We start from the raw sequence: 214832 nt of genomic DNA, 5'->3' as shown, positions 1-214832 counted from the left end.
GGCTTTCCAGCCCGTCGCCCCAATCCGCTTCGCCGCTTTCGCTGCGTCGCCGTCGTTGCGAGAGACGAGATATTAGTCACCTTCGCCAAACTGCGCAAGCCCTTTGTGAAATTATTTTGAAAAACCGGCAAATTCCTGCATTTCGCGCCGCAGCACTCTGTCTCCGTCCATATATAGAGACGAGACGGTCGGCCGAACCAGCGTCAGCCCCAACGCCTTTGGCACAATAGCGGGCATGAATACCGATCTTTCCCCCGACGCCCCCGGGCACACGCATCCCTTGCATCCCTTCGCCGCGCTCCTGCCCGACGTTGTCATCTCCGCCGTCGAGCAATTAGGGAGCTACAGCGACGGACGTCTGCTCGCACTCAACAGTTACGAGAACCGCGTCTATCAGGTGGGGATGGAAGACGGCCCGCCCCTGATCGCCAAGTTCTACCGCCCCGGGCGCTGGACCGACGACGCCATTCTGGAAGAGCATGCCTTCACGCAAGCGCTCGCAGAGCGCGAGATCCCCGTCGTCGCTCCTCTGGAGATTCAGGGCAAGACCCTGCATCACTTCGAGGGCTTCCGCTTTGCGCTCTTCCCTCGGCGCGGCGGCCGCGCCCCCGAACTACAAGATCCCGACACGCTCAACTGGCTCGGCCGCTTTCTCGGGCGCATCCACGCGCTCGGCGCCACCCAGCCGTTCCAGCACCGCCTCACCCTGAATATCGACAGCTACGGGCACGCCCCCGTCGACTATCTTTGGACGAACGACTTCATCCCGGCCGATCTGCGCGATGCCTGGCGCAGCATCGTCGATCTGGCGCTCGCCGGCATTGCCCGCGCCTACGAGCGTGCAGGGGACGTAACGCTGCTGCGCGTGCACGGCGACTGCCACGCCGGCAACATCTTGTGGACCGACGCCGGCCCGCACTTCGTCGATTTCGACGACACCTGCATGGCCCCGGCAATGCAGGATCTGTGGATGCTGCTCTCAGGCACGCGCCCCGAGATGACCGCCCAGCTCGACGAAGTCCTCTCCGGCTACGAAGACTTTGCCGACTTCAACCCGCGCGAGTTGCACCTGACTGAAGCCTTGCGAACACTGCGCCTGCTGCATTACAGCGCTTGGCTGGCGCGCCGCTGGGACGACCCCGCCTTCCCTGCCGCCTTCCCCTGGTTCAACACACAGCGCTATTGGCAGGACCGCATCCTTGAACTGCGCGAACAAGTCGCCCTCATGGATGAACCGCCGCTGACCTGGCGCTGATCCGCCCGCCCGCACTCACCACCATCGCCACATGGTGAACGCGAGTGCGGCGGCAACGCACCACTCCGCAGCCGAGCCCGTCGTCACGTAAAGCGGCGAACGGAAACGGGTGCGCAGCGGCCAGCAAAGCGGCACCCCGGAGGGTGTGAGCCAGTCGGCCAGCAGGTGAGACAAATAGCCGGCGCATAGCGCAATCATCCACGCGGGCACACGTCCCCATCCATACAGGCAGGCCACGACCGCCAGCAGGGGCAGCAATAGCGAATGCGTCATACCGCGATGCCCGAACACACCGGAGATCGCCAGAGAAAGCGGTGCGACACGGCGCCCCAGCAAACTCTTTGGATGATCGATGTCGGGGAGCAACGCGCCGACGAGTGTCAGCGGCCAGGCATGAACGCTAGCGGCCCACCCGGTGCGATGCATCAACCACATTGCGCCGATACCGAATATGAGATGACTTCTGGCTTGCATGACAGACGGGAAGCGACGCGCGGGAATGTCTTGCGCCTCTGGGAAGGGGGCCGAAGTCTATCACCGCGCGGGCAATAGGCGCAGCCCCTTCATGCCATCGGCCGATCACACCGCGGGCGAGAGCGCAACGCTCCGGGCAAACAAATGTCAATTACGCCACATTCGACGCGGTTCGATTGACGGTGTCATACCCGCCCCGTACGATCCGATCCGCCCGACGGATTTTCAGACTTTCGCGCGACCGAACGCCCCGCCCCGCAGGAGTTTTTGATGAAGAAGTATCTGATCCTCGCCGCCGCCTTGGCGCCACTTGCCGCACAGGCCATGAACCCGCTCGTCACGGACGACACCGGCACGCAGGACACCGGCAACTGGCAGCTTGAGCTGAACAGCGAATGGACCACGCTGCAGACGTCGCGCCAGCAACAATGGAGCAACACGCTGACATACGGCGTGCTGCCCAACCTCGATGTTGCGATCCAGGCGCCTTACCAACGCAATCGCCCCGACGGCGACGGCTGGACCAACGGCTTCTCCGACCTCCAGTTGCAAGCCAAATGGCGCTTCCTCGAAGGCGAGCAATGGAGCCTTGGCCTGAAGCCCTTCATCACACTGCCGACAGCCAGCCGGGAACGAGGTCTCGGCAACGGCCGCGCGACGACCGGGGCGAACCTGCTGATGCAATACAACCTCGATCGCTGGACGTTCCTCGCAAACGCCGGTTACACCTGGAACAACAACGGCATCGGCAATCGGCAGAGCCTGTGGAACGCCTCCACGGCCGTGCTTTTCAGCGCGACGGATACGGTGCGTCTGGTCGCCGACATCGGCGTCGCGACCAATCCGAACGCCACCACCCAAACGAAACCGGCCTACGCGCTGGTCGGCGCGATCTACAGTCCCACCAAGGATCTCGATCTGGACGTCGGCTACAAACGCGGCCTGAATCCCGCGTCGATCTCACACTCGGTGCAGGCCGGCGTCACCGTTCGCTGGTAAGCGTCGCGCCCCGGCGGGCGGCCGCCCCGTGACACGGCAGCCGCCCCTCAGCGCCCTCTCCCACGAATCAACAACAAGCGAGATGGCGCGCTTTGCGAGTCGCCAGCCCCTCGTCGGGCGGACGCTTCCACCAATCCTGCGACGAGAAGATCTCCACTTCGTGCATACCGTCGTATCCCTGCGCTTCGACAAGTGCCCGAGCAGCGGGAATATCGATGACGCCGTCGCCCATCATGCCGCGATCGAGCGGCAAGTCCTGCGTCCGCCACAAGAAGCGCGTGCGCAAGACGCGGAGAAAATGCACGCCTCGCGCATGTTTGTCAGGGGTCCATAAAACAAATTTCATAAATGCTTGACACGATGCACAGAATACCCGTAATATTCATTTCTTCAGACGCGGGGTGGAGCAGTCTGGCAGCTCGTCGGGCTCATAACCCGAAGGTCACAGGTTCAAATCCTGTCCCCGCAACCAAGATTCAGCAAAATGCCTTGATTTCGTAGCGAAATCAGGGCTTTTTTGCGTTCCGGACGGTGCTACACGGGAGCTACACTCGTGGCCGCTCAGCACCCGCAACCACTAGGCGCAACGTAAGGCGAACCGGTTTTCTTTGAAGACGCCCCGGCGCAGGTCGATCCCCAATCGGTGATCGGCGTCCGGACCGGGCTTCTGAAACGAGGTGGCGCTATTCCCGCACCAGATTGATCTATGCGTGAGCGATGTCCGCGCCGATCCGAGAACGCTGAACGGTCGCGAAGGGACGTTCGACATTGCCACATGGATCGCTGACAATCGACTCGGCAATCGCTTAACAACATCACCAGGGAGAGACGGCATGAAAATGGACGCATTTGCGTTTGGCACGACAAACTGGGCGGAAGTCGAAAGGACAGAGCACCAAGGTGAGACAGGCGTAGCTTATTGGCGCACGCGATTTTTTGGCGAGGCGCCTAATCAAATCCGTGTGCGGATGGTGGAATACACCCCGGGCTACCTTGCCGACCATTGGTGCCAAAAAGGGCATGTTCTCTTCTGCATGGAAGGTGAGTTGGAAACGACCCTCGAAGACGGGCGGAAGTTCGTTTTAACGGCCGGCATGAGTTATCAGGTTGGCGACAACGCTGAACCGCATCAGTCCTATACCAAGACAGGTGCCAAGCTCTTCATTGTTGACTGAACCGCGCAATACCAGTCGTTGGGACGGCATGAGGCGGGCACTCTCTGCCCGCCTTCAGGCAGGCGAAGCCCGGCGCGGCCGTGATAGAGTCGGCCATCACTCTCTATCGCGTAGCCTTATGCCGCCTACCGCTGAACGTGAGCCCGCCGCCGATTCGGCAGATCGTCAATCGGGCGTGGACAGTGCCGCCAGCGCACTCAGCATGATCCTTTCCCCCGCGAAAACCGCGCTTCTGGTCATGCACTACCAAACCGACATCATGGCGCTGTTCCCGTCGGTCGCCCCCACATTGCTCGCCAACACACGTCAGTTGTGCGATGCCGCTCGGACAAAAGGCGTCGACGTCTATTTCGCGAAAATCCACTTCAGCCCAGGCTATCCGGAAGTCAGCCCACTGAATCGGAATGGGCAAGGCATCAAGCAACTAGGTCTGTTCGTCGACGACCGGATCTCGCCCGAACTCGGCCAACGGGCCAATGAGCCACTCATCGTCGCGCATCGCGCCAGCGTGTTCTTCGGCACCGACCTGCAAGTCCGGCTCTCGGCACGGGGAATCGATACCCTGATCATGGTGGGCATTGCCTCTACCGGCGTAATGCTGTCGTCAATCGCGTATGCGAGCGATGCCGACTTCCGTTTGTTCACGGTCAAGGACTGTTGCTACGACCCCGATCAGGTCGTGCACGATCATCTCTTTTCGACGGCGTTCGATTCGCGCACAACGGTGCTTTCACTGGCCGGCGCATTGGAAATGCTCGCGTAAGCCGCCGATTTCGACGCTCACCCGGCGCGACGCCAAAACCGCTGCTCGACCACCTTGGTTCCCCATTGCTCGCCTTCGGATTCGTCGCTCAATCGAAAGCCGAACGACTCATACAGATGGCGGGCAGCGTCCAGCCCCTTGAACGTCCACAGGTAGGTCTCGCGAAAGCGTTCGTCGACAAAGCGCATCGCTCGCGACATCAATTGCCGTCCAACGCCGGAGCCACGCAATGCATCGTCGACAATGAACCATCGCAAATGCGCGATGCCGGTTGCCATGTTTCCATCAATGGCGAGCGACGCAAGCGTCCGGCCATTTTCGACGTAGCACCACAACGCCTTACCGTCGGCCGGCAACGCCCCCGCGAACTCGGCAAGCTCCGTGGCCACCTTCCTCTCGAAGAACGCACCGAATCCCCAATGTTCCGCGTAAAACCGGGCGTGCAAGCTGGCAATGTCGCCGATGCAGCCCGGTTGATACCCTTGCACGATTTGTGCGGGCACCTCATCGTCATTCACGGCTTGTACGGCATTGTCCTGCGCAAGCGCGTCGGCGTATAACGCGAGAGACCGAACCAGTGCTGCCTGATCGGCCGGTACGATGCGACGCAGCGCATTCGACACCTGGTCCGTCGCAAAGCGGTCGATCTTCTTGCGGAGTTTCTGTCCCGCATCCGTCAGATAGAGTTCAGACACGCGCGCGTCTTCGTTTGCCGTCACGCGCCTCACCAGATCGCCGGCCTCGAGCTTGGCGACCTGACGGCTCGTGTTCGATTTGTCCAGCCGGAGGATGTTACCGAGATCCTTGGCCGTGATCCCCGGCGCAGCGCCGATTTCGATGATCGCGTGTACCGCCGATGGCGCGAGATCGCTATCCGCCAGGGTCGTTCGCATGAAGCCCAGTTCACGAACCAATCTGCGAGAGAAGTCGCGGAGTTCCAGAATCTCCGCTTCGCGAGACTTACCGGGAAGATCGACGAGGTCCATGAGCCATCTCATAAAGGTTGCGAATTGCAACCAATATAGTTGCACATCGCAACTTATGCAACGCGCGACGACGTAACCAAAACGCAATCGCGGGAACGCTTCGTGAAGACGACAAGACGCACATGCGCTACCCGACCGCCATCTCCCAATTGCGGGGCTTTCGAATCGTCGAAATCGGCGAGGCGCTGGCCGTCGTCGAATTGAATACGCACGTGGAAATTCACGGCAATCAGCAGGGCACCGTGCACGGCGGGCTGCTATGCGAAGGGGCGATGAAGCGGTCTGAACAGCCGCAGGGGGGCGCGATCCCCTCACGCTTCAGCGCGAGAGAAGTGCCGACACCGGCCGCTGTCGGACGGTCATTGATCCTCGGTACCGAAGAGACCCTGTGCGTCCAGAATCGCGTAGGCAATCTCGGGACGCTGGTCGAGACAACGGCGGATGGCGGCAGGAATCGCGGCGTGCGTCTTTCGGCAAAGCCCCGGCTGTGCTTCCAACTGGATCGTGATGCCCCGGACCGTGCGGACTTCGTTGAGGCTCGGCGCGATCCGCAGCCGAACCCCAAGCTGGGTCTCCATGCGTTCTGCCACGCGCAGCAAGTCGGCGTAGGTGGCGAGCTTTTCGATATGGCCCACCAGTCGCTTCTCCTCCGCCTGCGTCAACCGCAAGATCCGGCGATCACCGTTCGGGTCCTGCATGAGGCGCTCACGCTCGCAGGTGCAGGCACCGGGCGGGCACTCCGTACGAATCGGAAAAAGGGGCTCGTCGAGCATGTCGAAGACGGGAATTGGATAGCCGGGATTGCCGCGATTGCCTTAGCGTCCATCATCGGCGACTAAAGTATCCCAATTATGTCGTCTTGCAGCCATTAGGGATGTCCGGGTACCGGCAGCGTTATACTCTCGCGCTCTAATTGCTTTTGTCACACCTCAGGGACTTCATCATATGAGCGCACTTCCTCCTTGCCCGAAATGCCACTCCGAATTCACTTATGAAGACGGAGGCCTCTACATCTGCCCGGAATGTGCTCATGAATGGTCGGCACAAGACGCCGCCCCGGCCGAAGCCACCGAGCGCGTTTTCCGCGATGCCACCGGCGCCGTTCTGCAAAACGGCGACACCGTGACCGTCATCAAGGATCTGAAACTGAAGGGCTCAGCCGGCGTGATCAAGATGGGCACCAAGGTGAAGAACATCCGGCTGGTGGACAGCGACCACGATATCGATTGCAAGATCGATGGCTTCGGTGCAATGAGCCTGAAGTCGGAATTCGTCAGGAAAGTGTGACCTGAACCCCGCCACTGCGCGCCTGCCCGGCGCGTGGCGGCGACGGCGACGCGCTCGCACAGCCCTGCTGCCCGACTCGTCCGACGGTGAGCGCTTGGCCGCTCACCGCGCCCGAATAGCGAATCCGTCGACGTAAGCCCCCAGATCGGCCGCACTTGCGGCGTCCCAAACCCTGCCGTCGCAAAGCACCTCGCTAGCGGGCAAGGACACCACCGGCACCCCTTCGGCCCGTGCCGCCGCCTCGAACAGCGCGGTCTGATTCACCTCGTTCGCCGTCCGGGCGGCCCCCGCCAACGCCTCGGCGCCCACCATGCCCCAGCGGCGATATTGCGAGATGAACCACATCCCGTCAGACGGATGCGGGTAATTCACCGCCCCCTCGTCGAAGAAACTCACGGCGAGCAAAGCGTGCCGCCCCTGCATGCGTCCGAAGTCCCCCAACAGACGTGCCGCGATCAGATCGCGCGGCGCGCCGACCCATGCCGGTTCGGCGAGCCATCCTGCCGCTTCCGCCCGATGCCCGGGCATATCCAGCCAGCGGCACGCACTGAGTAGCGTGCGCACCAGCGCCTGTGCCGTCTTCGGGTAACGGGCGACGAAATCCCGGCGGCAGGCGAGCACCTTTTCAGGGTGATTCGGCCAGATGTCACTCGACACCGCCACCGTGCGCCCCAGACCGCGTGCCTGGGCCACCGCGTGCCACGGCTCGCCGCAGCAAAAGCCGTCGAGTCCCCCCTCCTCCATCGCAGCGACCATGTGTGCCGGAGGAATGACGATGCTCGACACCTCCGAGAGCGGATCGATGCCCTGCGCCGCAAACCAGTAGTTCAGAAACATTGCATGCGTGCCCGTCGGGAAGGTCTGTGCGAAAACCGGCTTGCGCCCGAGCGACACCAGCGCCTCACGCAAGTCGCCCGTGCGCGCCATCGCATCGGCCAGCGACGGCGTCACCGTCACGGCCTGCCCGTTGCGATTGAGCACCATGAGCACCGCCATGTCCTCGCGCGGCCCGCCAATGCCCAACTGCACCCCGTACACAAGACCGTACAACGAATGCGCGGCGTCCAGCTCGCCCGTGAGCAACTTGTCGCGCACGGCGGCCCACGACGATTCACGGCTCAACTCCAGCGTCAGTCCGTGCTCGTGCCCCAGTTCCAGACGCTTCGCCACGACCAGCGGCGCCGCATCGGACAACGCGACGAACCCTACGCGCAGATGCCGTTTTTCCGGCATATCGTCCGAAATAAGGTCCGGCGATTGCGCGTCAGAAGCTAACCATGATGACGTCGACATGAGCAGTGTCTACCCCAGTAATTCGGCAATCGAGACGAGTTGGCGCGCCACTTCGACGAGCTTCTCGCCCTGATCCATCGCCCGTTTGCGCAGAATGGCATACGCCTCCTGCTCGGAAATCTTGCGTCGATCCATGAGCAGCCGCTTGGCACGGTCGATCAGCTTGCGGTCGGCCAGTTCGCTCTCGGCTTTGACCAGCCGTGCCCGCAACTTTTCCTCATGGGCGAAACGCGCAAGCGCGACTTCGAGAATCGGTGCGAGCCGGTCGGCGGCCAGTCCTTCGACGGAGTACGCCGTGACGCCCGCATCCACGGCCGCGCGAATCAGCGACTGATTACCGTCGGCCGAGAACATCAGCACGGGGCGCGGGGCCGCCGCATTCATCACGGCAAGTTGTTCGAGCGTGTCGCGCGACGGCGATTCGGTGTCGATGATGACCACATCCGGACGCTCGCTCTCCACCACACGCGGCAACGCCTGCGGCTTCGCGACCTCCGCCAGCATCTCGCAGCCCAGACGCGCAAGCGCCGCCCGCAACTCGCCGATCGGCTTGTCGGTATCGGTGACGAGCAACACGCGCAGCACGCCCTGCACGCCTGCCGTCTCGACAGCAGAGGTGTCCACAGGGACGACGGGTTTGCGGGGGTCGCGGGGAGGTATGGCCATAAAAGATATAACGCGTCAGGCCGCTCGTGCGATGACGTCCGGCGCGACGTCTGCGCAGGCGGTCCCCGCCGCCACGCCGACGCCCATCCCGCCGGGCGCTGCCATCAGCGATGCCTCACCGACCGCGCCGCCCACGAGCAGGATGGCCGGGCTGGCGAAGCGCCCGGCGCGCACGTCGGCCGCCAGACGTCCCAACGACGTTACCAGCCGGCGCTCTTGCGGCGTGCCGGCCCACTGCACAGCCGCTGCCGGTGTCGTCGCATCGAGGTGTGCCATCAACGTCTCGGCCAGCGCTTCGACCCGATTCACCCCCATGTAGATCGCCAGCGTGGTGCCCGTCGCGGCGAGCGCCGCCCAGTTGGGCGCGCTGCCGTCCTGCCGGTGTGCGGTGACGAAAGTCACGCCCGCGCAGTGGTCGCGATGCGTGAGCGACATGCCGAGGCCGGCCGCCGCTGCGAAGGCCGCCGACACCCCGTTGACGATCTCCACCGGCACGCCGGCGCGACGCAGCGCCGAGATTTCCTCGCCCGCACGCCCGAACATGAGCGCGTCGCCCCCCTTCACGCGCACCACATGCGCACCGGCCCGCGCGAACCGGCACATCAGCCGTTCGATGAAAGCCTGCGGGGTCGACCGGCAGCCGCCGCGCTTGCCCACGGCAATCACACGGGCCTGCGGTGCGAGCGTGGCGATCTCCGGATTGGCCAGATCGTCCACAAGCAGCACGTCGGCCTCGCCGAGCACGCGTGCCGCGCGCAACGTGAGCAGATCGAGCGCGCCGGGACCCGCGCTGAGCAGGGTGACTTTGCCGTTCTTCATGATCGTTCTCCCTCAAATCCTCGATATCCTGCATGTCGCCCAATTCAAGTTCTGTCATAGCGTTCGGGATCGAACGCCGGAAATCCGTGCTCAAGCGGCGTTCGTCGCCATCGGCTGCGCCACCTTGCCCGATGTCGCGCACATGCGCTGCAACTCCGGCACGCACGAGCCGCAAACCGTACCGCAGCCGAGTGTCGCTTTGAGTTGCGTCAGGTCCGCCCCGGCGCCGATGGCCGCGTCGATGCTCGACGCCGTCACCGACTTGCACTGACATACGGTGCGATCGCGCGGCCTGGCTGGCCCGCTGTCCGCCACGAAAACGGCATGACGCGCGCGCGTCCACGGCGACGTTTCGCGCACACGAGCGAGCAGCGACGCCGACACGGCGACATCCGCCTCGCTGCCGGCGACCAGCACGCCGTCGATCCATGTCTCGCGCCATGCCACCCGCCTGGTCATCGCCCGGCGAGCGTCGCGGTACTCCAGCAGCGACTCGTCGCGTGGCAGGCCCAGCGCGGTGTGCAAACGCTCAAGCCATGCCGCATCGGGCTGGTCGTCTGCTGCGGCGACCACAATCCGGTCGTCCCCCTCCAGACGCACCGTCGCGAAGCGCCGCTCGGCCAGCAACGGCTGCACCGCCGCATGCAGTTGCAACGCGTCGCCGCGACGCACCGCCGCCACGCGCCATGGCAGCGTAAGCGGATCGACACGCACCGCAGCGTGCTTCAGCTCCGGCTGCTTTGAGTATTTGTCTACCGCGCCGAGGGTTGTATCGTTCACGCCCCCGCCGCCGAGGAACTGCCCGCTCCAGTGCATGGGCACGAACACCGTGCCCGACGCGACGTCGTCGCTCACGCTCAGCGTCAGCACCCGTTCGCCGCGACGGCTCGACAGCCGCACGAAATCCCCTGCGCGCAAGCTGCGGCGCGCGGCATCGGCCGGGTGCATCGTAAGCGCCGGTTCCGGCGCATGTTCGAACGCCTGCCCCACCCGCCCCGTACGGCTCATGCCATGCCACTGATCGCGCAGGCGTCCAGTAATCAGACGTAGCGGATGGCGCGCATTGATCGGCTCGGCCACGGGGCGGTATTCGAACGCGTGAAAGCGCGCCCGACCGTCGCCGGTGGCGAATACACCGTCCTCGTACCGGCGTGCTTGCCCGTGCGACGCCCCTGCCGGAAACGGCCACTGCTGGGGGCCGCGCGATTCGAGCATCGTGTAATCGATGCCGCCGATGTCCAGGTCACGCCCGGCTGTCAGCGCACGGTGCTCGTCGAAAATCGTCTCGATGGAGGAAAACGCGAACGGCGCCGGCGATGCATCGAGCTTGGGCGCAAGACGGCGGGCAACTTCGCTGGCAATCCACCAGTCTGCCCGCGCTGCGCCCGGTGCCGGCACTGCCGCCCGCACGCGTGAGATGCGACGCTCCGAGTTCGTGACCGTGCCCGCCTTCTCGCCCCAACTTGACGCCGGCAGCAACACGTCGGCATAAGGCACGGTATCTGTCTGGTGAAAGGCTTCCTGTACCACGACGAATTCCGCCTTTGCCAGCGCCTGGCGCACGCGTTCGCTGTCCGGCATCGAATGCACGGGGTTCGTGCACGCGATCCAGATCGCCTTGATGCGCCCGTCGCGCACGGCGTCGAACATCTCGACGGCGGGCAGGCCAGGCCTATCGGAGAGCCCCTGCACGCCCCACAACCGCTCGACTTCCGCACGATGCGACGCGTTGCCGATCTCACGATGTGCGGCGAGCATCGTGGCCATCCCGCCAACTTCGCGTCCCCCCATGGCGTTGGGCTGTCCCGTGAGCGAGAACGGTCCGGCGCCTGCGCGGCCGATCTGTGCGGTGGCCAGATGCAGATGGATGAGGGCGAGGTTCTTTTCGGTGCCGTGGCTCGACTGATTCAGCCCCATGCAATAAAGCGAGAGCGCCGCCGGGCTTTCGCCAAACCAGTCGGCCGCCTGCCGCAACGCGGACGCTTCAATGCCGCAGATATCCGCCACGAGTTGCGGCGGGTAGGCCCGCAGCACCTGCTTGAGGGCGTCGAACCCTTCCGTATGCGCATCGATGTATCCACGATCGATGCGCCCTTCCCAGATGAGGTGATGCAACATGCCGTGAAACAGCGCGACGTCGGTGCCGGGCACAATGGCCAGATGCAGATCGGCCATGGCGGCGGTGTCGGTGCGGCGCGGGTCCACGACGATCCAGCGGATCGACGGATCGGCCGCCTTCGCCGCTTCGAGCCGCCGGAACAACACCGGGTGCGCGTACGCCATATTGCTGCCCGCGAATAGCACCGTGCGGGCCGCTTCGAGATCGTCGTAGCACGTAGGCGGGCCGTCGGCGCCGAACGCCATCTTGTAGCCGCTCACGGCGCTCGACATGCATAGCCGCGAATTCGTGTCGATGTTGTTGGTACGCACCAGCCCCTTGGCCAGCTTGTTGAAGACGTAGTAGTCCTCGGTCAGCAACTGTCCCGACACATAGAACGCGACGGCATCCGGCCCGTGACGGCGGATGACGTCGGCAAAGCGCGAGGCCACCGTTTCCAGCGCATCGTTCCATGTCGCGGGCGCGCGTGCGGCATCGCGCGTGCTGCGAAGCTCGGGCATCAGCACACGACCGGCGAGCGACTGGGCAGTGAGCGGCAAGGTCATGCCCTTGCTGCACAGACGCCCGAAGTTCGCCGGATGCGCCGGGTCGCCCTGCACACCGACGATGCGCTCGCCGTCGCTCTCCACGAGCATGCCGCAACCGACACCGCAGTAGCAGCAGGTGGTTTGCGTGAGGGTGGTCATAAGGGCTCCGGCAATGGCAAGAGAGTCAAGCGGCAGCCGCGGCTTCGGCTGCCTCGGCACGCGTCGCGTCGTCGAGCGACAAATACACTTCGCCCGCGTCGATCCGCACGGCAAAGCGCTGCGCGCAACCCACATCGGGCGCGCAGGCTTCGCCGGTGTTCAGATCGATGTTCCAGGCATGCAGCGGACACGTCACCTTCTCGCCGTGCACGATGCCCTGCGACAGCGCGCCCCCCTTGTGCGGGCATTTGTCACGCAGTGCGAAAACGTTATCGCTCTCAGTGCGAAACAGGGCGATATCGCCGGTCGGATGGGGCAGCACGCGCGTGCCCAAACGCGGGATCTCATCGACGTCGCACACATGCAGCCAGATCGGTTCGGATAGCGTCATGGTGATCTCCTCAGGCCATCGCAGGTGCCACGCCCAGCGGCGCGAGCGGACGGTATTCGTTGGCTTGCGCCCCCTCGATGCGCGCTTGCCACGGGTCGGGCAGGCCGTCGAGCGAGAACAGCAACCGCTCGTAGAGCGCGCGGCGGTTGGCCGCGTCGTTCACCACGCGCTGCTTCACGTAGTCGAGACCCACGCGATCGAGGTAATGCACCGTGCGGTCGAGGTAATAGGCTTCTTCGCGATAGAGCTGCAGGAAGGCTCCCGTATACTCCTTGACCTCTTCGGCCGTCTTCACCTTGACGAGGAATTGCGCCACTTCGGTCTTGATGCCGCCGTTGCCGCCGACATACAGCTCCCAGCCCGAATCGACGGCGATCACGCCTACGTCCTTGATCCCCGCTTCGGCACAGTTGCGCGGACAGCCCGACACGGCCAGCTTCACCTTGTGCGGCGACCACATGTTCGCGAGCATCGTCTCGAGATCGATCCCCATCTGCGTGCTGTTCTGCGTGCCGAAGCGGCAGAACTCGCTGCCCACGCACGTCTTCACGGTGCGGATCGACTTGCCGTAGGCGTGTCCCGACGGCATGCCCAGATCGCGCCAGACATTCACGAGGTCTTCCTTTTTCACACCGAGCAGATCGATACGCTGACCGCCCGTGACTTTGACCATCGGAATCTGATACTTGTCCGCCACGTCAGCGATGCGGCGTAACTCGCTCGCATTCGTCACACCGCCCTTCATCTGCGGGATGACCGAGAACGTGTTGTCCTTCTGAATGTTGGCGTGCACGCGCTCGTTGACGAAGCGGCTTTGCGGATCATCGACCGCCTCTTTCGGCCACGTGCTCAGCATGTAGTAGTTCAGTGCGGGACGGCACGTCGCGCAGCCGTTGGGGGTGCGCCATTCGAGGAAGTCGAAGGCGGCGCGATGCGTGGTGAGGTGATGCTCACGCACCGCGCGGCGCACGTCGGCGTGCGACAGATCCGTGCAGCCGCACACGGCCTTTTCCTTCGGCGCGGCATCGTAGGTCGAGCCCAGGGTGCTCATCAGAATCTGTTCGCACAGCCCGGCGCACGAGCCGCAGGAACTGGCGGCCTTGGTGTGCTTCTTCACTTCGTCCAGCGTGAACAAGCCCTTCTCGGTGATCGCCTTGACGATGGTGCCTTTGCACACACCGTTGCATCCGCAGACTTCGTCGCTATCGGACATGGCCGACGCGCGGTTCTGCCCCTGCGTGCCGACGTCGCCCACACTCGACTCGCCGAACATGATGCGCTCGCGCAATTCGCCCAGTGTGCGCCCTTCGCGCAGCAGCTTGAAGTACCAGGCACCGTCGGCCGTGTCGCCGTACAGGCACGCGCCGACGAGCTTGTCGTCGCGAATCACGAGTTTCTTGTAGACGCCGCTCGCCGGATCGGACAGCACGATTTCTTCGGTGCCTTCGCCGCCGAGAAAGTCGCCTGCCGAGAACAGATCGATGCCCGTGACCTTGAGCTTCGTCGACATCACCGAGCCGCGATAGCTGCCAATGCCCATGAGCGCGAGGTGGTTCGCGCAGACCTTGGCCTGTTCGAACAGCGGCGCCACGAGACCGTAGGCCACACCGCGATGGCTCACGCACTCGCCCACGGCGTAGATGCGAGGATCGTAAGTTTGCAGCGTGTCGGACACGACAATCCCGCGCGAGCAATACAGCCCGGCCGCTTCGGCCAGCGCCGTATTCGGCCGGATGCCGGCTGCCATCACGACAAGGTCGGCGGCAACGGTTTCGCCGTCGCTGAACTGCACGGCGCGCACGGCACCATTGCCGTCGTCGAGAATGGCGGACGTTTGATGCGACAGCCGGAACGCGAGACCGCGCGCTTCGAGCGAGCGTTGCAGGAGCTTGCCCGCCGTGCTGTCGAGCTGACGTTCGAGCAAGGTATCGGCCAGATGCACGACGGTCACGTCCATGCCGCGCAACTTGAGACCGTTGGCCGCTTCCAGGCCGAGCAGGCCACCACCGATCACGACCGCATGACGCTTCAGGCGCGCCGTCTCGATCATGATCTCGGTGTCGCGAATGTCGCGATAGCTGATGACCCCGTCGAGATCCTTGCCCGGCACCGGCAGGATGAACGGGCTGGAGCCGGTGGCGATGAGCAGACGATCGTACGGCGCTTCGGTGCCGTCGGCACAGCGCACCACACGGCGCGGCCGGTCGATCTGCGTGACTTCCTTGCCCAGATGCAGCGTGATGCCCTTTTCCGCATACCAGTCGAGCGGGTTGAGCACGATGTCGGCGAACACCTGTTCTCCCGCAAGCACCGGCGAGAGCAGGATGCGGTTGTAGTTCGGGTGCGGCTCCGCGCCGAACACGGTGATGTCGTACTGATGCGGCGCGATCTCCAGCAATTCTTCGAGCGTGCGGATGCCCGCCATGCCATTGCCAATCACGACCAGACGAGGTTTGCGCATGCTGTCTTCTCCTGTTGCAACGCGTGCAGCGCCCGAAAAACAAAACGGCGTCCGTCCGTGCCGAAGCACGGAGGGACGCCGTTGTCCTGTGGGTACGTCGCAGGCCATCTCGCCCGACGCCGCACCTGAATTCGTTGCCGGCGACGCCTTTGCCGCTGGCCTTTACGCTAACGCAACAAGCGTGCCAGCCATGTCCTTACTATCGGCAGAGCTTTGCCAGGTAAGGCGAAAGAGGAGAAATGTCTATGGGAAACGTCCGAAGCCAGAGAGAAAACTGCTGCACCGCAGCAGTGCAAGGCGGTACCGCACCCGCCTTGCACGCACCAGGATGATGCGCCCTCGCGTGCCGCCGGCAGGGCACACCGGCGGAGTATGCCGGCGGGTCGCGGCTCGTCAGTCGTCCTGCATGAGCGCGCGGCCGATGATCAGTTGCTGAATCTGCGTTGTGCCTTCATACAGACGAAGCAGGCGCACGTCGCGATAGAAGCGCTCGACCTTGTACTCGTTGATGTAACCCGCCCCGCCGTGTATCTGCACGCCGCGATCGGCCACGCGGCCGACCATCTCCGTACAGAACAGCTTGGCGCACGATGCCCGCATGCTCACATCGGCGTCGCGCTTGCCCGCGGGCTTGGCGTCGTAGCGCGCGGCGCAGTCCTGCACCATCGACCATCCCGCATAGTGTTCCGCCTGACTGTCCGCGAGCATCGCCTGCACGAGCTGGAAGTCGCCGATGCGCTGACCGAATTGCTTGCGTTCGCGCGCGTAGGCCACCGCCTCGTCGAGAATCCGCTGCGCCATGCCGCAAGAGAGCGCCGCCACATGCAGACGGCCGCGATCGAGCACCTTCATGGCCGTCTTGAACCCCTTGCCGGCCTCGCCGCCGATGATATTCGCCGCAGGCACGCGTGCACCTTGCAGCACAACGTCGCAGGTCTTCGTACCGCGCTGGCCCATCTTCTTGTCGGGCTTGCCGAGCGACAGCCCCGGCGTGTCGGCCGGCACGATGAAGGCCGAGATGCCGCCCGCCCCTTCGCCGCCGGTGCGCGCCATCAAAGTGAAAGCCCCCGCGCGCGGTGCGTTGGTAATGAACCGCTTCACGCCATCGAGCACGTACGTGTCACCGTCGAGCACGGCGCGCGTCTTGAGGGCCGCCGGGTCCGACCCCGCGTCGGGCTCCGTGAGCGCGAACGACATGATCAGATCTCCGCTCGCCACACGCGGCAGCAAATCGCGCTTCTGCGCCTCGGTGCCGTCCATCAGAATGCCCTGGGAGCCGATCCCGACATTGGTGCCGAACACCGAGCGAAACGCCAGCGACGTCTGCCCGAACTCGTAAGCCACGCGCACTTCCTGTTCCATCGACAAGCCGATGCCGCCGAATTCCTCGGGGATCGACAGACCGAACAGACCCATCTCCTTCATTTCGTCGACGATCGCGGCGGGCACGTCGTCGTGCTCCTCCACGTCGTTCTCGGCAGGCACCAGCCGCTCGCGGATGAAACGTTGCACCGCCGCGAGCAACAGCTCGAACGATTCGCTATCCAGTCCCTTCGATGTCATTTGCTACTCGTCCTCAAGGTGTGCGTTCAATCGTTTCTGCGCGAGATGCGTCGAGCATTTCGCGCAGCTTGAATTTTTGTATCTTACCCGTGGGTGTCGTCGGGAGCGTGTCGCGAACGTCGATCCGCTCGGGCCAGTACTGCCGGGCAACCTTGTGCGACGCGAGGAAATCAGTCACCGTCGCGAGGTCGATCGACTCGCCGGCACGCGGCACGATGACCGCGCAGGCGCGCTCGCCAAGACGCTCGTCCGGATACGCAACGATAGCCACCGAGGCGACCGCCGGATGCCGGTACAGGAGCGCTTCGATTTCGACGACGGGGATGTTCTCGCCGCCGCGAATGATCACGTCCTTGCTGCGCCCGGCAATACGCACGTAGCCGGTCGCGTCGAGCCATGCCATGTCGCCGGTGTCGAACCAGCCGTTATCGTCGGTGCCGTTCCATTGCGCGCGCTTCAGGTAGCCACCGAAATTCGAGCAGGCCCGCACGAGCAGACGCCCCGTCTCACCGGCGGGCAACTCGTCGTTCTGCGCATCGACCACTCGCAACTCCACGCCGGGAAGCGGGCAACCGTCGGTCGTCGAGGCCCGCACGTCGTCATCGTCGAGACGCGTCAGCGTGACCGCGCCGTTCTCCGTCATCCCCCATGCCGAGACGATTTTCGCGCCCAGCACGCTACGCGCCTGCTCGACGACGGGGCCGGGAATCGGCGCCCCCGCACACAGGAATGCACGCAGGCTAGGCACACGCACGCCGGCGGCCGCCACCGCTTTCGTCAGATCGGAGAGGAACGGGGTCGAAGCCATCGTGAACGTCACGCCATGCTCGCGGATGAGCCGCACCGCATTGGCCGGGTCCCAGATATCGAGCATCACGGCGCTCGCCCCGAGAATCACCGGCATCATGAGTCCGTACATGAAGCCGGTCTGGTGCGCGAGGGGCGAGCCCATGAGGATGACGTCGTCGCGGCAGAGGCGCATACGCTCGGCATAGGCGAGAATGTTCGAGAACGTGGTATTCGCGCTGTGCATCACGCCTTTGGGCTCGCCCGTCGTCCCCGAGGTGTACATCAACTGCATGACGTCGTCCGGATGGGCTCGTGCCGCCCGCATGGCGGCCTGCTCGGTGCGCGATGCAGCAGGTTCGCCCGCCATGAGCACGGCATCGAAACTATCGTCGCCGAGACCTTCGCCATCGACCACGATGACGTGCCGCAGGTCAGGCAAATCCGGCTGCAGGGCTCGCGCCATCGCGGCATGATCGAACCCCCGAAACTGGCGGGGCACGATGAACACCTTCGCCTCGCCATGCCGCAACATGAACGACAGCTCCCGCTCACGAAAGATGTGCATCAGCGGATTGAGCACTGCACCGATCCGCGCGCAAGCCAGATAAGTCAACGCGAACTGCCAGCCGTTGGGCAACTGGCAGGCAACGACATCGCCACGGCCTACGCCACGCCGCATCAACCCCAGCGCCAGACGCTCGGCACCGTCCGCGAGCGCGGCGTAGGTGAGGCACTGGGTCTGCCCCGTGGCTGTCGACACGGCCGTCAGTGCGATCTTGCCGGGCGACGCCGCCACCGCAGCATCGAGTGCATCATTAATCGTCCGTTCGGGCCACCAGCCACGTGCCACGCTCTGCTCGCGCCTTGGGGGAAGCAACACCGCGTCAAATTCCATTGCATCGTCTCCTGTGCTGTCGTGTCGTTCGTATCGTTATGGTGATGCCGCGACTACCGCCCGCGCCAATGCCCTCAGATCGGCACGGCCTGCCTGCCCGCCCGGGTGCGCGCAACGATCGTCTTCATGATCTGGGCCGTGCCGTCGCCGATCTGGAACCCGAGCACGTCGCGCAGCCGCTGCTCCATCACGCCACGGTCGTAACCGCCGTGTCCGAACATCAACAGGCACTGGTGAATCGTGTCGTAAGCCAGTTTCGGCCCCCACCATTTGCACATCGCCGCTTCGGCACTGTGCGGCAAGCCACGGTCCTTGAGCCACAGCGTTTGCAGGCAAAGCAGCCTCGCCGCCTCGACCTGGGTATCGAAGTCCGCCAGCGGATGCGACACGCCCTGAAATGCCGAGAGCGGCTTGCCGAACGCCTCGCGCTGGGCGACGTATTCCCATGTCTCGTCCAGCGCCGCTCTTGCAACGGCCAGCACCTGCAGGCCGATCAGCGCCCGCGAGAAATCGAACCCCTGCATCACCTGCACGAAGCCCTCGCCGGGCGTGCCGAGCACATGGTCGGCGGGAATTCGGACGTTCTCGAAGAACAAGGAACCGCGCCCGATGGCCCGCTGCCCATGACAGTCGAAGCGCTGCCGCGTGACGCCCGGCAGGTCGAGCGGCACAAAAAATGCCGAGATGCCGCGCGCGAGTTCAGACACCTCGCCGGTCCGGGCGAAGACAACGGCCGCGTCTGCCTGATCGGCCGCCGAGATCGATGTTTTCTCGCCGTTGAGCACGTAATGCGTGCCGTCAAAGTCAGCACGCATGCGCAGGTTCGCGGCATCGGAGCCGCCGCGGGGTTCGGTCAGTGCGATAGCCAGCAGCGTCTCGCCGCGCGTGAGCTTCTCCAGCCACGGCGTCACCACTTCCGGCTTGCCATGCTCGGCCAGAATCTGACCGTTGAGCGAGGCCAGCAGGTTGACGTACGACATGCTGAGATCCGCGCGCGCGATGGCCTCGTGAATCACCCCGGCGGCAAGACGCCCCATGCCCTGGCCGCCGTAGACTTCCGGCAGCTCGGGCGCAATCAGCCCCATTTCCCCCATCTCTCGCATGAGCGGACGGTCAAGCACACGCGTTTTGTCGCGCGCCTGAAAACCGGGCGCGATGCGCGCCTGGGCAAAGCGCTGCGTGTGCTCGGCCAGCGCCGCGAGATCGTCATCGAGATACGGATTGAGCATCGCGGTGTTCCTCGCTTATTTGGCGTACTTGCGGAAGTCGGGCTTGCGCTTTTCCTGAAACGCGCGCACACCCTCGCGCGATTCTTCCGTCTCGTAATAGAGCTTGAGCGCGTACATGCCCATGCCGGCGATGCCTGCCTGCTGTGCGGTGTCCATGTTGAACGAGCGCTTCGCGATGGCGATCGCCGTCGGGCTGCGCTCCATGATCTCGTCGCACCATTTCTGCACTTCGGCATCGAGCTGCTCGTGGGGCACGACCGTGTTCACCAGCCCCATCGTCAGCGCCTCGCCCGCCGTATAGCGACGGCACAGGTACCAGATTTCGCGAGCCTTCTTCTCGCCGACCACGCGCGCCAGAAACGCGGTGCCGAAGCCGGGATCGACCGAGCCGACCTTCGGCCCGACCTGGCCGAATACCGCCTTTTCCGACGCGATCGTAAAGTCGCATAAGGTGCAGATGACGTTGCCGCCACCAATCGCATATCCCTGCACACGAGCGATGACCGGTTTGGGGACGTCGCGAATCGCGTTGTGCAGTTCCTCCATCGGCAAACCGATGGTGCCGCGTCCGTCGTACTGCCCTTCATGCGCCGACTGGTCGCCGCCCGTGCAGAACGCTTTCTCGCCCGCACCGGCGAGCACGATGCTGCCGATCTCCCTGTCGTAACCCGCTTTGTTGATCGCGTGAATCAGTTCGTCGCAGGTGCGCCCGCGAAACGCATTCATCTTGTCCGGGCGGTTGATCGTGATCCACGCCGCGCCGTTACGCACTTCATACAGAATGTCTTCGTAGTTCATTGTCTTGATCCTCGCCGCCGGCCGCTTGACGTTCGGCCGTGTGCGGCATCGTCGTGATGGGGAAACGTCAGCCGTTCATCGTGAGTCCGCCCGACACGCTCAGCACCTGACCGGTGACGAACGCAGCGTCGTCGCTGGCGAAGAAAGCAATCGCGCCGGGCAGATCGCTCGCCTGGCCGATGCGGCCCAACGGAATCGCCTTCGTGAATGCCTCAACCAGCTTCTCGGGGTTGCCTGCGCCTTCCTTGTAGTCGGCAAACAGCGCCGTGTCGGTCGGCCCCGGACACACCACGTTCACAGTGATGCCGTGGCGCGCATGTTCGCGGGCGATCGTTTTCGAGAACGCCACGATTCCGCCTTTACAGGCTGCATAGACTGCCTCGCCGGAGGAGCCGACCCGCGCGGCGTCGGACGCGATGTTGACGATCCGCCCGCTGCGCCGCGCCACCATCTCGGGTAACACCGCGTGATGCATGTGCAACGCGCCAACCAGGTTGATGGCAATCAGCCGTTCCCACTCGGCAGGCGCCGTCTTGGTAAAGGGCTTGAAGATGTCCCAGCCGGCGTTATTGACAAGCACGCTCACCGGACCGAACGCGTGCGAGACGGCGGCGACCGCCGAGTCGACCTGCTCGCGCACGGTGATGTCGCACGCAAACGCTTGCGCTTGCCCCCCCGCTTCGACAATTTCCCCGGCGACACGCTGTGCCGCTGCCAAGTCGCGATCGAACACGGCCACGGCCGCCCCCTCGCCTCCCAACCGATGGCATGTTGCCCCGCCGATCCCGCCCCCGCCACCCGTCACAATGACGGTCTTGCCTTCGAACCGCTGCATGTCCTGCCTCCAGAGTCGCTGGCGGGCGCGGTATCCTTGCTGACCTCGCAAGAGACCCGCCCGCCGATCAAATTACGTCAACATATTGACGTATACTAGACACGAGATCGGCGATGCGCAAGCATGCAAATGCGGAGTTATCGACATGGAAAACCCTAAGAAAAATACAGAAATTACGCGTATGGAGTTGGCTAACCGGTTGTTTTTCCGGCTTTACCAATGCGCAAATATGTTGCACAAAACCGGCACGAGAGCGGTGGAGAGTCTTGGTCTGACGACGCAACAGTGGGCCGTGCTGGGGGCACTGTCCCGGCCGGAAGTCCCCGACGGCATGAGCGTGGGCGATCTGGCCCGCTATCTGATGGTGAGCCGCCAGAACCTGTCCGGCCTGATCAGCCGCATGGAACGCGACGGCCACATCGTCAGCACACCTGACGGACGCGACCGGCGCTCACGCCGCATCACGATGACCGAGCACGGTCACCATGTCTGGCACCGTGAGGCCGTGCCGCGCATTCACGACTATTACGAACGGGCGCTGGACGAGTTCTCGACGGGGGATATCACCCACACCCTGCACTACCTGCTCAAGCTGCTCGAGAACATGAAGCAGATTGACGAGATCTCCGGATCGGAGAGCGAAACGACAGACACCGCCAAGGCAGATGCCTCACGCACCTGAAAGTCAGGTCGTATGGCGTCCGACAAAAAATAAAACAAGCGCAACTGACGAAAAGCGTTCGGCGCAGCGTCTCCGGCCGCGACCATGAATGACCCGCAAGCCCTTGCCGGGCTTGCCTCCCAGCAAATCTCACCGCCCGATGCAATAAGCCATTAACTAGCATCCTAATTATTAGTTAACATATAATCTTTCACCATGACCTCGTTAGAATCGCTCCGCTTCGTCTTTACCAGCCATCTGCTGCTGGCGGGCAAGCAATGGCGTCAGATTTCGCAGGGCGCGATCGTCGAATATGGAATTTCCGCGGCGAGCGCCGGCCCATTGCTGTTCATCCGCCGTCTTGGTCAGGGAGTGCGTCAGGTCGAGCTTGCCGAATACGTCGGGCTCGAAGGCGCGTCTCTGGTGCGCTTGCTCGATCAGTTGTGCGCAGCCGGACTCGTGCTGCGTGAAGTCGACGCCAGCGACCGCCGCGCCAATGCGTTGCGGCTCACGCAGGCCGGCGAAGCGCTCGCCGAGAAGCTCGAAATCGAACTCAGCCAGTTGCGCGCGAAAGTTTTCGCAAACATTCCGCGCGAGGATTTCGAAGCGGTGTTGCGCGTGTTCGAAGCCATTTCCAGCGTAGCGAGCCCCGATGTGGGCGTGCTCGAGATGGAGCCCCCGAAGAAGTAGACCGTGCTCAACTGGCCATCCTCACGCGACTGGATTTTCTCGATCAAGGCGTTCGCCGCCTCGATGCTGGCGCTCTACATCGCGCTGGCCATCGGCTTGCCGCGCCCGTACTGGGCGATGGCCACGGTCTACATCGTGTCGCACCCGCTCACCGGCGCCACACGCTCCAAGGCGCTGTATCGCGTGCTCGGCACGCTGCTCGGCGCGGGCGCGTCCGTTGTCCTGGTCCCCGCGCTCGTCAACTACCCGGTGCTGCTGATGGCGGCCGTCGGGCTGTGGACCGGCACCCTGCTCTACATTTGTCTGCTGCACCGTTCGCCACGCAGTTATGTGTTTCTGCTGGCGTCGTACACGCTGCCGCTGATCGCCTTGCCAGCGGTCGGTACGCCCGACGGCATCTTCGATATCGCGGTGGCGCGTGCCGAGGAGATCATTCTTGGTATCGTCTGCGCGAGCGTGGTCGGCGCCGTAATCCTGCCCACGAGCGTGGCCAAGGTGTTGCACGACCGCTCGGCACGCTGGCTCACCGACGCCGCGCGCTGGACGGCCGACATGCTCTCGGCCGACCCGGAAGGCAAGACAACGCGCCACATGAGCCGCCACCGTATGGCGGCCGACATTCTGGCGCTGGACCAGTTGATCAGCCAGCTTTCGTACGATGCCGACACGTCGGAGCGCGTGCGCGACGCGCGGGAGTTACGCGGGCGCATGACCATGATGATGCCAGTGCTCTCGACGGTGGCGTCGCTCGTGCATACGTTACGCGAGCACCCGAACGGCGCGCCCGAAGCGCTCGAAGCGAAGATGGCGGACGTGGTCGCATGGCTGCGGCGCGGCGCGCCGTCGCCCGCCCCGGCTCACTTGCTGAGTCCGCCGCAATCGGCCGGAGAAGCCTCGGACTGGTATGGCGCGCTGGTCGCCGCCACCGAGGACCGGCTGCGCTCGCTGGTGCAACTCTGGCAGGACTGCGCGTCGCTGCAACGCCGTTTCGGCCAGCTCGACGATCAGAACCGCGGCCATGAATGGACGCCGGCTTTCCAGCACTGGGAGTTGGGTGGCGCACGCCACTACGACCACGGGCTGCTCTTGTTCTCAACCGTTTCGGCCGCGCTGTGCACGTTCCTCATGGGCATGGCGTGGATCTACACCGGCTGGAACGACGGCGCCGCCGGTGTCTCGCTCTGCGCCGTCGCCTGCTGCTTCTTCGCGGCAACGGATGAGCCCGCACCGTTCATCCGCTCGTTTTTCTGGGCGACGGCCGTGTGCGTGGTACTCGCCGCCATCTATGTGTTCTTCATCCTGACGAATGCGCATGACTTCGGTTTGCTCGTAGCGATGTTTGCCGTGCCGTACCTGCTGGTCGGCACGTTCATCCCGCAGCCTCGCTTTGCGATGGTGGCCATGCCCGTTGCGGTCAATACGGCAAGCTTTGTCGGCATTCAGGGCGGCTACAGCGCCGACTTCCAGGCGTTCTTCAACAACAATATCGCCGGTCTGGCCGGCGTGCTGTTCGCTCTGATCTGGACGTTACAAACAAGGCCGTTCGGCACCCGAGTGGCCATGCGCCGCCTGATTCACGCGAGCTGGCGCGACATTGCGAAGAACGCCATCGGCCGCTCGGTGGCCGAGCATGACCGCCTGCGCGCGCGACTGCTCGACCGCCTCGGCCAACTGGTACCGCGTCTGGCCGCGAGCGAGAGCGAAACGTCGAGCGACGGCTTTACCGAAGTGCGCGTCGAACTCTCGGCACTGGCATTGCAGCGCGAGCTGCCACATCTGAATCCATCGCAGCGCGAGGCCGTCGAGGCCGTGCTCACCGACGTGGCGCGCTTTTATCGAGCGCGACTCGACGAACAGGTGAGCGAGCCCGGCACCCCGCTGCACGACAAACTGCTGGGCGCGCTGCGCTCGCTGGTGGCCCATAGCGATCAGGCCTCGCGCAGTGCGCGCGCTTCGCTCATGGACATCCACGTAGCGTTGTTCCCGGCCACACGCCCCGTGAGTGTTCAATGAGCGGTGAGATCGATATCTACGGCGTATTCGTGCCGACGCTGCTGGCCCTGATGATCGTGGCTTTCGTGCTGACGGGCGCGCTGCGCTTCATGCTCGCGCGCATCGGCTTTTACAAACTCGTCTGGCATCGTTCGTTATTCAACCTTGCTGTGTACATCATCGCGCTGGGCGGCATCGTCGCCATCGCGCGCGCCTGCCAACCATGAAACTGAAACTTCGCTCTCTCGGCTCCGTTGTGCTGACGCTTGCGGTATCTTGCGTCGCGGTCTTCGTGCTGCTGCACTTGTGGGACTACTACACCGTCGCGCCATGGACACGTGACGGGCGCATTCGCGCCGACATCGTGCAGGTCGCGCCCGATGTCTCCGGCCTCATCACCGACGTCGAGGTCAAGGACAACCAGCAGGTGCACCGCGGCGATCTGCTGTTCGTGATCGACCGCGACCGCTACACGCTTGCGTTGCATCAGGCCGAAGCCAATGTCGCCGCGCAGCGCGCCACGCTCGCTCAGGCCCGCCGCGAAAACGCCCGCAACCATCAGTTGACGGAAGTCGTCGCCAAGGAAGTGGTAGAGGCCGGTCAGGCCAAGGTCGAATCCGGCGAAGCGGCCGTCGCGCAAGCCGAAACGGCCGTGCAACTCGCGAAGCTCAACCTCGAGCGCACACGCGTTCTCGCCCCTGCCGACGGCTACCTGAACGACCGTCTGCCTCGGGTGGGCGACTATGTCATCACCGGCCGCCCGGTGCTCTCCATGGTCGATGCGAACTCGCTGCACGTCGAAGGCTACTTCGAAGAGACCAAGATGCGCGGCATCCATATCGGCGACAAAGTCGAAGTGCGCCTGATGGGCGAGCGACATGTCCTGCACGGCCATGTGCAGAGTATCGTCGCCGGGATCGAAGACCGCGATCGCACGAGCGGCGCATCGATGCTGCCCAACATCAACCCCACCTTCAACTGGGTACGTCTTGCCCAGCGCATTCCGGTGCGCATTGCGCTCGACGACGTGCCCAAAGATATGCGCCTGGTCGCCGGCCGCACCGCGACGGTGAGCGTCGTGGAAAGTCAGCAGGACACGGCCGGTCAGTCGAAACAGGCGGATGCCGCGCCCACGACGCTGGCCGCCGCACGCGAGACCGGCGCCCGAGCAGGAGCCCGGCGGTGAGTACACGATTACGCCTGATGAGTGCGGTGGCGGCGGCCGCCGCGCTAGTCGCGGGATGCACGACCGTCGGCCCCGACTACCATCTGCCGGAAAACTCGGTGATGCGCTCGCACGAGGCCAACGGCCCCATCGCGAACGCCACACAACGCGCCGTGTCAATTGGCGCCGTGCCCGACGATTGGTGGCAACTCTACGACGACCCGAAACTCGACGCGCTCGTCAAAGAGGCGCTTGCCGCGAACACGGACGTTCGCGTGGCGCTCGCCAACGTGCAGCGTGCGATTGCGATGTATCACGAAGTCCAGTCGGAGAACTTTCCGCAGGGCGGCGTGCAGGCTAACGGAGGACGCGCCCAGCTTTCCGGCGAGAGTTTCCTGAAGGAAGACAAGCTGCCCGTGATCAATCTGGCCGCAGCGGCGCTGTCCATCTCTTACCAGATCGATTTTTTCGGCAAGCTGGCGCGTGCGGACGAAGCCGCACTCGCCGCCGCCGAAGCCAGTCAGGCAGCGCTGGATGTCGCTCGCGTGAGTGTGGCCGCCGAAACGGTGCGCGCCTATGTGCAAAGCTGCGCGGCCAATCAAGAGTACGACATCGCCGACGAGCAATTGCAATTGCAGGAAAAGAGCGTAGCGATAACGCGCAAGTTGGTCGACGCGGGTCGCGATCAATCCACCGATCTGCTGCGCGCTCAGGCGCAGGCCGACACACTGCGTGCCGCCCTGCCGCATTTCCAGGCGCAGCATGAAGCCGCAACCTATCGGCTTGCGGTGATGCTCGGCAAGGTGCCCGGCACGCTCGACGCCAACGCCTCACAGTGCCGCCGCATTCCTCAGTTGAATCACCCGCTGCCGGTCGGCGACGGCACGGCGCTGCTCAAGCGCCGCCCCGACGTACGTCAGGCGGAGCGCGAACTGGCGTCGGCCACGGCGAAGATCGGGGTCGCCACGGCCGACCTCTATCCGTCGATCCGCCTGGGCGCCTCGATCGGCGCGAGCGGGATGCTGGAACACTTCGGGCAAGGCCGCACGGAGCAATGGACCGTGGGACCGATGATTACGTGGTCGCTGCCAACCAACGGTGTGCGTGCCCATATCCAAGGTATGGAAGCCGGCGCCGATGCCGCCCTCGCCCATTTCGATGGCGTGGTGTTGAAGGCATTACAGGAAACGCAGACGACCCTCTCCGCTTACACTCGCGAGCTGCAACGCGGCGACGCCCTGCGCGACGCTCGCGACAAGTCGCGCGCCGCTGCCGAGCAGAATCACAAGCTCTATCAGGCTGGTCGCGCGCCGTTTCTGACCAGCCTCGACGCCGAACGCACCCACGCCAACGCCGAGGCAGCACTGGCCGCCTCGGAAACGCTGGTTGCCATGGATCAGGTCAATCTGTTCCTGGCACTAGGCGGGGGCTGGCAATCGAGCGCGGCGAACGACAAGACGTCGCTGGCCCAATCCCGTTCGACGCCGGCAGGTGGCGACACACCCGCCTCACCGGCACTGTCTACCCATTGACCGATTGAGATGTGAGGGGAAGTGGCGTCTTCTTGACGCCGCCCCTCCAGAAACACACAAGCCCCGTCGGGAACGAATCCTCGTGCGGGGCTGTGGCAGGTGACGCACATCGGCGTCGGTGAGTGGAATCGCGCGGCGCGGACAGGACTTGATGGTGAGTCGGGCGGGCCGTCGGCGAATCCGGAACTGCTATCGATAATCTCAGCGCTTATCCGAGCGCCGTTTAGTTGGCGGACGGCGCTTTCGGCGCGTCGACTTGGTTTTGCGCTTCAATCTTTGCCGTCAGCTTCTGCAACTGAACCGACTGCTCGTAGGTGTACGGGAAATTGAATTCCGTCACCGGCGAAAGACCAAGTTCACGCGCAGCTTGCAACTCAGCGCGCACATGGGCACGGGTCACACCACCCGTTTGGCTCTGATCTGCCGCAAATGCCGAGCCAGCCGCCATCGTCAGGCCAACGAGCGCGACCGCAGTCAACAGGTTCTTTTTCATGGAAAACTCCTTTTATCGTTCATATGACGCTCATGGACACGAAAACCGCCAATCAATCAGTTTTCGCCATGAATTAATTATAGTTTTCCCTTACTAATGAACCAGCCCTAAAACCACAACACACTATTTCGGAAATAGTGTGAATTCGGCCAAATTCAACGCCGAAATTGCGGGGAAGTCGAAATGAAATAACGCCGATCGCTCGAAGATCGTGTTATTTCACTGAATGGAAAGTGGCCGAAGCCGCCGGGCAAGAAGGCCGGATGAAAGTCGCCTCGTGAGCGACTGTAAAAATCACTCACGAGCCGGGGTCAATCGAGGAAGAATCAGGGTGAAATCAAACCGCCGCTGATTGCTGCGGCAATCGCCTGATGTCGATTGACGGCACCGAGCTTGCGCTTGGCGTTATTGATATGAAACGTCACGGTGTGTTCGGAGATCTTCAAAATCAAGCCGATCTCCCACGCCGTTTTACCGCGCGCCGCCCACAGCAGACTCTCGATTTCGCGCGGACTGAGCTTTCCAACGCTGCGACTCGCCACCCATTGCATGTCGAGTTGCTGAATCGCCTGATGAAAGTACACCGCGGTCAGATAAATCTCTCCGATCATGCGGGCTTCGTGCTCGGCTGATTCTTCGGGCGACTTTGCCGTCGCGGCGCTGAAGATTGCGCGCTCACCTGCGGCACCGTAGATTGGAATCGACACCCCGGACGCGAGACCATGCTCGCGGGCATCCGCGAAAATCGGATGCGGCCGCTTCTGAGCAAGAAAAGTCCGCCAAAGAATCGGGAGCGGCGACAAATTGGCCGCAATCAGAATCGGATCGACTTCAGCATAGCGTGCGGCTTGATAACGCTCGATCCACGACGCTGGAAATGTCGTAAAAATATGCCGGCTCGGCATACCCTGCGCCGAAATCCACTGATCTTCAATCTGAAATGCTGCGGCCTCTCGTTCCCGACGCGGCAGGAGCGGCGCGTAAAACAGCGCGTCATATCCGAGCGTGTGCCTCAGATTCTGAAACTCTGCGTCGAGTGCCTCGACCGAGCGGGCACCGAGCAGCCCCTCATACCGGTAAAGATTATGATGCATTGCAAATTGCACGTTTCTTGACGATTGCCGGCGAATTGCCGATATTCGCGCATTGTAGTCCCAGCCTTGTCGATTGCGGGCAGTAATTTGTCCCTGTGAAACGACAAGTCCATTTTAAGTGGAGTGCCAATCATTTCCCCATCCAAATCATGCGGCGTGGCTCAGCGCCTCCAACGCCGACATGACCTTTCGCAGTCCCGGGGCAAGCGGTTTGTCCTGACGCACGACAATCGCAAGCGTTCTCGATAGTTCGGGAGTGAGCGTCGAAATGCGTAAGCCACGGCGGTAATGTGCCGCCCCTACCGACATGCGCGGCACGATGCTGTAACCCAATCCCGCCGCCACCATTTCCTTGATCGCTTCGATGCTGCCCAGCGCCATGACCGGACGCACTCGCCATCCGGCTTGCAGGAACCACTCGTCGATCAACAACCGCGTGCTGCTCCCCGAGGCGAAAGCGACCATCGGTGCTGCCGCGAGCCTTTGCGGCGTGACCTCTGCCGCCCAACCCTGATCGCCGGCGGGAGCGATGGCAACGAACTCGTCGCGTAACACCGGCGTGATGTGAAGGCTGCGCCCTGCGGCAGGCAACGTGACGAGTCCGATATCCAGCCGGTTCTCCGTCACGGCGGTCACCACGTCGTCGGTGTTGCCGGTACTCACGCGAATGTCGAGCATCGGATGGCGTTTGCGCATCGCGCGCAGAATCGGCGGCAACAGATGAATGCAGGCCGTCGCCCCGGTCCCGATCGCCACTTCTCCCGCCACGTCGCTCGCGTGGCTCGTCAGCGCCTGCATGGCGTCTTCGACGGCGCTGTCGATGCGGCGAGCGTGCTCGAGCAACGTGAGTCCGGCGGACGTCGGCTTGAGCCGCTTGCCGACTCGCTCGATCAGCCGGACATTCAGCCTTTGCTCCAGTTGGCGAACCTGAAGGCTGACGGCAGGTTGCGAAAGATCGAGACGGGCGGCAGCCGCGGAAAAGCTCCCGGCATCGACGACTTCGGAAAACGTGTGAAGTTGATCCAGATTCAGGCGGCGCATCTCAAAGTTTTCCTTATGAACCGGATAAGATGCCAAGACTTTACCAAGAGATGGTGTTGGCGCACCATGCAGGCGTGTCTTCGCCCCCCACTCCAGCGGCTTCACTGCCGCCTATGTTCCCTGCCACATGCCCACCGCCATCACCCTCGGTCTCGCGCAATTGATCAACTGGGGCGTGAGCTTCTACCTGCCCGGCGCCTTCGCATGGCGTATCGCACAAACGACCGGCTGGCCGCAAACCTGGGTGTTTGCCGGCCCATCGCTTGCCATGCTGGTGATGGCCGCCGTCTCGCCGCTATCGGGCCGCTGGCTCGAACGGATGGGGGGGCGCCGCGTCATGTGCACCGGCACGCTCGTCTGCTCGGCGGGCTGCGCAACGCTTGCCACGAGCACAACCCTCGTTCAGTTCTATGCGGCGTGGTGCCTGCTCGGCGTCGGCATGCGTCTCTCGCTGTACGACGCCGCGTTCGCCACCCTCGCCGCGTGCTACGGGTCTGCTGCACGCCGGCCGATGACACAGATCACGCTCATGGGGGGACTGGCGACGACCGTCTTCTGGCCGCTGGGCAACTGGCTGGGCGATACGTGGGGATGGCGCACGGGAGTGCTGGTCTATGGCCTCATCGGCCTGCTCGCCTGGGCATTGCTGCGCAGCCTGCCGCCGACACCCTCCCGGATGCCGGCCGCCCATGCGGCCCGCCAGCCACGCTCGCCGCTGCCCTGGGCGCCCGCCCTGCTTTACTGTGCCGTCATGGCGCTGGTGTCGATTCTGTCGTCGGGGCTGGCAGCCCATCTGACGTCCCTGCTCGGTGCTCACGGCCTGCCGGTCGGACTCGCCGCCTTGTGGGGATTGGGACAGGTGTGCGCGCGCACACTCGAATGGCTTACGCCGCGTCAGACGAGCGCGGTCAGACTCAACCTCGTGGTCGGCTGCGGACTGCCGCTGTGCTTCGCGCTGGGACTTGCGGGCATGTCGTCGATGTACGCCGCAGGGGTCTTCATTTTCACGTATGGGGCCTTGAACGGTCTGGCCACACTGCTGCGCGCCGGCCTGCCGCTCGAACTCTTCGCGCACGACGCCTACGCGCGTGCGCTGGGCACCCTGCTCACGCCGGCGTTCGCGCTGTCGGCCGTGGCGCCTTGGGGGTATGCCGTGGCGCGCGAGCATTGGGGCGATGCGGCCATTCTCTGGGTGTCGCTCGTTATCGGTTTGCTGATCGCGGGGGCAGCACTAACGCTGCGGCGTCTGGCGCCGCCAACGCCCGTTCCACAAAGGCTTTCAGAAGCGCGATCCACGTCTTGACCTTGACGTCGATGGGCCAGCGCGGGCGTCGATCGCGTTCCCCCATAGCAAAACCCCGCCGGATCATGAGACCCGGCGGGGTTTTTCATTATCGCGGACGAACGGTACCGCGTCAGGACTCGCCCGTCTCCGGCTGCCAACCACCGCCCAATGCGCGATACAGCGCCACTTGATTGACCAGCACCCGCTGCTTCACGTCGATCAACTGTTGCGCGGCCTGAAACTCGCTGCGTTGCGCGTCGAGCAGTTCGAGGTAGCTCGCTACCCCGTTGACATAGCGGCGCTTGGCCAGACGAAGTCGTTCGCGCTCGCCGTCCGACACCCGCCTTTGTGCCTGAAACTGGCGCGTCAGCAGTTGCTGTGCAGCAAGCGCATCGTCCACTTCGGCGAACGCCGTCTGTATCGCACGCTCGTACGACACGACGGCCATCTCCTTGCGCACGTTCGCCAGATTCAGCCCCTGCATGTTGCGACCGCCTTCGAAGATCGGCACGGTAATCTGCGGCATGAACGTCCACACGCCGGTGCCCGCACTGAACAGATCCGCAAAGCGCGAACTGGCCGTACCAATGTCCGTCGTCAGCTTGATCGACGGAAAGAACGCGGCGCGCGCTGCACCGATATTCGCGTTGGCGGCGCGCAATCGCGCTTCCGCCTGGCGAATGTCCGGACGACGCATCAACAACGACGACGGCAGCCCGGCCGCGACAGGCACCACGAAGGTGTCGTCGAGCGTGGCGGCGGCCACCGGCTTTGCACCGACATCGCCGGTGAGCACCTGCAACGCGTGCACGATCTCGCTGCGCTGACGCTCGCGCTCGGCCAGCGCCGCCCGCGCCACTTCGACCTGTGTGGTCTCGGTGTTCAGATCGAGATCGTCGACCAGTCCGCGTTCGGCACGCAGACGAATGACGCGAATGCCTTCTTCCCGAGCCGTCAGCACCTCACGCGCGTAAGCGATCTGTTCGTTGATGGCCACGAGCCCGATGTAGGACGTGGCCACTTCCGCCACGAGACTCACCTGCGCCGCACGTTGGGCTTCTTCGCTCGCCAGATACTCTTGCAGAGCGGCATCGCTCAGGCTGCGAACACGTCCGAAGAAGTCGAGTTCGAACGCGCTCACGCCCGCCGTCGCGCGCAGGTCGTTGGCCACATAGCCGCCCGCGGTGTTGTTGCCGCCATTGAGCGAGCCCGTCGAACCGGAATAGCGCTGACGGGAGAACGTGCCGCCGGCCTTCACGCTCGGCAGCAGATTAGCGGCTTCGATGCCGTAAAGCGCGCGCGCTTCCTGCACACGCAGCGACGCCAGACGCAGGTCGCGATTCTGGTCGAGCGCTTGGCGAATCAGCGTGCGCAAGCCCGGATCGGTGAACACGTCGGCCCAGTCCGCATCGGCCGCGAGTGGGCTGGCCAGCGCCAGCCGCACGTCGCTGCCCGACGGGGCCGCTTCGTAGGTCGTGGGCATCGGGGCTGCCGGGCGCTCATACGTAGGCGCCAGCGTGCATCCGCCCAGTAACGCGAGCAGACACACACCCGCGGCGGATATCCCGCGCAAGCGGGGTCGAAACGTCGTCATACCTTCCCCTCGACGGCCGGCGCGCCATCGCGCGACGCGTCCGTACTCTCTGTCTCCGGCCGGCGCACAAAGCGGCCGACCAACAGGAAAAACAGCGGCACCAGGAAGATCGCCAGCACCGTGGCCGTCACGATCCCGCCGAGCACCGCCACACCGATGGCACGTTGCGCTCCCGACGCCGGGCCCGAGGCGATTGCCAGGGGCACCACGCCGAAACCGAACGCGAGCGACGTCATCACGATCGGGCGCAGACGCAAGCGCGCCGCCTCCACCGCCGCATCGAGCCAGGTCATGCCCTGCTTCGCCATATCGTTGGCGACTTCCACGATCAGAATCGCGTTCTTCGCCGACAGACCGATGGTGGCGATCAGCCCCACCTTGAAGTAGATATCGTTGGGCATGCCCATCAGGCTTACGGCACCAAGCGCGCCAATCACCCCGAGCGGCACCACCATGATCACGGCCGCCGGAATGGCCCAGCTTTCATACAGCGCAGCGAGCGCGAGGAACACGATCAGCACCGACAAGGCGAACAACATCGGCGCCTGCGCTCCCGAAATGCGCTCTTCGAGCGACTGCCCGCTCCACTCATAACCAATGCCCTTGGGCAGCTCGGCCATCAGTTGCTCCATGCGCGCCATCGCTTCACCGCTGCTCTTGCCGGGAGCGGCTTCGCCCTGAATCGTGAACGACGGATAGCTGTTGTAGCGTCTGAGCTGCGGCGAGCCGAGCTTCCACTTGAGCGAGACGAATGCCGAGAGCGGCACCATCTCACCGTTGGCGTTGCGCACGCGCAGATTGCCGATGTCCTCCGGCGAGACGCGTTGTTTGCCGTCCGCCTGCACGATCACCCTGCGATTTTCCGCACCCAGCATGAAATCGCCCACGTAGTCTGAGCCAAACATGGTGGCCAGCGTCGTGTTGACGTCGTCCATGTTGACCTTGAGCGCTTCCATCTTGCGCCGGTCGATGGTGACGTCAATCTGCGGCACGTCGCCCTGACCGGCGAAGATCACGTTCTTGAGCACCGGGTCTTGCGCGGCCTTGTGCAGTAGTTCGTCGCGCGCGGCAATGAACGTTTCCTTGCCAACGCCCGCGCGGTCCTGCAAACGCAGATTGAAGCCGTTCGACGACCCAAGTTCCGGCAGCGCCGGGCTGTTCATCGCCATCATCATCCGATCGGGCTGACCGGCGAACTTCTCGTTGACGCGGTCAACGACGGCCTGCACGCTGTCGTGCTTCGACGTGCGCTCATGCCAGTCCTTGAGCGTGACGTACAGCATCCCGCCGCCCGGCCCCGAGCCAAACTCATTCCATCCGCCCAGCACAAAGACGTGCTTGACCGGCTCGTCCTTCATCAGATAGCTCTCGATGCGCTTGAGCGCGGTCATCGCTTCGGGCAATGTTGCTCCCTGCGGCTCAGACGCCATCACCATGAAGCTACCCGTGTCTTCCTCGGGAATGAACGCCGACGGCAGACGCATGAACGCCAACGGCACGGCGATCAGCACGATGCCATAGACCAAGTACGCACGCCACGGACGGTGCAGCGTCTTGCTGACCGTGCGCGTGTAGCGCTCGGTGCCGAGGGCGAACGTACGGTTGAACCAGCCGAAGAAGCCGCGCTTCTGATGGTGATCGGCCGCAATCGGACGCAGCAGCGTGGCACAAAGTGCAGGCGTGAGCGACAGTGCGAGGAACGCCGAGAACCCGATCGACACCGCCAGCGTGAGCGCGAACTGCCGGTAGATGTTACCCACCGCACCCGAGAAAAACGCCATTGGCACGAACACCGTGACCAGCACCACCGTGATCCCCACGATGGCCCCGCTGATCTGCGACATCGCCTTGACCGTAGCCGCATAGGGCGAGAGGCCCTCCTCGACCATGATCCGCTCGGTGTTTTCGACCACGACGATGGCATCGTCGACCAGAATGCCGATGGCCAGCACCATGCCGAACATGGTGAGCGTGTTGATCGAGTACCCGAGTCCCAGCAGCACGCCGAAGGTACCCAACAAGGCCACCGGCACGACAAGCGTCGGGATCAGCGTGGCGCGCAGGTTCTGCATGAACAGATACATCACGAGAAACACCAGCACCACGGCCTCGAGCAGCGTCATGACGACCTTCTGGATCGAGACCTTCACGAACGACGCGGTTTCGTAGGGAATCTGATATGAGACGCCGGCCGGAAACAGTGCCGATTGTTCGTCCATGACCTTACGCACCGCCTTCATCACATCCACAGCGTTCGAACCCGCCGCCAGTTTGATGCCCATCGCCGTTGCCGGCATGCCGTCCACACGCGACGAATAGCTGTAATCGGCGGCGCCCAGTTCCACGCGCGCGACATCGCCAAGGCGGATGGCCGAGCCATCCGCGCGCACGCGCAGCGGAATGTCGGCAAACGCTTCCGGCGTCGACAATGCACTGTCCGACACCACGTTGGCATTGATCGGGGCTGACGCAGGCGTTCCGCCTGCACCGATGTCGCCGACCGTCACGCGTGCGTTGTAGGCGCGAACCTTCGAGACAACGTCCGGCGCAGTCAGGTCGAGTGCGACAAGCTTCGCCGGATCCGGCCAGATGCGAATGGCCTTTTCGGTGCCCCAAACCTGCACCTGCCCGACACCCGGCACACGCCTTAGCTGATTGACGACCTGTGCCGACGCAATCTCCCCAAGGTCGAACTCGCTGATCGCCGGATTGGCCGACGCCAGCGTAACCACCATGTGAATATTGTCCGCAGCACGCTCCACGACGACACCATCGCGACGCACGACTTCAGGCAAACGCGATTCGATGGTCTTCAGACGATTCTGTACCTCCACCGCAGCCAGATCGAGACTGGTGCCCTGGCGGAAGGTGAGGTTGACCGACGAGCGGCCGTTACCGCTGGACGCCGACGTGTACATCAGCCCCGGTGCGCCGTTCATCTGGCGCTCGATGAGCGCCGTTACGGAGTCTTCGACCACTTTCGCCGACGCGCCCGGATAGCTGCTCCACACGCTGACCGTCGGCGGCGCGATGTCAGGGTACTGCGCGACGGGCAGCGCCCGGATCGCGAGCACACCCACCAGCGTTATCAACAGGGAAATCACCCAGGCAAAGACCGGGCGATCGATAAAGAAACGAGCCATGGTTATTGCGTCTCCGCTTTGGAGGCCGGACCGGCGCGCGCGGGCGCTACCGGTTTGGCGTTGTCTTGCGGCTTCGCATCACGGGGGGCTTCCGGCTTGGCGGCACTTTCCGTGGTGTCGGCCTTGAGCTTGACTTGCATGCCGTCGGAGAACTGCGCGACGTTGTGCACGATGACCTTCTCGCCGCCCTTGAGGCCGTCCGTCACCAGCCAGTCGCGGCCGTCGATCGCTTCGGCATGCACCTTCGTATCGCGCACCTCGCCTTGCGCATCGACCACGCGCACCACGGCGCCATCGACCGTGCGCGTGAGCGATTCGCGGGGCACACGTACGACGTTCGGGTTGACGGCCCCTTGCATGCTCACCTTCACGAACGCGCCGGGTAGCAGCACGCCGTCCGGGTTCGGCAGCAAGGCGCGCATGGCGATAGTGTCCGTGCCGGGGTCGACGGCCAGATCGGTGAAGAGCAGCTTGCCGGGCAACGTGTACTCTCGCCCATCGGGCAACGTCACATGCACCTGCGGCGCAGCCGACTCGCTGCCGTGTTGCAGCTTGCCCGCGCGCAGATCACGCGTCATGGCGTAGACCTCCGCGGCCGGTTGCGAGAAGTTCACGTAGATCGGATCGATCTGCTCCACGCGTGTGAGCAACGTGGCCGAGTCGAGTCCGACGAGAGCGCCTTCGGTCACTTCGGCTCGACGCACGCGCCCCGCGATGGGCGAGACAACACTCGTATAGCCGAGGTTGAGTTCCGCCTTGCGGACTTCTGCGCGGGCCGCAAGCACGTCTGCGCGCGCGCGGGCTTCAGCCGCACGTGACTCGGCGTCTTCGCGGGCGCTGATAGCGCGCTCTTCGAGCAAGCCGCGATAGCGCTCGATCTTGTCGCGTGCCGAATCGTGTTCGGCCTGCGCCTTGGCGAGCGCACCGCGAGCGGCATCGAGCGCAGCAGACAGCGGTTGCGGGTCGATGCGGAACAGCACGTCGCCCTTGGCGACTTTCTGACCTTCCTGATAACGGCGCTCGATGACGACACCGCCCGCACGAGCGCGCACGTCGGCGCTGCGGTAGGCCTCCAGGCGGCCCGGTTGTTGGGTCGTCAGCGGTTCGGCGCGACGCTCGACCGTGCGCACGACGGCTTCGGGCGTAGCATCGGCGGCGTCTTTCTTGCCGCGATCCGAGCAGGCGGCGAGCAAGAGAACACTGGCGATCAGGCTGGCGGACACGCCAGTTAGCATTCCGAAACGGGTTCGGTTATCGATTTTCGGTGACATGTAAGAGCATTGGATTTACGACATCCGGTCAGGGTGTCGATGCCGCGTTCGGTGCGCGACGTCAACCAGTGGCGAAGCCAGTGGTGGGGAACCGGGGGCCCACATCTCTCCAGGAGCGCCGTGGGTGGCAGGTGCGCGTTGCGCGAAGGAGGTCTTTACCTGAGACCACCGGACCGGGAGATCCGGTCGTCTGCCGCCTCGCCTATGCTGGCGTTTCAATCTGGCGTTTTACATTGGAGAAGCACGATTCTGCCTCGAAATTACTGTTAGAAAAAGTTGGAACCTATCTATAAAATGGATGAATGAACTGGACAATAGAACAATTGCGCTATTTTGTGGCGGCTTCGGAAGAAGGCTCGATATCGGCTGCCGCCCGCCGGCTCGGCAAAGCCCAGTCGGCGGTGAGTACGGCGATTTCGCTGCTCGAAGCCGATTTGGGATTTGAACTATTCGACCGGAGTCGCCGCAATGCGAGACTCACCGATCAGGGTGAGGTGATGCTGCTCGAGGCCAAGGAACTGCTGCGGCAGGCCGAGGGCCTGAACCATCGCGCGAATGCCTTGGCGTTCGGCGAGCAGCCGCAGTTGTCGCTGGCACTCGATGAGGCGCTGCCGTATCAGGCGGTGAGCGAACTGGTGCGGGATCTCGCTCACCAGTTCGCCTACCTTGAGTTGACGCTGCTCTACGGCACGTCGACGGAAGTTGCGGAGTATGTCGAGAAGCAGCGAGCGGACATGGGCTTTCACGTGGATCGCGGCGCGATTTCGTCCGCGCTGGGACACAAATACGTCGGATCGGCTGTGCAGGGCGTATTCGTCGCAGGCGATCATCCGCTGGCCTATCGCGATCAGGTGACACGCGGCGATTTGGCGAAGTACCGGCAGATTCTGTTGCAGATGGACGACTTCACCCCATTGCAGCTCAGCCCGGCGATCTGGCGGGCAGACAGTTCCCACGTGATTGCCAGCATGGTCGTCGACAAACTCGGCTGGGCCGTTCTCCCTATCGATATTGCGGAGTACGAAGACCTTCACGAATTGCGCTGCGACGATCTCGGTCTGCCGCAGTTGCCCGTGCGTATGCTCTGGCGTTTTGGGCGAGAACCCAACGACGTGATGCGCTGGTGCGATGCGCGGTTTGCCGAGTTGTTACGGGTGATTTCAGAGGAGGCCTGAGCCAATGCGCGACGCGTCACGGCAGTTCGTCGCCCGGTTCGACAGCCGGGCGCTTCCGGAAGCGCCGGAGGTTTGGCGTGCGTTGGTGCGTCCGTATGTCGACGTGCGAATCGAGGCAAGTCCGCACGGCTTCATGGGCGAGATGAGCGGCACGCATCTGGGAGATTGCCTAATCAGCCGCAGCGCCTGCTCTGCCACGATGGATCATCGGCGCAACGCGATGGATATCCGGCGAAGCCACGTGGATCATCTGCTGATTCAGCTTTTCACCTCGGGAGGCGTTCAGGGCGAATACGGCAAGCGCGCGGTCAACGCAGCGGCAGGATCGATCGGCGTACTGGATCTGGGGCAGACGGTCAACAGCCGCACCACGTCGTTCTCGACCATCACGCTCACCGTACCGCGCGACCGTCTCCCAACGTCGCTACGCGACCAGAAGCTGCATGGCGCGGTGCTCGCCCCTGAATTAGGCGCAACCCGCTTGCTGGCATCGCATCTGACTGAGTTGTTGAAAAGCGCCCCGACGCTGACAAGCGAAGAAATGGCGGCCTCCGTGAATGCCGGTCTGATTCTGCTCGGCGGTGCGCAGTCGAAGCTGCTAGACAACGCAGGCGACGCGCAGCAGGTCATCCGGGATGGCGTCAAGCGGCTGATTCGAGATCACATCGATCGCTATCTGACGACCGATGCGCTATCTCCGGAGCAAATCTCAGCGGCGATGGGCGTTTCACGGTCCGGCCTGTATCGATTGTTTCAGGCGGATGGCGGAGTACAGGCCTATATTCAGGCGCGCAGGCTCGACAGGTGCTTTGACGAATTGCTGCTATCCACAGGCAATCGCATCAGCATTATCGAGATTGCTTTTCGCTACGGTTTCTCGAGCGAGAGCGTGTTCAGCCGCGCCTTCCGCCGGCGATTCGGTGTCAGTCCGCGCGAAGTGCGCGCCAGCGCGAGACAGACCACGGATCGCAAGCCCGTCGAACCGGCATCGCCGGGTGATGAGGCCACCGTGCGAGGGTGGCTCGAAGGCATTCAACGCACACCGCCGACGCGCACGGCGGCATCGTCCTGAGCCAGACGGGCAGGTCAACGTCAGCCGTGGGATCGGCGGTCAAGTTTTCCGGGACGTGGGGCCGGGTATGAGATTTTCGATTCGAGGAAGATCGTGTTTTTTTGCGGTCCTCAACGATGAACCCCATCCTCTCGTCCCGTCGAAGCGCTCACCCGCGTATTTCGCTCGTTGCCCTATCGATCGGTGCGCTATTCACCCCGGCAGCATTCGCGGCCGGCGTCGTGATCGCAGACGCACCCATTTTCCTCGGACCAAGTAGCGGCAGCGCGTCGAGTGCCACAGGCATCAGCGCCGACGGTTCCGCCGTGATCGGGACAGCGACGGTTCTCACCGACACACAGGCCTTTCGCTGGACAACCGCCACGGGTATGCAGAACCTCGGCACGCTCGGCGGCCGCTTTTCCGACGTGACTTCGGTCAGTGCCGACGGTAACGTCGTCGTCGGCCGCTCCACGACCGCGTCCAATGGCAGTGTGGTCGCCTTTCGCTGGACAACCGCCGCAGGGATGCAGAGTCTCGGCACCCTTGGCGGCGTGTCCTCCGACGCAACGGCCGTCAGTGCCGATGGCGCTGTCATCGTAGGCAGTTCGTATCCGGCAGCCATAGGCAACACGCACGCCTTTCGCTGGACAGCCGCCGGCGGCATGGCGGATCTGGGTACGCTGGGCGGCAACAATTCCTCGGCATCTGCCGTGAGTGCCGACGGCGGTGTCGTCGTAGGCGAGGCCTCGACTAGCGGCAATGTGTTACGCGCTTTCCGATGGACGGCCGCCACAGCGATGCAGGATCTGGGGGCGCTCGACGGCGGAAGCTCGAGTGCGTCGGCGGTCAGTGCCGACGGTGCCGTCGTGGCAGGTAAGGCGAACACGATAAGCAACGCAACGCGGGTGTTTCGCTGGACAAGCGCCACGGGCATGAAAGATATCGGCACATTTGGCGGGGACACCGCCTACTTCTACGGCATGAGTGCCGATGGTTCCGTTTTCGTCGGCGCTGCCGCGATGCCGGGCAACACCGCCGTCCACGCCTTTCGCTGGACTGGCGCGACGGGCATGGCCGATCTGGGAACGCTGGGCGGCCCTCAGTCCTTGGCGAGCGCCGTCAACGCCAGCGGGTCTGTGATCGTGGGGCTCGCGCAAACGTCCAACAGCGACCTTCGTGTTTTTCGCTGGACCCGCGCCACGGGGATGCAGGATCTGCAAACGCTGCTGGCCAATGCCGGGGTGCGCATGTCCGGTATCACCCTGAGCAGCGTATCGGGCCTGTCATCGAACGGGCAGTACATCGTTGGAAGCGGCAGCGGGCCGGCGACAAACGGCATCGGCCAGGCTTATCTCATCCGGTATATCGATGCGACGGTGTTGCCGCCTCCCGCAACGGAGCCTGCCACCCCGCAGAACCCTGCGGCAAGCACGCCGAGCCCCGGATCGCCCTCGCCAGCCGCCCCTGTGCTTCCCGTGATCGCGGGTGTCACCACGCCGGCGTCGGTGCAAGCCTCGGCCAATCAGGTCGGCAAGGGGCGTCAAAGCGTCATGGGGCAGATGCACGGCTTCGCCGACCAGATGCTGGGGGAAGGCGCGCCGTCGGGCGCGCCGAGCGGGGTGTCGGCGTTCGGCTCGGTCGGCTCGCTGGCTGCGGGGATCACGGGGCATTTGAATCTGGCGCCGTTCGAACTTGTCGCGGGCCTTGGCTATGCGTCGGAGAGCTATTCGGATACGGAGATGAAGGGGGCCTTTACGGCAGCGGCCAAGCTGCGCTACGCCTATATGCTCGACGACCGGATCGGGTGGTTCGGCGAAGCTGGCGGCTTCTACTCGCCCGACAGCAATTACCGCTTCTCCCGCAACTATGCAAACGGCTCGGGCACCGCGACGGGCAGCGGCAGTGCGTCGGGCAGACAAGCCTATGGATTTGCGCGTCTCGGCATGCTGATCAACGTGACGGCGAACGATCAACTGACGCAATCCCTTGAAATCGGACGCCAGGTATTGCATACGGGGTCGTACAGCGAGGTGCTGTCACCGGCCAACCCGTTCGAGGCGAGCATGCCGGCGTCGTCGTCCACGATGAACGTGCTCAAACTCCGCGAGAAGTGGGTGCATGCTTTCACCTCGACCATCGACGCCGCGATCTGGGGCGCGTGGGCGCATGGCTTCAGCTACCGTGACGGCTCACAGTTGAACGTCGGCGGCGTGGGTGCACTCTCGCCGCAAGTGTCGAACCGCCTCAATTGGGTGGAGTATGGCGCCCGGGTAGGCTACCGGGTGAATCGAAAGGCAAAGGTTTCGGCGTTCGTCAACGGTGTGGCCGGCGCCGACGTCGGGGCACGCACCCACGTCGGGCTCAATCTTGAGATGTTCTTTTGATGGCGTTGCCCGATGCGCGATAACGAGTGAGGAAGCGATCGAACTCCCCCGCAAACGCTTTGCCGTCGCGGGGGCTGAAGGGCGCGGGTCCGCCCGTGTCGATGCCGGCGATGCGAAGCTGATCCATCATGTCGCGAACGGACAAACGTTCCCGGATATTGTCTGGCGAGAACCAGCTCCCTCGCGGATCGAGCGCATTCCCGCCCTTGTCGAGCACCGCCGCCGCGAGCGGGATATCCCCGGTAATCACCAGGTCTCCGGCAGTGACCAATTCGACGATGCGCGCGTCGGCGACGTCGAATCCCGACGGCACCTGAATCGTCTTGATGAATGGCGACGGCGGTGTACGCAAGAATTGATTCGCGACCAGGGTGACCTGAATTTCCTCGCGGCGCGCCGCGCGAAACAGAATTTCCTTGATGACGGCGGGACAGGCGTCGGCGTCGACGAAAACTTGCATTTTGGGTGACTTCGAAAGCGTTGGAGAAGTCATCATAAGCCATCGTTGATCTTCCGCAGCGCCGGGAATTTACGCTTCGGCACGCCCCCGTTTGCAAAAAAGCAGGTCGCCGTCCGCAATGCCGTGCGCGGCCGCCACCAGGCTCCCCACATTCACGCTTGCCGTCGCCCCGAAGTACACACCCGCAGGTTGACAAAATAAGTCGTTGACGGACAACGCCAGCATCTCTTAGCACTCCCACAATGGAGCCGCGTGGTTAAAGCCCAAAAGACGACCACCTTTGCCATCTGCGTCGAAAGCTGGGGGCTCGACTTGCTCGAAATGGTGCGTGGGGTCAGTGTCAAGCCGGAAAATGCACCGCAGAGGTGCGGAAATGGATTTCGTCAGGGCGCTCCTAAATATATTTAATATATCGCCGTAAACCCTCGAATGCAGGTGGTTTCGAACGAATGCCCCTGCGCTGCAGATATCCTCCAATCCTCCGGACGTCCCTACGTTCGGGAAAGTGCAAGGACACACCATGCGGTTCTCCCGTCTTTCAATAAACGGCCGCCTGGCCGCTTCGATGGCATTTCTCGGCGTACTGCTGATCGCCATCGGTGCTTTCGGCCTCGTCGGTATGCACGACAGTAACGACGCCAATCGCGTTACTTACGCTGAACAAATGCCCAAGTCCATTGCTGTGGGAGAGATGACGATCCTGGTTGGCCGCCAGCGCACGTCGCTGGACCGGGCGGCAATCAATCCGGGTTCGGACGATGCGAAGCTCATGTATACGAAGGAAAAAGAAGTGGCCACCGGCGCAGAAGAGGCTTGGGCCCGCTACCTGAGCTTGCCGCGCGACGCCGGCGAAGACAAGCTGGCCGCTGAGGTAACCACGCAGTATCGTGCCACTGAAGACGTGCTGACGCAGTTCCGCGAAGCGACCGTGCGTGGAGATCGTGACGAGATCCTCAAGCTGATGGTGAACGTCGGCACCATCTACACCCGTATGCAGACGGCTGCGCAGGCGCTCAAGACCTATCAATTGAATCAGGCGAAGGAGACCTTCGACGCCGCACAGAGCCACTATCAATTGTTTCGCGCTGGCAGCATCGTTGCGATCCTGATCGGTGTGCTCGCGGCGGCCCTTAGCTGGCTGATGCTCCGCCGCGCAATCCTGGGGCCTGTCAATGAAGCGATCGGGCACTTCGAAGCCATTGCGCATGGTGACCTGACCCACGACATCCAGGTGCGCTCGCAAGACGAGATGGGCCGCATGCTGCAAGGATTGGTGGCGATGCAGGCGAGCCTGACGCACACCGTCGAGTCGATTCGCGACGGCAGCGTTGCCATTGCCAACGCCACGCGTGAAGTTGCAGCGGGCAATGCCGACCTGTCGGCACGCACCGAAGGGCAGGCGGCCTCGGTGGAAGAGACCGCGTCGAGTGCGGAGGAGTTGGCCAGCACGGTACGTCAGAATGCGGAGAACGCTGAGCGGGCGAGCGAACTGTCGTCGTCCGCCTCGGGCATTGCGCGCAAGGGGCATGACGTGGTGTCGTCGGTGGTCAGTACGATGGACGAGATCAGCAAAGGCTCGGCGGCGATTTCGGAGATTACGTCGATGATCGAGGGCATTGCGTTCCAGACCAACATCCTGGCGCTGAACGCGGCCGTCGAGGCGGCACGTGCAGGCGAGCAGGGCCGCGGTTTCGCCGTGGTGGCTGGCGAAGTGCGCACGCTTGCACAGCGCTCGTCGGCGGCAGCCAAGGAAATCAAGGAACTGATCGAAAACTCGACGCAGCGCATCGCCACGGGTGCCGGGCAGGTGCAGCAGGCCGGTGCGACGATGAGCGAGATCATCGATGCAGTGAGCCGCGTGCGCGCCATCATGGACGAGATCACTGCAGCTTCGCGGGAGCAGAGCCAGGGCGTGGGGCAGGTCAGCATCGCCGTCAATGAAATGGATCAGGGGCTGCAACAGAACGCGGCGCTTGTCGAGCAGTCGGCCGCTGCGGCCCGAGCGCTTCAGGAACAGGCGCAAGCGCTGGCCAGCACGGCCGCGTTCTTCAGGTTGCGTGCCGATGGCATCGGCGCGCGCAGTACGGGGCCGCGCCGGGACGAACCGGCGCTGGCACAAGACAACGCGTTGAGGTTGGTGGCCTGAGCACACGGCACTCCGTGCTTTAGTCGGCCGTTCGTCTGCGGCGACACACGAAAAAAGCCCGCCAATCGGCGGGCTTTTTTTGCTGCGCCGCGAGGAAATTCAGGTCACCCTGGTCGCGAATCAATTCTTGCGCACACCGCCGTCGCCACTCATCAAGACGATTCAAGGGCCGTCGGGATTCGGCGTCGCCGGAGACCTGATCGAAACCCGCTTTCACACCTCTGAGGTGCATTTTTTCGAGCTTGACACCGGCTCCACACACCATTTCGAGAAACTCGCCCCCCAGCTTCCGACGCTCACTTCGGCGCAATATCGCGACGCACTCGCTGAATATGCTGCTCGACATAGAACCCCGCGCTCTCGGCATCGCGTTGCACAATCGCCTCGTAGATCATGCGATGCTCCGCCGCATAGAGATGGATGCGATTGGCATCGTAAATGCCGTCGTCCTTGATCCGCTTCCACAGTGCCTGATCCATCGTTTTTGCCACTTCTTCGGCAATGCGCACGAGCAGGGCGTCGCCGGTCATGATCGCGAGTTGCCGATGGAACAGCCGGTCGCTGTTGTTCCACAGCGCACGTTGCTCCGGGTCGCTGATGTCCTGAATGGTTTCCATCTGATCGAGGAACTGCTCGGCCATGCGGTCTCGCTTACCTTGGCTTGCGGCCTTGCGGGCGATCGCCGGCTCCAGGATCAGGCGGGCATCGAGCGTCGATGTCGGGCTGAAATCCGCGTCCACGTCATACGCCGAGCCGCTCGCCGGGCTTGTAGCAAGGATCTGCGCTGCGCCCGGCACGACGTAAGTGCCCGAGTTGCGACGCGTAACGACCAGCCCTTCGTTCTGGAGCGCACCGATCGCTTCGCGCACCGCGGGTCGGCCGACACCGAACCGGGAAGCCAACTCACGCTCGGACGGCAGACGCGCCTCGGGCGCAAACCGGCCAGCGCGAATCTCTGCGCGAATCTTTTCCGACACTTGCTGATAGATCTGCAACGGCCGAAACTCGCCGTCCAGTTCGGGACGTGCTGACGTCATAACTCCCCCCTTCATCTGTTGATCTGTCTGCGAGGCGCGCTCGCGCAGCCGAGGCCGATCCGGCGGGCCGCCAGTCCGCCCGACCCATGGCGAACGCTCGCCACACCACATTACCAATCTGGTCAGAATAATAGCCCAAATTCGACCAATTCCAAGGGGCCCGCACGGTGTAACAGGACCCACCGCACGCCTATCACCGCATTTCGCATACAGCCAGAAACTCGTCACTATTGCACTATCTTTGCCCAATCCACCATATTTCACCGATTTCCGGTTACCGCTCTCGAGAGAGTGTTTTTATTTTTGACTGGTTGATTACAAGTCCAATTTGGTCTAGCATCCAATCCAGATACCTCGCATCGACTGAAATTCCTTCCACCTTTCAGCATTTTGGTTCCCTTAATGAACCAAAAAAGCGCGACAGCGACCCATCTGGAGAAAGAACATGCAGTTCAAGACGCGTTTACTGGTAGCAGTACTCGGTGCGTGCGGCTTCTTGAGCGCGAGTAGCGCCGCCTCGGCCGATCAGTTGTCTGACGTGAAGGCGCGCGGCACGCTGACGTGCGGCGTGCTCGCCACGTTCGAGCCCTATGGTTATACGGCCCCGAACCGGGAGGTGGTCGGCTACGACGTCGACATGTGCAATGCCGTTGCCAAACAGCTTGGCGTGAAGGCGGAAGTGCGTCCGGTGGCCATCGAAGCCCGCATTCCCGAATTGCAGCAAGGCCGTCTCGACCTGCTGGTCGCCGGCCTGGGCTACTCGCCGCAGCGTGCCGAACAGGTCGCGTTCAGCGACGGCTATTACGTGAGCGAGCACAAGCTGGTGGTACGTGCCGACAAGGGCTACAAAAGCGCCACCGACCTGAACGGCAAGCGCGTGAGCTTCACCAAGGGTGGCATCACCGAGGGCTTCGTTCGCAAGACGGTGCCGCAGGCAACGCTGGTCGGTTTCGAAGACACGCCAACGGCCTTCATGGCGCTAGTGCAGGGCAAGGTCGATGCGTTCAGCGTGTCGGAAGTGGTCTCGCGCCGTCTGATCAGTAAGCTCGGCGCCAATGCCGGCAAGTTCAAGACGGTGGAGCCGCCGGTGGGCCAGGAAGTGTGGGGCATCGGCGTGCGCAAGACCGAGCCGGGCATGCTCAAAGCCGTCAACGATGCGTTACACGGCTTGGAAACGTCGGGAGAAGCGCGCCAGATTTTCGACAAGTGGCTCGGCAACGGCTCGCAGTACAAGCTGCAGCGCACATTCACGATCCAGCCGATCAAGGGCTGACGTGACGGCCATGGTCCGACCGCCCCATCTGAGTGCTCTTCAGCGGCGTATCCCGTGAGCACCCTGTCCGCGTTTCAAACGATCCTCACCGGCGAGAACGGGCATTTGCTGCTGCAAGGCGTCGCGGGCACCCTGGTGCTCGCGATCGCCAGTTGGGCGACGGCGTTCCTCGTGGGCATTGTGCTCGCCACGCTACGCATGACGCGTGTGCGTGTGCTCGAATGGCTGGTGGTTGTGTTCGTCGAATACCAGCGCAACGTGCCGCCGCTGGTCCACATTTTCCTGTGGTACTTCGGTGTGCCGCAGTTGCTGCCCGATGTCGTGCAGGACTGGCTCAACGCCAACCATGGCGAGTTTTACCTGTCGGTCGTGGCCATCGCGCTGTACTACGGCGCCTACATTTCCGAAGACATCCGCAGCGGTTTGCGCAGCGTGCCGTGGGGCCAGCACGAAGCCGCCCGCGCCATCGGTCTGAGCTATCTCGGCTCGATGCGCCGCGTGGTGCTGCCGCAGGCGATGCGTCATGCCATTCCGCCGCTCGTCTCGGGCAGCATCCTGCTGGTCAAGACGACGAGCCTGGCGATGGTGATCGGCGTGGTCGAACTCACATATGTGACCAAGGACATCGCCAACCGCACGTTCCTGACGTTCGACGTGTTCGGCATCAGTACGGCCATCTACGTCGTGATCGCCCTGTCGTTGATGTGGCTGGGTGCGGTCGTTGCGCGCCGCACGCGCCTGCCGGGGAGGTAAGCCATGCTCGACATCTTGCGCGACTACGGCGTGCTGCTGCTCATCGGCGCGTATCCGAACGGCCCGCTGGGCGGCCTCGCCGCCACCGTACTGCTGTCGATCATCGGCATCGGCCTGGCGTTTCCGCTGAGCATCGTGCTGGCGCTGGCCCAGTTGAGTCCGTTCGCCTGGATCCGCCGGCCGGCCATCGGCTTCCGGTATCTGGTGCGCAGCATTCCGCTGGTGATGCTGGTCTTTGGCGCGTACTTCGTGTTGCCGGCGATCGTCGGCCGCCCGGTGGCGGGCTTCACCACGATGGCCTGCACACTGGTGATCTTCGAGGCGGTGTATCTCGCCGAGATCGTGCGCGCCGGCATCGAGGCTCTGCCCAAGGGGCAGACCGAAGCGGCTCAGGCCCTCGGCATGAGCTACCACGTTCGCATGCGCCGCATAGTGCTGCCGCAAGCGCTCTACAACATGCTGCCGAGTATGGTCGGCCAGTTCGTCACGGCGCTCAAGGACACCTCGCTCGGCTTCATCATCGGTGTGCAAGAACTGACGTATGCGGCCAGCCAGGTCAACAACGCGCTGCTCACGGAGCCGTTCAAGGTCTACTTCCTGCTTTCCATCGTGTACTTCGTGCTGTGCTTCTCGATTACCCAGTTTGCCCGCCGGCTCGAAGCGCGCATCGCCGCGCGACGTTCGGCGGCCGGCGCCCGTAAGCCGTCATCCGTGCGAGCACGCAGCGCGCGCCGCCAGGGAGTTCCTTCATGATCCGCTTCTCCAAGGTCAATAAGTGGTACGGCGACTACCATGCGCTGCGCGACATCGACGCCGAAGTCCGTCGCGGTGAAGTCGTGGTGGTGTGTGGCCCGTCGGGCTCCGGCAAGTCGACGATGATCCGCACCATCAACCGTCTCGAAGAGATCGACAACGGCCAGATCAGCGTCGACGGTCAGGACATCCATGCCCGCGGCCTCGATCTGAACCGCTTCCGCAGCCACGTCGGCTTCGTGTTCCAGCAGTTCAACCTGTTTCCCCACCTGTCGGTGCTCGAGAACGTCGTTGCCGCGCCGCTGTGGGTCGGTGACATCGACCGCAAGACCGCCATTGACGAAGCGCACGCGATTCTCGAGCGCGTGAACATGGCCCACAAGGCCGACGCGCATCCCGGCCAACTCTCGGGCGGCCAGCAACAACGCGTGGCGATTGCCCGCGCGCTGGCGATGAAGCCGCCGGTGATGCTGTTCGACGAGCCGACCAGTGCGCTCGATCCGGAGATGGTCGGCGAAGTGCTGGCCGTCATGAAGGATCTCGCGCGCGAGGGCATGACGATGGTCTGCGTCACCCACGAGATGAAGTTCGCGCGCGACGTGGCCGACACCATCTGGTTCATGGACGGCGGCACGCTACTCGAGCGCGCCGATCCGCAAACGTTCTTTACCGCCCCGAAACACCCGCGCGCGCAGGCGTTTCTCTCCGACATTCGCAGCCACTGACGTCTGTTGCAGGCGGCCGCGCCCCGCGTGCACCACAAGCACACGCGCCGGCCCCGCAATGGATGGCGTGACGCCATACACCGACAAAGCCCAGCCCCGCCCCATGTCCGCTACTGAAACCCTCGCCGTCTGCGATCAGGCACAGACCGCCCGTCTGCTCGACTACCCCACCCTGCTCGACGCGGTGCGCGACGCCATGATCGAGTACACCGCCGGCAAGATCGCCAGTCCCGAGCGGCTGGTCGTGCCGATGCAGCAGGGTGTGATGCTCAGCATGCCGGCCGTGGCCGACGATCTTGTCGCCCACAAGCTGATCACCGTGGTGCCAGCCAATACCGGGCGCGGCCTGCCGACCATCAACGGTCAGGTCACCGTGCTGGATGCCGTCACGGGCAGGACGCTGGCCCTGCTCGACGGCCCCGAAGTGACCGGCCGCCGCACAGCCGCCGTCACGATGCTGGGCATTCGTACCTGCCTGCCGCATGCGCCGCGCGAGATTCTGATGTACGGCACGGGCACGCAGGCCCGCCATCACGTTCGGGCCATCGCGGCCATCTTCCCGGATGCCCGGCTACTGGTCCGAGGCACGAGCCTCGCGATCGCCGAGGCGTTCTGCAATGAGATGCGCGAAACCTTCCCCAATGCCGTCCCGGCCGATCCGCTACGCATCCCCGAAACCGTAGATGCTGTGATCACGGTGACGACCAGCCTCGAACCGGTCTACGACGAGGTGGGCCGGCCGGGTCGTGTGGTGGTGGGCGTGGGCGCCTTCAAGCCGGAGATGGCCGAAATCGGCAAGGCTACGCTGGATGCCAGCACGATCTACGTCGACGATCCGGTTGGCGTGTCGGTCGAGGCCGGCGACCTGATGCGCGCCGGCGTCGACTGGAACACGGTGATCCCGCTGGCGACGGCGTTCGGTCAGACGCCGGACTTCTCACGTCCGATCGTCGTGAAGAGTGTCGGCACGGCCGCGTGGGATCTGGCGGCGAGCCGCGTGGCCGTGGCCAATCTGATGCGCGCCGCAGGCTGACGCGGCGCAGCGGCGATGGAGGGCAGGCAAACATGAAGATCGTACGTGTGACGGTGCTGGCGTTTCATCGTCAGCTCGACGGACGGGCCTGGAATCCGGCATTCCGCTGGCGCGAGCGTCAGGCGCCGCTAGTTGTCGTCGAGACCGCCGACGGCGTGCAGGGCATCGGCGAAGGCTGGTCGCGCTATACGGACTGCCGTTCGGTGCTCGACGAACTGAGTCGGGTGGTGGCCCCGCTAGCGGCGGGCTGCGAGATCGCGCATCCGCGCGATGCGGCCGCTGGCCTGTGCGCCGCGCTGCCCGCCGACGACGGCTGGGCGCGCGCTGCGGCCGTCAGCGCCCTTGACATAGCCCTCTGGGACGCGTGGGCCCGTACGCAGCAGATGCCGCTGTGGCAAGCCCTTGGCGGCGAGAGCGCCGACGCCCCGGCCTACGCCAGCGGTGCCCTGTATCGGGACGACTATCCGCTCACCGCGCTGCACGACGAAATCGCGGGGTACCGCTCGCGCGGCTTTCGTCACGTCAAGATGAAGATCGGCGGCGTGGCGTGGGCGGACGATCTGGCCCGCATCGCCACAGTGCGCAATGCCCTTGGCCCGGACGGCCTGCTGTGGGTCGACGGCGTCAATCAGCTCGACAGCGCGACGAGCGACGATTGGATCGCCGATCTGCGCTGCGTCAACGTGGCGGCCATCCAGTCGCCTGTGCCGTTCGACGACATCGACGGTATGCGCCGAATCAATGCGTCGCTGCCCGTGATTGCGTGCGAGGCAGCCCATCGCCTTGCCGAGTTCAAAGCGCTGCTCCAGGCCCAGGCGGTCTCCCATCTCCAGTATTGCCTGACACTGTGCGGCGGAGTGAGTGGGGGGCTCGCGCTCGACGAAATAGCGCAGGCCGCAGGCGTGACGTCCACGCCACAGTGCTTTTCGACCATCGTGGCGCAAGCCGTCACGCTGCATTTCGCCGCCGCGCGTCGCAACGTGGTCAGCGCCGAGTACCACGGATTTCATGACCATCTGAAGTCGCTGGCCGAGCAGGATCTGGGCGCGGTGCACGACGGACTGGCGAGCGCCGGCCGGGGTGACGGCCTGGGCGTGCGTATTCCAGCCGCCGGCGTACAGGACGACGGCAGCATGCTGACCCGCGTGGTGCAGTACAACGCGTAAGCGCCGCCAACGGCGCACGCGGCGAGCCGCACCGACAGCGACTGTCTCGCTATTCAGATCGGGCGAATGCGTCGCGCGAGGAACGCGGGTTCTGCTCGCGGACGACAATAGCGTCCATGCGTCGACACGGGGGCATGGGGAGACAACCGGGCCGTGGCTCGCGCCACACGCCGCATCAATCCGCAAAGGGCCATGTCGCATTCGCATCACAAACTTGTCACGCTGTTGCGCTGGCGGCTGCGCGCCACACGCTGGCTACGCCCGTCCGAGGACCACACCCTGCTGCTGTGGGCCGCCATTTGCGGCGTGCTTGGCGCGCTGGCCACGCTGGCGTTTCGCGAGAGCATTCACGGGCTGCAATGGTGGCTGACCGGCAACACCAGCGGGTCGCTCGTCGAGATGGCCGAGGGCCTTCCCTGGTACCTGCGCGTCGCCTTCCCGACCGTTGGCGGCCTGATCGCCGGCGGTTTTCTCGTCTGGGCCCGGCATGTGCCGTCAGGCGCCTCGTCGGACTACATGGAAGCGGTCACGCTCGGCGAGGGACGCCTGCCCGTGCGTCAGAGCCTGCTGCGCAGCATCTCGTCGCTGTTCACGATTGCCTCCGGCGGATCGATCGGCCGGGAAGGCTCGATGGTGCAGCTCGCCGCGCTGGCGTCTTCGCTGGTGGGCCGTGCCGTTCACTTCGAGCCTGCGCGCCTGCGCATTCTCGTGGCCTGCGGCGCCGCAGCGGGTCTGACGAGTGCTTACAACGCCCCGATCGCGGGTGCCTTCTTCGTCACCGAAATCGTCATCGGCTCGATCGCCATGGGCAGTTTCGGGCCGATTCTGGTGGCGTCCGTCGTGGCCAACATCGCCATGCGGGAGCTACCGGGTTATAAGCCGGCGTACGAAATGCCGGCGTTCCCGCCGATCTATGGCATCGAAGTGCTGTGCTTCCTGGCGCTGGGCCTGCTGTGCGGTGCGCTGTCCCCGCCCTTCCTGAGATTGCTGAACGTGTCGAAGCGCGGCTTCCGGCGGCTGTCGATTCCGTTACCGCTACGTCTGGCGCTGGGTGGCCTCGGCGTCGGCTTGCTGTCGATCTGGGTACCGCAGGTGTGGGGCAACGGCTATAGCGTGGTCAACGCGCTGTTGCACGACCAATGGGCGTGGAGCACGGTTCTGACGATTCTCGTGTTCAAGGTGATCGCGACCGCGCTGACGACCGGCTCCGGGGCGGTCGGCGGCGTCTTCACACCGACGCTGTTCGTGGGCGCGGCCATCGGCTATCTCGTCGGAGCACTGGTCCACACGTTGTGGCCGGGGGCAACATCCGGCCCGTTTGCGTATGTGATGGTCGGCATGGGGGCGTTCCTGGCGGCCTCGACGAGCGCCCCGTTGATGGCAATCCTGATGATCTTCGAGATGACGCTGAGCTATCAGGCGGTACTGCCGCTGATGCTGGCATGCGTAGTGGCATATTTCGTGGCGCGCTCGCGCGGCGAGGCGTCGATGTACGAGGTGACCATCAAGCGTCATCGCGACGCAGGCGCTCGTCTGCGGCTGCGCGGCATCCGTATGCGTGAGCTGATCCGGCCAGCAGAAACGGTGTTGACGCTCGACGCCACGTTCGACGATATCTCCAAGGTGTTCCTGGAATATCCGGTCAGGTACGTTTATATCGTGGATGCCGTCGGCACGTATCTTGGCGTCGTGGCGTTGCAAGACATCGCGTCGGCGATGCACAAGGGCAACGACATGACAGGACGTACCGCGCGCGACGTCTTGCGCGAGGAATTCCTGCAAGTCATCACACCGGACATGTCGCTGACCGACGCGCTCCAGCGCTTCATGCAGCATCAGGGCGAGCGTCTTCCCGCCGTCGATGGCGACACCCGCCAGTTGCTCGGCGTGGTTCACAAGTCCACCTTGCTCGACGCCTGTGTGCAATTGAGCGAATTGGACTGCTGCCGGAATTAAGACACGTTCCAGCCTCACGCAGAGGCACGGTGTCCCTTTTCTCGCACTTGGCATTGCCATTTCGCGCCGAGCTTTCGGATAGTCGCCATGCGTCCTCACTGTGATGAAAGTGTGATGAACACGCGACTCGATGGAAGCGGGCGAACGTAAGCCCTTGACGTTGCTGGCCTGCCCAGAGGGATTCGAACCCCCGACCGTCGGCTTAGAAGGCCGATGCTCTATCCAACTGAGCTATGGGCAGTGCGTGATGGCGGCGACCGAGCGTCGCTGCCGGCGGGTCTCGATGTGATGAAGGTCGTGAAGCGCCTGAATCGCAATTGCCCGCGCTGCCATTTGCGCATCACATTCGAGTAATCCGCAATTATAGCGCACACGCATGCCAATTTCATTGGCGCCACTTCGGGATATGCCCCCTTTGCGCTCCATCCCGTTCGCATCTAGACTACTTGCGTGGAGGAGCGCGTCATGAACGAAATCGAACGCGAACAACGCTTTGGCGCCCATAACTACGCACCGCTTCCTGTGGTGCTTTCTCACGCCAAAGGCGTCTGGGTCTGGGATGTCGACGGCAATCGCTATCTCGACATGATGAGCGCCTACTCCGCCGTCAGCCACGGCCACGCGCATCCGCGTCTGGTCGCCGCGCTCACCGCTCAGGCACAACGCCTCGCCGTCGTCTCCCGTGCCTTTTACACCGACCGGCTTGGCGCCTTTCTCGAACGTCTGTGCGACCTCACGACACTCGGCGGCGCGCTACCCATGAACACCGGTGCGGAAGCCGTCGAAACGGCAATCAAGGCCGCCCGTCGCTGGGGCTACAGCGTCAAACGCATCCCCGCAGATCAGGCGGAAATCATCGTCGCCGACGGCAACTTCCACGGACGCACCACCACCATCGTCGGCTTCTCCTCCGAACCCGCCTATCGCGCCGACTTCGGCCCCTTCGCTCCCGGATTTGTCCGCGTTCCCTTCGGAGATATCGAGGCGGTGCGCGCCGCCATCACGCCCTACACCTGCGCCGTACTCTTCGAGACGATTCAGGGCGAAAGCGGCATCGTGCTGCCGCCCGACGGTTTCCTGCGTGCCCTGCGCCAGCTATGCACCGAACAAAACGTGCTCATGCTGCTCGACGAAATCCAATCGGGACTCGGGCGCACCGGCCGCTGGTTCGCCTTTCAACACGAGAACATCGTGCCCGACGGCGTCATGCTCGGCAAAGCCCTCGGCGGCGGCCTGCTGCCCGTGTCTGCCTTCGTCGCACGACGCGACATCATCGACCTGTTCGAGCCCGGCAGCCACGGCTCGACCTTCGGCGGCAACGCACTGGCCGCCACCGTCGCGCTGGAAGCGCTCGACGTCATGGCCGACGAAGACCTGCCGGGAAGAAGTGCCGAAATGGGCGAATACCTGCTCTCGCGACTGCACGCAATACACTCGCCCCTCATTCGCGAAGTGCGAGGACGCGGCCTCTGGGCCGGCATCGAAATCGATCCGGCACGCGCCGATGCGCACGACCTCTCACTGCGCATGCTGCGCCGTCGCGTACTGGCGAAGGAAACGCGTGCGACGGTGTTGCGTCTCGCACCGCCACTCGTCATCGAACGTGCCGAGATCGACACCTGCATCTCTGCGCTCAAGGCCGTGCTGGCCGAGGCCGAGACAGACGTGTAACGGCAACGCCCGTCAATGTGCGGACGATTTCGACCAGAGATTCATCACCAGAACACCCGCGACGATGAGCGCCATGCCGACCATGGCGGGCGCGTCAAGCTTCTGTCCGAAGAGCACGCGCGACGCTATCGAAATGAGCACAATGCCCAGCCCCGACCACATCGCGTAGGCGATGCCCACGGGGATCGTGCGCAGCGTGAGCGAGAGCATGTAGAACGCCACGCCGTAACCCACGACGACCAGCACCACCGGCCCGACCCGCGTGAATCCCTCCGATGCCTTGAGCGCCGACGTCGCAATCACCTCCGCCACGATCGCCACCAGCAGGTACAGATACGCCATCGAAATTCCTCGTATGCGCGAACTCAAGAGGCGCCCATCATAACCGACGGATTCCGCGCCGCGTCGCGCAAAAAAACGCTTGCCTAAGGGGGCCGCGCCGCGCTAAAGTCGCCGTCACGGTGTGGCCAGCACACCGGCGTCGCTCGGACGGTTCCGGGCGCTTACGTTCCAGGATTGCCATGTCCAGCTCCCAGAGCTCGCGCAGCTTTACGCGCATCAATCGCCTTCCCCCCTACGTTTTCAACATCACCGCCGAGCTGAAGATGGCGGCACGCCGCCGTGGCGAGGACATCATCGATCTGTCGATGGGCAATCCCGATGGCGCGACCCCGCCGCATATCGTCAGCAAGCTCGTCGAAGTCGCACAACGCCCCGACACGCACGGTTATTCGACCTCGCGCGGCATTCCACGTCTGCGCCGCGCGATCACGCGCTGGTACAAGGATCGCTATGACGTGGATCTCGATCCCGAGCGCGAAGCCATCGTCACCATCGGATCGAAGGAAGGTCTCGCCCACCTGATGCTCGCCACGCTGGATCAGGGCGACACGGTGCTCGTGCCGAATCCATCGTATCCGATCCACATCTACGGCGCGGTCATCGCGGGGGCGAACATCCGCTCCGTGCCGATGACACCCGGCATCGACTTCTTCACCGAACTCGAGCGCGGCATTCGCGAGAGCCATCCGAAGCCGAAGATGGTGATTCTCGGCTTCCCGTCGAACCCCACGGCACAGTGCGTCGAACTCGAATTCTTCGAGCGCGTGGTCGATCTGGCCCGCAAACACGACATTCTCGTGGTGCACGATCTGGCCTACGCCGATATCGTCTACGACGGCTACAAAGCGCCCTCGATCATGCAGGTGCCTGGCGCGAAGGACGTGGCCGTCGAATTTTTCACGCTCTCGAAGAGCTACAACATGGCCGGCTGGCGCATCGGCTTCATGGTCGGCAATGCCGATCTGGTCTCTGCCCTCGCCCGCATCAAGAGCTATCACGACTACGGCACGTTCACGCCCTTGCAGGTCGCGGCCATCGCCGCACTCGAGGGCGATCAGCAGTGCGTCGAAGAGATTCGCGCCCAGTATCAGCGCCGCCGCGATGTGCTCTACAAAGGATTGACGGAAGCCGGCTGGGCGGTCGATCTGCCGCGCGCGTCGATGTACATCTGGGCGCGCATTCCGGAACCGTACCGCGCGCTCGGCTCGCTCGAATTCGCAAAGAAGCTGCTTGCGCAGGCCAAGGTCTCGGTCTCGCCGGGTATCGGCTTCGGAGAGTACGGAGACGAATATGTGCGCTTCGCGTTGATCGAAAACGAGTCGCGCATTCGTCAGGCGGTACGCGGCATCAAACACATGTTCCGTGAAGACGGACTGGTGCAGCCTACGGTTCCCTGATCCGAGACCTCACACGCGACAGCACAAACCCATCGGGGCGCACTCATCCGAGGCGCCCCGATGAATCTCACAGATCGCAAGCGCTCAATCCGACCCCGCGAGATACCGGCTGGGCACCGCACCCAGCACATGGCGAAACGCCGCCGTGAACGCGCTCGGACTCCCATACCCCAGATCGAGCGCGACACGCGTCACGGATTGCCCGTCGTTCAGCCGCGCAATCGCGGCCAGCAAACAGACCTGTTGACGCCATTCGGCAAAACTCACGCCCGTCTGCTCACGAAACCGGCGCGTGAATGTGCGACGGCTCATCGATGCCATGGCCGCCGCCTCGTCGAGACCGGTCGTCATCGAGGGCGCGGCGAATACCGCCCGGCAAACGCTTGCGAGTTGCGCATCGTCAGGCAGCGGCGCATGTAACGACAGACGCGGCATCGCGGCCATCTCGGCAATCAGCAACGCCATGAGTTTGCCGTCGCGCGCGTCTTCGTCATACATCGGCGGCAGATCGACGGCGTCTTCCAGCAACTGCCTGAGCAATGGCGAAACCCCATACACGCAGCAGCGATCCGGCAAACCGGCGGCCCCCGAGGCATGCGGCGTCACGAAGGTATTGAGCATGGTCACCGGGCCGCTCATCGTCATGGCGTGCGAGACACCGGCAGGTACCCAGCAGGCACGTTGCGGCGGCACGAACCACCGGCCCTGCGGCGTCGACACCGTAATCAAGCCTCGCGACGCGAACGCGAATTGCCCGCGCGCGTGGGCATGCTCGGGAAATGTGAGTCCCGCCGGGTAGTCGTTGGCCGTGACCACCACGCTTCGCGGCAAATGTTCGTAGGGATCGATCAGCGTATTTCGCATGGCCCGGATTCTACAGCTAACGACCCGGCATCGGCATCGGGCACGCCGCAGGGTCACTACGATTAGCGTCGTTATCCGGCCGCCATTGCGTGCGCCGGATGTCTCAACACCCGCTCCCGGAGTCAAAATGCCCAATACCTATCACCGCGCCGGTCACGGCCCGCATGCCGTCATCGTGCTGCATGGCTGGTTCGGCGACGCTCGTTCATTTCATGAGTGCGAACCGTGGTTGTCACATGACGAGTTCAGTTACGTCTTTATGGACTACCGCGGCTACGGCGGCATGCGCGACACCCCCGGCGCCTATACGATCGCCGAGATCGCGCAGGACACCATCGATCTGGCCGATACCCTCGGTCTGTCCACCTTCAGCCTGATCGGCCATTCGATGGGCGGCATGGCCATCGAGAAGGTCGCGGCCCTCGCCCCTCACCGCATACGCAAACTCGTGCCCGTCGCCCCGGTGCCCTGCGGCGGCGTACCGTTCGACGCCACCCGGCGCGCGCTGTTCGAAGACGCGGCGACATCGCTGGACCATCGCAAGACGATCATCGCGCGCAGTACGGGCCTGCGTCTGCCGCCGTCATGGATTGCATGGAAGGCGCAATACTCGGCGGCGCATTCGTCCGCACAGGCATTCGCGGCCTATTTCCGCGCCTGGGCCGACACGGACTTCAGCGATGCGCTTCAAAGCACGCTGCCGGTCAAGGTGCTGATTGGCGAAAACGATCCGACGTTCAACACCGCACTCATGACGCAGACGTACTTGCAACGCTATGTGCACGCCAGCGTCGAAGTTCTCGGCAACGCCGGCCACTACCCGATGAACGAGACGCCTCTCGCGCTGGTCGCCGCGATCGAATCCTTCTTGCGAAGCGACAGCGAAACCGCCGCTCAACCTCATTGAAAAATGGGGAGTCCCCGGACTCCCCATTCGCCTCACGCGGCACGTCGCTGGCGGCGACTACGCGGGCAACCACTCCTGCAACGTCACTTCGATCGTGATGAACGACAGATTGCCGCCACGCACGAAGCGTCCTGCGAACATGCGTCCCTCCGTGTCCGCCACCATGCCGTGCAGCATGGGCAGCGTGTGCGCGGCATCGGGCCGGACATCCACCTCGCCGAACACATTGAGGATTTCCACGCCGGGGCCGCTCACCAGTTGCTCACGCCAGCCGTCACCCGCGCGAAATGCCAGACGTGCGTCAATCAGACTCCCCACCGCGCCGCGCACGATGGCCCGCGAGATGCCATGCTCCGCGCACAGCGCCTCGATGCTCTCCGTCAGGTCCTGATTCGGTTTGAGACGTGCCACGACCAACCTGCCCAGCGTGCCGTTCTCGATGGCCACCGGAACATCCAGCGCTGTACTCATGAGAGGCCTCCGGCGACGGGATGGAGCAGGTGAAAGCGCGTCTCGTCGTCATCGGCGGTCACGTAGCCGCCGTGCTCGAACAGACACAGGCGAATCACCACAGGCTCGTCTCCGGCCCAGGTGTGATCGAGAATCAGATGACCGCCATGCAATTCGCCACACGGGTCGGAAAACCCCGCATGGCAATGCAACAGCGTGGCACCGTCGGCCGTACGGCCGACCGTGATCGCACCGCCGATCAGATCCACCTCCCGGGTTTCGTCGACCGGCGCCCCATAGCCGAAGGGGCGCTCCGTGTCAGCGGTGTTCTCTATCATGTGATACCGCAGACCTCGCGCGGTGCCCGCGCAGAAGCGGCCGACGCCGCCGCCATACGCATAGCGGGATAACGCCGCGCGTAAGGCCTCTCCGAGATTCGCACCAGACCGGATCGTCACGCGCAGTTCGTGCTGCCCGCTCAACACGCAGTCTTCCACACGGGGTAACGTGGGGGCGCCTGCATGCCGATAGATCCGTGAAAGCGCAGGTTTCATAGTCGATAGTCTCCTTGCTCTTCGAGCATCGTCTTGATTTGCTTCTTCACGATCTTGCCGTAGCCCGACTTGGGCATGGCATTCCAGAAAATGAAGCGACGCGGCCACTTGTAGCGGGCAATGCGCGCTTCGAGATGTCCGAGCAGTTCATCGGCCTGAGCTGCCATGCCCTCCCGTGCGACCACCACTGCGAGCCCGCTCTCGCCCCACTTGGGGTCGGGCACGCCAAGCACCGCGCACTCCGACACGGCCGGGTGCGTGAGCAACGCTTCCTCGATCTCGCGCGGGTAGACGTTCGAGCCCCCCGAGATGTACATGTCCGAGGCGCGTCCCGTGATGTACAGGAAACCCTGCGCATCCACATGCCCGAGATCGCCAGTGTGGAACCAGTCGTCCTTGAACGCCTTGGCGTTCGCGTCCGGATTGTTGTGATACCCCATGAAGACCGCCGGCCCGCGCACACAGATCTCGCCTGAGGCGAACGGTGGCTGACGCTCGCCATGCTCGTCGAGAATCGCCACCTCCATGCCTGTGCGCGGCACACCGCAAGTGCCGATGCGCGCGTCGGGCGCGTTGTCGTCGTCGCTGTGCAGCCACGGCGGCAGTACCGTGATGTTGCCCGTCACCTCGCCCAGACCGTAGTACTGCACCAGCACTCGGCCCAGCTTTTGCAGCGCGTATTTCTGATCCGCGCGATACATCGGCGCCCCGGCATAGATCACAAAGCGCAACGAGCTATGGTCGTAGCGATCCACCGCCGGGTCTTCGACCAGCATCTTGACGATGGTCGGCACCGTGAACATGTTGTCGACGCGATAACGCTCGATGGCCTGCCAGACCTGCTCCGCGTCCATCTTCTCGCCCGGCAGCAGCACGCTGGCCGCCCCGCGTGCCGTATTCACGATGGCGTGAATGCCCGCCCCGTGCGAGAGCGGCGCCACCACCATCGAGCGGCTGCGGTAAGTGATGCCGGGCATCAGATCGGCCAAATGATTGGTGACGACGAAAGCCATCTGCCCATGCGAGAGCACACCCGCCTTCGGATGGCCGGTCGTGCCCGATGTGTAGAAGAACCACAACGGGTCTTCGTACTCGACTTCCGCTTCATAGCCGGGGGCGCCGAGGTGTTCGGCCACCAGTGTCTCGTAGTGCATCTCACCCGCGCGCGGCGCGCCCAGCGCAATGACATGGCGCAACGCCGGCGAGGCGGCACGCACAGCGTCGACATGCCCCTCGAAGCCCGCGTCGTAGATCATCACGCAGGCGCCGCTCGATTGCCCCAGATATGCGGCTTCCGGTGGGGTGATACGGAAGTTCGTCGGCACCCAGACCGCGCCCAGCCGAAAGGCGATCCACGCGCTCTCGAAGATGGGCAAGTTGTTGCGCGAATGCACCAGCAGCTTGTCGCCACGGCGCACACCCAGCTTGCGCAAGGCATCGACGGCGGCGTTCACGCGGGCGTCGATCTCGCCCCACGTGCTGACCTTCTCACCGATGATCACGCCGGGTTCGTCAGGATGACGCCGGGCAACGTCGGCCAGCAGCCGGCCGAGATTCATGACCTTCTTGAGCATTTCGCTCGTCTCCTCTTTCTTCTTTCTCAGTCTTGCTGTCTGTCTTGCCCGGCCAACGCCGGGCAACCTGCCTGACACTGTCGTGCAACGTATCAGCGCGCTTCGAGAATGCTCACGTAGTTCGCCACTGCCGCCCCGCCCATGTTGAAAACGCCCGCGAGCTTCGCGTTCGGGATCTGCATCTCACCCGCAGACCCTGTCAGTTGCATGGCGGCCATGACGTGCATGGAGACGCCTGTCGCCCCGACCGGGTGCCCCTTTGCCTTCAACCCGCCCGACGGATTGACCGGCAGCAGACCGTTCTTTTCGGTCAACCCCTCGGCCACCACGTTTGCACCCTGCCCCGGCTTGGCGAGCCCCATCGCCTCGTACTCGATGAGTTCGGCGATGGTGAAACAGTCATGTGTCTCGACCAGCGACAGGTCTTTGAGCGAGACGCCGGCAACGCCCAGTGCCTGACGCCAGGCGTGCTGTCCGCCTTCAAACGCCAGCGGGTCACGACGCGAGAGCGGCAAGTAGTCGTTGACCTGCACCGCCGCGCGAAAGCCGACGGCCTTGGGCATCGTGCGCGCCACGTCGGCAGACGAGATCACGAGCGCGGCAGCTCCGTCCGACACCATCGAGCAATCGGTACGCTTGAGCGGCCCGGCCACAAACGGATTCTTCTCGGAGACATTGCGGCAGAAGTCGTAACCGAAGTCCCGACGCATGTGTGCGTAGGGATTGACCGAACCGTTGCGATGGTTCTTCGCCGCAATGCGTGCGAGGGCGTCGGACTGGTCGCCATAGCGGTCGAAGTACGCTTGTGCAATGGTGCCGAACACGCCCGCAAAACCGCCCGGAATGTCGGCCTCTTCGCGTGCGTAGGAACATTTGAGCAACACCTCGCCGACCTGCGGCGTCGCCAGCTCGGTCATCTTCTCGAAGCCGATCACGAGCACGTGCGTGGCTTTGCCCGCTTCGATGGATTGCAGTCCGCCATACACGGCGGCCGACCCCGTCGCGCACGCATTCTCGTAGCGCGTGGCCGGTTTGAAGCGCAGGCCGGGAATTCGGTTGAAAACGAGCGACGACGGAAAGTCCTGATACAGGAAACCGCCATTGAAAGTGCCGACGTGAATGGAATCGATCTGTTCGGGCGCAAGGCCCGCGTCGTCGAGCGCAGCTTGTGCGACGTCGGCCAGCAAGACTTCGGCATCGACGTTGTCGAGTTTTCCGAACTGGGAGTGGGCCCAGCCGGTAAGGCATGCAGCAACCATGAAGTGTCTCCGGAAAAATGGGGTCATCCAGACTCCGGTGAGCAATTTCGATGCCAGACATGGGCACCTCCCCACGCCGATGACGCGCTAACGGCATCCACGGCGCATTGCAGCTCGATTGCGATGCTCGCGCTTGTGGCGCTTTCGCAATTGACGTAAGCGTAAAGCCGCATCCACTACGGCATCAAGTGAATTCGGATGCACACCAAACGAAATGTATTTGCTGTGCTGCAACACAACCGGCCGGGCACGGCGGCATGCGACACCTGTCGCATCGCTGTCGTCGATCACATGCGACAGGTGTCGCAAGGCGGGCGCCAAATGCGACAGGTGTCGCACCGCATCCGGGTGCCGATCGGACTCCGCTCGCAGATGCAGCAAACGGCGCTCGCGGCGCCGACGTACCGCCACGGCGGGTTCCGCCAGATAAAAGGAAGCGCAGCGAGGCAACCCGACAGACGCGGGACTTCATGAGTGCTTAACAAGATAAGGGTTTTCCCGCCCGGACTGCGATCTGGCATTCGACTTGCGTAAGATAGCCAAGCCACTTGCGAGTCGCTTCACGCTTGCATTAGGAGTTGGCCGGGGCATTGCATGGCAACACGACAGCACGCCTCGCGCATCAGACGCAGTCACCAAACCAATAATCAGGAGACATGCAGTATGAGCAATATGGACCGCCGCCACTTCATCAAGGTTGTGGCCGCCACTTCGGCCGCTGCCGCCACGGGGTTGTATCAGACGCAGGCCCGCGCCGCAGAATTCACGCTGAAGTTCGCCAACAACCTGCCCATCAGCCATCCGATGAACATTCGCGCCAAAGAGATGGCGCAGAAAATCGCAGAGCAATCGAAGGGCCGTATCGACTTCCAGATTTACCCGAACAACCAGCTCGGCACCGATAGCGACATGCTGAGCCAGATCCGTTCGGGCGCCATCGATTACTTCACGCTCTCGCCGCTGATTCTCGGCACGCTGGTGCCCTCGGCGCAGATTTCGGGCGTGGGCTTCGCGTTCAAGGATTACGGTCAGGTGTGGGCGGCGATGGACGGCGACCTCGGGGCGCACGTGCGCGGCCAGATCGCCAAGACATCGGTGTTCGCCTTCGACAAGATCTGGGAAAACGGTTACCGCCAGATCACCACGAGCAGCCGCCCGATCAACTCGCCGGCCGACCTCAAGGGCCTGAAGATCCGCGTGCCGACGAGCCCGCTATGGACGTCGATGTTCCGTGCCTTCGACTCGTCGCCGACGTCGATCAACTTCGCCGAAGTGTATTCGGCCTTGCAGACGCACATCGTTGAAGCGCAGGAGAATCCGCTCGCGCTGCTGACCACGGCCAAGCTGTATGAAGTGCAGAAGTACGTGTCGATGACGAACCACATGTGGGACGGCTTCTGGTTCCTCGCCAACAAGCAGAAATGGGACAAGCTGCCCAAGGACTTGCAGGCGATCGTCACCGCCAACGTGAACGCCGCAGCGATGGCGCAACGCGACGACGTGCGCAAGCTCAACGACGGCGTCATGGCCGAACTCAAGCAGAAGGGTCTCGTGTTCAACGCACCGAACAACGAGCAATTCCGCGAGAAGCTTCGCGCCGCCGGCTTCTATGCCGAATGGCACAAGAAGTTTGGTGACGAAGCGTGGACCACGTTGGAAAAGTACACCGGGAAGCTCGCGTAAATGGAAACGTTGACGATGACGGCCGAGCCGACGCACGCGCTCGCCCGCCTCTTCTGCCACGTCAACCGCGCGGTGATGAAAGTCACCGAAGCGGCTGCCGTGCTGCTGGTGGTGGCGGAAACTCTCATCCTGCTCGCGGGCGTGATCTCGCGTTACGGGTTCGACAATCCGATCACCTGGTCTGACGAACTGGCGCAGATCCTGTTCATCTGGCTATCGATGCTCGGTGCGGTTCTGGCGCTCGACCGGGGCGAACACATGCGCCTGTCCGCCATCGTCAACAAACTCCCGGCGGCATGGCGCGACTGGTTCCAGACCATGGCTGCGCTCACGGTCTGCGTGTTCGTCGCGCTCATCATCATGCCCGCGTACACGCATGCCATCGAACAGATGGACATCACCACGCCCGCGCTCGAAATCCCCGACGGGTTGCGCGCCGCCGCGCTGCCGGTCGGCGCAGCGCTGATGCTCGTCGCGGCCATCTCGCGCATGGCGCGGTGCTCGACCCTGCGCCAGTTCGGTCTTGGCGTGTTGGTCGTTGCCGCGCTCGGCACCGCACTCTGGCTCGGCCGCCCCGCACTCATCGCGATGGGCAACTACAACCTGCTGGTGTTCTTCGTACTGATCGTCGGTGCATGCGTGGCAGGCGGTATTCCGATCGCCTTTGCCTTCGGCACGGCAACGCTGGCCTATCTGGCACTCGTGACCGACGCGCCGCTTCAGATTGTCGTCAGTCGCATGGACGAGGGCATGTCGGGCCTCATCCTGCTGTCGGTGCCGCTGTTCGTGCTGCTCGGCGCGCTGATCGAGATGAGCGGGCTTGCTCGCAGCCTGATCGAATTCATGGCCTCGCTGCTCGGCCATGTGCGCGGCGGCCTGCAATACGTGCTGCTCGGTGCGATGTTCCTGGTCTCAGGTATTTCCGGGTCGAAGGCTGCCGACATGGCAGCCGTGGCGCCAGCCCTCTTCCCCGAAATGCAGCGGCGCGGATCGAAACCGGAAGACCTCGTCGCACTGCTCTCGTCGACCGGCGCCATGACGGAGACGATTCCGCCCAGCCTCGTGCTCATCACCATCGGTGCGGTGTGCGGTGTGTCCATCACGGCGCTCTTTGTTGGCGGCCTGCTGCCTGCCGTCATCGCCACGCTGGCCATCGTCGTGGTGTGCTTCACGCGCTCGCGCAAAGAGGCTCCCAGTGCGGCGCGCCGCGCGCCGTGGAGCGTGATCGGCAAGACGTTCATCGTGGCGTTGCCGGCACTCGCTCTGCCGATTCTGATCCGCACGGCCGTCATCGAAGGCGCCGCTACGGCAACGGAAGTGTCCACGATCGGTATCGCCTACACGATCGTGATCGGCCTGCTCGTCCATGCCTTCAAGAAGCACCTGAACTTCAAGCGCCTGTATCCGCTGCTCACGGAAACGGCAGCACTTTCCGGCGCCATCCTGCTCATCATCGGCATGGCCACCGCCATGGCCTGGGCGCTCACGCAGTCGGGCTTCTCCGCCAAGCTCGTCGGGCTGATGCATGGGGTGCCGGGCGGACAGATCGGCTTCCTGCTCATCTCGATGGTCGTGTTCATCGTGCTGGGCAGCGTGCTGGAAGGCATTCCGGCCATCGTGCTGTTCGGGCCGCTGCTCTTTCCGGTCGCCCGCTCGCTGGGCATTCACGATGTGCACTACGCGATGGTCGTGATCCTGTCGATGGGCATGGGCCTGTTCGCACCGCCGCTCGGCGTCGGTTTCTACGCCGCGTGCGCCATCGGCAAGACGTCGCCGGACAAGGTGTTCAACCGGATGTGGACCTACATGGGCGCGCTGCTCATCGCACTGCTTATCGTGGTCTTCATCCCCTGGATCTCGATCGGCTTTCTGAAGTAAGACACCCCCACTAACGGTTTCTCGATATTACCGACGGGCTCCGCCGCGCTGCTGGCGGCGGAGCCCGTGCTGTAGAAGTCAATAAATTTAGGAGTCCATAGCATGACGGAGAAAGTAGCAGTTGTCACGGGCGGCGGCATGGGTATCGGCGCCGCTATCTGCGAGCGGTTGGTGAATGACGGCATGACGGTCGTTGTCGCCGATCTGAACGAAGGCGCGGCAGGTGAGACGGCGGCGAAGCTGAACGCGGCGGGTGGCAAGGCGTGGGCGCTGGGGATGAATGTGGGCGACGCCGCATCGATTGCCGATGGCTTCGCACAGATCGCGCAACGGTATGGGCGTTGCGATGTGCTCGTGAACAACGCGGGGATCGCCAAGACATTCCCGTTTCTCGACTATCCACTCGATCACTGGCATCAGGTGATGAACGTGAACCTCACGGGCACGCTGCTGTGCGGGCAGCACGCCGCGCGACTCATGCGCGAACAGCGCTGGGGACGGATCATCAATCTGGCGTCCGTGGCGGGCATTCTGGCCAGCGCAGGACGCACGGCCTACGGAACGTCGAAAGCCGCCGTCATCGGCCTCACGCGCCAGATGGCCATTGAACTCGCGCCCTTCGGCATTACCGCCAACGGCGTCGCCCCCGGCCCCATCGACACGCCGCTCACGCAGGTGCTGCACTCCGACGTCTCACGCCGCCACTATACGGAGACGACGCCCCTCGGCCGCTACGGGCAGCCCAGTGAGATCGCTGGCGCGGTGAGCTTTCTGGCATCGGACGACGCGTCTTACGTGACAGGTCACATCCTGCCGGTCGACGGCGGCTTTGTGGCAGCCGGGATTCTGGAGATCTGAAGCGGCGCCGTCCAATCTTTCCGCATGACCGCGATAGACACAGGGCGAGTCCTGTCTATCGCGGTGGCCCCGACGCGCGACAGCCGCTCGCGCATAGTACGCATACCGGTCAGAGGGCCGTCATTGCCCTGCGTTCCTCGTCGGTGAGGATCGGGCCGTCCAGCGTGACTTGCGAGTGATCGTCCTTGAACTTTGCAATGATCGGCTTCAACTCGCTCTTGATATGCTTTTCGCTGTAGCCATTGAAGAGATGGCCAATCAGGCCCCGACGCAAATCGCTGCTTCCCATATACCAGTCGGCAATCGGAAACGTCAGATTCATGTTGTATTTCATCATGATGCCCATGTTGTGGTGGGCGGTGTGATGGCGCCGAATGGTGTTGATGAACGGCATGTAGCGCACGAACCAGTTCTCGTGACAGTGGCAACAGTAGTGGAAGGTTTCATAAATGACGTACTGACCGACCATGGTCAGGAACACCATCCAGCCAGCGTTGGCGTTCAGTATCCATGAAGTCGCATAACCGATGACCCCGCCGCCAATACCAAGCGTCATCAGCACACGCCATGGGAAGAACACGATCCGGAACTCACGCGTCGTGTCGATCGTCGACAACTGGTCGGTGAAGTACTGATGATGCTGGCGTGTATGCCGGTTGTAGATCTCGCGCAGGCCCCACACATCCACCCGACGGTGCATGACGAATCGATGCATGAACCACTCGACGAAGTTGCCCGCCAGAAAAACCGGAACGATCAGGAACCATTCCCAAGTCGGATTCTGCAAACGGCTGACGGCATACCATACCGCGCCAATCGCCACGACATACATCACGATGATATGCAGCATGCCGTTGTACATCGGGCTTATGTCGGACTTGTATTGTTCCCTGAACTTCAACTGACGCTCTGTAATCATGACTTGTCTCCTGTGTCTGAATCAACGCGAATTGCAAAATAAACAATTAACATATTAGTTGTGCAAAAACAAGAATCATCGGAATGGCGTTCACTGTTTTGTGAAGTGGAAGCGATGAAATGATTCGGGATGGACGTTCGTGCCGTTGGTGCCGGAGAAGGTGCATCCGACCGGCCCCACTGGCGTCAGGCGCGGTCCCCGCCGCAGTTCCGCGCGGCGGGGACCGCGCCCCGCCGGGTCAAGAACGGGTAAATCTCTTGCAACGGGTCAGTGCGAAACGTCCTCCAGCGAACGGCCCTTCGTCTCGACGCCAAGCAACAGTACGGCCAGCGCGGCAATCACGAAGGACAGAGCCCCCATGGTGAACACGCCCGTTTGTCCCCAGGTCGGGAGCAGCACACCAATGGCGAAAGGGCCGGCGAGAGAGCCGACGCGTCCGATGGAGGAGGCAAAACCCGAGCCCGTTGCACGGATGCGGGTCGGGTAAAGTTCCGGTGTGTAGGCGTACAGCACAGACCACATGCCGAAGAGAAAGAACTGCATCAGTAGCCCTGTGGCAATCAACTGCTCAATCGGCGCCTTGTTGCCTGCCGCCTGACCGTATAGATAGGCGGCGAGCGCACTGCCAAGCAGCATCAATGCGCAGGTCGGCTTGCGTCCCCATTTCTCCAGCAACCAGGCTGAGAAAAGGAAGCCGGGGATGCCTGCCAGCGAGATATAGACGGTGTAGAGCACGGATTTGGTGATCTCGTATCCGGCCTGCTGCAGCAACGCCCCCAACCATGTTGTCAGCCCGTAGTAGCCCAGCAGCGCGAAGAACCAGGTGGTCCACAACATGACCGTTCGCTTCGCATACACGCCGCGCCAAATCTCCGAAAAGAGCGCCTTCCGGCCGGTCTGCTGGTGCCGCACGCCCGGCACGATGACGGGTTCCGGCAACCTGCGGCCGTAGGCCGTCTCCACTTTGGCTTCGATGTGGTTCATCACGTCCGCCGCTTCTTTCATGCGCCCAGTGTCTTCCAGCCAACGAGGCGATTCGGGCACCATTCGCCTGATGACGAACACGAAAACGGCCGGGATCGCCAACGCGATGAAGATGCCGCGCCACCCGATCACCGGGAGCATGAAGTAGGAAAACGCGCCAGCCGCGATGAAGCCGATGGGCCAGAAACCTTCGAGGATGGCCACATACTTGCCGCGACTTCTGGCCGGAACGATCTCTGAAACCATCGAGAGACCGATCGGGAACTCCATGCCCATGCCGAAGCCGAGCAGAACGCGGTACATCATCAGCGACTCGACATTGTGAGCAAAGCCGCACATCAGGCTGCCGGCCCCCCAGAAGACCATGCTGACCTGAAAGACCGGCTTGCGCCCGAACTTGTCCGCAAGAAGCCCCGCGGTGGCGGCACCCACGAACATGCCGAGAAAGCTGGAACTGGCGAGCAGTCCGGCCTGCGAGGCGGAAAGGCCGAACTCCGCCTTGATCGAACCGAGAACGAACGTCATCAACCCGAGATCCATGGAATCGAAGAACCAGGCGGTGGCGATGATAGAGAAAAGCGTTCGTTGATAGTTCGTCATCGGTAGTCGCTCAAGACGCGCGACGACGTCAACACCTAGCCGCGACGCGGCTGCGGACATATCCATGCTTGTGTCTCCTTTGTTACATTTTTCTGATATTCATCTAACATATTAGACATTGAGACGCAAAGCGACCGGTGTGTCCGGCCGAATGGTGAATTGTGTCTTTGCGCGGCGACAGCGACCTGTCGAATCGATGGGAATCGCGTTGATCAGGCTGCCGACCGTCTCTCAGTCTTCTCGTCTCGAAGACCTCCACGCCACGCGTTGTCGATGATTTCCGCGTAGCACTCTTCGATATTCCCGACCGGGAATGCTTTGGCCAACCGAGTCACGCCAAGTGAATCGATGAGCAGATCCCTCAGCGATCCCTGGGAAATGCCGAAGGCATTGAGATCAGTGGGGATGCCGAGCTTGCCAACAAGCTCGCGCAATTTGTGGGGCAACTCGCGAACGGCCTGCACTTCGTCGTCGACCTTGATGCCGAACATTCGGGCCACTTCGAGGAGTTCAGCGTGGCGCGACTCGCGCAACGCATCGATGACATATGGCAGGACAACCGCATTCGTGGCGCCGTGGGACTTGTGCGTCAGCGCCGCGACGCCATACGCAATGCCATGAACCGCATTGAGTCCGGCGCTCCCATATGACATTGCGGCGTAGACGCTCGCGTAGCACATACCGACGCGCGCCTCCACGTCGTTACCATCTTCGTAACAACGAAGTAGATAGGCGGTGGCTAGCCGGATCGACTCACGCGCAAAGATCATGGTCAGACCGCTGCGACCGCTGTAGCCGGGGTCGAAGGAGCCGTTTCGATCGAACCGATCGGAGTCGAGCGTGACGAACGATTCGAGCGCGTGGGTCAAAGCGTCGATGCCAGACTCGGCCGTGACCTTGGGCGGGCATGTGAATGTGAGTTCGGGGTCGATAGCAGCGACGACCGGACGTAGCCGATTGTCCATCACGGCGGTTTTGATGCCGGTCGGCGGATCGAACAGAATGGTTCCGGGGGTGAGTTCCGACCCCGTGCCGGCGGTCGTTGGCACAGCGATGTGGTCGATGACGGGCGCATCGCTTGCCACGCCGCTTCCGAAGTCGCGAATGGGGCGGCCCGCCGGAAGCGTGACGCACAACGCCTTGGCCAGATCGATGTTGCTGCCGCCTCCTAGCGAGACGATGTGATCCGGCAACTGGCCGCCCTGCGCGATACGCAGTTCGTCCGTCGCGCGATCGCACAGATCCGTGGTCGGGTCGGGCTGACCGCCGGCATAGACGTCCACATGCACCCCCTGGTGTTCGCACGCCGTCACGTACTCCTTCACCCAGCGTGTTTTCTCGGCAAAGAAGCTGTCTGTGACGAGCAGCCCGCGCCGGTAGCCAAGGGCCTGAAGAAGGCTGGGGAGCTTGTGGCGATAACCCAGCTCGATGATGAGCCGGGAGGGCGCACAAAAGTGGACGCAATCGTCGATCCTCATGAATTCTCCTGTTGGTTGATTAGTGGCCCTGGCTCCGCGCAGTGCAGCGCCAGGAAATCTCGCATGGCGATGCCGACCTCCCAGGTGTTCTCCGTCAGAATCGAGTGACGCCCACCGGGAATCACATGCAGTGATGCGCGACGGATTCCTTCGCGCATGCGACGTGCGTGATCGAGTGGGCAGTCTTCGTCGTCGCTGCCGTGGACGATGAGGGCAGGCACGCCGACATGAGCCAGATTCGACAGATGCGAGACTGGCTTTAGCGCGCTCCAGGTCCAGGCCACGACACGCGGGTCGGCTGCCCGCTTTAGCCTCAGACGCGCCTCGCGCTGCCTGATCTCGGTGAGGAGTGCAGTCTCGTCGGCAGACGCAAACCAGTTCACCTCGTTCAACTGTGCGGTGCCCGACATGAGGACAACGGCGACCGGCGGAGAATGCCGCGCCGTGCCGTCTGCCAGATGCCCCATGAACTCGAGGATCACGGAGACACCCATGCTCCAGCCGGCCAGGACGTAGGCGTGATGGCCGACCTCTTGTTCGATGATCTCGCTGGTGACGCGCGCGAACTCGCAGGCATTGCACGCTCGTGCGGAAAGCGGGGGGCCTGCGTCGCCGCGTCCCGGCATGTTGGGCAAGATAAAACGAAACGTATCGCCGAGCGCCGTTGCAAGCGGAGTCCATGAGTCGCTCGTTCCCTGAATGCCGTGCAAGGCAACCACCGGGAAACCATCCGGCCTCCCCACCCTCGTGATGTCCATCGCCGTTCCTCCCACACATCCATGTAATATATTAGTTGATTAATAATAGCACATCAGACTATCAAGACAAGCGATGCGCATACCGGGAAAGCCCGAGGTATGGGGCGTGTTAAGGGCCGGGACATGTCACCGCTATCGCCAGAAGCAGGTGATATACAATTAACATTTGCTCTGGGCATTGACCAAATGGCGACAAAGAAAGCGACCCGACGGACGGGAAAATCGGAAGCCGCGGCGCTCGATGAACGAGTGGACGTGATCCCTCGCGGCAGAATGGTCGACATGGCGTACGAGTGGATCGAAGAAGCGATAGTGACGCTGCGACTGGCCCCGGGTTCAACAATGTCGGAGTTGCAGTTGAGCGAAATGACGGGGTTTGGCCGCACCCCGATTCGCGAAGCGGTTCAGCGGCTGGCCAGGGAACATTTGATTATTGTGTTGCCACAGCGCGGCCTGCTCGTGCCCCCGATGGACGTCTCCAAGCAGTTGCGTCTGCTGGAAACGCGACGTGAGGTCGAACGGTTGATTGCCAGAAGCGCGGCGAAGAAAGCCACGGCAGAACAACGCGAACACTTCGCGCGTCTGGCAAAGGAGTTCAGAAGTTCCGCCCGCAGCGGCAAGGATGTGGAGTTCATTCGTGCCGACCGCGAGTTCAACGAGTTGTGTCTTGTCGCCGCACGCAACGAATTCGCCGAAGGGGCGATGCGCCTGATGCACGGGCTATCACGCCGCTTCTGGTATTACCACTACAAAGAAGCGGCCGACCTGCCGACCATGGCGCGACTACATGCGGAAGTCGCCGAAGCGATTGCTGCCGGCGACGTGAAACGCGCAGGTGAAGCCCTCGATGCATTGCTGGACAACATCGAAACCTTTACGCGAGCCACAGTGCTGGGCGACCGAGTGTAATCGACCGGCAGAGCCGCGGAATTTCCATCCGCGTAGCGCTTTGCGACGACGACTGCGCTTGGCCGGCTATCACCGCTTCGCATCAACCAGCCCTCTGCGCGCCCTCATCGCACACCGGTGTCCGGTCTGTCGGGCACCAGCCGCGCGCCCGGCGCGCGCTGCATCTCACGCCACACCGTTCTCGCGTTTTCGACGAACGTCGCCACACAGGGGTTGTGATTGTCGCGACTCCAAAGCAGCGCCACCTCCGCCACCGGCGCGTTGCGCAACGGCTTGAAGACCGCGCTGCCTGACGCACTCGCGCTGCTCATCGACATTGGCACCATCGCCACGCCAAGGCCCTCCCCCACCAGATTGATAATCGTCTGCTGCAAGTTGGTTTCCAGCCGGATGTGAGGTGAAAACCCCGCGCGACGGCAGTGATCGACGACCAGATCGTAGACCAGCGGCGCGATCTCGCGCGGAATGCTCACGAACGACTCTTCGGCCAGTTGCGAGGCGTCGAGCACGCGCGCCTTGGCGAGCGCGTGCGTGCGCGGCAGTACGGCCACCATCTCCTCGCGAAACACTGTCGCCGTATCGAGCCCGGTGAGGTCTTCGGGGCGGTACATGATGCCCACGTCGGTCTGCCCCGCACGCACCGCTTCGGCCAGTAAGTTGGGGAGCGTTTCCGCCAGTTTCATGTCGACCCGCGAATACGCGGCGGCGTAAGTGCGCGTCAGCGCGGGCAGGATGTTGTACGCCGAGGACATCATGAAGCCCACCGTGATCGCGCCATCCTCGCCCCGGCTCGCCGCCACGGCATTGCGACGCGCCCGCTCGACAGAGTTCAGGATTTCCACCGCATCCTGATAGAAACGTGCGCCCGCACGCGTGAGACGCACACTGCGGCGCGTGCGCTCGAACAGCAGCACCCCCAGTTCGGCCTCCATCAGCGCAATCTGGCGCGACAGCGGCGGCTGCGAGATATGCAACTGCTGAGCCGCACGGCCAAAGTGCAGCGTCTCCGCGAGCACCACGAAGTACTGGAAATGACGTAGTTCGATCATCTGATACCCCACCGGTATTAATAGCGCACCAATATTGTATTGGAAGTTATTACTATGTGGTCGTATCCTGCATTGGCGGTTGGCTACCCGAGCTGGCTGCGACATAAAAAAGACGTCAGGGAACGCCAGGCCACAAGCCACCGACGGCGACCTTTCGTACCAATACGAGAAGGAGACAAGTCATGCCCGCTCACCTTGCTGTAGCGCCTGCCCCCGCTCGACCTGTCGGCCACGCCAGCCCCATCGGCACAGCCAGCGCCAATACCGCCTTTGCCAATATCGCAGCCCTTGCCGAGCGCATCGCCCGTGTGCCGGCCGCCCCCGCCGCTGCGCGCCGGATGCGCCCCGACTACCTCGCCATCGATGACCTGTGCGGCACCGACGCCCGCATGCGCGATTTGCTCGCGCGCGGCAAGCGCTTCGTCGATCGCGGGCTGCCGGTGTTGATTCTCGGCGAGACGGGAACGGGCAAGGAGTTTCTGGCCAGGGCGCTGCACGAGTACAGCGAACGGCGTGCGCAGGCGTTTGTCGCCATCAACACGGCGTCGCTGCCTGAGCACCTCGTCGAGAGCGAACTGTTCGGTTATCAACGCGGCGCGTTCTCGGGTGCCTTGCCCGGCGGCATGAAAGGAAAATTGCAGCAGGCCGACGGCGGCACGCTTTTCCTCGATGAAATCGGCGACATGCCCCACGCACTGCAAACGCGGCTGTTGCGTGTGCTCTCGGAGCGCGAAGTGACGCCGCTGGGTGCGAGTCATGCGGTGCCCGTGGACGTACAACTGATCTGCGCCACCCATCAGGATCTCGCAACCGCCGTGGCACAGGGCACGTTCCGCGAAGACCTTTACTACCGCATTGCCGTGGGCATCCTCACATTACCCACATTGCGCGAGCGCGACGACAAGCGCGAACTGATCGCCCGCATGCTATGCGACGAATGGCCGGAACTACACGAGGATCAGGTGCTGGCTCGTGTGTCGCCAGACGCCCTGTCGCGTCTGCTCATGCATGCGTGGCCGGGGAATCTGCGCCAACTGCGCGCAGCGCTACGCTATGCATGTGCGGTGATGAGCGGTAATCAATTGTGTGCGGACGATCTGCCGCCGGAACTTGTTACGTCTTGTTCGCATACGTGGATGTCCGGCAACGATACGTTCACGGAGCAACGCTCACACGACATCGGTAATGCCGTCGCATCGGCCCCGCGTGTCCAGACCGTCGAGACGATTGCGCAAATGCCCCGTCATGACAGTGAACGTGAGCGCATTCTGCAAGCGCTCGCACAACATCGCTGGAACATTTCTGCCGCCGCACGCACGCTCGGCTTTTGCCGCGCATCGCTGTATCGCAAGCTCAAGCAGTTGAGCATTCCCCACGTGCGCGATTGCGGCGACGCCCTCAGCGCAGGGCACTTCGCGTAGCAAATCGCGCGGACAAAAAAAAGCGCGGCCAATGAGGCCGCGCCAAGGTTTGGAGACTTTTCACTCAACGCAAAAGTCTACTTCTCGCGGAACGTAGTATAGGTCGGCGCCCCGAAATCATTGTCATCATTCGGCGCAATGAATTATTCGGCGACTCGCAATAGTCCGTAAAACCCCGTAAATAAAGGGCGTTTCTGAGCCACCACATCTCTCGTGCTTGCCGGCATATCGGATTTCCCTCATCACGCGCGTGTAAAGTCGCTTGATGACATGCGCATGGCAACGACCTGACGCAAGCATCGATCTCTACCTATATAGGCAACCGGCATTGTGACGTGTCAGGCATCACATTGCACACGACAGCGGCGGTGCCCCATCGTTCGATGCGTCGCTTGTGCGCGCGGCACCTTGCGACAGGTTTTCGCATCAACGGAACCAAATTCCTTCACGCCTGTCGCGCGCAAATCCAGTGCTGGCAATGCTTCGCGCACACGATGGCATGTGCGGCACACTGTGTCCCGAGCGCAACACACGTCGCTTGCATCTCTATTTCCGGCCTAACCTTAATCAACGCAATCCCTTATTGGACAAAGCTTTCCGGCAGGTTCGAGGGATTCTTTTCGTATTTGAAATAGATTCTTGCGGATTCTGAAATAGGCGCGAGTAGCGGTGACTCATACACTGCCCCCTGTCAGCAGAGCAGTGCCGATACCTGATCGGGTTCGCGAATGACAAACCGTCACCTCGACATGTTCTGTTTCGCCGCGTTCTGTTTTCACGCGAATCTGCGATTCGTGTCACGTTACTGGAGCTTAAACCATGAAAAAAACTCTTCTTGCCGCAGCCGTCGTCGGCGCGTTCTCGGTGAGCGCGCACGCACAAAGCAGCGTCACGCTGTACGGCTTGATCGATGCAGGCATTGCTTACACCAGCAACTCGACGACCACGGCAGGTGCTTCGGGCTCGAAGAACTTCCGCGCAACGAGCGGCCTGATCAACGGTAGCCGTTGGGGCCTGAAAGGCTCGGAAGATCTGGGTGGCGGTAACAAGGCCATCTTCGTGCTGGAAAACGGTTTCTCGATCAACAACGGTCAGTCGGGCCAAAACGGCCGCATGTTCGGTCGTCAAGCCTTCGTTGGCCTGCAAAACGACAAGTTCGGCGCTGTGACGATCGGCCGTCAATACGACTCGCTGGTTGATTACCTGGCTCCGCTGACCCTGAACGGTTCGTCGTTCGGCGGCACGATCGCTGCGCACCCGTACGATAACGACAACACGAACAACTCGTTCCGTGTGAACAACTCGGTCAAGTACTCGAGCGCCAACTACAACGGCCTGACCTTCGGCGGCCTGTATGGCTTCTCGAACAAGGCTGGCGACTTCGCCAACAACCGTGCATTCAGCGCCGGCGTGAACTACGCAAACGGCCCGCTGACGGTGGCTGCTGCTTACTTGGAACGCCAAGGCAACCCGGGTAGCAACAACACCGGTGGTGCAGTGGATACGTCGAACGGCGGTGACTCGGTGTTCAACGCATCGAAGCAACGCGTCTGGGGTATCGGTGGTAACTACGCCTTCGGCCCGGCAACTGTCGGCCTGGTGTACACCCACACGCAAGTGCAAGGCCTGTCGGGTCTGAACTTCAACAGCACCGCAGTTGCCTTCGGCAACGACGGCCTGAAGTTCGACAACTTCGAAGTCAACGGTCGCTACATGCTGACCCCGGCAGTCTCGCTGTCGGCCGCGTACACGTACACGATGGCCAAGCAAGATTCGACGGACAAGAAGCCGAAGTTCCACACCGTTACGCTGCAAGCTGACTACCGTCTGTCGAAGCGCACCGATGTGTACCTGACCGGTTCGTACCAGCACATCTCCGACAACGAAGGCACGGGCCTCCAAGCCGGTGTCGGCGCTGCCGGCGGTATGTCGTCGACCAGCTCGCAAACCGTTGTGGGCACGGGTATCCGTCACCGCTTCTAATCAAAGCGGCGTGAGCACCGGCAGCAGTCTCCCGGTGCTCCTGACATAAAAAGGGCAGCCTCGCGGCTGCCCTTTTTTATTGCCCCGCCGTGTTGGCGGCGCGCAGATCAGAAGCGCGTTTCGCGCGCGGCACGCAGGAAATTGTCGAGCACCGGTGTGCAATCGAGAAACTCCGGCCCGCCCGCGCGGTGAAATTCCGGGTGCCATTGCAGCCCCATCACGAACGGTGCCTTGCGATAGCGAATAGCTTCGACCACGCCATCCTCCGCACACATCGCCTCGACGCTCAGATCACGTCCCAGCGTTCTCACCGACTGGTGGTGGATCGAATTGACGATCGGCGTGTCGACCGGCCCCAACATCTGCGCGAGCGACGAGCCTTCGGGGAACGTCAGCGTGTGGCGGTTATGTTCGTACGTCTCGGTTACGTGCGGAATCGCCTCAGGCAGATCGGTCGCGATGTCCTGATGCAGTGTGCCGCCAAACGCCACGTTGATGAGTTGGCAGCCCCGGCAAACGCCGAGAATCGGCTTGCCCTGCTCTACGAACTCATGCAGCAACTCGAGTTCGTACATGTCGCGCATGCGGTCGCCCTGCCATTCGTGGCGTGTCGCCACTTCCGAATAGGTGAGCGGCGACACGTCTGCCCCGCCCTGCAATACCAGTCCGTCGAGATGCTTCGCGTAATCGTGCAAACGGATGTGGCTCGGATGCAGCAAACCCTGTGTGTCGACCGTCGGAATCATGAACACCAGCACGTCGCGCGACATCACCCAGTGCGCGATCGACTCTTCGAGGTATTGCAGCGTCTTGCTGCGCAGCCCCTTCGACCCGGGCTCCGGATGGAAAATGCGCGCCGAGATGCCGATCTTCAGCGTGCGCTGCGTGATGCGCTGTCCCGCGCGGTCGTACCAGGCGCGGAATCGTGCAGACGTGATTCGGCGCAGTACCGACCACGGGGAATCTCCCGCCTGCAAATACGAGGGCTGCCCGCCCATCGACGACGGACTGCCCGGTCGCGCTGCACCGGCGCCGAACGTCGGCTGATGCGGCGGCTCGCCGCCGGCCGCTTTGACGTCCTCAATCGACTTCGGCGCAGGCGCGCCGATGGGATTCCGGTCCGATGCCACCTGCGCTGCGCTCGGGTGTACGGCGGGGGCCATTGGATGCACCGGTTGCGGCGTCTCGGCCTGCGCGTCGGCAGGCGCAGAAGCGTCGGTGGCATGCGGCGGACGCGTGAGCGTGTCGGGATTCGGCGGCATGCCGCCCGACCCTTCGGCCGTGCCTGCCACAGGCTTGCCGGTCGGGCGTGGCGCCGCCTGCGTGCCGGGTTCTACATAGTCTGACGGTGCAGGCGAGGGCGATGCGGGCGTTACGCCGGCATCGGTTGCCGCAGGGGTCTGTGGAGGCGTTGCGCTCCTGCTCGTATCGGACTCGGGCTTGTTCGGCTGTTGCGGCGACTTCGGATCTTGAGCGTCGGTCATGATGGCGTTTGGAGGGCGTGCGCGAAGGGGGAAAAATGGATTGACCACGGCGGCTCGCGAATTATCCCGCCGCCCCGATCCTGCCGCAACCGGGAAAACAGACGAATCGCCGTGTGCTGCGTACCGGCGTCCGTCACATTGGGGACGTGCCATGAAACCGTCTCGACTCAGCCCTGTCGAAGGTAATTGTCACGCGTCGCGCGTTCGCCCCCCTCCGTCGGCACGCCAAGCCATCGATGCGTATAATCAGGACACGTTGCGCGATATTCAACAAATATTGAGCGACGTTTGTGCCGATTAAGCGAGAATACCCGCCATACCCGGCGGGACATACCGGTACCAGGAGCCTGCAAGTGAAGCGTTTTCTCCGTCTGTGGCAAATCGCCCGCCACGATTTCCGTGTGCTGTGGCATGCAGCCCGCGATCCGCGCCGTCCGCGCTGGCTGCTGCCCGCCATGGCGCTGCTCGTGGTGTATCTGATCAGCCCGTTCGATCTGATTCCGGACTTCATTCCGGTGTTCGGCCTGCTCGACGATGTCATTGTGATCGGCATGGTCGTGCATTGGCTCATCAAGCGTCTGCCGGCCGATGTGCGCGAGGATGCCCGCGCCCATGTGTTCACCCAGCGCGCCTGACCCCGCGCGGCCAGATGCGACAACGTCAGCCATAAAAAACACCCCAAAGGTTGGATTTGCATCCAACTTTTGGGGTGCAGTTCAAGGCGTCCCTTTTCTTTTGTCCCGCGCCAGTCCCTCAGGGCATAAGCAATGTCGATCCGGTGGTCTTGCGCGCTTCGAGATCGCGGTGCGCCTGGGCCACATCGGCCAACGCGTAACGCTGATTGACTTCGATCTTCACCGCGCCTTTGGCCACTACGGCGAACAGCTCGTTCGCCGTGGCTTCCAGATCAGCGCGCTTGGCCGTGTAATTGAATAGTGTCGGGCGTGTGAAGAACAGCGAGCCGCGCGACACGAGATCCGACGTATTGATCTGCGTGACGGGACCGGATGCGCTGCCGAAATTCACCATCATGCCAAGCGGGCGCAGGCAGTCGAGCGAGCCGATGAACGTGTCGCGGCCGATAGAGTCGTAGACGACCGGCAACCCTTCGCCGCCCGTGATCTCCTTCACCCGTTCGACAAAGTTCTCGCGCGTGTAGACGATCGGGAAGTCGCAACCGTGCTTGCGCACGAGCGCCGCCTTCTCGTCGGAGCCGACCGTGCCGATCACCGTCGCGCCGAGCGCCTTGGCCCACTGGCACACGATAAGGCCCACCCCACCGGCCGCCGCATGAATGAGGATCGTGTCTCCCGCCTTGACCGGGTACGTGCGGCGCAGCAGGTATTGCGCGGTCATGCCTTGCAGCATCATCGCCGCGGCCTGATCGTCGCTGATGGTGTCGGGCAGGCGTACCAACGGCGCAGCCGGCATCACACGGGCCTGCGCGTAGGCACCGCACGGACGGCTCGCATACGCCACACGGTCGCCCGCCTTGACGTGCATCACGCCCTCGCCCACCGCCTCGACCACACCGGCAGCCTCCATGCCCAGGCCGGCCGGCAGCGGCTGCGGGTACAGACCGGTGCGGAAATACACGTCGATATAGTTCAGACCGACCGCACTATGGCGCACGCGCGCCTCGCCCGGCCCGGGCTCTCCGACTTCGACGTCCACGTACTTCATCACTTCCGGGCCGCCATTCTGTTCGATGCGAATTGCTTTGGTCATCCTCGCTCCCTCCATTCGGGTGATATGCCGATTGCCGGCGTCACGCTGCCGGTTGCGCCCTCAGGCGCACGATCAATTGTTCGAGTAACAGGCTCGCCGTCGAGCTATTGGTCGCACACGGCACGTTGTGAACGTCGCAGGCGCGCACGAGCGCGTTGATGTCGGGCTCGTGCGGTTGCGGTGTCATCGGGTCGCGCAGGAACAGCACCATGTCGATGCGTCCCTCGGCCAGTTGCGCCCCGATTTGCAGATCGCCGCCATGGGGCCCGGAGAGCTTGCGCTCGACATCGAGACCCAACTCGGTGGCGATGCGCCCGCCCGTCGTGCCTGTCGCCACCAGGTCACACTGGCGCAGCACGTCGGCGTAGTCACGCGCTAGCGCCAGAATTTCGTCTTTCTTCTTGTCATGCGCGATGAGCGCAATCCGGACTTTCGGTACTGTCGAGATTGTCATTGCAGCGATCCCTGAAGCGTCAGAACGTGCCCGGATAGGCGCCGCCGTCGATCAGCACGTTCTGGCCGGTGATGTAGCCCGCTTGCGCGCTGCACAGAAACGCGCACGTTGCGCCGAACTCGTCCGGCTGTCCGAAGCGGCGGGCGGGAATCGCGGCGGCCCGCTTGGCGCGCGCTTCGTCCAGCGTCTGCCCGCTCTTGTCGGCCCACGCCTTCATGGTGCCCGCGAGGCGATCGGTATCGAAGGCGCCCGGCAGCAGATTGTTGATGGTGACGTTATGAGCGACGGTCGTGCGCGAGATCCCGGCGACAAAACCGGTCAGCCCCGAACGGGCGCCGTTGGACAACCCCAGAATGTCGATGGGCGCTTTCACGGCCGACGAAGTGATGTTCACGATGCGCCCGAAGCCGCGCGCGATCATGCCGTCTACGGTCGCCTTGATGAGTTCGATGGGCGTGAGCATGTTCGCGTCGAGCGCGCGAATCCAGTCGTCGCGCTGCCAGTCGCGGAAGTCACCCGGCGGCGGCCCGCCCGCGTTGGTCACGAGAATATCGGGCTGCGCACACGCCGCGAGTGCCTGCGCGCGCCCCTGCGGCGTGGTGATATCGCAGGCCACCGCCGTGACTTTCACGCCCGTCGCGGCGCGAATCTCGTCGGCAGCCGCGTTGAGCGCATCGGCGGTGCGCGCCACGATGACGACGTTCGCACCGGCTTCGGCCAGTGCCTGGGCGCACGCGCGTCCCAGCCCTTTGCTCGCGCCGCATACCAGCGCGGTGCGGCCCTTGATTCCCAAATCCATGATCAGCCTTCAAGACAAGTGAAGCATTGGACAAATGCGGCCGTGCCGCCGACTTGCAGCGATTCTAAGGGAATCGCGCCCATGCTGCTTTGTCCCGTGCACGGCACGCGAGGCCCGGGATTTACGGCAATCCAAGCCGAAACCCGGACCGGCAACGGCCGCATCGGCTAAAATCGCGGCCATGCGGGCCACACCGGCCCTGCCTCAGATTGCTGCCATGAAACAAGACTCCCGCTTCCCGAATCTCTATATCTGCGATCACCCGCTGATCCAGCACAAGCTCTCGCACATGCGCGACAAGGAAACGTCGACCCGGACGTTCCGCGGCCTGCTGCGCGAAATCACCTTGCTCATGGGCTACGAGATCACGCGCGACCTGCCGCTTACGACCGAGCGCATCGAGACGCCGATGGTCGCCATGGACGCCCCCGTCATCGCGGGCAAGAAGCTCGCCATCGTGCCGGTGCTGCGCGCCGGTGTGGGCATGAGTGACGGGTTGCTCGATCTGGTGCCGTCGGCGCGCGTTGGCCACATCGGCGTGTATCGCGACGAGCAGCATCGCCCGGTCGAATATCTGGTGCGCCTGCCGGATGTGACCGATCGACGCTTCATTCTGTGCGACCCGATGGTGGCCACCGGGTATTCGGCCGTGCACGCCGTGGATGTACTGCGCAAGCGCGGCGTGGCCGAAGAGAACATTGCGTTCCTCGCACTCGTGGCCGCGCCGGAAGGGGTCAAGGTGCTGCACGACGCCCATCCGGGCGTGAAGCTGTATGTGGCTTCGCTCGACGAGCGCCTGGACGATCACGCTTACATCATTCCGGGTCTGGGCGACGCCGGCGATCGTCTGTTCGGCACAAAGAACTGACGCCCGGCAGGCAATGGGGTAACGCACCCCGCCCCCGGTATCGCCGGGGTGCGGGGTCTCGATCAAGACCGGCCCTTGCGCCGCGTGGCCATCGCCACCCCGATCGCCGCCAGCACCATCCCGCCCCATGCCAGCGGCGGCATGTGCTCTCCGACCATGACCCACGCCGCCAGCGCCGCCGAGGGAGGCACGAGGAAGAACAGCGCCGACACGCGCGACGCCTCGCCACGCCGGATCATCGCCAGCAGCAACGAGATCGCCACGATCGAATTCCCGATCACGAGATAGACGAGCGACAAGCCGAGTTGCCAATGCCATTCGATGTGCATCGGCTCGAGCCACGCTGCGAGCGGCAGCGTGACGGCAAAGCCCACGGCGTACTGCACCAGATTCGACGTGACAGGGTGCTGGCCCACGCCGAAACGCTTTTCGTACAACGTGCCGCAGGTGATCGCACCGAGCGCCACAAACGTCAGCACCAGTCCCAGCGCTGAGGTTGCCTCCACCGCCGATCGCGCCACGATGACGAGCGCCGCCCCGGCCAGCCCCAGCCCGAGTCCGATCCAGTTCAGACCGCTCACGCGCTCGCCGACGAGATGCGGCACCGCCAGTGCCACGAGTATCGGTTGCAGCGAGGTGATCAACGCTACGCTGCCCGCCGACACGCCGAGGCGCAGGGCCAGATACGTCATGCTGAAGTACAGCGCCTGAATGAGCAGACCGATGACGACGAGATGCCCCCATGCGGCGGGCGTCTTCGGCAAGGGCGGGCGCATGACGACCGCCAGCGGCGCGAGCACGGCGAGCACCAGGCCATAGCGCAACGCGAGGAACGTGAGCGGATCGGCGTACGTCAAGCCGATCTTCGCCACGGTAAAGCCGACTGACCACAGGAACAGAAAGATCAGCGGTGCGGCGCGCAACCACACCGGGTCGTGAGCCACACCGGTGCGCACCGGGTCCAGCGACGATTTCAGCGACATGGGTTAGCGGAGAATCCGTGAGGGGCGAAGGTTCCGGCAGCTTGCTGCGCGGTGCAAAACGCACCGTCAAAGGCGGATCGCCGGCCCCGTTCTCTTTCGCAGGAGCAGACGGGCGCGCTCACCGGCGCTTGTTGCCGCCAAGAATGCTGCCCAGCACGCCGCGCACGATCTCGCGGCCCAACTGACTGCCGATGGTGCGCACCGTGCTCTTGACCATGGCTTCGACGGCCGTGTCCTTGCTGCGCGAGCCACCTGAACCGCCCAGCAGGCCGCCCAGCGAATCCTTCACGGTATCGAGCAAACCGCCGCCGGACGCAGGCGTGCCACCGGGGACCTGCGGGTCGTCGGGCTGGCGCGTCTGCGTGCGCCCGACGAGTTTCTCGTATGCCGACTCGCGGTCCACGGCGTTTTCGTACACCCCCGCCACGAGCGACGTGGCCATGAGCGCCGTGCGCTCCTGCGGCGTAATCGGGCCGATCCGCGAGGCCGGTGGGGTGATGTACGCTCGTTCGGTCACCGCTGGCCGTCCCTTGTCGTCAAGCAGCGACACCAGCGCTTCGCCCACCCCCAGTTCGCCGATCACCGTTTCGATGTCGAGCGCCGGATTGGCGCGCATGGTTTGTGCCGCCACCTTCACCGCCTTCTGATCTCGCGGCGAATACGCCCGCAAGGCATGCTGCACACGATTACCCAACTGGCCGAGCACGGTATCCGGCACGTCGACGGGGTTCTGCGTCACGAAATACACACCCACGCCCTTCGAACGAATCAACCGCACCATCTGCTCGATCCGTTCAAGCAACGGCTTGGGCGCCTCGTTGAACAGCAAATGCGCTTCATCGAAGAAGAAGACGAGTTTGGGCTTGTCGGGGTCGCCCACTTCCGGCAGCCGCTCGAACAGCTCGGCAAGCAGCCACAGCAGGAAAGTGGCGTAGATACGCGGTGCGGCGAGCAGCTTGTCTGCCGCGAGAATGTTGACGATGCCGCGCCCTTGCGCGTCCGTTTGCATGAAGTCTTCGATATTGAGCATCGGCTCGCCGAAGAACTTGTCCGCCCCTTGTTGCTCGAGGGTGAGCAACCCGCGCTGAATGGCCCCCACCGAGGCGGCCGAAATGTTGCCGTACTGCGTGGTGAAGGTCGATGCGTTATCGCCCACGTGCTGGAGCATGGCGCGCAGGTCCTTGCTGTCGAGCAGGAGAAGACCGCTGTCGTCGGCAATCTTGAAGACCAGGTTAAGCACGCCGGTCTGCGTCTCGTTCAGACCCAGCAGGCGCGAGAGCAGAAGCGGCCCGAGATCGGAGACGGTCGCACGCACCGGGTGACCCTGCTCGCCGAAAACATCCCAGAGCGTGGCCGGGCTGCCGTGCCAGTCGGGGGTATCGAAGCCGAGATTGGCGATACGCTCCTTGAGCTTGGGCGTTTCGACACCCGGCTGCGTGATGCCGGTCAGGTCGCCTTTCACGTCGGCCAGAAACACCGGCACGCCAATGTCGGAGAAGGCTTGCGCCATGACTTGCAGCGTGACGGTCTTGCCGGTGCCCGTGGCACCGGTGATCAGGCCGTGGCGGTTACCCATCGCCGGCAGCAGGCCGAGAACATGCTGGTCGTTGCGCGCGATGACGAGCCGTTCGCCGGGTTCGTGAGCAGAACCCGCGGGGGATGCGGTAGAGGGGGCGGAAAGGGTCGCGGATGGCGACGCTTGCGGCAGCACGGGCTTCTGGGGCATGAGAGACCTCGGCGGTGGACGCGGCGGGGCTCGTGACACGGCGCAGCAAACACCCGTGGCACGGTGCGGCGGCATGATAAAATTGCCTCCGATTATAGCGGCAGGTTGCCGCTCGGACTGCCCCGGCCCGAAATGATTGACGGGACCGATGGAATCGACACGATCCATGGGAACCCACGGGGCGATTGGGCAATTGGCGCCCGCGACCCCGGTGGTGGCGGGCGCTCCCGTTTCAACGGTTGGCCGCGCCGCACTGCGCGGGCCGGCAGAGCATACTTCGCCGCACAGCGCGGCACGACGGAGAAATTCATGGCGGGTCATTCCAAATGGGCCAACATCAAACACAAGAAAGCTGCGGCAGATGCCAAGCGCGGTAAAGTCTGGACACGCCTGATCAAGGAAATCACGGTGGCCGCACGTCTGGGCGGCGGTGACGCCGACAGCAACCCGCGCCTGCGTCTGGCCGTGGAAAAGGCGGCCGACGCCAACATGCCCAAAGACAACGTCAAGCGCGCGATCGATCGCGGCGTTGGCGGTCTGGACGGCGCCAACTACGAAGAAATCCGCTACGAAGGCTATGGCATCAACGGCGCAGCCGTGATCGTCGACACCATGACGGACAACCGCGTGCGCACCGTCGCGGAAGTGCGTCACGCCTTCTCGAAGTTCGGCGGCAACATGGGCACCGACGGTTCGGTGGCCTTCCTCTTCACGCATTGCGGCCAGTTCCTGTTCTCGCCGGACACCCCGGAAGACAAGCTGATGGAAGTGGCGCTCGACGCCGGTGCCGACGACGTCATCACCAATGACGACGGCAGCTTCGAAGTCGTGTGCCCGCCGAACGACCTCCAGGCCGTGAAGGAAAAGCTCGAAGCGGCAGGTCTGAAGGCCGAAGTCGCGGAAGTCACGATGAAGCCGCAAACGGAAGTGGTCTTCACCGGCGAAGACGCCGTGAAAATGCAAAAGCTGCTCGACGCGCTCGAAAACCTCGACGACGTGCAGGAAGTGTTCACCAACGCCGTCATCGAGGAATAAGATGAAAATTCTGGTTGTCGGATCGGGCGGCCGCGAACACGCGCTGGCGTGGAAGCTTGCCCAATCGCCGCGCATTCAGGTGGTCTATGTCGCACCGGGTAACGGTGGCACGGCGCTCGACGAGCGCCTGCGCAATGTGCCGATCAGCGATCCGAACGTGCTCGCCGAGTTCGCCGTGCGCGAAAGCATCGCGCTCACGGTGGTCGGCCCGGAAACGCCGCTTGCCGCCGGTATCGTCAATATCTTCCGCGCACGTGGTCTGAAGATCTTCGGCCCAACGAAGGAAGCCGCGCAGCTCGAATCGTCGAAGGACTTCGCCAAAGCGTTCATGAAGCGCCACGGCATTCCCACCGCCGATTACGAAACGTTCTCCGACACCGCACTCGCCCACGCCTATATCGACGCCAAGGGCGCACCGATCGTCATCAAGGCAGACGGTCTCGCCGCAGGCAAGGGTGTGGTCGTGGCGATGTCGCTCGAAGAGGCGCACAAGGCCGTGGACATGATGCTCGCGGACAACAAGCTCGGCGATGCCGGTGCCCGCGTCGTGATCGAGGAGTTCCTGCAAGGCGAGGAAGCGAGCTTCATCGTGATGGTCGACGGCAAGAACGTATTGCCGCTCGCCACGTCGCAAGATCACAAGCGTCTGCTCGATAACGATCAGGGCCCGAATACGGGCGGCATGGGCGCCTATTCGCCCGCGCCGATCGTCACACCGCAGATTCACGCCCGCGTGATGCGCGAGATCATTCTGCCGACCGTGCGTGGCATGGAAACCGACGGCATTCGCTTCACGGGCTTCCTGTACGCCGGTCTGATGATCGACGCGCAAGGCAACGTCAAGACGCTCGAGTTCAACTGCCGCATGGGCGACCCCGAGACGCAGCCGATCATGGCGCGTCTGAAGGGCGACTTTTCGGTGGTAGTCGAGCACGCGATTGCCGGCACGCTCGACAAGGTCGAACTCGACTGGGACCGCCGTTACGCCCTGGGCGTGGTACTCGCCGCCCATGGCTATCCGGACACCCCGCGCAAGGGCGACCGGATCTCCCAGGTGCCGGCCGAGACCGGCGATTGCGTGACTTTCCACGCAGGCACCCAGCTCGAGAACGGCGTGCTCACGGTCACCGGCGGGCGCGTATTGTGCGTGGTCGGCCTGTCCGACACCGTGCGCGGTGCGCAAAGCGTGGCGTATCAGACCGTCAATCAGATCAGTTTCGACGGCATGCAGTATCGCCACGACATCGGCAACCGCGCACTGGCGCGCAAACCGGAGTAAGGCCGGCGGCGCCTGAAGGCTTGCCCTGAAGCGCCAACCCGATCTGCCACGGCCCGGGGGACGTCAAGTTCCCCGGGCCGTTGTCGTTTGGACACCGCAGCAATGGCCGTGCGGTTTGCCACCGCCTCCTAGAGCTACACCGCCGCGATTGACAAGCGCGAAGCAAGTTGGCACGCTGGCACCGCGTAGCCGCGCCACACATGCGGCACGAGCATCCGGCCAGCCCTGGCGGAATTCATTCAGTTTTCCCGACAGACCCTCGCTCGACGGAGACTTACATGTTTGATCTCGACAAACTGGTCAACGATTATCTGGTGCCGTTCGGCCTGAAAATCGCGATGGCCATCGTCATATGGATTGTCGGCGGCATCATCATCAATGTGGTTGCCCGGCTTGTGCGCGGCGCCATGACCCGCCGGGCCATCGACCCCACCCTCGTGCGCTACACCGAATCGACGCTGCGCATCGCCTTGCGCATCGCGATCATCATTTCCATCCTCAGCGTCTGCGGTATCGAGACGACATCGTTCGCCGCACTGCTCGCCGCCGCCGGCATCGCCATCGGCGCCGCATGGTCCGGACTGCTGTCGAATTTCGCCTCGGGCATTTTCCTCATCGTGCTGCGCCCGTTCAAGACCGGCGACATGATCAGCGCGGGCGGTGTTACCGGCGTGGTCGACGAGATCGGCCTGTTCGTCACCACGCTCACGACGGCCGACAATCTGCGCGTATACGTCGGCAATACGAAGGTCTTCGGCGACAACATCACGGTGTACGACGCCAACGCGTTCCGGCGCGTCGATCTGAGCGCGCAGCTTGCCCACACGGTGGACGTGCAGGACGCGATTGCACGCCTGAGGGCGCGCATCGCACAGATTCCGAATGTGATGAGCACGCCGGCCGTCGACGTCGCGATTCTGGAATTCACACCGGCCGGGCCGGTGCTCGCGGTGCGTCCGTATTGCCACAACCGCGATTACTGGCAGGTGTATTTCGATACCAACCGGGCCATTGCCGAGGTGGGTGGCACGGCCCACTGGCCGGTACCGGCACCGCGCCAGATCTTCATGCCGCCGCCCGGCGACGCCGGCAAGGCAGCGATGCCTGTCCCGTCCGCCGCAGGCGGGGCGGCACCGGCCAGCCCCCTGCCCAACGCGCCGACGCCCTGATCGCCGGGGCTTGATACAGGTCATTCGGGCGGCATCCGGCAACACCGTTTGCCGCCCCGGCCTGCCCCCGAACGCGTGGCTGCCGGTACAATCGCGGTTATTACCACGCATGGGGATGTCACAGAATGACAGCGCAAGACGCCGCACCGGCGCCGGATACCGGCGCGGTTCGCACTTATCTGCTCGGGCTTCAGGACCGCATTGTCGAGACGCTTGAGCGCCTCGACGGCAAACGTTTCCTTGCCGACGACTGGCAGCGCCCGGCCGACAGCCCTCTGCGCGGTAACGGCCGTACGCGCGTGCTCGACGACGGCAACTTCTTCGAGCGCGGCGGTGTGAACTTCTCCCACGTGGTCGGCGACAAGCTGCCGGGCTCGGCCAGCGCGTCACGCCCCGAACTGGCCGGACGCGGCTTCGAAGCCCTCGGCGTCTCGCTGGTGCTGCATCCCCGCAACCCGTACTGCCCGACCGTTCACTTCAACGTGCGCATCCTGATCGCCACCAAGCCCGGTGAGTTGCCGGCGTTCTGGTTCGGCGGCGGCATGGATCTCACGCCGTACTATCCGTTCGAAGAGGACTGCCAGCACTTCCATCAGACCTGCAAGGACGCGCTGGATCCGTTCGACACATCGTGGTATCCGCGCTTCAAGGCGTGGTGCGACGAGTACTTCTATCTGAAGCACCGCCAGGAGCCTCGTGGCATCGGCGGCATCTTCTTCGACGACTTCTCCGGGGGCGGCTTCGATACCGGCTTCGCGGTCATGCAAAGCGTGGGCGACGCCTTCCTCGATGCTTATGTGCCGATCATCGAGCGCCGCCGCGGCATGCCGTACGGCGAGCGCGAGCGAGATTTTCAGGCACACCGCCGCGGCCGTTACGTCGAATTCAATCTGGTCTGGGATCGCGGCACGCACTTCGGCCTGCAATCGGGCGGACGCACCGAATCCATCCTGATGTCGATGCCGCCGATCGTGAAATGGCACTACGACTGGAAGCCCGCGCCGGACACGCCGGAAGCGAAGCTCTATACCGACTTCCTCGTGCGCCGCGAGTGGGTGTGAAGGCCAGCCACGCATGACTCACTCTTCCCCGGCTGCACCGCGAACGCCCCATATGTCGCCCTCTGGCTCGATCCGGCGCATTGGCGTGCTGGGCGGCACATTCGATCCGATTCACACCGGCCATCTCGCGCTGGGCGCGCTTTTCGCCCGCACGCTCGCCCTGGACGAACTGATCCTGATGCCAGCGGGCCAGCAACCGCAAAAGCAAGGCAGTACCCCGGCCGGGCACCGGCTGGCGATGACGCGTCTGGCCGCCGAGTCGCTCGCCGCCGAACTGGCGCGCACGCAACCGTCCACGCAACTGATCGTCAGCACGCGCGAGATCGAGCGCGCGGGGCCGAGCTACACCGTCGATACGCTGCGCGAGATTCGCCACGATGCCGGTGCGCAGGCGTCGCTGTCGCTGCTCATCGGCTCCGATCAACTGGTGCGCCTGGACACATGGCACGCCTGGCGCGAGTTGTTCGAATACGCCCACGTGTGCGCAGCGGCGCGGCCCGGTTTCAACCGCGATACGGCCTCGCCGGAACTGCGTCAAGTCTTCGTCGAACGGGAAAGATCCGCGCTCGGGGTACAATCCACGCCATGCGGCGGTATCCTGATCGACGACTCACTCGCTGTCGATATATCCGCCACCGAGTTGCGCGCCACACTGGCGCACGCGCCAGACACGGCCACGCCCCCGGCGAACCTGCCCGAACCCGTGTGGCAGTACATCCGCGCGCAACACCTGTATCGCGCTTGACGGCCCCTTCGCGGGCCGCTACTTCGCACTCCCTGTTTCACCCAAAAGACGCACTATGGATATTCGTAAACTGCAGCGCCTGATCGTCGACGCCCTCGAAGACGTCAAGGCCCAAGACATCAAGGTGTTCAACACCTCGCACCTGACCGCCCTGTTCGACCGTGTGGTCATCGCGAGCGGCACCTCCAACCGTCAGACCAAGGCACTTGCCGCGAGCGTACGCGACAAGGTCAAGGAAGCCGGCGGCGATATCGTCAGCATGGAAGGCGAAGATGTGGGCGAATGGGTGCTCGTCGACACGGGCGATGCCATCGTGCACATCATGCAACCGGCCCTGCGCCAGTATTACAACCTCGAAGAGATCTGGGGCGAGAAGCCGGTACGCCTGAAGGCCGCCGGGACCAAGGCCGGGGCCAAGGCCAGCGCGCAAGACGACGAAGAGGACGAGGACGACACGCTCGAGTCCCCGGCACCCGCTCGCCGCAAGGCCAAGTAAGGCCCAGCACGCGATTCAGCCGTCATGCGTCTGTTCATTCTTGCCGTCGGGCACAAGATGCCCGGTTGGATCGAGACCGCCTTCGCCGAGTACGCCAAGCGCATGCCGCCCGAGCTGCGCATCGAACTCAAGGAAATCAAGCCGGAGCAACGCTCCAACTCCCGCACGGCCGAGACGGTGATGGCCGCCGAGGCGCAGCGTATCGATGCGGCCCTGCCGCGTGGCTGTCGCCTGGTATGCCTCGACGAGCGCGGGCAGGACCTCACCACGATGCGCCTGGCCCAATCGCTCACCGCCTGGCAACAGGACGGGCGCGACGTGGCCTTCGTGATCGGCGGCGCCGACGGGCTCGACCCTGCCCTCAAAGCTCGCGCCGATACCCTCATTCGATTGTCCAGCCTGACGATGCCCCACGGCATGGTGCGCGTGCTGCTTGCCGAGCAGCTCTACCGCGCGTGGAGTATCAACGCCAATCATCCCTATCACCGCGTCTGAGCACGTCCGGGCGCGCGTGACGGGAAAATAAGTCATCCATAAGTCAAGGCATCTTGTGCGGTGCAATGCCGCGTTGTATCCGGCGGGCAATGGCCCGTATCGCCTTGTCGGACAGTCCATCTCCGAGGGCTGTCAATCCCCCCAGACGTTCCCATGCAACACGCATTGTGCGCCGCGAGTGGAAAAAACATGGCAGCGTGATAGTCTACCCGGCGCTACACGGTTCGCACCGCGAACAACTAGACTTCTCGTGAACCATCGGAGATTGGCATGAAGCAACCTTCCCTGCGCAGTATCGCCCTGGCCGGCGTTGGCGCTGTCATGGCGCTCGGCATGAGCACCTCGGCCCTGGCCGCTACCGAGATTCAGTTCTGGCACTCGATGGAATCGGCCCTCGGCGAGCGCGTCAACCAGATCGCCAACGATTTCAACGCGTCGCAGAGCGACTACAAGATTGTCCCGATCTACAAGGGCAACTACGAGCAGGGTCTGGCGGCGGGTATTGCCGCCTTCCGCGCGGGCAACGCGCCGGCCATTCTTCAGGTGTACGAAGTCGGTACGGCCACGATGATGCAGGCCCAGAAGGCCGTGAAGCCGGTGTGGCAAGTCATGAAGGACGCTGGCGAGCCGTTCGAGGAGTCGGCCTTCGTGCCGACTGTGGCGAGCTACTACGCCGACAGCAAAACCAATCACCTCGTGTCGATGCCGTTCAACAGCTCGACGCCGGTGCTGTACTACAACAAGGATGCCTTCAAGAAGGCCGGCCTCGATCCGAACACCCCGCCGAAGACCTGGGCCGACGTGAAGTCGGACGCCCAGAAGCTCAAGGCGGCCGGTCTGTCGTGCGGCTTCACCATGGGCTGGCAGAGCTGGACGCAGCTCGAGAACTACAGCGCATGGCATGCCCTGCCGTTCGCCACGAAGAACAACGGCTTCGACGGTCTTGACGCCAAGCTGAGCTTCAACGGCCCGCAGCAGATCAAGCACATCCAGTTCCTGGCCGACATGGCCAAGGACGGCACGTTCACGTACGTAGGCCGCAAGGATGAAGTGACCTCGAAGTTCTACAGCGGCGACTGCGGTATCGCGATGACCACCTCGGGTGCCCTCGCCAACATCGCCAAGTACGCCAAGTTCAGCTATGGCGTGGGCATGATGCCGTACGACGCCGACGTGAAGGGTGCGCCGCAGAACGCCATCATCGGTGGCGCCAGCCTGTGGGTGCTCGCAGGCAAGTCGCCGGCCGAGTACAAGGGCGTGGCCAAGTTCCTGAAGTACCTCGCTTCGCCGGCCGTGGCTGCCAAGTGGCATCAGGACACCGGCTACCTGCCGGTCACGAAGGCCGCCTACGAACTGACCGAGAAGCAAGGCTTCTACGCGAAGAATCCGGGCGCCGACATGGCCATCAAGCAGATGCTCAACAAGCCGCCTCTGCCGTTCACGCGTGGCCTGCGTCTGGGCAACATGCCGCAGATCCGCACGGTGATCGACGAGGAACTCGAAGGCGTGTGGAGCGGCAAGCAAACGCCTAAAGCGGCGCTGGACAAGGCGGCATCCCGTGGCGACGATCTGCTGCGCCGCTTCCAGAAGCAGGGCAGCTAAGCGGCCCCCAACGTACGGTGACGCGCGCAACGCGGGCCAATCGCCTGTGTTCGCAGTGCGAATCGTGACGTTACAATGACACCACCCGGCCCGCCGTCAACGCGGGCCGGGTTGGTTTTTTTTTGGTCACTACGTTTATGGCGCAAAACTCCAGAGAACGCCCCCGCTTCGGAACCAGTTGGCTGCCCTACGCGCTCGTCGCGCCGCAGCTCCTCATCACCGCCGTGTTCTTCCTATGGCCCGCAGGCGAAGCCCTGTGGCAATCGACTTCGGCACAAGACGCCTTCGGGCTGTCCAGCGAGTTCGTCGGACTCGATAATTTCAGTGCGCTGTGGCGCGATCCGCTTTACCTCGCGTCGTTCCGCACCACGATGATCTTCAGTGGTCTGGTAACGGTCTGCGGGCTGGTCATCTCGCTGCTGCTCGCCGCGATGGCCGACCGCGTCACGCGCGGCAAGCGCACCTATCAGACGTTACTCATTTGGCCCTACGCAGTCGCGCCTGCCATTGCGGCCGTGCTGTGGGCATTCCTGTTCAACCCGAGTATCGGTCTCGTCACCTACGGGCTGGCAAAGCTCGGCATCCAGTGGAATCACGCGCTCAACGGCGGTCAGGCCATGTTCCTCGTCGTGCTCGCCTCCATCTGGAAGCAGATCAGCTACAACTTCCTGTTCTTCTACGCCGGGTTGCAAGCGATTCCGCGCTCACTCGTGGAAGCCGCCGCCATTGACGGCGCAGGTCCGGTCCGGCGCTTCTTCGGGCTGGTATTGCCGCTGATTTCGCCGACGACGTTCTTCCTGCTCGTGGTCAACCTCGTGTACTCGTTCTTCGACACGTTCCCGGTGATCGATGCGGCGACCGGCGGCGGTCCGGGCCAGTCGACCATGACACTGATCTACAAGATCTACTCGGAAGGCTTCAAGGGGCTCGACCTCGGCAGCTCGGCTGCCCAGTCGGTGGTACTGATGGCGATCGTCATCGTGCTCACGGTCGTGCAGTTCCGATTCATCGAACGCAAGGTGCAATACGCATGATCGAGAACCGTCGCGGCCTGGATATCTTCTGCCACGTCATGCTGATCGTCGGCGTGTTGCTGGTGGTTTTCCCGCTCTACGTGGCGTTCGTCGCCGCCACCATGAACGAGCAGGAAATCTTCTCCGTCCCTCTGTCGCTCGTCCCGAGCACGCACCTGCTCCAGAACCTCTCCACGGTGTGGGGTCAGGGCACGGGCGATACGGCCATGCCATTCGGGCTGATGCTCGGCAACAGCCTGTTCATGGCGCTGGTCATCACGATCGGCAAGATCTCGGTGTCGATTCTGTCGGCCTTCGCCATCGTGTATTTCCGGTTCCCGTTGCGTAATCTGTTCTTCTGGCTGATCTTCGTCACGCTGATGCTGCCGGTCGAAGTGCGGATTTTCCCGACGGTGCAGGTGATCTCGAACCTCGGGCTCATCAACAGCTATATGGGTCTGACCGTGCCGCTCATCGCCTCGGCCACGGCCACGTTCCTGTTCCGGCAGTTCTTCATGACGCTGCCCGACGAACTCGTCGAAGCCGCGCGCATCGACGGCGCCGGTCCGATGCGATTCTTCTTCGACGTGGTGCTGCCGCTGTCGAAGACCAACATCGCCGCGCTGTTCGTCATCACCTTCATCTATGGCTGGAATCAGTACCTTTGGCCGATTCTGGTGACCAACGCCCCGTCGATGACGACGGCCGTGGTGGGCATCAAGAGCATGATCGGCAGTGGTGACACCGCCACCCAGTGGCAACTCGTCATGAGTGCCACGCTGCTCGCCATGCTGCCGCCGCTCGCGGTGGTCCTGCTCATGCAGCGCTGGTTCGTGCGCGGTCTGGTTGATTCGGAAAAGTAATCATGGCAAATCTCAAACTCCATAGCGTCAAGAAAACCTACGACCAGACCAACTACATCCTGCATGGTGTCGACATCGACATCCAGGATGGCGAATTCGTGGTCATCGTCGGCCCGTCGGGCTGCGGCAAGTCGACGCTGCTTCGCATGGTGGCCGGCCTTGAGTCGGTGAGCGAAGGCAGCATCCTGATCGGCTCGCAGGTCGTCAATCAACTGGAACCCAAGGATCGCAACATTGCGATGGTCTTCCAGAACTACGCGCTCTATCCGCACATGGATGTGCGTCAGAACATGTCGTATGGCCTGAAGATTCGCGGTATCGACAAGAAGACCATCAACGAGCGCGTGCTCACCGCCGCGCGCATTCTGGAACTCGAACCCCTGCTCGCACGCAAGCCCCGCGAACTCTCCGGCGGCCAGCGTCAGCGCGTGGCCATGGGCCGTGCCATCGTGCGCGAGCCGGCGGTATTCCTGTTCGACGAACCGCTCTCCAACCTCGACGCCAAGCTGCGCGTACAGATGCGCCTGGAAATTCAGCGCCTGCATGCACGCCTGAAGACGACGAGCCTGTACGTCACGCACGATCAGGTCGAAGCCATGACGCTGGCCGATCGCGTGGTCGTCATGAACAAGGGCTACGCCGAACAGATCGGCACGCCGACCGATGTGTACGAGCGCCCCGCGTCGCTGTTCGTCGCTAGCTTCATGGGCTCGCCCGCGATGAACCTGCTCAAGGGACGTGTCGACTCGGAAGGCCGCACGTTCCAGGTGGACGGCGGTGGCCCGTCGCTGCGTCTGCCGCCCACCAGCATGGCGTATGCCAACCGCGAACTGGTGCTTGGCGTGCGCCCCGAGCATCTGGTGCCCGCCGAACAACATAACGGCCTGGGCGCCTTCGCGGCACAGACCAGCCTCCTCGTCGATCAGCTCGAGCTGCTGGGTGCCGACAATCTGGCGCATGGCCGTTGGGGCGATCAGCCCGTCACGGTGCGTCTGCCTCACGAGATACGCCCGGCAGCGGGCACGGTGGTACCGCTGGCCATCTCGGCGAAGACGCTGCACCTGTTCGATCGGGCGTCCGGCAAGCGAGTCGAAGCATGAGCGATACCTCCACATCTGCCCATCTATGGCGCCACTGGCCTTATCCGCGCATCGTCTCGCATCGCGGTGGCGGCAAGCTGGCGCCGGAGAACACGTTGGCCGCCTTCGAGATGGGTGCCTCGCTCGGCCTGCGCATGGTCGAGTTCGACGCCAAGCTCTCGGCGGATAACGTCGTCTTTTTGCTGCACGACGACACCGTCGATCGTACGAGCAACGGTCATGGTGCGGCCGCGCAGATGACTTACGACGAGATCGCCAGGCTCGACGCCGGCAGTTGGTTCGACGAGCGCTTCATCGGTCAGGTGATGCCGACCCTCGCTCAGGTTGCCGAGCGCTGTCTGGCGCTGGGGCTGGCCGCTAACGTCGAGATCAAGCCGTGTCCGGGCCGCGAGGTCGAGACGGGCAAGCGCGTTGCCGAGGCCGTCCGGACGCTGTGGGCCGGGCATCCCCAGCCCCCGCTACTTTCGTCGTTCTCGTACGAAGCCCTCGAGGCGGCCGCCGCTGCCGCGCCCGAATTGCCGCGCGGGATGCTGTACGACGCCATACCGGCACATTGGCGCGACGATGCCCGCAAGCTCGGCACCGTCTCGCTGCACGCGAGCCATAAGCATCTCGACGGCCCGCAGGTTTCCGAGATCAAGGCAGCAGGCTTGCAGATGCTCGTCTACACGGTCAACGAGCCGGCCCGTGCGCGCGAGTTGGCCGCGTGGGGTGTGGACGCCATCTGCACCGACCGTATCGACCTGATCGGCGCCGACTTCCTCGCCGACGCTTGAGCGCGGCACTGCGGCGCACCTCGCACCCGGCGCCCGCCCGATTCGCCCCGCCCCCCGCCTGTGCTGGCGGGCATGGACGCAAGGCGGCATAATAGGGCGTTCCCTCGCCCAGCCCACCCAGCGGCCCGGTACACGCGCTGCAAATCCCTGCAACGCCGTGCGCCGGGCTGGACGAATTCAAGCCAAGCCGCCATGCCGTACATCTATCTCGCTTCGCAAAGCCCCCGCCGTCAGGAATTGCTGCAACAGCTCGGTGTTCGTTTCGAACTGCTGTTGCCAGGGGCCGACGAAGACGCCGAAGCGCTCGAAGCCGTGCTGCCTGGAGAACCGCCTGACGATTACGTGCAGCGCGTGACCCGCGCCAAGGCCGAGGCGGCCCTCACGCGTCTGGCACGCGCCGGTCTGCCCGGCGCCCCCATTCTGGCTGCCGACACGACCGTCTGTCTGGACGGCACCATCCTCGGCAAGCCCTTCGACGACGCCGACGCGTGCGCCGTGCTCGCCCGCCTGTCGGGCACCCGCCATCGCGTGCTGACGGCCGTGGCCGTGTGCGCGGATGGGCAGATGCATCAGGCGGTCAACATCTCGCATGTCTGGTTCCGGCCGCTGCGCAGGGAGGAAATCGAGCGCTACGTCGATTCGGGAGAACCGAGGGGTAAAGCGGGCGCTTACGGCATCCAGGGCAGGGCCGCTGAATTTGTCATGCGCATCGATGGCAGCTACTCAGGCATCATGGGGCTGCCGCTATGCGAGACTGCCGCGCTATTGCGTCAGGCGGGCGTCGACTTCTGACGCGTACCGATGCCCAAGCATTTCGAGTCTGGTCGACACTATATGAACGAAGACATTCTGGTCAACATCACGCCACAGGAAACCCGTGTGGCGCTCATGCAGCTCGGTGCCGTGCAGGAATTGCACATCGAGCGCACGCTCTCGCGCGGCCTGGTCGGCAACATCTATCTGGGCAAGGTCGTGCGCGTGCTCCCGGGCATGCAATCGGCCTTCATCGACATCGGACTGGAGCGCGCGGCATTCCTGCACGTGGCCGATATCTGGCATCCGCGCACGAACAACGACACCTCCACGCCGCACCCGCAGCCGCCCATCGAGAAGACCGTTTTCGAGGGGCAGACGCTCATGGTCCAAGTCATCAAGGACCCGATCGGCACCAAGGGCGCACGTCTGTCGACGCAGATCAGCATTGCCGGGCGCACACTCGTCTATCTGCCGCAAGAGCCGCATATCGGCATCTCGCAGCGTATCGAGAGCGAAGCGGAACGCGAGGCGTTGCGCAGCAGAATTCAGGCGCTCGTGCCGGCCGACGAGAAAGGCGGCTTCATCGTGCGCACCATTGCGGAGGATGCGGACGATGCGGAGTTGGCGAACGACATCGCCTATTTGCGAAAGTCGCGGCAGACCATCGGCGAGCAAAGCACGCGCCTGCCCGCCCCCGCGCTGCTGTATCAGGATTTGAATCTCGCGCAACGTGTGCTGCGCGACTTTGTGCACGAAGAGACCGGCAAGATTCTCGTCGATTCGCGCGAGACGTTCCAGAAGCTTGCCGAATTTGCCGCAACGTATACGCCGGCGGTGCTCGGCAAGCTCACGCATTACACCGGCGAGCGTCCGCTGTTCGATCTGTACAACGTGGAGACGGAAATCGAGCGAGCGTTGTCGCGTCGCGTCGATCTGAAGTCCGGCGGGTATCTGATGATCGATCAGACCGAAGCAATGACGACCATCGACGTGAACACCGGCGGCTATGTCGGTGCGCGCAATTTCGACGACACGATCTTCAAAACGAACCTCGAGGCGGCGCTGATGATCGCTCGCCAGTTGCGGCTGCGCAATCTGGGCGGGATCATCATCATCGACTTCATCGACATGGAAAGCGCCGAGCACCGTGACTCGGTGCTGGCCGAACTGAAGAAGGCGCTCGCGCGCGACCGGACACGCATCACCGTGAACGGCTTTTCGCAGCTCGGGCTGGTGGAGATGACTCGCAAACGCACGCGCGAATCGCTCGCCCACGTGCTGTGCGAGCCGTGCGCCGTCTGTCAGGGCAAGGGACAGGTCAAGACGCCACGTACGCTGTGCTACGACATCCTGCGCGAGATTCTGCGCGAATCGCGCCAATTCAATCCGCGCGAGTTCCGCCTGATCGCCTCGCTGGAAGTCGTCGATCTGTTCCTCGAAGAAGAGTCGCAACATCTCGCGATGCTGATCGACTTCATCGGGAAGCCGATTTCACTTCAGGTCGAATCGTCGTTCCATCAAGAGCAGTACGACATCATTCTGATGTGACGCCGTCCTAACACGCGGGCCCCACTTCATGCCCTACACGAACTACGACAATCTGGCGGCGTCGAGTGAGGCGCTGGACAAACATGCCGTCGCACGCCATTCGACCTGGGTCAGTATCTGGGTCAACATCGTGCTCACGGCGGCGCAGATCGTCATCGGCATTTTTGCCCGCTCGCAGGCATTGATTGCCGACGGCATTCACTCGCTCTCGGACATCGTTTCCGATTTCGTCGTGCTGGCTGCCGCCCGCAGCAGTGCCCGCGCGCCGGATGCCGATCACCCCTACGGTCACAGCCGCTATGAAAACGCGGCATCGCTGTTTCTGGGCGTCATTCTCCTCGTGGTTGGCGCGGGAATGTTGTGGCGCGGCATCGAGCGGCTGCTGCATCCGGAAGAGATTCCGGAAGTCCACATCGTGGCGCTCGTGGTCGCCGTGATCGTTCTGGTCAGCAAGGAAGGGCTCTTCCGCTACATGCTGCGTGCGGCCCAACGCGCACGCTCCGCCATGCTCGTGGCCAACGCCTGGCATGCGCGCTCCGACGCACTGTCGTCGCTCGTCGTGGCGTGCGGCATTCTGGGTAACCTGGCAGGGTATCGCATACTCGATCCGCTGGCCGCCGCGCTCGTGGGCCTGATGATCGGCCGCACCGGGTGGAAGTTCGGCTGGAATGCGTTGCAGGACCTCATCGATCGCGGCGTTGACGACGCCACGACCGTCACCATTCGCGAGCACCTGCTGGCCACTCCCGGCGTGCACGCCATCGACATGCTGCGCACACGGCGCATGGGCGACGAGATCGTCGTCGACGTGCACATCCTCGTCGACGCACGTCTATCGGTCTCCGAGGGGCACTACATCGCCGAGCAGGCCCGCACCGCCGTTATGCGCGAGCCGCAAATTCTCGACGTACTGGTGCACGTCGATCCGGAGAGCGACACCAAGGGCACTGCGCTGCAGCAGTGGCCTGCGCGCGCAGCGGTCGTCGGCGCCGCAAACGCGCTGTGCCGTGCCAATGGGCTAGCGCTGCACGAGGTCAATCTGCACTACCTGAACAATGGGTTGGAGGCCGACGTCATCGTCGAAAGTCTGCGTGAACCTGCATGCGCAGACACTCAGGCCGTGGAAGGAGATGGCGGCATGGAGCCCGCACCGCAAGCCGTCGCCGATGCGCTCGCAGCACGCTTTGCGTTGCGATATGTCCGGGTGCTGCGAGCGACGGGGGAGACGTCGGCAGTGTCGGGGGAGGCCGCGCGCGCAAATGCAACGGCCGCCGGTTCCGCCATCGAGTGACGACAAAGCCACGGCGGCCGGTGACGATCCGCACGGCGCCGCGCGCCGTGCGCGAGATTAGTCTTCGTGCTTGTAGTCCGAGAACGACATGCCTTGCCGATCCTTGTCCGAGACGACGGGGGTAATGCCGTCCAGCGGCCAGGGAATAGCCAGCGTGGGGTCGTCCCAGCGGATGCAGCGCTCGAACTGCGGTGCCCAATAGTCTGTAGTCTTGTACAGCACTTCAGCCGTCTCCGAGGTCACGACGAACCCATGCGCGAAGCCGGCCGGAATCCACAACTGCTTCTTGTTCTCCGCGCTCAGCACTTCCGTAACCCACTTGCCGAATGTCGGCGAGCCTTCACGAATATCGACCGCGACATCGTAGATTTCGCCGTGCAGCACGCGTACAAGCTTGCCTTGCGGTTGCTTGATCTGATAGTGCAGACCTCGCAGCACGCCGCGAGCAGAACGCGACTGGTTGTCCTGTACGAACGTGAGCGTCTCGCCCAGCGCATCGTTGAAGTTGCGCTGATTGAAGCTCTCGAAGAAGTAGCCTCGCGAATCGCCGAACACTTTGGGTTCGATGACCTTGATGGCCGGGATAGCGGTAGAAATCAATTGCATGACGGAGGTGCCGGTAGTCGGGTCGATCAGAATACGCGTTCGCGCAGCATCGCCAACAGATACTGACCGTACCCTGTTTTGGCAAGAGGTTGCGCCAGCGCCTCGATAGCGGCGGCATCGATCCAGCCGCACCGGTATGCGATTTCCTCGGGACACGCCACCTTCAGACCCTGACGGCTCTCGATCGTCTGGATGAAGGTACTCGCTTCGAGCATCGACTCATGCGTTCCGGTATCGAGCCATGCGTAACCGCGCCCCATGATCTGCACGTTAAGCTTGCCGCGCTTCAGATACTCATTGTTGACGTCGGTAATTTCCAGTTCGCCACGTGCCGACGGTTTGATCGAACGCGCAATCTCGACCACGTCGTTGTCGCAGAAGTAGAGGCCGGTCACGGCATATCGGGACTTCGGTGCCGTGGGCTTCTCGATCAGCTCGATGGCACGGCCCGAGTCGTCGAACGTCACCACACCGTAGCGCTCAGGATCGTTGACCGGATAGGCAAAGACTGTCGCCCCATCGGTCTGCGCGCTCGCGGCCCCCAACAATGCCGCGAAGTCGTGACCGTAGAACAGGTTGTCGCCCAGCACGAGCGCGCAGCGATCGTTGCCGAGGAAATCCGCTCCAATCAGGAACGCTTGCGCCAGACCGTCGGGTGACGGCTGCACGGCGTATTGCAGGCTCAGGCCCCATTGACTGCCATCGCCAAGCAATTGCTCGAAACGCGGCGTGTCCTGCGGTGTCGAGATGATCAGAATGTCCCGGATACCTGCCAGCATCAGCGTGGTCAGCGGGTAATAGATCATCGGCTTGTCGTACACCGGCAGCAACTGCTTGGAGACGGCGAGTGTCGCCGGATACAGTCGCGTGCCGGAGCCGCCGGCGAGAATGATGCCCTTACGCTTGGTACTCATGCGTGCCTCAGTCGTTCTTTTGATAGTGCGTTTCGATCCAGCGCTGGTACTCGCCCGACTGCACCTGGCGCACCCACTCGCCGTTGGCGAGATACCACTGCACCGTCTTGCGCATGCCGGTCTCGAACGTCTCGGCGGGACGCCAGCCCAGTTCGCGCTCAAGCTTGCGCGCGTCGATAGCATAGCGCCGATCGTGCCCGGGACGGTCGGTGACAAACGTGATCTGATCGGCATACGACTTGCCATCGTTACGCGGCGACAGTTCGTCGAGCAGCATACACAGATGCTTCACCACGGACAGGTTGTTCTGCTCATTCCACCCGCCGACGTTGTACACCTCGCCCAAAGCGCCCCTGGCGAGCACTTCGCGAATCGCGGAACAGTGGTCGCCAACGTACAACCAGTCGCGCACGTTGCTGCCATCGCCATAGATCGGCAGCGGCTTGCCGGCCAGTGCATTCGCGATCACCAGCGGAATGAGCTTTTCGGGAAATTGGTACGGGCCGTAGTTGTTCGAGCAGTTGGTCGTCAGTGTCGGCAAGCCGTACGTGTGGTGGTAGGCGCGTACGAGATGATCGGAGCCCGCTTTCGACGCCGAGTACGGGCTGTTGGGCGCGTAAGGGGTGGTCTCCGTGAACGCCGGATCGGCCGGGCTCAGCGAGCCGTAGACTTCGTCCGTCGAGACGTGCAGGAAGCGAAAGGCATCGTGAGCTTCGCCATCGAGCGTTCCCCAATAAGCACGGGCCGCTTCGAGCATCGTGAACGTGCCGACGATATTCGTCTGCACAAAGTCTGCGGGACCATGGATCGAGCGATCGACATGACTCTCCGCCGCGAAGTGCAGCACGGCGCGTGGACGGTGCTCCGCATACAAGCGATCGAGGGCCGCGCGATCGCAGATGTCCACTTGGGCAAAGCGATGTCGCGGGTCGTGCTCGAGACTGGCAAGATTGGCCAGATTGCCCGCATACGTGAGCTTGTCGATAGTCAGTACCGGCTCGTCATGCTGCGCGAGCCAGTCCAGAACGAAATTTGCACCGATGAATCCGGCGCCACCTGTCACAAAAATCATGGGTTTGCAGATAAAGGATTACAGGCGCGGCCTCATTTGCGCGGCACGCGTCCCATCAAGAAGAATTCGTCGTTGGGCCGCATCGAAATCGCATTTGCGATGCGGTTGGACATGCCGAAAAAAGCGGTGATCGCGGCAATGTCCCAAATATCCTCGTCGTCGAGACCGTGTTCGCGCAGCGTTGCGTAATCGTCGTCGCCCACCTCGTGGGAGCGCTCGCAAACCTTCATCGCGAACGCGAGAATCGCTTTCTGACGCGGCGTGAGGTCCGCCTTGAGATAGTTGACGGCCACCTGATCGGCCAGCAGCGGCTGCTTTTCATAGATGCGCACCAGCGCACCATGGGCGACCACGCAGTAAAGACACTGATTCACGGCGCTCGTGGCGACCACGATCATTTCGCGTTCGCCTTTGCTCAGATTGCCGTCTTTGAGCATCAGCGCATCGTGATAGGCGAAAAACGCGCGAAACTCGTCGGGGCGATGCGCCAATGTGAGGAACACGTTCGGGATGAAGCCCGCCTTTTCCTGCACTTCGTCGATACGCGCCCGGATATCGGCCGGCAGCGCGGCGAGATCGGGCACAGGGAAACGACTGATCGGCGGCTGGCTCATCGTGATCTCCTCAAATCGGGCGAATAAGGGCGAATAAGGTCCGACGTTCGCAATGCGACGCGACGTCAGGCTTCCTGCTGCGTGTATTGAATGCGGTGCAGATGCGCGTAAAGGCCATTATGCGCCACCAGTGCCTGGTGCGAGCCCTGCTCCACGATACGGCCGTGCTCGAGCACGACAATGCGATCCGCGCGCTCGATGGTCGAGAGGCGGTGCGCGATCACCAGCGTGGTACGCCCCTCCATCAACACTTCCAGCGCAGCCTGCACATAACGCTCCGACTCCGAATCGAGTGCCGATGTCGCTTCGTCGAGAATCAGGATCGGCGCGTCTTTGTAGATCGCCCGCGCGATGGCCAGACGCTGACGCTGACCGCCCGACAGGCGCATGCCGTTGTCGCCCACCAGCGTTTCGACACCCTCGGGCATGGCCGCCACCGCTTCGGCCAGATTGGCCGCGCGCAATGCCGCCTGCACGCGTTCGGCATCGATCTCCTGACCGTAGGCCACGTTCGCCGCAACGGTGTCGTTGAAGAGCACGACGTCCTGACTCACGAACGCGATCTGGCGACGCAAATCGGCCAGTCGCAGGTCGGTCAACGCAATATCGTCGAGCAGAATCCGCCCGCCGGTCGGGTCGAAGAACCGCGGCACCAGATTGACCAGCGTCGTCTTGCCGCTGCCGGACGGCCCCACCAGCGCCACCATCTCGCCGGGCGCGACATCGAGCGAGATCCGGTCGAGTGTCGGACGCTCGCTGGCGCCGTAATTGAAGCTCACCTGATCGAACGTCACGCGTCCCTTGGCGCGCTCGAGCCTGCGCTCGCCGCCAAGCGGCTCGACTTCGACGTCCATGACTTCGAAAATCAGCTCGGCAGCCGTCACGCCGCGCTGCAACGGCTGATTGACGTCCATCAGATGCTTGAGCGGGGAGACGACGAGCAACAATGCCGTGACGAATGCCGTGAAGCCGCCGACGGTCATCTCGCCCGAGGACGACTCGATCATCGCCACCGTGATGACAATGGCCAGTGCCAGAGAGGCCAGAGCCTGCGTGACCGGCTGCGCCAGGCCACCCGAGACGGTCACCCGCATGGCGTAGCCGCGCAGCGTGCTGGTCATCTTGTCGAAGCGCGACTTTTCATACGCTTCGCCGTTGTGGATCTTCACCACCTTGTAGCCGCCCACGGCTTCCTCGACCACGTACGACAGCGCGTTGGTCAGCGTCTGCTGCTCGCGGTTCAGGCGGCGCAGACGCCGATTGATCTTGCCGACGAGCCAGCCGATGAACGGCAGAATCACCGCCACGACGAGCGTGAGGCGCCAATTCAGGTAGAACAAATAGCCCAGCAGGCCGACAACGGTCAGCGAATCGCGCACGAGCGTGATGAGCACCGTGGTGAGCACGCCGAGCACCTGATTGACTTCGTAGACGAGGGCGTTGATGAGCGTGCTGGTCGTCTCGCGCTGGTAAAAGGCAGCCGGCGCATGCAGCAAACGCTCGAACATTCGCACGCGCAGATCGAGCAGCACGCGGTTCGACACCCACGAGAGCATGTAGTTAGCCGAATACTGCGCCAGCCCGCGGATGACGGCCAGACCGATCACGGCAGCGGGTACGTACCAAAGCGTCCACGGATCGCCCCCCGAGAAGCCCTTGTCGAGCACCGGCTTGAGGACCGCCGGAATCGCCGCTTCCGTCCCGGCTACGAGCGCCATCGCGAGAACGGCTAGCAGGCCCATATGCCAATACGGCTGGAGATAGCCCAGCAGACGCCGCAAAATCGGTCCGGTAGGCTTGTGGGGTGCGCTCATGTAGGTTGGGGACGGCGGAAAAACCGCTATTCTATCGTACCGGCCAGTCTCGCCGGGACACGTCCTGAGCGGACTCGGACGCCGCCTCAAAATTCGCCACGATGCCCGCAATCCGGGCGTCCGGCACGCCGAAGCCCGGGTGGAACCGGTATACTCCCGCCCATGGCAAGCGCACTCGAAGTCCTCCGTACCGTATTCGGCTATAACGCATTCCGCGGCGATCAAGCCGCCATCGTCGACCATGTGGCCGACGGGGGCGATGCGCTCGTCCTGATGCCGACCGGCGGTGGCAAATCTCTTTGTTATCAGATCCCGGCGCTACTGCGCGACGGCATCGGCATTGTCGTCTCGCCGCTCATCGCGCTCATGCAGGATCAGGTCGACGCCTTGCTGCAAGCGGGGGTGCGTGCCGCCTATCTGAATTCCAGTCTCAGTTTCGATGAAGCACTCGATACCGAGCGCCGCGCTGCGCGTGGTGAACTCGATCTGCTCTACGTCGCGCCCGAGCGCCTGCTGACGGAGCGGTTTCTCGATCTGCTCGACCGGCTCGACGAACGCGGACAACTGGCGCTGTTCGCCATTGACGAAGCGCATTGCGTTTCTCAATGGGGGCATGACTTCCGTCCCGAATACATTCAGCTCTCGGCGCTGCACGAACGCTATCCGCGCGTGCCGCGCATCGCGCTGACCGCCACGGCGGACAACGCGACACGCGACGAGATCCAGACGCGCCTCGGCCTGACCGAAGCGCGCTTGTTCGTCTCGAGCTTCGACCGGCCGAACATTCGTTACGAGATCGTCGACCGCGACAATCCCCGCAAACAGTTGCTGGCCTTTCTCGCACGGCATCGCGGCGAGGCCGGTATCGTCTATTGCCTGTCGCGCAAAAAAGTGGAAGAAACCGCTGCGTGGCTCGAAACGCAAGGTATTCCGGCCCTGCCCTATCACGCCGGGCTCGATGCTGAGGTGCGTCGCACGCACCAGCAGCGGTTTCTGCGTGAGGAAGGGCTGGTCATGTCGGCAACCGTGGCTTTCGGCATGGGCATCGACAAGCCGGATGTGCGTTTCGTCGCGCACCTGGATCTGCCCAAGAGCCTCGAAGCCTATTACCAGGAGACGGGGCGTGCCGGGCGTGACGGTGAACCCGCAGAAGCCTGGATGACCTACGGGCTGAACGACGTCGTAGTGCATCGCAGCCGCATCGACGAGTCGAACGCTCCGGAACTGCAAAAGCGCATCGAACGCCAGAAGCTCGACGCCCTGCTCGGTTATTGCGAGGCGCCGCGCTGCCGCCGTACCGTGTTGCTGTCGTATTTCGGCGAGACGAGCGAGCCTTGTGGCAATTGCGACGTCTGCCTGAATCCGCCGGAAGTCTTCGACGGCACCATCGCCGCCCAGAAGGCGCTCTCAGCCATTCTGCGCACGGGTCAGCGCTTTGGTGCCGGGCATCTGGTCGATCTGCTGCGCGGGCGCAGCACCGACAAGATTCGACAATTCGGGCACGAAGCCCTGCCGACGTTCGGTGTCGGCGGCGAACTCGACGATCAGGGCTGGCGCGCCGTGTTCCGTCAGTTGATCGCTCACGGCATCATCGAGCCCGACAGCAGCCAGTACGGTGCACTGACGCTGAACGCCGCCGCACGCCCGGTGCTCAAGGGGGAAACCACGCTCTCGCTGCGGCGCCAGCGTCCCGTCGTCGGCAAGAAGAGCCGCTTTGCCGGCTACGCGTCGTCGCCGGCCATCGAACTGGACCCCGCCGATCAGCAACTGTTCGACAAGCTGCGCGCTTGGCGGCAGGACATGGCCAAGACGCAGCAGGTGCCCGCATACGTTATCCTGCACGACCGGACGCTGCGTGAGCTTGCCCAACGCCGCCCGCGCCGTCGCGAAGGTCTCGTCGACATCACCGGACTCGGTGAAGCCAAGATCGAACGCTACGGCGAAGCGCTCGTCGAGTTGCTCAACGCCTGAGTCAACGACGCGAGACGACTCCCACGACCTGCGGGTCCGATGCCGCCATTTCGTGAACGCTCATGATCGAAGCTACACCGCTCGCCTCCTCGTTGCCGCGTCTGCCCCTCACGGTGACGATCCTCACACGCAACGAGCGCCACAACATCGCCGAGTGCATCGCGTCGGTGCAGTCGTTAGCCTCCCAGATCGTCGTGGTCGATAACGCCAGCACGGATGGCACCGCAGACATCGCGCGCGCCGCAGGTGCCGAAGTCCACGTCACGCCCGATTGGCCCGGCTTCGGTCCGCAAAAGAATCGTGCCTTGTCGCACGCCACCCAGCCGTGGGTGCTTTCGCTCGATGCCGATGAGCGCATCACGCCCGAGTTGGCCGCCGACATTGCGACGGCGATTGGACAAGGCACTCACACGGGGTATCGCATGCCTCGCCTGTCGCAATTCCTCGGGCACTGGGTGCGGCACTGCGGCTGGTACCCCGACTACGTGGTGCGGCTGTTTCGGCGCGAGGCCGGCCGCTTCTCAGACAATCTCGTGCACGAGCGCGTGATTGTCGACGGCGAGATCGGCACACTTGCCCATCATCTGCTGCACTACAGCTATACCGAAGCCCGTCAGGTCGAGGACAAGGTGCAACGCTATGCACGCGCGGGCGCGAAAGAGATGGCGTTGCGCGGCAAGCGAGTCTCTGCGCTCAAGCCATGGATCAATGGCGGATGGGCGTTCGTGCGTACCTACGTGTTGCGCCGTGGGTTTCTCGATGGCGCCACCGGCGCCGCGATTGCGCGAATGAATGCGCGCAGCGCGTTCCTCAAGTACGCCCTGCTGCTGCGCGGAGACGTCTGACGCTGGCAGCACCGCCGCAACGCCCTTCAAACAAAACGGACGCACATGGCGTCCGTTTTTTTCGACGTCGACTTTCGACGTTACTTCGCGAGCGCGCGCTTCACGCGCGATCGGAACAGCTCCCAACGCAGCTTGCCGTCATCGACGGGCTCGGGCAGGCGTCCATCGCTGCCTGCCGGCACCGGCTTGCCGCGACGCAGGTAGTAGCGGTCAAAGATGGACTGCGTCATGCCCCACTTGCGCAGGAATTGCGTGCGGCCGTCGTTCTTCACGACCTTGCCTGTGCTCTTGCACTGGAAGTGGTAGACAAGGCTCGCGCCTACGCCAACAAATCGGCGTGCCCCTGCGGCCCACATCTTCATCGAGAAATCGTTGTCGCTGCTCATGCCGGGGCTCAGCTCAGTGCTGTAACCACCGACGAGGAACCACCAATCGCGATGCACGAGCGTCGGCGGCCAGGTAGCGCCCAACCAGTCCGGCTTGGCGTAGGCCGGCACCGCAGCAAGTAACCCCGCTTCGTCGAAGGTATCGACGTCACGACCGAAATCGTGCACGAGCACACACGGATTGTGGGTGTCGACCGGCTCGATCATGGTGCCCGAGAGCATGAAAGCCTTGTCGGGCATGGCTTCGGCGCGCGCTATCAGCGCACTGTCCCAACCGGGGCAACAGTACATGTCGTCGTTCAGATAGACGATGTACTTCTCGCGTGCGAGCGCCGCCGCCTGATTCACGGCGTAGCAGATACCGATATTGTCCGGCGACGCCGTATGCTCGATCCCCTCGGCCCGCACCCACTCGAGCGAGCCGTCCGACCCATCGTTCACGTGGACGATGATCTGATGCTGATGGCGCGAATTCTGGCGAATGCTGCGCACGCATAGCTGCAGCAACGCGAGGTTGTTCCACGTCGGAACGATGATGGAGAACATCCGGGTTTCCTTGTTGTACCGAATAGCAGACAGCATCGGGGCGGTGTCATGCGACGCCGGGCCACTTCGCTCGCTATCAATAGATGATCTGTACCGAGTCGGGTGTCAGCCACTGACGAAGTTCGCCAAGCAATTCGTCGCCCGGCTGTACTTTCCAGTCGTCGCCCAAGCGTGACTCACATTCGGCGTCCGGTCGGCGGTACACGATGTGCACCGGCAAGCCGCTTTGCTTGTCATCGTCGCCGCTGCCATTGCCGTTGCCATTACGGCGACCGAAGCCTCCGCCCCCTCCACCGCCACCGTTGAAGCCACCTCCGCCATTGAAGCCGCCCCCCCCCGAACTCGCGGTAGCCGCCACGCGGTACATCGTGCAATGCGGTTGCAGGGTGGCACGCAGGCGCGTCCAGTCTGCATTACCGTTGAACGACAGCTTGAGTGCGCGAGCGAAGCGCGCACGCGCACGGCCGAGGTCCATCAGACTTTCGGTGGTGAAACGCAAGCCGCCCGTAAAGCTGTCGGGCCGTGCATTGCCCTGCACGATCAGCAGTTCGTCCTCCTTGAAGAGGTGCTTGTTCGCCTCGAACTGCTCGTTGAAGATCGTCACTTCGAGCGTGCCCGTGCCATCGTCGAGTTGTACGATCAGCATCTTGCCGCGCTGGGTCATCATCGTGCGCAGGCTGGAAATCACCCCGGCGACAAGCCTGTCGCGCCCCTCGGAGAGATCACGGATACGCGTGCGCACGAAGCGGCGCACTTCGTCCGAGTACGAATCGAACATGTGGCCCGACAGATAGAAGCCGAGCGCCTGCTTCTCTTCCTGCAGCTTGCGCTTGTCGGTCCACGCCGGCTCATCGGCCAACTCCAGCGGCGCTTGCAGACTTTCATCACCGAGATCGAACAGGCTCACCTGATTGGCAGCAGCACTCGCTTGTTCGGCGGCTTCCATCGCCATCGGCACCGAGGCCATCAACTGCGCACGATTCTCGTGAATGCTGTCGAAGGCACCGGCGCGAATCAGCGCCTCGATCGTGCGGCGATTCACCACGCGGCGGTCGATCCGAGCGCAGAAGTCGAACAGATCGGTGAACGGCTTGCCTTCGCGGGCACGCAGAATTTCTTCGATCGCCGACTGACCGCTCCCCTTGATGGCGCCCAGGCCATAGCGCACGGTTTTCGAATCGGCCGGCTCGAAGCGATAAGCGGAAACGTTGACGTCCGGCGGCAATACGCCCAGCCCGTTGACGCTGGACAGACAGTCTTCGTAGAGAATCTTGACCTTGTCCGTGTCGTCCATGGCCAAGCTCATATTGGCGGCCATGAATTCGGCAGGATGGTGCGCCTTGAGCCAGGCGGTGTAGTACGCGAGCAGTGCGTACGCGGCCGCGTGCGACTTGTTGAAGCCGTAGCCTGCGAACTTCTCCATCAAGTCGAAGATTTCGTCCGACTTTTCACGGGTGAGTCCATTTTCGGCCGCCCCCTTCGCGAAAATCTCGCGGTGCTCGGCCATCTCCTCGGCCTTCTTCTTACCCATCGCGCGACGCAACAAGTCAGCGCCGCCGAGCGAGTAACCGCCGATGATCTGCGCCATCTGCATCACCTGCTCCTGATAGACCATGATGCCGTAGGTCTCCTGGAGCACCGGCTCGACGCGCGGATCCGGGTATTCCACCTTCTCGCGGCCGTGCTTACGGGCGCAGAAGCTCGGGATCAGGTCCATCGGGCCGGGTCGATACAACGCCACCAGCGCAATAATGTCCTCGAACCGGTCAGGCTGGGCGTCCTTCAACATGCCCTGCATGCCGCGGCTTTCCAACTGGAACACGGCCACCGTGTTGGCTTTCTTGAGGATGCTGAACGCTGCAGGGTCGGTGAGCGAGACCTGATCGAGCGACCAGTCAGCCATCTCCGGATGCAGGCGTTTGATGTAGCGCTCGGCCCAGTTCAGGATCGTGAGCGTTGTCAGCCCCAAGAAGTCGAACTTCACAAGGCCGACGGCTTCCACATCGTCCTTGTCGTACTGGCTCACCACGCCGCTGGCATCTTCGCCGCTGCCCTGGGTGTACAGCGGGCAGAAATCCGTCAGCTTGCCCGGCGCGATCAACACACCACCCGCGTGCATACCGACGTTACGCGTGAGACCCTCGACGCGTTGCGCCAACTCGATCAATTGCTTGACTTCGTCTTCGGTCTGAAAGCGCTCGGCGAGTTGCGGCTCCTCCTTGAGGGCATCGTCGATGGTGACGTGCTTGCCCGGTTTGAACGGAATCAGCTTGGAGATGCCGTCGACGAAGTTGTAGCCCAGATCGAGCACACGACCGACGTCACGCACCGCCGCCTTGGCGGCCATCGAGCCGAAAGTCGCGATCTGGGAGACAGCGTCCGCCCCGTACTTTTCCTTAACGTACTGAATGACGCGATCGCGCCCATCCTGACAGAAGTCGATATCGAAGTCAGGCATCGAGACGCGTTCCGGATTCAGGAAGCGCTCAAACAGCAGGTTGTACTTGAGTGGATCGAGGTCGGTGATGCGCAACGCGTAAGCGACCAGCGAACCGGCGCCCGAACCGCGGCCCGGGCCAACGGGCACGCCGTTGTTCTTCGCCCACTGAATAAAGTCGGCCACGATCAGGAAGTAGCCGGGGAAGCCCATCTTGATGATCGTGCCGGTCTCGAAGTCGAGCCGCTTGTAATAATCGGGACGCTGCTTGTCGCGCTCCGCCTCGTCGGGGAACAACTGCGCGAGACGTGTCTCGAGCCCCTCCTTGGACAGATGCACGAGGTAGTCGTCGAGCGACATGCCGTCCGGCGTGGGAAAGAGCGGCAGCTTCGGCTTGCCGAGTTCAAGCGTCAGGTTGCAGCGCTTGGCGATCTCGACGGTATTGGCCAGCGCGGAGGGCACATCCTCGAACGCGGCGAGCATGTCGTCCTGCGTCCGAAAACTCTGGTCCTGCGTGAAACGGCGCACACGGCGTGCGTTGCCCAGCATCTCACCTTCCGAAATACACACGCGTGCTTCGTGCGCGGTGAAATCGTCGGCCGTCATGAACTGGATCGGATGCGTGGCAACGACGGGCAGCCCGGCTTTCGCCGCCAACTGCACCGCCTGTTGCACGTAGGTCTCCATACCCGCCTGACCAGTGCGCTGCAACTCGATATAAAACCCGCCCGGGAACACACTCGCCCAGTGCTTCGCGCATTGCAGCGCCAGCTCGGGATTGCCTGCCGCCAGCGCGGCGCCGATATCGCCCATCTGCGCGCCGGAGAGCGCCAGCAGACCGCGCGCGAGCCCGTCGGCCTGAAGCCACGACGGCTCGATCTCCGCCCGACCGCGCCACTGATTGCCGAGCCACGCCTTGGACAGCAACTGACACAGGTTCAGATAGCCTTCCTTGTCGCGCGCAAGGAGCAACAGTCGCGACGGCTTGTCGCGATCGGCCGGATTCGTGATCCAGGCGTCGCAGCCGATGATCGGCTTGACGCCCTTGCCGCGGGCTTCCTTGTAGAAACGGATGGCGCCGAACATGTTCGCGAGGTCGGTCAGCGCGAGCGCGCCCTGACCGTCCTTGGCGGCGGCCTTGACGACGTCGTCGAGCCGCACGATGCCATCGGCGATCGAGTATTCGGAATGGAGACGGAGGTGGACGAAGCGAGGTTCTGACATGGGCGGTATTGTAACGCGCCGCCCCCGCATAGCGGGCTTCGCTTCACGAAACGTCCGGCGTTTCCCCGCATTTCGGATACCTCCGGGCAGGCACTAGGAATTTTTCCGTATCGGACCTGAGATACCGTCCGATTTGGCGAAATCCGGTGTCAAATCAAAGTGCTTCGGGGCCGAATCGGCGATAATGGCGGTTTATTGCTTCACGCTTTTGCGAAATCTTGTTGCCATGTCTATCGTCAATATCGCTGCGTACAAGTTCGTCACGCTCGACGACATCGCGACCCTGCGTCCGGCCCTGCTCGAACGCTGTCAGGCGCTCGACCTGAAGGGCACCATCCTCCTCGCACCGGAGGGCATCAACCTGTTTCTGGCGGGTTCGCGCGAGGCTATCGACGCCTTCCTCGCCGGTTTGCGCGCCGACGCCCGGTTTGCCGATCTCACGGTCAAGGAAAGCCTCTCGGAGACACAGCCGTTCCGCCGGATGCTGGTGCGCCAGAAGAAAGAGATCATCACGATGAAGATGCCGGTCATCAAGCCGGCAGACGGCCGTGCGCCCGGTGTTGACCCTGCTACGCTCAAACGCTGGCTAGATGCCGGCCAGGACGACGAAGGCCGCCCGGTCGTGATGCTCGACACGCGCAATGACTTCGAGATCGATGTCGGCACGTTCGACGATGCCATCGACTATCGCCTGACGAAGTTCTCGGAATTCCCCGACGTCATCGCCGCACACCGTGAAGACTTCGAGGGCAAGACGATCGTGTCTTTCTGCACCGGCGGCATTCGTTGCGAGAAGGCGGCGATCTACATGCGCGATATCGGGCTTGAACACACGTATCAGCTCGACGGCGGCATTCTCAAGTACTTCGAGGACGTGGGCGGTGCGCACTATCAGGGCGACTGCTTCGTGTTTGACTATCGCACGGCACTCACCCCCGACCTCGCACCATCGACGACCAAGCAGTGCTTCGCCTGCCGTGCCGTGGTGACAGTTGCGGATCAGCAAAGCCCCGATTACGTCGAAGGCGAGCATTGCCCCGCGTGCGTCGGCAGCCGGCCCGCCGCCAACGCGCCGGAAAGCACCGTCACCGCCACCACGTCCGCCTGAGCACACCGGTGGCCCACGCTTCGGCGCACGACGCCACGCCGCCCGCCGCCGACCCTGCCCCCCGTTATCGAGGGCGTTTCGCGCCCTCGCCGACCGGGCCGCTGCATCGCGGCTCGCTCGTTACCGCGCTGGCCAGTTGGCTGGACGCCCGAGCGCATGACGGTGTCTGGATCGTCCGCATGGAAGACCTGGACGAACCGAGATGTGTGCCAGGCGCGGCCGAAGACATTCTCGCCACCCTGACGCGCCTGGGCCTGCATTCGGATGAGCCCGTCGTCTGGCAAAGCCAGCGGCACGGCCTGTATGAACAAGCGCTCGCCTCGCTCACGGCTCTCGGACTGGTATATCCCTGCGGTTGCACGCGACGCGAAATCGCCGACTCGCTCACGCGCGTGCATGCCCGTCACAGCACGCTCGCCTATCCTGGCACCTGCCGCGACGGCCTGCACGGCAAGACGGCACGCGCGTGGCGTCTGCGGGTGCCGGACGGCGACGCGGCCCGCATGCGCTTCGAAGATCGCTGGATGGGCACGCAAACGCAGGATCTGGCAACGGAGGTCGGCGACTTCGTGCTCAAGCGCGCCGATGGTCAGTGGGCGTACCAGTTGGCCGTGGTCGTCGACGATCAGGCGCAAGGCATCACCGATATCGTGCGTGGCGAAGATTTGCTGGACTCGACGGCACGTCAAATCTATCTGCAAGCCTGCCTCGGTGCGCCGACGCCGCGCTATCTGCACGTACCGCTGGTCATGGCCGACGACGGCGAGAAGCTGAGCAAGCAGAACGGCGCGGCGCCGCTCGTTCTGGATACGCCTGACGCCGTGCTTGCCGCCCTCAAGGACGCCGCCACGCATCTCGGCTTACCGGCGTCGCTCGCCAACGTCTCTCACCGCGAGGACTTCTACGCCGCTGCAACGCAGGCATGGCGCGAGCAGCGCGGGCGCTGAAACCCCACCCCTCGCCATTGCGCTCTCCCAATGAAACTCGCAAGCTCGCGCTCGCAGAAGCCGATGCTCGCGTTCATGATCGATGCACGCAGGCTCATCGTGCCAGGTCGTTGGCGCAACGATGCGTCCCGCTCATTCATACAGCCAGCGCGCCACCCTCCGAGTGATGCGCGGCATAAGGACATAGGTCATCAGTCCCACCACAGCGGCGGCCACCGCCAAGTGTTCCAGGAAGGTATTGCCGAGCCAGGGCCACCATTGCGCCAGCCAGTGAACCGGAATCGGCACCAGCATCGTGAGCGGGAAGATCACTGATAGCGTCAGCAGGAACTGCTTGTAGCGCTTGGCTGGCTTCTGTCCCGGCTCCGGGTGGAACCAGAACTCCAGCCCCGTGACTGTCTGGCGCTGCTCGTCGCGCGACAGCAAGGGCATCACCTCGCCCAGCAACGTCTGCCGCGCAGCCGACTGGAACCAGTCCTCCGCATGCGGCAGCGAGTCGAAGCGCAGGGTCACGGTGTAGAGCGTAGCGCCGGGCGCGGGACGGATGATGAGCACGCCGCGGTGCCCCGGGAAGCGCTCCGCGATGGGCACGACGCGCTTGAGCCACTGCTCGTAGGCTGCGACGGCCTCGGGGCGCACATGGTGCCGGATGACTGCCGTCACGCTCTCCGGGTGCGGCAGGCTGCGGGCCGACAGGTCATCGAGCGAGGCCTTGCGCAGCGAGGGGTCGCGCGGCTCGACGGACGGGGGGGCTTCTTCAGGGTGCATGAAAATCTCTTCGGGTCGTTCAGACGAAACGCGGGATAGGTCCATTCTGTGGCGTCGTGTCGTCGCCCAGATCCAGCATGACGCGGTCAACGTAGCACCAGCCCCACCCCTCGGGTGGGTCATAGCCCTCGATGATAGGGTGGCCGGTCTCGTGGTAGTGCGCACTGGCGTGGCGGTTGGGCGAGTCGTCGCAACACCCCACGTGGCCGCAGGTGCGGCACAGCCGCAAATGCACCCAGGGACTGCCGGACTTCAGGCATTCCTCGCAACCCAGTGCACTGGGCGTGACGCGGTGGATGCTGGCGGTATGAGTGCAGCGACGGGGCATGGCGACTCTCCTCAAAAGGTTGCAAGGTGCTGGTGGATGAAAGCCACGGCCATAGCGCCTTCACCGACGGCCGATGCGGCGCGCTTCAGAGACCGAGCAAGGCACGGCCTTCGTCGGCCAGTAAATCATGCGTCTCGGGGTGCGCGCGCATGTAGGCCGCGAATACAGGGCATTGCGGAACGACGCGCAGACCACGCTCGCGCGCGGAGGCCAGCCCCGCCAGCACCAGTTGGCGCGCAATGCCCTGCCCCTGCAGCGCGTCGGGCACCAGGGTGTGGACGAAGGTGATGACATTGCCCTCCAGCGAGTAGATGGCAACCGCACGCTCGCCTTGCGACACGTACTCGAAGCGATGCTTCGCAGGGTTGTCCTGAACCGAAGGGGGCGTGGAGGAAGTGGTCATGGTAAGTCCTTGATGTGGGGTGCGGCAGTTCAGGTACCGACCACGAGGCCAACGGCACCGATCACCAGCGTCTACGGTACACCGATTTTCTGCGCCATGAGGGGCCAGTCCATGCTGCCAGCGGTCATCGTGCCGTTGAATACCGTGAGGTACACAGTCGGCCTCGCCCACGCACCCAGTTCGGCAGAACGGCCTGGAAGCCCAGCCCGAACTCGATGCCGCCGACGACCAGCAGCCACTGCTGTGTGCCCGGCGAAATGAACATTGGAACAGTGCCAAGCCCATTGCAGCAAACGACGCCACCGCCAGGACCGCGCTCAAGACAAGACATGATGTTCACGCCGGGAAAGTTGCAGTGGAGGCGGCGTCCGACGCAGCGATGCGCATGATCTGGTTGCCCAAGCGCACACCCCAGTCGGTCATGGCAATGCCTTCGCTCAGTTGTCCCGCCTGCCAGGCCGCCAGTGCGGCATCGATGTCCGTGCTCATGCTGTCACGCAGCGCCGTCGCCAGCGCCACCGCATTGGCGGCGGCTTTCGCGGTGCCGCCGGCAGTGTGCGGACGGGGCACGAAAGCCGCGTCGCCCAGCAGGACCGCCCGGCCCGACACCATGCGGGGAGCCTGCAAATCGAGAATCGCCTGCAGGAAAGGGTCCGGCGTGGCCGCGACGAGTTGCTGGAACTGTGGCGCGAGCTGTTCACGCGATTGCTGATGCAGCCAGGCTGCATCGGCATCCTTCACGGTGCCGGGCGGCAGGGAAAACGCGTGGCGCACGCCGTGGCGATCAGTCAGCAGGCGCGACAGTGCATCGCCCTGCGGCACCTTCACGTACCAAACCCAGTTCCAGCGGCGTCGGCCAGGCGCCGTCGCCTCGTCCTCGCCGGGCACCAGGTAAGCGAGCAGCAGGTGATCCGGGCCTTGCTGGAAGGCGAAGTTGCCGCGCAGCACGTCCGCGGCTTCTCCGGTCAGAGCGCCCTCTTCGAGCAGACCGCGCCATGCTACGTAGCCCGCATAACGGGGTGCGAGACCGGGCAGCATTTGCTGCCGCACAGCCGAGCGCGCGCCGTCCGCACCGATGAGCAGGTCGCCCGTTTCCACGCGCCCGTTGGCGAAGTGGGCATGAATGCGCTCGCCGTCCTGCTCGAATCGCATGAACTGCTCGCCATGGTGATAGGCCGAGGCGGGCAAGTGGCGCTTCATCGCGGCATACAGCATGCTCCACGAGGTCTGCGTCTGCGGCATCCAGGTGCGCTGCACCACCTCACCGCTACGGTCCAGGAAGATTCGGTCACCCGAGCGCACGCCCAGTTGTCCCTGCGTCTTAACGCCCGCGAACTGGAACGCGCGCACCACGTCGCCCTGCAGCACGATGCCGCCGCCACGACTGTCAAGCTCGTGAGGGGAGCGCTCGAAGATATCGACCTGCCAGCCGATGGCTTGCAAGGCCGTGGCGGTGAACAGGCCGCCGACGGAGCCGCCGATGATGATGGCGCGGGGTGAGTTGCGATCGGAATGCATGACTGGCATGGGGGGGTCTTCTCAGGTGGGCGTCTCAAACGGCAGGCACTACGGCGCTTTGCGCAGCGGCTTGCCGAAGCGCTTGTATTAGGGTCGAGGAAGGCTGTGCGCCGCTGATGGACGTGTTGCCGATACGCAAGGTGGGCACTGAGCGCACACCGTTGGCTTGCGCCTGGCGTTCCGCTGCCACGACCTCGCGCTCCCCGGCCGGTGAGTCCAGGAAGTCGCGAGCCTCCTTCGCATCGAAGCCAGCCTGCCCCGCCAACGTGGCCAATACCTCGGCCTTGCCAATGTCCCGCCCCTCGGAGAAGTAGGCGTGGAACACGGATTCGAAAAGCGCCTCAGTCCTGGCGGCGTCGCCCCGACCGGTGGCGTAGACCATTAGCCGATGGGCCAGGCGGGTGTTTGGCGTCATGGTTACGCGGTCGTAGTGAAATGCGACGCCCGCGTGCTGGCCGGCCAGGGTCACGTCGGCATCCATCGCCTGCGAGCGTGCCCAACTGCCGAACTTGGCGCTGCGGTAGGCCTTCCGGTCTGCGCCTTCCTTCGGCATCCCAGGGTTGAGTTCATAGGGCACGTAGCGGATAGAGACCGCTGTGTCCGGCATCTGCGCCAGGGCCGCTTGCAGATGCCGGCGGCCGATCCAGCACCAGGGGCAGATGAAGTCGTAGGTGATTTGAATCTCGACGGACGGCATGGTGAAAATCCTTGCGTTGGTGTTGTCGTGAGATTAGGCTTTGCGCTGACCAATGAGAATTCTTTGAATTTGCAACGTGAAATTGCAAAAAACGCAAAGATAGAAGATGAACAAATTGCAAGCTCTGCGCGCCTTCGTGGACGTGGCGGAATCGGGCGGCTTCTCCAAAGCTGCGCGGCGGCTGGGTGTGGCCACGTCGTCGGTGACCCGGTTGATCGATGGCCTGGAGGCGTCGCTGGGCGCGGCGCTGCTGACCCGCTCCACACGTCGCGTGACGCTCACCGATGCAGGCGCGGCCTACCTGGAGCAAGTTTCACAGGTGCTGTCCGATCTTGATGAGGCCGACGGCAGCGTGTCGGATGCGGGAGGGGAAGCGGTCGGCCCGCTGCGAGTATCGCTGCCGGTCACGTTCGCGCGCGTGTGTCTGGCGCCGCACATTCCGGGCTTCCTGCGCGAACACCCGCGCGTGTCGCTGGATCTGGTGCTTTCCGATGCCTACGTCGATCTCGCCGCCGAGCGCATCGACGTAGCAGTACGCATCGGCGCTCCGGCCAATCAGCCCCAGCTCATCGTGCGCCATCTGGCCGAGCATCGCCGCTACGTTGTCGCCAGTCACGGGTATCTGGAGCAGCGTGGGATGCCGGCTTCGCCCGCAGAATTGAGCGCGCACGAGTGCCTGCGCTTCGCCTATCAGGCCGGGCCGCAGCGTTGGTCATTCCGGCAGGGCAGCACCGTGCAGCATGTGGAAATTCAGGGGCGCTTGGCGGCCAACAGCGCGGATATGCTGCGCGAGGCCGTGCTGGACGATCTGGGCGTTGCACTGCTGGCCGAATGGCTGGTGCAGGAAGATGTGCGCGCAGGGCGCCTGCGGCGACTGTTCGAAGACTACGAGATCAATCCGCAGGACCAGTCCATCAGCGTGCATGCGGCCTATCTGCCGAACCGGCGCCATTCCAGGAAGGTGCATGCATTCCTGGATTTCCTCGCCGGGCATCTGGCGAAGGTCTCAGCAGGCTAATGCTCCCCGGGCGGGGCACATCGCCCTTGGCGCCATGAGATGAATGGATGAGCGCGAAAGCGACACTGGGCTTTTTCGGCCTCAAACAAGAGTGAGGACATCATCGAGCAGACAGCCTTCCCATGCGGTGCGCGCCCATGATGTTGGCATGTCTCATCTCTGGCGTCGCACCGTCAATCCGGCAAGCGCCAATATGAAAAAAGCCAGCGTAATTACGCTGGCTTTTCGCTTTCAACGCGCCACAACCATGGCGCGGCAGGTCGGTTTCAGGTGCCGGCCTTGCGGGGGAAGCCCGCGAGCAGGGCAGCCACCTGGCGCTTCGGGGCCTTTTCAGGCAGCGCACCAAAAGCAGTCGGTGCCGCCGATTCCTGCAACGAGCGGCTGTCGCGTTGCGAGTCAATCGCCGACGGCGACGGTTCGTACGGCTTGTAGAAAAATTCGTCTTCCGGGCGAACACGACGCGGCGCGGAATTGCCACCACGGCTGGCGCGCAGGCCATCGTGACGGCCATGACGCTCGCTCCGGTCGCTGCGTTCCGAGCGATCCGTACGCTCACTACGATCGTAGCGATCGCCATTACGGTCGTCACGCGAACGGCTGCGACGCTCCATCACCAGTTCACCGCGCTTGAGTTCGCGCTTGATCAGCTTCTCGATTTCCACGAGTTGCTTGCGCTCGTCCGGTGCGCACAGCGAGATCGCCTCGCCCGACGCGCCCGCGCGGCCCGTACGGCCAATACGGTGCACGTAGTCTTCCGGGTTATACGGCAGGTCGTAGTTGATCACGCCCGGCAGATCGGTGATGTCCAGCCCACGCGCGGCGACATCGGTCGCCACCAGTGCGCGGATACCGCCTTGCTTGAACGCTTCGAGGGCTTGCATGCGCTCGTTCTGCGACTTGTCGCCGTGAATGGCGGCCGTCACGATACCCTCTCGCTCCAACTGGCGCGCCAGACGGCTCGCACCGACCTTGCTGTTGACGAACACGATGACCTGCTTGAGGTCGCGTTCGTTCAGAATCTGCACCACGGCGGCGCGCTTGTCGTCTTCGTCCACCTCGTAGACGACCTGCTCGACCTTATCGGCCGTTGCATTACGACGTGCGACTTCGATAGTGACCGGATTCGAGAGATAGCTCGATGCGAGCTTCTTGATGTCGTTCGAGAACGTGGCCGAGAACAGCAGCGTCTGGCGCTGTTTCGGAAGCAAATTCAGAATGCGCTGCAAATCCGGCAGGAAGCCCATGTCCAGCATGCGGTCGGCTTCGTCGAGCACGAGCATCCTGACCTGGCTCAGATTCACCGTCTTCTGTTCGACGTGATCGAGCAAGCGGCCCGGCGTCGCGATCAGAATTTCGACACCGCGTCGCAGCGCATCCTTTTGCGGATTCATGTCGACGCCACCGAACACTACCGTATTGCGCAACGGTGTATGCATTGCGTAGGCACGCACATTATCGGCGACCTGATCGGCGAGTTCGCGTGTCGGCGTGAGAATCAGCGCACGCACCGGATGCCGCGCGGGCGATGCACTCGTGTTGGCCTCGGGCAGCAGGCGCTGGATGATCGGCAGCGAGAAGCTGGCGGTCTTGCCCGTCCCCGTTTGCGCGGCACCCATGACGTCGCGCCCGGACAGCACGACCGGAATGGCTTGTGCCTGAATCGGTGTCGGTTGGGTGTAGCCCTGCTCGGCGATGGCCCGCAAGATGTCCGCATGTAGCCCGAAGCTATCGAAGCCGGGGGTCGGAACAGCATTTACATCAGCCATGATGAAGGGACATCTCTTTTAAAAAACGGGGGCCGCCACGCGGAAGGATTCCGCATCAAAGCTCACTCGCGAAGATTCAAGGGGCGCTGTGCGCCATGCTCGGGGCTGGCGCGAGAGGGGCCTGTCGAGGGACAGATGCGTCGGGCGCCGCCGGACCAGGGTGGTCGTCAAGAAGCGAAACAACCGCAATTCTAGCACTTGCGCACGACCAACGTGTGACAGCGGCCCTCGGCAGCCTGCGGGGCCGTGTTTTGCCGCGAGTTCTCTCTCAATGGCCCGCCCCTGCCTTGGCGCTGCTGTCGGGCTTGCCATCGGGAACGGGAACAGCCAGCTTGGCCGCCCCGGCCTTCGCGCTCTTGCCCGCCTGCGCCGCACGCTGACGATCGGCGTAACGTTGCGCGAGCACCGCGCAAACCATCAATTGCATCTGATGGAACAACATGAGCGGCAACACGATCGCGCCAAGCGGGCCGGTCGCGAACAGCACCTTGGCCATCGGTATACCGCTCGCGAGGCTCTTCTTCGAGCCGCAGAAGACAATGGTGATCTCGTCTTCGCGCGAAAAACCGAGCCAGCGGGCGGAATATGTGGTCACGGCCAGCATGATGGCGAGAATCACCGCACAGCAACCCAGCAGGCCGAGCAGCGCCAGCGGCGGAATCTGATGCCACAACCCCGTGTTCACCGCCTCGCTGAACGCCGTGTAGACCACCAGCAGAATCGAGCCTTGATCGACGATCTTGAGCAGCGCGCGATTGCGCTCGACCCATTTGCCGATCGCCCTGCGCGAGAGTTGACCCGCAATGAACGGCACCAGCAGTTGCAGCATGATGTTGCCGATCGAGTCGAACGGCGATGTGCCGGCATTGCCATCGTGATGGATGACGATCAGGCCGACGAGCACCGGCGTGATGAAGATGCCGAACAGGCTCGACGCCGACGCACTGCATACCGCAGCGGGCACGTTGCCACGGGCAATCGAGGTGAACGCAATGGCCGACTGCACCGTGGCCGGCAGCGTGCACAGGAAGAGAATGCCGAGATATAGCTCCGGCGTGACCATCCACGAAAGCAGTGGCTTGAGCGCCACGCCGACGATCGGGAAAATCACGAACGTGCTGGCGAACACCAGCAGATGCAGACGCCAGTGCGTCGCACCGGCGAGCACCGCCTCACGCGAGAGTTTCGCGCCGTGCAGAAAAAACAATGCGGCAATTGCCACGTTGGTGAGCAGGTTGAACGCAACTTTGCCCTCGCCGTGCGCCGGCAGGAGGCTGGCGAGCCCAACGGTCGCCACAAGCATCAACGTGAAATTGTCGGGAAGAAAACGCGGTCTGGCCATCGTCAATCTCGGATACGTCAAAAAAGACAAAGCCCGTTCGCAGGACACGGGACGCGGCGGCATGTCGGCCGCCAGCGAGGTCGTCAGTCGATCGGCGGGCGATCGAAAGTGACCGGAAGTGTGCGCTCGCGATACGGGTTTTCACGTATTAGAACGCAAGGGCAGTTAAAATACAAATTCATTTAAAAAATTCATTCATACCAAAGACGCATGAATATCTCACTGCGCCAGCTCAAGGTGTTCCTCGCAGTGGCCGAACACGGCAGTTTCAGCCGGGCCGGCGAGGACATCGGCCTCACCCAGCCGGCCGTGAGCCGTTGTATCCGCGAATTGGAACAAGAACTCGGACTCAAGCTTGTGGACCGCACCACGCGGGAAGTCACGCTGACCGAAGTGGGCGCTAGCCTCTCGGCAACGCTCGCCCGGGTGCTGGACGAGCTGGAGAGCGCCCTGCGCGATACGCACGGTCTGGCCGAAGAGCGTCGCGGACGGGTACGCGTGGCCAGCGCGCCCACGATCTCGGCCAATCTGATGCCCGAGTGCATTTCGGCCTGCGCAGCCCGCTACCCGGACATCACGCTCATGCTGCGCGATCAGGTCCAGACGCTCGCGACCGACAGCGTGCGGCACGGCGAGGTCGATTTCGGCGTCATCGTGGCGTCGGAAGGCACGGACGATCTCGTTGGCGAGCCCATCATGGTCGAACCGTTCCTCGTGGTATGCGACCGCTCACATCGCTTCGCGAAGCAGGCGCAAGTGACGTGGAAGGAACTCAATGGCGAGAAGCTGGTGCTGCTCGACTACGCGTCGGGCAGCCGGCCACTGATCGACCGGGCGCTGGCCGAACATGGCGCCTATTGTCAGGTGGCGCAGGAAGTCGGCCATGCCATCACCGTCTTCCGCATGGTCGAAGCCGGTATCGGCATCAGCATCATGCCGGCTCTGGCACTCCCTGCCATGCCAGGGCGACCGGAAAACGGCGGAAGCCTGGTCGCCCTGCCGCTGGTACCGCAACTCGACCGCACCATCATGCTCGTGCGCCGCAAGAACCGCACGCTCTCCCCCGCCGCACAGTCCGTCTGGGAGTTGATCCAGCAATTCACCGCCAACACACCACACGCACTTGCCAGCCAAACAACAGGCAAACCCTGACAAGATGGGAGATACCGCGCGATGCCAAAATTTTCGTGAGCGTTGCGCGAGATTCAGCACAATAAACGGATGTGCGATTCGCTGACGGCGCACGAAGTGAGTGAGTGCCTGCTACAATTCTCATGCGTCGACTTCCCCCAAAGTGCACGACAGTGCTATCCGGCATCTGCCTTGCCATCGTGCCTCGACGACATGCCCGCGCCCCTGCGGGCATTGTGTTTCCTGTGTGGCGTCATGGACTTGTTCATCAAATACTTCAGCCCGCTGTGGCTCTTTCACGCGGCCGCCGATCTGTCCTTCTGGCAGCGGCATCAACTCGACGCACGGATGCGTATCGTGAGCCGCTTCATGTGGCGCTATGTCATGCGCTGGTGTGTCGTGAGCGCCGTGCTGATCGTACCTGCTGCGGTACTGGCGCATGGCCTTGCCGCCATCGGACTCGCGCTGGCGGGCGGCGTGTCGGCGAGCGTCACGGTACTGATGGCGGCACTTGCCCTGGGCTGCCTCATCGGCTCGCGTCTGCGTTAAGCGGCGCGCGCCAGCGCCAGCCCCCACCAAGGTCCTGGCCATCTTCGGGTGAACACTGCGACATCCTCACTGCGGCAAATCGTCTCGTTACTTGCCCGGCGACCGACGGACTCGACGTTTCGTCATGCGTGTCGGCTATGATGGAAAAGCTTGCCTCGCGTGGCAAACCGCCCGCGCCGCCGGCATCCTTCGACCCCAAAGGAGATTCTCATGGCCAACGCCAAAATCCTGGTGGTGTTCTATAGCATGTACGGGCACATCTACAAGATGGCCGAGGCGGTCGCCGAAGGCGCACGCAGCGTCGCCGGCGCCGATGTCACCGTGATGCAAGTCCCTGAACTGGTGCCTGACGACGTTCTCGAGAAGAGCGGCGCGAAAGCCGCGCGTGCCGCGTTCGCAAGCGTGCCCGTCGCCCGCGTCGATCAACTTGCCGATTACGACGCCATCATCTTCGGCACCCCGACCCGCTTCGGCAACATGACCGCGCAGATGCGCAACTTCCTCGATCAGACCGGCGGCCTCTGGGCCAAGGGCTCGCTCGTGGGCAAGGTCGGCAGTGTATTTGCCAGCACGGCAACGCAGCACGGGGGCCAGGAAACAACGATCACGAGTTTTCACTCCACACTGCTGCACCACGGCATGGTCATCGTCGGCGTGCCGTACACCGAGCCGGGCCTCACTAATATGACGGAAATTACCGGCGGCACGCCCTACGGCGCGACCACGCTCGCCGCAGGCGACGGTTCGCGACAGCCCAGCCAGAACGAACTGAAGATTGCGAAGACGCAAGGCCGTCATGTGGCGGAAATCGCTGCCGCTCTCAAACACGGACGCGCGCTGTAAATCGCATCCATCGCGCGGACGCGGCGCCTGCCGGCGTGCGCGCCGCGCGATTTCCCGCTCAGATCAACTGCAGACGCTTCAGCACGGCTCGCACAATACGCGCGCGCTTGGGCGCATCGGCGTCGTCCTTCAGATCGATGTTCAGCGCCACGCTCGTGATGTTGCCGTCGCGCTCGATCCAGCCCACCCACCAGCCGATATCCGGCTTCTTGTCGACAAACCAGCCCGTCTTGCCGTGCAACACGTAGTCGGGATTGGCTTCGACAATCGACATCTGACGCACGATGTCCTGCGAGCGCGCCGAGAACGGCAGCGTTCCGCGCGCAAGACGTTGCAGGAAATCGACTTGCTCGCGCGCCGAGATCTGTAGGCTGTCGTCGATCCAATAGGCGTCGGCAGCGCGTCCGATGGTGTGGTTCCCGTAACCGGCCTCGTTGAGCTTGGCCTGCGCGAACTGACGCGCAATCTTGTGCGAGACAATCTGATAGCACGGCAGGCACGACACGCGAAACGCCGTGCGCAAATCCATCGCCGCATTCCAGTTTTTCATCCGGCGAGGCTTGCCATCCCAGGGAATGATCTCGCGCTCGTTGTCGAGCGCGCCCGACTCTAGCGCAAGCAAGCTGTTGAATATCTTGTACGTCGACGCAGGCGACATCCGCCGCTCGGCGCGTGCCGTGTCGAACGCCTGATACGTCTGCGTGCGCCCGTCGAGCACCACGATCGTTCCCTTCACACCTTCCGCGTCGAAAAGCTTGCCCCAGTCGGCACGCTCCGTCATGTGCACCGTTGCGGCCTTCGCCGGTTCCGCCGCATGCGCCGGGACAGCGAGCACCATGGGAGACACAACCGCGAGCACGAGCACGAGCCGCAGCCCGGATACACCACGCCGCCAGCGAGAGATCAGCTTTTTCATTTCGTTATCCTTAATTCTTGGGATGCCATGGGAATGGCGGGAACGTTGGCAGTGGCGCTGGCCTGGCGCCGGCTTCCCGGAAGCGCTTGCAGGATAGTGCGTGTTTCAACAGGTGCAAAGCAAAGCTACCGTAACCGACGTAACCGCCGTATCATCGGTGCGCCCCTTCGGAAGCGTCCGTCAATGCTGCGGATGCCGTCCGCTGCCCGGTGCGATTCGATACCTCTCGACGCCATGCCCGACACACCTGCCCCAAACCTCGCCCGCGCTACCGCCGACGCGCCTGCGCTCGTCGTGCGCCTCGACGCCCCTCAGAAGATCAATGCGCAACCCGTGCGCTACCAGAGTCTGTGGCTGTTGATGCGGGTCTATTACGCGGCGCGTTACGAGACGTCGCCCGTCTCCCTGGCGTCGCTGAAAATCCGTTTCGGTCAGTCGGGTGTGGCAGGTGATTTGCGCATGCTGATCAGCCGCGCGTTCTCCGACTTCACCCGCTGGGGCATCGCTGTGGGCTGGGGCGACGACAGGCTCGCCGACGTGCGTCTGCTGCCGACGCGCGGCCGGGGCAAAGGGCCGTTCTGGCTAGCCCGGCATGAGATGTCGCGCATCGTTGTGGCGATCGGAGACACGACGCCCGACGATCCGCGTCGCGCCATTGCCGCATTCCTCGGATTGCCGCAAGACGCCGCACCGGATACGCAATCGCCTGCGCTCGATTACGTCATGCAAGACATCGCGTTCTGGCATCACCTGACGCTTGGCAAGCGCGATATGCAGGACGGGGTGTTCTTCGCACCGCCGCAAGCGTCCTCGCAGGGAGCCGCGGCGCGGCGCCAGCGCACGGGCGCGATCCCGTCGTTCCATGCGGCGCAGGTGTGTGCCGTCGACGACGTGCAACGCGGCATCGCCCTGCTCGCCGAAACAATCGTGTGGCGCCGCATGGGCGACGCGGCGCGCACGAAACAGACGCTCGCCACACTCGCCGCGACCTTCGGCGCGGCCCCGCCGGGCTCGCCCACGTTACGCGCCATGCATTGGATCGTGCAGGCGTGGCAGGCGTACGCCTTGCGCGACGAGGCCGGCGCGTTTGCGCATCTGCAACGCATCGGAGACGACGCCTCGCTCGCCCCTTGCCTCGTCTACAACCCGCGCATCCGCTTCGAAAGCCGGAATCTGCAAGCGTTGCTGTACAAGTCGCACGCCGCGCGTCCCGGTCCGATGCCCGCACGGGCACAGTCGGCCGCCAATGCGCTGGCCGCGTTCTCCGACGCCTTGCAGGCAGCATTCGAAGCCGACTCCATCGAACTCGCACAGCACGTCGCGGCGAACATCGGGCTGTCGTTGTGGCTGTTCTGGCAGGGTGCGCTCATCGATCCCGGCAGACGCCTCGCTACCGCCGACGTGCAGCGTCAGGCGCTGCGCTGGATCGGTCTGTCGGAATGGATCTGCGACCGCTTCGGTGTAGGCGGCAACTCAGTCTGGAATACCGTCTTCCTGTTGCGTATCGCGCGGGGCGCCGTACCGGTGCGGCGCGACCCCGATCTGATGACCTTGCGCGCGAGCACACCCCTCGCCGTCGACGCGTTCCTCGACGCCGTGCAGCCGTTCGGTGCGCCCTTCTCCCGGGCCAAGGGTTTCACGCAATGGACGGATGTGGTGGCCACGACGCTCGCCGATCACGAAGAGGGACGCATTCGCTTCGAGCCGCTGCAGCTCGCCAACCTGTGGTTCGAGATGCTGTGGTTTGCGCTGCATCAGGACGGCGATTCGCCGCAGGCGTTGCACGCCGCGCGATCGCTGGGCCGCGTGCTGCCGATGCTGCCGCCGCCCGACCGGCGGTTCTTCCGCGACGCGCTACGGCTCATGCCGCGCGAGTTTCAGCGCGAAGTGCGTCTGGCGCAGTGACGTTGGCGTCGGTTGGCGTCAGACGGCGCTTCGCTTCGCATCGCGTCAAGAATCGCGCCGTCATGCAGCCTCAGCGCACGCCCTGCGGGGTTTTCGGCAGCGCCGACCGGAACGAAATCGCCACCCGGTTCCACGCGTTGATCGTGGCGACGGCGAACGTCAGATCGGCGATCTGCTTGTTGTCGTAGTGGGCGCGCAACTCGTCGAAAACATCGTCCGGCACGTGTCCATCCTGGACGTTGGTGACGGCTTCCGTCCAGGCCAGCGCGGCACGCTCGGCCGGCGAATACAACTCGGTCTCGCGCCAGGCGACGAGCAAATGCAAGCGACGCGGGTCGATGCCGATTTTCAGGGCGTCGGCCACGTGCATGTCGATGCAGAACGCGCAGCCATTGAGTTGCGACGCGCGGAGCCAGACCAGTTCGACCAGCCCGTCCGGTAAGCCGCAGTCATGGAAATAGTGGCTCAACGTGCCCAGATGTTCGTACGGGCGCGGCGCCGCGTTGATGAAGTTCAGGCGTTGCATAAGTCGATTCTCCCTTCAGGTCAGATAATGCCGAGGTAACAGGTGTATGTCGTCGTCACGCATACGATGCATTCACACCCCAAACGATACGCACGCCTTGTCTCATCCAGAAGAGCCAAAACCTAATAGAATCGGTAGGCCAAGATAAGCCCGACCGGAAACCGGCGCCGACAAAGCGCGGAGGGCTTATCCATCGAGCCCCTACCCAGCCCCCAAGCCACGCGAGGCATTGCGCGATGTCCGAAAAATCCAGCCCTGCCGCACTCGCGGCCCTGCATCTGGCCGATGCCGCGCAGGCCGCCGGCGTTCCCACCTACCGCGCGCTTTACGAGCGCATCCGCGACGGCATTCTCTCGGGCAAGCTCGCGCCATCGAGCCGGCTGCCCTCGACGCGGGCGCTCGCGAGTGAACTCGGCGTGGCACGCGGAACGGTCGAAGCCGCGTATGAACGGCTGGTCGCGGAGGGCTTCGTCGTGGGGCGCGGCGCCGCAGGCAGCCGCGTCAACCCGCAGTTGGATGGCACGCGTCTCGGTGCCGCGGCGAAAGCCATACCGCCGCAAGCCAACGCCACCCGGTCGCACCGTCCCGAAGCGGCCACCGGCGAAAAGTCCGACTCGCCAACGTTGCCCGGCCACGCGCAGCCAGAGAACCCCAGCAGCATTGCGCTAAACGCCTTCGGTATGCCGTTGCCGTTGCAGAACGGCCTGCCTGCCCTCGACGAATTCCCGCGCAAATTGTGGGCCCGGCTCGCGGCGCGTCATGCACGACATCTTTCCCCCGAAGGGCTGCACTATCAGAGCGCCATCGGCTGGGCACCGCTGCGCGAGGCCATTGCCGGTTATCTGGCGATCGCACGGGGCATTCATTGCGAACCTGGTCAGATCATCGTCACCGCCGGCTATCAGGGTGCCCTCGCATCGATCGCACGCGTGCTACTGCGTCCGGGCGATGCCGTATGGTGTGAAGATCCGGGCTATTTCCGCGCGCAGGAGGCGCTTCGAATGAGCCGCGCCGCGCTGGTGCCGGTGGCCGTCGATCATGACGGACTCGACGTCGCTGCGGGCGAGCGGGCCGCCCCCGACGCCCGGCTCGCGGTCGTCACGCCCTCGCATCAGTCACCCTTATCGGTCACGCTGCCGCTCGCGCGCCGCCTCGCGCTGCTGGCGTGGGCTCAGGCGCATGACGCCTGGATCGTCGAGGACGACTACGACAGCGAATTCCGCTACACCGGCGCACCGTTGCCGGCGCTCAAGAGTCTGGACGGCGGGGAGCGCGTGCTCTACGCCGGGTCGTTCAGCAAAGTGCTGTTTCCCGGCTTGCGCCTGGGCTATCTGGTCGTGCCGCCCGCGCTGTGCGACGCGTTCATCGCCAGCGCGTCGCTCTCGTCCCCAGCGCAGGGATGGATCGAACAGGCCACCGTCACCGACTTCATCACACAAGGACATTTCAGCCGCCACATCAAGCGCATGCGCCAGCTCTACGGAGAACGCCGTGCCGCGCTCGCGCAGGCGCTGCGTGAACACCTGCCGGGACGCATCGAACTCGCGCAGCAAGCCGGCGGCATGCATCTGCTCGGCTGGCTGGCGCCGCACCGCCATGATCGCGCCCTGTGCCGCACCGCGTTCCGGCACGGCATTGCACCGGGCGCGCTGTCGTTCTTCAGCCTCACCCGCCAGTTGCCGCCCGCGCTCGTGATGAGCTTTACCAACGTGCCCGAAGCCCTGGCCGGGGATGTCGCCCAACGGCTCGCACGCGCGTTCGACGAAGACGACAAGACACCCGCCCTCACCTGACGCAGGCAGCGCACCCCACGGTGGGTGTCGGCAATTCTCATGTCGCATTGCACCATCGGTGGTTCACGCTTTTCGGGACACACCGCGCTTGTGTTTGCCCGGCATGTCGGTGTATCGTTGCCGCAAAGCTAGCGCAGGGGTCCTGCAACGTGAGTTGTGGGTGAGAAATACCCTTAGAACCTGATCTGGATAATGCCAGCGCAGGGAGCGTAGAAGTTCCTCGCCCCCGTTCATGCTCCTGAGCCGCTTTGCGCCGAATTTGTCGGCGTCAACACGTGCCCCGCCAGGAGACATTGCATGAACGCCAATCCGAAATTCCTCTCAGCCAACGCGCGCGTGGACGAAGCCGCGATCGCACCGCTGCCGAATTCCCGAAAGATCTACGTCACCGGCTCGCGCCCCGACATCCGTGTTCCGATGCGTGAAATCTCGCAATCCGACACGCCGACGAGCTTTGGCGGCGAGAAGAACCCGCCGATCTTCGTCTACGACACATCCGGTCCGTACACCGATCCCGACGCCAAAATCGATATCCGCTCCGGCCTGCCTGCCCTGCGCGCCACCTGGATCGACGAGCGCGGCGACACCGAAGCGCTGCCGGGCCTCACGTCCACCTTCGGCCGTGAGCGCGCCGCCGACGCCGCGACCGCCGACCTGCGCTTCCCCGGCCTGCATCGCACGCCGCGCCGCGCCAAGGCCGGCAAGAACGTGACGCAAATGCACTACGCGCGTCAGGGCATCATCACGCCCGAGATGGAATACATCGCCATTCGCGAAAACCTGCGCCGCCAGGAATACATCGAAAGCGTGCGCAACGCCGGCCCGCAAGGCGAGCGTCTGGCCAAGCTGCTCTCGCGCCAGCATCCGGGGCAGCATTTCGGCGCCAGCATTCCCGCAGAGATCACGCCGGAGTTCGTGCGCAGCGAAATCGCCCGCGGCCGCGCCATCATCCCGAACAACATCAACCACCCGGAATCCGAGCCGATGATCATCGGCCGCAACTTCCTCGTGAAGATCAACGCGAACATCGGCAACTCGGCCGTGACGTCGTCGATCGGCGAAGAAGTCGACAAGATGACGTGGGCGATCCGCTGGGGCGGCGACACGGTAATGGATCTGTCGACCGGCAAGCACATTCACGAGACGCGCGAATGGATTCTGCGCAACAGCCCGGTGCCGATCGGCACGGTGCCGATCTATCAGGCGCTCGAGAAGGTAAACGGCAAGGCCGAAGAACTGACGTGGGAAATGTTCCGCGACACGCTCATCGAACAGGCCGAACAAGGCGTGGACTACTTCACGATTCACGCCGGTGTGCGCCTCGCGTATGTGCCGATGACCGCCAACCGCATGACCGGCATCGTGAGCCGCGGCGGCTCGATCATGGCCAAGTGGTGCCTCGCCCATCACAAAGAGAGCTTCCTGTACACGCACTTCGAAGAGATCTGTGAAATCATGAAGGCGTATGACGTCGCATTCTCGCTCGGCGACGGTCTGCGTCCGGGCTCGATCTACGACGCCAACGACGAAGCGCAACTCTCCGAACTGAAGACGCTGGGCGAACTCACGCAGGTCGCCTGGAAGCACGACGTGCAGGTCATGATCGAAGGCCCGGGCCACGTGCCGATGCAGCTCATCAAGGAGAACATGGATCTCCAGCTCGAGTACTGCGACGAAGCCCCGTTCTACACGCTCGGACCGCTGACGACGGACATCGCCCCCGGTTACGACCACATCACGTCGGGCATCGGTGCCGCGACCATCGGCTGGTATGGCACCGCCATGCTGTGCTACGTCACGCCGAAGGAACACCTTGGCTTGCCGAACAAGGACGACGTGAAGGAAGGCATCATCACGTACAAGCTTGCCGCGCACGCCGCCGATCTGGCGAAGGGCCATCCCGGCTCGCAGATTCGCGACAACGCCCTGTCGAAGGCACGCTTCGAATTCCGTTGGGAAGACCAGTTCAATCTGGGCCTCGATCCGGACAAGGCACGCGAGTTCCACGACGAAACGCTGCCGAAGGACTCCGCGAAGGTCGCCCACTTCTGCTCGATGTGCGGACCGCACTTCTGCTCGATGAAGATTACGCAGGACGTGCGCGATTACGCCGCCAAGCAAGGCATTACCGACGAAGCGGCGCTCAAGCAGGGCATGGAAGTCAAGGCCGTCGAGTTCGTCAAGAGCGGCGCCGAAATCTATCGCCGCACCTGACGCGACGCCTCTGCGCTCGGTGTGTCCGATGACTCGTTTGTGCCGCGCCTGAGCCGATCATCAATGCGAAATGCCAACGCGCCCGGGTAACACCGGGCGCGTTTTTTTACGAATGACGCCTGACGATCGGGCGTTTGCCCGGCCGGCTGCGCTTACCGCTGTGCCGACGCATCGGTGGTGCCCTCGGCCGGCGCCGTGGGCAAACCGCGCAAGGTGAGTTGATTGCGCAGCCGCTGTGTCGCAATGTGCGGCGGCTTCGACGACATCGACGTTGCTAGTGCCGTAAAGGACTTCGTGTTCGATGCGGGCAGCGCCGCCGCGTCCATCACTTCCGAGTGGCGCATCTCCCAGTGACGCTCGCCGAGTTGCTCGATGCCGAGGGTAAGCTTGACCCAGTCGTCCGACCCTAACGCGACGGCGGGCGGCAAATCGGATCGCACCATTGCCTGATGCATCGGCAGGCCGTCGGCGTATCCCACGCGAAGCATCCATTCCGTGCTCGCACGCGTGGGCAGAACACGAGACCCCTGATGCAGACGGTCGCACACCTTCTCGATGAACGTCGCGGGCGACTCCAGTTCGTCACACGCTCTCGACCACTCTTTCTTGCCAGCCAGCGCCGGGTGGCCCGTCCACCGCCGCGCGGTATCCGCGACGATGGTCGTCACGTCGTCACGGCCACTGTCGAACGGCACCGTGCCGTTGCGCCCGCCCGTACCGAGTAACGATCCGCACACGATGCCCCGGCAAATCTGCGCACGCTCGCTGCGACCGTAGGGCATACGGACCGGATGACTGCTGCTGTCGACTGACACGATTCGCGGATTGACGTTTTCCGCACTGGCGCAAACATGAAGGGTTTCCACGGCGGACGCGCTCAGCACCGGTTGCCCGCCTCGCCCTGCGCCGCTCGTGGGGGCAGCCAAGGGTGCCAGCAGCACATTGACGCTATCCGCGTCGACATGCCCCGGCAGGTACGGGCCGAAGGATGTTTCCGGCGACGTGCCGAGGAAATCGTTGACGAATTGCTTGTCCAAGTGTTGTCGCATCGGCACGACTTGCGGGTCACGAATCACCGAAGGATGTATCAAACTGCCAACGCGGGCGTTGGCAACCCTCACCAGCGGAATACCTTCAGGGTTGGCAAGTCCCGCCGCTGGATCGAGGGCGATAGGCGCCGGTGCCGCAATATTGCCCATGCCGGGCGGGTAGTGAGATGCCTGTATACCGTTCATCGTCGTACGTTCCTCAGGAAAGAGAAGCATGGCCTGTTGCCACGGCCCCGACACTGCGTCGATGCGGCTTTCACGATGCCCGAGGGGGCGAACGCCCATTGTCGGTTCTGTACACGAGGTCTCGCAGCTCGGGTAAGGCACCGCCCTGACGTAGACAACGGCAGTGAGTCCCCGCCCGCCCCGGCAGGATCCGCTGTCGGCTTGCCCCGAAGTTATGGCATGCTATCGGACAGCGGTACAGCCGACGCGGCTGACGCGGCCCGCCAGACGGGGCACACGGCTTATTTCACTCGCCGTTGGCGCCGGACCGGGGACGCGTTTCCCGCGCTCCAGCCCGAAGGCATCTCAAAATGATGGCCCACAGGCCTTGTTTTGAAATGTTTCCCTGCTACCGGATCCTTCATCGTGCAAACGGGTCCGGCCTGCGTCGCGGCAATGTACCCGCTCTCGCACTTACAGGGATAACAATATGAGTGGTTACGGTTTTCTTTTCAGTATCTTCTTGCTGGTTCTGGTGAGCGCTTTCTTTTCCGCCGCCGAAATCTCTCTGACTGCCGCCAAGCGCACCAAGCTGCAAGTGCTCGTGGAAAAGGGCGATCTGCAGGCCGGCAAAGTGCTCGCGCTCAAGGAGCAGCCCGGCAGCTTCTTCACCGTCGTGCAGATCGGCGTCAATGCGGTCGCCGTGCTTGGCGGGGTGCTCGGCGAGAGCTTCCTGACCAGTTACCTGTTCGGGTGGCTCTCGACGTTTATCGATCAGGCGCTCGCCTTGCGCCTCGCAGGCATCGGCTCGTTCCTGTTCATCACGATCGCCTTCATCCAGTTCGCCGATCTGATTCCCAAGCGCCTCGCAATGGTGAATCCCGAGCGTGTCGCCACGGGCATCATCGATCCGATGCTGCTTTGCCTGAAGCTCCTGCGCCCGCTCGTCTATCTGTTCAACGGGGTGGCGAACCTATTCCTGCGTCTCTTCAAGTTGCCCACGCACGCCATCGAGAACATCACCTCGGAAGACATTGCCGCCATGGTCGGTGCCGGTGCGCAGGCCGGTGTGGTCCGCAAACAGGAACTTCATCTGATTGAAAACGTGTTCGAGCTGGAATCGCGCACGGTCGGCTCGGTCATGACGTTTCGCGACGACGTGGTGTACTTCACCATCGCGGAAGAAGAGCGCAGCATTCGCCAGAAGATGATCGAAAGCCCGCACTCGAAATATCTCGTGTGCCGCGACGAGATCGACAACGTGCTGGGCTACGTCGACTCGAAGGATCTACTCCAGCGCATTGCCAGCGAAGACCTGTCGAGCGTGATCCGCAATCTGGATCGCCTCTACGCGAAGAAGCTGCTGGTCATTCCCGACACGCTCAATCTGTCCGAAGCGCTGGCGCGCTTCAAGGAAACCCGCGAAGGCTTTGCCGTCATCATCAACGAATACGGTCTGGTCGTTGGCGTGGTGACACTCAACGACATCGTCGGTGCCCTCATGGGCGACGTCATTCACCCCGCCGACGAAGATCAGATCGTGCAGCGCGACGACCACTCGTGGCTCGTCGACGGTGTGACGTCGGTCGAAGACGTGAAAAAAGCCCTCGACATCGACGAACTCCCCGGCGAAGGCGAGTTTGAAACCATCGCCGGGTTCATGATCTATCAGCTCAAGCGCATTCCGAAAAAATCCGAAGCGACGGAAGCCGCGGGCTACAAGTTCGAAGTGGTCGACATCGACAACTACAAGATCGATCAGTTACTCGTCACACGTTTGGGCTCGACGTCCGAGACGGCTATCTCGGCGTCGAATCCGGCATCGTAGCCAGCACCTCCCGCAACCGGTCGGTCAATCCGCCATCGCGCTGCGTCGGCCGCGCGATGGCCGACGCGATCACCGGCCAAGGCGCATACAGCCACGCCTGACGGCGTGCCCGTGTCACCCCCGTGTAGACCAGTTCGCGCGACAATACCCGGCTCGCCTGCTCCGGCAGCACCATCGCCACGCGCTCGAACTCCGAACCCTGCGACTTGTGAATCGTCATGGCGAACGCTGTTTCGTGCGCAGGCAGACTGGCGGGCGAGTAGAGGCGATACCCGCCGTCCGGTGTGGCGAACGCCACACGCAGCGTGCCGGACGGACCAAGAGGCAGTGCGATGCCGATGTCGCCGTTGAACAGGTTCAGCGCATACTCGTTCTGCGTGACCAGCACCGGGCGTCCTGCAAACCATGCGCCGCCGCCGGTACCGAGCGCCACGCCGGCGCGACGCGCCAGCAGCGCCGTCAGTTGTGCGCCGAGAAACTCGACACCGCGCCGCCCGCCGCGTGTCGCGCACAACACGCGGAACTGGCCGAACGCTGCGAAGACCGGCTGCGCGACCATGGCGATATCGGCCGTGGTGACCGCCGCAGGGTCGCCGAGTTGCCCGATCGTCGTCACCGCTTCGGCCAGCGCATCGAGGTACGCCGAATACCCGTCGGCCAGCGCGTTCAGGTGGGCGGGCGACAATTGAATGCCGCCGTCCTCGCTAAGCATTACCCGGTCTGCCCCCTCCGTGTCACCCTCCGCCTCCGTACCAAGCGCCTGCGATGCGGCGGCATGCGAGCGCGCGTCGCGCTCATCGTCGGGGATAGTGAACTCCTTTCGCGCCTCGATCACCTTGCCTGCCTTGATCGCGGTAGCCAGCCGGCCGATGGCGGAGTGCGCCCCGAAGCGATAGGTACGCTCCAGCCACACAACAGTGTCTTCCAGGCCCTGCGATACGTGCGCATTTCCTCCGCCCCCCCCTTGATTGCCATCCGCAATGGCGATGGCGGCCAGCGGTCCCGACCGGGGCGGCGCTTCAGCGGGCCATTCCAGCGCGGATAACAAGCGCGAACGCATGTCCGGGGAAAATGTCCGTTGCGCACTCAACTCCCCGAATACGGCCCCCGCCTCGACTGCCGCCAATTGATCTTTGTCCCCCAACAGGATCAGACGCGCACCTTCGGGCACGGCTTCGAGCAATTGCGTGGCCATCGACAAATCGATCATCGACGCCTCATCCACGACGATCAGGTCGTAGGGCAGCGGGTTGCCCGCGTGGTGGCGAAAGCGCCGACCGACCTGCTCCGCAGACTCGGGCAAGACGCCAAGCAGCCGGTGCAGCGTCACTGCGGCTTCGGGCAGCGCCTGACGCACCGTCTCAGGAAGGTCCTGCCGTACCGTCAACGCCTCCTGCATACGCTGTGCCGCCTTGCCTGTGGGCGCGGCGAGCGCCACCCGCAGGTTGGCGTCGCGCTCGAGCAAACATGCGAGCAAGCCCACCACAGTGGTCGTCTTGCCCGTGCCGGGGCCGCCACTAAGCACCACCAGCGAACGTTGCAGCGCAAGCGCTGCCGCCGCCATCTGCCAATTGGGTTCGCGTTGCCCGTCGGGGGAAGCGAGCACGCCCTCGCCGAAATAGCGCCGCAGACGCGCGCGATCGTCGGACGTTACCGGCGTGCGGACAGTCGACCACAACTTGCGTCCGAGCGCCGCCGCCAGACGCGCCTCATAACCGTAATAACGCGCCAGATAGAGCCGATCCTGATCGTCGATCAGCAACGGAAAGGCATCGGCCTGCGCGTCGTCCGTCAGGGCCAGCGCGAGACTGGCGCGGGCGCACAAGCCGCTGGCGAAGAGCGCATCCCGCCAAACGGACAAGGCCGGTGCGTCGCCAGGGAACAGCTCACCGCTGGCCTGCGCGTCGAGCAGATTATCGAGCGGCACGCAGACGTGACCTTCGGCCGTGGCGAGACTTACCGCGAGCGCGGCACGCCAGACGTAGCGGCACGCCACATCGTCCGCACCATGCCCTCGTGCGAGCAGCGCCATCCGACGTGCGAACCCTTGCGCCAGTCGCACCACGCCGCTATCGGCTATCGGTGCACCCGAGACATCGCCGGTATGACGGTGATCGCTCATACGCCCTCCCCGTCGAGCACGGCGTCGCCACTGCGCGAGTCAAGCGCCAGCGCTTGCACCAGCGCTGGGTTTTCGCCCGCGGAGAACAAACGGTCGAGCGCGTCGACCATCTCATGCGACGGCTTGTCGAAGAAAACGCCTGGCACATCGTCACCGGCCAGATGCGCACTGGCCCAGTCGGGCCGAACGCCCCGGACAAAGAGGTAGAGGCTGCCCCCCATGTCGCGGTCGTAATCGTAATGTGTCATACGCCGTTGCAAATAGCGGTGCAACGCCAGGGTGTAAAGCAGATATTGAAGGTGATAGCCATGCTCGGCCATCGCTTCGCGCAGGCCGTCGGCACCGTAGTTCTCGGGTGCCGTGCCGAGATAGTTCGACTTCCAGTCAAGAATCCACCATTGACCACCGTGACGGAACACCAGATCGATGAAGCCCTTCAGGTAGCCACGCAACACGGTGGCATCGAGCGGCAGATCCGGGTATCCGAACTGGCGCAACAAGCCGCGCAACGCGTCGAGCGACACGGCATCGGCCGGATAGGTAAACTCCATTTCGGTGAGCCGCTCCGCCAGCGCCACATCGGCCAAATGCAGACCGGGACGCAGCGGTGTCGCCAGGGTGTCGGCCAGCATGTTCATCATCATGGCCCGCCACGTATCGTTGTGTTCGGCACCTCGCCCCGGCGGACGTTCACGCAGGGCCCGCGAGACAGCATGCGGCCACTGCGCACGCGACTGGAAATCGGCCAACTCGAACACGCGGTGCAAGCTCTCGCCTGCGGCTGGGCCGCGTGGGAAACGAAGAATATCGTCGGCCGGTGGCCAGGCGTCGTCACCCTCGGGCGGCAAGGCGAACGTCGGCCCCGCATTCGCTTGCGCATCGTAGTCGGGGCGCGTGCGCTCCGGTGCGCTGAGCTGACCGCCTCCCAGTTGAGGGCCCGCGTGCATTCCGGCTAACAATCCGGAGAAGCTGCCGATGCGCCAGACTTCTCGCAACGCCCGCGTACTGGCACGCGTGGTGATTTCGGGGGCTGCATCATGTGCGACGCGCGTGCCGGCATCGAGCGCATCGCCTGTCGGTAACGGCACGACAGCCAGCGGTCCGCCGACAAGCGCCTTCCACGCCGATCGGATAGCGGCAACCCGTTCGTCGGTATCGACCGTCGACGTAATCCACGCGTCGAACGGCACGCCCTGCCCGGCGGCCAACCAATTCAGCATGCCGCCGCACGCCTCTTTCACGCTCCGGCGCGACGCGTAAATACCTGCCGCCAGATAGCAGCGATAGACTGCACGTGTGAGCGCAACATACAGCAGCCGCGCCTGCTCCGCCGACTGCTCCTGCCGGAGCGCGGCCGCCGCCGGTGAGCCCTTGCCCGCAGCATCGGTAAAATCGATCACCGCCGTAGGGCCGTCGTGGTATTCAAGTCCATCGAGGCTGCCGCCGTCGCGCACCGCACCATCCCAAAGGAACGGACAGAAAACCACGCCGTACTCGAGCCCCTTCGACTTGTGAACGGTCACGATCTGCACCAGATTCTGGTCCGACTCGAGACGCAACTGCGCTTCTTCACCGCCACTCGCATTGCGTTGCGACGCCAGCCAGCGCAGCAGCGCCGGCATGCCCGGCTGCTCGGCCCAGCGTGCCTGCGCAAGCTCAGCCAGATGCATGAAGTTCGTCAGGCGCCGCTCGCCGCCCGATTGCGCGACGAGCCGTGCCGCCAGCCCCAGTTCGCGCATGAGTGTGCGCCACATGGCCGAGAAACCACGATCGATCCACAACTGACGATACCGCTGCAACCGCTCGATCCACGCGATCGCTTCCGCATCGGAGGCTTCGCTGGTCTGCATGCGATACAACGCCGTTGCATCGAGCCCGAACAGTTCGGTGGCGAGCGCCGCGCGCAATGCGCGCACATCGCCGGGCGATTCCACCGCGCGTAGCACCCGCAGCAGTGTTTCGGCTTCTTCACTCGCAAACACGGAGTCCTGCGTCAGTTCCACACTGCCCACGGCATGTTCCGCGAGCATCGCTTTCATCAAGGCGCCCTGCCGGTGCGTCTGCACAATCACCGCAATGTCGGCAGGCGCCAGTGGCCGCTCGCCGACGAGGACTTCGCCACGCGACGCACCCGCCAGCAAGCGCGCCACCTCCGCAGCGGTGGCGCGCGCACAGGCCTGTTGCGCGTCATCTTTGGACAGCGGTTCGTCATCGTCCGGCAACCACCAGACAGTGAAGTCGGCCACCTCGCGAACGTCCGACAGCGGTGGACGCCGGCGAGCCCCCGGACGCACCGGCGGATACTCGAGTCCGTCGAGCACGAACGCCCGGTCGTTGGCACCGAACAAACGATTGCCCGCCTCGATGATGGCCGGTGTCGAGCGCTGATTGACGGCGAGCGTGTACGCCGCGTCGGCGTTCTCGCGCGCAGCCAGATAGGTATGGAGGTCCGCCGCGCGGAAGCTATAGATCGCCTGCTTCGGATCGCCGACCATGAACATCGGTCCCGGCGTCTCATCCGGCGCAGACATCGCCCGCTGTCCATACACCGCGCTGAAGATGGCGAACTGCAGCGGGTCGGTATCCTGAAACTCGTCGATCAACGCGCAGGGGTAGCGCGAGCGCAAGGCGTCGGCGAGATCGGGGTGCTGGGTCAGCGCGCGCGCGATATTGCCAAGCAGATCGTCGAACGACACCACGCGCAACTCGCGTTTGCGAAGTGCCAGTTGGTCGGGGGCCTGGGTCAACCACTCGCGCAAAATCCTCAGCCATTGCATTGCGTAACGTTCGTCGGCATCGGCGCGCGCGCGTACGAGAACGTCCGCCATCTCGAAGAACCGGTGATCGGGCGGCGTCTCGCCCTTCTTGATGTCCTTGGCCAGGCGCGTTGTCGTGAGCAACTCCGCCTTGGGACTCAGCAGCGCAGCGGCGTCGCGCGCCCCGAGATAGCGCTGCCATGCCGAAACGGCTTGCGCGAGCGAGGTCTCGTGATAGATGTTCTTCTTGTACGACGGCAATGCGGCGCGCATCAGATCGGCAATCGCCGATGCCTCGGCTTCCCAACAGTCCGACGCCGCTGCGTAGGTCGCGAGCAACGCAGCATCGGCCGACGCTTGCGCTTGCCCCTCCACTGCCGCAGGCCAGCGCAGCGCCGACATCGGCTTCTTCAGCCGGCGCGCCAGTTGGTCCGTAAGCGTGCCCGGCGAGCGCTTGCGATCTACCAGCCATGCAGCGAAACCATCGTCCTGTGCCGCCAGCGGTTCGACCACGCGACGCCAGAATTCGACCGCCAGGTCGTGCCGCACACCATTGTCGTCCGGCACCAGTTCGTAGGCGAACGGCAGCCCGGCGGCGAACGGCACCTCCGCGAGCGCACGCTGGCAGAAACCGTGAATCGTATGAATGGATGCCTGATCGAAGGCTCGCAACGCCGTTTGAAGACAGTCGCGAATCGCCTTCGGCGTCATCTCACCGCGCTCGATCAACCCGGCGATCATCACGTTGAACAAGGGGTCGTCGCTGGCATCGCGGTCGAAGTCGGGAAATTCGTCTTCCGCGTCTTCGTTCGCCGTGCCGTCTTCCTCCCCGAAAACCGGCGCCATCGCGGCGACCAGCCCGGCCAGCCGCCCGCGGATACGCTCACGCAACTCGGCCGTCGCGGCATTGGTGAAGGTGACGACGAGAATCTGCTCGACCGTCAGTTGTTTTTCCAGCAGCAAGCGCACGTACAGCGCGCAGATGTTCCAGGTCTTGCCGGTACCGGCCGACGCCTCGATGAGGCAAACGCCATCGAGATCGCAACTGAAGACGTCGAGGTCGATGAGCTGAGTCATGCGCCCTCCACGACGTCAAGGTGCTGCACCACCGGACCGAATACCGTGTTGGCGAGCAAGTCGAACGGCGACGCCAGCGGGTTCTCGACCCCACGCCAGATCAATCGCGTGTAGGGGTCGTCCGAGTCGCCGCGCGCGAAGGCCGAACCAAGCCACGCGTTCTCGGCCTCGCCCGGCTTCCCTGTGCTCGCCAGCTTCCAGGCGCTGCGAGCAAAGAACGGCAACGGCCGGGTCTGCCCCAGCCGGTACAACGCCACCCACTGCCCCAGCAGCGTCGCCGCGTCGTCGACCAGACGCAAGGCAAACGTCTCGTCTTCACCGTACCAAAGGGTTCTGGCCGCCACATCCAGCCCGGCATGCTCAGGCTGCTGAAGATGCGCACAAAGCGCGAGATGCGCCAGCCATGCCGCCAGCAGATCGCTCGGACGCATGCTGCCGTATCGATACATCACCAACCCGTAACGCGACACGGGCGCCAGACGCCCCTGCAACAGGCAATCCGCAGACAGGGTGGCGTCACCGTGCCATGCCGCATCCGTCGACTCGCGCCATGACGGCGGCAACGCCGGTTTCAAGGGCAGCGTTACCAACAGCTCTTGCGTGCCCTCGGCCTGCGCTTCCCTCACCTGCGCCGCCAGCGCACGCAGGCCGCCCAGCTCTCGTCGGCGCCAGACGGCACCGGTCGCACCGCCCGGCAGCTCATGGCTCACATTCGCAATACGCTCAATGGCGTCGACGTGCGTGCGCATATCCCGTCCATCGTGACGCAAAAGCCGCGGCAACAGCCGCGCCGCCAGCGCATCGCGTCCGGCCCAATCGAGCACGAAGGGCTCTTCGTCTTCAACCTCCGTCAGCATCTCTCCAAGCGACAGGCCCAGCCTGTCGCGCGCCCAGGCTCGGCCCGGGTGACGCCAGAAGCGCAACAGATCATCGAGTGTCAGATGCGTTTGTGCAATCGCAGGTAACGACTCGCGCACAAAAAGCGCAGCGGGAGCCTCCGGCGCAGGAGAAGCCAGTTGCTCCGCCAATTGCTGCGCCGCTTCGCCGTTGGACACGTCATAGCTAAAGAGGGACGCATCGCGCCCGTCGAAATATGCCGGAGAAAATGGCTGCAACGGATGCAGCACCACCAGACGCTCGCGCGCTTCGCGCTGATCGTCGAGGGAGTATCCCTGTGACACCGGCGCCAGAAACTGCCCGGTGAAGTCGAGCAGTTCGTCCACAGCAGTCGATGGTGGCAACGGCGCGTTATCGCGCACGCTTCGCCCGGTATATGTCATCAGAAACCGATCCTGCGCACTCAACATCAGATCGAGAAAGAGATTGCGCTCGTCGTCGCGGCGCTGGCGATCGCCGCGCTGCGGCAGCGCACGCATCAAATCGAATTCGTCGGCACGTACGCGCCCCGGCAGCACCCCGTCGTCCATCCCGAGCATGCACACCACGCGGTACGGCAGCAGTCGCAGGCTCGGAATTGCCGCGAACGTCACCCGGCCCGACGGCACACCGCCGCGAGTCGGGTCGTCGAGCGCATCGGCCAGCACACGCGACACCACTTCGACCGGCACCCGCACCTCGGGCGCACCGTCGGCAATGGCAGAACCGATCTGCTCGATGGCCATGCGCACTTCGGCAACATCGTCGGCAAAGCGGGGTTCGTCGGAGAAGAATTGCTCCAGCATGGCCAGCAACTGATCGCGCCACGCGAGCCCTGTGCGCTCGGTTTGCAACGTCACGGCTGTCGCGTCGAGATCGTCGATCAGCCGCGCCAGTTGCCCCAGAAGTTCGGCGCGCCCACCTTCGATCCCCCCGACAGGAAGCCAATCGTCGACCGGCAGCGCATCGTCCGGCAACGCGTAGCCGAGGAACAATCGCATCATGGCGTCGCCCAGCGTGTGCCGCTCCAGCGCGGGCGCGACGTTCGCTTCGGCCGCCGGTAGCGTCGCCGGACGCTGGGCGTCGAGTCGCAACAACGCATCGCCGCGCCAGCCGCGCCGGGCGCCCGCGGCGTGCAGCCAGTTCTGAATGGCGTCGAGCACGTTGCCACCGAGGTCATAGCGTTGCGCGACGGCCTCCGTGCGCGCCAGTTCCACCAGACTCGATGCCGCCACGCGTTGCTGCGGCAACGCCAGAATCGAGGCAAAGGCGCGGGCGACGGGATTGGTGCGCGTTGGCGGCAGACCGGTCACCAGATAGGGAATGCGAGGCGTCGCCGTACCGAACACGGCATCGATGAGCGGCGCCGCCCGGCCCAGATCCGGCACAGTGATCAGCACGTCATCGGGACGCAAGTCCGGAATTTCGTCGAAGCAAGCCAGCAATCGGTCGTGCAGCACTTCGATCTGGCGCGCCAGGCTATGGCACACATGCACCTGAACCGATCCGTCGGCGCCGACGCCGTCGGGCGGGCCATGACGGCCGTCGTCCAGCGTGAGAATGCCGTTCTGCAACGCGGCGAGCAACGTCGGCGCAGGATTCGGTTGGAACAGCGCCCTGTCCTCCACGGCTTGCGGCGCCAAATCGGCATACAGTGCGTCGATATGCGACTGCGTCTGCCGTCCCCACTCGGCGAGCAGGGGGTGTCCCACTTCCCGATGTGCGACGCCGTCACGGCGCGTCAGGTACGACAGACGCGACGGCGGCACGATGTCGAACCAATAGCTTTCGCACGGATTGAGGACATACAGGTGGACGTCGATCAGGCGAGACATCGCCTTGAGCAGCGCCATCGACAGAGGCGGCATCGACGACAGCGCGAACACCGAGACACGCGAGGGCCATCCGACGGGCACCGTCTCAGGTGTGAGTTGCTCGATCCGGTCGATGGCGCGCAGCGTCGGGTGACGCTCGCGAATCTCCAGATGCGCCAGCACCTGCCGCCACAACGCACTCTGCCACGCTTCGTCGTCGCGCTGCACCTCGCCCCAGCCCGTTGCCACCCCTGGCTCGATGGTGTCGCCCGATTGCCACCGTTCGAGCCAGTTCGGCCGGTATGTCAGGTATTGATCGTAGATATGCGCCAGACGATCGGCCAGTTCGAAGCGCATGACATCGTCCGCCCCCGACAGATAGCCCGCCAGACGCGGCGAGGCTTCCACCCACGGTTGCGCCAGACATTGATACAGCGGCCAGACGAGGCGGTCCGGCGCGAACGGCGAACTCTCCGGCACCGTGAGCAGCTTGCCCGCCATGTCCCACAGCCATTGGGCCAGATAGGCCAGACGGACGTTGGCACACACGCCGAAGACATCCGCATAGTCCAATTCAAGCCGGCGCCGCACCGCCACACTTGGCACGACGATGGTTTCCGTCTCGAACGGATTGCCAGCGTCGCCGGCACTGCCGCCGGGCACTTGGGCAAGATCGCGCAGCAGCGCGGCTTCGAGCGTGGTGAACCGGTTGGAAAAGAATAGGTGGAGCATGCGGGCGTGGCGGGTTGGCGGGTCTGTTCGCAAGCATAGCAAATGCCCCGTAGCGAAGCCGATCGGGCAGATCCGAAAACCTGCCCCTTCATGAGTCACACGGGCGTTGCATCTCGTCGCAAGCATGTCCCCGCGCCGCATGTAACCGGCGGTATCCCCTCTTCGCGGCGCCCGGGGCTTCGGCTAGACTCTCACTGCGCCGCGCCCTACCCCTTGGCGTAGCCGCCTTTGCTGCGGAACTCTCGCACCCGACGCATGGACTACCAGACCGATATCAAGAAGTTCCTATATAGCCATTACTTTTTCAGCGGCACTCGTCAGGCAGTGGGGGTCGTGCTGCCCGCCCTCGTCCTCTTCTGGGGGATGGACCAGCACCTGCTCGGCATCGAAGTCGCCTCGGGAGCCCTGTGCGCGAGTGTGGTCGACATCAACGGGCCACTGCGTCACAAGCACACGGAACTGCTCAGTTGCACGCTGCTCGGCGCGCTCACCGTCCTGATCACCGGCATGGCCACGGCGGCGCAGCCGTGGCAGCTTTGGATCACCTCGCTGATTCTGACCTTCGGCCTGTCGATGCTCGTGGTCTACGGCTATCGCGCGTCGATGGTGAGCTTTGCCTGCCTGATGATGATGGTGCTCAATGTCGAAGCCGATCTGACGCGACATCAGGCGGTGCTCGACGCTGGCGCCGTTCTGGCAGGCGGTCTCTGGTACACCTATTTCAGTCTCATCGTCTGCCGCGTCTGGTGGTTTCGCATCGAACAGCAAACGCTCGCCGAGTGTTTCTTCGTCACGGCGGAGTATCTGGAAGCCAAGGCGGCGTTCTACGATACATCGACCGATATCGACGACTGCTACCGGCGCCTGATCGCGTCGCAGGTCAATGTCGTGGAAAAACAGCAGGCTGCGCGCGAAATCATTCTTCGCAATCTTCCACGCCTGCGCAGCGGCACGCTCGAACCGCGCCGCACGATGCTGTTCAACCTGTTCATCAACATCGTCGATCTGCATGAGGTGGTGGTGTCGGTGCACACCGACTATCCGATGCTGCGCCGAGAGTTCGCCAACAACGACGTACTTCTGTTCTTCCGCGACATGATCCGCAAGATCGCGAATGAAGTGGACGCCATCGGTTACGCCATCGCCACCAACGAACCGTCGCGAGCCCAACGCAGTTGGCGCGCGGAATTCCGCGCCATCGAGTATGAGATCGAGCTGATGCGCAAGCAGTCGCTGCCGCAGCGTGCGCCCGAGGCCTACCAGGCGCTCACCAGCACGTTCCGCCGCGTGTGGAGCAGCACGCGGATCGTGGAGCGCATGCACCGCAACACGAACCTCGCGACGGCGGGCGCGGCTACCGAAGTGCAGATCGATCAGGCACTTCTGCGTTTCACGTCACGGCAGAGCTTCTCGCCGAAATTGCTCTGGAAGAATCTGACATTTTCGTCGCCGAGCTTTCGCCACGCGTTACGGGTGACGATCGCCATTTCGGCCGGACTCATGATTTGCGAGAACTGGTCACTGCTCGCCGGACAGGCGCACAGCTATTGGGTGCTGCTCACGATCATCGTGATTCTGAAGCCCGGCTTCAGCCTGACCAAGCAGAAGAACGCCCAGCGTCTGACCGGCACGCTTCTGGGCTGCGTCAGCGTGCTGCTGATTCTGTCCTTCGTGCACAAGCCCTGGATGCTGCTCGCGCTCATGTTCTTCTGCATGGTCATGGGTAACAGCTTGTCGCTGTTCAACTACGGCCTGTCGGTCGTATTCATGTCGTCCTACGTGCTGCTGCTGTTCCACTTCCTGTTGCCCGGGTCGCTGTCCGTGATCGGCGAGCGCGCCATCGATACGCTGATCGGCTCGGCCGTGGCGCTGGTCTGCTCGTATCTGTTCCCCTACTGGGAATACCGGCTGATGGGGCCGCTCATCCGGCAAGCCGTGCAGTCGACGCGCGCCTATCTCGAATCGTGTGCCGGTCGCGAGGGCAAGCGTGACGACTTCGCCTATCGCATGGCGCGCAAGGACATGCATATCGCCTTCGGGAATTTCGGCGCGGCCTTCAAACGCATGATGCTTGAGCCGAAGTCCAAACAGGTTTCAGTCGGTGAACTCAACGATCTATTGGTGCAGAACCATGTGATGGCGTCGTACATCACCGGCATGGCCGATGTGCTGCCGCGCCAGATTGCCGCCGACAAGAGCGGTGAGCTGGGGCAGGTCGTGTCCGCCATCAGCGATCTGCTCTCGCAGGCGGTCGCGGCACCGGCGGCGTCGGTGCCGACCGACACGCAGGCTGCGAGCGATGCGATGCGCGATTACACGCGGCGTCTGGACGCGCTGGTCGTCGCGCAAGAGCAGCAACCGGACGCCTCCGAGACCCACGTTCAGGAAATCAAACAGGTGGTGCATCAGCTCAAGCAGATGCTTCGGGCGGGCGAGTTGATCCTGCGCGATATGCGGGGAATTCGGTTGCCGGCCTGATATTTGGGGCATCGGGCCGGCAGCCGTCCCTCAGGTAATGCCAGTGCGCATGGCGTAGTGATAGAGATCGACGTCACGGTCCAGCCCGAGCTTGCGCATGGCGTTGGTCTTCTGCGAACTGACCGTCTTCACGCTACGGCTGAGCTGGAACGCGATTTCGCTGATCGTGAGGCCGGAGACGAACAGCCGCACCACCTCTACCTCGCGGCCCGAGAGTTTCGACGCATCGATCTCGGCGTCGTCGACCACCGAGTCGTGCAGCCTTGTCGCCAGCCCCGCCGGAATGTATCGGCTGCCGTCCGCCACCACACAAACGATGTCGGCAATCGAACTCTGCTCGTCGAGCTTCGAGAGAATCGAATGCACGCCAAGCTTGAGCATGCCGCGAAGAATCGCCAGGTTTTCGAGCATCGTGACGACGATGATCTTGATGTTGGGAAAATACCGGCGCACGTAACCGATAAGAAAAAGCCCGTCCTTGAAGTTCCCCCCCGGCATCGAAAAATCGGTCACTAGAATGTCGCAGGGCGCCTTGGCCAGCAAATTCACGAGTTCCGACGAATTGCCCGCCTCGCCGACCAGATGAATCATTTCCCGCTCTTCGAGCAGACGTCGTATTCCATAACGCACAATCGGATGGTCATCTGCGACCACGACATTGATCGTCATCGTTGCCCCCTCTCTTTTTTCGTCATCTGACAGCACCGTCACCGCCGCAACGCGCGCACGGTGCTTCGCGCCTGTCATCGCATCGAAGCGCGTTCATTCTGGCAAAAAGGGATCACGCCGACCGGATGGGAAACGTCACATAGTCGATTCGGACGGGCATTCCTGCCACGCGGTGTGGTCAACGGGCGAGACGCCCGCATGCTGCCCGATAGAGCGGGCACTGCAGCCTAACGGCTTGACGGCACTCGCCCGGAGGTGAAATTGCTTGGCCGCATGGCACGGCAGTTCGTGCTACTCGCGTCACCGGCATCAGAAGGATTTACCACGGGCGTTTCCGGCATTCCGATTGTGAAGTTCGGAATTACCTTAAACACCGAGATCGGATCAAGAGAACGAACCAGCCTGTTCGCCACAGGTTGGACGGATGGCTTCCACGAAGTCAGACAAGAACGCCGATATTTGTGCCCCATACCCGCGTAGAGACAGCACATCGGCAATCTCCTCTGGAGATTTACCGATAAGAGGGATCCGTAGGAACAAGGGCTCAAGGAAGCCGTCACTAACGGTCGAAAGCACAAGCCGCAGAGATGCAAGCATCTCATCGCCTCGATGAGATGCGTGTGCAAGAGCGATGGGTTTTCCAACGGTTTCAAATCGAGAAACCATCCAGTCGATTGCATTTTTCAGGCCACCTGGAATCGCTCTTACATACTCGGGACTCGAGATAATGATGCCGTCGGAAGCTGATACGAGTTCCAGAAACTCGATGACTTGCTGCGGTGTATTGTTTCCCTCTGAGTCAGGTGAGAAGACGGGCAAGGTGTCCAGGCGATGAAAAACAGACAGCTTGACGTCGGCCGGGACGAAGTCCTTCATCGCCATCAGCAACGCAGTATTGGTGGAGTTCCGGCGTGCGCTACCGGAAATAGCCAAGAGTTTCATGTCAATGAAATTTTGATTGGGGGCCGCCCCCTGCCGGCCAACCTCGAAGGATGGACAGAGTGCTCGAGCAATGGCCTCGCCGTCGATGCGGCCGGAGTTTTGAAGTCTAGCCCCATGATAGCGGTTCGAAGCGCTTCGATGCTCTGCAGGGCCGAGGCGGTGTTGTCATGCGCGATATTCGTCGAATTGTCATTGACCCGAGCGTTGTCTCCCACTCAGCGACTCATTTGCGATAGCACTGGGTGCGCACAAACTTCTCCGCCATCACCATGGTCTGCCGCGGGGGTTACGCGAGACGATTGCCTCGATCGCCTCCATACGGAAGCGTGCTGCTGCGTCAACCGTCGGATTGTTGAACGGCATTCTGTGGTCCTCCAGCGTGTTGATGCCTCAGCGTCCTGCAACGCGTGAAACGCCTGGGGCGCTGTAGGATTTTTCAATTTCTGCAAAGGTCCACCATGTTCTTCGGTGGGCTGTTGCTAAGCGTTTTGATATTTCGTTGGACAATCTGCAAGGCAACCACAGTGGGCTTGCGTCGGCGAACTTCATCGCCGTCCATATCTCGTCCAAGATACGCCCAGGTGTTGGCGAAGTCTTCGGCGATGAACGGCATGAGCTCGCCACTGAATGAGTCCTTGTAGAGCAGAAGTCCCCCGTGTCCAGAGCGGTTCTCGCTGAATATCGAGTCGTTGCGTTGAGGCGCGTCTGCTGGAGCGCCCACCCATTGGGAAAGTCTCGGCGTGCGCTTCTCAAAGTGGGTGTTGAAGTCTTTGAAGTACCCAGGAAGAGACAGCAGAGAAATGGCGATGTCCCCCTGGTCGAACGGCGATTGCGTGACTGTCCAGGCGTCCAACGTTGCCGCCGGGGCTGACGGAATGATGCCGTCCCGGACGAACCGATCGGCCAACGCCCGATAGCCATAGAACGCCCCCAGGGAATTCCAGTGCGTATCCGTACGCTTGTACATTTCGTATGGCGAAGTCCGCTTTGCGTCTACCAGGGCGGGTCTGAGATCCGCAAGACGGAGTTCCGGGAGTTCGACCTTGAGATAGTCGATTAGCTGGTCCAACTGCATGGTGACGCCGGCGCGTACGTGAACGCCAAGTTGTTCTGGATAGACATACTGCTTATCTGGCGCCACGATGAGATAGAACGGAATGCGGCATGCCGCCAAGGCATTTTGCGTAACTCGCAGATTCTCGGTAATTTCGCGTAGCTGCCCCTGCGAGAGTGGGTCCTTGCCCTGCAGATCGGCAAAATGAGGCTGGCCGGGCACGTAGTATTGATCGTAGAAGAGCCACTGGTTAGGGCCAACGACGACATCCTGGTTCGTCGGAGATCCAGTGCGTGCCATCTGGAGCCGCGACCCGTAATACACGAGTGCGTCACGCATTCCGAAGCGATCGCTGAACCAGCGCTCGAGCCGCTGCAGCGAATGAAGCGACAAGTCTGGGAACGGTTCCAGTACTCGGTTTTCGTGAAGTGGGGCCGGGGTGAAACTGGCGCGGCCAAACCAAACAATGGGGAGCGCGATAAGCGCGAAGAATACGAGCGGCACGGCCGCCCGGTTCAGCTTCCTGAGCCAGGTGTAGGACCGTTGTGCCCGTTGGCGGAGTTCTGCGTTTTCAAGCATGTCGGATCAGAAGCGGAAGTAAATGAACGGGTTGTACTGCCCGAGTGCGATCGACATAGCTGCAAAGATTAGCGCTGGCGCAACAAATGCTGCCGCCACGAAACCGTCAACGCTGCGCGCGACGAGCCAATCACGGACCGGCGCGAAGCGTTCAAGTGCCCAAGGGTAGAAGCCAGCCGCCAACATGACGGCGGTCGGTATAAGCCAACCAAGGTGGGTGGAAAAGAGCATCGACACGGTCACTGAAGGTTCGGTAGCCGTTGGCATGCCGACGAGCGCGCCGAAGTAGTTGAGGGCGTGCGTGGTGGTGTCGCTTCTGAATAGCACCCACGTCAACATGACAGCCAGAACGACATAGCCGTGGCGAGCCCATCGCCAGACGCCGGATCTCGAAACGACGTTCGATGGCACGATCTTTTCCAGTGTCAGCAAGGTACCGTGCGCGGCCCCCCAAAGCAGGAAATTCCAAGTTGCGCCGTGCCAGAATCCAGTGAGAAGGAAGACGATCCAGAGGTTGCACAGCGTTCTGCGGGCGCCGTCCTTATTACCACCAAGTGGGATGTACACGTAGTCGCGGAACCAGGTCGACAGGGAGATGTGCCATCTGCGCCAGAAATCTTGCATCGACTTGGCTGCATACGGGTAATTGAAGTTCTCGGGAAACCGGAAACCAAACATGCGCGCCAGTCCAATCGCCATGTCGGAATACCCAGAGAAATCAAAGTAGATCTGCAGCGTGTAGCACAGGAGGGAAAACCAGGCGACGGACGCGGACAATTCGCCGGGCGGCACGTTAAAGCCTGCGTCGGCCACTATCGCGAGCTGATTGGCGATAAGCACCTTTTTCGCGAGACCCATCGTGAAGCGCAGCGCCCCGGCAGACACGTCGTCGAGGCGGGCGACTCGTGCCCGAAGTTGCGACTGGATGTCTTTGTATCGGATGATCGGGCCCGCGACCAGTTGGGGAAACAGCGTGATGTACAGGCAGTAGTCGACGATGCTTCGATTCGGCTGTGCGTTTCTCCGATAGATGTCGACCAGGTATGAGATCGCGTGGAAGGTGTAGAACGAAATGCCAATTGGCAAGGGCAGCGGTCGCAACACAAGTGGGGCCACACCAAGCGGGGACAAAACCGCGTTCAGATTATCAACGATGAAAGCCGCATACTTGAACACGCCCAATACAAAGAGGTTGATGGCCACGCCCCAACCAACCATTCTTCGCCGATTCTTTGCCCGATCGATGCCGATGGCCAAACGGAAGTTGATTCCGATGGAGACGATCATCAAAATCAAGAAGCGAGGTTCGCCCCAGGCATAGAAGACGATGCTAGCCAGCGCGAGCGTGAAATTGCGCCACGGACGGGGCGTCAGGAAGTACGCGGCCAAAGTGATTGGGAGAAACAATCCCAAAAAGGCGATGCTGCTGAAAACCACGGGAAAATCCTCTGGATTTATTGGTCTTGTCCAAAAACGCGTGCCAAATGTGAACGTGATCTTCTACTAATGCCGTACGCGTTCGGGCCGTATTGTAATGCGAGCCACTGCGACGCCGGAACCCGAACGATAGTCGGTTGTCAGCTAGGGAGGGGGGGCACAACATCATGTCGAGCTGGGCGGCCTCCTCGTCGTCCAGGCGGTCGAGCACAGATGCTGTGCCCGTTGGAGGCTGCCTGTGCGCGCTCGCGGCCGCTCTCACATGCGTCGGAAAATGCGCCGCCGGACGATATGAGGTGCGCAGCGCTTGCCGGTTGAAGGCGAACGCAGCCGGCCGGTAGCGAGGGTGCCCTGCCTGCGCATCATTCTTGTGCGTCACCGCTTTTGGCCGGGCTCGCGACGTCGGACATCGCCCCAACCTCCGGAGCACCACGGTTCGCTCCCTCGGCCGGCAGTCCATGCCAACCACCACCAAGTGCCGTCACGAGCAGTACGTTTGCCGTGAATTGACGGCCGAGGATCGTCAACGCCGTACGCTCCGTGGTGTACGCAGTCGCCTGCGCGGTCAACACGTTCTGAAAACTGACCGTACCCGCCTTGTACTGATTGAGGATCAGTTGCAGCGCGTCGCGTGACGACTGCACGGCCTGATTTTGCACGACGGACTCTCGCCCGAGATAGTTCAGCGCGGCGAGATTATCCTCGACCGACTGGAACGCACTCAGTACGGTCTGACGGTAGGTCGCGACCTGCGCGTCGTAGGCAGCAATGGCCGCGTCGGTCTGCGCACGGCGCAAACCGCCGTCGAAGAGCGTAGCCGCCAGCGCGGGACCAACCGACCAGAAGCGGCTCGGCAGCGTCAGCCAGTTGGCGAAGCTGCTGCTCTGGAACCCCCCCGTCGCCGCGAGCGTGAGCGCCGGGAAGAAGGCCGCCTTGGCCACACCGATCTTCGCGTTGGCCGCCGCCACCGACCGCTCTGCCGCCGCGATGTCAGGCCGGCGTTCCAGCAATGTCGACGGCAGGCTGACCGGCACCGGCGGCAATGCGGCGCGCAATGGCGCGACCGTCAGCGCGAACGCCGCCGGGGCCTTGCCGACGAGTAGCGCAATCGCGTGCTCCAGTTGCGCCCGCGTCACCTCGATATCGATCGCAGACGCCTGTGCCGATTGCAATTGTGTTTGCGCCTGAATCACGTCCGAGCGCTGCGCCACGCCGACAGCGTACTGGTTCTGCGTCAGCTTGAGCGTTTGCTCATAGGTAGCGACCGTGCGATCCAGCAACGCTTTCTGCGCATCCGTCACCCGCAGGTCGAAGTAATTCTGCGCGAGCAACGCCTGCGCCGACAGACGTGCATTGGCCAGATCGGCCGCGCTCGCCTCGGCGCCGGCGTTACCGGCCTCGACCGAGCGACGCACGCTGCCCCAGATGTCCGGCTCCCAACTCGCCGTACCCGACAGGCTATAGCTGTTCGAGATGCCGCCCACGCCCGATCCGCTCACCGCCGTGTTGCTCACACGCGAGCTGGCGCGCGTGAGGCCCGCATCGGCGCCAATCGTCGGGAAGAAGGCAGAACGGGCTTGCGAAGCCACGGCCAGTGCCTGGCGGTAGTTGGCCTCGGCAACCTTGATGTTCTGGTTGTTGACGTCGACCTGCGCCATCAATTCGGAGAGCACGGGGTCCTGATAGATCGCCCACCACTCGCCCTTCGACATCGCGTCGCCGGGCTCGGCCAGCTTCCAGTCGCCGGTCTCCTTGAACGCAGCCGGCGCCTCGACGTCGGGGCGTACATAGTCCGGCCCTACGGCGCAGCCCGCGAGCCATAACACAGCACTCGCGGCCAGGAATGTCGCGGTACGGCGCGCATGCACAGATGCCGCCCCGCCCCGCCCTTGCCGCGCTGGCGCGGCAGTTCCCGCGCGAGAACGAACGGTGGAGACTTGACGTTTCAGGGGTTGGGACATGGCATACATCGGCCCATCGGCCGGGACGGAAGTTTCGGAGAACGCGCCGGGTGGCACGCCGGGAAGCACGTCGGGAAGCACGTCGGGAAGCGCACAGGAAAGCCCGCAGCGCGGGCGACGAACGGCATCAGCCACGGCCCACCTCCCCAACGTCGCTATGGCCGGTCTGGCCACGTGCACGCCGTCGCGCCCAGCGTACGCGCACACGGTCGAGATACAGATACACCACCGGCGTCGTGTAGAGCGTGAGCACCTGGCTCACAAGCAGGCCGCCCACGATGGAGATCCCCAGCGGCTGACGCAACTCCGCGCCGTCGCCGGTGCCCAGTGCCAGTGGAACCGCACCGAGCATGGCGGCCATCGTCGTCATCATGATCGGCCGGAAGCGCAGTACGCACGCGTGATAAATGGCGTCTCGCGGCGACATGTTCCGACGCCGCTCGGCATCGAGCGCGAAGTCGATCATCATGATCGCGTTCTTCTTCACGATACCGATCAGCAGAATCACGCCGATGAGCGCGATGATGCTGAACTCCGTGTTGAACAGCAGCAGGGCCAGCAACGCCCCCACGCCCGCCGACGGCAATGTCGACAGGATGGTGAGCGGATGGATGTAGCTCTCATAGAGCACGCCCAGCACGATATACACCGTGAGCAGCGCCGTCAGGATCAGGATCGGCTGCGACGACAGGGCCGACTGGAAGGCCTGCGCCGTGCCCTGGAAGCTGCCTTGTACGGACGTGGGCATGCCCAACCGGCCCACGGCATCCTTGACCGACGCCTGTGCCTCGGACAGCGAGACCCCCGGCGGCAGATTGAACGAAATCGTGCTCGCCGCGAACTGCCCCTGGTGCGACACCCCCAGCGCGGTGTTCGTCGGGTGGTAACGCGCGAACGCCGAGAGCGGCACTTGCGCCCCCGCCGACGTCACCACATAGATGTCCTTGAGCGACTCGGGGCTTTGCCACCATTGCGGCGCCACCTCCATCACGACCTTGTACTGATTGAGCGGGTTGTAGATGGTGGAGACCTGGCGCTGCCCGAAGGCGTCGTTGAGCACGTTATCGATCTGACTCATCGTGAGCCCGAGGCGCGACGCCTGATCGCGGTCCACGTCGAGCGTCGTCTGCAACCCCTTGTCCTGCTGGTCGGTATTCACGTCGACGAGGTTCGGCAGACGCGAGATCGCGTTGCGCACTTTCGGCTCCCACTCGCGCAACTGCTGAAGATCGTCCGCCTGCAACGTGTACTGATACTGCGCATTGCTGGAGCGCCCGCCCACGCGAATGTCCTGCACCGATTGCAAATAGAGCATCGCGCCCGGCTCCTTCGCCAGCTTGCTGCGCAAGCGCGCGATGACCTGATCGGCCGAGAGCTTGCGCACGCCCAACGGCTTGAGTGTGACGAACATCGAGCCGCCGTTGCGGTTCGAGCCGCCGGTAAAGCCCGTGACGGTCGCCACATCAGGGTCGGCCTGCACGATCTTGATGAAGTCGGCGAGCTTCTTCTCCATCGCCTGGAACGAAATCGCCTGATCGGCCTGAATGAAGCCGATCATCCGCCCCGTGTCCTGCTGCGGGAAGAAGCCCTTCGGCACGACGGTGTACAGCCACACATTCAGGCAGATCGTTGCGAACAGAATCAGCAGCATCAGCGGACCATGGCGCAGCGCCCATGACAGCGAGCGCTCGTACTCGCGCAACATCGCGTCGAACCCGCGCTCGGTCCAGGCGCCCAGGCGTGTCCAGAGCGACGGGCGCGGCGGCGGCTCCGGTGCGAGGGGCGCCGTGCCGGCCGGCACACCCGGTGCCGGCTTGCCCTTGAGCAGACGTGCGCACATCATCGGCGTGGTCGTGAGCGAGACGACCAGCGAAACCATGATGGCCGCCGAGAGCGTGACCGCGAATTCACGGAACAACCGGCCGACAATGCCGCCCATCATCAACAGCGGAATGAACACCGCAATCAGCGAAATACTCATCGAAAGCACAGTGAAGCCCACTTCGCGCGTGCCTTTGAGCGCCGCCGCGAACGGACTCAGCCCCTCTTCGATATGGCGCGAGATGTTCTCCAGCACCACGATGGCGTCGTCGACCACGAAGCCCGTTGCGATGGTGAGCGCCATGAGCGAGAGGTTATCGAGACTGAAGCCGCACAGGTACATCACCCCGAACGTGCCGATCAGCGAGACGGGCACGGCCACACTCGGAATCAGCGTTGCCCGCCAGTTCCGCAGGAAGATGAAGACCACCAGGATCACGAGCGCAATCGAAATCAGCAGCGTGCGCTCGACTTCCCTCAGCGACGCGCGGATAGTCGGCGTGCGGTCCATCACGACGTCGAGATTGATCGCGGCCGGAATCGAGGCGCGCAGATTCGGCAGGATCTTGTTGATGCCGTCGACCGTCTCGATGATGTTTGCGCCGGGCTGCGTCGTGATGACGAGCAGCACCGACGGCTTGCCGTTGGCCGACCCCGCATTGCGCAAGTCCTGAACCGAATCGACCACATCGGCGATATCGGCCAGACGCACCGGCCGCCCCTCCCGATATGCGACGATGACCGGCAGGTATTCCTTCGCCGTCTTCGCCTGATCGTTGGCGAGAATCTGCCAGCGCCGGTCGCCCTCTTCGAGCGCACCCTTCGGGCGGTTCGCGTTGACCGCCTGAATTGCCGTACGCACCGTCTCGAGCGGAATCTGGTACTTGTTGAGGGCTGTCGGGTTGAGTTCGACGCGCACCGCCGGCAACGAGCTGCCGCCAACCGTCACATCGCCCACGCCTTCGAGCTGCGAGAGCTTCTGCGCAAGGATGGTCGACGCCGCGTCGTACATCTGCCCGCGCGTCATGCTCTCGGAGGTCAATGCAATGATCATCACCGGCGCGCTCGCCGGATTCACCTTGCGATAGGTCGGGTTGCTGGGCAACCCCGACGGCAGCAGGCTACGTGCGGCATTGATCGCCGCCTGCACGTCGCGCGCCGCGCCGTTGATGTCGCGCGAGAGATCGAACTGCAACGTGATGCGCGTCGATCCCAGCGAACTGTTCGACGTCATTTCCGTCACGCCGGCAATACGGCCAAGCGAACGCTCCAGCGGCGTGGCCACGCTCGCGGCCATCGTCTCGGGGCTGGCGCCCGGCAGCGAGGCCGAAACGGAGATCGTCGGGAAGTCGACCTGCGGCAGCGGCGAGATAGGCAGCAGCCCGAACGCGACGATGCCCGCGAGCGTCACCCCGATGGTGAGCAGAACGGTCGCGACCGAGCGCCGGATGAAGACGGCCGACAGGTTCATTGTGCGGGGCCGTCCGTCGTGACCGGGCCTGCGCCGCCGCCCGGGTTGCCGTGATCGCCATGATCGCCTTGCTCGTGATCGTCCGACGGTCCGAAGCGCCGCTCACGCCAGGCGCGCGCCCGCGCGGCCCAACGGTCGAACCACAGATAGATCACCGGCGTGGTGAACAGCGTCAGCACCTGACTGACCATCAACCCGCCCACCATCGTGATGCCCAGCGGCTGACGCAACTCGGAGCCCACCCCGGCGCCCAGCATGAGCGGCAGCGCGCCCAGCACGGCCGCCATCGTCGTCATCAGAATCGGACGGAAACGCAGCAGACACGCCTGATAGATCGCCTCGCGCGGCGCCATGCCATGCTGGCGCTCCGCCTCGAGCGCGAAGTCGATCATCATGATGGCGTTCTTCTTCACGATACCGATCAGCAAGATGATGCCGATGATCGCGATGATGCTGATGTCGTTGCCGGAGACCATAAGCGCCAGCAGCGCGCCCACGCCGGCCGACGGCAGCGTCGACAGAATGGTGATCGGGTGGATGTAGCTCTCATAGAGCACGCCCAGCACGATATACATCGTCACGACCGCCGCGAGAATCAGCCACAAGGTGTTCGAGAGCGACGCCTGGAACGCTTGCGCCGCGCCCTGGAACGTCGTCTGTGTACTCACCGGCAGGCCGATGGACTGCTCGGCCGCGGTGATCGCCTTCACGGCGTCGCCCAGCGACGCGCCGCGGGCGAGGTTGAAAGAGATCGTCGCGGACGGGAACTGCGCCTGATGGTTGATCGCCAGCGGTGTGGGCTTTTCCACGACCCTCGCAAACGACGTGAGCGGCACCTGCACGCCCGACAAGGACGCGACGTAAATGCCCTTGAGCGCGTCGGGCCCGCGCTGGAAGTCCTCTGCCACTTCGAGCACCACGCGGTATTGCGACGCCTGCGTATAGATCGTCGAAATCAGCCGTTGGCCGAACGCACTGTAAAGCGTCTGGTCAACGGCGGACGGCGTGACGCCCAGACGGCTCGCCGTATCGCGGTCGATCTCCACGTACGCTTGCAGGCCGTTGACTTGCAGATCGCTCGTGACGTCAGCCAGTTGCGGCATGTGTTGCAGCTTGTCGACGAGTTTCGGCACCCAGACGCCAAGCGTATCCAGACTGGGGTCTTGCAGCGTGAACTGGTACTGCGTGCGGCTGATGCGGTCTTCGATCGTCAGATCCTGAACCGGCTGCATGTAAAGCGTGATGCCAGGCACCTTCGCGGCTTCGGGCTGAATGCGCCGGATGACTTCCGAGGCGTCGATCCCGCGCACGCCCTTGTCCTTCAGGTTGATGAGCAGACGCCCGCTGTTGAGCGTGGCGTTCACCCCATCCACACCGATGAACGACGACACCGATTCGACGGCCGGATCTTGCAGCACCGCAGCGACCAGCGCCTGCTGCCGCTCGCCCATCGCCGCAAACGAGATCGACTGCGGCGCTTCGGAGATGCCCTGGATGACCCCCGTGTCCTGCACCGGGAAGAAACCCTTCGGCACCCACATGTACAGCAGCACCGTGAGCACGAGCGTGCCCAGCGCGACGAGCAGCGTCGCGAACTGACGGTCGAGCACCCACGTGAGCCATTCGCCGTACTTCGCGATGATGCGGTCGAATATCTCGCCGGTCTTGCGATAGAACTTGCCCTGCTTCTCTTCCGGCACGTGACGCAGCAGCTTCGCGCACATCATGGGTGTCAACGTGAGCGAGACCACGGCGGAGATCAGAATCGACACCGCCAGCGTGATCGCAAACTCGCGGAACAGGCGACCGACAACGTCGCCCATGAACAACAGCGGAATCAGCACGGCGATCAGCGAGAACGTGAGCGAAATGATCGTGAAGCCGATCTGCTCCGCGCCCTTGAGCGCCGCCTGCAACGGCTTTTCCCCCTGCTCCATGTAACGCGCGATGTTCTCGATCATCACGATGGCGTCGTCGACCACGAAGCCGGTCGCGATGGTGAGCGCCATGAGTGTCAGGTTGTTGATCGAAAAGCCCGCCAGATACATCACGCCGAACGTGCCGACCAGCGACAGCGGCACAGCCACGCTCGGGATGAGGGTTGCCGAGACGTTGCGCAGGAACAGGAAGATCACCATCACCACGAGGGCGACGGCAAGAATGAGTTCGAATTGCACGTCGGAGACCGAGGCGCGGATCGTCGTGGTGCGGTCGGTGAGCAGCTTGACGTCGATGCTGCCCGGCAGCGCGGCCTGCAACTGCGGCAACAGCGCTTTGACCTTGTTGACCGTCTCGATCACGTTCGCGCCGGGCTGGCGCTGTACGTTCAGCACGATGGCCGGCGTGGCATCGGCCCACGCGGCGAGCTTGGTGTTCTCGGCGCCGTCGACGACCTCCGCAATGTCGGAAAGCCGGATCGGGCCGCCGTTCTTGTAGGCAATCACGAGATTGCGATACTCGTCGGCCGAAGCGAGCTGGTCGTTGGCGTCGATGGTCGAGGCCCGCAGCGGACCGTCGAAACTCCCCTTCGCCTGATTGACGTTGGCCGCCGCGATGGACGTGCGAACGTCCTCGATACTGAGTCCATACGACGTGATCGCACGCGGATTGACCTGAATACGCACGGCGGGACGCTGTCCGCCCGAAATGCTCACCAGACCGATACCGGGCAACTGCGAGATCTTTTGCGCGACGCGGGTGTCGACCAGATCCTCCAGCTTGGGCAACGGCATGGTCTTCGACATGATCGCCAGCGTCAGAATCGGCGTGTCGGCCGGGTTGACCTTGCTGTAGATCGGCGGCATCGGCAGATCGCTCGGCAGCAGGTTGCTGGCGCTGTTGATGGCGGCCTGCACTTCCTGTTCCGCGACGTCGAGCCCGAGGTCGAGCGAGAACTGCAACGTGATCACCGATGCGCCGCCCGAGCTGGTCGAGGACATCTGGTTCAGGCCCGGCATCTGGCCGAACTGGCGCTCCAGCGGAGCCGTGACCGACGAGGTCATGACGTCCGGACTCGCCCCCGGATAGAGCGTGACCACCTGAATGGTCGGATAGTCGACTTCCGGCAGTGCCGAGAGCGGCAGCAACCGGTAGGCGACGAAACCGGCGAGCAGGATCGCCAGCATCAGCAACGATGTGGCGACCGGTCGGAGAATAAACGGGCGGGACGGATTCATTGGCTACGTCGAAGGGCGTCTCTGGGGGCGTGGTCGGGCTTGAGTGCGCAAGGCGTCGCGCGGGCTCACGCGACGCCGTCTTATTGCGCCGGACGGCGATGCCCGCCGCTGCCGTTGCGCTTCTCGTCCGGGGCGCGCGGTGCGACGGCCGCCGCGCGGCTCGCGGCCGTGATCACCTCGACCTTGGCGCCATCCCGCAGCTTGTCCATACCGTCGATCACGAGTTTCTCGCCGGGCACAATGCCCGACTCCACTGCCACATGGGTGCCGTCGGTCGGCCCGAGCTTCACGGTCTTGAGCTTGACCGTCTGATCCGGCTGCACGGTGTAGACGAAGCTGCCCTGCGTGCCGCGCTGCACGGCCGCACTCGGAATCAGGGTGGCGCCCTTGAGCGTGTCGACGAGCATCTTCACGTTGACGAACTGGTTCGGGAACAGCAGGCCGTCGCCATTGGCGAACTCGGCCTTGAGCTTGACGGTCCCCGTCGTCGTATCGATCTGGTTGTCGATGGAGGCGAGCTTGCCGCTCGCGAGCTTGATCTTGCCGGAACGGTCGAAGGTCTCGACGAGCAGCGTCTCGCCGCCGCGCGAGCGCTTGACCACCTTCGGCAAGCTGTCTTCGGGAATGGTGTAGACCACGGTGATCGGCGTGACCTCGTTGATGATCACGATACCGTTAGTGTCCGAAGCGTGAACGATATTGCCCGGATCGACCTGACGCAGCCCCGCGAGCCCGGAGACCGGCGCGCTCACGCTCGCATAGTTCAGTTGCAGACGGGCGTTGCCGAGCAGGCCTTCGTCGGCCTTGACCGTGCCCTCGTACTGCTTGACGAGCGCGCGCTGGGTATCGACGGTTTGTCCGGCAATCGAGTCCTGCTTGAGGAGGGTCTCGTAACGGGCAAGGTCAAGCTGGGCGTTCTTGAGCAGCGCCTGATCGCGCGCGAGTTGCCCCTCCATCTGCGTGACCTGTACCTGGAACGGACGCGGATCGATCTCGGCGAGCACCTGACCTTCCTTGACCATGTCGCCCTCCTTGAAGTGCACCTTCATGAGCTGACCATCGACCCGCGAATGCACGGTGACGCTGCGCGTTGGCGTCACGGTGCCCAGTCCGTTGAGGAAGACCGGCAAATCGCCCGTCGTCGCCTCGACCGCCGTGACCGGCGTGGCGGGTGCACCGGCCCCGGCCATACCCGCCCGGCCGCCCGCTTGCGCGGGTTTTTGCGCGCTTTGCGAGTGCAGACGGTAATAGACTCCCCCCGCGATGAGCACGACAAACAGCGCGATCACGCCCGGCACGAGCCAGCGGCGCGTGCGTGAAGGCGTGTAGGCCGCTTCTGCGTTGCGTTGCGCCCCGGACGTGGGGGATGTGGGCCGATCAGAACCGTTCGGTTGTTCCGAACCGTGGGGACCGTGCTCGGTCATGACTTCCTCGTAACAGCGGAGTAGTTAGCAGAGTCGTCCAATGAGGACGGGGATACTTTCTTGTCTGATTGCTGCGGCGCGGCAAATGGCATGGGAGCGCCGGAATCGTGCCAACCAGCGCCTTGCGCCAGCTTTGGCTGATCAGCATAGCAGACCGTTGTATAAGGCCGATGAGGCCGATGATTACAGCAGCTTTCCCCATGGGCAAGCGTTGGGGTTGCGGCTAAGAGACCGGCGGCACGGCGGATGGTTCGCGTCGCCGCCCGTGCTGCGTCTGCTACTGCGTCGCGTCTGTCTCCTGCAATGCCTTGTCGCGGCGCCCTCGCAGCACGAGATGTGCGATTGAGCGTGCCGAATTTTCCGATCGAACAGCGGCATATTGCGCTGCGCAAAGTTTGCATGATGTGGGCGAAATTCGTGCGTAATCAAAGCAGGCTCTATTATTACGCATCGTTACAGGCGACCAAGGCTGTAATGCCCGGAAACAAAACGCGTGTAAAGCCGCGTGGGGAGCCCTCTATCATGACGACACTACCTGTCAGAACAAATATGAAGATTCTTGTTGTCGACGATGATCCCGATCTGCGTGATCTGCTGCGCGAGTATCTGAGCCGCCATGGCTTCTCGGTGGCAGTGATGCACGACGGCGACGGGCTGGCCGCGCGCCTCGAGCGTGAGCGTCCGGCCCTGATCGTGCTCGACCTGATGATGCCCAAGGTCGACGGACTGACCGCGTTGCGTGACCTGCGTGCGCGTAACGACGATGTGCCGGTGATCCTGCTCACGGCACGCAGCGACGAGATCGACCGCATCGTGGGACTGGAAATCGGCGCCGACGATTATCTCGGCAAGCCATTCAGCCCGCGCGAGTTGCTGGCCCGGATCAACGCCGTGCTGCGCCGTCGCAAAACGCCGGACGCTGCCGTGCCCGAGCAGCGCGAGAACTACACGTTCGGCCCATTCGTGCTCGACTTCCGCAGCCGCACACTGACCCGGGACGCGCAGTTGCTCACGCTCTCGGACGGCGAATATGGCTTGCTGCGCCTGTTGGTGAACCATGCCATGCAGGTACTCTCTCGCGAACGCATCATCGAATTGCTCTACGGCGCAGACAGCGACGTCAACGACCGCGGCATCGACGTACAGATCTGGCGCTTGCGCCGTCTGCTCGACGAAGACGCGCAGAGCCCGCGTTTCATCCAGACCGTGCGCGGGCGCGGTTATATCTTCGTTCCCGACGGCCAACGCGCCGACATGGCCACCGGTTGATAGACCGGCGCCGGAGGCGGCCGTTTGTCACCGTCCTGTTCGAAGGTACCTCTTCCGGTCTGAGAAGGACTCCGGCATGACGCCGATACCGCTTACCCCGGCCCATATGCGGAGCATTGCATGAAAGGCCGATTCGACACACTGTTTGGCCGGCTGGCGTTGCTCATCATCGCCGCGCTGGTCATCAGCCACTTCTCGTATCTCACGATCCTGCGCAGCGATCACGACGACACGCGCGTGCAGAACGCCGCCGAGCAAATGGCGTTCATCATCAAGGCCGCGTCGGAAGTGCATGACGGCAACTCGACGCTCACGCTGCCCGACCTCGTGCAAGTCGTACCTGTCTCGCTCTCGCATGGCGATGTCTTCGAGCCGACCAACAAGCATACCCGCCTGACGACCGAACTTGCCCGGCGTCTGCCGGCCGGCACGCAACTGCGCGTGGAGCGCACCCCGCCGCCGCGCATCTGGGCACGCCTGCCGGGCCGCGACTACTGGATCGCCACGCCGGTACTGGCCGTGCGCAACCCGCCGGGCACCGCCACGATCCTGCCGGGACTGGCCGTCGTCCTCGGCATTACCGTGATCTTCGCGCTGTTTGCCGCCTGGCAGTTGCAGCGCCCGGTGCGGGATATGGCAGCGGCAGCGGAACAGCTTGCGACCCATCGCGTTCGAACGCAGGTCAAAGAGCGCGGTCCGCTGGAGTTGCGTCAACTCACCGAACGCTTCAACCGCATGAGTCAGGACATTGTGCAGACCGACCGCGAGCGCAACACGATGCTGGCCGGTATCGCCCATGATCTGAAGACGCCGCTCGCACGATTGCGCCTGCGCGCCGAAATGATCGACGACGTGCAAACGAGCGAGGGCATTACGCGCGACGCCGAATCCATGACCCGGATCGTCGATCAGTTCCTGCTGTTTGCCCGTGGCATCGAAATGGATAGCGCAGCGTCGCCGGTGGAAGCTCGTATTCCCTCCCTGATTGCGCCGTTCCTCGACCAGGGCTACACCATCGAGCTGGATTTGCAGGCCGGGCCGGGCTTCCGGCTCCGGCAGACCTACCTCGAGCGAATCGTGAACAACCTGCTGGACAACGCGGTGACGTACGGCCGGGCACCGCTCGCGATCCGCACGTCGCAAGACGCCAGCGGCTGGCGTCTGGTGATCGAAGACAGCGGGCCTGGCATTCCAAATGAAGACATCAACCGGATCGTGCGCCCCTTCGTGCGCCTCGACCCGGCACGCGGCGGCAACGCTCATTGCGGACTGGGCCTCGCCATCGTCGACAAGCTCACCCAGCAACTGGGCGGACGCGTATCGTTCAGCAACCGTTCCACGGGCGGCTTGCAGGTCACGTTGATGTTCCCGCCGGACGATCCGGGTGCGGAGTAAGCTCCCGATGCGGGATGGACAGCGGCGTCGAATCGGGCGCTGACTGCTTCACTTGCCGCACGTCCTACGCGCCGATTCCCGCGCAATGAAAAAACCCGCCGTCGATAAACGAACGGCGGGTTTTGACTTTTCAGGCAATGCATCACATCAAGCCACAGCCAGGCGATCCAAGGTTGGGGGGTAATGCGACTACTGGGCTGCTGCTTTACTGCTCTCAGGGACACGATGGAGATGGCAAGACGCGATGACATTAAGGTGTCATCGCGACTATCGGCTCCCCGACCTCCCTGGCATGTGACCGGCAATGCCAGTCCGGCGTTTACCGGCGAATTACTTGATCAGGAATTTCTCTTTGTTCTTTCCGACCCACTTCGGCGCACGGCCACGGCCCGACCACGTTTCGCCGGTGGCCGGATTCATATACTTCGGCGCAATCTGTGCACGAACGGCGCGGCGGCGGCCATCCATCGTGGCAAGACCCAGATCCTTAGCAGTCAGTTCGTATTCCTGGATCTTCTGTTTGACTTCGGCGATGACCTGAGCCACCTCGCGGGTCCGGGCCTCTTCGATTTGCTTTTCGATCTTTTCGCGTTGCGCGACGAGTTCCTTATAGCTTGCCATCTGGCGTGTCCTTACGTTGTTAAAAATGGATCGCCACTTAAAATAGCACGAGTTTTAATAATTTGAAAACGGCATTTCCATCAAGTGAGCCTGCGAACGCGAAAATTTCATTGAATTGTCTGATCGGCGGTTCAGAAAATGCACGGGATCGGGGCATGAATCCAGGATTACTACCACCCCCGCGTTGCCGATATTTCTCGATAAGCGGTGTCAATTACGTCGCAATAGGGAACAAATTCGTCAGATAGTGATCAGTACTCCACGCGGCCTCATGGGTCCACGCGCTATCCTGCATGATTTGGCGGGCATTCGCCGGCCAAGCGCTCTCAGATCCACGACATCGGCATTTCGATCATTTGATCGCCACAAGATATACGATCCTAAATATTTAAGCGCAATCCGATCATTCCGTTATCCGAAGCACTGTGCTCATTCGGACTATTCGCGTCCGACGCCGCGATTTGCGGATAACCCGGGGATGAGAATTTTTCATAGGAATTAGGCAGCTTTCGTCCGACGTCCCATTGGTGTCTGCGGATGCCATGCCCATGGTTGCTCGCAATACACCTTTTCGCGATATCGGCGGCAATATGCCCCCGATGGCCCTCCGAGCGTCGAGACACCGATAAATCGGGACAAACCGGCGCACCTTCCGATTTGTTGACGTATACGTCAGTCTCATGCGCCGATGTCATTTCCCGAATCGAAAGAGTTTTCGTAAGATAGGCCTCGTGAGATTGGACAATCCGTCTGCATGCGATTGCCCGCAGAGTCCCATTCGGCAAGGCTTACCACCGGGAAAACCGCATTTTCACGAATGCAATTAAGCAAATCCTGATTTATCTCGATCGGCAATTGCCAACGGAATTCGCACTGATTCAACAGGGATTTTGAACGCATGACGACTTCGACCATTGCCGTGGACTCGCACTCCCCTTTCGGCACGCCCGCGCCGACGCTCACCACCGAGCGTACGATCTTGCGTCAGTGGCGCACGGAAGATCTACCGCTTTTTGCCGCACTCAACGCCGATCGGGAAGTCATGCGCCACTTTCCGACAACGCTCGATCGGGCCCAGAGCGACGCCATCGCCCACCGGCTGGCGCAACACATCGAGATGCATGGCTATGGCCCATGGGCGCTGGAGATTCCAGGCGTGACGCCGTTCGCCGGTTTCGTCGGTCTGATGCGCGTCGGCTTCGATGCCCCTTTCGTGCCCGCCGTGGAAATCGGCTGGCGGCTGGCGTCGGCGTGGTGGTCGAAGGGATATGCAACGGAAGCGGCGAGCGCCGCGGCGCAGTTCGCCTTTGGCACACTGGGCCTCGACGGGTTGGTCTCGTTCACCGTACCCGCCAACGTCCGATCGAGAGCGGTGATGCAGCGCATCGGTATGCGGCACTGCCCCGACGAAGACTTTCTGCACCCCTTGATTCCGCCGGGTCACCGGCTGCGCCGCCACGTACTGTATCGGCTCGACGCTCACGAATTGGCGGCCGGCAAGCGGTAAGCGTCGCCTTCGCGATTGAAGCGTACGCTTCAATCGTGGGAGAATCCGAGTCTTTGCGCCAGCCGTCTCCCCCATCGTGTCGCGCGCCGTCATCATCCCGCTCATCATCGCTTGCGCCCTGTTCATGGAGAACATCGACGCCACGGTGATCACAACTTCGCTGCCCGCCATGGCACGCGATCTCCATCAGGACCCGATTTCACTGAAGATGGCGCTCACCGCCTACGTGGTCGGGCTCGGCATCTTCATTCCGATTTGCGGCTGGGTGTCCGACCGCTTCGGTGCGCGTAACGTCTTTCGTACCGCGATCGGCATCTTCATGGCCGGATCGATCCTGTGTGCGCTGTCGTTTTCGTTGCCGACGTTCGTGTTCGCTCGCTTTCTGCAAGGCGTCGGCGGCGCGATGATGGTGCCGGTCGGCCGTCTCGTGATCTTCCGCGCGGTGCCCAAGCATGATCTGGTCAAGGCCATCGGCTATCTGACGATGCCCGCCCTGCTGGGGCCGGTGATCGGCCCGCCGCTCGGTGGTGCCATCACGGCCTATCTGCACTGGCGATGGATCTTCTTCATCAACATTCCGGTCAGCCTGCTCGGCATCTACCTCGCGGGCAAGTACATTGACAACGAGCGCGGCGGCGACGCCGGACGCCTCGACACACTCGGTTTCATCCTCTCCGCACTCGGTAGCGGCCTGCTCATGCTGGGGCTGGCCATGATCGGCGAACATCAGGTCGCCGATAGCGTCGTGATCGCCATGTGCGTGCTGGGCGCGCTGTTCGTCTACGCCTACTGGCGGCACGCGAATCGTGTGGAAGCGCCGCTGCTCGACTTTCGTCTGCTGCGCATTCCGACGTTCCACGCCAGTGTCGCCGGTGGCTCGCTCTTCCGTATCGGCTTGGGGGCCGTGCCGTTTCTGCTACCGCTGGCCTTGCAGGAAGGGCTGCATATGGACCCATTCGAATCGGGCATGATTACCTGCGCGTCGGCGTTCGGTGCGATTTTCATGAAGGCGATTGCGCAGCGGGTGCTGGCGAAATTCGGCTTCCGCCGGGTGCTGATCGTCAACGCGGCGCTGGCCGGATTGGCGCTCTCGTCCTACGGGCTGTTCACGCACGACACGCCGGTGCTCGTGATGCTGGGCGTGGTGGCGTTCGGCGGTTTCTTCCCGTCGCTGCAATTCACCTGCCTGAACTCGATCGTGTACGCCGACATTGCGAGTGCCGACGCGAGCCGCGCGACGAGCCTCGCAAGCGTGGTGCAGCAGTTATCGCTCGGGTTGGGGGTGACGATTTCGGGGATGGTGCTACAGGCGAGCAGCCGGCTCGCCGGCCACGAACACCTGACGGCCGGCGACTTCCTCCCGGCGTTCCTCGTGATCGGGCTGTTCTCGTGGCTATCGATCCCCGTCACCCGCCAACTGCCCGCCGATGCGGGCACGGAACTCGCGAGAAAACACTGAACCGAAGCGCTGCTTCACGCGTCGTTTCACGCGCTTTCACGCTTCGTTTCGCGCCTTACTTCGTGCTCACACGGGAGAACACCGTGTGCAGCACCATACCGGCGATCATCGCGACAACGAACAACAACCCCTTGCCATACCCCGCGCCAAGCAGCACCAGCGCAGGGCCCGGGCAAATGCCTGCAATCCCCCAACCCACGCCAAACAGCAACGCGCCGAGCACCAGCCGTTTGTCGATGCCGCGCAAGGCGGGCCACACACGTGGCTCGCCCGTCCAGGCGAGCGCCCGTGAATGCGCCAAGCGGAACCCGACGAGGCCCACCGCAATGGCCCCGCCCATCACGAACGCCAGCGATGGATCCCATTTGCCGGCCAGGTCGAGAAAGCCCAACACCTTTGCCGGATTCGCCATGCCCGCGAGTATCAGCCCAAGCCCGAATGCGAGGCCGCCGACGAATGCGAAGATCAGCTTTTTCATGCGGCACCTCCCAGGGTCAGGACATGCCGCACGACGAATACCGTCACGAAACCGGTCGCCATGAAGCACAGCGTGGCGACTAGCGAGCGCCACGACAATCGCGAAAGACCGCAAACGCCATGGCCACTTGTGCAGCCCGACCCGAGCCGGGTGCCGAATCCGACCAGCAAACCTGCTGCGATGAGCATCGCGGTGCTGGCATCGATCTGCGCTTCGGGCACGACGGCAACGGTGCGATACACCCAAGGCGCCACCATCATTCCGGCGATGAATACGACGCGCCAGCCCACATCGCCTGGACGCGGCCACAACAGACCGCCGACGATGCCGGAAATGCCCGCAATGCGTCCGGCCGCCAGCATCAACCAGACGGCAGCCAGTCCAATGAGCACCCCACCGGCCAATGCGGTCCACGGAGTGAAATGAAGCGTATCGATAGTCATGGGTGGAGCCTCCCCTTGAACATTAGGCAATGAGCGATGTGGCAGCAAAAAGCGAGGTGATCGGAGGCAATCAGGCTTTCGGACAAAACTGATCGTAAAGACAAGCCAGCACGGCAAGCACGGCGCCATCCGCGACCGAATAGTAGATACGTTTGCCGTCGCGGCGCGTGCTCACCAGCGCCTCGCTGCGCAGCACGGCAAGTTGCTGCGAAAGCGTCGGTTGCCGGATGTCGAGTTGTGCTTCCAGTTCGCCAACGGACATCTCTCCTTGCGTGAGCTGACACAGGATCAGCAGACGGTCTTCGTTGGCGAGCGCACGCAGCAGCGTAGATGCGTCGTGCGCGGCACTTCGCAGGCGCGCAATATCGAGCGGCGCGACGTCTGAGGAGACGGCCGCCCGGTCGACAGGGGATAGCGCAGTCACTCTGGGCATGGCAGGATCAATACAAATCGGAAAGTCGCAGCGCGACGACATGTCACGTCAATTGCGTATACTTTACTAGTTTATAATATATAAATCGATAAATTTTTGCAGGAGCCGGTCATGTCAGCTACGCCAGCACACATCGAAGCCTTCTTCGACACGGTTACCGCCACAGTGACGTACGTCGTGTTCGATGCGCCGGGCGGTCACGCGGCGATCATCGATCCGGTGCTCGACTACGATCCCAAGGCGGGCCGTACGCACACGGGGTCGGCCGAACGTGTCCTCGAATTCATTGCTGCGCAAAAGCTCACGGTCGACTGGATTCTCGAGACGCATGCGCACGCCGATCATCTGTCCGCGGCACGCTGGCTCAAGGAACACGTCGGCGGACGCATTGCCATCGGTGCGCACATCCGCGACGTTCAGCACGTCTTCAAGAAGCTGTTTCATCTGGGCACCGACGTACCGCCCGACGGCTCGCAGTTCGATCATCTGTTCGACGATGGCGAGACGTTCGCCATCGGCACATTGCAGGCCGAGGCGATGTTCGTGCCGGGCCATACGCCGGCTGACATGGCCTATCGTGTGGGCGACGCCGTCTTCGTGGGCGACACGCTCTTTATGCCCGACGTGGGCACCGCTCGCTGCGACTTCCCCGGTGGCAACGCGCACACGCTGTTCCGCTCGATCCGCCGTCTGCTGGCCCTGCCCGAATCGACACGTCTGTTCATGTGCCACGACTATCCGCCTTCCGGGCGTGCCGCGAACTGGCAGACAACGGTCGGCGAACAGCGCAGGGCGAACATCCATGTGCACGACGGCATCGATGAAACTGCCTTCGTCGCCATGCGCGAAGCGCGCGACAGGACGCTCGACATGCCCACGCTGATCCTGCCTGCCGTGCAGGTCAATATTCGCGCAGGCGACATGCCGGCGCCGGAGGCCAACGGCACGCGCTATCTGAAAATCCCGCTGAATGCGCTGTAATCCGCGCTAATGCGTTACTGGCGGGCTTTACCGGACGGTCAGTTGCTCGGCCAGCGCGTCGCGCGCCTGCGTGACCCACTCGGGTTCGCCACGGCGCGCGGGCAGCAGATGAAACTCTGCATCCGGCAACGAAGGCAAGCGCCGTCCTGGCATCGGCGTCTCGATGCGCACGAGTGACGGCCCCGCCGCCGACGCGTTCAGACATGCCACCCCGAGCCCCGCGCTCAATGCCAACTGCAACCCCGCCACCCCCGACGCCACGTGCGCAATCGTGTATGGCACGCGATGCTCGTCGAGCCATTGCGTAGTGAAGCGATGCAACGCACAGGTGTCGGGCAGCACCAGCAGCGGTAGCGGCCCCCCGTGCTCCAGCACGAAATCGGGCGACGCCACCCAGTCGAGCGGCTCTCTGCCCAGCGTCCGGGTGCCCGCAACCGCGTCGCGGCCGAGGGACTTGCCAAGCACACGCATCGACAAGCCAATGTCGAAGTCGCCGCTGTCGTACCCCGACTCGATCACGCCGCTTTTCAGAATCGTCACGTGAATGCGCAACGCCGGATACGCCACGCTGAGGTGCCGCAGCATGCGCGCTACATCACCGGGGCGGAAGTAATCCGTGATTGCCAACCGCAACTCGCCTGCGAGCGAGAACCCGCGCACGTCATGCCAAGCGCGTTCGGACTGGGCGATCAACTGCCGCGCATGGACCAGAAGACGCTCGCCGGCGGGCGTCGTCGCGACCCCTTGCTTGCCGCGCGTGAACAATGTCACGCCGACACGCTCCTCGAGTTTGCGAATCTGTTCGCTCACCGACGACTGCGACAGGAACACGCGTGGTGCAGCCGCCGAGAGACTGCCCGCCTCGGCCACGGCAACGAAGGTGCGCAACTGATCGAAATCGAATCCGGGAGCCATGACCTCACCCATTGAAAAAACCGATGGATGGAATCGTAAATTCCCGCTTTTCCGATGTCAATCATCTCCCTAGACTGGAGTCGTTGTCCACATCACTCAACGATTCAACGTTTGGGAGCCACACCATGCCGCACATCGTTCTGCAACTCTCCGGAACCCCTGACGACACACTCACCCGCGAGGCCGTGCGTGCGGTGTCGCAACTCACGGTCGACACGCTGCACAAGGCGCCGGAAGTGATTGCCGTGACCGTCGACTACATTGCGCACACGCGCTGGTTCATCGGGGGTGCGCCCCTCTCGGAGCAAGGGAAAAACGCCTTCCATCTGGATATCAGCGTGACGGACGAGACGAACACGAAAGCGGAGAAGGCACAGTTCATCGCGCAAGTCTTCGAAGCCCTGTCAGGGCTGCTCGGCAACGTGCACGCGTGTTCGTACATTCATGTCATCGACGCTCGCGCTGCGGCTTACGGTTATGGCGGACGCACACAGGAATACCGTCATCAGCACGCGTCAAAGGCGTGACGCGTGGCGTTCGCGCCGTGCGGCAAGCCATCCCGAGCGCGTGCCAGCGGGCGCGAACGTCCTGTTCAGGCGGCCTTCGAAAAATGGAACGAAACACTTCCAACACTTTTTTACGACTATTTACTTCATAACTGCCCCGTTTCCCTCATACGATGAAGATGTACCAAAACATCGCTTTCCAAGGGGAGACGAATATGAAAAAACTGACGCTGACCATTGCACTCGTTGCTGCCACGCTCGGCGGTATTGCCACGGCTCCGGCCCATGCCCAGGTGGGTATTTCCATCAGCATTGGCGCACCGCCGGAACCGCGCTATGAGCCAGTACCGCCGCCGCGCGTCGGATACGTGTGGGCACCGGGCTTCTGGGATTGGGATGGCCATCGCCACGAGTGGCGCGCCGGTCATTGGGAACGTGAGCGCCCGGGCTATGCGTATCGCGCACCGGCCTGGCATCAGGGTCCGCACGGCTGGGAGTTGAACCGTGGCGGCTGGGATCACGGGGATCACGGGGATCGCGACCGGGGACGGGATCGTCATGACGACGACCACCGCGACCACGGTCACGGCTACGGCCACGATCGCCACGACTGATCCGACTCACACTCGCCGCTTATCGAGAGGGACGCCGGCGCTTATCAGCGCCGGCGTTTTGCTAAGAGAAATCGATTGGTTGGGCGCACGTGGGTGCGCCGTTATCGTAGAAGCCCCGTTCGCTGCTACCCGCAGCCGGTCGCCGCCGATGCCTGTCCATCATTTGCGTTGGCGAGACCGGGACCCGAGACGGATCTACGCATAACGGAGCCCAACAGGCCATGCAAAAACCAATTCGCCAATCACGCCCACAACGCGCTGCTTTCTCCCTCGCCGCAGCGCTGCTGTCGGTCGCTGCCCTCGCCCCCCTTACCGCTCACGCCGACAAACTCGACGACATCAAGAAGGCCGGCGTGTTGCGCGTCGCCACGTTCGACAGCAATCCGCCGTTCGGCTATGTCGACGCGAAATCGCACAAGATCGTCGGCCTCGACGTCGACTACGCGAAGGCGCTGGCCGACAAGCTCGGCGTGAAACTCGAAATCCAGCCGACGAACCCGGCCAACCGCATTCCGTTCCTCACGTCGAAGAAGGTCGACCTCGTGTTGGCGAACTTCACCATCACGGACGAGCGCGCCAAGCAGATCGACTTCAGCATTCCGTACTTCTCGTCGGGTCAGCAGTTCCTCGCGAAAAAGGGCACGCTGTCCTCGCCAGATCAATTGAACGCGCTGCGCATCGGGGCCGACAAGGGCACGACCAACGAGATCACGCTGCGCGAGAAATTCCCGAAAGCGACGATCGTGGCATTCGACGACACACCGTTCGCGTTCGCCGCACTGCGCACCGGCACGGTTCAGGCGATCACGCAGGATGGTCCGAAGCTCGTCGGCCTGCTGGCCAACGTGCCGGACAAGCAAAACTACGAGATCCCGGCGTTCACGATTTCGAACGACTACATGGGTGTCGGCGTTCCCAAGGGTGAGGCGCGCCTGAGCGCGTTTGTGAACGACACGTTACGCGGGCTCGAGAAAGACGGCACCGCCGCCAACATTTACGACCGCTGGTTCGGCCCGAACACGGCTCAGCCGCTGCCGCGTCTGTTCAAGATCGGCGACAAGGCCTGACGCTTGCCCGCTGGCCTCACCGGGGCGCACGGGGTGGCAACCTCGTGCGCCCCGGTGTTTCGCATTGGAAATCCCGTCATGATCGACTGGCTCGCCCCGAAATATGTCGGCTGGCTGCTCCAGGGCTTCGGCGTCACGCTTGCACTCGCGATTGCCGTGAGCGCCGCCGCCACCTGGCTTGGCTTCGGACTGGCGCTCGCACGAGACTCCCGCAGCCCACTGCTCGCGCGCCCCGCCCTCGCCTTCGTCGCGCTCATGCGCAACACCCCGCTGCTGGTGCAACTGTTCTTCTGGTATTTCGGCGTGGCGGCGCTGGTGCCGGCCGGTGCCGTGCTATGGCTCTCGCAACCCCACAGTTGGCATCTCGTGCTGTTCGACATTCGCTGGCCGGCGCTAGAGACGCTCGCCGGGTTCATCGGCCTCACGGTCTACACGACGGCGTTCATCGGCGAAGAGATTCGCGCCGGACTCCGTGGCGTGCCCGCCGGGCAAACACAAGCCGCCGCTGCCCTGGGACTCAACCGCATAGCCGTCTTCCGTCACGTCGTGCTGCCGCAGGCGGTGCGTATCGCCATGCCGCCGCTCTTCGGCCAATACATGAATGCCGTGAAGAACTCGTCGCTGACGATGGCCATCGGGCTGGCCGAGTTGTCGTACGCGTCGCGTCAGGTGGAAGCCGAAACGTTCAAGACGTTTCAGGCGTTCGGCATCGCCACGCTGCTGTACGTCGGCGCGATTGCACTGATCGAGGCGGTGAGCATCGCCACCACGCATCGTCACGCGGGCGCGCCGTCGCGCTAAGACAGCCGCCCGAGAAACCTCCCGGAAGCGCCTCATGAATGTCTCCGCCGTATTCGACAACTTGCCCTATCTGCTGTGGGGCGACTTTCCCGATGGCCCCCTCTCGGGGGCTGCGCTCACGCTCGTGCTCGCCACGATCAGTGCGCTGGCCTCCGGGGTGCTGGGACTGGCGGGCGGCATCGCGCTCGCCATGCTCGGCGGCCCGGCCCGCTGGGGGCTCACGTTCGTGATCGGCCTCTTCCGTGCGATTCCCGTACTGATGCTGATCTTCTGGACATACTTTCTGTTGCCGATCCTGTTCAACGTGAATGTGCCCGGACTCGCCACGGTCGTCTGTGCGCTCGCACTGATCGGTGGTGCGTACCTCTCGCATACGGTCTACGCGGGCATTCGCGGCGTGGGCACTGCACAGTGGCATGCGGGCATGTCGCTCGGGCTCACGCGCGTGCAGACGCTGCGCCATATCGTACTGCCGCAGGCGCTGCGCATCATGACGCCATCATTCGTCAATCAGTGGGTATCGCTGGTCAAGGACACGTCGCTCGCGTACATCGTGGGCGTGACGGAATTGTCCTTCGTCGCCACGCAGGTCAACAGCCGGTTGATGGTCTATCCGGCCGAGGTGTTCGCGTTCGTCGCGCTGATCTACTTCGTGATGTGCAGCGCGCTCGAATGGCTCTGCACGAAGTGGCTCGGCAAGCCATTGCGACCGGCGGCAGATACCACGGAAAAGCCCCGGCGCGGCTGGCGGCGCATCACGTCGATGCGTCTGCCGAACCTGCCGGGGCTTACGAACGGTCTCAACCGCCTGAGCCGCCGCGACCGGTGCCACGCGCCGGGAACGTCACCCGAGCGTGAGCGCCGTGTGGACTTCAGTCACGATTGGCCTGGATGACGGTGAGCGCCGTCATGTTGATGATGCGTCGCACTGTCGAGCTGGATGTGAGCACGTTGACCGGTGCGCCCACGCCCAGCAGGAACGGCCCCACCGCCACATTGCTGCCCGCGCCCGTCTTGAGCAGGTTGTAGGCGATGTTGCCCGAATCCACGTTCGGGCACACCAGCAGGTTGGCCGCGCCCTTCAGACGCGAATGCGGCAGGATGCGGCTGCGCAGTCCTTCGTCGAGCGCGCAGTCGCCGTGCATTTCGCCGTCGATCTCCAGCCCCGGCGCCTGCGCCGTGACCATCTCCAGCACGCGACGCATCTTCGTGCCCGACGCCGCACTGCCCGAGCCGAAATTCGAGCGCGAGAGCAGCGCGACCTTCGGATTGAGGTTCAGCCACGTCATCTGCTTGGCCGCCGCCAGCGTGAACTCGGCGATCTGCTCGGCCGTCGGGTCGTCGTTGACGTGCGTGTCCACGAGGGCCACGGTGCGCTTGTCGAGCAGCAGGATGTTCATCGCCGCATAGGTGTTCGCGCCCGGTTGCTTGCCGATCACTTCGTCGACGAGGCGCAGGTGATCGTGATACGCACCCACGGTGCCGCAGATCATGCCGTCGGCGTCGCCCAGACGCACCATCATCGCGCCGATCAGCGTGAGACGGCGGCGCATCTCGACGCGCGCCATTTCCTTCGTGATCCCGTCGCGGCAGCGCAGCTCCCAGTAGTTCGTCCAGTACTGATGGAAGCGCTCGTCGTAGTACGGATTGGTGACTTCGACGTCTTCGCCCAAACGCAGACGCAGACCGAACTTCTCGATGCGCGCGAGCAGCACTTCCGGACGGCCAACGAGAATCGGACGGGCCAGCTTCTCGTCGACAATCACCTGCACCGCACGCAACACGCGCTCTTCCTCGCCTTCCGCGAACACGATGCGCGCCTTGCCACCATCGCGCACCAGTTGCTTGGCCGCCGAGAAGATGGGCTTCATGAACGCGCCCGAGTGATACACGAACTGCTGCAACTGCTCGGCGTACGCGTCGAAGTCGGCGATCGGGCGGGTAGCCACACCGTCTTCCATGGCGGCGCGCGCCACGGCCGGGGCGATACGCACGATCAGGCGCGAATCGAACGGCTTCGGAATCAGGTATTCCGGCCCGAACGACAGGTCATACGCGCCGTACGCGGTGGCCACGGAGTCGTTCGGCTCTTCCTGCGCCAGACCGGCAATGGCGTGGACGGCGGCGATTTCCATGCGGCGCGTGATCGTGGTGGCGCCCACGTCGAGCGCGCCACGGAAGATGTACGGGAAGCAAAGTACGTTGTTGACCTGATTCGGGAAGTCGGAGCGCCCCGTGGCAAGCACCACGTCCTCGCGCGCGGCGCGTGCCTCTTCCGGGAAGATTTCCGGCGTCGGATTAGCGAGCGCCAGAATCAGCGGACGCGACGCCATCGTCCCCAGCATTTCCGGCTTGAGCACACCGCCGGCGGACAGGCCGAGGAACACGTCGGCGCCCTCGATCACTTCCGCGAGCGTGCGCTTGTCGGTCTTCTGCGCGAAACGGGCCTTGTCCGGATCCATGCTCACGGCACGGCCCTCGAAGACCACGCCATCGATGTCCGTCGCCCAGACGTTCTCGACCGGCAGGCCAAGATCGACCATCAGGTCCAGACAGGCGAGTGCGGCAGCGCCGGCGCCCGAAGTGACCACCTTCACGTCGCGAATGTCCTTGCCCACGACCTTCAGGCCATTGATGAACGCAGCGCTCACCGTGATGGCGGTGCCGTGCTGGTCATCGTGGAAGACGGGGATTTTCATCCGTTCGCGCAGCTTGCGCTCGACGGTGAAGCACTCGGGCGCCTTGATGTCTTCGAGGTTGATACCGCCGAACGTGGCTTCGAGGCTCGCAATGATCTCGACGAGCTTGTCCGGGTCGCTCTCGGTGATTTCGATGTCGAACACATCGATTCCGGCGAATTTCTTGAAGAGGACGGCCTTGCCTTCCATCACCGGCTTGGATGCGAGCGCGCCGATGTTGCCCAGACCGAGCACGGCCGAGCCGTTCGTGATCACACCGACCAGGTTGCCGCGCGCCGTGTACTTGAACGACTGCGCCGGATCGGCAGCGATCTCCTGGCACGGGATGGCAACGCCCGGGGTGTAGGCGAGCGCCAGATCGCGTTGCGTGACGAGCGGTTTGCTGGCGGTCACGGAGATCTTGCCCGGCGTCGGGAACTGGTGATATTCCAGGGCTGCCTGGTGATCGTTGTTGTTGCTCATGGCGTGTCGTCCTCGGTGAATGTCTCGGCAATACCAAGCGCCGCGGACCGTTCTGAAGACGGTTGCCGCCCTGGCGCATCGGGTGTCAGGCCATTCTAGGCAGCCGCCAGCGGGGGGCGATTCTGAATTACTATGGGGGCATCATATTTTCGATATAAGCCCGGAACATCGGGGGTTTCAGGGGATTGAGGACAGATGGGGGCGATGCCATTCGATACGGGGGAGGCGGTTCGGCGGCTGACGACCCGGCTCAAGATGCGTCATCTCGTGCTGTTGCTGCAAATTCAGCAGCACGGCTCGCTCACCCGGGTGGCGGAGCATATGGCGACGAGCCAGCCGGCCGTGACAAGCTCCCTCGCGGAGCTGGAAAGCATGCTCGGCGGCCCGCTGTTCGACCGGACCCCGCGCGGCATGACACCGACGCCGCTGGGCGCGGTCGTTCTCGCCCATGCGCAGGCGATGGTGCACGATCTGGATCATCTGACCCGGGACATCGAGGCGGTGATGGCCGGGCACGCCGCAAGGCTTCAGGTGGGCGTGATCCCCTACATCTCAGGCAAGACGCTCGCCGCCGCCATTCAGCAAACGCTCGCCCAGATTCCCCAGCGGCTGACCGTCACCCTGCACGAAGGCACCAGCGAAGCGCTGATGGCACAACTGCGCGATCACACGCTCGATGTCGTGATCGGACGCGCCGCCGCCAATGTCGACCTCACTCAGGTGCAGTTCGAAGTCCTGCATCATCAAATGCCGCGCGTGGTGGCCAGCCGCCGTCTGGCCGCCCGCCTCGGGCGCAGCGCGCCCGTATGGTCGCAACTGGCCGAACTGGACTGGGTCATGGGCGCACCCAATACGCCCATGCGCGACCAGTTATCCGACCTGTTCCTGCACGCGGGCGTGGTGCCGCCGGTGCCAGTCGTCGAGAGTTTCTCGTCGCGCCTGACGGGCGAATTGCTCGCGAGCAGCGAGCGCGCGGTATCGCTGCTGCCCGCCGACATTGCAGAGGAACTGGTGCGTGTCGCGGGCGTGGCCGTCGTGCCATGGTCGCTCACGTGGACGCTGCCGCCGGTGGCGATGTTCACCCGTCGCGAAAACCCTCGCGAAACGCATCTGCGCTTCACGCAGGCGCTGCGCACGCAATACCAGGCGATGACCGGCGGGACGTAAGCATTTTTCGTCTTGCAGAAGGGCGCTGGAAGGGCTTCTGACGTCAATACCGCGCAATTTCGTGAAATAGACCCCTTTCGGCTCGTTTGCCACGCGATTGATCGTGCAACGTACAGCGTAAGGTGTGGTGCATGAACGATGCCGTCCCTGCCCCCACACAAACCGACGTGACGACCACCGCCAACGCCCCGGTGGTAACGCCGTTTATCCCCTCACCGCACCAGATCTTTCTGGCGCCCGCGCTGCTGCCCACGCAAGTCGGCCCGGCCGGCCTGCGCTTCGACTTCAACGAGGGTGCGCGCGTGGTCATTCCCGACTTCGGTCAACCGCTGCCGTGGCGCGTGCGCATCAGCGATTTGCGCGACGACACTACGCTCATCGAGGTCTCGCTATCATCGGGGGTCGTGCGCAGTCCGGCGAAGTACTTTGTGCCGTATGGCATCACGATCTGGCTGAACGACGTGGTGGTCTTCGAACATCGCTACAAGGCGCGCGGTCAGGATGTGCTCGTGCAGTTCCCCCTCGCGGCACTGGGCGACGTACTCGGCTGGCTGCCCTATGCGCTGCGTTTCGCCGATACCCACGGTTGCCGCCTGGCCTGTGTGGTCACACCTGCGGTAGCGGCGCTCTTTCGCGACGCCCATCCCGACGTGGATTTTGTGGCGCAAGACAAGGTCGAGCGGCGCAAGTATTACGCCACGTACAACGTCGGCCTGTTCTTCGACGATCACGAACTCGTCCAGCAGCCGCGCGACTTCCGCGAGACCGGGTTGCATCGTACGGCGGCACACATTCTCGGCGTCGACGACACCGAGGCGCCTGCGAAGACGGCATTGCCGGACGTGTCTCGCCCGATGGCCGAGCCGTACGTGTGCATCGCGGTGCAGAGCACGGCGCAATGCAAGTACTGGAACCGGCCGCAGGGATGGGAGACGGTCGTGGCCGGTCTGCGCGAGCGCGGCGTACACGTGGTGTGCATCGATCAGAACGCACGGCACGGCAAAGGAGATTTCTGGCAGTCGATCCCGGCAGGCGCCATCGATGCGACGGGCAATCTGCCGCTGACCGAGCGCGCGCGCTGGCTGATGCACGCGAACGCGTTCATCGGCTTGTCGAGCGGGCTGGCGTGGCTGGCGTGGACGATGGGCACTCCTACGGTGCTGATCTCGGGCTTCACGCTGCCGCACAATGAGTTCGCCACACCGTACCGTGTGATCGCGCGCGACGTCTGCACCGGCTGCTGGCATGACCCGGCGCTGCGCTACGACCACGACGACTTTCACTGGTGCCCACGGCACACGGGCACCCCGCGGGCATTCGAATGCTCGCGGGAGATTCGCCCGGAAGATGTGTTGGCGGCGTTGGATCGGGTGCAGGGAATCGCGGAGAACGCAACAAACCGCGCTTAAGCGTTGTAGCGCGCTTCGTCGAGATCCGCGATCAGCGTCGGCCCGGTCGGATGCCAACCCAGCCGCGCCTGCGTCAAGGCGCTTGACGCCGGCATGTCCAGGCTCACGAACATCGACAACCAACCGAAATGCGCGTCAGCGTCCTCCAGAGCGATTGACGTCACCGGCAGGCCAAGGCCGCGCCCCAGCGACTCGGCGATGTCGCGGCTGGTAACGCCCGCCTCGCCGGCCGCGTGGTAGCGAGCGCCCTTTTCTCCGGCCTCGACAGCGAGCCGATAGAGACGCGCGACATCCGAAACGTGGCCCGCCGACCAGCGGTTGCCGCCATCCTCGATATAGGCAACGACGCCTTTTTCACGGGCCACGCCAATAAGCGGCGTAACGAGGCCCTGGCGGTAGAGATTGTGGACTTGCGGCAGTCGCACCACTGACACGTTGATACCGTCTTGCAGCAAGTCCTGCATCGCAAGTTCCGAGGCGATGCGCGGGTTGCGATGGGCGAGATTGAAGACGTCTTCCGTTGCCGGTTCGCCGTGCTGGCCGCTGCCCATGCCGACCCCCGAGGTGATAACGAGCGGACGGCCGGAGCCCGCGAGAGCGGCACCGAGGGCCGCGATCACTCGCCTGTCCTTCTCGCAATTCTCGACGAATCGACTGAAATCGTGATCGAACGCCGTGTGGATCACGCTATCGGCCTTCGCGGCACCGTTCGCCAGGCTCACGGGTTCCTCCAGCGTGCCAAGGTACGGTTCGACACCCGCCTCGATGAGGGCGCGGGCTCCCGCGTCCGAGCGCGTCAGGCCAATCACCTCGTGACCGGCGGCAATGAGTTCTGGAATGAGCGCCGAACCGACGAAACCGGTCGCGCCTGTCAGAAAAATACGCATGGTGAAACCTCCTTGGTCATCAGGCGCTTACTATCCGATCATTCGCTATCCCGTTAAAGTAGTGATCACATCATAGTAAAGCGACTAACAGGCTCACCATGTCAGTCAACACCGCCAAATCGCTCGGCGACTTCCTGCGAAGCCGTCGCGCCCGACTCGATCCAGCGAGCTTCGGCTTTACCGGGCGCAGGCGCACGCCGGGCCTGCGCCGCGAAGAGGTGGCCCAGCGCGCGAGCATCAGCCCGACGTGGTACACGTGGCTCGAACAAGGCCGTGGAGGCGCCCCCTCTGCGGAAGTGCTGGACCGGATCTCCGGGGCATTGATGCTCACGCATACGGAGCGTGAGCATTTATTCATGCTGGGGCTCGGACGGCCGCCCGAAGTCCGCTACAGCCGCATCGACAGTGTCAGTCCGCGCCTGCAACGGCTGCTCGACTCGCTCGATGCCAGCCCAGCGATCATCAAAACCGCGACCTGGGATGTCGTCGCCTGGAACCACGCCGCCGCCGTAGTTCTGACGGACTATCAGACCTTGCCGCCCGGCGAGCGCAATATTCTCCACTTCCTATTCCGTAATCCCGACGTGCGGGCGAAGCAGCATGATTGGCTAAGCGTCGCCCGCTATGTCGTGGGCGCCTTCCGCGCGGATGCGGCGCGTGCGGGACTTGCCTCGGAAGTCGGCGAACTGGTCGCAGAACTGCGCAGTGTCAGTGCAGAGTTCGACACGCTATGGCAAGAAAACGAGGTGCTGGGTTACAACGAAGGACACAGCATCAAGCACATCAAGCATCCGGTGTTGGGAACCGTCGAGCTGGAATACTCAGCCTTTTCCGTCGATGGGCGGCCCGATCTGGGCCTGATCGTCTATACACCGCTCGATAGCAACGTCGCGCAGCAAATCCGGAGGCTCGCCGCACAACATCGGCGCGATAGCAGCGTGCCCGATAGCGCTACGGTATAGAGAGGCACCGCGATGGGGACTGCAAACCGCCTCACGCGCCCCATCGTGTGAATTGACGGCGATCCGAGCGCCGTCCCGGCGCACTCAATCCGGACGCCGGCGGAATGCCCACCAGCCGGCACCAGCGGTCCCGGTAGCCACGATGGCCACGAGTACCCAAAAGCCATGCGGATGGTCCGAGAGCGGAATGCCGCCCACGTTCATGCCGAAAAAGCCCGCCACGATATTGATGGGCAACGCGAGTACCGTCACGACCGTCAGCGTATAAATCGTGCGCTCGGTGCGCTCGCTGACCATCGCCGCGATCTCTTCCTGCAGCAATTTGATCCGCTCGAGCAACGCCGACAGATCGCTGAGCACCACCGCAAACTCTTCCGTGGCCTGACGGAATTCCTGCACGTCCTCGGCATGTCCCCACACGGGAGGACGGCTCAACAGCCGAAAGAGCGCCGCCGGCTCCGGCGCCAGCAGGCGCTGCAACCGCACGAGCACCCGGCGCAAAGACCCCAAATCCGCTCGGTTGCTCTCGATGCGTTGCTGCAACAACCTGTCCTCGACAGTATCCACACGGCGGCTCGTTTCACGCACGATGCGCTCAAGCACGTCCGCCTGATCACGCAGCAGATGCACCAGCAGCGCGAGCGGCGACCGGAAGGCGTCGCCACGCTTGACCGATGCCCGTAACTTGTCGATCGATCTGAGCGGCTTCACACGTCCGGTCACCAATAGCCGGGCATTGGCAGCCACACGCAGCGTCGATATTTCCGACTGCGCAATGTCGAACGCGAAAATCACGTCGTTGATGACGGCAAGCAGCCAATCGTCGGAATGTTCGATGCGCGTGGAACGCGAGCCTTCGCTCAGACTCTCGTAGAACTCGTGGGGCAAGCTCAGATGCTGTTGCAGCCACTTCTCGCACGCGGCGTGCGCAAAGTTGAAATGCAGCCACACAAAACCTTCCGCACGCTCGCCTTGCGCCAGCCACTCGAGCGCCTCGGCCGAATCGATGGGTTCGGGCGGTGCACCGTCGGTAAAGCGGTAGCCGTAGATCAGGCCAGCCTGATCGCAGCCGTAAGCGTTGTGAACTAGATCGGCAAACATGCGCGCGGAGTCTGAACGGACGTGAGCAATGACTTGAATCGCGCCGCAGCACGGTGGGATCGACCATCATGACAATGTCACATTTCATTTTCGTGACAGAAAAATCCCACGCCGCCAGCGCCGCTCACGCCCGCCAGGCGGGCCACCCAGGAGAACGCGCCGCAGCAGTGTTCGCCAACGCCACGCAGGTGTCATAAAATCGTCGCATACTCGGGATTCCACTCCTGGGCGCGCCTTGCGCGCGGTATCGCGCAGCGTCTGCCTGTCGTCACCCACGTTATACGGGTGCCCTTTGTGTTTTCTGGCCCGAAAGAGATCGTCGCCATGACCCAATTCGATTCCGACGCCGACCACGACGCCTCGCTTACGCGTCGTCTCCAAGATGATCTGATCGACAGCTACGACGAAGAGATCGAGATGGAGATTGACGATCTTCGCCTGCCCGGCCTGAACGACCTGAGCGACACCGCGCGCGGGGACCGTCTGCAGTATTTCCGCGAGTTGTTCCGCCTGCAAGGCGAACTCGTCAAGTTGCAAGATTGGGTCATGCGCAGCCGTCACCGGCTCGTGGTGATCTTCGAAGGCCGCGACGCCGCCGGCAAAGGCGGCGCGATCAAGCGCATCACGCAGCGCCTGAATCCTCGTGTGTGCCGCGTGGCGGCCCTGCCCGCGCCCAACGATCGCGAGCGCACGCAATGGTATTTTCAGCGCTACGTGCAGCATCTGCCCGCCGCTGGCGAAATCGTGCTGTTCGACCGTAGCTGGTACAACCGCGCGGGCGTGGAGCATGTCATGGGCTTCTGCACGCAGAGCGAGTACGAAGAGTTCTTCCGCTCGGTACCCGAATTCGAGAAGATGCTTGTGCGCAGCGGCGTCCAGATCATCAAATACTGGTTCTCGATCTCTGACGACGAGCAGGAAGCGCGCTTCCTCGCACGTATTCAAGACCCGCTCAAGCAGTGGAAACTCAGCCCGATGGATCTCGAGAGCCGTCGTCGCTGGGAAAGCTACACGCGCGCCAAGGAAGTCATGATCGAACGCACGCACATTCCGGAAGCGCCGTGGTGGGTAGTGCAGGCCGACGACAAGAAGCGCGCGCGTCTGAATTGCATTCATCACCTGCTCGCGCAAGTGCCGTATCACGACGTGGAGCGCTCGCCCGTTGTGCTGCCCGAGCGGGCGCGCAGCGAGGACTACATTCGCCATCCGGTGGCAGATGAGATGATCGTGCCGGAGATTTACTGACTACGCGGGCTCGAACACCCGCAAGTCCGCCTGCCGCGCTCGGCGGCAGGCGCAGCGTGATCCGAAGCACGCCACCCTGCGCCCGGTCTCGCCCGCGAATCCGTCGCGCGAACCACGAGTCGCGCGGCAGTCAGCGCCGATTCACGCAACCGACTCCCGCCATGCGCGCACCATGCGCTTGCCGACCGATGCCAACCGATGCCGACGAGGCGAGCGACAATGCATCGTCGCTGCCGTCAACGCCACCGGATCGCTCCCGCACACCGGCCGTCGCGCCCTCTGGCAATTCGCCACCCGGCACGAAGACGTAGCCCGTACCGCGAATCGTCTGGATGTAACGCGGCACCGACGGGTCGGTTTCGATGAGACGCCGCAAACGCCACACCGGCACATCCAGACTGCGGTCACGGAATGCGATGCCGTCACCGTAGAGCATGGCGTGCAGCTTCACGCGCGGCAGCACCTGCATCGGATGTTGCGTGAACGCCTTGAGCATGGCGAATTCCGTATCGCGCAGCGGCAGACGCTCGCCCTCACGTTGCAACGTGCGTAGCGAGAAATCCAGTGCAAACGGGCCGAAGCGGTAGGGAGCGCGTGCATCGGGCGCGCTGGCTGCCACCGGTCCGCGACGGCGCAGCACCGCGTGAATGCGGGCAAGCAACTCACGCGGATCGAACGGCTTGGTGAGGTAATCGTCCGCGCCCAGCTCCAACCCGAGCGCCCGGTCGAGCGAGCCGCCACGCGCCGACAGCATGATGACCGGGATGTCGTCACCGGTCGCGCGCAAATCCTGCAACGCACGCAGGCCATCGCGCTCCGGCATCATGGTGTCGAGCAGAATCACCGACGGCCGCTCGAGTTCGAGACGGCGCAGCAGCAACGCGCCGTTGTGAAGTGCCGAGACCTGCATCCCATTGGCGTGCAGCAATTCGCGCAACAGGTCACGAGCGACAGGATCGTCGTCGACCAGAAGAACATGCAGACTCATGAAAATTTCCCGGTCATGAAAGAGATACACGGCAGTTTGCGCGCCCGTCCAGTGTCGCGTTAGCCGAAGCATCTTATAGAATGGCGCCTAATCCTTATTTCAGAAAGGATAGGTAAGACAGATCGACGCCAGACGTCGGTACGGCAGTCCACCAAGCGTCCACAAGAGCGATATTTAAGCGACGTTAGGCGGCATAGCGCACATTTACCTTAATTTTCCCGCGTGCCCGCCGACACCACAACGTTGTCCACATCGCCCTCGAGGGGCATGGGAGGCAGCATGTGCCGCGCAATCTTCACACTGTGCAGCCGCTCGGCGGCGACCCTGGCGACAGCGCTCTCGCTGAGCGCCTCCGCCCTGGCTGCCCCGAACGCCTTGTCTGGCGAGGCTGGGGCCTCGTCCAGCGCCGTTTCGGGTGCCCCCGCCCCGGCAATCGTGCAGAATTTCGGTCACGATCCCTTCCTCCACATTTCCACCGCCATTGCCGACTGCCCCACGCCGCTCGGCCCCGCCATGCGCGAATCCGACTGGCTCGCCGATGCCCATCACCGGATCGAAAAAGGCAACCATTGCTGGCTGGAAGGGCGCTGCCGGTTGTCGAACAGCTATCGCTACGACGTGGAGATCGCTGAATCCGCCCAACGGCGTCTCTCGGCCATTGCCACCGATATTCCATGGGCTGCGCAGACGTCGCTCTGGCTCACGTTTCAGCGGCGCATCATCGTTGTGCAAGGGTGTGTCGCCCCCGGTTTCGCCCTTTCGAAATTTCTCAAGGCGCTGGGCGAGACGGCCGACGTGGAAGCCGTGGTCGATCAGGTCGTTGTGCGCCGTGCCGGCGCGCCCATGCCGCGCCTGACTTACCCGACACCGGCGCACCCCGACCTGCCCGCCGGGGCGCACGCACTGCCCTGACGCCACGGGCCGGTCAACTCTGTTCACAAAGTCCCAACAACTGAAAACAGTTTGCGGCACCCCGTTTGATTAGGATTACAACAGGTCCGCGCATTGCGGCAGCTATTGGCCTATTCCCTGATCGATGAAGCGCTTTTCCCCGTTCCCTCTCACGCGCCGCCGCAAGATTGGCGCGGCGGTTCTCGCTGTGCTTTGCGGCCTCGCCATCTGGCAGTGGCCGCGCCCGAAGCCGCCTGCGTATCTCAGCGCAAAAGTCACGCGCAGCGATCTCGAAGACGCCGTGCTCGCCACGGGTGTGCTCCAGCCCATCAAACAAGTGGAAGTGGGCTCGCAGGCCAACGGTCAGTTGCGCTCGCTCAAGGTGGTGCTCGGCGATCGCGTCACCAAGGGGCAGTTGCTCGCGGAAATCGATCCGACGTCGAGCGATAACGACCTGCGTGAGGCGAATGCCGGACTCACCACGCTGGCGGCAGATCGTCGCGCCAAGGCGATTCGTCACGCGCAAGCCGAACGCGAGCTGGCACGTCAACGACAGTTGGCGCGCGACGACGCGACGTCGCCGCGCGATCTGGAAAAGGCTCGTACCGAGTCCGACGCACTGACCGCCGAACTCGCCTCGCTCGATTCGCAGATCAGTCAGCAGAACGTGAAGGTCGACAAGGCTCGCACGAACCAGTCGTACACGCGCATCACCTCGCCGATCACGGGCACGGTCACGTCGATCACCACACAGGAAGGTCAGACGGTCACGGCGATCTACCAGATCCCCACCATTCTGAAAGTTGCCGACCTGTCGATGATGACGGTTCGCGCGCAAGTCTCCGAAGCGGACGTCGTGCGGATTCGCGAGGGCCTGCATGTGTACTTCACGATTCTCGGTTCGGCCGAGACCCGTTACGAAGGCAAGCTGCGTGTTATTCAACCGTCGCCCGAGAAGATCAACAACGCGATCTTCTTCAACGCGCTCTTCGACGTGCCGAACCCGACCGGTGAGCTGCGTCCCGACATGACCGCGCAGGTCTCGATCGTGCGCGCACACATCGAAAACGCACTGACGTTTCCGTCCGCCGCCCTCGGCGAAAAACGTGCCGACGGCCGCTATCGCGTGCGCGTGCTCGACAAGAAGGGCGATGCGCAAGTGCGCTGGGTGAAAGTCGGGCTCGACAATCGACTCATGGCCCAGGCGCTCGACGGCTTGTCCGAAGGCGATCGGGTCGTGACTGCCGACCCGACCGATGCGCCGCCCCCCGGCAGCAACGATACCGGAGCCCTGCTGTGACAAGCGCCGCCGTACCGCTGCTTCGCCTGACGGGCGTCTCGCGCACCTTCGGCGAGGGCGTGGGTACCGTCACCGTACTGCGCGACGTCGAACTCGAGATCGGGCGCGGCGAGATGGTCGCGATCATGGGGCCGTCCGGCTCGGGCAAGTCGACACTGATGAACGTGCTCGGCTGCCTCGACCGGGCAAGCGGCGGACGCTATGAAATCGACGGGCAGGACGTCGCCTCGCTCTCGGACGATGCGCTCGCCGCTCGGCGGCGCGAGTCCTTCGGCTTCATTTTCCAGCGGTATCACCTGATGGGGCATCTCACGGCGCAGGGCAACGTCGAAGTGCCCGCCGTGTACGCAGGCACACCGAAGGCGATCCGCGCGTCGCGCTCGGCAGCCTTGCTCGAGCGCCTCGGACTTGGCAAGCATTTATCGCACCGGCCGTCGCAAATGTCCGGTGGACAGCAACAGCGCGTGAGCATCGCGCGTGCGCTGATGAACGGTGGCGACATCATCCTCGCCGATGAGCCGACCGGCGCACTCGACAGCCGCAGCGGGCTCGAAGTCATGCAGATCCTGCGCGAATTGCACGCACGCGGGCACACGATCATTCTCGTGACGCACGATCCCGGTGTTGCGGCATGGGCGCAACGCGTCATCGAGATTGCCGACGGACGCATCGTGCGCGATCGCGTGAACGATACGCCTCAAGCGACGCTGCCCGATGCAGCGGCAACGGCGCAACGCGCGCCGTCGCACAACGATAACCTCGACGACCGGACGCCAGTCGCCGCCGCAACCGAGCCCCACCGCAGCTCGACCGGCTGGATGAGCGGTTGGCCGACGTTCTCCGAAAGCCTGTCGATGGCGTGGCACGCACTGGCGTCGCATCGCTTGCGCACCGGGCTGACGATGCTCGGCATCATCATCGGCATCACGTCGGTCGTGTCGCTCTCGGCCATCGGCGAAGGCACGAAGCGGCGCGTGCTCAACGACATCGGCAACATCGCGCCGAACACGATCACCGTGCTGCGCGGCAAGGACTTCAACGACGACAAGGCCGCCGAGATTCGCACCCTGCTGCCGCGCGACGCCGCCCTGCTCGCCGCCCAGCCGTACACCGACAGCGTGACGCCGCAGCTCGGCCCGCGCACGGCGCGCATGCGCTTCGGGCGCCTGGACACCGATGCGCAAGTGCATGGGGAAGGCGCCGATTTCATGCGCGCCAACGGTCTGAAGCTCGCCCGCGGACGCAGCTTCGATGCCTCGGAAGTCGAACGTCAGGCGCAGGTTGCGCTGCTCGGCGAAAACACCCTCAAGAAGCTGATGCCGAACGGCGGCGATCCGGTCGGTCAGATCGTGCTCGCGGGGTCGCTTCCACTGCGAATCATCGGTGTGGTGCGCGATCGTTCATCGATGTTCGTGAGCCGCTCGCTCAACGTCTATGTCCCGTGGACGACGGTGGCGAGCCGTCTGGCAGGACAGCAGCATCTGGAGTCGATCACGGTGCGCATTCTCGACGGGCATCCTCCTGCGGCGGCCGAGGCGGGCATTATCCGCGTGCTCACGCGCGCGCACGGTCAGAAGGACTTCTTCACGTTCAACATGGACACCATCGTGAAGTCGATCTCGCGCACCAGTCAGATGCTCACGCTGCTGCTCTCGTTCGTGGCGCTGATCTCGCTCGTGGTCGGCGGCATCGGCGTGATGAACATCATGCTGGTCTCGGTCACGGAACGCACACGCGAGATCGGCATTCGACGCGCCATCGGCGCGCGGCGTCAAGACATTCTCCGGCAGTTCCTGATCGAAGCGGTGCTCGTCTGCCTGATGGGCGGCGCCGTCGGTGTGGCGCTGTCGTATGCCATCGGCTGGCTCGTTGCGACCTTCGTGCCGCAGGTCGCCGTCGTGTTCTCCGCCCATACGTTCACGGCCGCTGTCGCGTGCGCGTGCGTCATCGGTGTCGTGAGTGGCTGGTGGCCTGCGCGCAGCGCCGCACGGCTCGATCCGGTCGATGCCCTGGCTCGCGAATGATTCGCCTCCCACCGTCCCGCAGTGCCCCCCTATGGCTCGGGACGGCTTTATACCCCGCGCGCGATTCGGTGTCGCGCGCGGGGGTCTTTTTGAAAGATTCGATGATTCGCGCTTCCAGATCTCTTCACACGCGCTGCGCGGCGCCGACGCTGCCAATGCCGGCGCAACGGCCGATCTTGCCGCCGCTCTGCGCGATCGCCGTCGCCGTATTGCTCGCCGGATGCAGCCTCACACGCACTGCCTATGAGCGCCCCGCGTTGACCGTTCCCGCACAATTTCACACGCCACTCGATGGCGCTCAAAACACCGCCGCGAGCCCATCGCAGCGTGCCGGCGACGTCATCGATCCGTGGTGGCAAGCGTTCCGCGAGCCGCAGCTCGACACGCTTGTCCGGCAAGCACTGGAGGCTAACCCCGGACTCGCCCTCAAAGCGTTGCAGGCAGATCGCGACGCGCTGCAAGCCGGTCTGACCGGCGCGAATCGCTGGCCGCAGTTCACCGGTTCCGTGACCGGCGCCAAGTCGCGCGCGCTCGATGGCGGCAAGGCTGCGATTGCCTACAACGGCCAGACGCAGACGGCCTCCGGCGCCGCCCTCGGTATCAGCTACGAGATCGATCTGTGGAACAAACTCGCCGCGCAACGCGATGCCGCGCATTGGCAGGCCACCGCCAGCGCATGGGATCGACGCGCTGCCGCGCTCTCGCTGTCGAGCCAGGTGGCGTCGCTCTATTGGCGCGTGGCGTATCTGAACGAGAACGTGCGCAGCGCCACCGAGGATCTGGCCGCTGCCGAGCGGACCGTGGCGCTAGTCGATGCGCGCCGGCGCGCCGGGGCCGTCTCGGCGATCGATCCGGTGCAGGCGCAGCAGGATCGCGACGCCGTGGCCGGCGCACTGGCAGACTGGGAACGGCGGCGCGACGTCGCACGGCACTCGCTCGCCAACGCATTGGGCCTGCCTGCGCAGACGCGCTTTGCCGAAAGCCCCTCGCTCGCCCCGGTCTATCTGCCGGACGTCGCGCCAGGCCTGCCCGCGTCGCTGCTCGCGCGGCGCCCCGATCTCGCCGCCGCCGAGACCCGCGTGCGGGCGCGATTGGCCGATGTCGATGCCGCGCGGCTCTCGTTCTATCCGTCGATCACCCTCAACGGCACGGCCGCGACCAGCAGCGATTCGCTCTCGCGGCTGCTGGCCAATCCCGTAGGCACGCTCGCTGCCACCATCGCCATGCCGTTCTTGCAAGTGCAGACGGCACGTTTCACCACCGCGCTCGCCCGAAACGACTACGAGCAATCGGTCGCCACGTTCCGCAGCACCCTGCTCACCGCGCTGACCGAAGTCGAAGACGCGCTCTCGGCGCGCGAGCGCGCCACATCGCAATACGCGTCGCTCGCCCGCGCTGCGGCGTTGGCGCAGCGTGCGGCGGATTTATCCGGTGCGCGCTATCGCGCAGGGGATGTCGATCTGCAAAGCTGGCTCGACGCACAGCGGCTCGCCCGTCAGGCCCGGCGCAATGCCGCACAGACACGCCTCGATCAGATCGACGCGATGCTCTCGCTCGTCAAGGCGCTGGGCGGTACGTTGGAACCCGCCGGCTGAAACGCGAGCGGCACGACGAGACTCAGGCGGCTTCGCTCGATGGTGACGGTGGCGGCAACGTGGCGAGCAGCGCCGCCACGTCGGGGTACGTCAACCGATAACGCAACTCGCGCTTGAGCCGAGTGTTGTCCAGACGCCGCGACTCCGACATGAACGACAGCAGCGTCGGCGCCAGCACACGGGCCGCCTCGTCGCGCGAAATGCGCGGCGGCCGGGCAAGGCCCAGCGCGTCGGCCACATGGTCGAAATACTCCCCCATACGCCACTCGGTGTCGTCGCTCGCGTGCACGACCCGCTGCGCCTTGCCGCGCCACATCGCGCGAATCAGGATCGCGGCCAGATCGTCGGCATGAATATGGTTGGTGAAAACGTCATCGGACACCTGCAACGCCGGCGTGCCACGCTGCAAACGCACAACGGGAAGACGGTCTGCCGCATATATGCCCGGAATACGCACGATAGAGGCCCGCCAGGGGGCTCGGGCGCGCTCGGCATGGCGCCATGCCGCACGCGCGCCCGCCACCGCTGGCACCCTCGCGCGGGCCGGGCCTGCGCTCAGCACACGGCGGCGGTGGCGAGCATGCGCCGACGGGCGGCCAAGCGAGCGTATCGTCCTCTCCGCGTCGACACGACGCTGTCCGCGCGGCGATCGCGGCTGCGGCGCGCGGGTCTCGTCCACGTAAGCGCCGCCACAGTCGCCGTAGACGCCGCTGGTGCTCGCGTAGACCAGCAGGCGGCGGGATGGCCGGGGCGGGCGCGACAAGGCGCGAGCGCCCCCCTCAGGTACAATAACCGGCTTCGGCGGACGGGTCAGCGCCGCGCGCAAACGGCGCGTGCGCAGATCCAGCGAGCCACTGCCGGCGGCCCCGGCAGGCGGAGCGAGATGCAGTACGCGCGGGGCCAGACGGCCAATGCGACGCAGGCTCGCCGCGTCGTCCAGATTCGCGACGACGGGTATGGCGCCCGCTGCGCGCAATGCCGCATGACGGGCATCGCTGGAGGTCACGGCAAAGACGCGAAAGCGTTTGACGAGGGCCGGCAGCGCACGCATGCCGACGTCGCCGCAGCCCACGATCAACAGGCGCGGGCGACCGAAGGATTTCGACGGATTTTTCATTTTTTGGATTGTAGTATGGCTTACAACGTTACCCTCGTGCCGAGCGGGCGCGAGTTCCAGATCGAAGACGGCGAGGCCGTGCTCTCCGCAGCGTTGCGTCAGGGCATCGGTTTGCCTTACGGCTGCAAGAATGGCGGTTGCGGTTCGTGCAAGGCCAAGCTGGTCGAAGGCAGCGTCGAGCACGGTGCGCACTCCAGCTCTGCACTCACCAAAGAGGAAGAAACACGCGGCTTCGCATTGCTGTGCTGCGCCCACGCCAAAGGCGACCTCGTCGTCGAATCGCGCGAAGTCAAAGGCATCGGCGACATTCCGGTCAAGCGCCTGCCGTGCCGCGTGAACGCACTCGAGCGGCGCGCCGACGACGTCATCGTGATGCGTCTGCAATTGCCTGCCAACGAGCGTTTCCAGTACCTCGCCGGCCAGTACATCGAGTTCATCCTGAAGGACGGCAGGCGTCGCAGCTATTCGATGGCGACCGCGCCGCACGAAGAAGGCATCCTCGAGCTTCATCTGCGTCACATGCCCGGCGGCGTGTTCACCGATCACGTCTTCAATCACATGAAGGAGCGCGAGATCCTGCGCTTCGAAGGGCCGCTGGGCACGTTCTTCCTGCGCGAAGATTCGAACAAACCCATCGTGCTGCTCGCCTCGGGCACCGGCTTCGCGCCGATCAAGGCGATCGTCGAGCACGCCGTTCACAAGGGCCTCGACCGGCCGATGACGCTGTATTGGGGCGCGCGCCAGTTGAAAGACATCTACCTGCGCGAACTGGCCGAACAGTGGGCGCGCGACATTCCGGGCTTCCGTTTCGTGCCGGTACTCTCCGAGCCCGCGCCGGAAGATCGGTGGCAAGGCCGCACGGGCTTCGTGCATCGCGCCGTGGCGGAAGACCTGCCGGATATGTCGGGGTACGAAGTCTACGCCTGCGGCGCACCCGTGATGGTGGAGTCGGCACGCCGCGACTTCGTCGCGCATCACCATCTGCCGGAGGACGCGTTCTTCGCCGATGCATTCACCACCGAAGCCGACAACCCCGGCGGGGGTCAGTGAACCGGACGACACGAGCCGCCCGCAGAGATGCACGCACGCCACAGTGCACGCATACCCTTTGACAAGCGCCGCATCATCACCTTATGCTTGCCGACATGAACCTGATTGCCATCGCCTCGATCCGACGTCGCCGTACGCTGCCCCAACCGGGATGCCGCGCGGCACGCTATCGACTGCGATAACACGCAAGTTCTCAAGCACAGCGAAGCCACGGGCAACCCCCGTGGCTTTTTTTATTTCCCGTCTCTCTCACCCTTGCCCTTCGGAGACCGTTATGTCGCTTGCCCATTCGTCCGCCGCGTCCACCTCGCCCGCCATCCCCTCGCCCAAAGGGGTCCGCAACGCCAAGTTCGCCGAGTTCTCCACGCAGGCGTTACTGCCTATCACCTCGCGCCCCGACCTCGTGTTCACGCACGGCAAGGGCGGCTGGCTGTACGACCACGACGGCAAGCGATATCTCGACTTCATTCAGGGCTGGGCCGTCAACAGCCTGGGCCACTGCCATCCCGTCATGCGCGACGCACTCGCCACGCAAAGCGGGATGCTGCTCAACCCCAGCCCCGCGTACTACAACGTGCCGATGATCGAGCTGGCCGACCTGCTCGCCAGGCTCTCGGGGCTCGGCAAGGTCTTCTTCGCCAACAGCGGCGCCGAGGCCAACGAGAGCGCCATCAAGCTCGCGCGCAAGTGGGGCCAGTTGCATCCGAACGCCTCGGGCGGTGCGCGCTTCGAGATCATCACGTTCAAGAATGCCTTCCACGGCCGCACGCTCGCCACCATGTCCGCCAGCGGCAAGCCGGGATGGGACACGATCTTCGCCCCGCAAGTGCCGGGCTTTCCCAAGGCCGACCTGAACGATATCGCGTCGGTCGAGGCCCTTATCGGCCCCGATACCGTCGCCGTGATGCTCGAACCGATTCAGGGCGAAGCCGGTGTCGTGCCGGCCACCGAAGCATTCCTGAAGGAACTGCGCGCGCTCACGAAAGCGCGCGGGCTCCTGCTAATCCTAGATGAGGTGCAAACAGGCTGCGGACGCACGGGCACCCTCTTCTCGCATCAGCAGGCAGGCATCGTCCCCGACATCATGACGCTCGGCAAGGGAATCGGCGGCGGCGTGCCGCTGGCCGCAATGCTGTGCGGCGACGAGTTCGCCGTATTCCAACCGGGCGATCAGGGCGGCACATATAACGGTAACCCGCTCATGTGTGCCGTCGGGCTCGCAGTCATGCGGACGGTCAGCGCCCCGGGCTTCCTCGAGTTCGTGCGCGCGCAGGCGGACTATCTGAGCGCCGGGTTGCAGCATCTGTCGTCGCGTTACGGCGGCGAGGGCGAGCGTGGCGCCGGCTTGCTGCGCGCGCTGCTGCTCGGCCGCGACATCGGTCCGCAACTGGTCGAAGCCGCCCGCGACATGACACCGGACGGGTTGTTGCTCAACTCCGCGCGTCCGAACCTGCTGCGCTTCATGCCCGCGCTGAACGTGAGCCGCGACGAGATCGATCAGATGCTGTCGATGCTCGACGCGCTCCTCGCCAAACACGTCTGACGAAGACATGACGACGTCCGGCACGCACGCCGGACATACGCCTGCCGCGCACCCGGCCAATCCCGGGCGACGCGGTGCGTGTGCCATCGCAAAGGAGACGCTTTCCATGAACGACCTGAGTCACGGGCACCCCACACCGCCCGCCGACGCCATCGTCGAGATTTCCGCCGATCCGGCACGGCTCGATATCGGCTTCATCCATCACGCACTCTCGACGCAAACCCATTGGGCCAAGGACATTCCCAGGGACACGCTCGTGCGCGCCATCTCCCATTCGCTGTGCTTCGGCGCCTATGCGACACAGGTTGAAGGTGGCCCCGCGAAGCAGGTGGGTTTCGCACGCGTGATCACCGACCGCGCAACGTTCGCCTATCTGGCCGACGTGTTCGTCGACCCATCGATGCGCGGGCTGGGCATCGGTAAGCGTCTGTGCGAGAGCGTACTGGTGCACCCTGCGCTGCAGCAACTGCGGCGCTTTCTGCTCGCCACCACCGACGCAGCAGGTCTCTATGCCCGGTACGGCTTCGAACCGCTCGGCCCCGTGAACAAGATGATGCAGATTCATCGGCCCGACATCTACACAGGCAAACAGGAAGCGCCATGATCGCCACGCCCACCAACATCCACATCCGAACGTTCGACAACGCGGATACCGAGGCCGTGATCGCGCTTTGGCGCGAGGCGTTCCCCGAATACAACGCGGCGGACAAGCCGCATCGCGAACCACGCCGCTCGATTGCGAACAAGGTGGCCATGCGCGACGGGTTGTTCTTCGTCGCAGTGCGCGACAACAAGATCGTGGGTACAGTCATGGCCGGGTACGACGGCCATCGCGGCTGGGTCTACTCGCTGGCGGTCGCGCATATGCTGCGGCGTCGCGGCGTGGCGAGCGCGTTGCTGCGTCACGCCGAAATCGCACTGGCCCGGCGCGGGTGCCTCAAGCTCAATCTGCAAGTGCTCACGCAATCGCGCGAAGCGCTGGCGTTCTACACCGCGCACGGCTATGCCGCAGACAATGTCGTGAGTCTCGGCAAGCGGCTGCCCCCCGTTACGTCCGCCAACGTGCCGATGTCGCAGTAACGCCGGTCGACGAAAAACACAAAGGGCGCCGGAGTTGCCTTCGGCGCCCTTTGCTTATCGTCCGGCTTATGTCAGACGTTCATGCCCGCCTGGTTCTTACTCGCCGAGATACGCGGCGCGCACCTTCGGGTCGTCGAGCATGTCTTTCGCGTCCCCTGTCATGGTGACGAGTCCGCTGTCCATCACATAGCCACGGTGTGCGGCTTGCAGTGCCAGGCGCGCGTTCTGCTCCACCAGCAGCACCGTCACGCCTTCGCCCGACACCGTACGCACGACTTCGAAGATCTTCTCGACCATGATCGGCGAGAGACCCATCGACGGCTCGTCGAGCAGCAACAGCTTTGGCTGGCTCATCAGCGCACGCGCCATCGCCAGCATCTGCTGCTCACCGCCCGAGAGCGTGCCCGCGAGTTGGTCTTTGCGCTCCTTCAGACGCGGGAAAATGCCGAACATCTTGTCGACGTCCTGCTTGATGCCCGCGTTGTCGTTGCGCAGATAAGCGCCCATCTGCATGTTCTCGAGGATGGTCATGCGCGTGAAAATGCCACGCCCCTCCGGCACCATCGCGAGACCCTGCTTGAGCAGATCGAACGCCTTCACGCCGCGAATCGACTTGCCCAGATACTCGATGTCGCCATCGGCCCACGGCAGCAGCCCCGTGATCGCCTTCATCGTGGTCGTCTTGCCCGCACCGTTCGCGCCGATTAGCGTGACCAGTTCGCCCGGCTCGATATGCAAGTCGATCCCCTTGACCGCCTTGATCCCGCCGTAAGCGACTTTCAGGCCCTTGATCGTCAACATTGCGCTCATCAATGGCCTCCTGCACCGAGATACGCTTCAATCACCGCCGGATTTTTCTGCACATCCTGCGGCAAACCTTCGGCAATCACTTTGCCGTAATCGAGCACCGTCATGCGGTTGCACAAGCCCATCACCAGCTTCACGTCGTGCTCGATGAGCAGGATCGTCTTGCCGTCGCTGCGGATCTTGTCGAGCAAGCCGCGCAACTCCACCTTCTCGGTGGCGTTCATGCCGGCCGCCGGTTCGTCGAGTGCCAACAGCTTCGGATCGGTCGCCAGCGCGCGCGCAATCTCCAGACGGCGCTGGTGGCCGTACGAGAGATTGGCCGCCGTGTAGTTGGCGTACTTCGCTACGCCCACATACTCGAGCAGTTCCATCGCACGATCGCGAATGGCACGCTCCTCGGCCTTCGCACCGGGGTAACGCACGATCGCTCCGATCACTCCCATCTTCGTGCGCACGTGGCGGCCCACCATCACGTTCTCGACCACCGTCATGCCGCCAAACAGGCGGATGTTCTGGAACGTGCGGGCAATGCCCGCCTTGGCCACCTCATGTACAGCGGTCGGCTTGTAGGTGCTGCCGTCCAGCGTGAATTCGCCGGAATCCGGCGTGTAAAGCCCGGTGATCACGTTGAAGAACGTGGTCTTGCCAGCGCCGTTCGGGCCGATCAGTCCATAGATTTGCCCCGGCTTGATCTCCAGGCCCACATCGGTGAGGGCCTGCAGACCGCCGAAGCGCTTGTTCACGCCCTTGACGGACAGAAGAATTTGTTCGCTCATAATCAGGTCGTCTCCCTCGGCTTACAGAGTCCGCTCTTCCGGACGCGGCGACGGCCACAGGCCGGCCGGACGGTACAGCATGATCAGAATCATGGCCAGACCGTACAGCAACTGCCGGATCACTTCGGGATCGACGATAACGCTGCCGAACAATTTCATCTGCAACGGGCCCATGGTCGAGCGCAGAATCTCGGGGAACGCCGAGAGCAGCACACCGCCCAGAATCACACCCGGAATGTGGCCCATGCCGCCGAGCACCACCATCGAGAGCACAACGATCGACTCCCAGAAGGTGAACGACTCGGGCGAGACAAAGCCCTGAAACGCCGAGAACATGCCCCCGGCCACGCCGCCGAACGACGCGCCCATGGCAAACGCGAGCAGCTTGATGTTGCGCGTGTTGATGCCCATCGCCTTGGCGGCGATCTCGTCTTCACGAATGGCGACCCACGCACGTCCGATGCGCGAGTGTTGCAGGCGCACACAGATGAACGCGATGAGCAGCGCCAGGAACACGAACAGGTAGTAGTACATGTACACCGAGTTGACCTTGAATCCGAAGAGTTCGTGCGCCTTCGAGAAATCAAAGCCGAACAGCGATGCAGGTTGAATGCCGGTGATCCCCTTCGGGCCGTTGGTGATGTTCACCGGCCGGTCGAGGTTGTTCATGAAGATACGGATGATCTCGCCGAAGCCCAGCGTCACGATAGCCAGGTAATCGCCGCGCAGACGCAGCGTCGGCGCGCCCAGCAAGATGCCGAAGATCGCCGCGACCGCCGCCCCTATCGGTATCGTGAACCACACCGGCACATGCAGCCCGGCCGGGAACAGATGCGCGATCCACTCGAACTGCGTCGTGAGGTGGGGAGAGCTGAGGAACGCCGTGACGTACGCGCCCACCGCATAGAACGCGATGTAACCCAGGTCGAGCAGGCCGGCAAAGCCCACCACGATATTCAGGCCCAGCGCGAGCATGATGTAGAGCAGCGCGAAGTCGAGCACGCGCACCCAGTAGTTGCCGCCCGCGTAGCCCACCAGCACGGGGGCGACGATGGCGCCGATCAGGAAGATCGCCAGGCCGCGATAGGCCTTGCGGGTGGCAGCCGCCGCAGAAATCTGCGTGGCCGGCGTGGAGGTTTGCACAGGTTGATTCATCGTGTGGCTCCTCCCCGCTTATGCACGATCGGCCACGCGCTCGCCGAGCAGACCGCTCGGACGGAACACCAGCACGATGATCAGAACGACAAAAGCGAATACGTCCTGATAGTTACTGCCGAACACCCCACCGGTCAGATCGCCGATGTAGCCCGCGCCCAGCGCTTCGATCAGGCCCAGCAGCACGCCGCCAACCATGGCGCCTTGCAGGTTGCCGATACCGCCGAGCACCGCCGCCGTGAACGCTTTCATGCCGGGAATGAAGCCCATGTAGAAGTGGGCGTTGCCGTAGTTCGAGGCCATCATGACGCCCGCGAGCGCTGCGAGCGCACCGCCCAGCGCGAACGTGGCCGAGATCACGAAGTTCGGGTTCACGCCCATGAGACCGGCGACGTTGCGGTTCTCCGCCGTCGCACGCATGGCGCGGCCCAGCTTGGTGCGGTTCACGAGCTGCGTGAGGCCGAACATCACGAGGAACGCGACCACCACGATCACGATACCGGTGCCGTTGGTCACGGCGCCCGGATGATCGCCGCGTTGCGGGATGATCGTCATGGCGTCGGTAGGCAGCAGTTGCGGGAACGAGAGCGGATTGCGCGACCAGATCAGCATGGCGATCGTCTGCAACAGCAGCGACACGCCAATGGCCGTGATCAGCGGCGCAAGACGCGGCGCATTGCGCAACGGCCGGTAAGCCACGCGCTCGATCACGAAGTTGGCCAGGGCGCACGTGGGCATACACACGAGCGTGGCGATGGCCAGCATGAGCGCCGGATGCATGTTCGGCGCCACTTTCAACAACAGGTTGATGGTGGACAGCGCGACCATCGCGCCGATCATCATCACATCGGCGTGGGCAAAGTTGATGATGCCCAGAATGCCGTAGACCATCGTATAGCCCAGCGCAATGATCGCGTAGACGCTGCCAAGCACGAGGCCGTTCAAGATTTGTTGGATAAAAATATCCATGAAGCTAACTCCTTGTCCCGAAAACGGGCTCTCGACACGCTTGCCCGATAGGGCGCACGAGGGGGTCGAGAGAACTGCGGGTAATGAGGCGTAATCCTGTGTCAGGAGGAGGGCCGTGCCCGTCATGCGGGCACGGCATCGTTCCGCAGATAGAGAAACGGCACCGAACGGGTAGGCACCGGTGCCGTTTCATGGCGCAAGCGCCCGGGAGTTACATCTTCACCACGTCGAGCACGCTCTTCTTCTTGTCCTTGTAGTTGTAAAGCGTGATGACCGGTTCCTTCATGTCGCCCTTGCTGTCGAAAGCGATGTGACCGATAACCCCCTTGTAGTCCGTCGCCGGCATCGCCGCGAGGATCTTCGCCGGATCGGTCGAGTTGGCACGCTTCATGGCGTCGACGATCACGTTGACGGCGTCATACGTGAACGGGGCGTAGATCTGGATCGGCTGGCTGAAACGGGCTTCGTAGCGCTTCGCGAAGTCTGCACCGCCTTCCATTTTCGACAGCGCCATACCCGCTTCCGAGCACACGATGTTGTCGATGGCATCGCCGGCCAGTTCGGCCACCTTGTCGGTACACACACCGTCGCCGGCCAGCACCTTGGCACCGATACCCAGTTCCTTCGACTGCTTGGCGAACGGGCCGCCGGTGGCATCCATACCGCCGTACATGATGATGTCCGGACGCTCACCCTTGATCTTTGTCAGAATGGCGCGGAAGTCCGTGGCCTTGTCGTTGGTCGCATCGTGCGAGAGCACCTTCAGGCCATTGGCCTTGGCAGTCTTCTCGAACTCGTCGGCCAAGCCCTTGCCGTAGGCCGTCGCGTCGTCGACGATGGCCACCGACTTGGCACCCAGCGCCTTGGTGGCGTAGTTGGCCAGTGCCGGGCCCTGCTGAGCGTCGGTCGCGACCACACGATAGGCGGTCTTGAAGCCCTGCAGGGTATAGGCCGGGTTGGTTGCCGACGGCGAGATCTGCACGATGCCTGCATCGCTATAGATCTTCGAGGCCGGAATCGTCGTACCTGAATTCAAGTGCCCCACTACGGCGACGACCTTCTCGTCGACAAGCTTCTGGGCAACCTGGGTGGCGGTCTTCGGATCGGCTGCGTCGTCTTCGGCTACCAGTTCCAGCTTGACCGGTTTGCCATCGATGGTCAGGCCAGCCTTGTTGGCTTCTTCGACAGCCAGGCGTGCACCATTTTCGTTATCTTTGCCCAAGTGAGCAATTTGGCCCGTTAGCGGTGCAACGTGACCGATCTTGATAACAACCGCATCGCCGCCCCCGCTGGCGGCTGTCGTCGCGGCAGGTGCAGAAGCGGCACCCGAATCGGCCTGCTTTTCTTCCTTCTGACCGCATGCCGCCAACAGCGTCACTGCGGCGACGACGGGCAGTACCTTCGCGAACTTGAGTTGCATTTGATTATCTCCTGATTGTCGGCGGTTCAATAACGCCAAAAACGCCAATTCAATGTTTCGTATGCGAAACGCGCGCATTGTAACTCCATTCTTTGCGGCTGCGACGCCCGCCGCCACAGGGTTTTCCATAATGGAGGACTAAGGTTTATACCAACTTGTGCAACCCTATTTTTTCAAAAGCGCAACCCCGGATTTGTTAAAAGTTTTACGCACCCGTCCGCACCGGCCCGGGCGGCTTCATGGTGCAACTCATGCACCATTGATGGGCTAGACCGCCACATCAAGCTAATAAGCAATTAGCATGCCTATCACAATTGGAACCTTCATTCTAATTAAGTGAATATATAAATAATTAGATTCCGGAAAATCAGAAATCATCCGTCTACGCCAATTCTTTATTCGTTGAATTAGCAATTGGTGTAATTGGTTTTGGCTGACAAGACGCGGAAAAGCGTGAAACTCATTGCGCGGAGTTTTTGCAGAATCAGTGACGGCGATGCGAAAATGCCGCAGCCGAATTCCCTGTGTGCGCGACCGGGAGAACGGCCGGATGCTCATCGCGGTCAGGTGGCCTGAGGCTGGCCGCCGACGGAGGTCTTATACGGGGAAGGGGGAAGCGAGGAAGGGGGCACAAAAAAACCGGGGCCGCAGGATGCGACACCCGGTTTGCGAGCCATGCGGCGTTGCCGCTGGCCGTTTGGTCTGGTTGCGCGGACGGCGCTTAGCCGGCGGCGACCTGCGCGAGGCCCTTGGGCAGCGGGAATGCGATGTTTTCTTCCACGCCGTCGAGCACCTTGACCTGATTGACGCCCAATTCGCGCAGGCGCGTCACGATCGATTGCGCCAGCACTTCCGGCGCCGAGGCGCCTGCCGTCACACCGATACGGCGCTTGCCATCGAACCATTCCGGCTTGAGCTGATCGGGCGAATCAACCATATAGGCGGGCACGCCCATCTTTTCGGCCACTTCGCGCAGGCGGTTCGAATTGGAACTGTTCGGGCTGCCGACAACCACGACCACGTCGCACTGGGGCGCCATGAATTTCACAGCGTCCTGACGATTCTGCGTCGCGTAGCAAATATCCTGCTTCTTCGGCTCGGTAATCAAAGGGAAGCGCTTCTTGAGTGCGTTGATGACCTCGGCGGCATCGTCGACGGACAGCGTAGTCTGCGTCACGTACGCGAGCTTGTCTTCGTTCGCCACCTGCAGCGCCAGCACGTCTTCAATCGTCTCGACGAGGAACATGCCCTCGCCCGATTGGCCCATCGTGCCTTCCACTTCGGGGTGTCCCTTATGGCCGATCATGATGATCTCGAGCCCCTGGCCGCGCATCTTCGCCACTTCGACATGCACCTTCGTGACGAGCGGACATGTCGCGTCGAAGATGCGCAGACCGCGCGCTTCCGCCTCTGTACGCACGGCTTGCGACACGCCATGCGCGCTGAAGATCAGCGTGTTCCCCGACGGCACGTCCGTCAGTTCCTCGACGAAAATCGCGCCCTTCTTGCGCAGGTTTTCGACGACATACGCGTTGTGCACGATCTCGTGGCGCACGTAAATCGGCGCACCGTACATCGCAAGCGCGCGCTCGACGATCTCAATGGCGCGGTCGACACCCGCGCAAAAGCCGCGCGGCTGGGCCAGCAGGATTTCCGCATCCGACAACGTCGGTGCTACGACTTGGGTGGCGCTCATTTCGATTCCTACAGAATGCCGATAATCTGGACTTCGAACACGATCGGCTGGCCGGCCAGCGGATGGTTGAAGTCGAACAATGCCCAGCCGTCGCCCAGTTCGCGCAGGATGCCCGCATAGCGGCCACCGCTCGGCGCGTTGAACTCGACCAGATCGCCAACGCTATATTCTTCGCCAAAGTTGCTGTTTTCCTGCAGCGTCTTCATCGAGACGCGTTGCAGCAGTTCCGGATTGCGCGGGCCGAAAGCCTGCTCGGGTGCCAACCCGATCTGGCGCCGCTCCCCCACTGACATTCCCAGCAACGCCTGCTCCAGCGTCGGGGCCATCTGGCCGCCACCGAGCTGTAGCGTCGCCGGCGTGCCTTCAAAGGTGTTGACGATGTCCGCACCGTCGGGCGCGGCGATCCGGTAGTGGAGCGTCAGATAGGAATCGTCTTGAACCACGGGGGTTGCAACAGAACTCATGAGGGTCTCACAGCAAGGTCAAGCTATTATTGTAAATGACGTCGCGTTGCGCGTCCGGCTCCCCAGCAAAGCAGCCCCGATTTTTTCCCGTCGGCGGCTGCGTTCCATATTAGTAGGTGACACCCGCGATCATGCGCGCGAACGTGTCCGCCTCTGGAGTCGTCATGTCCATCGCTCAATGGCCGCTTGCCGAGCGTCCCCGTGAAAAAATGCTGGCCCGAGGCGCCAATGCGCTTTCCGATGCCGAATTGCTCGCGATTCTGCTGCGCACCGGCTCGCAAGGACGCAATGCCGTCGATCTCGGGCGCGAATTGCTCGCTCGCAGCGGATCGCTCACCCGTCTGCTCTCCATGCCCTTCGAGAGTTTGCGCCAGATCCCCGGACTGGGGCAGGCCAAATGCCTGCAGTTCCAGGCCGCGCTTGAAGTGGCGCGCAGAATGTTGGGCGAAGGGATGCAGTCGGGCAGCCTGCTCGATTCCCCAACCCGCGTGCGCGACTATCTTCGCCTCACGCTGCAGGATCGCTCGCGTGAGCGCTTCGCCTGCCTGTTTCTCGACGCGGCACACCGGCTCGTCAGCACCCGTGTGATGTTCGAAGGCACGCTGACGCAAACGTGCGCGTATCCACGGGAGGTGGTACGCGCTGCGCTTGAGGTCCACGCCGCAGCCGTCATCGTCGCGCACAATCACCCGTCGGGCGTGCCCACCCCGAGCGCGGCAGATCTGGCGCTGACCCGCCAGTTGGGCGACGCGCTGGCCTTGCTCGAGATCCGTCTGCTGGATCATTTCATCGTGGCTGGCGACAGCGTGTACTCGCTCGCAGAGCACGGCGAGTTGTGATTCGCTACAACATTTGCCCAAGATTTTGGCATTCGGGTCGCGTTCTCGTGGCGCTTACGCTATAATCCGTCCCTTCCCCGAATCTCCGACAGACGTTTCCCGCCAGGGACTCGCATCCTAATCACTAAAGCGATTGATTTGTCTGGGATTTTTGTGGTATCATCGCGGTCTGTCTTTTCGACTCACCTTTTTTTACACAGAATTCTGGGTTAGGAGTGCTTCATGGCACGCGTATGTCAAGTGACCGGGAAAGCGCCGATGGTCGGCAACAACGTTTCCCACGCCAATAACAAAACCAAGCGCCGTTTTCTTCCGAACTTGCAAAATCGCCGGTTCTGGGTTGAAAGTGAAAACCGCTTTGTTCGTCTTCGTATTTCGCGAGCTGGCCTGCGCCTGATCGACAAGAACGGTATCGACGCCGTTCTGGCAGATCTGCGTTCGCGCAACGCAGTCTAAGTTTAGGAGCTCATCATGGCAAAAGGCGCTCGCGACAAGATCAAGCTGGAATCGACCGCAGGTACGGGTCATTTCTACACGACCACCAAGAACAAGCGTACCCATCCGGAAAAGATGGAAATCAGCAAGTTCGATCCGGTGGCTCGTAAGCACGTGCCCTACAAGGAAACCAAGATCAAATAAGATCAACAGGTTTTCTCGCAGCAGTGCTCTGCTGCGTTCGATACCCCGCCATTGGCGGGGTTTTTCATTTGGATGTCCCGAAATCTGCAACACTACGCTATGCGTAGTTACGCAAGGCACAATTTCATCGAAGTGCGCATAGGGTCATATGTCAAGCGCGTATTCACTCGCTATACTGGCTTACTTCCCATAACGAGGATCGCACCGCCGCCGTGGCGTCGATTCCAGAGACTGCGCGTATCATGAATTTCGATGTCGTCATCGTCGGCAGCGGGCTCGCCGGCCAGTCCGTCGCCCTGCATCTGGCCAGCACCTGCCGCGTAGCACTGGTCGCAAAACGCCCGATGCCCGAAGGGGCGAGCGACTGGGCACAAGGGGGCATCGCCGCCGTACTCGACTCGACCGACAGTGTCGGCGAGCATGTCGCCGATACCCTCATTGCCGGTGCCGGCCTGTGCGACGAGGCAGCTACGCGATTCATCGTCGAACACAGCCGCGAAGCCATCGAGTGGCTCATCGCTCAAGGTGTGCCTTTCACGCGCGACGACGCTGCCGAACTCGGTTTCCATCTGACGCGCGAAGGCGGCCACAGCCATCGACGCATCATCCATGCCGCCGACGCCACCGGACACGCCGTGATCGCCACGCTCACCGAACGCGTGCGCCAGCATCCGAATATCACCCTCTTTGAAAATCATTTCGCGGTCGACCTGATTACGTCAGACCGAGCCGACTCGGCACCGACGGCCGGGCGTCATTGCCAAGGTCTGTATGTTCAGGATCTGGGCACCGGCGAAGTGCACGCCATGACGTCACGGCACACGGTGCTGGCCACCGGGGGGGCGGGCAAAGTCTACCTGTACACCACGAACCCCGACACTGCGACCGGCGACGGTATCGCCATGGCCTGGCGTGCCGGCTGCCGTATCGCGAACATGGAGTTCATTCAGTTTCACCCGACCTGCCTCTATCATCCCTACGCCAAATCATTCCTGATCACGGAAGCGGTGCGCGGTGAAGGTGGGCGTCTGGTACTGCCGGACGGCACGCGCTTCATGCCGCAACACGACCCGCGCGCCGAACTCGCACCGCGCGACATCGTCGCCCGCGCCATCGACTTCGAGATGAAGAAACACGGCCTGGACTGCGTGTATCTCGATATCAGCCATCAGAGTCCGGAATTTCTGGGCGAGCATTTCCCCACGATTCTGGCGCGCTGCGCCGAACTGGGCATCGACATCACAAAGCAGCCCATCCCGGTCGTACCGGCAGCGCACTATACGTGCGGCGGTATTGTCACCGACATGCACGGCCGCACGGATCTGCCCGGACTTTATGCCGTTGGCGAAGCCACCTATACCGGCTTGCACGGTGCCAACCGCCTCGCCAGCAACTCGCTGCTCGAATGCCTCGTACTTGGCAAAGCCGCGGCGGAGGATATCCAACGCGGCGAATCGACGCATGCTGCTGCAACGGATGTCCCCGCATGGGACGAAAGCCGCGTCTCGGACGCCGACGAGGAAGTCGTTGTCGCGCACAACTGGGACGAGTTGCGCCGCATGATGTGGAATTACGTCGGCATTGTCCGTACGACCAAGCGGCTGGAGCGGGCGCAGCACCGAATTGCCCTGCTGCGCGAAGAAATTGCCGAGTACTACGCGAATTTCCGCGTGAGCCGCGATTTGCTCGAGCTTCGGAATCTGGTGGACGTGGCATCGCTGATCGTGGACAGCGCGCTGGACCGTCACGAGAGCCGGGGGCTGCACTTTTCCCGGGACTTTCCGGATACCCTGCCCAAAGCCCTGCCGACAGTACTGTCGCCGGCATTACCCCGACGCGTTCGTTAATCCGAAGCCAGCCTCGCCGGGACCAAGGCAAACAAAAGGCCGCAGGTTTTACCCTGCGGCCTTTGATTTTCCGTCATGACAACGGGATGCTTAGCCCACTGTCTCCAGAATCCGCATCGAGAAATCGGTGGCACGAACGTCTTTCGTGAGTCCGCCGATGGAAATTCGGTCGACCCCCGTCTCGGCAATCGCACGCAGCGTTTCGAGATTGATGCCACCCGACGCTTCCAGCACGGCACGGCCATCGGTGACTCGTGCGGCTTCGCGCATCATTTCCAGCGTGAAGTTGTCGAGCAGGATCGACTTCGCGCCGCACTCAAGCGCCATCTCGAGTTCCTCGAGCGACTCCACCTCGATCTGTGCCGGCGCACCATCCGCCAGACGTTGGGCATTCGCCAGCACCTCACGAATACCGCCAGCCGCCGCGATGTGATTTTCCTTGATGAGAATACCGTCGTAGAGCGCAAGGCGTTGGTTCGCTCCGCCGCCCACACGTACCGCGAACTTCTGCGCGAGACGCAGCCCCGGCAGCGTCTTGCGCGTATCGAGCACGCGCGCCTTCGTCCCTTCGACGATATCGGCGTAGCGGCGCACTGTCGTCGCCACACCGGAGAGCAACTGGAGGAAGTTCATCGATGTGCGCTCGCCCGTCAACAGCGCGCGCGCGGGTCCATAAATGTCACACACCGCCGAATCGGGCGTCATGCGCTCCCCCTCGCGGTAGTGCCATTGCACGCGAACTTCCGAGTTCACGCCTTGCATACAGCGCTCGAACCAACGCACACCGCATAGCACCGCCGATTCGCGCACGATGACGCGCGCATGCGCCATTTCGTCGGCCGGTACGAGCAGCCCCGTCAAATCACCGCTGCCGATGTCTTCGGCAAGGGCCTCACGGACGTTGCGCGAAAGCGCCGCCTCGAGCGGCTCGCCGAACTCGGCGAAATCCGGGGAGAGCGCCTCGTCGGTGCTCAGCATTTTAGATTGCGTCATCATGCGGGACCTACACCGGCAAACAGCGCGCCATCGCGCGCAAAATCGCCGCTGGCGCGCACATTCTGTTTGCGCGCTTCGGCGAACTTCAGCATACGGTCGATACAGGTATGGGCGCGACGGCTGATCTCCGCATCGACGTGAATCTCATTGCGCCCGGACGCCAGCACGTCGGCCAGATTCTGCAGACCGTTCATCGCCATCCACGGGCAATGCGCGCAGCTCTTGCAAGTGGCGCTGTTTCCGGCTGTCGGCGCTTCGATGAAGCGCTTGCCCGGTGCTGCCGCGCGCATCTTGTGAAGAATGCCGTTGTCCGTCGCGACGATGAATTCCGTCGCGTCCATCGTCTGGGCGGCCGCAATCATCTGCGACGTCGAACCGACCACATCCGCCTGCTCGACCACGGACGCGGGCGACTCCGGGTGCACAAGCACCTTGGCGTTCGGAAACTCGCGGCGCAGCAACTCAAGCTCGGTGCCCTTGAATTCGTCGTGCACCAGGCAAGCGCCCTGCCACAGCAACATATCGGCACCCGTTTGCTTCTGGACGTAGCTGCCCAGATGGCGATCCGGTGCCCAGAGGATCTTTTTCCCTTGCGCGTGCAAATGAGCCACGATTTCCAGCCCGATGGACGACGTCACCATCCAGTCGGCCCGTGCCTTTACCGCAGCGCTGGTATTCGCATAGACAACAACCGTGCGATCGGGGTGCGCATCGCAAAATGCAGCGAACTCGTCGGCAGGGCAGCCAAGATCAAGCGAGCAGGTCGCGTCGAGATCCGGCATCAAAATGCGTTTTTCGGGACTGAGAATCTTAGAAGTCTCGCCCATGAACCGCACGCCGGCCACCACTAGCGTCTTGGCCGAGTGATTCCGGCCAAAGCGTGCCATTTCAAGCGAATCGGCCACGCAACCGCCGGTCTCCTCGGCGAGGTCCTGCAAATCGGCATCGACGTAGTAATGGGCCACCAGAACGGCGTCCTGCTCAACGAGCAGGCGCTTGATCCGGGCCCTGAGCGCCGCCCGCTCCTCCTGCGACGGCGCATCCGGGACGCGCGCCCAAGCGTGGGCAACGCACGTGGCGCCGCTCGGTGCGGGGCGCTCGAATTCTACGGATTTGAGTGAGGCATTCATTTTCGCTTGCCCCGTGAGGGGCCGGGAATGACAAAACCCCGCCGTGGCGGGGTTTTGATTATGCGTCAAAAATGGATTTCTGGCTTACCCCGTTCACGCGTAGCGGCGCAAACGCGAAGCGAATTCCTGCAGCGCGTGGATACCGCTCTGTTCGGCACGGTGGCACCAATTCTGCAATTGGCTCAGAAGCTGTTCGCGCGATGCGTTCGAACGCTCCCAGATACCGGCCAGTTCACGACGCAATTCATAGTACGTCTTCACGGCATTGCTGTGCGCAAAGATCTCGCCCAGTTGCTGCTTCTGCGGCTCTTGCAACGAAGCTTCGTCGTTGTGCAGCCACTTGCGCGCGCCACGGAACAACTGGTACTCGCCATGCTGATGCTTATCCTTGAAACGCGCCAGCTCTTGGCCATAGGCACGCTTGAAGGTCTTGGCGTAACGCTCCATCACTTCGTAGCGATTCGAGAGCACAGCCTGCAACGTATCCTCGTCGCATGCAGCCTTGTTTTTCGCGAGCTTCGGCGTCGGCGCAATCTTCTTCACCTTGGCCAGCCCCACCATCGACAGCAGGCGAATGTACAGCCAGCCGATATCGAACTCGTACCACTTGTTCGACAGCTTGGCCGACGTCGCGTACGTGTGGTGATTGTTGTGCAGTTCCTCGCCACCGATGATGATGCCCCACGGCAGCAGGTTCGTCGACGCGTCGGCACAGTTGAAGTTGCGGTAGCCCCAGTAGTGGCCCAGACCATTGACCACGCCGGCGGCCCAGAACGGAATCCACACCATCTGCACGGCCCACACGGTCAAACCGATCGCGCCGAACAGCGCGATATCGATGATCATCATGAAGCTCACGCCGAGAATCGGATAACGCCTGTAGACGTGATTCTCGAGCCAGTCGTTCGGCGTGCCGTGGCTGAACTTGCGAATCGTTTCTTCATTCTTCGCTTCGGCGCGATACAGCTCGGCACCCTCGGCAAGAACCTTCCACAGACCGCGCGTTTGTGGGCTGTGCGGATCTTCCGGCGTTTCGCACTTGGCGTGGTGCTTGCGGTGAATGGCGGCCCACTCGCTGGTGACCATACCCGTGGTCATCCACAGCCAGAAACGGAAAAAGTGGGCGACGATCGGATGCACGTCGAGCGCGCGGTGCGCCTGGCAACGGTGCAGATAGATCGTCACGGCGGCAATCGTCACATGGGTGACGGCCAGCGTGAACAACGTGATCTCCCAGCCGCTCCAGTCGAGCAGGCCGTTAGAGATAAATCCAAGCAGACTGTCCAGCAAAATATCACTCCAAACTAATCAATACGGTAGCAATCACGGCAACACCGCCGTGTCTTGTCTTGTCGGGCCGATGCGGCATCGATGGCCGTCGCGTCAGGTCTCGTTCTTACGCTCGCTTGACGCTCGGATTCGCTGGAGTTCGGCAAGTTGCTGAATGCCGGGGCGAGATGGGCGGGAAACGTGCCGGTGAACGTCGGTTTGTTATTGGTTTGCCGGGCATTTTACCTGACGGACTGTTGCCCGTGTGTAACCTGCCCGCCACGCATTTTGTCGCAGGTCAACCCGCAGCCCTTGGCAAAACGGTCTACGACGGCTTCTTCTCGCCGTCATCGGCCTGTGGTAGCGCGGGTTTCGGCGTATCGGCCGGTAAATCCGGACGATTCACGCTGGCAGCGGGAACACCATCAGCCCAGTCATTCAAAATGCGTATTTCGCGCTGCGCATACGGAATTTCAATACCGTGTTCGCGAAAAGTGCGCCAAATGCGCATATTGATCGCCGATCGGATGCCTCCGGTGCCCTGGGCCGGATCTTGCACCCAAAAGCCCATTTCAAGATCCATCCCATCAGCGCCGAAGTTAAGCAGCAAAGCCGATGGCGGCGGGTCCGTCAGCACCCTGGGAATGTCCTGCGCCGCTTTCAGCATCAGCGACATCGCCAATTCCACATCGGCGCTGTAGGCCACCTGCACATTGACCTTGGCGCGCCCGCGAGTCTCGGTGAACGAGTGGTTCTGCACCACATTCGTCACCAGTTGTTCGTTCGGCACCAGCGCTTCGACGCCATCCAGCCCACGAACGACCGTATAGCGCGTATTGATCTGCGAAACGGTGCCATGATAAGGGCTGATCGTAATGAGGTCGCCGATGCGCACCGAACGGTCGAGCAAAATGATGAAGCCCGATACGAGGTTCGAGGCGATCTTTTGCAAACCAAAGCCCAGCCCCACGCCTAACGCACCACCGAACACGCCGAGCACGGTGATATCGATGCCCACGAACGATAGCGTCGTGAGCACGGCAATCAACGTCAGCACGCCCTTGACCAGCCGCGACATCACCACTTTCAGATTGCCGTCGAGCGTGGTCGTGCGCATGATCCGGTCTTCGATCAGCGAACCGACCCACATCGCCAGCAGGAGCGTCACGCCAATCCAGAGCAAGCCGGAGAGCATCGAGAGCAACGTCAGATGGCTCGCGCCGACCGCGAAGCGCACGCTGCCCAGCCAACCGAGGATGTCGTCGTGCACGCCCAGCACGTAGGCCAGCATCGACAGCCAGGCGAACGTCGTGAGCACGCGCTCGAAGACTCTCAACAGCCCGTAGGCTTGCGGCGACGACGCGAACAGTCGTCGCGCGACGTAGAACGCCAGATAGATCAGCGCGGTGCCGAACAGCGGCACCTCGGCCAGCCTCAGCAGCGAGACACGCATGGACTCCTGAAGCACCACGCGCGTGAGCGCCACACACATCCAGCCGAACATCGGGAAGAACGAACGGCGCAGGCTTGACGAGCCCGCCCGGCGCGAGGGCGCGACACGCTCGAAATGACGTTCGAGCCGGCCAATCATCCAGTGCCGCAGCACGAAGGCGACGGCAAGCGCCCCCGCCAGCGCCACGAACTGCCAGATGATCTGCGGGTCACCGAAGTCGCGAACGACGTCGCGCACCAACCTCGCGAAAGCCGGACTTTCCTGCATTGCGATCTCTCTTCTTGTTTCTTGTTGTTAGCCGACGCCCAGCATCGACTTACGCCGCACGGCGCTCGAACACGGCGGCAAAAAAGCCGTCGGTCGCGTTACGGTTCGGCAGCAATTCGAGGTACTTGCCCGTGTCGAGGTCGATTTTCTGCGAGGCGAGCAACTCGTTCGCCGGCAACAGGACGAAATCGGGATGCGCGGCCGCAAACGCCTCGGCAATGGCACTGTTCTCTTCGGTCAGCAGACTGCACGTGGCGTACACGAGACGCCCGCCCGGCTTCACCAGACGGGCAGCGCTCGCGAGGATCGACGCCTGCTTCTGCGTGAGTTCCTGCACCGATTGCGGCGACTGACGCCACTTCAGATCCGGATTGCGGCGCAGCGTGCCCAGCCCGCTGCACGGGGCGTCGACCAGCACGCGGTCGATCTTGCCCGCCAGACGCTTGATCTTGCTGTCGTTCTCGCTGTCGATCATCACCGGATAGACGTTCGACAGGCCGCTGCGCGCCAGACGCGGCTTGAGCTTGGCCAGACGCTTCTCGGAAATGTCGAACGCATACAGACGCCCCGTGGAGCGCATCTGCGCCCCGATGGCGAGCGTCTTGCCGCCGGCCCCGGCACAGAAGTCGACGATCATCTCGCCGCGACGCGGTGCGACCAACTGGCACAGCAACTGGCTGCCCTCGTCCTGCACTTCGATCGCGCCAGAGATGAACAGCGGATGTTTTTGCAACGCGGGCTTGCCCGCCAGACGGATGCCGTTGGGCGCAAACGGCGTCGCTTCAGCCGAGAAGCCGTCTTCACGCAGCTTCGCGAGGACGTCGTCGCGATTCGCCTTGATCACATTCACGCGGCAGTCGAGCGGCGCGGGTTGATTCAGCGCGGCGGCAAGCGCTTCGAGTTCGGTGCTGTCGAACCGCTTGGCCAGCCGGTCGTAGAGCCATTCCGGCAAATTGGTGCGTACGCGTGCGGAAAGGCTTGCCGGGTCGATCTGACCGACGTGTTCGAGCCACGCGAGTTCATCGGGTGTTGCCACCAGTTGCACCGATGCCAGACCGCGCGTGAACGCCAGCCCGAGCAGTGCCAGACGGCGTTCCAGCGGCCCGGAGCCGCTTCCCGCGTGCTGCCCGAATTCGAGCTTGCGGCGCAGGATGGCGAAGACCGTCTCCGCCAGAACACCACGTTCGCGATGGCCCAGCTTGGCGTTGGCGCGGAAGTACGTGCTCACCAGCGTATCGGCCGGGCCGCTGAACGTCAGCACGCTGCCGAGCAGGCGTTGGGTGTGCTCGAAGAGTGCGGGCGACAGGTGCTCGCCGCGCATGCGGGCCGTCTCGGCGGGCGGGGCCTCCGGGCGGCGATCGTTGCGCGAACGGTCGTAGCGGTCGGGGCGGACGTAACGCTCCTGGCGCTCTCCCGTCTGCCCCCCCTTGGACGGTTGACGGGCATCGGAGGATCGGCCGCCGGAGCGGTGACCGGATTGATTCGCGCCATCGCGGCGTTGTGTCGGGCGTGTGCTCATGCGTCGTCACCAAAAAACCATTGCGGATCGGGCGTGCCGTCGGCCGCGGGTGTCACCGTCACGCGGCCATCGGCCACGACCAGACGGTCTTCCACGAACCAGCGCACGGCGCGCGGATAAATGATGTGTTCCAGCGGCAGGATGCGCTCGGCGAGTGTCTCGGGCGTGTCCCCTGCGCGCACCGGCACGACCGCTTGCAGCACGTACGGGCCGTGATCGAGTTCGGCCGTCACGAAATGCACCGTGGCGCCGACAACCTTGCAGCCGGCTTCCAGGGCACGGGCGTGCGTTTGCAGGCCAGGAAAGGCAGGCAGCAGCGACGGGTGGATGTTGATGAGCCGGCCGGCGTAACGTTCGGTAAATTCCGGCGTGAGAATGCGCATGAAGCCGGCGAGCACGACCAGATCGGGCTGGTGACGGTCGATTTCCGCGGCCAGTTCGGCGTCGAATGCCTCGCGGGTCTTGCCGCGGCTGGGCACCACGGCCGTGGCGATACCGTTTTCCTGCGCGAATCCGAGACCGTCGGCCTCGGGGCGATTGGCGATGACAGCGGCCACGCGGGCCGGCCAGCCTTCTGCGGTACAAGCCCGGACGATGGCTTGCATGTTGCTGCCTCGTCCGGAAATCAGGATGACAATGTTCTTCATCGCCGGATTTTATCATTGGCGCGGCGCACCAGACATCCGATCCACGCCGCGATGGCCCCGAAGCGTTTATAATTCAACGTTCTGCGGCGCCGCAATGTCGGATCGGCCGTCCTGCGCATCGGGCCCGGCCCGCCATCGCAGGCCACCGGGTCCCCCACCACTGTGCCGCACGGTTCCTCCACCAACGCTCACTCAACGTCCTGAACTGACGCTTCCTTTATCGTGCGAGTCTTCCGGGGTCTACCCAACGCGCAAAGCAAAGCGCCCTGCGTGCTGACGATCGGCAACTTCGACGGCGTGCACCTGGGCCATCAGGCACTGCTCGCGCGCGTGCGCGCTGCAGCGGCCGCGCGCGGCCTGCCGGTGTGCGTGATGACGTTCGAGCCGCATCCCCGCGAGTACTTCATGCCCGACCGGGCGCCCGCGCGCATCTCGAATCTGCGCGACAAGTTCGAGGCGCTGCGCTCGCAAGGCGTCGACCGTCTGGTGGTGGAACACTTCAACGCGCATTTCGCGGGCCAGTCCCCCGAAGACTTCGTTCGCAACATCATCGTCGACGGCCTGCACACGCGCTGGTTGCTCGTCGGCGACGATTTCCGCTTCGGCGCGAAACGCGCGGGCGACATCGAATATCTGCGTGAGGCCGGTCGCCGCTTCGACTTCGTCGTCGAACAGATGCCGACCATCGCGCACAACGGCGTACGCATTTCCAGCTCGGAAGTGCGCACCGCGCTTGCAGACGGCAATTTCGAGCGCGCCCACGCGCTGCTTGGCCGTCCGTATGCCATTACCGGTCACGTCGTGCATGGCATGAAGCTCGGCCGCAAGCTGGGCTTTCCGACGCTCAACCTGCGCATCGCCCACAAGCATCCGGCCCTCACGGGCATTTTCGTGGTGCAGGTGCACGGTCTGGCGGACAAACCGCTGCCCGCCGTCGCCAGTCTGGGCCTGCGCCCGACGGTGGACGACTCCGGGCGCGTACTGCTCGAAGTGCATTTGCTCGACTTCTCGGGCGATTGCTACGGCAAGCTGGTGCGCGTGGAGTTTTTGCAAAAGCTGCGCGACGAAGCCAAATTCGACGGACTGGCCGAACTCGAAGCCGCCATCGCACAAGACACGCGCGAGGCCCG

At 63.3% G+C, this 214832-nt stretch carries 184 protein-coding genes, 2 tRNA genes, 1 pseudogene and 1 riboswitch (1 of these 188 running past the window's edge); of the genes and pseudogenes, 93 read left to right on the top strand and 94 right to left on the bottom strand.

Annotated elements, in window-relative coordinates; all coding sequences use genetic code 11:
* Nucleotides 1-235 precede the first annotated feature (235 nt).
* Nucleotides 236-1255 carry a serine/threonine protein kinase gene (locus PCO31110_RS17960; protein WP_010806926.1) on the top strand — a complete coding sequence of 340 codons (1020 nt, stop codon included), beginning with the start codon at nt 236-238 and terminating at the stop codon, nt 1253-1255.
* Nucleotides 1256-1270: 15 nt separating this feature from the next.
* On the opposite strand, the gene PCO31110_RS17955 is transcribed toward PCO31110_RS17960, so the two are convergent.
* Complete coding sequence (locus PCO31110_RS17955; protein ID WP_150691027.1) at nt 1271-1729, bottom strand: metal-dependent hydrolase; 459 nt, start codon at nt 1727-1729, stop codon at nt 1271-1273.
* A 270-nt stretch (nt 1730-1999) separates the two neighbouring features.
* On the opposite strand from PCO31110_RS17955, the gene PCO31110_RS17950 reads away from it, so the two are divergent.
* Complete coding sequence (locus tag PCO31110_RS17950) at nt 2000-2728, top strand: transporter (RefSeq protein ID WP_150691026.1); 729 nt, start codon at nt 2000-2002, stop codon at nt 2726-2728.
* Nucleotides 2729-2795: 67 nt separating this feature from the next.
* Here PCO31110_RS17950 and PCO31110_RS17945 read toward each other — a convergent pair whose 3' ends face one another.
* The gene (locus PCO31110_RS17945) at nt 2796-3032 is read right to left on the bottom strand and encodes a hypothetical protein (RefSeq protein ID WP_174979610.1); all 237 of its coding nucleotides are present in this window, start codon (nt 3030-3032) and stop codon (nt 2796-2798) included.
* Nucleotides 3033-3123: 91 nt separating this feature from the next.
* Between PCO31110_RS17945 and PCO31110_RS17940 the strand changes: the two genes are divergently transcribed.
* The 3 genes from PCO31110_RS17940 to PCO31110_RS17930 all read left to right on the top strand — a co-directional run bounded on the left by PCO31110_RS17940 (nt 3124) and on the right by PCO31110_RS17930 (nt 4666).
* Nucleotides 3124-3200: transfer RNA gene (locus PCO31110_RS17940), tRNA-Met, on the top strand.
* 361 nt (nt 3201-3561) lie between these two features.
* Entirely contained in the window at nt 3562-3903 is a 342-nt protein-coding gene (locus tag PCO31110_RS17935; protein ID WP_010806930.1) for a DHCW motif cupin fold protein, read from the top strand.
* A gap of 202 nt (nt 3904-4105) precedes the next feature.
* Nucleotides 4106-4666, top strand: a complete 561-nt coding sequence (locus tag PCO31110_RS17930) for a cysteine hydrolase family protein (RefSeq protein WP_246189888.1) — start codon at nt 4106-4108, stop codon at nt 4664-4666.
* 17 nt (nt 4667-4683) lie between these two features.
* Here the strand turns inward: PCO31110_RS17930 and PCO31110_RS17925 are convergent, their stop codons facing one another.
* Nucleotides 4684-5652, bottom strand: a complete 969-nt coding sequence (locus PCO31110_RS17925; RefSeq protein ID WP_010806932.1) for a bifunctional helix-turn-helix transcriptional regulator/GNAT family N-acetyltransferase — start codon at nt 5650-5652, stop codon at nt 4684-4686.
* A 122-nt stretch (nt 5653-5774) separates the two neighbouring features.
* Here PCO31110_RS17925 and PCO31110_RS26215 point away from each other — a divergent pair, with 122 nt between their 5' ends.
* Both PCO31110_RS26215 and PCO31110_RS17910 read left to right on the top strand, forming a co-directional pair.
* The gene (locus tag PCO31110_RS26215) at nt 5775-6491 is read left to right on the top strand and encodes a hypothetical protein (protein WP_174979607.1); all 717 of its coding nucleotides are present in this window, start codon (nt 5775-5777) and stop codon (nt 6489-6491) included.
* Nucleotides 6492-6597: 106 nt separating this feature from the next.
* Complete coding sequence (locus PCO31110_RS17910; protein WP_010806936.1) at nt 6598-6939, top strand: zinc ribbon domain-containing protein YjdM; 342 nt, start codon at nt 6598-6600, stop codon at nt 6937-6939.
* Nucleotides 6940-7041: 102 nt separating this feature from the next.
* Here the strand turns inward: PCO31110_RS17910 and PCO31110_RS17905 are convergent, their stop codons facing one another.
* The 11 genes from PCO31110_RS17905 to badH all read right to left on the bottom strand — a co-directional run bounded on the left by PCO31110_RS17905 (nt 7042) and on the right by badH (nt 21483).
* The gene (locus tag PCO31110_RS17905) at nt 7042-8232 is read right to left on the bottom strand and encodes a CmpA/NrtA family ABC transporter substrate-binding protein (protein ID WP_246189879.1); all 1191 of its coding nucleotides are present in this window, start codon (nt 8230-8232) and stop codon (nt 7042-7044) included.
* Between the two features lie 9 nt (nt 8233-8241).
* Nucleotides 8242-8817 carry an ANTAR domain-containing response regulator gene (locus PCO31110_RS17900; RefSeq protein ID WP_036663257.1) on the bottom strand — a complete coding sequence of 192 codons (576 nt, stop codon included), beginning with the start codon at nt 8815-8817 and terminating at the stop codon, nt 8242-8244.
* Nucleotides 8818-8913: 96 nt separating this feature from the next.
* Nucleotides 8914-9717, bottom strand: coding sequence for a uroporphyrinogen-III C-methyltransferase (gene cobA, locus PCO31110_RS17895; protein WP_246189878.1), 804 nt, complete (start codon nt 9715-9717; stop codon nt 8914-8916).
* A 90-nt stretch (nt 9718-9807) separates the two neighbouring features.
* Nucleotides 9808-12522 (bottom strand): nitrate reductase, encoded by a 2715-nt coding sequence (locus tag PCO31110_RS17890; protein ID WP_150691025.1) that lies wholly within the window; start codon nt 12520-12522, stop codon nt 9808-9810.
* 25 nt (nt 12523-12547) lie between these two features.
* A complete protein-coding gene (nirD, locus tag PCO31110_RS17885) occupies nt 12548-12913 on the bottom strand; it encodes a nitrite reductase small subunit NirD (protein WP_150691024.1) in 366 nt (121 codons plus the stop codon).
* A gap of 10 nt (nt 12914-12923) precedes the next feature.
* Complete coding sequence (nirB, locus tag PCO31110_RS17880) at nt 12924-15374, bottom strand: nitrite reductase large subunit NirB (RefSeq protein WP_150691023.1); 2451 nt, start codon at nt 15372-15374, stop codon at nt 12924-12926.
* A 393-nt stretch (nt 15375-15767) separates the two neighbouring features.
* Nucleotides 15768-16937: an acyl-CoA dehydrogenase family protein gene (locus PCO31110_RS17875; RefSeq protein WP_010806943.1), complete on the bottom strand. Its 1170-nt coding sequence runs from the start codon at nt 16935-16937 to the stop codon at nt 15768-15770.
* A 13-nt stretch (nt 16938-16950) separates the two neighbouring features.
* Nucleotides 16951-18621: a cyclohexanecarboxylate-CoA ligase gene (aliA, locus tag PCO31110_RS17870; protein ID WP_150691022.1), complete on the bottom strand. Its 1671-nt coding sequence runs from the start codon at nt 18619-18621 to the stop codon at nt 16951-16953.
* A 74-nt stretch (nt 18622-18695) separates the two neighbouring features.
* The gene (aliB, locus tag PCO31110_RS17865; protein ID WP_150691021.1) at nt 18696-19850 is read right to left on the bottom strand and encodes a cyclohexanecarboxyl-CoA dehydrogenase; all 1155 of its coding nucleotides are present in this window, start codon (nt 19848-19850) and stop codon (nt 18696-18698) included.
* Between the two features lie 15 nt (nt 19851-19865).
* A complete protein-coding gene (gene badI / locus PCO31110_RS17860; RefSeq protein ID WP_150691020.1) occupies nt 19866-20648 on the bottom strand; it encodes a 2-ketocyclohexanecarboxyl-CoA hydrolase in 783 nt (260 codons plus the stop codon).
* Between the two features lie 67 nt (nt 20649-20715).
* The gene (badH, locus tag PCO31110_RS17855; protein ID WP_010806947.1) at nt 20716-21483 is read right to left on the bottom strand and encodes a 2-hydroxycyclohexanecarboxyl-CoA dehydrogenase; all 768 of its coding nucleotides are present in this window, start codon (nt 21481-21483) and stop codon (nt 20716-20718) included.
* Nucleotides 21484-21628: 145 nt separating this feature from the next.
* Here badH and PCO31110_RS17850 point away from each other — a divergent pair, with 145 nt between their 5' ends.
* The 6 genes from PCO31110_RS17850 to PCO31110_RS17825 all read left to right on the top strand — a co-directional run bounded on the left by PCO31110_RS17850 (nt 21629) and on the right by PCO31110_RS17825 (nt 27523).
* Nucleotides 21629-22165 carry a MarR family winged helix-turn-helix transcriptional regulator gene (locus PCO31110_RS17850; RefSeq protein WP_370855838.1) on the top strand — a complete coding sequence of 179 codons (537 nt, stop codon included), beginning with the start codon at nt 21629-21631 and terminating at the stop codon, nt 22163-22165.
* Between the two features lie 195 nt (nt 22166-22360).
* The gene (locus PCO31110_RS17845) at nt 22361-22834 is read left to right on the top strand and encodes a MarR family winged helix-turn-helix transcriptional regulator (protein ID WP_150620063.1); all 474 of its coding nucleotides are present in this window, start codon (nt 22361-22363) and stop codon (nt 22832-22834) included.
* A 3-nt stretch (nt 22835-22837) separates the two neighbouring features.
* On the top strand, nt 22838-24847 hold the full coding sequence (locus PCO31110_RS17840; protein ID WP_150691019.1) for an FUSC family protein: 2010 nt from the start codon (nt 22838-22840) through the stop codon (nt 24845-24847).
* On the top strand, nt 24844-25053 hold the full coding sequence (locus PCO31110_RS17835) for a DUF1656 domain-containing protein (protein ID WP_010806951.1): 210 nt from the start codon (nt 24844-24846) through the stop codon (nt 25051-25053). Before PCO31110_RS17840 ends, PCO31110_RS17835 begins: the two co-directional genes overlap by 4 nt.
* Nucleotides 25050-26012 carry an efflux RND transporter periplasmic adaptor subunit gene (locus PCO31110_RS17830; RefSeq protein WP_150691018.1) on the top strand — a complete coding sequence of 321 codons (963 nt, stop codon included), beginning with the start codon at nt 25050-25052 and terminating at the stop codon, nt 26010-26012. The genes PCO31110_RS17835 and PCO31110_RS17830 overlap by 4 nt, the downstream gene beginning before the upstream one ends.
* Before the next feature lie 17 nt (nt 26013-26029).
* Nucleotides 26030-27523 (top strand): efflux transporter outer membrane subunit, encoded by a 1494-nt coding sequence (locus tag PCO31110_RS17825; protein WP_246189887.1) that lies wholly within the window; start codon nt 26030-26032, stop codon nt 27521-27523.
* A 223-nt stretch (nt 27524-27746) separates the two neighbouring features.
* On the opposite strand, the gene PCO31110_RS17820 is transcribed toward PCO31110_RS17825, so the two are convergent.
* From PCO31110_RS17820 to PCO31110_RS17810, 3 genes are all read right to left on the bottom strand, one after another.
* Nucleotides 27747-28016, bottom strand: a complete 270-nt coding sequence (locus PCO31110_RS17820) for a DUF4148 domain-containing protein (protein WP_150691017.1) — start codon at nt 28014-28016, stop codon at nt 27747-27749.
* Between the two features lie 326 nt (nt 28017-28342).
* Nucleotides 28343-29110: a LuxR family transcriptional regulator gene (locus PCO31110_RS17815; protein ID WP_150691016.1), complete on the bottom strand. Its 768-nt coding sequence runs from the start codon at nt 29108-29110 to the stop codon at nt 28343-28345.
* Between the two features lie 147 nt (nt 29111-29257).
* On the bottom strand, nt 29258-30151 hold the full coding sequence (locus PCO31110_RS17810; protein ID WP_150691015.1) for a LysR family transcriptional regulator: 894 nt from the start codon (nt 30149-30151) through the stop codon (nt 29258-29260).
* A 127-nt stretch (nt 30152-30278) separates the two neighbouring features.
* Here PCO31110_RS17810 and PCO31110_RS17805 point away from each other — a divergent pair, with 127 nt between their 5' ends.
* Nucleotides 30279-31454, top strand: coding sequence for an MFS transporter (locus tag PCO31110_RS17805; RefSeq protein ID WP_150691014.1), 1176 nt, complete (start codon nt 30279-30281; stop codon nt 31452-31454).
* 112 nt (nt 31455-31566) lie between these two features.
* Here the strand turns inward: PCO31110_RS17805 and PCO31110_RS17800 are convergent, their stop codons facing one another.
* From PCO31110_RS17800 to PCO31110_RS17790, 3 genes are read right to left on the bottom strand one after another with little or no spacing between them, the layout of a single operon-like run.
* Entirely contained in the window at nt 31567-33030 is a 1464-nt protein-coding gene (locus PCO31110_RS17800; RefSeq protein ID WP_150691013.1) for an efflux transporter outer membrane subunit, read from the bottom strand.
* Complete coding sequence (locus PCO31110_RS17795; RefSeq protein ID WP_150691012.1) at nt 33027-36173, bottom strand: multidrug efflux RND transporter permease subunit; 3147 nt, start codon at nt 36171-36173, stop codon at nt 33027-33029. The genes PCO31110_RS17800 and PCO31110_RS17795 overlap by 4 nt, the downstream gene beginning before the upstream one ends.
* 2 nt (nt 36174-36175) lie before the next feature.
* A complete protein-coding gene (locus tag PCO31110_RS17790; protein WP_051126352.1) occupies nt 36176-37408 on the bottom strand; it encodes an efflux RND transporter periplasmic adaptor subunit in 1233 nt (410 codons plus the stop codon).
* 338 nt (nt 37409-37746) lie between these two features.
* On the opposite strand from PCO31110_RS17790, the gene PCO31110_RS17785 reads away from it, so the two are divergent.
* The 3 genes from PCO31110_RS17785 to PCO31110_RS17775 all read left to right on the top strand — a co-directional run bounded on the left by PCO31110_RS17785 (nt 37747) and on the right by PCO31110_RS17775 (nt 42057).
* Complete coding sequence (locus PCO31110_RS17785; protein ID WP_010806961.1) at nt 37747-38619, top strand: LysR family transcriptional regulator; 873 nt, start codon at nt 37747-37749, stop codon at nt 38617-38619.
* 4 nt (nt 38620-38623) lie between these two features.
* Nucleotides 38624-39691, top strand: coding sequence for a helix-turn-helix domain-containing protein (locus tag PCO31110_RS17780; protein WP_150691011.1), 1068 nt, complete (start codon nt 38624-38626; stop codon nt 39689-39691).
* A 116-nt stretch (nt 39692-39807) separates the two neighbouring features.
* Nucleotides 39808-42057 (top strand): hypothetical protein, encoded by a 2250-nt coding sequence (locus PCO31110_RS17775; RefSeq protein WP_150691010.1) that lies wholly within the window; start codon nt 39808-39810, stop codon nt 42055-42057.
* On the opposite strand, the gene PCO31110_RS17770 is transcribed toward PCO31110_RS17775, so the two are convergent.
* Nucleotides 42035-42517 carry a YaiI/YqxD family protein gene (locus PCO31110_RS17770; RefSeq protein WP_010806964.1) on the bottom strand — a complete coding sequence of 161 codons (483 nt, stop codon included), beginning with the start codon at nt 42515-42517 and terminating at the stop codon, nt 42035-42037. The genes PCO31110_RS17775 and PCO31110_RS17770 overlap by 23 nt on opposite strands.
* Before the next feature lie 69 nt (nt 42518-42586).
* Nucleotides 42587-42742: a hypothetical protein gene (locus PCO31110_RS17765; protein ID WP_010806965.1), complete on the bottom strand. Its 156-nt coding sequence runs from the start codon at nt 42740-42742 to the stop codon at nt 42587-42589.
* Between the two features lie 295 nt (nt 42743-43037).
* On the opposite strand from PCO31110_RS17765, the gene PCO31110_RS17760 reads away from it, so the two are divergent.
* Together PCO31110_RS17760 and PCO31110_RS26345 are read left to right on the top strand one after the other, a co-directional pair.
* A complete protein-coding gene (locus tag PCO31110_RS17760) occupies nt 43038-44663 on the top strand; it encodes a methyl-accepting chemotaxis protein (RefSeq protein WP_150691009.1) in 1626 nt (541 codons plus the stop codon).
* Between the two features lie 85 nt (nt 44664-44748).
* A pseudogene (locus tag PCO31110_RS26345) lies at nt 44749-44853 on the top strand (PIN domain-containing protein); the annotation flags it as partial.
* A gap of 106 nt (nt 44854-44959) precedes the next feature.
* Here PCO31110_RS26345 and PCO31110_RS17755 read toward each other — a convergent pair.
* A complete protein-coding gene (locus PCO31110_RS17755) occupies nt 44960-45700 on the bottom strand; it encodes a FadR/GntR family transcriptional regulator (RefSeq protein ID WP_010806968.1) in 741 nt (246 codons plus the stop codon).
* Nucleotides 45701-46145: 445 nt separating this feature from the next.
* Between PCO31110_RS17755 and PCO31110_RS17750 the strand changes: the two genes are divergently transcribed.
* From PCO31110_RS17750 to PCO31110_RS17720, 7 genes are all read left to right on the top strand, one after another.
* Nucleotides 46146-46973, top strand: coding sequence for a transporter substrate-binding domain-containing protein (locus PCO31110_RS17750; protein WP_150691008.1), 828 nt, complete (start codon nt 46146-46148; stop codon nt 46971-46973).
* A gap of 54 nt (nt 46974-47027) precedes the next feature.
* On the top strand, nt 47028-47726 hold the full coding sequence (locus tag PCO31110_RS17745; RefSeq protein ID WP_010806970.1) for an amino acid ABC transporter permease: 699 nt from the start codon (nt 47028-47030) through the stop codon (nt 47724-47726).
* A gap of 3 nt (nt 47727-47729) precedes the next feature.
* Nucleotides 47730-48479 (top strand): amino acid ABC transporter permease, encoded by a 750-nt coding sequence (locus PCO31110_RS17740; protein WP_010806971.1) that lies wholly within the window; start codon nt 47730-47732, stop codon nt 48477-48479.
* Nucleotides 48476-49204, top strand: coding sequence for an amino acid ABC transporter ATP-binding protein (locus PCO31110_RS17735; RefSeq protein ID WP_150691007.1), 729 nt, complete (start codon nt 48476-48478; stop codon nt 49202-49204). Before PCO31110_RS17740 ends, PCO31110_RS17735 begins: the two co-directional genes overlap by 4 nt.
* A gap of 103 nt (nt 49205-49307) precedes the next feature.
* Entirely contained in the window at nt 49308-50237 is a 930-nt protein-coding gene (gene lhpI, locus PCO31110_RS17730; protein ID WP_036663218.1) for a bifunctional Delta(1)-pyrroline-2-carboxylate/Delta(1)-piperideine-2-carboxylate reductase, read from the top strand.
* Between the two features lie 32 nt (nt 50238-50269).
* Complete coding sequence (locus tag PCO31110_RS17725; protein WP_150691006.1) at nt 50270-51403, top strand: mandelate racemase/muconate lactonizing enzyme family protein; 1134 nt, start codon at nt 50270-50272, stop codon at nt 51401-51403.
* 192 nt (nt 51404-51595) lie between these two features.
* The gene (locus PCO31110_RS17720) at nt 51596-53359 is read left to right on the top strand and encodes a ClcB-like voltage-gated chloride channel protein (protein ID WP_150691005.1); all 1764 of its coding nucleotides are present in this window, start codon (nt 51596-51598) and stop codon (nt 53357-53359) included.
* A gap of 164 nt (nt 53360-53523) precedes the next feature.
* On the opposite strand, the gene PCO31110_RS17715 is transcribed toward PCO31110_RS17720, so the two are convergent.
* Nucleotides 53524-53600, bottom strand: a tRNA-Arg gene (locus PCO31110_RS17715).
* Between PCO31110_RS17715 and PCO31110_RS25730 the strand changes: the two genes are divergently transcribed.
* Together PCO31110_RS25730 and rocD are read left to right on the top strand one after the other, a co-directional pair.
* The gene (locus PCO31110_RS25730) at nt 53573-53713 is read left to right on the top strand and encodes a hypothetical protein (RefSeq protein ID WP_168162925.1); all 141 of its coding nucleotides are present in this window, start codon (nt 53573-53575) and stop codon (nt 53711-53713) included. The genes PCO31110_RS17715 and PCO31110_RS25730 overlap by 28 nt on opposite strands.
* Before the next feature lie 111 nt (nt 53714-53824).
* Nucleotides 53825-55030, top strand: a complete 1206-nt coding sequence (gene rocD / locus PCO31110_RS17710; protein WP_150691004.1) for an ornithine--oxo-acid transaminase — start codon at nt 53825-53827, stop codon at nt 55028-55030.
* Between the two features lie 12 nt (nt 55031-55042).
* Here rocD and PCO31110_RS17705 read toward each other — a convergent pair whose 3' ends face one another.
* On the bottom strand, nt 55043-55372 hold the full coding sequence (locus PCO31110_RS17705; RefSeq protein ID WP_150691003.1) for a DMT family transporter: 330 nt from the start codon (nt 55370-55372) through the stop codon (nt 55043-55045).
* A 179-nt stretch (nt 55373-55551) separates the two neighbouring features.
* Between PCO31110_RS17705 and alaC the strand changes: the two genes are divergently transcribed.
* Complete coding sequence (gene alaC / locus PCO31110_RS17700; protein ID WP_010806978.1) at nt 55552-56769, top strand: alanine transaminase; 1218 nt, start codon at nt 55552-55554, stop codon at nt 56767-56769.
* Nucleotides 56770-56853: 84 nt separating this feature from the next.
* Here alaC and PCO31110_RS17695 read toward each other — a convergent pair whose 3' ends face one another.
* A complete protein-coding gene (locus PCO31110_RS17695; RefSeq protein ID WP_010806979.1) occupies nt 56854-57633 on the bottom strand; it encodes an AraC family transcriptional regulator in 780 nt (259 codons plus the stop codon).
* Nucleotides 57634-57760: 127 nt separating this feature from the next.
* Here PCO31110_RS17695 and PCO31110_RS17690 point away from each other — a divergent pair, with 127 nt between their 5' ends.
* Entirely contained in the window at nt 57761-58540 is a 780-nt protein-coding gene (locus PCO31110_RS17690; protein ID WP_010806980.1) for an alpha/beta fold hydrolase, read from the top strand.
* Nucleotides 58541-58597: 57 nt separating this feature from the next.
* On the opposite strand, the gene PCO31110_RS17685 is transcribed toward PCO31110_RS17690, so the two are convergent.
* The 4 genes from PCO31110_RS17685 to PCO31110_RS17670 form a co-directional block, all read right to left on the bottom strand.
* Nucleotides 58598-59011 carry a PPC domain-containing DNA-binding protein gene (locus PCO31110_RS17685; protein WP_010806981.1) on the bottom strand — a complete coding sequence of 138 codons (414 nt, stop codon included), beginning with the start codon at nt 59009-59011 and terminating at the stop codon, nt 58598-58600.
* Complete coding sequence (locus PCO31110_RS17680; RefSeq protein ID WP_010806982.1) at nt 59008-59544, bottom strand: PPC domain-containing DNA-binding protein; 537 nt, start codon at nt 59542-59544, stop codon at nt 59008-59010. The genes PCO31110_RS17685 and PCO31110_RS17680 overlap by 4 nt, the downstream gene beginning before the upstream one ends.
* Nucleotides 59541-61148: an acyl-CoA synthetase gene (locus PCO31110_RS17675; RefSeq protein WP_256380706.1), complete on the bottom strand. Its 1608-nt coding sequence runs from the start codon at nt 61146-61148 to the stop codon at nt 59541-59543. The genes PCO31110_RS17680 and PCO31110_RS17675 overlap by 4 nt, the downstream gene beginning before the upstream one ends.
* 62 nt (nt 61149-61210) lie before the next feature.
* Nucleotides 61211-62377, bottom strand: coding sequence for an acetyl-CoA acetyltransferase (locus tag PCO31110_RS17670; RefSeq protein WP_010806984.1), 1167 nt, complete (start codon nt 62375-62377; stop codon nt 61211-61213).
* Between the two features lie 663 nt (nt 62378-63040).
* On the opposite strand from PCO31110_RS17670, the gene PCO31110_RS17665 reads away from it, so the two are divergent.
* The 3 genes from PCO31110_RS17665 (at nt 63041) to PCO31110_RS17655 (ending at nt 66796) form a co-directional block, all read left to right on the top strand.
* On the top strand, nt 63041-64060 hold the full coding sequence (locus PCO31110_RS17665) for a TRAP transporter substrate-binding protein (RefSeq protein ID WP_010806986.1): 1020 nt from the start codon (nt 63041-63043) through the stop codon (nt 64058-64060).
* Between the two features lie 15 nt (nt 64061-64075).
* Nucleotides 64076-65938 carry a TRAP transporter large permease gene (locus tag PCO31110_RS17660; protein ID WP_051126357.1) on the top strand — a complete coding sequence of 621 codons (1863 nt, stop codon included), beginning with the start codon at nt 64076-64078 and terminating at the stop codon, nt 65936-65938.
* Between the two features lie 102 nt (nt 65939-66040).
* Entirely contained in the window at nt 66041-66796 is a 756-nt protein-coding gene (locus PCO31110_RS17655) for an SDR family NAD(P)-dependent oxidoreductase (RefSeq protein WP_150691001.1), read from the top strand.
* A 109-nt stretch (nt 66797-66905) separates the two neighbouring features.
* On the opposite strand, the gene PCO31110_RS17650 is transcribed toward PCO31110_RS17655, so the two are convergent.
* The 4 genes from PCO31110_RS17650 to PCO31110_RS17635 all read right to left on the bottom strand — a co-directional run bounded on the left by PCO31110_RS17650 (nt 66906) and on the right by PCO31110_RS17635 (nt 71535).
* Nucleotides 66906-67715 (bottom strand): sterol desaturase family protein, encoded by an 810-nt coding sequence (locus PCO31110_RS17650; protein WP_150691000.1) that lies wholly within the window; start codon nt 67713-67715, stop codon nt 66906-66908.
* A gap of 267 nt (nt 67716-67982) precedes the next feature.
* Nucleotides 67983-69365, bottom strand: coding sequence for an MFS transporter (locus tag PCO31110_RS17645; protein ID WP_010806990.1), 1383 nt, complete (start codon nt 69363-69365; stop codon nt 67983-67985).
* A gap of 146 nt (nt 69366-69511) precedes the next feature.
* Nucleotides 69512-70777, bottom strand: a complete 1266-nt coding sequence (locus tag PCO31110_RS17640; RefSeq protein WP_010806991.1) for an iron-containing alcohol dehydrogenase — start codon at nt 70775-70777, stop codon at nt 69512-69514.
* Entirely contained in the window at nt 70774-71535 is a 762-nt protein-coding gene (locus tag PCO31110_RS17635) for an alpha/beta fold hydrolase (RefSeq protein ID WP_010806992.1), read from the bottom strand. The genes PCO31110_RS17640 and PCO31110_RS17635 overlap by 4 nt, the downstream gene beginning before the upstream one ends.
* A 186-nt stretch (nt 71536-71721) precedes the next feature.
* Here PCO31110_RS17635 and PCO31110_RS17630 point away from each other — a divergent pair, with 186 nt between their 5' ends.
* Nucleotides 71722-72444 (top strand): GntR family transcriptional regulator, encoded by a 723-nt coding sequence (locus PCO31110_RS17630; RefSeq protein ID WP_036663219.1) that lies wholly within the window; start codon nt 71722-71724, stop codon nt 72442-72444.
* 104 nt (nt 72445-72548) lie between these two features.
* Here the strand turns inward: PCO31110_RS17630 and PCO31110_RS17625 are convergent, their stop codons facing one another.
* Nucleotides 72549-73493, bottom strand: a complete 945-nt coding sequence (locus PCO31110_RS17625; RefSeq protein WP_010806994.1) for a LysR family transcriptional regulator — start codon at nt 73491-73493, stop codon at nt 72549-72551.
* 338 nt (nt 73494-73831) lie between these two features.
* Here PCO31110_RS17625 and PCO31110_RS17620 point away from each other — a divergent pair, with 338 nt between their 5' ends.
* Together PCO31110_RS17620 and PCO31110_RS17615 are read left to right on the top strand one after the other, a co-directional pair.
* Nucleotides 73832-74914 (top strand): sigma-54-dependent Fis family transcriptional regulator, encoded by a 1083-nt coding sequence (locus PCO31110_RS17620; protein WP_150691058.1) that lies wholly within the window; start codon nt 73832-73834, stop codon nt 74912-74914.
* A gap of 819 nt (nt 74915-75733) precedes the next feature.
* Nucleotides 75734-76897: a porin gene (locus tag PCO31110_RS17615; protein WP_010806996.1), complete on the top strand. Its 1164-nt coding sequence runs from the start codon at nt 75734-75736 to the stop codon at nt 76895-76897.
* Nucleotides 76898-77004: 107 nt separating this feature from the next.
* On the opposite strand, the gene PCO31110_RS17610 is transcribed toward PCO31110_RS17615, so the two are convergent.
* Nucleotides 77005-78381, bottom strand: a complete 1377-nt coding sequence (locus PCO31110_RS17610) for a gamma-glutamyl-gamma-aminobutyrate hydrolase family protein (protein ID WP_150690999.1) — start codon at nt 78379-78381, stop codon at nt 77005-77007.
* Between the two features lie 353 nt (nt 78382-78734).
* On the opposite strand from PCO31110_RS17610, the gene PCO31110_RS17605 reads away from it, so the two are divergent.
* The gene (locus PCO31110_RS17605) at nt 78735-79016 is read left to right on the top strand and encodes a YkvA family protein (RefSeq protein WP_010806998.1); all 282 of its coding nucleotides are present in this window, start codon (nt 78735-78737) and stop codon (nt 79014-79016) included.
* A gap of 118 nt (nt 79017-79134) precedes the next feature.
* Here PCO31110_RS17605 and PCO31110_RS17600 read toward each other — a convergent pair whose 3' ends face one another.
* The 3 genes from PCO31110_RS17600 to PCO31110_RS17590 are packed head-to-tail and all read right to left on the bottom strand — an operon-like array spanning nt 79135 to nt 81362.
* Nucleotides 79135-80109: a quinone oxidoreductase family protein gene (locus tag PCO31110_RS17600; protein WP_150690998.1), complete on the bottom strand. Its 975-nt coding sequence runs from the start codon at nt 80107-80109 to the stop codon at nt 79135-79137.
* Between the two features lie 40 nt (nt 80110-80149).
* Nucleotides 80150-80563, bottom strand: a complete 414-nt coding sequence (locus tag PCO31110_RS17595; protein WP_150690997.1) for a methylglyoxal synthase — start codon at nt 80561-80563, stop codon at nt 80150-80152.
* 19 nt (nt 80564-80582) lie between these two features.
* Nucleotides 80583-81362, bottom strand: coding sequence for an SDR family oxidoreductase (locus PCO31110_RS17590; RefSeq protein ID WP_010807001.1), 780 nt, complete (start codon nt 81360-81362; stop codon nt 80583-80585).
* Nucleotides 81363-81579: 217 nt separating this feature from the next.
* Here PCO31110_RS17590 and upp point away from each other — a divergent pair, with 217 nt between their 5' ends.
* Nucleotides 81580-82230, top strand: coding sequence for a uracil phosphoribosyltransferase (upp, locus tag PCO31110_RS17585; RefSeq protein WP_010807002.1), 651 nt, complete (start codon nt 81580-81582; stop codon nt 82228-82230).
* 62 nt (nt 82231-82292) lie between these two features.
* Here the strand turns inward: upp and PCO31110_RS17580 are convergent, their stop codons facing one another.
* Both PCO31110_RS17580 and PCO31110_RS17575 read right to left on the bottom strand, forming a co-directional pair.
* On the bottom strand, nt 82293-83213 hold the full coding sequence (locus tag PCO31110_RS17580) for a DMT family transporter (protein ID WP_010807003.1): 921 nt from the start codon (nt 83211-83213) through the stop codon (nt 82293-82295).
* 118 nt (nt 83214-83331) lie between these two features.
* Nucleotides 83332-84789 (bottom strand): helicase HerA-like domain-containing protein, encoded by a 1458-nt coding sequence (locus tag PCO31110_RS17575; protein ID WP_246189886.1) that lies wholly within the window; start codon nt 84787-84789, stop codon nt 83332-83334.
* A 459-nt stretch (nt 84790-85248) separates the two neighbouring features.
* On the opposite strand from PCO31110_RS17575, the gene PCO31110_RS17570 reads away from it, so the two are divergent.
* The 15 genes from PCO31110_RS17570 to PCO31110_RS17500 all read left to right on the top strand — a co-directional run bounded on the left by PCO31110_RS17570 (nt 85249) and on the right by PCO31110_RS17500 (nt 100168).
* Nucleotides 85249-85974, top strand: a complete 726-nt coding sequence (locus PCO31110_RS17570; protein ID WP_010807005.1) for a YebC/PmpR family DNA-binding transcriptional regulator — start codon at nt 85249-85251, stop codon at nt 85972-85974.
* 1 nt (nt 85975) lies between these two features.
* Nucleotides 85976-87253, top strand: coding sequence for a phosphoribosylamine--glycine ligase (gene purD, locus PCO31110_RS17565; RefSeq protein WP_150690995.1), 1278 nt, complete (start codon nt 85976-85978; stop codon nt 87251-87253).
* 278 nt (nt 87254-87531) lie between these two features.
* The gene (locus PCO31110_RS17560; protein ID WP_010807007.1) at nt 87532-88422 is read left to right on the top strand and encodes a mechanosensitive ion channel family protein; all 891 of its coding nucleotides are present in this window, start codon (nt 87532-87534) and stop codon (nt 88420-88422) included.
* A gap of 125 nt (nt 88423-88547) precedes the next feature.
* A complete protein-coding gene (gene hemF / locus PCO31110_RS17555) occupies nt 88548-89483 on the top strand; it encodes an oxygen-dependent coproporphyrinogen oxidase (RefSeq protein ID WP_010807008.1) in 936 nt (311 codons plus the stop codon).
* A 13-nt stretch (nt 89484-89496) separates the two neighbouring features.
* The gene (locus PCO31110_RS17550) at nt 89497-90228 is read left to right on the top strand and encodes a nicotinate-nucleotide adenylyltransferase (protein WP_150690994.1); all 732 of its coding nucleotides are present in this window, start codon (nt 89497-89499) and stop codon (nt 90226-90228) included.
* Between the two features lie 55 nt (nt 90229-90283).
* Entirely contained in the window at nt 90284-90724 is a 441-nt protein-coding gene (gene rsfS / locus PCO31110_RS17545) for a ribosome silencing factor (protein WP_010807010.1), read from the top strand.
* A gap of 24 nt (nt 90725-90748) precedes the next feature.
* Entirely contained in the window at nt 90749-91219 is a 471-nt protein-coding gene (rlmH, locus tag PCO31110_RS17540; RefSeq protein ID WP_010807011.1) for a 23S rRNA (pseudouridine(1915)-N(3))-methyltransferase RlmH, read from the top strand.
* Between the two features lie 270 nt (nt 91220-91489).
* The gene (ugpB, locus tag PCO31110_RS17535; RefSeq protein WP_150690993.1) at nt 91490-92821 is read left to right on the top strand and encodes a sn-glycerol-3-phosphate ABC transporter substrate-binding protein UgpB; all 1332 of its coding nucleotides are present in this window, start codon (nt 91490-91492) and stop codon (nt 92819-92821) included.
* Between the two features lie 137 nt (nt 92822-92958).
* Complete coding sequence (gene ugpA / locus PCO31110_RS17530) at nt 92959-93855, top strand: sn-glycerol-3-phosphate ABC transporter permease UgpA (RefSeq protein ID WP_150690992.1); 897 nt, start codon at nt 92959-92961, stop codon at nt 93853-93855.
* Nucleotides 93852-94697, top strand: a complete 846-nt coding sequence (gene ugpE / locus PCO31110_RS17525; RefSeq protein ID WP_010807014.1) for a sn-glycerol-3-phosphate ABC transporter permease UgpE — start codon at nt 93852-93854, stop codon at nt 94695-94697. The genes ugpA and ugpE overlap by 4 nt, the downstream gene beginning before the upstream one ends.
* 2 nt (nt 94698-94699) lie before the next feature.
* Entirely contained in the window at nt 94700-95797 is a 1098-nt protein-coding gene (locus PCO31110_RS17520) for a sn-glycerol-3-phosphate import ATP-binding protein UgpC (protein ID WP_010807015.1), read from the top strand.
* Nucleotides 95794-96573: a glycerophosphodiester phosphodiesterase gene (ugpQ, locus tag PCO31110_RS17515; RefSeq protein ID WP_010807016.1), complete on the top strand. Its 780-nt coding sequence runs from the start codon at nt 95794-95796 to the stop codon at nt 96571-96573. Before PCO31110_RS17520 ends, ugpQ begins: the two co-directional genes overlap by 4 nt.
* A gap of 192 nt (nt 96574-96765) precedes the next feature.
* The gene (locus tag PCO31110_RS17510; RefSeq protein WP_010807017.1) at nt 96766-97365 is read left to right on the top strand and encodes a Maf family protein; all 600 of its coding nucleotides are present in this window, start codon (nt 96766-96768) and stop codon (nt 97363-97365) included.
* Nucleotides 97366-97407: 42 nt separating this feature from the next.
* Nucleotides 97408-98877, top strand: coding sequence for a ribonuclease G (rng, locus tag PCO31110_RS17505; protein WP_010807018.1), 1470 nt, complete (start codon nt 97408-97410; stop codon nt 98875-98877).
* A gap of 28 nt (nt 98878-98905) precedes the next feature.
* Nucleotides 98906-100168 (top strand): cation diffusion facilitator family transporter, encoded by a 1263-nt coding sequence (locus tag PCO31110_RS17500; protein WP_150690991.1) that lies wholly within the window; start codon nt 98906-98908, stop codon nt 100166-100168.
* A 57-nt stretch (nt 100169-100225) separates the two neighbouring features.
* Here the strand turns inward: PCO31110_RS17500 and rfbC are convergent, their stop codons facing one another.
* The 5 genes from rfbC to msbA form a co-directional block, all read right to left on the bottom strand.
* On the bottom strand, nt 100226-100774 hold the full coding sequence (gene rfbC, locus PCO31110_RS17495) for a dTDP-4-dehydrorhamnose 3,5-epimerase (protein ID WP_010807020.1): 549 nt from the start codon (nt 100772-100774) through the stop codon (nt 100226-100228).
* Between the two features lie 26 nt (nt 100775-100800).
* On the bottom strand, nt 100801-101688 hold the full coding sequence (rfbA, locus tag PCO31110_RS17490) for a glucose-1-phosphate thymidylyltransferase RfbA (protein ID WP_010807021.1): 888 nt from the start codon (nt 101686-101688) through the stop codon (nt 100801-100803).
* Between the two features lie 7 nt (nt 101689-101695).
* Nucleotides 101696-102760 carry a dTDP-glucose 4,6-dehydratase gene (gene rfbB / locus PCO31110_RS17485; RefSeq protein ID WP_010807022.1) on the bottom strand — a complete coding sequence of 355 codons (1065 nt, stop codon included), beginning with the start codon at nt 102758-102760 and terminating at the stop codon, nt 101696-101698.
* Between the two features lie 32 nt (nt 102761-102792).
* Complete coding sequence (locus PCO31110_RS17480; RefSeq protein ID WP_010807023.1) at nt 102793-103374, bottom strand: peroxidase-related enzyme; 582 nt, start codon at nt 103372-103374, stop codon at nt 102793-102795.
* A 65-nt stretch (nt 103375-103439) separates the two neighbouring features.
* Nucleotides 103440-105188, bottom strand: a complete 1749-nt coding sequence (gene msbA, locus PCO31110_RS17475) for a lipid A export permease/ATP-binding protein MsbA (protein WP_010807024.1) — start codon at nt 105186-105188, stop codon at nt 103440-103442.
* A 162-nt stretch (nt 105189-105350) separates the two neighbouring features.
* On the opposite strand from msbA, the gene recQ reads away from it, so the two are divergent.
* Together recQ and PCO31110_RS17465 are read left to right on the top strand one after the other, a co-directional pair.
* Nucleotides 105351-107159: a DNA helicase RecQ gene (gene recQ / locus PCO31110_RS17470; RefSeq protein WP_150690990.1), complete on the top strand. Its 1809-nt coding sequence runs from the start codon at nt 105351-105353 to the stop codon at nt 107157-107159.
* Between the two features lie 62 nt (nt 107160-107221).
* Complete coding sequence (locus PCO31110_RS17465; RefSeq protein ID WP_246189877.1) at nt 107222-108004, top strand: glycosyltransferase family 2 protein; 783 nt, start codon at nt 107222-107224, stop codon at nt 108002-108004.
* Between the two features lie 80 nt (nt 108005-108084).
* On the opposite strand, the gene PCO31110_RS17460 is transcribed toward PCO31110_RS17465, so the two are convergent.
* A complete protein-coding gene (locus PCO31110_RS17460; RefSeq protein WP_150690989.1) occupies nt 108085-108936 on the bottom strand; it encodes a glycosyltransferase family 2 protein in 852 nt (283 codons plus the stop codon).
* Nucleotides 108937-109012: 76 nt separating this feature from the next.
* Nucleotides 109013-112606 carry a DNA polymerase III subunit alpha gene (dnaE, locus tag PCO31110_RS17455; protein ID WP_150691056.1) on the bottom strand — a complete coding sequence of 1198 codons (3594 nt, stop codon included), beginning with the start codon at nt 112604-112606 and terminating at the stop codon, nt 109013-109015.
* Between the two features lie 217 nt (nt 112607-112823).
* On the opposite strand from dnaE, the gene PCO31110_RS17450 reads away from it, so the two are divergent.
* Entirely contained in the window at nt 112824-113705 is an 882-nt protein-coding gene (locus PCO31110_RS17450) for a sulfurtransferase (RefSeq protein WP_150690988.1), read from the top strand.
* A gap of 8 nt (nt 113706-113713) precedes the next feature.
* Nucleotides 113714-114652: a tRNA glutamyl-Q(34) synthetase GluQRS gene (gene gluQRS, locus PCO31110_RS17445; protein ID WP_036663227.1), complete on the top strand. Its 939-nt coding sequence runs from the start codon at nt 113714-113716 to the stop codon at nt 114650-114652.
* A gap of 132 nt (nt 114653-114784) precedes the next feature.
* Here the strand turns inward: gluQRS and PCO31110_RS17440 are convergent, their stop codons facing one another.
* From PCO31110_RS17440 to PCO31110_RS17420, 6 genes are all read right to left on the bottom strand, one after another.
* Nucleotides 114785-115420: an antibiotic biosynthesis monooxygenase gene (locus tag PCO31110_RS17440; protein ID WP_150690987.1), complete on the bottom strand. Its 636-nt coding sequence runs from the start codon at nt 115418-115420 to the stop codon at nt 114785-114787.
* Nucleotides 115421-115439: 19 nt separating this feature from the next.
* On the bottom strand, nt 115440-115748 hold the full coding sequence (locus PCO31110_RS17435) for a UBP-type zinc finger domain-containing protein (RefSeq protein WP_150584398.1): 309 nt from the start codon (nt 115746-115748) through the stop codon (nt 115440-115442).
* 85 nt (nt 115749-115833) lie between these two features.
* The gene (locus PCO31110_RS17430; RefSeq protein WP_150690986.1) at nt 115834-116151 is read right to left on the bottom strand and encodes a GNAT family N-acetyltransferase; all 318 of its coding nucleotides are present in this window, start codon (nt 116149-116151) and stop codon (nt 115834-115836) included.
* 124 nt (nt 116152-116275) lie between these two features.
* The gene (locus PCO31110_RS25900; RefSeq protein ID WP_217427287.1) at nt 116276-116416 is read right to left on the bottom strand and encodes a hypothetical protein; all 141 of its coding nucleotides are present in this window, start codon (nt 116414-116416) and stop codon (nt 116276-116278) included.
* Nucleotides 116417-116487: 71 nt separating this feature from the next.
* Nucleotides 116488-117678: an FAD binding domain-containing protein gene (locus PCO31110_RS17425; RefSeq protein ID WP_246189876.1), complete on the bottom strand. Its 1191-nt coding sequence runs from the start codon at nt 117676-117678 to the stop codon at nt 116488-116490.
* Nucleotides 117679-117703: 25 nt separating this feature from the next.
* Complete coding sequence (locus tag PCO31110_RS17420) at nt 117704-118366, bottom strand: DsbA family oxidoreductase (RefSeq protein WP_150690985.1); 663 nt, start codon at nt 118364-118366, stop codon at nt 117704-117706.
* 106 nt (nt 118367-118472) lie between these two features.
* Here PCO31110_RS17420 and PCO31110_RS17415 point away from each other — a divergent pair, with 106 nt between their 5' ends.
* Nucleotides 118473-119384 (top strand): LysR family transcriptional regulator, encoded by a 912-nt coding sequence (locus PCO31110_RS17415; RefSeq protein ID WP_150690984.1) that lies wholly within the window; start codon nt 118473-118475, stop codon nt 119382-119384.
* Nucleotides 119385-119650: 266 nt separating this feature from the next.
* Here the strand turns inward: PCO31110_RS17415 and PCO31110_RS17410 are convergent, their stop codons facing one another.
* Together PCO31110_RS17410 and PCO31110_RS17405 are read right to left on the bottom strand one after the other, a co-directional pair.
* Nucleotides 119651-121150, bottom strand: a complete 1500-nt coding sequence (locus PCO31110_RS17410) for a DEAD/DEAH box helicase (protein WP_010807037.1) — start codon at nt 121148-121150, stop codon at nt 119651-119653.
* A 268-nt stretch (nt 121151-121418) separates the two neighbouring features.
* The gene (locus PCO31110_RS17405) at nt 121419-122492 is read right to left on the bottom strand and encodes a bile acid:sodium symporter family protein (protein ID WP_150690983.1); all 1074 of its coding nucleotides are present in this window, start codon (nt 122490-122492) and stop codon (nt 121419-121421) included.
* A 210-nt stretch (nt 122493-122702) separates the two neighbouring features.
* On the opposite strand from PCO31110_RS17405, the gene PCO31110_RS17400 reads away from it, so the two are divergent.
* The 3 genes from PCO31110_RS17400 to wrbA all read left to right on the top strand — a co-directional run bounded on the left by PCO31110_RS17400 (nt 122703) and on the right by wrbA (nt 125015).
* Nucleotides 122703-123644, top strand: a complete 942-nt coding sequence (locus PCO31110_RS17400; RefSeq protein WP_150690982.1) for a LysR family transcriptional regulator — start codon at nt 122703-122705, stop codon at nt 123642-123644.
* Nucleotides 123645-123878: 234 nt separating this feature from the next.
* Nucleotides 123879-124172: a hypothetical protein gene (locus PCO31110_RS17395; protein ID WP_010807040.1), complete on the top strand. Its 294-nt coding sequence runs from the start codon at nt 123879-123881 to the stop codon at nt 124170-124172.
* A gap of 210 nt (nt 124173-124382) precedes the next feature.
* Complete coding sequence (gene wrbA / locus PCO31110_RS17390) at nt 124383-125015, top strand: NAD(P)H:quinone oxidoreductase (RefSeq protein WP_010807041.1); 633 nt, start codon at nt 124383-124385, stop codon at nt 125013-125015.
* Between the two features lie 58 nt (nt 125016-125073).
* Here the strand turns inward: wrbA and blaOXA are convergent, their stop codons facing one another.
* Complete coding sequence (gene blaOXA / locus PCO31110_RS17385) at nt 125074-125931, bottom strand: OXA-62 family carbapenem-hydrolyzing class D beta-lactamase (protein ID WP_150690981.1); 858 nt, start codon at nt 125929-125931, stop codon at nt 125074-125076.
* Between the two features lie 234 nt (nt 125932-126165).
* On the opposite strand from blaOXA, the gene PCO31110_RS17380 reads away from it, so the two are divergent.
* Nucleotides 126166-127836 (top strand): hypothetical protein, encoded by a 1671-nt coding sequence (locus PCO31110_RS17380; protein WP_150690980.1) that lies wholly within the window; start codon nt 126166-126168, stop codon nt 127834-127836.
* 70 nt (nt 127837-127906) lie between these two features.
* On the opposite strand, the gene PCO31110_RS17375 is transcribed toward PCO31110_RS17380, so the two are convergent.
* The gene (locus PCO31110_RS17375; RefSeq protein WP_010807044.1) at nt 127907-128362 is read right to left on the bottom strand and encodes a carboxymuconolactone decarboxylase family protein; all 456 of its coding nucleotides are present in this window, start codon (nt 128360-128362) and stop codon (nt 127907-127909) included.
* Between the two features lie 236 nt (nt 128363-128598).
* Here PCO31110_RS17375 and pdxR point away from each other — a divergent pair, with 236 nt between their 5' ends.
* Nucleotides 128599-130155 carry a MocR-like pyridoxine biosynthesis transcription factor PdxR gene (pdxR, locus tag PCO31110_RS17370; RefSeq protein WP_150690979.1) on the top strand — a complete coding sequence of 519 codons (1557 nt, stop codon included), beginning with the start codon at nt 128599-128601 and terminating at the stop codon, nt 130153-130155.
* Between the two features lie 125 nt (nt 130156-130280).
* Nucleotides 130281-130379, top strand: a riboswitch (TPP riboswitch).
* A 73-nt stretch (nt 130380-130452) separates the two neighbouring features.
* A complete protein-coding gene (thiC, locus tag PCO31110_RS17365) occupies nt 130453-132369 on the top strand; it encodes a phosphomethylpyrimidine synthase ThiC (RefSeq protein ID WP_010807046.1) in 1917 nt (638 codons plus the stop codon).
* Nucleotides 132370-132521: 152 nt separating this feature from the next.
* On the opposite strand, the gene PCO31110_RS17360 is transcribed toward thiC, so the two are convergent.
* The gene (locus PCO31110_RS17360; protein WP_150690978.1) at nt 132522-133634 is read right to left on the bottom strand and encodes a hypothetical protein; all 1113 of its coding nucleotides are present in this window, start codon (nt 133632-133634) and stop codon (nt 132522-132524) included.
* Nucleotides 133635-134073: 439 nt separating this feature from the next.
* On the opposite strand from PCO31110_RS17360, the gene paeA reads away from it, so the two are divergent.
* Nucleotides 134074-135411, top strand: coding sequence for a polyamine export protein PaeA (gene paeA, locus PCO31110_RS17355; RefSeq protein WP_150690977.1), 1338 nt, complete (start codon nt 134074-134076; stop codon nt 135409-135411).
* Here the strand turns inward: paeA and recD are convergent.
* From recD to recC, 3 genes are read right to left on the bottom strand one after another with little or no spacing between them, the layout of a single operon-like run.
* The gene (recD, locus tag PCO31110_RS17350; protein ID WP_150690976.1) at nt 135383-137533 is read right to left on the bottom strand and encodes an exodeoxyribonuclease V subunit alpha; all 2151 of its coding nucleotides are present in this window, start codon (nt 137531-137533) and stop codon (nt 135383-135385) included. The genes paeA and recD overlap by 29 nt on opposite strands.
* Nucleotides 137530-141366, bottom strand: a complete 3837-nt coding sequence (gene recB / locus PCO31110_RS17345) for an exodeoxyribonuclease V subunit beta (RefSeq protein ID WP_150690975.1) — start codon at nt 141364-141366, stop codon at nt 137530-137532. The genes recD and recB overlap by 4 nt, the downstream gene beginning before the upstream one ends.
* Nucleotides 141363-144788 carry an exodeoxyribonuclease V subunit gamma gene (gene recC / locus PCO31110_RS17340; protein ID WP_150690974.1) on the bottom strand — a complete coding sequence of 1142 codons (3426 nt, stop codon included), beginning with the start codon at nt 144786-144788 and terminating at the stop codon, nt 141363-141365. Before recC ends, recB begins: the two co-directional genes overlap by 4 nt.
* Nucleotides 144789-145043: 255 nt before the next feature.
* Here recC and PCO31110_RS17335 point away from each other — a divergent pair, with 255 nt between their 5' ends.
* The gene (locus PCO31110_RS17335) at nt 145044-147266 is read left to right on the top strand and encodes an FUSC family protein (RefSeq protein ID WP_010807052.1); all 2223 of its coding nucleotides are present in this window, start codon (nt 145044-145046) and stop codon (nt 147264-147266) included.
* A gap of 30 nt (nt 147267-147296) precedes the next feature.
* Here the strand turns inward: PCO31110_RS17335 and PCO31110_RS17330 are convergent, their stop codons facing one another.
* The 8 genes from PCO31110_RS17330 to PCO31110_RS17295 all read right to left on the bottom strand — a co-directional run bounded on the left by PCO31110_RS17330 (nt 147297) and on the right by PCO31110_RS17295 (nt 161800).
* A complete protein-coding gene (locus tag PCO31110_RS17330) occupies nt 147297-147935 on the bottom strand; it encodes a response regulator (RefSeq protein WP_010807053.1) in 639 nt (212 codons plus the stop codon).
* 384 nt (nt 147936-148319) lie between these two features.
* On the bottom strand, nt 148320-148877 hold the full coding sequence (locus PCO31110_RS17325; protein ID WP_150690973.1) for an NADPH-dependent FMN reductase: 558 nt from the start codon (nt 148875-148877) through the stop codon (nt 148320-148322).
* A 436-nt stretch (nt 148878-149313) separates the two neighbouring features.
* Nucleotides 149314-150510: an alginate O-acetyltransferase AlgX-related protein gene (locus PCO31110_RS17320; protein WP_010807055.1), complete on the bottom strand. Its 1197-nt coding sequence runs from the start codon at nt 150508-150510 to the stop codon at nt 149314-149316.
* Nucleotides 150511-150516: 6 nt separating this feature from the next.
* Nucleotides 150517-151947 (bottom strand): MBOAT family O-acyltransferase, encoded by a 1431-nt coding sequence (locus PCO31110_RS17315; protein ID WP_010807056.1) that lies wholly within the window; start codon nt 151945-151947, stop codon nt 150517-150519.
* A 362-nt stretch (nt 151948-152309) separates the two neighbouring features.
* The gene (locus tag PCO31110_RS17310; RefSeq protein WP_246189875.1) at nt 152310-153908 is read right to left on the bottom strand and encodes an efflux transporter outer membrane subunit; all 1599 of its coding nucleotides are present in this window, start codon (nt 153906-153908) and stop codon (nt 152310-152312) included.
* A 127-nt stretch (nt 153909-154035) separates the two neighbouring features.
* Nucleotides 154036-157200: a multidrug efflux RND transporter permease subunit gene (locus tag PCO31110_RS17305; protein ID WP_150690972.1), complete on the bottom strand. Its 3165-nt coding sequence runs from the start codon at nt 157198-157200 to the stop codon at nt 154036-154038.
* A complete protein-coding gene (locus tag PCO31110_RS17300) occupies nt 157197-160376 on the bottom strand; it encodes an MdtB/MuxB family multidrug efflux RND transporter permease subunit (RefSeq protein ID WP_150690971.1) in 3180 nt (1059 codons plus the stop codon). Before PCO31110_RS17300 ends, PCO31110_RS17305 begins: the two co-directional genes overlap by 4 nt.
* 80 nt (nt 160377-160456) lie before the next feature.
* Entirely contained in the window at nt 160457-161800 is a 1344-nt protein-coding gene (locus tag PCO31110_RS17295) for an MdtA/MuxA family multidrug efflux RND transporter periplasmic adaptor subunit (RefSeq protein ID WP_246189874.1), read from the bottom strand.
* Nucleotides 161801-162349: 549 nt separating this feature from the next.
* Here PCO31110_RS17295 and PCO31110_RS17290 point away from each other — a divergent pair.
* Together PCO31110_RS17290 and PCO31110_RS17285 are read left to right on the top strand one after the other, a co-directional pair.
* Nucleotides 162350-163069, top strand: coding sequence for a response regulator (locus PCO31110_RS17290; protein ID WP_036663232.1), 720 nt, complete (start codon nt 162350-162352; stop codon nt 163067-163069).
* 120 nt (nt 163070-163189) lie between these two features.
* Complete coding sequence (locus PCO31110_RS17285) at nt 163190-164464, top strand: ATP-binding protein (protein WP_150690970.1); 1275 nt, start codon at nt 163190-163192, stop codon at nt 164462-164464.
* A gap of 330 nt (nt 164465-164794) precedes the next feature.
* Here the strand turns inward: PCO31110_RS17285 and PCO31110_RS17280 are convergent, their stop codons facing one another.
* Together PCO31110_RS17280 and PCO31110_RS17275 are read right to left on the bottom strand one after the other, a co-directional pair.
* On the bottom strand, nt 164795-165085 hold the full coding sequence (locus PCO31110_RS17280) for an H-NS histone family protein (protein ID WP_010807063.1): 291 nt from the start codon (nt 165083-165085) through the stop codon (nt 164795-164797).
* 678 nt (nt 165086-165763) lie between these two features.
* On the bottom strand, nt 165764-166000 hold the full coding sequence (locus tag PCO31110_RS17275; RefSeq protein ID WP_150690969.1) for a hypothetical protein: 237 nt from the start codon (nt 165998-166000) through the stop codon (nt 165764-165766).
* Here PCO31110_RS17275 and PCO31110_RS17270 point away from each other — a divergent pair.
* On the top strand, nt 165984-166592 hold the full coding sequence (locus tag PCO31110_RS17270) for a GNAT family N-acetyltransferase (protein ID WP_010807064.1): 609 nt from the start codon (nt 165984-165986) through the stop codon (nt 166590-166592). The genes PCO31110_RS17275 and PCO31110_RS17270 overlap by 17 nt on opposite strands.
* A 124-nt stretch (nt 166593-166716) precedes the next feature.
* Entirely contained in the window at nt 166717-168051 is a 1335-nt protein-coding gene (locus PCO31110_RS17265) for an MFS transporter (protein WP_051126364.1), read from the top strand.
* A gap of 55 nt (nt 168052-168106) precedes the next feature.
* Here PCO31110_RS17265 and PCO31110_RS17260 read toward each other — a convergent pair whose 3' ends face one another.
* The 3 genes from PCO31110_RS17260 to PCO31110_RS17250 are packed head-to-tail and all read right to left on the bottom strand — an operon-like array spanning nt 168107 to nt 169405.
* Nucleotides 168107-168529, bottom strand: coding sequence for a DUF6691 family protein (locus PCO31110_RS17260; protein WP_150690968.1), 423 nt, complete (start codon nt 168527-168529; stop codon nt 168107-168109).
* Nucleotides 168526-169101: a YeeE/YedE family protein gene (locus PCO31110_RS17255; protein WP_370855837.1), complete on the bottom strand. Its 576-nt coding sequence runs from the start codon at nt 169099-169101 to the stop codon at nt 168526-168528. Before PCO31110_RS17255 ends, PCO31110_RS17260 begins: the two co-directional genes overlap by 4 nt.
* Nucleotides 169043-169405 carry an ArsR/SmtB family transcription factor gene (locus tag PCO31110_RS17250; RefSeq protein ID WP_150690966.1) on the bottom strand — a complete coding sequence of 121 codons (363 nt, stop codon included), beginning with the start codon at nt 169403-169405 and terminating at the stop codon, nt 169043-169045. The genes PCO31110_RS17255 and PCO31110_RS17250 overlap by 59 nt, the downstream gene beginning before the upstream one ends.
* Before the next feature lie 111 nt (nt 169406-169516).
* On the opposite strand from PCO31110_RS17250, the gene PCO31110_RS17245 reads away from it, so the two are divergent.
* Nucleotides 169517-170386 (top strand): MBL fold metallo-hydrolase, encoded by an 870-nt coding sequence (locus PCO31110_RS17245; RefSeq protein ID WP_150690965.1) that lies wholly within the window; start codon nt 169517-169519, stop codon nt 170384-170386.
* A gap of 27 nt (nt 170387-170413) precedes the next feature.
* Here PCO31110_RS17245 and PCO31110_RS17240 read toward each other — a convergent pair whose 3' ends face one another.
* Nucleotides 170414-171301, bottom strand: a complete 888-nt coding sequence (locus PCO31110_RS17240) for a LysR family transcriptional regulator (protein ID WP_246189873.1) — start codon at nt 171299-171301, stop codon at nt 170414-170416.
* 125 nt (nt 171302-171426) lie between these two features.
* On the opposite strand from PCO31110_RS17240, the gene PCO31110_RS17235 reads away from it, so the two are divergent.
* The 5 genes from PCO31110_RS17235 (at nt 171427) to PCO31110_RS17215 (ending at nt 175184) form a co-directional block, all read left to right on the top strand.
* Nucleotides 171427-171828 (top strand): tautomerase family protein, encoded by a 402-nt coding sequence (locus PCO31110_RS17235; RefSeq protein WP_150690963.1) that lies wholly within the window; start codon nt 171427-171429, stop codon nt 171826-171828.
* Nucleotides 171829-172022: 194 nt separating this feature from the next.
* Nucleotides 172023-172421 carry a YXWGXW repeat-containing protein gene (locus PCO31110_RS17230; RefSeq protein WP_150690962.1) on the top strand — a complete coding sequence of 133 codons (399 nt, stop codon included), beginning with the start codon at nt 172023-172025 and terminating at the stop codon, nt 172419-172421.
* A gap of 221 nt (nt 172422-172642) precedes the next feature.
* Nucleotides 172643-173488, top strand: a complete 846-nt coding sequence (locus PCO31110_RS17225; RefSeq protein WP_150690961.1) for an ABC transporter substrate-binding protein — start codon at nt 172643-172645, stop codon at nt 173486-173488.
* Nucleotides 173489-173566: 78 nt separating this feature from the next.
* Nucleotides 173567-174289 carry an amino acid ABC transporter permease gene (locus PCO31110_RS17220; protein WP_150690960.1) on the top strand — a complete coding sequence of 241 codons (723 nt, stop codon included), beginning with the start codon at nt 173567-173569 and terminating at the stop codon, nt 174287-174289.
* A gap of 34 nt (nt 174290-174323) precedes the next feature.
* Entirely contained in the window at nt 174324-175184 is an 861-nt protein-coding gene (locus tag PCO31110_RS17215) for an amino acid ABC transporter permease (protein WP_150690959.1), read from the top strand.
* Here the strand turns inward: PCO31110_RS17215 and PCO31110_RS17210 are convergent.
* The gene (locus tag PCO31110_RS17210) at nt 175162-177450 is read right to left on the bottom strand and encodes an NADP-dependent malic enzyme (RefSeq protein WP_010807076.1); all 2289 of its coding nucleotides are present in this window, start codon (nt 177448-177450) and stop codon (nt 175162-175164) included. The genes PCO31110_RS17215 and PCO31110_RS17210 overlap by 23 nt on opposite strands.
* Nucleotides 177451-177654: 204 nt before the next feature.
* On the opposite strand from PCO31110_RS17210, the gene PCO31110_RS17205 reads away from it, so the two are divergent.
* Together PCO31110_RS17205 and PCO31110_RS17200 are read left to right on the top strand one after the other, a co-directional pair.
* Nucleotides 177655-178617 (top strand): LysR family transcriptional regulator, encoded by a 963-nt coding sequence (locus tag PCO31110_RS17205; RefSeq protein WP_036663308.1) that lies wholly within the window; start codon nt 177655-177657, stop codon nt 178615-178617.
* 131 nt (nt 178618-178748) lie between these two features.
* Nucleotides 178749-180026 (top strand): autotransporter strand-loop-strand O-heptosyltransferase, encoded by a 1278-nt coding sequence (locus PCO31110_RS17200; protein ID WP_150690958.1) that lies wholly within the window; start codon nt 178749-178751, stop codon nt 180024-180026.
* Here PCO31110_RS17200 and PCO31110_RS17195 read toward each other — a convergent pair.
* Nucleotides 180023-180913 carry an SDR family oxidoreductase gene (locus PCO31110_RS17195; protein ID WP_150690957.1) on the bottom strand — a complete coding sequence of 297 codons (891 nt, stop codon included), beginning with the start codon at nt 180911-180913 and terminating at the stop codon, nt 180023-180025. The two genes, PCO31110_RS17200 and PCO31110_RS17195, sit on opposite strands and share 4 nt — an antisense overlap.
* A 98-nt stretch (nt 180914-181011) precedes the next feature.
* On the opposite strand from PCO31110_RS17195, the gene PCO31110_RS17190 reads away from it, so the two are divergent.
* A complete protein-coding gene (locus PCO31110_RS17190) occupies nt 181012-181875 on the top strand; it encodes a helix-turn-helix transcriptional regulator (protein WP_010807080.1) in 864 nt (287 codons plus the stop codon).
* Nucleotides 181876-181959: 84 nt separating this feature from the next.
* On the opposite strand, the gene PCO31110_RS17185 is transcribed toward PCO31110_RS17190, so the two are convergent.
* Nucleotides 181960-182976, bottom strand: a complete 1017-nt coding sequence (locus PCO31110_RS17185) for a transporter (protein WP_010807081.1) — start codon at nt 182974-182976, stop codon at nt 181960-181962.
* Between the two features lie 324 nt (nt 182977-183300).
* Here PCO31110_RS17185 and ppk2 point away from each other — a divergent pair, with 324 nt between their 5' ends.
* Nucleotides 183301-184221, top strand: coding sequence for a polyphosphate kinase 2 (gene ppk2 / locus PCO31110_RS17180; protein ID WP_150690956.1), 921 nt, complete (start codon nt 183301-183303; stop codon nt 184219-184221).
* A 130-nt stretch (nt 184222-184351) separates the two neighbouring features.
* Here the strand turns inward: ppk2 and PCO31110_RS17175 are convergent, their stop codons facing one another.
* Nucleotides 184352-185209 carry a response regulator gene (locus tag PCO31110_RS17175; RefSeq protein ID WP_150690955.1) on the bottom strand — a complete coding sequence of 286 codons (858 nt, stop codon included), beginning with the start codon at nt 185207-185209 and terminating at the stop codon, nt 184352-184354.
* Nucleotides 185210-185488: 279 nt separating this feature from the next.
* On the opposite strand from PCO31110_RS17175, the gene PCO31110_RS17170 reads away from it, so the two are divergent.
* The 4 genes from PCO31110_RS17170 to PCO31110_RS17155 all read left to right on the top strand — a co-directional run bounded on the left by PCO31110_RS17170 (nt 185489) and on the right by PCO31110_RS17155 (nt 191019).
* On the top strand, nt 185489-186121 hold the full coding sequence (locus tag PCO31110_RS17170; protein ID WP_150690954.1) for a hypothetical protein: 633 nt from the start codon (nt 185489-185491) through the stop codon (nt 186119-186121).
* A 124-nt stretch (nt 186122-186245) separates the two neighbouring features.
* Nucleotides 186246-187400: a macrolide transporter subunit MacA gene (macA, locus tag PCO31110_RS17165; protein ID WP_150690953.1), complete on the top strand. Its 1155-nt coding sequence runs from the start codon at nt 186246-186248 to the stop codon at nt 187398-187400.
* Nucleotides 187397-189424, top strand: coding sequence for a MacB family efflux pump subunit (locus tag PCO31110_RS17160; RefSeq protein ID WP_150690952.1), 2028 nt, complete (start codon nt 187397-187399; stop codon nt 189422-189424). The genes macA and PCO31110_RS17160 overlap by 4 nt, the downstream gene beginning before the upstream one ends.
* Nucleotides 189425-189525: 101 nt before the next feature.
* The gene (locus tag PCO31110_RS17155; protein ID WP_174979604.1) at nt 189526-191019 is read left to right on the top strand and encodes an efflux transporter outer membrane subunit; all 1494 of its coding nucleotides are present in this window, start codon (nt 189526-189528) and stop codon (nt 191017-191019) included.
* 22 nt (nt 191020-191041) lie between these two features.
* On the opposite strand, the gene PCO31110_RS17150 is transcribed toward PCO31110_RS17155, so the two are convergent.
* Nucleotides 191042-192136 carry a Rossmann-fold NAD(P)-binding domain-containing protein gene (locus PCO31110_RS17150; RefSeq protein ID WP_150690950.1) on the bottom strand — a complete coding sequence of 365 codons (1095 nt, stop codon included), beginning with the start codon at nt 192134-192136 and terminating at the stop codon, nt 191042-191044.
* Nucleotides 192137-192151: 15 nt separating this feature from the next.
* On the opposite strand from PCO31110_RS17150, the gene PCO31110_RS17145 reads away from it, so the two are divergent.
* The 4 genes from PCO31110_RS17145 (at nt 192152) to PCO31110_RS17130 (ending at nt 195809) form a co-directional block, all read left to right on the top strand.
* Nucleotides 192152-193186: a CDP-6-deoxy-delta-3,4-glucoseen reductase gene (locus PCO31110_RS17145; RefSeq protein ID WP_150690949.1), complete on the top strand. Its 1035-nt coding sequence runs from the start codon at nt 192152-192154 to the stop codon at nt 193184-193186.
* A 274-nt stretch (nt 193187-193460) separates the two neighbouring features.
* On the top strand, nt 193461-194729 hold the full coding sequence (locus tag PCO31110_RS17140; protein WP_246189872.1) for an acetylornithine transaminase: 1269 nt from the start codon (nt 193461-193463) through the stop codon (nt 194727-194729).
* Nucleotides 194730-194835: 106 nt separating this feature from the next.
* Nucleotides 194836-195333: a GNAT family N-acetyltransferase gene (locus PCO31110_RS17135; protein WP_010807091.1), complete on the top strand. Its 498-nt coding sequence runs from the start codon at nt 194836-194838 to the stop codon at nt 195331-195333.
* Nucleotides 195330-195809, top strand: a complete 480-nt coding sequence (locus tag PCO31110_RS17130) for a GNAT family acetyltransferase (protein ID WP_010807092.1) — start codon at nt 195330-195332, stop codon at nt 195807-195809. Before PCO31110_RS17135 ends, PCO31110_RS17130 begins: the two co-directional genes overlap by 4 nt.
* Before the next feature lie 96 nt (nt 195810-195905).
* Here the strand turns inward: PCO31110_RS17130 and PCO31110_RS17125 are convergent, their stop codons facing one another.
* The 7 genes from PCO31110_RS17125 to PCO31110_RS17095 all read right to left on the bottom strand — a co-directional run bounded on the left by PCO31110_RS17125 (nt 195906) and on the right by PCO31110_RS17095 (nt 203096).
* A complete protein-coding gene (locus tag PCO31110_RS17125) occupies nt 195906-196619 on the bottom strand; it encodes an ABC transporter ATP-binding protein (RefSeq protein ID WP_036663236.1) in 714 nt (237 codons plus the stop codon).
* Nucleotides 196619-197392 carry an ABC transporter ATP-binding protein gene (locus PCO31110_RS17120; protein WP_010807094.1) on the bottom strand — a complete coding sequence of 258 codons (774 nt, stop codon included), beginning with the start codon at nt 197390-197392 and terminating at the stop codon, nt 196619-196621. Before PCO31110_RS17120 ends, PCO31110_RS17125 begins: the two co-directional genes overlap by 1 nt.
* A 21-nt stretch (nt 197393-197413) precedes the next feature.
* Nucleotides 197414-198547 (bottom strand): ABC transporter permease subunit, encoded by a 1134-nt coding sequence (locus PCO31110_RS17115; RefSeq protein WP_010807095.1) that lies wholly within the window; start codon nt 198545-198547, stop codon nt 197414-197416.
* An 18-nt stretch (nt 198548-198565) separates the two neighbouring features.
* A complete protein-coding gene (locus PCO31110_RS17110; RefSeq protein ID WP_010807096.1) occupies nt 198566-199516 on the bottom strand; it encodes a branched-chain amino acid ABC transporter permease in 951 nt (316 codons plus the stop codon).
* 211 nt (nt 199517-199727) lie between these two features.
* Complete coding sequence (locus tag PCO31110_RS17105) at nt 199728-200936, bottom strand: branched-chain amino acid ABC transporter substrate-binding protein (protein ID WP_010807097.1); 1209 nt, start codon at nt 200934-200936, stop codon at nt 199728-199730.
* A 721-nt stretch (nt 200937-201657) separates the two neighbouring features.
* Nucleotides 201658-202632: a 4-hydroxy-3-methylbut-2-enyl diphosphate reductase gene (ispH, locus tag PCO31110_RS17100; protein ID WP_010807098.1), complete on the bottom strand. Its 975-nt coding sequence runs from the start codon at nt 202630-202632 to the stop codon at nt 201658-201660.
* An 8-nt stretch (nt 202633-202640) separates the two neighbouring features.
* The gene (locus PCO31110_RS17095; RefSeq protein ID WP_036663241.1) at nt 202641-203096 is read right to left on the bottom strand and encodes an FKBP-type peptidyl-prolyl cis-trans isomerase; all 456 of its coding nucleotides are present in this window, start codon (nt 203094-203096) and stop codon (nt 202641-202643) included.
* A gap of 164 nt (nt 203097-203260) precedes the next feature.
* On the opposite strand from PCO31110_RS17095, the gene radC reads away from it, so the two are divergent.
* From radC to nadB, 4 genes are all read left to right on the top strand, one after another.
* Nucleotides 203261-203935, top strand: coding sequence for a RadC family protein (gene radC, locus PCO31110_RS17090; protein ID WP_150584446.1), 675 nt, complete (start codon nt 203261-203263; stop codon nt 203933-203935).
* 222 nt (nt 203936-204157) lie between these two features.
* Entirely contained in the window at nt 204158-204391 is a 234-nt protein-coding gene (rpmB, locus tag PCO31110_RS17085; protein ID WP_010807101.1) for a 50S ribosomal protein L28, read from the top strand.
* Nucleotides 204392-204406: 15 nt separating this feature from the next.
* Complete coding sequence (rpmG, locus tag PCO31110_RS17080) at nt 204407-204574, top strand: 50S ribosomal protein L33 (RefSeq protein WP_010807102.1); 168 nt, start codon at nt 204407-204409, stop codon at nt 204572-204574.
* 242 nt (nt 204575-204816) lie between these two features.
* The gene (gene nadB / locus PCO31110_RS17075; RefSeq protein WP_010807103.1) at nt 204817-206421 is read left to right on the top strand and encodes an L-aspartate oxidase; all 1605 of its coding nucleotides are present in this window, start codon (nt 204817-204819) and stop codon (nt 206419-206421) included.
* Between the two features lie 90 nt (nt 206422-206511).
* Here nadB and nadC read toward each other — a convergent pair whose 3' ends face one another.
* From nadC to purN, 6 genes are all read right to left on the bottom strand, one after another.
* Nucleotides 206512-207399 (bottom strand): carboxylating nicotinate-nucleotide diphosphorylase, encoded by an 888-nt coding sequence (gene nadC, locus PCO31110_RS17070; RefSeq protein ID WP_010807104.1) that lies wholly within the window; start codon nt 207397-207399, stop codon nt 206512-206514.
* A gap of 14 nt (nt 207400-207413) precedes the next feature.
* Nucleotides 207414-208547: a quinolinate synthase NadA gene (gene nadA / locus PCO31110_RS17065; protein WP_150690948.1), complete on the bottom strand. Its 1134-nt coding sequence runs from the start codon at nt 208545-208547 to the stop codon at nt 207414-207416.
* A gap of 93 nt (nt 208548-208640) precedes the next feature.
* Nucleotides 208641-209837 carry a DesA family fatty acid desaturase gene (locus PCO31110_RS17060; protein ID WP_010807106.1) on the bottom strand — a complete coding sequence of 399 codons (1197 nt, stop codon included), beginning with the start codon at nt 209835-209837 and terminating at the stop codon, nt 208641-208643.
* A 304-nt stretch (nt 209838-210141) separates the two neighbouring features.
* Nucleotides 210142-211536, bottom strand: a complete 1395-nt coding sequence (locus tag PCO31110_RS17055) for a mechanosensitive ion channel family protein (protein WP_010807107.1) — start codon at nt 211534-211536, stop codon at nt 210142-210144.
* A 49-nt stretch (nt 211537-211585) separates the two neighbouring features.
* The gene (locus tag PCO31110_RS17050) at nt 211586-212857 is read right to left on the bottom strand and encodes an RsmB/NOP family class I SAM-dependent RNA methyltransferase (RefSeq protein ID WP_051126366.1); all 1272 of its coding nucleotides are present in this window, start codon (nt 212855-212857) and stop codon (nt 211586-211588) included.
* Nucleotides 212858-213051: 194 nt separating this feature from the next.
* Nucleotides 213052-213702, bottom strand: a complete 651-nt coding sequence (purN, locus tag PCO31110_RS17045; RefSeq protein WP_150690947.1) for a phosphoribosylglycinamide formyltransferase — start codon at nt 213700-213702, stop codon at nt 213052-213054.
* A 222-nt stretch (nt 213703-213924) separates the two neighbouring features.
* Between purN and PCO31110_RS17040 the strand changes: the two genes are divergently transcribed.
* Nucleotides 213925-214832 carry the 5' portion of a bifunctional riboflavin kinase/FAD synthetase gene (locus PCO31110_RS17040; RefSeq protein WP_036663243.1) on the top strand. Its footprint extends 85 nt past the window's final position, so the window shows 908 of its 993 coding nt (coding positions 1-908); the start codon lies at nt 213925-213927; its stop codon lies off the right edge, out of view.

This window comes from Pandoraea communis (assembly GCF_902459745.1).
GTDB lineage: Bacteria > Pseudomonadota > Gammaproteobacteria > Burkholderiales > Burkholderiaceae > Pandoraea > Pandoraea communis.
This window is presented reverse-complemented; position numbering and strand designations above follow the sequence as displayed.

Excerpts from the sequence above, each read along its gene's own strand:
- PCO31110_RS17960 (WP_010806926.1), top strand. The coding sequence starts at position 236 with ATGAATACCGATCTTTCCCCCGACGCCCCCGGGCACACGCATCCCTTG.
- PCO31110_RS17955 (WP_150691027.1), bottom strand. The coding sequence starts at position 1,729 with ATGCAAGCCAGAAGTCATCTCATATTCGGTATCGGCGCAATGTGGTTG.
- PCO31110_RS17950 (WP_150691026.1), top strand. The coding sequence starts at position 2,000 with ATGAAGAAGTATCTGATCCTCGCCGCCGCCTTGGCGCCACTTGCCGCA.
- PCO31110_RS17935 (WP_010806930.1), top strand. The coding sequence starts at position 3,562 with ATGAAAATGGACGCATTTGCGTTTGGCACGACAAACTGGGCGGAAGTC.
- PCO31110_RS17930 (WP_246189888.1), top strand. The coding sequence starts at position 4,106 with ATGATCCTTTCCCCCGCGAAAACCGCGCTTCTGGTCATGCACTACCAA.
- PCO31110_RS17925 (WP_010806932.1), bottom strand. The coding sequence starts at position 5,652 with ATGGACCTCGTCGATCTTCCCGGTAAGTCTCGCGAAGCGGAGATTCTG.
- PCO31110_RS26215 (WP_174979607.1), top strand. The coding sequence starts at position 5,775 with ATGCGCTACCCGACCGCCATCTCCCAATTGCGGGGCTTTCGAATCGTC.
- PCO31110_RS17910 (WP_010806936.1), top strand. The coding sequence starts at position 6,598 with ATGAGCGCACTTCCTCCTTGCCCGAAATGCCACTCCGAATTCACTTAT.
- PCO31110_RS17905 (WP_246189879.1), bottom strand. The coding sequence starts at position 8,232 with ATGTCGACGTCATCATGGTTAGCTTCTGACGCGCAATCGCCGGACCTT.
- cobA (WP_246189878.1), bottom strand. The coding sequence starts at position 9,717 with ATGAAGAACGGCAAAGTCACCCTGCTCAGCGCGGGTCCCGGCGCGCTC.
- PCO31110_RS17890 (WP_150691025.1), bottom strand. The coding sequence starts at position 12,522 with ATGACCACCCTCACGCAAACCACCTGCTGCTACTGCGGTGTCGGTTGC.
- nirD (WP_150691024.1), bottom strand. The coding sequence starts at position 12,913 with ATGACGCTATCCGAACCGATCTGGCTGCATGTGTGCGACGTCGATGAG.
- nirB (WP_150691023.1), bottom strand. The coding sequence starts at position 15,374 with ATGCGCAAACCTCGTCTGGTCGTGATTGGCAATGGCATGGCGGGCATC.
- PCO31110_RS17875 (WP_010806943.1), bottom strand. The coding sequence starts at position 16,937 with ATGACATCGAAGGGACTGGATAGCGAATCGTTCGAGCTGTTGCTCGCG.
- aliA (WP_150691022.1), bottom strand. The coding sequence starts at position 18,621 with ATGGAATTTGACGCGGTGTTGCTTCCCCCAAGGCGCGAGCAGAGCGTG.
- aliB (WP_150691021.1), bottom strand. The coding sequence starts at position 19,850 with ATGCTCAATCCGTATCTCGATGACGATCTCGCGGCGCTGGCCGAGCAC.
- badI (WP_150691020.1), bottom strand. The coding sequence starts at position 20,648 with ATGAACTACGAAGACATTCTGTATGAAGTGCGTAACGGCGCGGCGTGG.
- badH (WP_010806947.1), bottom strand. The coding sequence starts at position 21,483 with ATGCAGCGGTTCGAAGGCAAGACCGTCATTGTGACGGGTGGCGGGGGC.
- PCO31110_RS17850 (WP_370855838.1), top strand. The coding sequence starts at position 21,629 with ATGGAAAACCCTAAGAAAAATACAGAAATTACGCGTATGGAGTTGGCT.
- PCO31110_RS17845 (WP_150620063.1), top strand. The coding sequence starts at position 22,361 with ATGACCTCGTTAGAATCGCTCCGCTTCGTCTTTACCAGCCATCTGCTG.
- PCO31110_RS17835 (WP_010806951.1), top strand. The coding sequence starts at position 24,844 with ATGAGCGGTGAGATCGATATCTACGGCGTATTCGTGCCGACGCTGCTG.
- PCO31110_RS17830 (WP_150691018.1), top strand. The coding sequence starts at position 25,050 with ATGAAACTGAAACTTCGCTCTCTCGGCTCCGTTGTGCTGACGCTTGCG.
- PCO31110_RS17825 (WP_246189887.1), top strand. The coding sequence starts at position 26,030 with ATGAGTGCGGTGGCGGCGGCCGCCGCGCTAGTCGCGGGATGCACGACC.
- PCO31110_RS17820 (WP_150691017.1), bottom strand. The coding sequence starts at position 28,016 with ATGAAAAAGAACCTGTTGACTGCGGTCGCGCTCGTTGGCCTGACGATG.
- PCO31110_RS17815 (WP_150691016.1), bottom strand. The coding sequence starts at position 29,110 with ATGCATCATAATCTTTACCGGTATGAGGGGCTGCTCGGTGCCCGCTCG.
- PCO31110_RS17810 (WP_150691015.1), bottom strand. The coding sequence starts at position 30,151 with ATGCGCCGCCTGAATCTGGATCAACTTCACACGTTTTCCGAAGTCGTC.
- PCO31110_RS17805 (WP_150691014.1), top strand. The coding sequence starts at position 30,279 with ATGCCCACCGCCATCACCCTCGGTCTCGCGCAATTGATCAACTGGGGC.
- PCO31110_RS17800 (WP_150691013.1), bottom strand. The coding sequence starts at position 33,030 with ATGACGACGTTTCGACCCCGCTTGCGCGGGATATCCGCCGCGGGTGTG.
- PCO31110_RS17795 (WP_150691012.1), bottom strand. The coding sequence starts at position 36,173 with ATGGCTCGTTTCTTTATCGATCGCCCGGTCTTTGCCTGGGTGATTTCC.
- PCO31110_RS17790 (WP_051126352.1), bottom strand. The coding sequence starts at position 37,408 with ATGCTAACTGGCGTGTCCGCCAGCCTGATCGCCAGTGTTCTCTTGCTC.
- PCO31110_RS17785 (WP_010806961.1), top strand. The coding sequence starts at position 37,747 with ATGAACTGGACAATAGAACAATTGCGCTATTTTGTGGCGGCTTCGGAA.
- PCO31110_RS17780 (WP_150691011.1), top strand. The coding sequence starts at position 38,624 with ATGCGCGACGCGTCACGGCAGTTCGTCGCCCGGTTCGACAGCCGGGCG.
- PCO31110_RS17775 (WP_150691010.1), top strand. The coding sequence starts at position 39,808 with ATGAACCCCATCCTCTCGTCCCGTCGAAGCGCTCACCCGCGTATTTCG.
- PCO31110_RS17770 (WP_010806964.1), bottom strand. The coding sequence starts at position 42,517 with ATGCAAGTTTTCGTCGACGCCGACGCCTGTCCCGCCGTCATCAAGGAA.
- PCO31110_RS17765 (WP_010806965.1), bottom strand. The coding sequence starts at position 42,742 with ATGCTGGCGTTGTCCGTCAACGACTTATTTTGTCAACCTGCGGGTGTG.
- PCO31110_RS17760 (WP_150691009.1), top strand. The coding sequence starts at position 43,038 with ATGCGGTTCTCCCGTCTTTCAATAAACGGCCGCCTGGCCGCTTCGATG.
- PCO31110_RS17755 (WP_010806968.1), bottom strand. The coding sequence starts at position 45,700 with ATGACGTCAGCACGTCCCGAACTGGACGGCGAGTTTCGGCCGTTGCAG.
- PCO31110_RS17750 (WP_150691008.1), top strand. The coding sequence starts at position 46,146 with ATGCAGTTCAAGACGCGTTTACTGGTAGCAGTACTCGGTGCGTGCGGC.
- PCO31110_RS17740 (WP_010806971.1), top strand. The coding sequence starts at position 47,730 with ATGCTCGACATCTTGCGCGACTACGGCGTGCTGCTGCTCATCGGCGCG.
- PCO31110_RS17735 (WP_150691007.1), top strand. The coding sequence starts at position 48,476 with ATGATCCGCTTCTCCAAGGTCAATAAGTGGTACGGCGACTACCATGCG.
- lhpI (WP_036663218.1), top strand. The coding sequence starts at position 49,308 with ATGTCCGCTACTGAAACCCTCGCCGTCTGCGATCAGGCACAGACCGCC.
- PCO31110_RS17725 (WP_150691006.1), top strand. The coding sequence starts at position 50,270 with ATGAAGATCGTACGTGTGACGGTGCTGGCGTTTCATCGTCAGCTCGAC.
- PCO31110_RS17720 (WP_150691005.1), top strand. The coding sequence starts at position 51,596 with ATGTCGCATTCGCATCACAAACTTGTCACGCTGTTGCGCTGGCGGCTG.
- PCO31110_RS25730 (WP_168162925.1), top strand. The coding sequence starts at position 53,573 with ATGCTCTATCCAACTGAGCTATGGGCAGTGCGTGATGGCGGCGACCGA.
- rocD (WP_150691004.1), top strand. The coding sequence starts at position 53,825 with ATGAACGAAATCGAACGCGAACAACGCTTTGGCGCCCATAACTACGCA.
- PCO31110_RS17705 (WP_150691003.1), bottom strand. The coding sequence starts at position 55,372 with ATGGCGTATCTGTACCTGCTGGTGGCGATCGTGGCGGAGGTGATTGCG.
- alaC (WP_010806978.1), top strand. The coding sequence starts at position 55,552 with ATGTCCAGCTCCCAGAGCTCGCGCAGCTTTACGCGCATCAATCGCCTT.
- PCO31110_RS17695 (WP_010806979.1), bottom strand. The coding sequence starts at position 57,633 with ATGCGAAATACGCTGATCGATCCCTACGAACATTTGCCGCGAAGCGTG.
- PCO31110_RS17690 (WP_010806980.1), top strand. The coding sequence starts at position 57,761 with ATGCCCAATACCTATCACCGCGCCGGTCACGGCCCGCATGCCGTCATC.
- PCO31110_RS17685 (WP_010806981.1), bottom strand. The coding sequence starts at position 59,011 with ATGAGTACAGCGCTGGATGTTCCGGTGGCCATCGAGAACGGCACGCTG.
- PCO31110_RS17680 (WP_010806982.1), bottom strand. The coding sequence starts at position 59,544 with ATGAAACCTGCGCTTTCACGGATCTATCGGCATGCAGGCGCCCCCACG.
- PCO31110_RS17670 (WP_010806984.1), bottom strand. The coding sequence starts at position 62,377 with ATGGTTGCTGCATGCCTTACCGGCTGGGCCCACTCCCAGTTCGGAAAA.
- PCO31110_RS17665 (WP_010806986.1), top strand. The coding sequence starts at position 63,041 with ATGAGCAATATGGACCGCCGCCACTTCATCAAGGTTGTGGCCGCCACT.
- PCO31110_RS17660 (WP_051126357.1), top strand. The coding sequence starts at position 64,076 with ATGACGGCCGAGCCGACGCACGCGCTCGCCCGCCTCTTCTGCCACGTC.
- PCO31110_RS17655 (WP_150691001.1), top strand. The coding sequence starts at position 66,041 with ATGACGGAGAAAGTAGCAGTTGTCACGGGCGGCGGCATGGGTATCGGC.
- PCO31110_RS17650 (WP_150691000.1), bottom strand. The coding sequence starts at position 67,715 with ATGATTACAGAGCGTCAGTTGAAGTTCAGGGAACAATACAAGTCCGAC.
- PCO31110_RS17645 (WP_010806990.1), bottom strand. The coding sequence starts at position 69,365 with ATGGATATGTCCGCAGCCGCGTCGCGGCTAGGTGTTGACGTCGTCGCG.
- PCO31110_RS17640 (WP_010806991.1), bottom strand. The coding sequence starts at position 70,777 with ATGAGGATCGACGATTGCGTCCACTTTTGTGCGCCCTCCCGGCTCATC.
- PCO31110_RS17635 (WP_010806992.1), bottom strand. The coding sequence starts at position 71,535 with ATGGACATCACGAGGGTGGGGAGGCCGGATGGTTTCCCGGTGGTTGCC.
- PCO31110_RS17630 (WP_036663219.1), top strand. The coding sequence starts at position 71,722 with ATGGCGACAAAGAAAGCGACCCGACGGACGGGAAAATCGGAAGCCGCG.
- PCO31110_RS17625 (WP_010806994.1), bottom strand. The coding sequence starts at position 73,493 with ATGATCGAACTACGTCATTTCCAGTACTTCGTGGTGCTCGCGGAGACG.
- PCO31110_RS17620 (WP_150691058.1), top strand. The coding sequence starts at position 73,832 with ATGCGCCCCGACTACCTCGCCATCGATGACCTGTGCGGCACCGACGCC.
- PCO31110_RS17615 (WP_010806996.1), top strand. The coding sequence starts at position 75,734 with ATGAAAAAAACTCTTCTTGCCGCAGCCGTCGTCGGCGCGTTCTCGGTG.
- PCO31110_RS17610 (WP_150690999.1), bottom strand. The coding sequence starts at position 78,381 with ATGACCGACGCTCAAGATCCGAAGTCGCCGCAACAGCCGAACAAGCCC.
- PCO31110_RS17600 (WP_150690998.1), bottom strand. The coding sequence starts at position 80,109 with ATGACCAAAGCAATTCGCATCGAACAGAATGGCGGCCCGGAAGTGATG.
- PCO31110_RS17595 (WP_150690997.1), bottom strand. The coding sequence starts at position 80,563 with ATGACAATCTCGACAGTACCGAAAGTCCGGATTGCGCTCATCGCGCAT.
- PCO31110_RS17590 (WP_010807001.1), bottom strand. The coding sequence starts at position 81,362 with ATGGATTTGGGAATCAAGGGCCGCACCGCGCTGGTATGCGGCGCGAGC.
- upp (WP_010807002.1), top strand. The coding sequence starts at position 81,580 with ATGAAACAAGACTCCCGCTTCCCGAATCTCTATATCTGCGATCACCCG.
- PCO31110_RS17580 (WP_010807003.1), bottom strand. The coding sequence starts at position 83,213 with ATGTCGCTGAAATCGTCGCTGGACCCGGTGCGCACCGGTGTGGCTCAC.
- PCO31110_RS17575 (WP_246189886.1), bottom strand. The coding sequence starts at position 84,789 with ATGGGTAACCGCCACGGCCTGATCACCGGTGCCACGGGCACCGGCAAG.
- PCO31110_RS17570 (WP_010807005.1), top strand. The coding sequence starts at position 85,249 with ATGGCGGGTCATTCCAAATGGGCCAACATCAAACACAAGAAAGCTGCG.
- purD (WP_150690995.1), top strand. The coding sequence starts at position 85,976 with ATGAAAATTCTGGTTGTCGGATCGGGCGGCCGCGAACACGCGCTGGCG.
- PCO31110_RS17560 (WP_010807007.1), top strand. The coding sequence starts at position 87,532 with ATGTTTGATCTCGACAAACTGGTCAACGATTATCTGGTGCCGTTCGGC.
- hemF (WP_010807008.1), top strand. The coding sequence starts at position 88,548 with ATGACAGCGCAAGACGCCGCACCGGCGCCGGATACCGGCGCGGTTCGC.
- PCO31110_RS17550 (WP_150690994.1), top strand. The coding sequence starts at position 89,497 with ATGACTCACTCTTCCCCGGCTGCACCGCGAACGCCCCATATGTCGCCC.
- rsfS (WP_010807010.1), top strand. The coding sequence starts at position 90,284 with ATGGATATTCGTAAACTGCAGCGCCTGATCGTCGACGCCCTCGAAGAC.
- rlmH (WP_010807011.1), top strand. The coding sequence starts at position 90,749 with ATGCGTCTGTTCATTCTTGCCGTCGGGCACAAGATGCCCGGTTGGATC.
- ugpB (WP_150690993.1), top strand. The coding sequence starts at position 91,490 with ATGAAGCAACCTTCCCTGCGCAGTATCGCCCTGGCCGGCGTTGGCGCT.
- ugpA (WP_150690992.1), top strand. The coding sequence starts at position 92,959 with ATGGCGCAAAACTCCAGAGAACGCCCCCGCTTCGGAACCAGTTGGCTG.
- ugpE (WP_010807014.1), top strand. The coding sequence starts at position 93,852 with ATGATCGAGAACCGTCGCGGCCTGGATATCTTCTGCCACGTCATGCTG.
- PCO31110_RS17520 (WP_010807015.1), top strand. The coding sequence starts at position 94,700 with ATGGCAAATCTCAAACTCCATAGCGTCAAGAAAACCTACGACCAGACC.
- ugpQ (WP_010807016.1), top strand. The coding sequence starts at position 95,794 with ATGAGCGATACCTCCACATCTGCCCATCTATGGCGCCACTGGCCTTAT.
- PCO31110_RS17510 (WP_010807017.1), top strand. The coding sequence starts at position 96,766 with ATGCCGTACATCTATCTCGCTTCGCAAAGCCCCCGCCGTCAGGAATTG.
- rng (WP_010807018.1), top strand. The coding sequence starts at position 97,408 with ATGAACGAAGACATTCTGGTCAACATCACGCCACAGGAAACCCGTGTG.
- PCO31110_RS17500 (WP_150690991.1), top strand. The coding sequence starts at position 98,906 with ATGCCCTACACGAACTACGACAATCTGGCGGCGTCGAGTGAGGCGCTG.
- rfbC (WP_010807020.1), bottom strand. The coding sequence starts at position 100,774 with ATGCAATTGATTTCTACCGCTATCCCGGCCATCAAGGTCATCGAACCC.
- rfbA (WP_010807021.1), bottom strand. The coding sequence starts at position 101,688 with ATGAGTACCAAGCGTAAGGGCATCATTCTCGCCGGCGGCTCCGGCACG.
- rfbB (WP_010807022.1), bottom strand. The coding sequence starts at position 102,760 with ATGATTTTTGTGACAGGTGGCGCCGGATTCATCGGTGCAAATTTCGTT.
- PCO31110_RS17480 (WP_010807023.1), bottom strand. The coding sequence starts at position 103,374 with ATGAGCCAGCCGCCGATCAGTCGTTTCCCTGTGCCCGATCTCGCCGCG.
- msbA (WP_010807024.1), bottom strand. The coding sequence starts at position 105,188 with ATGAGCGCACCCCACAAGCCTACCGGACCGATTTTGCGGCGTCTGCTG.
- recQ (WP_150690990.1), top strand. The coding sequence starts at position 105,351 with ATGGCAAGCGCACTCGAAGTCCTCCGTACCGTATTCGGCTATAACGCA.
- PCO31110_RS17465 (WP_246189877.1), top strand. The coding sequence starts at position 107,222 with ATGATCGAAGCTACACCGCTCGCCTCCTCGTTGCCGCGTCTGCCCCTC.
- PCO31110_RS17460 (WP_150690989.1), bottom strand. The coding sequence starts at position 108,936 with ATGTTCTCCATCATCGTTCCGACGTGGAACAACCTCGCGTTGCTGCAG.
- PCO31110_RS17450 (WP_150690988.1), top strand. The coding sequence starts at position 112,824 with ATGTCTATCGTCAATATCGCTGCGTACAAGTTCGTCACGCTCGACGAC.
- PCO31110_RS17440 (WP_150690987.1), bottom strand. The coding sequence starts at position 115,420 with ATGCACCCTGAAGAAGCCCCCCCGTCCGTCGAGCCGCGCGACCCCTCG.
- PCO31110_RS17435 (WP_150584398.1), bottom strand. The coding sequence starts at position 115,748 with ATGCCCCGTCGCTGCACTCATACCGCCAGCATCCACCGCGTCACGCCC.
- PCO31110_RS17430 (WP_150690986.1), bottom strand. The coding sequence starts at position 116,151 with ATGACCACTTCCTCCACGCCCCCTTCGGTTCAGGACAACCCTGCGAAG.
- PCO31110_RS25900 (WP_217427287.1), bottom strand. The coding sequence starts at position 116,416 with ATGTTCATTTCGCCGGGCACACAGCAGTGGCTGCTGGTCGTCGGCGGC.
- PCO31110_RS17425 (WP_246189876.1), bottom strand. The coding sequence starts at position 117,678 with ATGCCAGTCATGCATTCCGATCGCAACTCACCCCGCGCCATCATCATC.
- PCO31110_RS17420 (WP_150690985.1), bottom strand. The coding sequence starts at position 118,366 with ATGCCGTCCGTCGAGATTCAAATCACCTACGACTTCATCTGCCCCTGG.
- PCO31110_RS17415 (WP_150690984.1), top strand. The coding sequence starts at position 118,473 with ATGAACAAATTGCAAGCTCTGCGCGCCTTCGTGGACGTGGCGGAATCG.
- PCO31110_RS17410 (WP_010807037.1), bottom strand. The coding sequence starts at position 121,150 with ATGGCTGATGTAAATGCTGTTCCGACCCCCGGCTTCGATAGCTTCGGG.
- PCO31110_RS17405 (WP_150690983.1), bottom strand. The coding sequence starts at position 122,492 with ATGGCCAGACCGCGTTTTCTTCCCGACAATTTCACGTTGATGCTTGTG.
- PCO31110_RS17400 (WP_150690982.1), top strand. The coding sequence starts at position 122,703 with ATGAATATCTCACTGCGCCAGCTCAAGGTGTTCCTCGCAGTGGCCGAA.
- PCO31110_RS17395 (WP_010807040.1), top strand. The coding sequence starts at position 123,879 with ATGGACTTGTTCATCAAATACTTCAGCCCGCTGTGGCTCTTTCACGCG.
- wrbA (WP_010807041.1), top strand. The coding sequence starts at position 124,383 with ATGGCCAACGCCAAAATCCTGGTGGTGTTCTATAGCATGTACGGGCAC.
- blaOXA (WP_150690981.1), bottom strand. The coding sequence starts at position 125,931 with ATGAAAAAGCTGATCTCTCGCTGGCGGCGTGGTGTATCCGGGCTGCGG.
- PCO31110_RS17380 (WP_150690980.1), top strand. The coding sequence starts at position 126,166 with ATGCCCGACACACCTGCCCCAAACCTCGCCCGCGCTACCGCCGACGCG.
- PCO31110_RS17375 (WP_010807044.1), bottom strand. The coding sequence starts at position 128,362 with ATGCAACGCCTGAACTTCATCAACGCGGCGCCGCGCCCGTACGAACAT.
- pdxR (WP_150690979.1), top strand. The coding sequence starts at position 128,599 with ATGTCCGAAAAATCCAGCCCTGCCGCACTCGCGGCCCTGCATCTGGCC.
- thiC (WP_010807046.1), top strand. The coding sequence starts at position 130,453 with ATGAACGCCAATCCGAAATTCCTCTCAGCCAACGCGCGCGTGGACGAA.
- PCO31110_RS17360 (WP_150690978.1), bottom strand. The coding sequence starts at position 133,634 with ATGCTTCTCTTTCCTGAGGAACGTACGACGATGAACGGTATACAGGCA.
- paeA (WP_150690977.1), top strand. The coding sequence starts at position 134,074 with ATGAGTGGTTACGGTTTTCTTTTCAGTATCTTCTTGCTGGTTCTGGTG.
- recD (WP_150690976.1), bottom strand. The coding sequence starts at position 137,533 with ATGAGCGATCACCGTCATACCGGCGATGTCTCGGGTGCACCGATAGCC.
- recB (WP_150690975.1), bottom strand. The coding sequence starts at position 141,366 with ATGACTCAGCTCATCGACCTCGACGTCTTCAGTTGCGATCTCGATGGC.
- recC (WP_150690974.1), bottom strand. The coding sequence starts at position 144,788 with ATGCTCCACCTATTCTTTTCCAACCGGTTCACCACGCTCGAAGCCGCG.
- PCO31110_RS17335 (WP_010807052.1), top strand. The coding sequence starts at position 145,044 with ATGGACTACCAGACCGATATCAAGAAGTTCCTATATAGCCATTACTTT.
- PCO31110_RS17330 (WP_010807053.1), bottom strand. The coding sequence starts at position 147,935 with ATGACGATCAATGTCGTGGTCGCAGATGACCATCCGATTGTGCGTTAT.
- PCO31110_RS17325 (WP_150690973.1), bottom strand. The coding sequence starts at position 148,877 with ATGAAACTCTTGGCTATTTCCGGTAGCGCACGCCGGAACTCCACCAAT.
- PCO31110_RS17320 (WP_010807055.1), bottom strand. The coding sequence starts at position 150,510 with ATGCTTGAAAACGCAGAACTCCGCCAACGGGCACAACGGTCCTACACC.
- PCO31110_RS17310 (WP_246189875.1), bottom strand. The coding sequence starts at position 153,908 with ATGTCCCAACCCCTGAAACGTCAAGTCTCCACCGTTCGTTCTCGCGCG.
- PCO31110_RS17305 (WP_150690972.1), bottom strand. The coding sequence starts at position 157,200 with ATGAACCTGTCGGCCGTCTTCATCCGGCGCTCGGTCGCGACCGTTCTG.
- PCO31110_RS17300 (WP_150690971.1), bottom strand. The coding sequence starts at position 160,376 with ATGAATCCGTCCCGCCCGTTTATTCTCCGACCGGTCGCCACATCGTTG.
- PCO31110_RS17295 (WP_246189874.1), bottom strand. The coding sequence starts at position 161,800 with ATGACCGAGCACGGTCCCCACGGTTCGGAACAACCGAACGGTTCTGAT.
- PCO31110_RS17290 (WP_036663232.1), top strand. The coding sequence starts at position 162,350 with ATGAAGATTCTTGTTGTCGACGATGATCCCGATCTGCGTGATCTGCTG.
- PCO31110_RS17285 (WP_150690970.1), top strand. The coding sequence starts at position 163,190 with ATGAAAGGCCGATTCGACACACTGTTTGGCCGGCTGGCGTTGCTCATC.
- PCO31110_RS17280 (WP_010807063.1), bottom strand. The coding sequence starts at position 165,085 with ATGGCAAGCTATAAGGAACTCGTCGCGCAACGCGAAAAGATCGAAAAG.
- PCO31110_RS17270 (WP_010807064.1), top strand. The coding sequence starts at position 165,984 with ATGACGACTTCGACCATTGCCGTGGACTCGCACTCCCCTTTCGGCACG.
- PCO31110_RS17275 (WP_150690969.1), bottom strand. The coding sequence starts at position 166,000 with ATGGTCGAAGTCGTCATGCGTTCAAAATCCCTGTTGAATCAGTGCGAA.
- PCO31110_RS17265 (WP_051126364.1), top strand. The coding sequence starts at position 166,717 with ATGGAGAACATCGACGCCACGGTGATCACAACTTCGCTGCCCGCCATG.
- PCO31110_RS17260 (WP_150690968.1), bottom strand. The coding sequence starts at position 168,529 with ATGAAAAAGCTGATCTTCGCATTCGTCGGCGGCCTCGCATTCGGGCTT.
- PCO31110_RS17255 (WP_370855837.1), bottom strand. The coding sequence starts at position 169,101 with ATGGCGCCGTGCTTGCCGTGCTGGCTTGTCTTTACGATCAGTTTTGTC.
- PCO31110_RS17250 (WP_150690966.1), bottom strand. The coding sequence starts at position 169,405 with ATGCCCAGAGTGACTGCGCTATCCCCTGTCGACCGGGCGGCCGTCTCC.
- PCO31110_RS17245 (WP_150690965.1), top strand. The coding sequence starts at position 169,517 with ATGTCAGCTACGCCAGCACACATCGAAGCCTTCTTCGACACGGTTACC.
- PCO31110_RS17240 (WP_246189873.1), bottom strand. The coding sequence starts at position 171,301 with ATGGCTCCCGGATTCGATTTCGATCAGTTGCGCACCTTCGTTGCCGTG.
- PCO31110_RS17235 (WP_150690963.1), top strand. The coding sequence starts at position 171,427 with ATGCCGCACATCGTTCTGCAACTCTCCGGAACCCCTGACGACACACTC.
- PCO31110_RS17230 (WP_150690962.1), top strand. The coding sequence starts at position 172,023 with ATGAAAAAACTGACGCTGACCATTGCACTCGTTGCTGCCACGCTCGGC.
- PCO31110_RS17225 (WP_150690961.1), top strand. The coding sequence starts at position 172,643 with ATGCAAAAACCAATTCGCCAATCACGCCCACAACGCGCTGCTTTCTCC.
- PCO31110_RS17220 (WP_150690960.1), top strand. The coding sequence starts at position 173,567 with ATGATCGACTGGCTCGCCCCGAAATATGTCGGCTGGCTGCTCCAGGGC.
- PCO31110_RS17215 (WP_150690959.1), top strand. The coding sequence starts at position 174,324 with ATGAATGTCTCCGCCGTATTCGACAACTTGCCCTATCTGCTGTGGGGC.
- PCO31110_RS17210 (WP_010807076.1), bottom strand. The coding sequence starts at position 177,450 with ATGAGCAACAACAACGATCACCAGGCAGCCCTGGAATATCACCAGTTC.
- PCO31110_RS17205 (WP_036663308.1), top strand. The coding sequence starts at position 177,655 with ATGCCATTCGATACGGGGGAGGCGGTTCGGCGGCTGACGACCCGGCTC.
- PCO31110_RS17200 (WP_150690958.1), top strand. The coding sequence starts at position 178,749 with ATGAACGATGCCGTCCCTGCCCCCACACAAACCGACGTGACGACCACC.
- PCO31110_RS17195 (WP_150690957.1), bottom strand. The coding sequence starts at position 180,913 with ATGCGTATTTTTCTGACAGGCGCGACCGGTTTCGTCGGTTCGGCGCTC.
- PCO31110_RS17190 (WP_010807080.1), top strand. The coding sequence starts at position 181,012 with ATGTCAGTCAACACCGCCAAATCGCTCGGCGACTTCCTGCGAAGCCGT.
- PCO31110_RS17185 (WP_010807081.1), bottom strand. The coding sequence starts at position 182,976 with ATGTTTGCCGATCTAGTTCACAACGCTTACGGCTGCGATCAGGCTGGC.
- ppk2 (WP_150690956.1), top strand. The coding sequence starts at position 183,301 with ATGACCCAATTCGATTCCGACGCCGACCACGACGCCTCGCTTACGCGT.
- PCO31110_RS17175 (WP_150690955.1), bottom strand. The coding sequence starts at position 185,209 with ATGAGTCTGCATGTTCTTCTGGTCGACGACGATCCTGTCGCTCGTGAC.
- PCO31110_RS17170 (WP_150690954.1), top strand. The coding sequence starts at position 185,489 with ATGTGCCGCGCAATCTTCACACTGTGCAGCCGCTCGGCGGCGACCCTG.
- macA (WP_150690953.1), top strand. The coding sequence starts at position 186,246 with ATGAAGCGCTTTTCCCCGTTCCCTCTCACGCGCCGCCGCAAGATTGGC.
- PCO31110_RS17155 (WP_174979604.1), top strand. The coding sequence starts at position 189,526 with ATGATTCGCGCTTCCAGATCTCTTCACACGCGCTGCGCGGCGCCGACG.
- PCO31110_RS17150 (WP_150690950.1), bottom strand. The coding sequence starts at position 192,136 with ATGAAAAATCCGTCGAAATCCTTCGGTCGCCCGCGCCTGTTGATCGTG.
- PCO31110_RS17145 (WP_150690949.1), top strand. The coding sequence starts at position 192,152 with ATGGCTTACAACGTTACCCTCGTGCCGAGCGGGCGCGAGTTCCAGATC.
- PCO31110_RS17140 (WP_246189872.1), top strand. The coding sequence starts at position 193,461 with ATGTCGCTTGCCCATTCGTCCGCCGCGTCCACCTCGCCCGCCATCCCC.
- PCO31110_RS17135 (WP_010807091.1), top strand. The coding sequence starts at position 194,836 with ATGAACGACCTGAGTCACGGGCACCCCACACCGCCCGCCGACGCCATC.
- PCO31110_RS17130 (WP_010807092.1), top strand. The coding sequence starts at position 195,330 with ATGATCGCCACGCCCACCAACATCCACATCCGAACGTTCGACAACGCG.
- PCO31110_RS17125 (WP_036663236.1), bottom strand. The coding sequence starts at position 196,619 with ATGAGCGCAATGTTGACGATCAAGGGCCTGAAAGTCGCTTACGGCGGG.
- PCO31110_RS17120 (WP_010807094.1), bottom strand. The coding sequence starts at position 197,392 with ATGAGCGAACAAATTCTTCTGTCCGTCAAGGGCGTGAACAAGCGCTTC.
- PCO31110_RS17115 (WP_010807095.1), bottom strand. The coding sequence starts at position 198,547 with ATGAATCAACCTGTGCAAACCTCCACGCCGGCCACGCAGATTTCTGCG.
- PCO31110_RS17110 (WP_010807096.1), bottom strand. The coding sequence starts at position 199,516 with ATGGATATTTTTATCCAACAAATCTTGAACGGCCTCGTGCTTGGCAGC.
- PCO31110_RS17105 (WP_010807097.1), bottom strand. The coding sequence starts at position 200,936 with ATGCAACTCAAGTTCGCGAAGGTACTGCCCGTCGTCGCCGCAGTGACG.
- ispH (WP_010807098.1), bottom strand. The coding sequence starts at position 202,632 with ATGAGCGCCACCCAAGTCGTAGCACCGACGTTGTCGGATGCGGAAATC.
- PCO31110_RS17095 (WP_036663241.1), bottom strand. The coding sequence starts at position 203,096 with ATGAGTTCTGTTGCAACCCCCGTGGTTCAAGACGATTCCTATCTGACG.
- radC (WP_150584446.1), top strand. The coding sequence starts at position 203,261 with ATGTCCATCGCTCAATGGCCGCTTGCCGAGCGTCCCCGTGAAAAAATG.
- rpmB (WP_010807101.1), top strand. The coding sequence starts at position 204,158 with ATGGCACGCGTATGTCAAGTGACCGGGAAAGCGCCGATGGTCGGCAAC.
- rpmG (WP_010807102.1), top strand. The coding sequence starts at position 204,407 with ATGGCAAAAGGCGCTCGCGACAAGATCAAGCTGGAATCGACCGCAGGT.
- nadB (WP_010807103.1), top strand. The coding sequence starts at position 204,817 with ATGAATTTCGATGTCGTCATCGTCGGCAGCGGGCTCGCCGGCCAGTCC.
- nadC (WP_010807104.1), bottom strand. The coding sequence starts at position 207,399 with ATGCTGAGCACCGACGAGGCGCTCTCCCCGGATTTCGCCGAGTTCGGC.
- nadA (WP_150690948.1), bottom strand. The coding sequence starts at position 208,547 with ATGAATGCCTCACTCAAATCCGTAGAATTCGAGCGCCCCGCACCGAGC.
- PCO31110_RS17055 (WP_010807107.1), bottom strand. The coding sequence starts at position 211,536 with ATGCAGGAAAGTCCGGCTTTCGCGAGGTTGGTGCGCGACGTCGTTCGC.
- PCO31110_RS17050 (WP_051126366.1), bottom strand. The coding sequence starts at position 212,857 with ATGCGCGGCGAGCACCTGTCGCCCGCACTCTTCGAGCACACCCAACGC.
- purN (WP_150690947.1), bottom strand. The coding sequence starts at position 213,702 with ATGAAGAACATTGTCATCCTGATTTCCGGACGAGGCAGCAACATGCAA.